Origin of the sequence: Halomonas sp. ND22Bw (assembly GCF_003011945.1) — a bacterium.
GTDB classification, from domain to species: Bacteria; Pseudomonadota; Gammaproteobacteria; order Pseudomonadales; family Halomonadaceae; genus Halomonas; species Halomonas halophila.
Genome location: NZ_PXWD01000005.1, coordinates 56,879 through 232,326 on the forward strand (window position 1 = coordinate 56,879; position 175,448 = coordinate 232,326).

Genomic DNA, 175,448 nt, shown 5'->3' on the forward strand with positions numbered 1-175,448 from the left:
TGTGTCGGCGGGCTCTGAGGCCCTATCGCTCTCTCAACAGGAGTCGTCTCCATGAACAACGCACAACTCAACGAGCTCAAGCAGCGCTACGTCGCCAGCGGCGCCGCCAGCCCGGCCACCCAGTTTGCCGACCGCGCCGAGAACGCCCTGGTCTGGGACGCCGATGGCAACCGCATCATCGACTTCGCCGGCGGCATCGGCGTGCTCAACATCGGCCATCGCCATCCCAAGGTGGTGCAGGCGGTCAAGGACCAGCTGGACAAGGTGATGCACACCTGCCAGACCGTGATGCCCTACGAGGGCTACGTGAAGGTGGCCGAGAAGCTCAGCCAGGTGACCCCGGTGCGCGGTCACGGCAAGGTGATGCTCGCCAACTCCGGCGCCGAGGCGCTGGAGAACGCCGTCAAGGTGGCCCGCGCCGCCACCGGCCGCGACAACGTGATCTGCTTCACCGGCGGCTACCACGGCCGCACCTTCATGACCATGGCCATGAACGGCAAGGTCGCGCCCTACGCCACCGACTTCGGCAGCATGCCGGGCAATGTCTTCCGCGCGCCTTACCCGGTGCCGAGCGAGGGCGTCAGCGACGAGGACGCGCTGCGCGGTTTGAAGATGGCGCTGAAGACCGACGCCAATCCGAAGGACACCGCCGCCATCGTGCTCGAGCCGGTGCTCGGCGAGGGCGGCTTCCATGCGGCGTCGCCGGGCTTCCTGAAGGCCGTACGCGAGCTGTGCGACGAGCACGGCATGCTGATGATCGTCGACGAAGTGCAGTCGGGCTTCGGCCGCACCGGCAAGCTGTTCGCCATCGAGCACAGCGGCGTGGAGCCGGACATCATCACCATGGCCAAGAGCATGGCGGACGGCATGCCGATCTCCGCCCTGGTCGGCACCGACAAGGTGATGGACGCCTCCGGCGGCAACTCGCTGGGCGGCACCTACACCGGCAGCCCGGTGTCCTGCGCCGCGGTGCTGGCGGTGCTGGAGGTGTTCGAGGAAGAGCAGATCCTCGACAAGAGCCTGGCCCTGGGCGACAGGCTCGGCGAGCGCTTCACCCAATGGGAGCAGGCCTTCGACTGCGTGGCCAACGGCCGCCACCTGGGCGCCATGGCCGCCTTCGACCTGGTCACGGCCGACGGCAGCCCGGACGCCGACCTGGCCGGCGCGCTGTGCAAGAAGGCGCGCGAGAAGGGGCTGATCCTGCTGTCCTGCGGCCTGTGGGGCAACACCATCCGCTTCCTGATGCCGGTGACCATCGAGGACGAGGTGCTCGAGGAAGGCCTGGGCATCATCGAGGAGTGCCTGAAGGAAGTGGTCGGCAGCCAGGCCGCCGCCACCGCCTGATCCTGTGCTAGCCCCAGATGCACGCCGCCCGGCCAGTCGGCCGGGCGGCGTGTTTCTGCGTGACCCTGCGGGTTCGATGGGCGCTGCCGGTCAGGCCTTCTTGACCTTGGCGATCACCCACAGCAATACCACCGCGCCGACGATGGCGGTGACCAGCGAGCCGATGAAGCCGCCCGCTTGCAGGCCCAGAAGATTGAAGAGGCCACCGCCGACCACCGCGCCGACGACCCCCACTCCGATATTGCCCAGCAGCCCGAAGCCGCCGCCACGCATGATGTTGCCGGCGATCCAGCCCGCCAGCCCGCCGATGATCAACCAGGCGATGATGCTCATGGGTGTCTCCTTTTCCACTTCCTTGGGATGTGCCTGCCAGACTGCCGACTTGCGGCGTCATAACGCAAGCTCAGAACGATGATCCGGGCCGGGCCAGGAAGGCCCGCTCTTCCTCGGTGGAACGCCGCCCGAGGGCGGCATTGCGATGCGGATAGCGGCCGAAGCGCTCCAGGATAGCGCGGTGCCGGCGCTCGGCGCGCAGGCTGTCCTCCAGGCCGGGCTGCTCGAACAGCCGCGCTGCCTCGTCGTGGACGGCCAGCGACTCGCTGTGCATGTAAGGCATGTAGAGGAAGGCCCGCTCGCGCGCCGCGAGCGCGGCGTCATCCCCGGCGGCGACCGCCTCCCGGGCGAGCGCCAGCGCCTGCTCGTCGGCGGAGAAGGCCTCGGGGCCGTCGCGATGAAGGTGGCGCGAGAACTGATCCAGCACGATGATCTCGGCCAGCCGCCCCGTGGCCGAGCGTCGCCACTCGACGAACTCGCCGCGGCGAGCGGCGGCGTGGATCTCGGCGAAACGGCGCCGCACCTCGGCGTCCAGCTCAGGGTCCTTGCGGAACCACTGCGCGGGCGTCAGCTCGTCGAACCAGAAAGCGAGCACGTCGCTTGCCTTGCTGCCTGCCATGGCGTCGCGCCTCCCTGTGGCTGGGCCATGCCCCATCCCCGGCTGATATGCTCTCAGCATAGCAGCCCGCTCTCGATGCCCGACAACGACCGACGCCCCATGACGCCCGGAGCCACCATGACCGCCTATCAGCTGATGTCGATGCTCGGCTATGCCTTCAACATCGTCGGCCTGCTCGTCTGCCTCGGCGGGCTGAGCCTGGCCCGGCGGCCACGGCATCGCTGGCTGGGTCGGCTGCTGGCCGTTGCAGGATTCGCGATCGCCGCGACCCCGCTGCTGGCGCAGCTTTTCGGCTGGGCGGAGCCGACGCCGACCGGCGTGATGCCGCCTTCCTGAAAAAGGACTACCAACCGTTAGACGAAAGGCGTATGGCGGCGGCAAGGCAGTCCCCTAGACTGCCTCGTCACTGTCGTAATGTTAGCAACAAAATCTCTTCCCTCGGCGGCGAGCACGCCAATGAGCGCCAGACGTTAAGGATTTTTCCGATATGCACGCCCTCACCCTCGCTTCCTTCCTGTTCTTTACAGGATTGGTCGCCTTCGTCACCTGGCGGATCACCCGCCGCGACGACCACGCCAGCACCAACGGCCTGTTCCTGGCCGGGCGCAGCCTGACCTTCCCGCTGATCGCCGGCTCGCTGCTGATGACGAACCTGTCGACCGAACAGATGGTCGGCCTCAACGGCGCCGCCTTCGCCGACGGCCTCAGCGTGATGGCCTGGGAAGTGGTCGCGGTCATCGCCCTGGTGCTGCTGGCGCTGTTCTTCCTGCCGCGCTTCCTGAAAAGCGGTATCGCCACCGTGCCCCAGCTGCTGGAGATCCGCTTCGACAAGGGCACCCAGCGCATCGCCAACGTGATCTTCCTGCTCGCCTATGCGGTGATCCTGCTGCCGATCATCCTCTATTCCGGCGCCATGGGCCTGCAGGGCATGCTCGACCTCCACGGCCTGACCGGCATCGAGTCCGACACCACCCTGCTGTGGCTGACCGTGTGGCTGGTGGGCCTGATCGGCGCCGTCTATGCGTTGTTCGGCGGCCTGCGCACCGTCGCGGTGTCCGACACCCTGAACGGCATCGGCCTGCTGATCGGCGGTTTCGTGATCGTCTACTTCGGCCTGCAGACCGTCAGTGACGGCAACGGCGTGCTGGCCGGCTGGGAGATCCTCAAGGAATCCCAGCCCGAGCGTCTGAACTCCATGGGCCGCGAGGATCAGCAGGTGCCCTTCGCCACCCTGTTCACCGGCGTGTTCCTGATCAACGTCTTCTACTGGACCACCAACCAGCAGATCATCCAGCGTACCTTCGCCGCCAAGAACCTGGCCGAGGGTCAGAAGGGCGTGCTGCTGACCGGCCTGTTCAAGCTGCTCGGCCCGCTGTACCTGGTGCTGCCCGGCATCATCGCCTATCAGCTGTACGCCGATCAGGGCGTCCAGGCCGACGAGGCCTACGGCCACCTGGTGTTCAACGTGCTGCCGCCCTACCTCAGCGGCTTCTTCGCCGCGGTGATGGTCGGCGCCATCCTGTCGTCGTTCAACTCGGCGCTGAACTCCACTACCACCCTGTTCAGCCTCGGCTTCTACAAGGGCGTGCTCAACAAGGACGCCAGCGAGGAACAGGTGGTGCGCGCCAGCAAGACCTTCGGCTGGATCATGGCGCTGATCGCCATGACCATCGCGCCGCTGCTGGCCGGCCAGGACAGCCTGTTCGGCTACCTGCAGAAGATGAACGCCATCTACTTCATCCCGCTGCTGGCGGTGGTGCTGGTCGGCCTGCTGACCAAGCGCGTGCCGGCCATGGCGGCCAAGATCTCCCTGGTCGGCGGCTGCCTGCTGATCTTCGCCGGCTACTTCATCCCGCCCTTCAACCAGCTGCCGCAGGTGATGCACGAGTTCCACTTCGTCGCCTCGGTCTTCGTGCTGCTGGTGGTGGCGATGCTGGTGATCGGCAAGCTGCGCCCGCGGGCCGAGGCCTGGATCCAAGAGGACAGCGGCGCCGTCGACCTGACCCCGTGGAAAGGCGCCGTGCCCGCCGGCATCGCGCTGGTGGTGCTGGTGATCGCCATCTACGCGGCCTTCGCCTGACGCCACGCCGGTTTCCCCGCCCCATGACGACGCCCCGCCCCGTGCGGGGCGTCGTCGTTTCGAGCCACGCCATGTCCTGATCGGTGGGAAACGGGTCGTTGTGGACACCGCCACCGGCCGCCAGACTGCAGACATCGTCCCGTCATGGAGCCCGCCGATGTCCGAAGCTTCCTCGCCGCGCCACGGAACGTTGCTCGGCGCTTCACCGCGCCGCGTGGCGTTGCTCGCCTATCCCGACTGCCAGGCGCTGGACGTCAGCGGCCCCTGGCAGGTCTTCGCCAGCGCCAACGACTGCGCCGGCCGGCGGCTCTACGACCTGGCACTGGCCGCCCGCGCGCCGGGCCCGCTTCGCACCAACGGAGGCCTGGCCATGGTGGCCGACCTCGACTGGGCGGGCCTGGCGGCCCGCGGCGCGCCGGATACCCTGCTGGTGGCCGGCGGCAGCGGCGTCTTCGCCGAGTGCAAGGCCGGGCACCATCTCGAGGGGCTGCGCGAGATGGCCCCGCGCGTCCGGCGCCTGGGTGCCATCTGCACCGGCGCCTTCCTGCTGGCCCGGGCTGGCCTGCTCGACGGCCGCCGGGCCACCACCCACTGGCGCCACGCAGAGGCCCTGGCGCAGGCCTACCCGACGCTGCGCGTCGAGCCGGATGCGCTCTACGTCGCCGACCGCGGCCGCTACACCAGCGCCGGGGTGACCGCCGGCATCGACCTGGCCCTGTCGCTGGTCGAGGCCGACCACGGCGGCGCGCTGGCCGGCCGCGTCGCCCGTGAGCTGGTGATGTTCCTGCATCGCCCGGGCGGCCAGTCCCAGTTCAGCGAAGCGCTCGCGCACCAGCGACGCACCAGCGGCCCGCTGCGCGAACTGCTCGACGCCCTGCACGCCGACCCGGCCGGGGATCATCGCCTGGAGCGCATGGCGGCACGGATGGCGGTCACCCCGCGCCATCTGTCGCGGCTGTTCCGGCGCCACCTCGATACCTCGCCCGGGGCCTACCTGACGCAGCTGCGCCTGGAGGGCGCCCGCCGAGAGCTGATCGACAGCCATCCCGCCCCGCCGCTCGATCGCCTCGCCGCCCGGTGGCGGCTGGGCGGCGCCGAACAGCTGCGCCGCCTGTTCCATCGCCGCTACGGCGTCCCGCCGTCGGTCTATCATGAGCGCTTCGGCGCCCGCACCTTCCCCCTCGAGGAGCCCACCGCATGCCCCTGACCGTCACGCTGCTCTCGCTGTGCCAGGCCCTGCTGGTCAGCGGCAACATCCTGCTGATCGCCGTGTCGCCGCTGATCGGCGCCCAGCTGGCGCCCTCACCGACCTGGTCCACCGCCCCGGTGGCGACCCAGTGGCTGGGCCTGATGTGCGCCACCATTCCCGCCTCGCTGATCATGGCGCGCCTGGGCCGGCGTCGCGGCTTCGTGCTCGGCCACCTGCTGGGGCTTGCCGGCACCGGGCTGGCCGTGGCCGCTCTCCAGGCCCAGGCGTTCGGCCCGTTCCTGCTCGCCACCTGGCTGATCGGCATCGGCATCGGCTTCGGCCAGCTGTATCGCTTCGCCGCGGTGGAGGCGGCCCCCGAGGGCGGCCGCGACCGGGCCATCGGCCTGGTGATGGGCGGCGGCGTGCTGGCGGCCTTCTTCGGCCCCTGGCTGGCCCGCCACAGCCACGCCCTGGCCGAGGTGCCCTACCTGGGCAGCTTCCTCGGCCTCGGCGCCCTCTATCTGCTGGCCCTGGCGCTGCTGGCCGGCGTGCGCCTGCCCGAGCCCGGCCGCGATGACGCCGAGGGCGAGCCGCGCCGGCTGGCCGAGATCGTCCGCCAGCCGGTGTTCCTGCTGGCAGTGGTCAGCGCCATGGTCGGCTACGGGGTGATGAACCTGGCCATGACCGCCACGCCGCTGGCCATGGCCGAGGTCGGCCACGGCTTCGATCACGTGGCCACCACCATTCAATGGCACGTGGTGGCGATGTTCCTGCCCTCCTTCGTCACCGGACGGCTGAGCGCCCGCTTCGGCGCCCCGCGGATGATCGCCGCCGGCTGCCTGCTGCTCGCGGCCAGCGCCCTGATCGCCCAGTTCGACGCGGGCCTCGCCGGCTTCCACGCCGGACTGGTGCTGCTCGGCCTGGGCTGGAACTTCGCCTTCCTGCCCGCCACCGGGCTGCTCACCGAGGCCCACTCCCCGGCCGAGAAGGCCCGCACCCAGGCCGCCAACGAGTTCCTGGTGTTCTCCACCGTGGCGATCACCGCGCTGCTGGCCGGCCCGATGGTGACGTGGCTGGGGTGGTCGAGCCTCAACCTGCTGCTGATCCCGCTGTGCCTGCTGCCGCTGGCACTGCTTGGCGCCCGTCGCCTTGCCTTCCGGCGTCGCCGCCCGCAGATTAGGGGCTGACACGGATGCCGAGCGACACCCCATGCCCCGAAACCTGACACGCGACCTGCTCGAGCGTGGCCGCGACCGCCAGCTGCGCCTGGCGGTCACCGGCCTGTCGCGGGCGGGCAAGACCGCCTTTCTGACCTCGCTGATCGACCAGCTCCGCCACGCCGGGCTCGAGGCCCGCCTGGACCTGCTGCCCGCGGCCCGGGAAGGCCGCCTGCTGGGCGCCCGCCGGGTCGAGCAGCAGGATCTCGGCGTGCCGCGTTTCCCCTTCGACCGGGCACTCGCCGCCCTCGACGCCGACCCGCCGCAGTGGCCGGCGCCGACCCGCGGCATCAGCGAGCTGCGCCTGTCGATCCGCTACCGCCCGAGCCGCCCCGGCTGGATCGGCGGCGACACCCGCCAGCTGACGCTGGACCTGTTCGACTATCCCGGCGAATGGCTGCTCGACCTGCCGCTGCTGGAACACGACTTCGCCAGCTGGTGCCGGGCCCAGCGCTTCGACGGCGAGCGCGCCGCGCTGTTTGCCGGCTGGCAGCGCGAGGTGGCGGACCTGGACCCGGCCCAGGAGGTCGACGAGGCGCGCCTGGCCGAGATCGCCGAACGCTACGCCGAGGGCCTGCGGGCCGCCCGCGAGGCCGGCTTCTCGGACCTGCAGCCGGGCCGATTCCTGCTGCCCGGCGAGCTCGAAGGCGCCCCGGTGCTGCAGTTCTTTCCCCTGCCGGGGCTCGACAAGGCCGATCCGGCCGTGCTGGCGCAGCTGCCGCCCGAGAGCCTCTACGCCACCCTGGCGCGGCGCTTTCGCCACTACCAGCAGCACATCGTCAAGCCGTTCTACCGCGATCACTTCCGGCGCTTCGACCGCCAGATCGTGCTGGTCGACGTGCTGGGCGCGCTGAACGCCGGCCCCGAGCGCTTCGAGGACCTGTCGCGGGCGCTGACGCGGCTGATGCAGAGCTTCGACTACGGCCGACGCAGCCTGCTCTCACGGCTGTTCGCCCCGCGCATCGACCGCCTGGCCATCGCCGCCACCAAGGCCGACCACGTGACCCCCGAGCAGCATCCGCGCCTCACCGGGCTGCTGCAGGCGCTGCTGGCCGAGCCGCTCAAGGACCTGCGCTTCGCCGACGTGCCGGTGCGCGCCCTGAGCCTGGCCGCGATCCGCGCCACCGAGGCCCGCGAGGTCGACCACCGCGGCCAGCGCCAGCCGGTCCTGCGCGGCACCACCCTCGAGGGCGAGGACACGCTGCTGTTCCCCGGCGAGGTGCCGACAACGCTGCCCGACGCCGGCTTCTGGCGCCGTCAGGGCTTCACCTTCACCGCCTTTCGCCCCCAGCCACGCGCCGGCGGCGCCCTGCCGCACATTCGCCTGGATGCCGCCCTGGAATGGCTGATCGGAGACAAGCTGACATGACCGCGCCCCGCGAATCCGACCCGCGCCCCGGCCGACGCTTCACGCTGGAGACCGAACCCGCCCCGGAGGCACCCGAGACGCCGGCCCCGGAGCATCTGTTCGATCCGACGCAGGCCCACCATCCACCGACGCCGGCGGAGCCGGACGCCCCGCCCGGCGAGAGCGAGGCCGCCGTCACCGCCGGCCTGGCGCCGCCGAAGCGCCGCCGCTGGGGCCTGCTCGGGCTGCTGGTCGCAGGGCTCGGCCTGGGCGCCGGCGAACTCGCGCTGTCGATGCCTGCGGCGCTGGCCGAGGGCGACTGGCTGGGCCTCGGCTGGGGGCTGCTGGGCCTCGGCGCCATCGGCCTCGGCGGCGGCGCCCTGGCCCGGGAGCTGTGGCGACTGCGGCGCCTGCGCCGCCACGAGCGGCTGCGCGAGACGCTCGGCGCGCTGCCGGAGGCCTCCAGCCGCCAGGCGCACTCCACCGCCGACCAGCTGCGCCGCCAGCTGGGCCTGGACGAGGACCATCCCCACTGGCAGGCCTTCCTCGCCGCCCACGAGCCCCACCACGACGGGCGCGAGACCCAGGCGCTGCTGGCCCATCACCTGCTGGCCCCGCGGGACCGCGAGGCGCGGCGGCTGATCTCGCGGATGAGCGGCGAGACCGCGGTGATGGTGGCGCTGAGCCCGCTGACCCTGGTCGACATGGCACTGGTGGCCTGGCGGCACCTGTCACTGATCGACCGGCTGTGCCGACTCTACGGCCTGGAGCTCGGCTATGCGGCGCGCCTGCGGCTGTTTCGCCAGGTGCTGCGCGACATGGCCTTCGCCGGCGCCAGCGAGCTGGCCAGCGAGGCCGGCATGGAATGGCTGTCGCTGAACCTGGCCGGACGCCTCTCGGCGCGGGCCGGCCAGGGCATGGCGGTGGGTCTGCTGGGGGCTCGCCTGGGGCTGCGTGCCCAGCGGCTGACCCGCCCGCTGGCCTTCGACGAGGCCGAACGGCCCCGCGTCGCCGACCTGCGCCGCGAGCTGTGGAGCCGGATGCGGCGCCTGGAACGCCACGAGGAGCACAGCAGGACCTGACCGGGATCACCGCATAGCGGCTCGAGGCGGTCTAGGCTGTAGGGTATGCCCCCGGCCATGCCAAGGAGAGAGACCCCATGTTCCACACCATCCTCGTGCCCATCGACGGCTCAGAGCATTCGCGTGTCGCCCTGTGCGTGGCCTGCAAGCTGGCTCGCCAGGAAGACGGCCAGCTGATCCTGCTGCACATTCCCGAGGCGCTGCCCCACGAACCGCTGCTGGTCTGGGGCATCGGCGCGGTGCCGATGGAATCGACCCTGGAGAAGCGCGACGAGGTCGGCCAGGCCCTGCTCGACCACGCCACCGAGGAGGCCAGGACCCTGGGCGTCGAACAGGTCAAGCCGGTGCTGACCCGCGGCGACCCCAGCCAGAAGATCCTGGCCGCCGCCGAAGAGCACGGCGTCGATACCATCGTCATGGGCAGCCGCGGCCTCGGCGACCTCAAGGGCCTGGTGGTGGGCAGCGTGTCGCACAAGGTCAGCCACGGCGCCGACTGCCGGGTGATCACCGTCCACTGACCCAGGCCGGCAACGGGCCATCCGGCGGCCGGACGACTAGGCTGAAGGGGCGGTATTCTCAGTCCCGGAGGTGCTGGCCATGTTTCGAACGATCCTGGTGCCCGTCGACGGCTCGCCCCACGCCCGCAAGGCGCTCTCCCTGGCCTGCCAGCTGCTGGCAGACCGCCAGGACGCCTGCCTGCTGCTGCTCCATGTGCCCGAAGCCGCGCCCCACGACCCGCCGATGATGTGGGGCGTGGGCAGCGAGGCCGCAGCCGACTCCCGGGACGAACGCGAACGCCGCGCCCGGCAGCTGCTCGACACGGCCGCGGAGGAGGCCCGCGACCGGGGCGTCCGCCACGTCGAGCCCGAACTGCGCTTCGGTGACCCCACCCGCACCATTCTCGAGCTGGCCGATGCCCGCGACGTCGACGCCATCCTGATGGGCAGCCGCGGCCTCAGCGACCTGCGCGGCCTGTTCACCGGCAGCGTGTCGCACAAGGTCAGCCATGCCGCGGAGTGCAGCGTGGTCACCGTGCATTAGACAAAAGCAGACCGGGAAGGCGTTCCGGCAAGCCGGCCGGGCACTCACTGCTAACCCACTCGCCGTGCCAGGGCCTCGATCACGGCGTGGCAGGCCCCCATAGCGTGATAGTCGACCTTGCCCGGCGGGCTCTTGAGGTCCGAGTAGCGCCGGTTGTCCGGCGTCAAGACGCGATACCAGCCGCCGTGGCGATGGTCGATCAGGTGGCGCCAGCTGTAGTCCCACAGCCGCTCGTACCAGCGCCAGTAGACCGCCCGTCCGGTGCGCATGCCCAGCAGCGCCGCGGCCGCCAGGCTCTCGGCCTGCACCCAGTCATACTTGTCGCCGTCGCTGAGCCGTCCTACCGGATCGAGGCCGGCGACCAGTCCGCCGTGGGTGCGATCCCAGCCCGCCGCCACGCTGGACAGGAACAGCCGCTCGGCGGTGGGCAGCAGCCAGGGCTCGGGGCGGTGACGCTCCAGCATCACCAGCAGCTTGGCCCACTCGGCCTGGTGACCGACCTGATAGCCCCAGGGACGGAACAGGTGAGCGGGCTCGCCGCGATGATAGTCCCAGTCGGGCCGCCAGCAGGCGTCGTAATGCTCCCAGATCCAGCCGTCCCGATGGTCGCAGCCGGCCAGCGTGACGGCCCGGGCGATGGCCAGCGCCTGGTCGAGATAGCCGCTCGCTCGCGTCGCCTCGAAGGCGGCCAGCAGGGCCTCGCAGCCGTGCAGGTTGGCGCTCTGGCCGCGATAGGGCGACAGCCGCCAGTGACGGCCGGCCTCGTCGGCGAAGCGCTGCCAGCGCGACTCCCAGAAGCGCCGCTGCAGCAGCCGGTGGGCGGCCTCGAGACCGTGCCGGGCCTCGTCGATGCCGGCCCGCAGCGCCTCGGCATAGGCCAGCAGCACGCAGACCAGTCCGTAGCAGTGCTGGGTGTCGTCCTCCACGATCCCGCTGTCCAGCGTCCAGGCATAGCCCTGGGTCGCCGTCTGGAAGTGCGCCTTCTCCAGGTAGGCGAGCCCATGGCGCGCCCAGTGGCGGTATTCGTCGCCGCCGCCGTGACGGGCGTGGCGGGCATAGGTCACCACATAGCGGGCGCTGGAGACCAGGTGGCGGTGGTCGTGATCGAGGATGGCGCCGTCATCGAGCAGGTAGTGGTAGAAGCCGCCGTGTGGATCGATGGCGCGGGGATGGTAGAAGGCCATGGTGCGGCGGACCTGGGCCTCGAGAAAGGCCGGATCGTGGACGTTCATGGCGCCTCCCGACGACGTGTTCCTCAAGGATGGCCGCCCGGCGCGAGGCGGGCGATACCACCATGGTGGCAACGCCCTGTCTCTCTCGTTCGTTCTCCTGCCCCCGCCTAGAGGGCGAAGCGCTCGGCCAGGTGGCGCGCCACGGCCGCCTCGTCGTGATGGCCGATGCGGCGCGCCCCGGGCAGGCGCGCGTCCAGCTCGGGATGGCCGTTGGCCATGATGTGGGCCTCGCCGGCCAGCGCCAGCATCTCGGTGTCGTTGAGGTTGTCGCCGAACGCCAGGCAGCGCTCGACGGGGAGATCGAGCCGGCCGAGCAGCGCCGTCAGCGCGGTGCCCTTGTTGACGCCCTCGGCCATGATCTCCAGCGAGTTGCCCATCGAATAGGTCACGTGCAGCCGCTCGCCGGCGCGGCGACGCACCTCGCCCTCGAGCTCGGCCAGGTGCCCGGGCTCGCCGATGTAGAGCACCTTGCCGACGCCCTCGGCGGCCAGCCGCTCCGGCGCCACCACTCGGTAGCCGAAGCCGGTGTGGGCATGCAGTGCCAGCAGCGTCGGCGCCTCGGCGTCGATCACCCACTCGTCGTCATGATAGAGATTCAGGCGCACGGCGTCGGGGCGAGGCAGGTCAATCAGCTCCCGGGCCAGCTCGGCCGGCACATGGCGCGCCTCGAGCAGGCTGTCGTCGGGCGCGTGGGTGTAGGCGCCGTTGGTGCTGATGATGTGGGCGTCCACCCCCAGGCGGTCGCGAAACGCCAGGATGTCGCGATAGTGGCGCCCCGAGGCCAGGGCGATGTGGTGGCCGCGCGCCGCCAGGGCGCGCAGGGTGGCCACGGTATCGTCCGCCAGGGCGTGGTCCGCGCCGAGCAGGGTGCCGTCGAGGTCGCTGACGATGAGATGGGCCGACATGGGCGGCGCCCTCCGCTGCAAAGAGTGTGCGCCCATTCTATCGGCTCCGCGCCGCGGGCTCATCCGGCCTCGCCACACCCCCGGCGACGATTGCTCGCCGCCCGATTGGCGCCGGCTGGCGGAATCCGTATAGTGGCCCTCCTATCCCGCCAATCGATCGTGACCATGCTGCAGAACAACTCGGCGCTTGCTCAGCTCAAGCAACAGATCCGCGACAACACGCCCCGTGTCGAAGGGGTCATCAAGGCCACCGACCGCGGCTTCGGTTTCCTCGAGACCGACGACGGCGAGTCCTACTTCGTGCCGCCCCCCGCCATGAAGCAGGTGCTCCACGGCGACCGTGTCGAGGCCATCCTCCACGAGGAGGGCGAGAAGAAGTCCGTGGAGCCGGACACCCTGATCGAGAGCGGCATGGAACGCTTCATCGCCCGCGTGAAGAAGCGCGACGGGCGCCTGTCGGTGATCCCCGATCACCCGTCGATGAACACCCCGCTGAAGGCCCGGGTCAAGCGCAGCCTCGACGAGGCGAGCCTCGGCGAAGGCGACTGGGTCGTGGTGCGCCTGGTGCGTCACCCGCTCAAGCCCGAGGACCGCGGCTTCTTTACCCAGATCGATGAGCTGGTGGCCAAGACCGACAACCCGGCGGTGCCCTGGCGGGTGACCCTGGCGCGCCACGCCCTCGAGCAGGAATGCCCGGACGCCGGCGACGACTGGCCGCTGCGCGACGAGGGCCTCGAGCGCGAGGACCTGACCGCCGAGCCGTTCTTCACCATCGACGGCGAGAAGACCCGCGACATGGACGACGCCCTGCGCGTCGAGCGGCGCGAGGGCGGCGGCTGGACCCTGAACGTGGCCATCGCCGACCCGACCGCCTACGTCGAGGAAGGCCACGCCGCCGACCTGGAGGCCCGCACCCGCGCCTTCACCGTCTACCTGCCGGGCCAGAACGTCACCATGCTGCCCGAGGCGCTGGCCGACGACCTGTGCTCGCTGTGGGAAGACCGCGACCGCCCGGTGCTGGCCTGCGCGCTAAACATCGAGGCCGACGGCAGCCTGGGCGAGTACCGTTTCTTCGCCGCCACCGCGCGCTCTCACGCCAAGCTGGTCTACGACAACGTCTCCGACTGGCTCGAGGGCCAGGGCGACTGGGCGCCGTCCGAGGCCATCGGCGAGCAGCTCGAGGCGCTGCGCGAGCTGACCGAGGCCCGCGCCGACTGGCGCGCCAAGCACGCCCTGGTGTTCAAGGACCGTCCGGACTACGTGTTCGACCTCGACGAGGCCGGCAACGTGCTGGGCATCCGCACCGAGGAGCGCCGCATCGCCAACCGCATGATCGAGGAATCGATGATCGCGGCCAACGCCTGCTGCGCCGACCTGCTGAGCCAGCACGTGGGCCACGGCATCTTCAACGTCCATCGCGCCTTCGAGGCCGACAAGGCCGAGGCGGCCCAGGAATTCCTGGCCGGCCAGGAGATCCAGGTCGAGCTCGAGGCGCTCACCGAACTGCCCCGCTACAAGGAGCTCAAGCGCGAGCTCGAGGGTCGCGAGGACGCCTGGCTGGACGCGCGCCTGCGCCGCTTCCAGGGCTTCACCAACATGTCCGCCCAGCCCGGCCCGCACTTCGGCCTGGGCCTCGACGCCTACGCCACCTGGACCTCGCCGATCCGCAAGTACGGCGACATGGTCAACCACCGCCTGATCAAGCGCGTGCTCAAGGGCGAGCAGGCCCCGGCCGAGGCCAGCCAGGCACTCACCGAGCAGCTCACCGAGCGCCGCCGCCTCAACCGTCTGGCCGAGCGCGACGTCAAGGACTGGCTCTACGTGCGCTACCTGACGCCGTCCGCCGAGGCCAACGAGAGCTTCGAGGCCGAGATCATCGCCATCAACCGCGGCGGCATGCGCGTGCGCCTGACCGCCAACGGCGCCACCGCCTTCATCCCGGCCCCGCTGATGCACAGCGACCGCGACAAGGTGGCGATCGACGACAAGGACGGCCGCATCCAGATCGAAGGCGTCGAGCGCTACAAGCTCGGCGACGTGATCCGCGTGGCCCTGACCGAGGCCCGCGAGGAGACCCGCTCGCTGGTCGGCCGCCCGGCCGAGTAAGCGCCCTCCCCGCGCGATCCCTCGCACGCACAACGGCGGCCCTCGGGCCGCCGTTTCACATTCATCTCCATACATACGAAAAGTCGAAGAGCGCAGACACTTTTCCTCGAATCCCATGTCGTCGAACTGTCTCAAAGCCCACGTAACGTGATGGTGGAACCATCGGCCCGCGCGGGAGGGACCCTTTGCATATCGCCGACGTCACCATGTTCCACGCCCCCTCGAGCGGCGGCGTGCGCACCTATCTCCAGGCCAAGCACCGCCGGATCGCCGAGATCCCCGGCCTGCGCTCGAGCCTGCTCGTGCCCGGCGCCGAACGCGACGCCCTCGACGACTGCCATACCCTGCCGGCGATGCGCCTGCCGCTGGGACAAGGCTACCGCTTCCCGCTGCGTCGCGCCCCCTGGCGCGAGCGGCTGCTGGAGCTCGCCCCCGACCTGATCGAGGCCGGCGACCCCTTCGTCACGCCCTGGGCCGCGCTGGAGGCCGGCCAGCGCCTCGGCGTGCCGGTGGTCGGCTTCTACCACTCCGACCTGCCGCGGCTGATGGGCGATCGCTTCGGCGGCGCGGTGCGCCGGCGCCTGGAGCGCTACGTGCGCGATCTCTACGGCCGCTTCGACGGCGTGATGGCGCCCTGCCGGGCCATGGCCGAGCGGCTGACGGACTGGGGCGTGGCGGACGTGCGCGTGCAGCCGCTGGGCGTCGACCTCACCACCTTCCACCCCGAGCGCGCCGATCCGGCCTGGCGGGCCTCGCTGGGGCTGCCCGCCGATACCCGGCTGCTGGTGTTCGCCGGGCGCTACTCGCGGGAGAAGAACGTCGACGTGCTGCTGCGCACCCTGCGGCGCCTCGGGCGGCCCTATCACCTGCTGCTGATGGGCCCGGGGATGCCGACCCGGGTGCCCGACAACGTGACCGTCATCTCGCGCTACTGCGACCGCCGCGAGGTGGCCCGGGCGCTGGCCAGCGCCGACGCCATGCTGCACGCCGGCACCCGCGAGACCTTCGGCCTGGTGGCGCTGGAGGCCATGGCCTGCGGCCTGCCGGTGGTCGCCGCCCGGGCCGGGGCGCTGATCGAGAACGTGCCGCTGGGCGGCGGGCTCCTGTGCAGGCCCCACGATGACGGCGCCATGGCCGAGGCGGTCGAGGCCCTGTTCGACCACGATGTCGCCGCCGGCGGCCGGCACGCCCGCCGTCAGGTGGAGCGTCGCTTCCACTGGAACCGGGTGATCGACGACCTGCTCGGCTACTACGTCACCCTCGCACCCGGCGACCGCATGGCCCAGCGCCTGCAACATGGCTGAGCGTCGCCGACACTACGGCGGGTGGCTGGCCGCGGCACTGGTGCTGGCCCTGGCGGTGCCGCTGATGATCGGCGGCCGCGACGCGCTGACGGCGCTGGGCGACTTTCCGCCGGGCAGGCTGGCGGGGATGCTGGCGCTGGTGGTGCTGTGCTGGAACCTCAACGCCCTGCGCCTGAGGCTGCTGCTGGCGGGCCGTGCCGGCCCGCTCGGCCAGCGCGGCGCCCTGGGGATGGTGATGGCCACCGAGTTCGCCATCTGCGCCACCCCGGGCGGCAGCGGCGGGCTGCCGACCCTGCTCGCGCTGCTGGCCCGACGCGGGCTGCGCCCCTCCCGGGCCTCGGCGGTGTTCATGGTCGACCAGTGCTGCGACCTGCTGTTCTTCCTGTCCGCGCTGACCACCCTGGTGCTGGTGTCGCTGGCCACGGCCGTGCCCTGGCCCCATCAGTGGCTGCCGGTCGCCGCCATCGTCGCCCTGCTGCTGGTGCTGGCGACGGGCGCAATGCTGATCCGGCATCTGCCGGCACTGCTGCGCCGTCGAGGAGCAGCACGCAAGCGGCGCCCTCGCCTGGCCCGGCGGCTGCTTGGCTTTCGCCAGGCGCTGGTCGCCACCCTGGCCCTGCCCCGCCCGGTGCTGATGCTGGCCATGGCCAGCTGCGCCGCCCACTGGCTGACGCGCTACAGCCTGCTCTACCTGGCGCTAGCCGGCCTGGGCGCCGACGTGGCCTGGAGCTGGGCCTTCCTGGTGCAGATGCTGTCGATGGCGGCCGGCCAGCTGAGCCTGCTGCCCGGCGGCACCGGCGCCGCCGAGCTCGGCACCGGCATGCTGCTGATCCCGCTGGTCGGCCAGGCCACCGCCGGGGCCGCCATCGTGATCTGGCGCTTCGTCACCTTCCACTGCTACCTGCTGGCCGGTGCCCCGGTGTTCCTGGCCATGGTCGGCCGGCCTCGAGGCCGCGGCACGACCGATGGCGACCGGGCGGGCTGAACGGGTCATGCTGGACCGGGCCGGCTCAGTCGGCCCGCATGGCCCGCGCCAGCATGTCGGACACCGGCTTGGCCAGGTAGCTGGCGAAGGTGCGACTGGCGGTCTGCAGCCGCACCTCGGCGGGCATGCCCGCCTGCAGCCGCATCGCATCGGGCATCGACTGACGCTCCGCCTCGCTGACCCGGACCCGCACCTCGTAGTAGCGCTGACCGCTGCGCTCGTCGGTGAAGCTGTCGGCAGACACCCGCTGTACCGTGCCGTCAAGGAGTTTCGAACGGCGACGGTTGAAGGCGCTGAAGCGGATCTCCGCCGACTGGCCGGGATAGACGCTGTCGATGTCACGGTCGTCAACCCGGGCCTCGACCACGAAATCCCCGCCGCCGGGGACGATCTCCAGCAGCGTGGTGCCGGGCTCGATCACCGCGCCACGGGTATGCACCGCCAGGCCGACCACGGTGCCCGCGGCCGGGGCCTCGACGACGGTGCGGCGCCGCTGGTCGCGCAGCGCGGTCATGCGCTCCTCGGCATCGGCGATCTGGCGCCGGGTCTCGCGCAGGCGCTCGCCCACCTCCTGACGAAACTCCTCGACGCGCACCCGCTTCTTCAGGTCGTTCTCGCTGATCTGCGACCTCAGCCGCGCGATTTCGGTGCGATGCTGTTCGATCTCGCCCTGGTACTGCAGCACCTCGCGCTCCAGCTCCCTCAGCCGGCGATTGTCGCCCAGCCCGTCCTTGAACAGCGAGCGATAGGCCTCGGCATCTTCGCGCAATGAGGCGAGCTGCTCACGGCTGACCCGGATCATCGCCTCGCGGCCCTCGATGCGCTGGCGCAGCTGCTCGCTCTGCTCCTCCAGCGACGCCAGCGCTCCCTCCAGCGCCTCGCGCCGCGACAGGAAGAGCCCGCGCTGCACCGCCTCGAGCTGCGCGATGCGCGGCGAGTCGGCGTCGGCCAGCTCGTCGGGAAACGTCAGGCGCTCATCGCCGGCCTGCTCGGCCATCAGCCGAGTCTCGGCGGCACGATTGATCAGGAACTGCGAGCGCGCGATCTGCAGCCGCGACTCGACCTGGGTCGGGTCGAGGACCAGCAGCGTCTGTCCCTCCTCGACGCGATCGCCCTCATCGACCGCGATGCGTCGCACGATGCCGCCCTCGAGGTGCTGCACCGTCTTCTTGAACGAGGCCACCTCGACCCGGCCCGGGGCGATCACCGACACGGCCAGCTCGGCCGAGACCGCCCAGCCGCCGAAGCCGAGCACGCAGACCAGCACCAGCGCCAGCCCCACGAGACGATGGCGGCGGTCGTCGACCGGCGGCCGAGGATCATCATGAGTCGGCTGCATGGGCACCTCCCTGACCGGTCGCTTCGCGGCGTCCCTGTCGCCGGGTCGCCATTCGCTCCAGCACTCGATCCCGCGGGCCGAACAGCGACACCCGGCCGTCGTCCAGCACCAGCAGTCGGTCGACCCGCTTCAGCACGCCACTGCGATGGCTGATCACCAGCAGGGTCACGCCGTCCCGCCGCAGGGCCTCCATGGCCTCGGCCAGGGCCTGTTCGCCGCGATGGTCCAGGTTGGCATTCGGCTCGTCGAGCACCACCAGCACCGGATCGCCATACAGCGCCCGCGCCAGGCCGATGCGCTGGCGCTGGCCGGCGGAGAGCAGGCCACCGCCCGGCTCCAGCCAGGTATCGTAGCCCTCGGGCAGCCGCAGGATCATGTCGTGCACCCCGGCGCGGCGCGCCGCCGCGATCACCCGCTCGCCATCGACCTCGGCGAAGCGGGCGATGTTCTCCGCGATGGTGCCGGCAAACAGTTCGACGTCCTGGGGCAGGTAGCCGAGGTGTGGCCCCAGGGCTCCACGATCCCAGCGCGCGATATCGGCGCCGTCCAGCCGCACGCACCCGTCATTGGCCGGCCATACGCCCAGCACCAGTCGCGCCAGGGTCGACTTGCCGGCAGCGCTGGGGCCGATGATGCCGACCTGCTGCCCCGGGGCGATATCGAGATCGATGCCGGCCAGGATGGGCCGTCGACCGCCCGGCGGCCCGGCGGTCACGCCCTCCAGCGTCAGCCGTCCGCGCGGAGCCGGCAGCGACATGGGTGGCGCGGGCGGTGGCGCCTCGCGGAAGATCGCCTCGAGACGACGATAGGCGGCCCGGGCCGCGACGACGCTGCGCCAGCTGCCGACCAGCTGATCGACCGGCGACAGCACGCGGCCCAGCAGGATGGAACCGGCGATCATCATGCCGGCGCTGATGCGCTCCTCGAGCACCAGCCAGGCACCGAGCCCCAGGATCATCGACTGCAGCAGCAGCCGCAGCGCTCGGGTGAGGCTCGACAACATGGCCGCCCGGTCGCTGGCCCTCGACTGCTGCCACAGCCCGCGGCGATGATGCGACAGCCAGCGCCCGGCGATGCTCGACAGCATGCCCATGGCCTCGAGGGCCTCGGCGTTGCGCAGGTTCTCCGCCGCCCGCTGACGGGAGGCCGCCATCTCCTGCTCGGCCCCCTCCAGCCAGCCACGGGTGGCCTTTTCGCTGGTGACCACCAGCGCCAGCAGCGACAGGCCGGCCACGGCGGCGAAGACACCGAACCAGGGATCGAACAGGAACAGCAGGGCCAGATAGACCGGCACCCAGAGCACATCGAAGAAGGCCAGCAGCGCACCTCCCGCCAGCCCCTGACGCAGGCTGGCGAGATCGTCCAGCGGCCCGGCCCCCTGCCCGCCCGCCTGACGCAGACCGCGGCGGAACATCGCCGCGTGCAGGGGTTCGACGACCCGCTCGTCGAGGCGATTGGCGAGGCGCACCAGCACGCCCGCTCGCACCCACTCCAGCCCGCCGATCACCACGAACAGGAAGACCGCCAGCAGCGTCAGCATCAGCAGGGTCGCTTCGCTGCCCGAGGTGATCACACGGTCGTACACCTGCAGCATGTACAGCGCGGGCGTCAGCAACAGCACGTTGAGACACAGGCTGAAACCCGCCACCCACAGCAACGACCCACGGCACGCCTGGCGCGCTCTCTCCAGCGGCGTCTCGGCATCCTTCCGGCCCTTCCCTCGCCCGCTCAACACCTCAGTGGCTCTCCCATGCCATGCTCCGACCTCACTTATCGGCCGCTATATTGACGCTATTTTTTGCTTATACAACACTAAAAATGGCGCCTATGCAGCGCCGGAAACCGAAAAATAACCGTCATCAAACCCTCACTTCAACCCATGGAATTCGTCTCAAAATGACGACAGAGAAATTTAGGAATTTAGATAAAAACCTATCGATAACTCAGGGTATTAATACCCTAAATCTTCGCCACCTCATGACAAGGGAATTCAATAAATGAGTTCGACAATCGAGGTAGACACTTCGACCTCCGCCGAGGAGCTCGAGAGCCTGATACGGGAAGCCGATTCGGGCACGACCTTCCAGCTTTCCGCCGGTGAATTTCGCTTCGATGATTCGATTACCATCGAACGCTCCGATATCTCCCTGATCGGTGCAGGATCCGGCGAGACGCGCCTGACCTTCACCGACGAGGCACTGTCACGGGATGACGACCAGGCAATTCACCTGGACGGCAGCGAGAACACCGACATCGGCACCCTGTCGTCGGATGCCGACAGCGGCGATCGACGGCTGACGCTGAATGACAGTTCCGACCTTTCCATCGGCGATACCATTCGCATCTGGCAGGACAACGACGACGCCTTCTTCGATGACATCGGCGATAGCTCCTGGCGCAAGGTCGAGTACGCCGAGCTGCGAACCAGCATGGCCAGGATCACCGATATCGACGGCGATCAGGTCACGCTTGACCGGGGCGTGCGATTCGATTTTGCGGCGGGAGACACCCAGGTGGAACGCCTGGAGAGCGTCGATGACGTCACCCTGGAAGGCTTCAGCCTGCACTTCGAGCTGGGCGAGGCCGACCCGTCGCACTTCGAGAACGCCCGGGACGATCTGAGCGGCTATCACGCCGTACATCTCGAAGGCACGGTGAACGCCCGGCTCGACGACATTCAGGTCATCGAGGGGCCCTCCACCGCCTTTCGTTTTTCCCGTGCCCTGGACACCAGAGCCGAGGATCTCGAGGCCCATGGCGCCTTCAACAAGGGCAGCGGCGGCAACGGCTATGCCTACGAGCTGCACGAGAGCTACGACGGCGTCTTCACCGGGCTGGAGGACAGCGGCATGCGCCACGGCCTGCTGTTCGCCTCCTGGCGCTCGTCGGCCGGCAACGAGGTCGAGATCGCTTCAACCGACCGCGATGTGAACTTCCACGGCGGCCGGGATCACGACAACAGCGTCCACGTGCGGCAATCGATCCGCGATCCCGAGGCGGACGCGCTGTCACCGGCGCTCTACGTCAACGAGGACGGCGAGAGCTTCGGTGCGCCGACCGATCCCGACGCCAACGAGGTCGTCTTCGACTACCTGATCGGCTCGCGACGCGCGGACGAGGTGCAGGGCTCAGACGACGGCGTCTACCTGAACGGTGGCCTGGGCCATGACCACCTCCGAGGCGGCAGCGGCAACGACCTGCTCCAGGGTGGGCCGGGCGACGACTGGTACGACGGCGACGATCGCCTGGACGGCGGCGAAGGCGTCGACACCGCGCGCTATACCGGCGGCATCGACGATCACGAGATCGCGATGTCCGATGACGGCGTGATCATCACCGGCAAGGGCAGCGAGGATACCCTCACCGACATGGAGTTCGCGGTCTTCGGCGATGGCATCACCCTGCACACGGCATCGGGCAACCTGTTCCGCGGCGAGGCCATCGACGCGCCTGAGCCCGGGGAGATCCTCGACGGCGACGGAATCAGGCCCGCCATCCTGGAGGACGACGCCGAGCTGCTGGTGACCGGCAACGTCACCAGCCAGTGGTCCTCGGGCTACGTGGCCGAGGTCTTCGTCGAGAACGTCTCCGATGACGACATCGTCGATCCACAGGTCGGTTTCGACCTGCCCGCCAATCTCGACACCCTGTGGAACGGCGTCGTCGGTGAAGCCGACGGCGGCTATCGGGTGCAGGACAACAACGCCAACACCCTGTCCCCGGGGGACGCCTGGCGCTTCAGCTTCAAGGCCTACGGCGATGACGAGCTGCCCGCCGAGATGAGCGCCGAGACCGGATCGGGGCAGTCCCTCGAGGTTCAGGTACTCGGCCTGGGCAACACCAGCGTGGAGGAAGTGGCCGGCTAGTACCGCCTCGCATTCCTCTCTCTATTCCGCCCCCCGCACGCAGGGAATCCAACGGATTCCCTGCCTGATGCCGAGTGCGCTTGATCATCTCTTCGCCGTACCAAGTTTCTTGCCCGTCAGGATATGGCATAGTAGTCACAAATCATTACAACGCCGTCCTCCGGACCTCCGGGCGGAATTGCGCAAGGAACACCATCAATGGCCCAACGCTGGGGACTGCGTGGCCAGTCCACCCTCACGCTGCTGCTGGCCTGCCTGCTGGCGCTGATACCGGCGCTGCTGATCGGCTGGCAGGCCGTCGATGAGGCGCGTCGCCACTTCGCCACCCGCTACGCCGAACAGTACACCCTGCTGCACATGCAGGAGATTCTCGCCCCGGTCTCCCGTGAGCTGGCCCTGGCGCGCCGCTTCGCCGACTCGGTGGTCACCCGGGAGTGGCTGGATGCGACGGACGACGTCGAGCGGCGCGATCGCTTCTTCCGCGAGGCCGAGGGCTTTCGCGATCAGTTCAGCGGTGACGCCTACTTCGTGGTCGACCATGACAGCGGCGACTACTACTACAACGACGCCGAGGCGCCCGAGAGCCGCCAGCCTCGCTATCGGCTGTCGCCCGACGATCCGGAAGACGCCTGGTACTTCGATAGCATCGCCAGCAACGCCAGCTACAACATCAACGTCAACGTCGATGGCAAGCTGGGGCTGGCCAAGGTGTGGCTGAACGTGGCGATACGCGACGGCGACCGGGCACTGGGCATGGCCGGCGGCGGGCTCGACCTGAGCCGCTTCCTCGACGACTTCCTGCGCGACAGGGCCCCCGGCCTGACGCCGATGATCGTCGACGACCGTGGCGCCATACAGGCGCACCCGGACCGCGATCGGCTGGCCCTGAACTCCGCCACCCAGCGCCGGCTCGATGGCGACGTGCCGCGCCTTCAGATGCTGGTCGACGACGCGGCCCAGCGCCAGCGGCTGGAGGATGCCATGCTCGAGGCACGGCGCCGCCCCGGCACGGTGCAGCAGCTCGACCTCAACCTCGAGGGTCAGCCCCGCACCCTGACACTGGGCTACCTTCCCGAGCTGCAATGGCTGTTCGTTTCGGCTCTCGATCTGGAAAGCGCGCCGGTGTTCGAAGGCCGCTGGTTCTGGGCGCTGCTGGGTGCCCTGGTACTGGTGCTGACCCTGCTGATGGCCGGTGTGGCCTACGGCATCGAGCGACTGATCCTCGGCCCGTTGCGCCGCCTGCAGCATTCCGCCCAGGCCATCGCCGACGGCGACTACGCCAGCCACCTGCCCACCGAACGCGGCGACGAGATCGGCGAGCTGTCGCGGGCCTTCGCCCACATGGCCGGACAGGTGGAGCGCCACACCCAGGAGCTCGAGGCCACGGTCCGGCACCGCACCCGGGATCTCGAGGCCACCAACGCCGAGATGGCCGCCGCCCAGCGCCAGATCGACGCCTCCCTCGAGTACGCCAGTATCATCCAGCGGGCCATCCTTCCCCGTCATCAGCTGGAGACTCACCTGGCCGGCCATCAGGCCGTGCTGTGGCGCCCGCGGGATCAGGTCGGCGGCGACATCTACGTCTTCCGCGCCACCGAGGCCGGCTACCTGATGGGCGTCATCGACTGCGCCGGCCACGGCGTCCCCGGCTCGCTGATGACCATGCTGGCCCGGGCCATCGTCGACCACGCCATCCTCAAGGTCGGCGCCGACGACCCGGCGGCCATTCTCAACGAGACCGACCGCCAGAACCGCGCCACCCTGCAGCGCGAGAGCCTGCCGGCCTCGATCGCCACCAACATGGACATGGGCCTGGTGTGGGTCGAGCGCGACGCCGGGCGCCTGACCTTCGCCGGCGCCAAGATGTCGCTCTACGCCAGCGACGGCGCGCATCTCGAGGTACATCCCGGCGGCAAGCGCGCCCTGGGCCAGAAGCGCACCATGGTGCACGAGAACCACATCATGCCGCTGCGCCGGGGCTGGACCTACTCGCTGTGTTCCGATGGCTTCCTCGATCAGGCCGGCGGCGAACACGGCTTCGGGTTCGGCAACCGCCGCTTCGAGGCCATGCTCAAGCGCCATGCCGACGCCACGCTGGATGACCAGATCGCCGCCTTCGAGGCGGAGCTGGACGCCTACCGAGGCGATCACGCCCAGCGCGACGACATCACCCTGCTATGCTTCCGCTTCGACACGCCACCCGATGACGGCGCGCTCGCTCACGCCTCGCCCTCGCCCACCTGACCCGGAGACGTCATGGATCTGCTGACCCTGCGCGACACCTACCTTCAGCAGCGCATCATGCTGTGCTTCAACGGCCCGATCTCGCGCAGCCTGATCGAGGAGATCGGCCATGCGCTGCGCAACTACCTGAACAGCCAGTCCGCCGCCCCCTCCTCGGCCATGGACGTCTTCGCCGTCTACATCGAGATGACCCAGAACATCCGCCACTACGCCCGCGAGCGGGGCTACGGCGAAGAGGACGCCACGGCCACGGTCGCCGTGGCCCGTGACGAGGATGGCCACTATCTGGTCTCCGCCGGCAACCTGGTGGAAGACGCCGACGGCCAGCGCCTGGTCGAAGCCGTGGAGAGCCTGGCCGGGCTCGATGCCGTCGAGCTCAAGCGTGCCTACAAGCAGCAGCTGCGCCGCCCCCGCGACGAGGCCGCGCCGAGCGGTGCCGGCCTGGGACTGATCGACATGGCCCGCAAGTCATCGCGCCCCCTCGAGGCCTCGCTGCAGCCGCTGTCCGCCGGCCGCAGCTTTCTCAGCCTGACAGCCACCATTTGAACGGTCTTTCCCCATGAGCCAAGATCTGACTCTCCCCGGCAGCGCCTCCACTCCCGCCATCCAGAGCGACTGGCAGGCCGGCCGGCTCACGATGCAGGGCGATTCCTATCCGGAGAATTCCTTCGATCTCTTCGACCAGGTCATCACCTGGGTCGAGGCGTTCCTGGGGCAGGAAGCACGCCCCCTGAGGCTGGACCTGCAGCTCGTCTACCTCAACACCAGCTCGGTCAAGGCGATGATGGACATCTTCGACCTGCTCGAGGAGGCCCACGAAGGCGGCCGCGAGGTCGGCGTCGAATGGCGCTACGACCCGCGCAACGAGCGCATCGCCGAGCTGGCCGAGGAGTTCAAGGAGGACTGCAGCTATCCCTTCGCCATCTGCCCGCTCGAGGTGAGCACGTGAGCGCCCGGGACGAAGCGCTGCTCGCCGAGGTGGCGGCGCTGCTGCAGGACGAGGCCCATGGCGACCACCCGCTGCACGAGGCGCTACGACGCCTCTATCACCACCATCTGGCGCAACGCGAGCGGCTGGAGCGAATGATCGCCATCGCCGACGGCTTTCAGCAGGGCGCCCAGGAGGACCTGCACGCGACCCGCCAGCAGCTGGAGCGACAACAGCGGCGACAGCGCAAGCTGTCTCGCATCGCCGACCGCTTTCAGGACTTCCTGCTCGAGCGCAACCAGGAGCTCGAGGACGCCTCTGGGCTGGACCCGCTGACCGGACTTTTCAACCGCCGCCGTCTCGACGAGCAGCTGGTGACGCTGGTCTCGCGCGCCATCCGGCATGGCCGTCCCCTGAGCCTGGCGATAATCGACATCGATCATTTCAAGGGCATCAACGACCGCTATGGTCATGCGGCCGGCGACCGGGCGCTGGTCGCCCTGGCCGGCGCACTGACGAACACGCTGCGCGGTGACGATCTCTGCGGCCGCTGGGGCGGCGAGGAGTTCCTCGTGGTAATGCCGGACACCCGCCTCGACCAGGCCGAATCGCTGCTCGTCCGGCTCGGCGACCGGCTCCGCCATCTCGACCTGGCACTGGACGACGCGCACCGCCCCACCACCGTGACCGCCAGCATCGGCGTCGCCGAGCACCGCCCCACCGAAGCCTACCAGGACACCATCCGCCGCGCCGACCAGGCGCTGCTGAGCGCCAAGGGCGAGGGGCGCGACCGCACCCGCCGAGCGAGCTGAGCCCCTCGCCCAGTCATCCGCCGCGACCACGAAAAAGGGCACCCCGAAGGGTGCCCTTTGCGCATCGCGTCGCGAAGACAGCGGCTTACCAGCCGGTGGCTTCCTTCAGCGCGTCGCCGATCTCGGCCAGGGAGCGCACGGTCTTGACGCCCGCCGCCTCGAGGGCGCCGAACTTCTCGTCCGCAGTGCCCTTGCCGCCGGCGATGATGGCGCCGGCGTGGCCCATGCGCTTGCCGGGAGGAGCGGTGACGCCGGCGATGTAGGACACCACCGGCTTGGAGACGTGCTCCTTGATGTAGGCGGCCGCCTCTTCCTCGGCGGTGCCGCCGATCTCACCGATCATCACGATGGCTTCGGTGGCCGGATCCTTCTCGAACTTCTCGAGGATGTCGATGAAGGTGGAGCCCGGGATCGGGTCGCCGCCGATGCCCACGCAGGTGGACTGGCCGAAGCCGTGGTCGGTGGTCTGCTTGACCGCCTCATAGGTCAGGGTGCCGGAACGCGACACGATACCGACCTTGCCCGGCTTGTGGATGTGGCCCGGCATGATGCCGATCTTGCTCTCGCCCGGGGTGATCACACCGGGGCAGTTCGGGCCGATCAGACGCACGCCCAGCTCATCGCACTTGACCTTGACGTCGAGCATGTCGAGGGTCGGGATGCCCTCGGTGATGCACACGATCAGCTTGATGCCGGCGTTGGCGGCCTCGAGGATAGAGTCCTTGCAGAAGGCGGCCGGCACGTAGATCACGCTGGCCTCGGCGCCGGTCTGCTCGACCGCTTCCTTGACGGTGTTGAACACCGGCAGGCCCAGGTGCTCCTGGCCGCCCTTGCCCGGGGTCACGCCGCCGACCATCTGGGTGCCGTAGGCGATCGCCTGCTCGGAGTGGAAGGTCCCCTGGCCGCCGGTGAAGCCCTGGCAGATGACCTTGGTGTTCTTGTCGATCAGGATGCTCATTACTTGCCCTCCGCTGCCTTGACGACCTGCTGAGCCGCGTCGGTGAGGCTCTTGGCAGCGATGATGTTCAGACCGCTGGAGGCCAGCTTCTCGGCACCCAGCTCGGCGTTGTTACCTTCCAGACGCACCACGACCGGCACGTTGACGCCCACCTGCTCGACGGCACCGATGATGCCCTCGGCGATCATGTCGCAGCGCACGATGCCGCCGAAGATGTTGACCAGCACGGCCTTGACGTTGTCGTCGGACAGGATGATCTTGAACGCTTCCGCCACGCGCTCCTTGGTGGCGCCACCGCCCACGTCAAGGAAGTTGGCCGGGCTGCCGCCGTTCAGGTTAACGATGTCCATGGTACCCATGGCCAGGCCGGCGCCGTTGACCATGCAGCCGATGTTGCCGTCCAGGGCCACGTAGTTCAGGTCCCATGCCGCGGCCTCGGCCTCGCGGGAATCCTCCTGGGAGGGATCGCGCATGGCCTGCAGGTCCGGGTGACGGTACAGGGCGTTGCCGTCCAGGTTGATCTTGGCGTCGAGGCAGTGCAGGTTGCCTTCCTCGGTGATCACCAGCGGGTTGATCTCGAGCAGCGCCAGATCCTTGTCGTGGAACAGCTTGGACAGGCCCAAGAAGATCTTGGTGAACTGCTTGACCTGTGCGCCTTCGAGGCCCAGCTGGAAGGCCAGCTCGCGGGCCTGGTACGGCTGGGCACCGACCAGCGGATCGATCTCGGCCTTGAGGATCTTCTCCGGAGTTTCCTCGGCGACCTTCTCGATCTCGACGCCGCCCTCGGTGGAGGCCATGAAGACCACGCGGCGAGTGGCGCGATCGACCACGGCACCGAGATAGAGCTCGCTGGCGATGTCGGTGCAGTTCTCGACCAGGATCTTGGCGACCGGCTGACCGTGCTCGTCGGTCTGGAAGGTCACCAGGTTCTTGCCCAGCCACTGCTCGGCGAAGGCCTTGGCCTCGTCGGCGCTCTTGACCAGCTTGACGCCGCCGGCCTTGCCGCGGCCACCGGCGTGGACCTGGGCCTTGACGACCCACATCTCACCGCCGATCTTCTTGCAGGCTTCCGCCGCTTCCTCGGGGGTGTCGACGGCAAAGCCCTTGGAGACGGGCAGACCATAGTCGGCAAACAGCTGTTTGCTCTGATACTCGTGAAGGTTCATCGATTCATGCCATTGGTTGCATGTGACTCGAACGGTAGTCGCCCGGGCGCCGGCTCGGCGCAGCGCGGCGGCTACCACCGCTCCCCTCCGATGCATGGCCGGAAGGGACGCGCCGCCCGAAGGCGGCGCTCTTGTTGTCTTACTTGCGCTTCTTGCGGTTCGCCATGTGGATGGCGTGACCTTCCACGGCCAGGGCTGCCTCGTGGACGGCCTCGGACATGGTCGGGTGCGCATAGCAGGACAGCGCCAGATCCTCGGCGCTGGAGCCGAATTCCATGGCGATGACGCCCTGGGCGATCATCTCGCCGGCGTGCTGGCCGACGATGTGCATGCCCAGGATACGATCGGTCTCGGCGTCGGCGATCACCTTGGCCTGACCCTCGGTGGCGTTGTTGGCCATGGCACGACCGCTGGCGGCGAACGGGAAGGCGCCGGTCTTGACCTCGATGCCGGCCGCCTTGGCGTCCTGCTCGGTCATGCCGACCCAGGCCACCTCGGGGAAGGTGTAGATCACGCTGGGAATGGCGTCGTAGTTCATCTCGGCCTTGTGACCGGCGATGATGTCCGCGACCATCACGCCCTCTTCGGAGGCCTTGTGGGCCAGCATCGGGCCACGCACGCAGTCGCCGATGGCGTAGACGCCCGGCACGCTGGTGCGGCACTGGTCGTCGACGTGGATGAAGCCGCGCTCGTCGAGCTCGACGCCCACGCCGTCACCGATCACGCCCTTGGTGTACGGCTTGCGGCCGACGCAGACGATCAGCTTGTCGAAGGTGATCTCCTGCTCGCCCTTGGCGTCGGAGTACTTGACCACGACCTCGTCGCCCTTGACCTCGGAGCCGGTGACGCGGGCGCCCAGCTTGATGTCCAGGCCCTGCTTCTTGAGCAGCTTCTGGGTTTCCTTGGCGATGGCGCCGTCGACCATCGGCAGGAAGTCGTCCATGGCCTCGAGGACCGTGACTTCCGAGCCCAGACGGTTCCACACGCTGCCGAGCTCCAGGCCGATGACGCCGGCGCCGATGACGCCCAGACGCTTCGGCGTTTCCTGGAATTCCAGCGCGCCGGTGGAGTCGACGATCAGGCCTTCGGTCAGCGGGGTCGGCGGGATCTCGACCGGCACGGAGCCGGCGGCGACCACGATGTTGTCCGCCTCGTAGGTGGCGGCGTTGCCGTCCTTGTCGGTGACCTCGACCTGCTTGCTGCCGGTCACCTTGCCGGTGCCCTCCAGCGCGGTGACGCCGTTGGCCTTGAACAGGCCGGCGATGCCGCCGGTCAGGTTCTTAACGATCTTGTCCTTGCGGGCCATCATCTTCTTGACGTCCATGGTGACGTCACCCGCCTCGATGCCCATGTCGTCGAAGTCGTGCTGCGCCTCGACGAACTTGTGGGAGGCCTCCAGCAGCGCCTTGGACGGGATGCAACCGACGTTCAGGCAGGTCCCGCCGTGCACGACATTGCCTTCCTTGCCGATCCACTTCTCGACACAGGCGGTCTTCAGGCCCATCTGGGCGGCGCGGATGGCGGCCACGTAGCCGCCGGGGCCCGCGCCGATGACGATGACATCAAACTTGTCGGCCATGTTGGCTCCTTGCGTTATGTTTCGCTGTGCTCGTTAACCGGCGCGGATCAGACATCCAGCAGCAGACGGGCCGGGTCCTCGAGCAGCTCCTTGATGGTCACCAGGAACTGCACCGCGTCCTTGCCGTCGATCATGCGGTGATCGTATGACAGCGCCAGGTACATCATCGGGCGAATCTCGACCTTGCCGTTGACCGCCATCGGACGCTCCTGGATCTTGTGCATGCCCAGGATCGCGGTCTGCGGCGGATTGAGGATCGGCGTGGACATCAGCGAGCCGAAGATGCCGCCGTTGGTGATGGTGAAGGTGCCGCCCTGCATCTCGTCGATGCCGAGCTTGCCGTCACGGGCACGCTTGCCGAAGTCGACGATGCCCTTCTCGACGTCGGCGATCTTCATGCTGTCGGTATCGCGCAGCACCGGCACGACCAGGCCACGGTCGGTGGACACGGCCACGCCGATGTCCTGGTAACCGTGGTAGACGATGTCGTCGCCGTCGATGGAGGCGTTGACGTCCGGGAAGCGCTTGAGCGCCTCGGAGGCCGCCTTGACGAAGAAGCCCATGAAGCCGAGCTTGGTGTCGTGGGCCTTGAGGAAGGTGTCCTTGTACTGCGCGCGCAGGTCCATGACCGCGCCCATGTCCACCTCGTTGTAGGTGGTCAGCATGGCGGCGGTCTGCTGGGCCTCGACCAGACGCTTGGCGATGGTCTTGCGCAGGCGCGTCATCGGCACGCGCTTCTCGGGACGCTCGCCCTCGGCGACCGGCGCCGGCGCCGCGGCGGCCTTGGCGCCGGCCGGCTGGGCGGACTTGGCCGACTTCTTGGCGCTGCCGTCCTTGATCGCCTTCTGCACGTCTTCCTTGAGGACGCGCCCCCCCTTGCCGGTGCCCTGGAGCTTGCCGACGTCGAGGTCATGCTCGGCGACCAGCTTGCGCGCGGCCGGGGCGAGGATCTTGTCGCCGACCTTCTCGTCGCTGGCGCCATCGTCGGCGGAGGCCGCGGCCTTACCTTCACCGGCGGCCGGAGCGGCATCGCCGCCGGCGCCTTCGGTGAAGATCGCCAGCACCTCTTCGGAGGCCACCTGGCTGCCTTCCTCGGCCTTGATCTCGGACAGCGCGCCGTCCGCCGGCGCGACCACCTCGAGCACGACCTTGTCGGTCTCGATCTCGGCCAGCACCTCGTCACGCTTGACGGCTTCGCCGACCTGCTTGTTCCAGCTGGCCACGGTGCCTTCCTGGACGGACTCGGGGAAGGTCGGGGCCTTCACCTCGTGCGCCTGGCCGCCGGCGGCCGGAGCGGCCTCCGCCTTGGCATCGCTCTTCTCTTCGCTGGCGGCCTCGGCCTTGTTGCCGCCGCTGGCCGCGCCTTCGCCGATGCGGCCGAGTACCTGCTCGGACTGCACGGTATCGCCTTCTTCCGCCAGCACCTCGGCCAGGGTACCGGCCTCGGGTGCCACGACCTCGAGCACCACCTTGTCGGTCTCGATCTCGACGATCAGCTCGTCACGCTCGACGCTGTCGCCCGGCTTCTTGTGCCAGGCGGCCACGCTGCCTTCGGCAACGGATTCCGGAAAGGTGGGTGCCTTGATCTCGGTAGCCATGTCGTTTCCCTTGTGTGTTCTCTCTCGTCCCGGTGGGCTGCCTTAGAGGTTGAAGGCGTCTTCCACCAGCTTGCGCTGCTGTTCGGTGTGCACGGACATGTAGCCCGCCGCGGGCGCCGCCGATGCCGGGCGGCCGGCGAACTTGAGCTTGCCGCCCAGGCCCGTCTTGAGCTGCTCCGCCACGCTGCGCATGTGGTGCTGACTGGGGTACCAGGCGCCCTGGTTGAGCGGCTCCTCCTGGCACCACACCATCTCGCTGGCGTTGGTGTAGGCCTGGATCGCCTCGAAGAGCTCGGCTTCGGGGAACGGGTAGAGCTGCTCGAGACGCAGGATGGCCACGTCGTCGCGGGCGTTCTCCTCGCGCCAGTTGGCCAGGTCGTAGTAGACCTTGCCGGCACACAGGATGATGCGCTCGACCTTGTCGGCGTCGCGCTTGCCCTGGTCGGGAATCACCATCTGGAAGCTGCCGTTGGCGAGCTCGTCCAGGCTGGAGGTGGCATCCTTGTGGCGCAACAGGCTCTTCGGCGACATCACCACCAGCGGCTTGCGCAGCTTGCGGATCACCTGGCGACGCAGCAGGTGGAAGATCTGCGCCGGCGTGGTCGGCACGCAGACCTGCATGTTGTGCTCGGCGCACAGCTGCAGGAAACGCTCCAGGCGCGCGGAGGAGTGCTCGGGCCCCTGCCCCTCGTAGCCATGCGGCAGCAGCATGGTCAGGCCGCACAGCCGCTCCCACTTGGTCTCGCCGGAGGAGATGAACTGGTCGACCACCACCTGGGCACCGTTGAAGAAGTCGCCGAACTGCGCTTCCCAGATCACCAGGTCGTTGGGCGCCGTGGTGGAGTAGCCGTACTCGAACGCCAGCACGGCTTCTTCCGACAGGAAGGAGTCGTGGATGGTGAAGCGCGGCTGGCCATCGCTCAGATGCTGCAGCGGCACGAAGGTGCTGCCGTCCTTCTGGTTGTGCACCACCGCGTGGCGGTGGGAGAAGGTGCCACGACCCACGTCCTGGCCGGTCAGGCGAATCGGGTGGCCCTGGTCGAGCAGCGTGGCATAGGCCAGAGTCTCGGCGAAGCCCCAGTTGCAGGCCATGCCGCCGGCCTGCATCTTGCGGCGGTCGTCGTAGATCTTGGCGACCTGGCGCTGCACGCTGACGCCGTCCGGCACCTCGCACATGCGCGCCGCCAGATGCTGCAGGCGCTTCATGTCGAAGCTGGTGTCGGTGTGGCCGCTCCACTCGTGACCGAGATAGGGCTTCCAGTCGACGAACAGCGCGGTGTTCGGCTTCTGCACCAGGGCGTTGGCCACGTGGTTACCGGCGACCAGGTCGTCGCGATAGCCTTCCATGGTGGCCTTGGCCTCATCCTCGGAGTACAGCCCCTCCTTCACCAGGCGCTCGGCGTACAGCGCGCGCGAGGACGGATGGTTCTTGATCTTGCTGTACATCATCGGCTGGGTGCCGGACGGCTCGTCGGCCTCGTTGTGACCGCGGCGACGGTAGCACACCAGGTCGATGACCACGTCCTTCTTGAACTGCTGGCGGTAGTCCAGTGCCACCTGGGTGGCGTGCAGCACGGCGTCCGGATCGTCGCCGTTGACGTGGAAGATCGGCGCCTGAACCATCTTGGCGATGTCGGTGCAGTACTCGGTGGAGCGCGAGTCTTCCGGATGGGACGTGGTGAAGCCCACCTGGTTGTTGATCACGATGTGCACCGTGCCGCCGGTCCGGTAGGCGCGGGTCTGGGACATCTGGAACGTCTCCATGACCACGCCCTGGCCGGCGAAGGCCGCGTCGCCATGGACGTTGATCGGCAGCACCTTGCCGCCGTCGGTGTCGTTGCGACGATCCTGGCGGGCCCGCACCGATCCCTCGACCACCGGCGCGACGATCTCCAGGTGGGAAGGGTTGAACGACATGGCCAGGTGGACTTCTCCGCCCGGGGTCATGACGTTGGAACTGAAGCCCTGGTGATACTTCACGTCACCGGAGCCGCGCTCGACCAGCTTCTTGCCGTCGAACTCGTCGATCAGCTCGGACGGGTTCTTGCCCAGGATGTTGACCAGCACGTTGAGACGGCCGCGGTGGGCCATGCCGATCACGACTTCCTTGGTGCCGTAGCCGCCGGCGCGCTGGATCAGCTCGTCCATCATCGGGATGAAGGACTCGCCGCCCTCCAGGCCGAAGCGCTTGGTGCCCGGGTACTTGGAGGCCAGATAGCTCTCGAGACCCTCGGCGGCGGTGAGCCGCTCGAAGACATGCTTGCGGACGTCTTCGCTGAACGTCGGCGCCGAGCGCACCGACTCGAAACGCTGCTGCAGCCAGCGCTTCTCTTCGGTGTCGACGATGTGCATGAACTCGCAGCCGATGCTGCGGCAGTAGGTCTGCTCCAGCGCCTCGACGATCTGCTTCAGCGGTGCCTTGTCGGCGCCCATGAACAGAGAGCCGGTCTGGAATTCGGTATCCAGGTCGGCCTTGGAGAGCTGGTGGAAGGACAGATCCAGGTCGGGCACCGGGGTCGGGCTACGCAGATCGAGGGGATCGATATCGGCCTTCTGGTGTCCGCGGAAGCGATAGGCGTTGATCAGCTGCAGCACCTTGACCTGCTTGCGGTTCTCGTCGCTCTCGGAAGCGGCGGACGCGGTCTGGGCGGTGCGGCGCTGGCGGCCTAGCTGGTAGAACTGTTCGCGGGTAGGGGCAAGCGGAACGTCTTGAGTGGCGCTGCCATCGGGTCTCGGCAGTTGATCGAAGTACTGACGCCATTCGTCGGGAACGGCAGAGGGGTCATCGAGGTACTGCTCGTAGAGCGCTTCCACGTAGTGGACATTGCTGCCACTGACATGGGAGGAGCGCCACATCAACTCCATTATGCCTTGTTGCATCTCTCGGTCACCCTGCACTGATGGGGTGGTGTCGGCCGTCACGGCTCACCCGTGGCGACATCAGTTAGGTAGCCAGCCGGCGGGGCGGTCACCTGTTTTTCTATGCTCAGAAGCCGGTGCACGAGGCACCGGCTTCGGACGTCTCACCGGGGGCCAGACTGCGACAGCACGTCGCAGCCTGAAACGTATGATAACAAGCCCCGGCCCACGATTTAAGTGGCATCCGCCAGCAGCATCTCGCGAATCTTGCCGATCGCGCGCGTGGGATTGAGCCCCTTCGGGCACACCGCCACACAGTTCATGATGCCGCGGCAGCGGAACACGCTGAACGGGTCCTGAAGGCCTTCCAGACGCTCGCGTGTCGCCTCGTCGCGGGAGTCGGCGAGGAAGCGATAGGCCTGCAGCAGACCGGCCGGACCGACGAACTTGTCCGGGTTCCACCAGAACGACGGGCAGGAGGTCGAGCAGCAGGCGCACAGGATGCACTCGTAGAGGCCGTCGAGCTTGTCGCGGTCCTCCGGCGACTGCAGACGCTCGATGGCCGGCGCCGGGGTGTCGTTCTGCAGGTACGGCTGGATGCGCTCGTACTGCTGGTAGAACAGCCCCATGTCGACCACCAGGTCACGGATGACCGGCAGGCCGGGCAGCGGACGCAGGGTCAGCTTGCCCTTCTTGACCACGTCGGACAGCGGCGTGATGCAGGCCAGGCCGTTCTTGCCGTTCATGTTCATGCCGTCGGAGCCGCACACGCCCTCGCGGCAGCTGCGACGATAGGCCAGGCCGTTGTCCTGCTCCTTCACCAGGTGCAGGACGTCGAGCACCATCAGGTCGCGGCCCTGGGTGTCGACCTGGAACTCCTCCATGTAGGGGGCGGAGTCCGTCTCGGGATTGTAGCGGTACAGGGATACCTGAAGCGTGGACATCGTGACTCCCCTCAGTAGGTACGGACTTTCGGTTCGAACATATCGACGGTCTTGGGCGCGAAGTTCACATCACGCTGCCCCAGGCGCTTCTCGGCCGGGAAATACATGGAGTGCTTCAGCCAGTTGACGTCGTCGCGATCCGGGTAGTCGTAGCGTGAGTGGGCACCACGGCTCTCCTTGCGCTCGAGGGCCGCGATGGCGGTGGCCTCGGCGACCTCCATCAGGTTGTCGAGCTCGAGTGCCTCGACCCGGGCGGTGTTGAAGGTGTTGGACTTGTCCGGCAGGTAAGCGTTGTTGATGCGCTCACGCAGCTCGGCCAGCTGCTGGACACCCTTCTGCATGTTCTCTTCCTGACGGAAGACGCCGAAGGCGTTCTGCATGATGTCCTGCAGTGCGCGCTTGAGCTCGGGGACGGTCTCGCCGCTTTCGGACTCGTTCCAGCGGTTGATGCGCTTCATGGCCGACTCGACGTCGGACTCGCTGGCCGCCAGGTACTCGATGCCCTCGTTGAGCGCGCTCTCGATGAACATGCCGGCCGCGCGACCGAACACCACCAGGTCGAGCAGCGAGTTGCCGCCCAGGCGGTTGGCGCCGTGGACCGACACGCAGGCCGCCTCGCCGACGGCGTAGAGGCCGTTGACGATCTGATCGTTGCCGTCGCCGTCCTGCATGATCGCCTGGCCGTGCACGTTGGTCGGCACGCCGCCCATCATGTAGTGGCAGGTCGGCACCACCGGGATCGGCTCCTTGGCCGGATCCACGTGGGCGAAGGTCTTGGACAGCTCGACGATGCCCGGCAGACGCTTGCCGAGAACTTCCTCGCCCAGGTGGTCGAGCTTGAGGTAGACGTGATCGCCGTTCTCGCCGCAGCCACGACCCTCGAGGATCTCCATGACCATGGAACGCGCGACCACGTCACGGCCGGCCAGGTCCTTGGCGTTGGGCGCGTAACGCTCCATGAAGCGCTCGCCGTCCTTGTTGACCAGGTAGCCACCCTCGCCGCGGCAACCCTCGGTCACCAGGGTACCGGCGCCGTAGATGCCGGTCGGGTGGAACTGCCACATCTCCATGTCCTGCATCGGGAAGCCGGCGCGCAGCGCCATGCCGATGCCGTCGCCGGTGTTGATCAGGGCGTTGGTGGTGGAGGCATAGATGCGGCCGGAACCGCCGGTGGCCAGCACGGTGGCCTTGGACTTGATGTGCACCACTTCACCGGACTCGATGTCCATGGCGATGCAGCCGACGACGTCGCCGTTGGCGTTCTTGACCAAGTCGACGGCGTACCACTCGTTGAGGAAGGTGGTATTGTTCTTCAGGTTGTTCTGGTAAAGGGTATGCAGCAGGGCATGGCCGGTACGGTCCGCCGCGGCGCAGGTACGGGCCGCCTGACCGCCTTCACCGAAGTTCTTGGACTGGCCGCCGAACGGGCGCTGATAGATGCGGCCGTTGTCGAAGCGGGAGAACGGCAGACCCATGTGCTCGAGCTCGAAGACCGCCTTCGGACCTTCGGAGCACATGTACTCGGCGGCGTCCTGGTCGGCGATGTAGTCGCCGCCCTTGACGGTGTCGTACATGTGCCAGCGCCAGTCGTCGTTGGGGTCGGCGGAAGCGATGGCACAGGTGATGCCGCCCTGGGCGGACACGGTGTGCGAGCGAGTCGGGAAGACCTTGGACAGCACGGCGGTCTTCTTGCCGGACTTGGCCAGCTCGAGGGCGGCCCGCAGGCCGGAACCGCCACCGCCGATGATGATGGCGTCGAAGGTCAGGCTACGCATGTTGGACATGGATCAGGCTCCCCACAGAACTTGAATACCCCAGACCAGGAACACGAAGATGGCCAGGATGATGACGGTCTGGACGGCAATGCGGATGCCGGTCGGCTTGAGATAGTCGGTGGTCACGGTCCACAGCCCCACCCAGGCGTGGGCGGACAGGGACACGAAGGCCAGCAGCGAGAAGATTCGCATCCAGGTCTGGCCGAAGAGCCCGCTCCAGGTCGAGTAGTCGAGACCGGGATGGACCAGCAGGTAGCCGACGATGAAGAGTGTGTAGAGGGCCAGAATAACGGCCGAGACGCGCTGAACGAGCCAATCGGACAGCCCGCTGCGTCCGAAGTTCGTGATGTTGGTTACCATACCCAGACTCCAGCCAGAATGATCAGGACCGCGCTTGCCACGACGGTGATCTGCGCCTTCTTGACGCCACCTTCGAGGGTCACACCGATGTCGACGTCCATCAGCAGGTGCTTCACGCCGGCCACGAAGTGGAACGCCAGGGCAGACAGCAGCCCCCAGGCGATCAGCTTGGCCAGGATGTTGTGAGCCAGCGCATCGCTGACGGCAGCGAAGCCTTCGGCGGACGACAAGGAAGCATCCAGTGCCCAGAAGCCGAAGATCAGGCCGATGAAGAGAATGACGCCGGTGATGCGGTGAGCGATCGACGTCAGGGCGGGGAGGGGGAACTGTATCGTGGACAGATCCAGATTTACGGGTCGTTTGCTATTCACGGCTCTCTACACACTCTCTTGGCCCGTCACTGGGCACTCGAGGAGAGCCCGCCACGGGCGGTGGTTTCGGGAAGGAGAACGATCATGCCTTGCGGGTCACGATCTCCCTATTCCTGCCAGTCGCGGGACAGGATTATAGGGCCATGCCTGCATCGATGACAAATCACTAGCTTGCCAACTAGACCATGGTGGCAGGCCACGATTGGCGTAAAAAATTCCACCTCTCGGCGCTTTCCCAGTCTCATGTGCTTGCCAGGCGGCGTATGGCACCACCATGGTGCAAAGCACCATATGTGCGACAAGAATTATACATAAATCCACTCCAATACAGCACACCAACATCGATGGATGAATTGACAATCGAAAAGACGCTTCTATAGTGGGCGAACCTTTTCGCAGGCAAGTTCCGCGAAATCACGACTTATCGCGCCACCATGAACTCGAGAGGAGGCCAGTTATGGCTGACAGGAAAGCAACGCTGACGGTAGAAGGCCTGGAGAAATCGATCGAGCTGCCGGTCTACTCGGGGGCTGCGGGGCCAGATGTCATCGACGTTCGCGGCCTGGGTGCCGAGGGCCTGTTCACCTACGATCCCGGCTTCATGGCGACCTCCTCTTGCCAGTCCGCCATCACCTACATCGATGGCGGCCAGGGCGTGCTGCTGCATCGCGGCTACCCCATCGACCAGCTGGCCAAGCAGTCCGACTTCGTCGAACTGTGCTATCTGCTGCTGTTCGGCGAGCTGCCCAACGACGCTCAGTACACCGATTTCGCGGAGCGCGTGACGCACCACACCATGGTGCACGAGCAGCTGGCCAACTTCTTCAAGGGCTTCCGTCGCGACGCCCACCCGATGTCGATCCTGTGCGGTGTGGTCGGCGGCCTGGCGGCCTTCTATCACGACCATCTGGACATCACCAAGCAGGAAGACCGCGAGATCAGCGCCATCCGCCTGATCGCCAAGATGCCGACCATCGCGGCCATGTCCCACAAGTACAACGTGGGCCAGCCGTTCGTCTATCCGCGCAACGACCTGAACTATGCAGAGAACTTCCTCTACATGATGTTCAGCAACCCGTGCGAGAACTACGAGATCAACCCGGTGTTCGCCAAGGCGATGGATCGCATCTTCATGCTCCACGCCGACCACGAGCAGAACGCCTCCACCTCCACGGTGCGCCTGGCCGGCTCCACCGGCGCCAACCCGTTCGCCTGCATCAGCGCCGGCATCGCCGCCCTGTGGGGCCCGGCCCACGGCGGTGCCAACGAGGCCGTGCTGAACATGCTCGACGAGATCGGCGACGACTCCGAAGAGAACATCCAGCGCTTCATCGACAAGGCCAAGGACAAGAACGACCCGTTCAAGCTGATGGGCTTCGGCCACCGCGTCTACCGCAACTTCGACCCGCGCGCCAAGGTCATGAAGGAAACCTGCGACGAGGTCCTGGCCCAGCTCGGCAAGGCCGACGACCCGCAGCTCAAGATCGCCAAGCGCCTCGAGCAGATCGCCCTGGAGGACGAGTACTTCGTCGAGCGCAAGCTCTACCCGAACGTCGACTTCTACTCCGGCATCATCCTCAAGGCCATGGGCATCCCGACCAACATGTTCACCGTGATCTTCGCGGTGTCCCGCACCATCGGCTGGATCTCCCACTGGCACGAGATGCTCAGCGACAGCTACAAGATCAGCCGTCCACGCCAGCTCTACACCGGCCACACCCAGCGCGACTACCCCGCCAAGTAATCGGCGAACGACTCGCACTGACGACGAAGGCCGCCCCTCGGGGCGGCCTTCCTGCGTTTCTGACCCGAGATCACCCTCCCGGCGGAGAGCCCTCTCCCTGCTCGACGCCGGCCGGCGCCGTTCGAGGATCACAGCCGCTTGTCCGCCCCCGCCACGCTCCAGCTCTTCGCTCTCCACTGCCTCGCACTCCAGCCTCCTCGCCCCAGCCGCCTCAGAAGCACCGCAGAAGACGCCGCCGACCTGACCCCACCCTGAACCGGCGCCTCGCGTCGACGCCCTCTCCGGGCCATTCCGACGCCCCAGCGACATCCGTCAGCGGCGACCTCGCCAGCACCGCCCTGCCCCGCTCACGGCCTAGCGCGGAGACGACCAAGCAGAGCGCGAGCCCCGCCTCTCCACCGCTGTCATGGCACTGACGCCGTTTCGCAGCGTTTTCCACACATTCTGTGGATAAACCTGTTCAAAACCCTTGAGGAATCGCCCAGAATCGCCATGGATAGCGGGTCGCGCTCAGATTGGTCAATTTTTGACCGCACTCAACCCTTTGATTTATAAGAACTAATCTGCCGAGCCCATAACCACGGGCCTGCGAGGCGATCCTGTGAACAATGTTACGACAGGAACCGCTCAAGTGGACAAGTCAAGGCCTTGCAGGGCCTTTATGTAGGAAGAAAGCATGACTCTCGCGCGAACCAGCGCCATAAAGCGCCTCGGACGGAGACAAAAAAAGACGCTCATGGCGTCCGGGGAGATAGAGATTGGAGTGGCGTCCCATAGGGGGTTCGAACCCCTGTTACCGCCGTGAAAGGGCGGTGTCCTGGACCACTAGACGAATGGGACGCATCATCTTCGATGACGTGATTGGTGGAGCCTAGCGGGATCGAACCGCTGACCTCAACACTGCCAGTGTTGCGCTCTCCCAGCTGAGCTAAGGCCCCACATGTCGTGAAGACGAGGCGTATAATACTGATTCCCTTCGCCTTCGTCAACGGGTATTTCCTGCTGCGCTCGCGCTCTATGTGAAAAGCTGGCCGCCGGCGGTGCCGGCCCGGTCGTCTCCCATATAGCAGGCTACACTCCGGGCGCTGTGCTCCGGCGGCGACCAGACTCGGCGTCCCCGCCTATCATCGCTCGCAACGGAAATACTGGGTTTCCCTACTGCGTTAAAGCTCCCGGTATTCCTTCTCGAAGCGCTTGGCCTGCTTCTTGGACACACCGCCCAGCACCGCGATGGCGTGGCGCAGGCGCGCCCGGGTCATGTCGGAGCCGAGAATCGCCATGGCATCCATCACCGAGGTACTGGCGACGGAGCCGGTGATGGCGATGAACACCGGCGCCAGGAAGTCCTTCATCTTGAGCTCGAAGTGCGCGGCCAGCGCCTTGACCTCGGTCAGCAGGGCCTCCTTGTGCCAGGCGGGCACGGTCTCGAGGCGCCAGGTCAGGAACTGCAGCAGCTTGACCAGGTCCTCGCGGCCCAGCTTGACGCCGTCGAAGTCGCCCTCCTCGATCGCCGGCACGCCGGAGAAGAAGTGGCCGGCCAGCGGCATCACGTCGGACAGCGTCTCCACCCGCGGCCGCACCTGCGGCAGGATCTGGCGCACGTACTCCTCGTTGAAGGCCCAGTCGCGCAGCGCCTTGAGGAAGGCATCGTCGTCCAGGTCCTCGCGGATGTAGAGGCCGTTCAGCCAGCTCAGCTTCTGCAGGTCGAACACCGGCCCGCCCAGCGAGACCCGCTGCACGTCGAAGTGACTCATCATCTCGTCGAGGGTGAACTTCTCGCGCTCGTCGGGCATCGACCAGCCCATGCGGCCGAGATAGTTGGTCACCGCCTGGGGCAGGAAGCCCATGCGACGGTAGTAGTTGATCGAGGTCGGGTTCTTGCGCTTGGAGAGCTTCGACTTGTCCGGGTTGCGCAGCAGCGGCATGTGGCACAGCGTCGGCATCGGCCAGCCGAAGTACTCGTACAGCAGCTGGTGCTTGGGCGCGGAGTTGATCCACTCCTCGCCGCGCAGCACGTGGGTGATGCCCATCAGGTGGTCATCGACCACGTTGGCCAGGTGGTAGGTCGGCATGCCGTCGGACTTGAGCAGGATCTGGGCGTCCACCTGGGCCCAGTCGACCTCGATGGTGCCGCGCAGCATGTCATCGACCACGCAGGTGCCACTGGCCGGCACGTGCATGCGCACCACATGAGGCCAGCCCTCGCGCTCGCGGCGGGCGACCTCTTCCTCGGGCAGCGCCAGATCGGCCGGCTTCAGCGCCAGGTGAAGGCCGGCGGCCTTGCGCGTCTCGCGCAGCTCGTCGAGCTCATCGCTGGTACGGTAGCACTTGAAGGCATGACCGGACTCGATCAGCTTGCGCGCATGCTCGGCGTAGATATCGCCGCGCTCGCTCTGCCGATAGGGGCCGTGCGGGCCGCCCACATCGGGACCCTCATCCCACTCCAGACCGAGCCAGCGCAGGGAGTCGAGGATCATCTGCTCCGACTCGGCGGTCGAGCGCACCCGGTCGGTATCCTCGATGCGCAGGATGAACTCGCCGCCGTGCTGGCGGGCGAAGCACAGGTTGAACAGGGCGATATAGGCGGTTCCCACATGGGGATCGCCGGTGGGAGACGGCGCGATACGGGTACGTACGGTCATGTCGTCCTTGGTCCGGTCGGGAGAATGGAATCCTGGTCGCCTTGCCGGCCCGGTCATGAAACGCCACGCCGCCGCAAGGCCCCAGAGGAATGGCGGGCATTATACGCGCCTCGCGTGGCGCCGGCAGCCGCCCCGTGGAATCATTGGCGATGCCGATGGTCCATCACTGAACCCCACGGAACGAGGAGCACCATGCTTCCCCAGCTACCCGACGACTACCAGGCCCTGGTCACCGGCGCCTCCGGCGGCATCGGTGCGGCCCTGGTCGACGCCCTGCTGGACGACCCGCGCCTGGCCCGCCTGCACGTCGTCAGCCGGCAAGCGGTCAGCCGTGACGATCCGAGGCTGACCGCTCACGTCCTGGACCTGACCACTCCGGACGGCCTGGCCGCGCTGACCGACGCCCTCGACGGCCAGCCGCTGCACCTGGTGCTCAACGCGCTGGGCATGCTGCATGACGACGCCGACGGCATCGCGCCGGAGAAGAAACTCGACGACCTCGACGCCGACGCCCTGGGCCGGCTGTTCCACGTCAACGCCACCACCCCGGCCCTGCTGCTCAAGGCCCTGGTCCCCTCGCTCAAGGGGCGTCACACCGTGCTGATCGGCAGCCTCTCGGCCCGGGTCGGCTCCATCGAGGACAACCGGCTGGGCGGCTGGTATGCCTATCGTGCCAGCAAGGCCGCCCATAACATGCTGATGAAGACCGCCGCGGTAGAGCTGCGTCGCCTCAATCCCAATGCCTGCGTCACCTGCCTGCACCCCGGCACCACCGACACCGACCTGTCGGCCCCCTTCCAGAGACGCGTGCCCGAAGGCAAGCTGTTCACACCGGCCTTCGTGGCAGACCATCTGATCACGGTACTGAGCAGGCGCTCACCGGCAGACTCCGGCGGTTTCCGTGATTGGGACGACCAACCCATCGCATGGTGACGCTCGGGCGGGACGGCGGCCATAACGTTGATGCTCGCTATTGCACAGTCTCGAGCAATCGCAGACCATGCCCCATCTCGTAGACGACCTCAGACAGGACGACGTTCATGGAAACACTCGGCCCACGGATCAAACAGCTCCGCCTGGAGGCCAACCTCAACAAGGCCGCCCTGGCCCGCCGAGTCGGCGTCTCTGACGTCACCATCTCCTATTGGGAATCCGGGGCCATCAAGCAGATCGGGCACGAGCGGCTGGTCGCGCTGGCCGGCGCCCTCGGCTGCCCGCTCTCCGCGCTGCTCGACAACGACACCAGCCGGCCGGCACCGCTGTTTCTGCGCGCCGATGGCCCGCCCCCCTGGGAGGGCACCGAGGCCAAGGGCATCGAGCTGCCCATCGAGCTCACCCCCGGCCAGCGCTGGGACGGCGACTGCCATCTGGTGACACCGGCCCCCGGCGAGGCGCTCGACTACCTGAACGCGGGCGACCTGGCCGCCATCGCGCCCAGCGAGATATTCCGCCAGCCGGGCCTCTACCTGATCGAGGAAGCCGGCCGACTGGCGCTGCGCCGGGTCCAGCAGGACGCCAAGGGCGAACTGACCTTCCAGCGCCAGAACGACGCCACCCCGACCCCCTACACGCCCGACTGCCGACTGCTGGGCAAGGTCGTCGCCCTGTGGCGGCTCGAGACACCTTGAGCCGGGGCGCTACTCCACTTCGATGACCTTCACCTGGTCGGTGGTATGCCGCGGCTCGCTGCCGACCAGGAAGCGCTGACTGGCGCTGATCACCTGCCCCAGCCCGTGACGCGAGGCCTGCACCAGCGGACCGCGAAGATGCTGCCCGTCCTCGCCCAGCCGTGCCCGCACCGCAGGCGGCTGCACCGAGGCGGCCGGCATGTTGACGGTGATGCGATAGCCGCCATCCGGCAGCCCGCTGCCCGGCCCGAACGGCCCGGCGGCAAAGCCGCCACCGGCCTCGACCGCGGTCCGCGCCTGCCAGCGCACGCCGCTGAGCTCGCGCTCCACCAGCACCTGTAGCCGCGTGCTCTGGGGCAGGTTGGTGGTGCCCTCGACCAGCAGCCGTCGGTCGCTGCGCAGCCGCGCATCGATGCCGACGCTCACCTCGTCCGTGAACGGCTCGACCTCGGGCGCCGCCTCGTCTGCCGCCGAGTCCTCGGGTTGGGCCACGCCACCCAGCCGCTCATCGGCCGGCGGCTTGTCGTCCTCACCGCCACCACAGCCGGCCAGGCCCAGTGCCAACCCCAGCACCAGGCTCGCCACCCAGGCGCCTCGCTGCCATGCCGTCATGCCCGTCCTCCCTGTGCGGAAATGTCCGACTCACGCATCAGCGGCCCTGACACGTCCGACACAGGGTCGCATGGGGCACCGCCGCCAGGCGACCCGCATCGATCGCCTCGCCGCAGTTTTCGCAGATCTCGCCCCGCCCTTCACGAATCCTGGCCAGGGCGTGACGGACCTGGGACAGCTCGTCATCGGCCTCCGCCTCCAGCGATGCCACCACCTCGTCGTCCCGCGTTTCCAGAGACTGATCCTCCATGTCCTTGTCCAGCGGCCCGGCCCTACGCTCCCGGTGCTGCCGGTAGCGGGCCAGACGCGCCTGCAGCTCGTCTCTCAGCCGCTCCAGCTCAATCTTGCGATCGCTCATCGTCTCCCCCTCCTTCACCCGCCCCCGGCTAGTCGATCCCCAGGACGCGATATCCGCTCGGCGTCAGCTCGAGCCGGCTCGGACGGCCCTCGTCATCCCGCTGGACCACGAGATGCCCTGCCTCCTCCAGGGCCGCGATATCGGCCCGGCCCCGAGACTCATGAGAATCCTCACCGGCGTGACCGAACGGGGCCGCCAGTACGCCACCGTGCTGCAGTACCCGCGCCAACAGCTCACGCCGGGACTCGTCGAGATCATGACTCCCCATTCACGCCTCCCTCAGTAGCCGTTTCACACATCCACCTCATCGAGTATGGACGACATCGTCGCCGAGACCTTTCACGCTGGCCTACAGCACTCGCACCCCGCGCCATGGCTGGTAGAATACGCGCTTCTCGAATGACCCCGTGACGCCGATGACCGATCTTGACCGCACCTTCTCCGTGGCCCCGATGATGGATTGGAACGAAGGCTGACAACCACGGGCGTAATCGTCACCAAGTACCAAAAATGACACATCAAAAAAGAGCCGGCTGCCGATCACAGCCGGCTCTTTGCAGTTGACTATCGCCTTGAGATCAATCACCTGCATGACCATGCAGAAAACCGCGTAGATCCGCATAAGCCGGAGCCCCTCTCATCCCCATCGGAACCCGCTCAACGGCGCGGCCTGGCGCCTTAGTGCATGAGTGCATAAAAACCGGCACGTTTAGCGCGCGGGCGGGGCGGGGTGTCGACGGCGCGCGGCGGTGCGCCGCTGGGGTGGAGGGGCGGCTGGGTGGCCGCCTGCGGTGCGATCGACGATCGAGTTGATGCGCGCATCGCCTGAGAGCCAGCGGCCGGCAGAAGGCCGCACAGCGCGATAGACGCACTACGAGGCACAAATGCGTCTCAACCGGGATTGCTCGCGCGGAGGCACGAAAAGGCCGCCCGGGTGGGCGGCCTGCTGGTGGTGGTCGGTAGCGGCTGGCGAGCCGGCGAGCTATCGCCGGGTCGGATCGAGGCCGGTGCCTTCGTCGCCGCTGAGCGAGTAGGGATCGAACTGCACGATCTCCTCGCCGGCCCACTCGTTGATTTCGCGCATGGTGGCCTGGAGGGGCTCGAGTTCGTTCGCCACGAACACCCGGGCGGCCTTCTCGACGTCGCCGAACCCGCCGGTGTTCTGGGGGATGATGCCCATCATCTGGGGCGGGATGCGATGGCCGGCGAGCTGGTCGTCCCGGGTGATGTTCTTGATGTTCCAGAAGTCGTCCTTCGCCGCGACCTCCGACACGGGGATCACCTGCACCCCGTCCTTCTTGCCGTTGGGCGAGTAGAGGAACAGGTTGCGGAAGTTGCCCGGCCCCTTCGACTCCTTGAGCGCCTGGCGCATGGCGTCGATGTCCTTCTGGTCGTGGGCCGGGTCGTTCACGTACATGATGAAACCCGCATGGCTGCCGTTGAGATAGTAGCGCCGGCGGAACAGGGTCGCCGACTCGTTCAACCAGGCCGACTGCAGGCTGCCGATGTAGTCCGGCACACCGTAGATGCCCTGGTCGATGTCCGGCTCGAGCAGGTGCACCACCCTGCCCCGCGGCAGCTCGGTGCGCTCCAGGTAGTTGGGTGCCCACCAGTAGCGATCATTCAATCCCCGGCGCATGTACTTGGCAGACAGGTGGCGGAAGGGCAGCCGCTTACCCAGCCGCCCACGCACCTCCTCGAGGTAGCCATTGCCGAACACCAGGTAGTCCAGGGCCAGCGCCGAGAACGCCCGGCGGCCCAGCAGCGGGTGCGGCTTGAAGGTGCGCAGCAGGATGTTGCGCTTCACCTGGAGCGCGCTGCCGTGGTGGGCCGTGGCCCGGTAGCTCTTGGCCAGGATCTCCAGCGGCACCGGCGGCTCGTACCACTCATCCCCCGAGAGATAGATCCCCTCGTAGAAGGCGTCGCGCATGCTGGTGACCGGCTCCGGATCGCCGAAGCTGAAGGCCTCGGTCCGCGCGGGCCCGTCGTTGGCCACCGGCGTGGCCGGGGCCTCGGTGCGGGTATAGGCCGGCACCCGGTACCGGGGCTTGGCGTCGGTGGTCTCGGTCATTCGTACATCTCCATGAGGGACTGGCCGGCCCCCTCGGCGGGGCCGTCGATCGGTTCGTGACTGAGGGCGTGCATGGCGGCCCAGGCCAGGTCGGCGTGACCGGTGGCCTGGCTGCGCCCGCTGGTGTAGGTGTACTGGCGGCCGGAGGCGGTGAGCTCGCGCTTGATGGCCATGAACGACTGCGCCATGTCGCTCCAGCCGGCATCGAACTCGAGGCGGCTCTTGCGCATGATCTGCTGGGCCTGCATGACCAGCCGGCCCTTCACCGCCGGGTCATAGCGGAAGCGGGTCAGCGTCGGGAACCACTTCTCGACGTGCTCGGCCACCGCCTCGCCCAGGCCGCTGACGTCGATGCCGATGTGCTCGATGCGGTACTTGTCCTGGAACGAGCGGATGAACGCCGCCTGGGCCGCGTAGTCCTCGCCCTTGAGCCGGTGGCGCTCCAGGATCCGGTGCTTCTCGTCGGCGGTGCGCGCCGGCAGCACCACCACCAGGCCCGCGCCGTCGCCGTCCTCGCCGGTGCCGGTCGGGTCGTAGCCGATCCACACCCCGCGGTCGCCCACCGGTCGCGGCGCGTAGGGCCGGTAGTCGTCCCAGATCTCCCAGGCGTCCACCATGCAGGGGTGCACCAGGCTTAGCGGGAACGCCGACTGGCTGTCGTCGACGAACTGGCACATCAGCAGGTTCGCGTACTCGTCGGGGCTGTACTCGAGGCGCAGCTGGTCCAGGTCGAACAGGTCGCAGCCGCCGGCGATCGCGTCCTCGACGGTGACGATCTGCCGCCAGTGGCCATCGGGGCACAGTGCCCCACCGGCCAGCGCCGCATGGCTGACGTCGAACTCCTGCCGCTCGGCCTTTTTGCGCCGCTTGTTGAACAGCTCACCGGACCAGAACGGATACGCCTCGTGGCCCAGGCTCGACGGCGTCGAAAAGTAGGTCTGGCGCCACTTCTTGTGCATGGCCATCCCGGAGGTGACCTTGCGGAACTCCTGGAAGCGATGAATCCAGAAGTACTCGTCCAGGTAGACGTCGCCGTGATAGCCCTGGGCCGTCTTGGCGTTGGTGCCCAGGAAGTGCAGCTCGGCGCCGTTGTCGAGCACGATCGGATCGCCCTTCAGGTCGACGTCGCAGGTCTCTTTGACGAACTGAACGATGTAGTTGCGGAAGATATGGGCCTGAGCCTTCGAGGCACTCAGGAAGATCTTGTTACGCCCCGTCTCGAAAGCATCGACGATCGCCTCGCGGGCGAAGAAAAAGGTGGCGCCGATCTGCCGGCTCTTGAGGATATTGCGGATGCGGTGCTTCTGGCCGGCCTCGTACCAGTCGATCTGGTACTGGAAGCAGGTATCCAGGAACGCCGCCTTCAGCTGCTCGACCTGTTCCTCGTCCAGGGCGTTGCGCCGGGGCTTCTTCTTCTCGCCGGCGTTGCGCCGCTCGATGTTCGGGTTGAGATCGCCCTCCTTGCCCGTCTCCTGGTAGCGGTGCACCCGGGCCAGCCGCTCGATCTGCCGGCCCAGCAGGTCGATCTCCTTGAAGTCCTTGCCCTCCTTGGCCTCCTTGCCGATCAGCTGCACCAGGCGCGCCTCGAGCGCGCCCTCGACGCGCTGGGTGGGCGTGGCCTCCTCCCAGCCGTCGCGTTCCTTCCAGCTGTGAACGGTCGGCGCCTTGAGGTCGAGGAACTCGGCGATGCGCGCCACTCGCCAGCCCTGCCAGTAGAGATGGCGGGCCGTCAGGCGCGGGGATTCGAGGGTGTCGGGGGCTGATGTCGTCATGCGGCCAGCCTACCCGCGCGCCCGAAGGGGCGAAGGAGCGGCCATTTGTGGGAGCAGCCCGGCACAACCGCCGGTGATTGAGGCAATCACGCGGGGCGCGGAACCTGACGCCATCGTCAGACACCCGAGCCGAGGACCCCCATGGCCAAGTTCCGCGTCGCCACCGAAGGCGCCACCACCGACGGCCGCGAGATCAAGCGCGAATGGATCGAGCAGATGGCCGCCAACTACGATCCCGCCAAGTACGGCGCCCGCGTGTGGATGGAGCACATGCGCGGCGTGTTCCACGACGGCCCCTTCGCCGCCCTGGGCGACGTCACCGCCGTGGAGGCCCAGAAGGTCGAGGACGGCAAGCTGGCCCTGTTCGCCGACATCGACCCGACCGACCGGCTCAAGGAGATGAACCAGCAGCGCCAGAAGGTCTACACCTCCATCGAGGTGAACCCGGCGTTCTCCGACACCGGCGAGGCCTACCTCGAGGGCCTTGCGGTCACCGACTCCCCGGCCAGCCTGGGCACCGAGATGCTCAAGTTCTCGCGCTCCGCCGGCGACAACTCGCCGCTGGCCGCCCGCAAGCAACACCCCGACAACCTCTTCACCGAGGCGGTCGAGATCGAGCTGGATTTCACCGAGACGCCCCCGGCCGACAACGGCCCGAGCCTGATAGAGCGCGTCACGGCGTTGTTCAAGAAGCACGACGCCAAGACCGCCAAGGGCTTCGCCGCCTTCAGCAAGGACCTCGAGCAGACCCTCGAGCTGTTCGTGCAGAAGCACGCCGACCTTGCCGCCGAGCTCGAGAAGCGCCCATCGGCCGAGTCTTTCAACGAGCTGAAGTCCGCCCACGAGGCGACCAAGACCAAGCTCGACGAGCTCTACGCCAAGCTCGACCACACCCCCGACACCCCTGACCGCACGCCCGCCCTGGGTGGTAACGGCGGCGCCGAACTGACCGACTGCTGAGGACACCCGACCCCATGCGCAACGACACCCGCCAAGCCTTCAACAAGTTCGCCGAGCGCGTCGCCCACCTCTCGGGTGTGCCCAGCGCCGGTGAGTCCTTCGCCGTCGATCCCAGCGTCCAGCAGACGCTGGAGACCAAGATGCAGGAGACCAGCGCCTTCCTGGCCAGCATCAACATCATCGGCGTCGACGAGCTCAAGGGCGAGAAGCTCGGCCTCGGCCTGTCCGGCCCGATCGCCGGGCGCACCGACACCACCGCCAACGACCGCACCCCGCGCGACCTGAGCACCCTGGACGCCAACGGGTACGAGTGCCGCTCCACCGAGTTCGACACCTACCTGCCGTGGAGCAAGCTCGACGCCTGGGCCAAGTTCCGCGACTTCCAGGCCCGGGTGCGCAACATGATCATCCGCCAGCAGGCGCTCGACCGGATCATGATCGGGCTCAACGGCACCTCCGCCGCCATCGAGACCGACCGCGTCGCCAACCCGCTGCTCGAAGACGTCAACATCGGCTGGCTGCAGCACTATCGCGACCAGGCGCCCGCCCGGGTGCTGAGCGAAGTCGTCGCCGCCTCTGGCGAGGTGCGCGTCGGCCCCGGTGGCGACTACGAGAACCTGGACGCCCTGGTCTACGACGTCGTCAACGAGATGATCGACCCCTGGCATCGCGAGTCCACCGATCTGCGCGCGATCTGCGGCCGCAAGATCCTCGCCGACAAGTACTTCCCGCTGATCAACCGGGATCAGCCGCCTACCGAGCAGCGCGCCCTGGACATGATCGTCAGCCAGAAGCGCATGGGCGGGCAGCAAGCGGCCCGAGTGCCCTACATGCCCGACGGCACCCTGCTGATCACCCCGCCGGAGAACCTCTCCATCTACTGGCAGCGCGGCAGCCGCCGCCGCTACCTCAAGGACGAGCCCAAGCGTAAGCGCGTGGAGAACTACGAGTCTTCCAACGACGCCTACGTGGTCGAGGACTTCGGTGCCGGCTGCCTGGTGGAAAACATCATCTTCGGCGACTGGAGCGTCTAAGGAGAGCCCAATGCACAGCCCCGCCCGCAAGCACTACCAGCGCGTCACCGCCGCGAAAGCGGCGGGAACCGCAACCCCCGGCCGCCCCCAGACCGGCGAGCAGTACGAACTGCACGCCGCCGCGCTGTACGAGGCCCGACGCACCCTCAAGGGCATCAAGAGCACCGAGCAGAAGATCGCCAAGAAGCGCGAACTGCTGCCGGAGTTCGACGCCTACGTCGCCGGCGTGCTCGAGGCCGGGTCCGGCGCCCAGGACGACGTCGTGATGACCGTCATGATCTGGCGGCTCGACGTCGGCGACCTGGCCGGCGCGCTGGCCATCGCCGAGTACGCCCTGCGCCACGGCCTCGACGCTCCCGACCGCTTCGAGCGCGACACCGCCTCGATCCTGGCCGAGCAGCTCGCCGAGGAAGCCATCAAGCAGCTCGAGGCCCCGGTCCAGGACAGCGAGGAGGCCCGCACCGCCGCCGCCAACCAGGCCGCCGAGCTGGCCATGCACCTCGGCCGCGCCGAGGCGCTGACCCGCGACGCCGACATGCACGACCCGGTGCGCGCGAAGCTGCACAAGGCCCTCGGCTACGCCCAGCGCGCCCGAGGCGGCCACGCCGCCGAAGCGCTCGAGCATCTGCGCCGCGCCCTGGAGCTGAACGACCGCGTCGGGGTGAAGAAGGACATCGAGAAGCTCGAGCGCGAGCTCAAGCAACAGAACGCTGGCCAGGGCGACAACGCCCAGGCCTGACACCGAGTCGCACGCCGACGCCAAGGGGGCACCGGGCAAGAGCGGGCCACGCCCAACTCGACACCCGGTCCACCCCCTTCCTATCCCGACCTGAGCGAGAGCCGCCGCCATGTCCCTGATCGCCGCCGGTACCGGCACCGCCCCCGCCGATCCGCCCAGCCTCGACAACAACGGTTTCTGGCCGGACATCGAGCCGGGCGATTTCCGCGAGGCCACCCGGCTGGACGGCACCGTCACCGTGCCGCGCCTGGTGCAGGCGCTGCAGGTGGCCATGGCTGACGTCAATCGCCAGCTCGCCGACTGGCAGCTCGCCCGCCAGGACGACGGCGCCGCCACCCTGGCCGCCGTGGCGCCGCCGGTCTGGGCGCTGCCCGACCACTACGCCCTGCTCTACCGCCGCGCCGTCTACGCCACCGCCCACGCCAGCCTGCTCGAGCGCTATCGCGACGTTTCTGCCACCCAGGACGGCGACGAGCGCGGCGAGGCCAAGGACGAGGCGGCCAACGACCTCCGCCGCGACGCCCGCTGGGCCGTGGCCGAGATCGAAGGCCGCGACCACACCACCGTGGAGCTGATCTGAGATGCCTGATGTGCGCGCCCACCAGGGCGAGACCCTCGACGCGCTCTGCCAGCGGGTGCTCGGCCGCACTGCCGGCGTCACCGAGCAGGCCCTGGCGCTCAACCCGGGCCTGGCCGACGTCGGCCCGGTGCTGCCCCACGGCACCCTCGTCACCCTGCCCGACGAACAGGCCGCCGAGCCGGCCATCGCCGACACCATCCAGCTCTGGAACTAGAGGACCTCATGGCCCAATCCGACACCGCCTCGAACAGCCGATCGATCTTCGAGCGGCATCTGCAAACCGGCATCCAGCTGCTGCTGGTCGCCCTGCTCGGCTGGGCCGGCCTCAAGCTCGTCACCCTGGGCGAGAACACCGCCGTGCTGCGCGAACGGCTGACCTACCAGAGCGAACAGCTCGCCAGCCTGCGCCGCGAGCTGCGCAACTGGAGCGACCTCTACTACCGCAAGGGTGATGCCGCCCGCGAGCTGGGCGACATCAAGTCCGACATCGCGAGCCTCGAGGCCCGCGTCACCGAACTGGAGAGCGGCTCATGATTCTGCGACACGGCGACACCGGCTACCGCGTCGAGGCCCTGCAACGCGCCCTGGTCAGCGCCGGCCACGCCCTCGAGGTGGACGGCTGGTTCGGCGACGAAACCGAGGCCGCGGTCCGTGCCATCCAGCGCGCGCACGGACTGGTCATCGACGGCCTGGCCGGCCCCAAGACCCGCGAGGCCCTCGGCGGCCGACCCGATCCCCGTCGGCTGCGCCAGATCGACCTGGTGCATGCCGCCGAGCGGCTCGGCGTCGAGCTGGCCGCGGTGATGGCGGTCAACGAGGTCGAGAGCCGCGGCAGCGGGCTGCATTTCGGCGGTCCGCGCGGCGGGCAGCCGGTCATTCTGTTCGAGCGCCACATCATGCGCCGCCGGCTGATCCACTATGGCGTCGCCCCCATGCCCTACCAGCAGCGACGGCCGGATCTCGTCAACGACAAGGCCGGCGGCTACATCGGCGGCCCACGCGAGCATGATCGCCTCGAGGCCGCCGCCGCCCTGGACGACAGTACCGCCACCGACGACTGCGCGATCGAGGCGGCCAGCTGGGGCCTCTTCCAGATCATGGGCATGCACTGGCAGCGGCTGGGCTACGCCTCGGCCGCCGCCTGGCGTGAGGCCATGGCCGCCACCGAGGGCCGCCAGCTCGAGGCCTTCACCCGCTTCATCGAGGCCGACCAGAGTCTGCTCACCGCCCTGCGCCGGCACGACTGGCGTGAGTTCGCCCGCCGCTACAACGGCCCGGCGTTCGAGCGCAACGACTACGACACCAGGCTCGCCGCCGCCTACCGGCGCCATGCCCAGCAACTGGAGATCGCCGCATGAAGCTGATTCAGAGCATCCTCGGTACCGTCGCCGGCCCGGTGATGGAGATCATCGATCAGGCCGTCACCGACAAGGACCAGGCCAACCGACTCAAGGCCGAGCTGCGCCACCGGCTGATCGACCAGCAGGACGCCGGCCTCCAGGCACGCATGAAGGTCATTCTCGCCGAGGCCACCGGCGAGAGCTGGCTCCAGCGCAACTGGCGCCCGCTGCTGATGACCGTGATCGTGGCCATCGTCGCCAACAACTACCTGCTCGCGCCCTACCTCGGCGCCATGTTCGGTGTCGGCCTGCAGCTCGCACTGCCCGAACAGCTCTGGGACCTGATGACGCTCGGCGTCGGCGGCTACATCGCTGGGCGCTCGGGCGAGAAGATCGCCGGCACCCTGCGCGGCCGCCGCGGCCGACTGATGGACGAGATCGACGCCCAATGAACAAGCTCGCCAGTCTCCGCGCCCACCTGCTCGACGCCGTGCCGGAACTCCAGCGCGGCCCCGAGCGGCTGCTGACGTTCGTTCAGGACGGCAGCATTCGCTTCCAGCGCGGCCAGCACCTCAGCCACGAGTACCGCTTCGAGGCCCAGCTGGTGGTTACCGACTACGCCGGCGGCACCGACACCCTGATGATCCCGCTGCTGCAGTGGCTGTCGCGCTACGAGCCGGACCTCGATCCCGACGACGGCGTGCGCTTCGAGGCCGAACTGCTCAGCAACCAGGCCTACGACCTGGCCATCACCGTGCGGCTCAGTGAGCGCGTGGTCGCCCTGGTCGACTGCGAATCCGGCACCATCCAGGCCGAGCATCGCCAGCCCGCCTATGCCATCGAGACCTGCCCGGCCACCCACTGGGAGCTGCTCACCAAGGCCCCGGGCGACGACGACTACCAGCCGACCAGCGAGTGGGATTCCCCCTGATGGACGACCTCCAGGCCCTCGAGGACTGGGTCACGCCCATGCTGGCCCAGCTCGACCGCAAGGCCCGACGCACCCTGACCCGCAAGGTCGCCCAGGACCTGCGCCGCTCCCAGCGCGAGCGTATCAAGGCCCAGCAGAACCCCGACGGCACGCCCTACGCGCCGCGCAAGCCGCAGCATCGCGCCCAGCAGGGCGCCATCCGCCGGCGCGCGATGTTCACCAAGATCCGCACCGCCAAGTACCTCAAGGCCCGCAGCACCACCGACGGCGCCGAGGTCGGCTTCGTCGGCCGCGTCGCCCATATCGCCCGGGTCCACCAGGAAGGCCTGCGCGCCCGTGTCGACCGCGACGGCCCGCGGGTCAGCTACGCCGAGCGCCGCCTGCTCGGCCTCAGCGACGCCGACCGCCAGCTGATCCAGGACTCGGTGCTTCATCACCTCACCGCCGGCTGACGCCGTTTTTGTGCCCCCGCCCTCTCACAATCCCCACCGCTAGAGCCCCGGCCCTCCCCGCGCAACCATCGCGGCATGAAACAGCATCCCCTGCAAAGCGCCGCCGAGCTGCTGCGCCTGATCCATAACCTGATCCGCCTCGGCACCATCGCCGAGGTGGATCACGGCGTCGTGGGCGAGCGTCCGCCGCGCGTTCGGGTGAAATCCGGTGAGCTGCTGACCGCCTGGCGGCCGTGGATCGAGTGCCGCGCCGGCACCACCCGCGACTGGAATCCGCCCACCGTCGGCGAGCAGGCCGTGCTGTTCTCCCCCGGTGGAGACCCCGCCGGCGCCGTGGTGCTGGTCGGGCTGTTCTCCGACGCCCACCCCGCCCCGGCGGATCTGCCCGAGCTATGCCGCCGCCTGTTTCCGGACGGCGGCCTGTTCGAGTACGACCACCAGGCCAGCGTGCTGCGCATCAAGCTGCCCGGGCGCATCGAGATCGAGGCCCCGGGCGGCACGACCTGGCTCGGCAACATCGACCACCAGGGCGACATGGCCCGCGCCGGCAGCTACGCCCAGGACGGCGGCACGCTGACGCACAACGACGTGAACGTTGGCCACGACCACCCGCACACCGGCGTCGTGCCCGGCAGCGGCCAGAGCGGAGGCCCCGTCCAATGACCGGCATGAACGTTTCTACCGGCCGCTCCCTGGAGCGCCTCGAGCACATCCGCCAGAGCGTGCGCGACATCCTCACCACCCCGATCGGCACCCGCGTCATGCGCCGCGAATACGGCAGCCTGCTGCCCGAGCTGATCGACCGGCCGCTGTCCGACGCCCTGATGCTCCAGGTCTACGCCGCCACCGTCATGGCGCTGCTGCGCTGGGAGCCGCGCCTGCGCGTCACCGCCGTGCACCGCAGCGTCAGCACCGCCCAGCCCGGCCGCGCCACGATCGAGATCCAGGGCCAGACCACTGACGGCCAGGCCATCCGCGTGGAGGCCCCCATCGCATGAGCGGCACCATCGACCTTTCGCAGCTTCCTGCCCCCGACGTCGTCGAGTCCCTGGACTTCGAGACCGTGCTCGCCGAGCGCAAGGCAGCCCTGCTCGATCGGGTCGGCGAGAGCCGGCGCGCCGATGTCGAGGCCACCCTCGAACTCGAGAGCGAGCCGCTGACCATGCTGCTCGAGGAGAACGCCTACCGTGAGCTTGTCTGGCGGCAGCGGGTCAACGAGGCCGCCCGCGCGGTGATGATCGCCCACGCCAACGATGAGGACCTCGACAACCTCGTCGCCAACTTCAAGGTCGAACGGCTGGAGATCGACCCGGGCGATCCCGACGCCACGCCGCCGGTACCGCCTACCTACGAGAGCAACACCGACCTGCGCCTGCGCGCCCAGCGGGCGTTCGAGGGGCTCAGCGTCGCCGGCCCGCGCGCCGCCTACGAGTTCCATGCGTTGAGCGCCGACGGCCGGGTCGCCGACGCCACGGCCACCAGCCCGGCGCCGGTCGAGGCACTGGTCACCCTGCTCAGCACCGAGGGCAACGGCGCCGCCAGCCAGGAGCTGATTGATGCCGTCTATCCCGCGCTCTCCGCCGAAACCGTGCGCCCGGTGGGCGACCGCCTCACGGTGCAGTCGGCGGAGATCATCGACTACAGCGTCGACGCCACCCTCTACGTCTACCCCGGCCCCGAGCAGGAGCCGATCCTCGCCGCGGCCCAGTCCGCGCTGACGGCCTACGTCACCGCCCAGCGCCGCATCGGCCGCGACATCCGCATCTCGGCCATCCATGCCGCCCTGCACGTCGAGGGCGTGCAGCGCGTCGAGCTCGCCGCCCCGGCCGCCGACGTCGTGCTGGACAACACCCAGGCCGCCCACTGCACCGGCACCACCGTGACGATCGGAGGCAGCGATGCCTGACGACCGCTCGGTCCGTCGCTACGGGCCGCTGCTGCCGCCCAACGCCTCGCCCCTGGAGCGCGCCGCCGCCGAGGCCCTGGCCGAGATCCAGCGCGTGCCGGTGCCGCTGCGCGATCTGTGGCGCCCGGCGACCTGCCCGGCGCACCTGCTGCCCTATCTCGCCTGGGCGTTCAGCGTCGACCGCTGGGACCCGAGCTGGAGCGAGGCAGCGAAAAGGGACGTCATCGCCTCGGCGTTCTACGTCCACCAGCGCAAGGGCACGATCAGCGCCCTGCGTCGCGTGGTCGAGCCGCTGGGCTACCTGCTGGAGGTGGTCGAGTGGTGGGAGACGATCCCGGAAGGCGAGCGCGGCACCTTCGCCCTGCGCATCGGCGTGCTCGACACCGGCATCACCGAGGCCATGTACAGCGAGCTCGAGCGGCTGATCGACGACGCCAAGCCGCTCACCCGCCACGTCAGCGGCCTGGACCTTGCCGGCGAGAGCCGCGGCACCGCCTACCTCGCCGCCGCCACCTACGACGGCGACGTCACCGCCGTGCTGCCCTTCGTCGCCGAGGAAACCCAGGTCGTTGGGCTGTTCCATGTGGGCGCCGCCACCGACAGCACCGACACCGCCACCGTCTACCCGCTCTGATAGCAAGAGGAGCCCCGCATGCCCCAGTTCTATACGCTGCTCACCGACACCGGTCAGGCCAAGCTGGCCAACGCCGTGGCGCTCGGCGGCACCATCGAGATCACCGAGCTGGCCGTCGGCGACGGCAACGGAAGCCTGCCCACGCCGGACAGCAGCGCCGAGGCCCTGGTCAACGAGGTGCGCCGCGCCCCGATCAACGCCAGCCAGACCGACCCCGACAACCCCAGCTGGATCGTGGTCGAGCAGGTGCTCCCGCCGGACGTCGGCGGCTGGTCCATCCGCGAGATCGGCATCTATGACGTCGACGGCGACCTGATCGGCATCGGCAACTACCCCGAGACCTACAAGCCGGTGCTCGCCGAAGGTTCCAGCCGCACCCAGACCGTGCGCTTCGTCCTTGAAGTCAGCGACACCAGCGCCGTCACGCTGAGGGTCGACCCCTCGGTGGTGCTGGCGACGCGGGAATACTCGGATGCCGGTGACGAGGCGATGAAGACGGTGATCGAGCAGGCCATCGCCGCCGCCGGCTACCAGTTCGCCAACTACGACGCCGAGCGGATTTACACCACCGGCGAGGTAGTACGCGGCAACGACGGTGTCTTCTACGAGTTTTACGACCGTGACCAAGTGGGCACCGTCCAGGGCGTCGCCCCCACCAATGCCGGGAATCGGCCGCATATCTGGATGATGTGGGATGGAACGCGCCCGGGCGCGACTATCGAATGGCGCGCGGAGACCCTGCCCGAGGGCTACGTCGAGAACGACGGCGCCGAGCTCAGCCGCGCCGACTACCGGCGCGTGTTCGCGGCTCACGGCACCACCCACGGGGCTGGAGATGGCTCGACGACCTTCCTGCTGCCTGATGATCGGGGTGAGTTCAAGCGGGGACTGGATCGGGGGCGTGGAGTGGACTCTGGGCGCTCTCTGGCGGATCACCAGGGCCAATCAGTGCAGTACCACAGCCATATGCTGCCGACGGGAACCGCTAACCCAGGCACAACGCAGGTGATTCCAGACAGCATCTTCGTCTCAAAAAAAATGAACTGGACAACAGGAAAGGGAGACAATTTTTCACGCACTAGCGATGGAAATGTTTCCACAGATGTCAGCGTCTTTTCTGCCGAAACCCGCCCCCGTAACAACGCCGTTATCTGGTTGACCAAGATCTGAGGGAGCCGACCATGCGCATCTACGACATCAACCCCACCGACGGCACCGTGATCAATCCCGCCGGCCGCGAGGCCCCCATCGATCCCATGCGCCGCGAGCCGCGCATCCCGGCCGGTGCGACCGTCATCGAACCGCCGGCCACCGGCGCCAACGAGACCGCCCGCTGGGCCGGCGAGGCCTGGGAGATGGTGTCGGACTGGCGCGGCCACGTGTACTGGCTCGCCGACGGCAGCAGCCACGAGATTAGCGAGCTTGGCGTCGAGCCGCCGGACGACGCGCTGGACGAGGCGCCTCCCGAACCCCTCAAGGACCTCGCCGCCCGCCAGCGCGCCGCGATCGCCACCGCCCTGGCCGATGCTCTCGCAGCGGGCCTGCCCTACACCATGCCCGACGGCACCGAGGACACGGTGCAGATGCTGGCCGAGGACCGGCAGAATCTGCTCGGCCTGGCCATCGAAGCCCGCGACCTGAAGGCCGCCGGCGTGACCGATCCCGTCCAGGCGTTCCGCGCCATGTCGAACACCATCTACCCGATGACGCCCGACCAGGTCATCGCCCTGACCGATGCGGCCCTGGGCCACTTCAAGACGCTCAAGGCGCACAGCTGGGACCGCAAGGACGCGATCGACGCCGCGCTGGAGGCGAACGACCGGGTGGGGATCGAAGCGGTGGTGTGGTGATCACTGCCGACCGCTCCAGGAAGCTCAACGCCCGCTTTTCCCTGCCAGTGATAGGATCTCGGGGGTCCTCAACCAGGAGAAAACATGAACGACGAAGAGCTCGAGCAATACATCTCCCAGTTTGCACCGTTCAAAGATCGAGCGGAGTTCACAAGCGAGGCCCCCGAGGACTATGTCAAACGAATGCAGCCATTACTGCCTCACTGGCCAGAAGAGGTACTCGTCGAGTGGCTCTACAGACATGCTGGTGGGTGTCTCGCAGACTATGCCCCACTTCGGTTCGAGCGTTTTCACTTCAGCTTGGAAGAATGGCCGGTAGAGGATATTCCCGGCCCAGAGGCCTTTGCTAACCCTCGAATGTGCGAGAACTTCTCGGACATAGAGCGACGAGCCGCTGGCCCCCATGACTGGCTCGCCAAGTACATGCTTGAGCACGGCACCTGGAACACTCCCATCGTTTTACTTGATAACCATGACGGCGGCGCATGTGAGCAGACATGGGGAATCATTCGCACCCCTTGGCACCTGATGGAAGGGCATCGGCGTCTATCCTTTCTCAATGGCTTGAGAGAAAGGGGGAAGGCAATTGATGGGCATGCCGTATATGTCGTGACTCTCCAAGACGCATAGCCACCGCGCCCGCCAACCGGCGGGCGTTTTTGTGCCATCACCACCCCACAATCCCCGCCTATCGCCCCTCGCACGCTCCCGCGCAAGCATGACCCCGACCGTCATGCTCACCTGCGCAGGAGCCCGATATGGCCCAGGACTACCACCACGGCGTGCGCGTCGTGGAGATCAATGAAGGCACCAGGCCGATCCGCACCGTCTCAACGGCGGTGATCGGCCTGGTGGCCACCGCCCCCGACGCCGCGGCGGCCGTCGCCGCCTCGCTGCTCGTCGATTCTGCCGCCGCCGAAAGCGGCGTCACCTACACCGCGGCCACCGCCGGCACCACCGGCAACGCCATCCGCGTGCGCTACGTCGATCCCGGCAGCGCCTCCGCCGCGCTGGCCGTCACCGTCAGCGGCCAGGACATCACCGTCAGCCTGGCCACCGACACCGAGGGCGAGATCACCAGCACCGCCGCCGAGGTGGCCACGGCCATCAACGGCGAGGCCGACGCCTCCGCCCTGGTTACCGCCGCCGAGGAAGGCACCGGGGCCGGCGTGGTCGCCGCGTCGGGCTTCCAGTATCTCACCGGCGGCGAGGACGAACCGTTTCCGCTGAATACCCCGGTGCTGGTCACCGATCCGCTGGGCGCCCAGGGCGACGCCGGCGACACCGGCACCCTCGCCCGCTCACTGGATGCCATCGCCGACCAGGCCAAGACCATGATCGTGGTGGTGCGCGTAGCCGAAGGAGCCGACGACGCCGAGACCAAGACCAACGTCATCGGCGGCGTGAATGCCAGCGGCAAGCGTACCGGCGTGCAGTCTCTGCTCGCCGCCGAGGGCCGCCTGGGCGTGAAGCCGCGCATCCTCGGCGTGCCGGAGCTCGACGACGCCGACGTCACCAGCGAGCTGATCGGCGTGGGCCAGAAGCTGCGCGCCTTCGTGTACGCCTCCGCCGGCGACAGCACCACCATGGAAGAAGCGGCCATGTACCGCGAGAACTTCGGCGCCCGCGAGGTCATGGTGATCTGGCCCGACTTCACCGGCTGGGACACCGCCACCTCCAGCACTCGCACGCACTCCGCCGTGGCCCGCGCCATGGGCCTGCGCGCCAAGGCCGACCAGGCGATCGGCTGGCACAAGACCCTTTCCAACATGCCGGTCAACGGCGTGACCGGCATCAGCCAGGACGTGTTCTGGGACCTCCAGGACCCCAACACCGACGCCGGCTACCTCAACAGCCACGAGGTCACCACCCTCATCAACCGCGGCGGCTACCGCTTCTGGGGCTCGCGCACCTGCAGCGTCGACCCGCTGTTCGCCTTCGAGAACTACACCCGCACCGCCCAGGTCATCGCCGACACCATCGCCGAGGCCCATCTCTGGGCCGTCGACAAGCCGATGCACCCCTCGCTGGTGAAGGACATCGTCGAGGGCATCAACGCCAAGTTCCGCGAGTGGAAGCGCCTGGGCTACATCATCGACGGCGAGGCCTGGTTCGACGCCGAGATCAACACCCCCGAGGTGCTCAAGGCCGGCAAGCTCTACATCGACTACGACTACACCCCGGTGCCGCCGCTCGAGAACCTGATGCTCCAGCAGCGCATCACCGACCGCTACCTGGTCGAGTTCGCCGACCGCGTCGCCGCCGCCTGATAGGAGAACGACATGGCACTTCCCAAGATCCTCAAGGACTTCAACCTGTTCGGCGACGGCAACAGCTGGCAGGGCCTGATCCAGACCATCACCCTGCCCGAGCTCGCCCGCCGCATGGTCGAGTACGAGGGCGGCGGCATGGACGGCCCCATCGAGGTCGACATGGGCAACCAGCTCATGGAAATGACCTGGACGCCCGGCGGCCTGCTGGTCGACGGCGTCTACGACACCTACGGCTCACCGATCCACGACGCCGCCCAGCTGCGCTTCACCGGCAGCTACGAGAGCGACGAGGACGGCTCCGTCGTGCCCGTCGAGATCGTCGTGCGCGGCCGCCACAAGACCATCGGCATGGGCGAGGCCCAGAAGGGCGACAACTCCACCGGCGAGATCACCACCACCATCAGCTACTACAAGCTGACCATCGACGGCGAGGTCGTCATCGAGCGCGACATCCCCGGCAACGTCTTCATGGTCCGCGGCGAGGATCGCCTCGCCGACCGCCGCGCCGCACTCGGCCTGTAAACGCGAACGCCCCGCCGGTGGGGGCCGGCGGGGCGTTCTGGAATCTCACCCTACAGAGACTAGGGAGAGCCTGTGGAACAGCTTAGCAAGTTCATCGAGGAGCTTCGAGCAATGACTGAAGGCCTGTCTCCCGGGCGCTTTTACGCCCTCTGGTCTATCGCGTTCACCATCGCCCTCGGCTACCTGATCAGCAAGATCCCCTGGGATCTGCTGCTTACTCACTGACTCAATCACATCACCGGAGCCACACCCCATGACCGACAAGACCACCGCCCCTGCCGAGCTGCCCCAGGTCGTCACCGAGACCGTCGAGCTGGACTCGCCCTTCAAGCGCGGCAGCCAGACCGTCACCGAGCTGCAGATCCGCAAGCCCAAGTCCGGCGCCCTGCGCGGCGTGGCGCTCACCGACGTGCTGCAGATGGACGTCACCGCCCTGACCAAGGTGCTGCCGCGCATCACCGAGCCCGCCCTCACCGAGGCCGAGGTGCGCGCCATGGACCCGGCCGACCTGGTCCAATGCGGCGGCGTGGTGAGCGGTTTTTTGCTGCCGAAGAAGGCCAAGGCGGAAGGCGCGAGCGAGTAACGCTGCCCGAGCACGTCGACGACGCCATGGCGGATCTCGCCATGGTGTTCCACTGGACGCCGGCGGACATGGACGACATGCCCCTCGACGAACTGATGGACTGGCGCGAGCGGGCCCGCCGCCGCGCCGAGCCCCCGAAACCCAGCAAGTGAAGGAACGCCGATGGCCCGCGATCTCAAGTTGCAAGTCGTCCTCGACGCCGTGGACCGGGTCACTCGGCCCCTCAAGCAGATCACCCAGGGCAGCGGCCGCACCGCCGAGGCCCTGAAAGCCAGCCGCGACCAGCTCAAAACCCTGGAGCGCGCCCAGCGCGACCTCCGTGGCTTCCGCGATCTCAAGCGCCAGAGCGAGAGCAGCAGCCGCGCCCTCGAGGAGCAGCAGCAGGAGATCCGCGAGCTCTCCCGCCAGATGCAGAACGCCGAGGGCGACACCAAGGCCCTCGGCCGCCAGCGCGCCCAGGCCGTCCGCCAGGCCCAGCGCCTCAAGGAGCAGTATCAGCAGGAGCAGCGGCAGCTTCAGTACCTGCGCCGCAACATGACCCGCGTCGAGGGCGTCACCGGCAGTCACGCCGACCAGCAGCGCGAGCTGACCCGGCGCATCCGCGAGGCCAACGGTCAGCTCGAGGCCCAGCAGCGGCAGCTACGCCAGACCGCCCAGCGGCAGCGACAGGCCGCCGACGCCGCCAAGCGCTACCACCGCGACATCGGCCGCGCCGGACGCATGGCCGGCGCCGGTGCCGCCGGCATGGCCACCGGCGGCGCCGCGCTCTACGGCGGCGCGCGCATGCTCACGCCGGGCGTCGACTACGGCGCCGCCATGTCCCGCGTACAGGCCCTCACCCGCCTGCAGGAAGACGACCCGCGCTTGCAGGCCCTGCGTGACCAGGCCCGCGAGCTAGGCTCGAGCACCTCGTTCAGCGCCACCCAGGCCGCCGACGCCCAGGGCTTCCTCGCCATGGCCGGCTTCGACCCCGACGCCATCCGCGCCGCCATGCCCTCGATGCTCAACCTGGCCAAGGCCAACGACACCGGCCTCGGTCGCACCTCGGACATCGCCTCGAACCTGCTCTCCGGCTTCGGGCTAGACCCCAGCGAGATGGAACGCCTCGGCGACGTCATCACCGCCACCACCACCCGGGCCAACGTCAACCTGGAGATGCTCGGCGAGTCGATGAAGTACGTCGCCCCGGTGGCCCGAGAGATGGGGCTCTCGCTGGAAGAGTCCGCCGCCATGGCCGGCCTGCTGGGTAACGTCGGCATCCAGGGCAGCCAAGCCGGCACCACCCTGCGTGCCATGATGCTGCGCCTCTCCGCCCCCACCGGCGCCGCGGCCGGCGCCATCGAGGAACTCGGCCTCAACATCAAGGACGCCGAGGGCAACATGCGCAACGTGCCGCAGATCCTCGCCGACGTGGCCCAGGCCACCGAGGACCTGGGCAACGCCGAGCGCATGGAGTACCTGAAGGCGATCTTCGGCGAAGAGCCCGCCGCCGGCATGGCCGAGATGATCAACCAGCAGGGCTCGGCCGGCGTCGAGGCGTTCACCGGCATCCTGGAGAACGCCGCGGGCGAGAACGCCCGGGTGGCATCGGTGATGGCCGACAACATCAAGGGCGATCTCCAGGGCCTGAACAGCGCCTGGGAAGAGGTCGGTATCACCATCACCGACACCAACGAGGGCCCGCTGCGCGAGCTGATTCAGAACATCACCACCATCACCCGCGGCGTCGGCAACTGGATGAAGGAAAACCCGCGCCTCACCGGCACCCTGGTCACCGCCGCCGCCGGCCTCGCCACCCTGGTCGCCGTGGGCGGCAGCTTCATCGCCGTGCTCGGCTCGGTGCTCGGCCCCATCGCCCTGGTCCGCTACGCGCTCACCCTGCTGTCGCTCAACCCGGTGGGGCTGACCATCATGGGCATCGTCGCCGCCGTGGCCGCGCTGGCCGCCGGGGCCACCCTGGTCTATCGCAACTGGGATTCGATCTCCGCCTGGTTCGGCCAGCGCTGGCAGGACATCAAGGATGCGTTCAGCGGCGGCATCGGCGAGGTCGCCCGGCTGCTGCTGGACTGGTCGCCCATCGGCCTGATCTGGCGCGGCGTCACCGCCGGGCTCGACGCCCTGGGGGTGGAGATCCCCGAGACATTCGGCTCCCTCGGCTCGGCGATGATCGACGGCATGATCGACGGCCTCACCGGCAAGATAGGCGAACTGCGCGACCGGATCACCGGCATCGCCGGCAACGTGCGCGACTGGTTCGCCGACAAGCTCGACATCAACTCGCCCTCGCGCGTGTTCGCGCAGCTCGGCGGCTACACCGTCGATGGCCTGAATCAAGGGCTGGACGCCCAGCGCGACGAACCTGCCCGCCGCGTGGGCGAGATCGCCCGGCGCGTGCGCCAGGCCGGCGCCGGCATGGCCATCGGCGCCGCCAGCCTGCCCGCCATCGCCGACGTGCCGATCGACCACCGCCCGCCGCTCCAGCCCCCCCGCGGCGGTGGCGATGTGCACATCACCATCGAGGGCGGCATCAACGTCCACGCCGCCCCGGGCATGGACGAGCAGGCCCTCGCCCGCATGGTCGACGCCCGGGTCAGGCAGGCCCTGGCCGACGCCAGCCGCGACGCCGCCGCCCGCCGGCGCTCGTCTTTCTACGACATCGACTGACAGGAGCCCCGCCCATGATGATGGCCTACGGCCTGTTCGTGTTCGGCCTCAGCACCGCCGCCTACCAGGAGCTGCAGCGCCAGACCGACTGGCGCCACCAGAGCCAGGGCCGCGTCGGACGCCGCCCGGCCCGCCAGTTCCTCGGCCCGGGCGAGGAGACCATCACCCTCACCGGCACCCTGCTGCCCCAGTTCACCGGCGGCCAGCAGAGCCTCGACCAGCTACGCGAGATGGCCAACCAGGGCGCGGCCTGGCCGCTGATCGAGGGCGCCGGCGCCTACTACGGCCTCTACGTCATCGGCTCGCTCAACGAGCGCAAGAGCGCCTTCATGCGTGACGGCGCCGCCCAGCAGATCGAATTCGACCTGCGCCTCGAGCGCATCGATGAAGACGACAGCGCCCAGCTCGCCAGCACCGCCGCCATGCGCGCCCTGGTCACCGGCATCAACGGAGCCCTGGCATGAGCCTGTTCACCGAGCCGGGCCGCGCCGCCCGCACGCCGGACTACCACCTCACCCTGATGGGCCAGCGCATCAGCCCACAGGTCGGCGCCCGCCTGCAGCGCCTGCGCCTCACTGATCGTCGTGGCCTCGAGGCCGACCAGCTCGACCTCACCCTGGAGGACCACGACGGCCGCCTCGCCCTGCCGCCCCGCGGCGCCGAGCTGCACCTGGCCATGGGCTGGCGTGGCCAGCCGCTGGTGGACCGCGGCACCTACATCGTCGACGAGGTCGAGCACTCCGGCGCGCCGGACGTGATCACCATCCGCGCCCGCTCGGCGGACATGCGCCAGGGCCTGCCCGGCAAACGCACCCAGAGCTGGGACGACATCACCCTCGGCGAGATCATCAGCACCATCGCCGGCCGCCACGACCTGGAGCCAAGGGCCGGCCATCACCTCCAGGGCATCTACCTCGAGCACATCGACCAGACCGAGGAATCGGACCTGCACTTCCTCACTCGCCTGGCCGAGCGCTTCGACGCCATCACCACCGTGAAGGCCGGCCGGCTGCTGTTCATCCCCGAGGGCGCCGGCCTCACCGCCGGCGGTACCGAGATCCCCGCCATTCGCCTGACCCGCCAGGTCGGTGACCGCCACCGCTACAGCATCACCGACCGCGACGCCTACACCGGCGTCGTCGCCCAATGGCACGACGAAGGCGCCGCCGAGCCCCGCGAGGTCATCGCCGGCAGCGACGACGAGCCCAAGCGCCTGCGCCCCACCTACGCCAGCGAGGACGACGCCCTCGCCGCCGCCCAGAGCGAATGGCGGCGCCTGCAGCGCGGCGGCGCCTCGTTCACCCTCGACCTCGCCGAAGGCCGCCCCGAGCTCTACCCCGAAACGCCGGTGATCGCCAACGGCTGGAAGCGCGAGATCGACGCCACGGCATGGCTGATCACCGAGATCAGCCACGACCTCAGCGACAGCGCGCTGACCAGCTCGGTGGAGATGGAAATCAGGGGGAGCGACTGAAACCGGCAGCTGGCCGAGGCATCATGATAGGTAAGGCTCGGCGCCAATATCCTCGCCGGCATGCAGCGGCACCCCCTGCCTCCGGTCAGGGATGAGGATCTACGCGAAAAAAGGCTCGCCTAGCCCTGGCGCGAGGCAGACCATGGGAATACAATTGGGAGATATCGTCACAGACCTGACCCAGAGGAAGCGCCATGACCCTGTTCCCGGACCTCGACACCCAGGAGACAGCCGACCAGGCTCCCTACACCTCCCACTATGAACTGCTGGATGACCGCCAGCTGCTGGAGCGGGTGCTCGAGATCTATGATCAGGGCACGGTCGCCGCGGCCCTCCGCGAGGTGGATGATAGCTGGTGCCGCGAAACGTTAAATCGGACGATCAAGGGAAAGGCAAAGAAGGGAATCACCCGTGACCAGGGGCGTCGCCTGATGGAGATGCTGCCCAAGCCGCCGCGGCACCAGGGGCGGGCCGACTTCACCTTCATCGACCTGTTCGCCGGTATCGGCGGCATCCGGCAGGGGTTCGAGTCGATCGGCGGCGAGTGCGTGTTCACGTCCGAGTGGGACAAGTACGCTGTGCGTACCTACAAGGCGAACCACTACTGCGACCCGGCCACCCACCGGTTCAACCGCGATATCCGTGACGTCACCCTGTCGGCCCGCACGGACGTGGACGAGGAAACCGCCTACGCCCACATCGACAGGGAGATTCCGGATCACGACGTGCTGCTGGCCGGCTTCCCCTGCCAGCCGTTCTCGCTGGCCGGCGTGTCCAAGAAGAACTCGCTGGGCCGCAAGCACGGCTTCGAGTGCGACGCCCAGGGCACCCTGTTCTTCGATGTCGCCCGGATCATCGCCGCCAAGCGGCCATCGGCCTTCGTGCTCGAGAACGTCAAGAACCTCAAGAGCCACGACAAGGGCAAGACCTTTCGGGTGATCTGCGAGGCGCTGGACGAGCTGGGCTATGACGTGGCCGACGTGAATGCGCCCAAGGGGCAGGATCCCAAGGTGATCGATGCCCGACACTTCATCCCCCAGCACCGCGAGCGCATCGTGCTGGTCGGCTTCCGGCGCGACCTGAACGTGCATCAGGGCTTCACTCTGAAGGATATCGAGAAGGTCATCCCGGAACAGCGCCCCACCTTCGGCGACCTGCTGGACGACGAGGTCGATGACAAGTACATCCTGACGCCCAAGCTCTGGGACTACCTCTACCGCTACGCCCAGAAGCATCGCGAGAAGGGCAACGGCTTCGGATTCGGCCTCACCGGCCCGAATGACGTAGCGCGCACCCTGTCGGCCCGCTACCACAAGGACGGCTCGGAGATTCTGGTCGATCGCGGGTTCGACGACGGGAAGCCCTTCGACTCCCCCGAGAACCACCGCAACCGCCCTCGCCGCCTCACCCCGCAGGAATGTGCCCGCCTGATGGGCTTCGACGCCCCCGGCGAGAGCTCGTTCGTGATTCCCGTCTCGAACACCCAGGCCTACCGCCAGTTCGGCAATTCGGTCGTCGTACCGGTCTTCAAGGCCGTGGCCGAGCTGATGAAGCCTCGCATCATCGAGGCCAGAAAGAAGGAGCAGGAGCGGGTGGAAGCCGAGCAGTTCCAGATGCCACTACAGGCCGTCTGATTAACAAAGACGGTGGCCGCCCACTAGGCGGCCACCGGCACTGGCTTTCAAGATGGCGTCATTCAAATACCCACTCACGATGACGTTCATACAGTGTGTCAAGAGCGGCCCGAATATCACCCACACGCCACTGGCTGCGTCGCTTGTGCTGCCCTCCCTCTCCCATGAGCTTCGGTGCAGGATCCAGATAGATGATGCCTTTGGCGATAGCGAGGAAAAGGTTCTCAGCTGATGTGCCCTCTCCGATCAGAGCCCTGTTGCTGAAGCGTACGGTGAATTCGTATCCGTCCTGACGGCGGGGGTCGTCATCGGCCAGCTTTTCCTTTTCGGCAGGCACGTACACCACATGGTTGTGCTTGGCCCCCCAGCAGTTCATGAGGCGCTCGAAGCTCCAGCCAGCCGCAACGTTGCCATGGGGATCAAACAGCAGGACTTCCAGAGCATCCACCTTGCCAGAGAGAGGTCTTTCCGGATTGTAAGGAAATGGCACCCTGTTCCCGAGCTCATCCATGATCCACTCACCGGTTTCTGGCTCGACCTGATATTCCACCACCTCGAGTCGCAGCTGACTCTTGGGGCACACAACGCCAGCACGATGAGTCCCCGTGAGCCTGTAGTTGCCATTGCCATCCCTGTAGCCGTAACGCCTCATGAAGGTGGCAAAGTCCTGGGCATACAGCCCGAGATCCGGCTCAGGGGTGAACAGGGTCAGGCGGTTACTGGTGAAGGTCTTGAGCTCGATTCCGTACAGGTCACCGTCCTTGGAGGAGTTGGGGGTAATGCCAAGCGCTCGTTCCAGGGTATAACCACAGACCTGAGTCCCCTTGAAGGGCAGCACGTTCCCCATGGTGTCCAGCCGGGATCCCAGCCATTCGTGTGATACCACCGGGGCAAGCTCACTGATGATGCGATCGATCGGGAGTCGCTCAATGTGGGGCTTGCAGTAGGTCATCTTCCATGCCCGCGCACGATCAGTACCTCGCATCTTCTTCAGCGATTTCATCAGCGCATCCGAGAGATCAACGGCCAGCAGGGCAATACAACTGCCATCCTTCCGACATCCGAGTACAAGCAGACGAGGCTCCTCGGGGTTTTCCTTGGTCCATGTCACCGACATGGCAGCCGGCATGTCTCCTTCAATGGTCTGGAAGCCGGAGAGCCTCGCCTCAGGATACTGGGGATACACGATTGCCTTGACGCGCTTGGCCCTGACCAGCTCCCCTCCCGGCTTGAGCCAGTGAAATTCATCGAATGCTGCCTCGGTAATACGCCTTCCTGGCGAGGAAGCGGGCTTGCTCATGCTCGTGCTGCTTCCCCTCTCGGTGAAGGTCATGGCAAAGGAATCGAACAGCAGCCCGAAATCAGAGGCGACGTAGACCTGATTCTTGTCGTTGGCGTTCTTTGGAAGCACCTTGAGCAGGGCTTTCTGGACGCCATGCCGTGAAAGGAGATCTCGAAGTTCCTCGATGTCCTGGAAACGGTGCTCGAAGGAAGAGGAAAAGGTTGCGATGGTCATGACAAGCTCCCTGTCTGTTGGTGCCAGCAGGATAGCCCCCCGCAAGAAAAAATATCAATGAATTTATCGGTTAATTTTTTAATATACTGTTTTTAAAAGATTTTTATTTTTTTCCTTGGTTTTTTCTTGGTCTTTACTTGGTCTAGAGCCGACCTTGAGTCTTCCTGTCAGCTCCTTGGGATGGCAACATGGCTGCCATGGATGAGCTGGGAGAGAGGCCATGACGGATGTCGTGGACAGCGAGACCCGATCGCGGATGATGTCCGCAATCAGGGGAAAGAACACCAGCCCCGAGCTTGCGGTACGACGCTATCTGCACGCCCGGGGCTTTCGTTTTCGCCTTCACCGCAGGGACCTGCCCGGCAACCCCGACCTCGTCCTGCCGAAATACCGGCTGGTCATCTTCGTGCACGGCTGCTTCTGGCACCGGCACGAGGGCTGCTTCTACGCCACCTCTCCGGCCACCCGCAAGGACTTCTGGCGCAGGAAGCTCGACGGGAACGTCGAGCGTGACAGACGTCAGCAGGCCGAGCTCATCGAAACCGGCTGGCGAGTGCTGGTGATATGGGAGTGTGGGCTGAAACACCAGCTACACGAAATTGGTGCTGTTGAAATACTGATCAAGAGTACCAACGCCATCGAGGAATGGCCTGCCAGGCCACCGAGAGTCAGATCAACAACAGGGAGATAAAGCCAAGCGATGGTCTATACAAAACACAAGGAAGAGAAAGGACTTGAGAAGGTAAGGGAGGTAGTCAATGACTGGAGGTGTGACTGGCAGGAATTTGATCAGAGCAATGATGACGGCATAGACGGACTCATCATAATGAGGCGCGGGCACAAGAAGCCCACCACTACCGGATCCATCATTTATGTTCAGGTAAAGTGCGGAAATAGTTACCTTGACGAAAAGAACGATCCCAAAAAGATCGGCGTAAAACTTGGGGCAAAACACATAGAAACTCACCGCCCTCGCTGGAATCGAATGCCAGGCAAGGTCATCCTGATTTACAGAAAATCGGAAAATTCTCAAAAAGCCTGGTGGATCGACCTCAAGGATGAAAACTCTTACTCAAAAACAAACAAGGCAGTCGTACACGCTCCAAAATCACAGGTTTTCAATACAGCACAAAAGGGAGTATTTCTCAGACTTCCGGGAGATCAGTCAAGGTACCAGGGGCTGGATGCCATTCATCTCAACAGACAGGAAGAGTTTATTCCCAAGATCGGGGGCCGGCACGGCACCCTTAAAAAACAGGCATGGCAGTATTACAAACAGTGGAAGACAGAGTGCAGCGGCAAAGAAAAATGCCCGATCAATGAGATAGAAACAGTCCTGATCAACAGAACAGGGTGGAAGCATATCACCAGAAAGGAAAGGCTGCCGGAAAGAGTCTTTCAGTCATGGCTATTACTCGCCACCGCCAGAAAAATGATAACAACCTGCACTCGCTATTTTCGGCTGGGAGGAACTCATGACGTCCATGACAGAGAAGGAAATATCCTTGGTGTCATTGACTACATCGCCCTTCGCGCCACGGCTAGCTACACACACAAGGACAGCAGTGTGGTTCAGGTAGTGCTGAAGCGCTACATTCCCACCAGCGAAAACCAGTCAGGTAGAAGCAAGGTATGGTTCTATTCTGTCCATGAGCTGCGCAGAGGACGGAGGGCTTCACTGGGCGTGTGATGCCTGTACACCGCCAGATCGCTCTGGACACCAAGAGATGATAGCCCTGAGAGACTGAGCGTTTTCAGGCTAGAGTAGCCCTTGTCGCCACCCCAAGGGGCTCTCATAGGGCTCCGGGACAGACACCACTAGATAATTTAATCAATTTCGGCTATCCACTGCAATCCCTTACAGTCCATACCGCCTCGCCTGACTCACCACCACGCCCCTGAGATCCGACTGCCGGGCCCAGATCGACTCATCGGGCCCGGCGGTGGGCATCAGCCGCATCCGCCCGCCGATCCGGTGGCTGCTGAACAGCCGCTGCTCGCCGTCCAGCTCCACCACCACCAGGTCGGCGTGCTGGGCCGGCTTCTGCTCGTCGACCACCAGCAGGTCGCCTTCCATCAGCGGGCCGCCTACGCCAGCGTCTTCGCTCACCTCCACCAGATAGCAGCTCGGGCGGAAGCGCGAGAGGTCGTAGCCGTCCAACGCGGGGTGGTCGATGCCCAGACACGCCGGGCCCAGGTAGTTCACTCGCATGTCGTCCCTGCCAATTCGTGATCCTGCCACCAGCCGCGCCATGCCGGGCCCGACCGCCTGCGCCCCCGGCGCATTATTCATATTAGCGTTTGCCTAAGGGTGTGCTGTTGTCGAATACTGTATAAACGAACAGTCTTTGACAAGAGGCACCGCCATGCGTGATCCCGAGATCCGCCATCCGCACCCGGCACCGCCGTACCGCGCCCTGCCCCATCCGCTGGCCACCATCCGCGCCGGCATCTCCGGCTTCCCCTCGCCGGCGGAGGACTACGTCGGCCGCACGCTCGACCTCAACGAGCGGCTGGTGAAGCGCCCCGCGGCCACGTTCTTCATGACCGTCACCGGCGACAGCATGGTCGAGTTCGGCATCCAGGACGGCGACACCCTGGTGGTGGACCGCTCGATCGACGCCCGCCCCGGGCACATCGTCGTCGCCTTGGTCGACGGCGAGGTGATCGTGAAGCGCTACGAGATGATCGGCAAGCGGCCCTACCTGTGCTCCGGCAACAGCCAGTACGCGCCGATCCCGCTCGCCAACCTCGACTGCCAGGTGTGGGGCGTGGTGCGCTCGGTCATCCACGAGTACGCCGTATGATCGGGCTGGTGGACTGCAACAACTTCTACGTCAGCTGCGAGCGCGTGTTCCAGCCGCGGCTCGAGGGCCTGCCGGTGGGCGTGATGTCCAACAACGACGGCTGCGTGATCGCCCGCTCCAACGAGCTCAAGGCCCTGGGCGTCGAGATGGGCACCCCGGCCTTCGAGCTTCAGCAGTGGGTCAACCAGGGACGCATCCACCTGCTCTCCTCCAACTACGAGCTCTACGGCGACATGAGCGCCCGGGTGCGCGAGGTCCTAGAGGAGTTCTCCGCCGGCGTCGAGCCCTACTCCATCGACGAGATGTTCGTCAGGTTCGACGGCTTCGACGCCGCCACCACCCAGGCCCTGGCGCGCACGCTCTACCGCAACGTGCGCCAGTTCACCGGCATCCCCGTCTGCGTCGGCGTCGCGCCCACCCGCACCTTGGCCAAGCTGGCCAACCGCGCCGCCAAGAAGCTGCCCGAATTCCAGGGCGTGTGCGTGATGCACGACGACGGCGACGACACCCGCCGCCTGCTCGAGCGCACCGCCCTCGGCGACGTCTGGGGCGTCGGCCGCCGGCTGGTCGAGCGGCTGGCCATTCAGGGCATCCAGACCGCCTGGGATCTCTGCCAGGCCGACCCCAAGGCCATCCGCCGGCGCTACTCCGTCACCCTCGAGCGCACCGTGCGCGAGCTACAGGGCACGCCCTGCATCGAGCTCAACGACGCCGCCGAGCCCCGCCAGCGCATCATGACCTCGCGCTCCTTCGGCCGGCTGACCGGCGAGCTGAGCGACCTGCAGGACGCCATCCGCCAGCACGCCCAGCGCGGCGCCGAGAAACTCCGCCAGCAGGACAGCCACGCTCGGGCCGTGCTCGTGTTCCTCAAGACCAACCGACACCGGCCCGACCTGCCCCAGTACTCGCCCAGCGTCGTCGTCGAGCTCCCCGAGCCGACCGACGACAGCCGCCCGATCCTGGCCGCCGCCCAGCAGGGCCTCGAGGCGATCTACCGCCGCGGATACCGGTTCATGAAGGCCGGGGTGATGCTGCTCGACCTGGTGGATGCCAACCGCGAGCAGCTCTCACTGCTCGACACGCCCGAGCGGGAAGCCCAGCGCGAGCGCGACCACAAACTGATGGCCGCCTTGGACGAGCTCAATGGGAAGATGGGCAAGGGCACCGTGCGCCTAGGCGTGCCACGAAAGAACGCCGCCTGGCACCTGCGCTGTGCGCACCGCACGCCGCGGTGGACGACGCAGTGGCAAGAGTTGAGGAAGGTGAAAGCCTGAAGCCGGCCGTCCCTGGCCAGCAGAGAGCCCCGAAGGGCTCATCATCAAGTCAGGCTGCAGACCTGGCCGCTGTCGCGGATCTCTTCCATGCGAGCCTGGCCAATCCCGTCCACCTCGACCAGATCATCCACGGCTTCCCAGCTACGGCCGTCGATGATGTCTTGAGCGCGGGCCGGGCCAACATTCGGCAGCTCATCGAGCTGACTGACGGAGGCGGTGTTGAGATCGATGCAGTCGTTGGCGCTGCCAGCAACGTCGTCACTGGCCGGCGCCACGGAGACGAAACCAGGACTGGCATCTCCGAGGGTGATGTAGATCGGCGCGTGGTCGGATACCACATCACGCGCTGTCTCATGGTCCATGCCCAACAGCTCCGGGAAGCGCACGATGCTGCTGCCCGTCACATCGAGCGCCGTCTCATCGAACCAGAGATTGTCGTAGAGGTTGGCGTAATTGCCGTCGCTCTTGCTGAGCGTGGTCGCGCCCGAGGTAATGGCTGGCTGAGCGCCCTGGTCGCGCAGCGGCTGCCAGGCAGCATGATCCGGCGCGAGGTTGTAGTCGCCAGCGATGATGCGAGGCGTGTCGGGGTAGACCTCCGGCATCCAGTTCCAGATCGCCTCAAGCTCGCGGATCTCTGGCGTGCGGTCATCCTGGTTGTCACCGTAAACGATGTGCACGGTGGCCAACGCCACTTCCTGCCCGCTTTCGATATCGCGAAACTCCGCCAGGAAAGGCTCGCGCGCAAAGATGTCGCCCGGGTCCAGGTACACCACGGCGCCCTGGGTATATTCCACGGCGGCGTCACGCCACAGATAGGTGTAGCTCTCCTGGTAGGAACTGCGACCGACCTCGTGTGAAGTCATCGAGCTCCAAGACTCGCCCGTCTGCTGCTCGAGCTGCTGCTCAAGCTGTGTGACCGCTGCCTCGTCCATCACCTCCTGAAGCGCCCAGAGATCGGCGCCCTGAGCGATGGCGGCAACGTCTGCGAGGCTCTTGTCGTTGTTCCACCCCAGATGTTTGAGGTTCCAGCTACCGATCGTAATATCGGCCTGCGCCCCCTGGATCATCCCCAGAGAAACGGCCACAGCGGTGAGCGTCCTTGTCATCTTCATCGTTCCATCGACTCCATCGTTACATTAGAGAATGCAAGCTCATGGTATCGAGGGGCGTGGAATCTCGCGACTCAGGCGTCGCGTACGGGTTCTATCAGGCCGGCATCGTCATTCGACGGCCGATTGACGTGCGTGCTCACGGGCCAGTGCGTGATCCGCTCGGCAGGCAGGTGATGGACAACGTGGCGGATCGTCTCGCGGTCGGTCAGGTGGGGATCGAGCCAGGGCTCGAGGCTTTCGGCGTCCAGGGCCAGCGGCATGCGCGAGTGAATCTCCGCCGCCGCGCCGCGGGCCGGCTCGGTGAGGATGGCGCAGCCGGGCTTGCCGTCCGGCCGCTCGCTCCAGATACCCGCCAGCCAGATCGGCTCGCGATCCTCGCGGCACAGGAAGTGCGGCTGCTTCTTTCCGTCCACCGGCAGCCACTCGTACCAGCCGTCCGCCGGCACCAGGCAGCGGTGATGGGCGAACGCTCCTTTGAAGTAGTTGGAGGTGGCCACCTTCTCGACGGTGGCGTTGATGGGCTCGGGCGCCTTCTCCTTCGCCCAGTGCGGCCGGTAGCCCCACCACACCTCGTCCATCACCAGCGGTGCGTCATCGCTGGGATGGCGCACCGCGGTGATCCAGGTGCCCGGCGCCACGTTGTAGCGCCGCGTCAACTCTCCCATTTCAAGCGGCAGGCGCAGGGACTGGGAGAGTTTGGGATATGGGCTATAAAGAGCGAAGCGGCCGCACACTCCTATCACCTAAAGGGTCTAGTTATCACTTAACTTTTGGATAGCTCGAGATAGCACCTCACACAGTTGCTTCAGCTTACCTTTTCTACGTGATGCTGGCAGAAAATCTCTCGTCTTTGACGCAGATTCCTCAATTCTTTTCAACCCTTCACGCTCATCACAAAGAAACTCACCAATGTTTGACGCCTCATAGCGAGAACTGACAACCATGATAAGATATGCAAGCTCACCCAACTCCATACTTTTTAGATGAAGAGCAATTGCATCTGCTAGTTCAATATCTATGATAGGGGAATGCTTGTAATCTGAAACCAAAAGCTCCACCAAGTCACCAAGCCCTATCTTGCCGGAACGATATTCGGCAGCTCTATGATGTGCATGCTTTTCAGCCATGGCTTTAACAGAGCGATCAACAGCCTCATGATACTTAGCAGATGGAAACAGTCTGGAGTTGTGCGAGACTGTAAACCCATCTGTAAATGATGCATTGAAACAACAAGTATCTAAGATTTCTTCAATACGCGCCAACGCATCATCAGCAGGACAATCGATAACCTGATTATCAACAAAGCAAAGATAGATATCAGCCAGATAGCTCCACTCCTTCAAAGCAGAGGATTCCGGATCAACAAAAACCCTATGTTCAAGTTGACAAACAAGCTCCTCAAACTGCTCTTCGCTCCACTTATCGACAGAGAAGGAAAGCTTTTCTCGTAAAGTTCCTTCTCCGGGGGCATCAGAGTCTACAAAACTTACCACATCATCGGTGGAGACACGGTAGTCAAAACAATAGTCAACGATCAAATCAGGAAATTCATGAGGCATAAGAAACTTGCAATCAAAAAACTTCTCTGCAACGAAACCAGCCGCATCATTTTTAGGTTTTTCTTCCGATTTATCAAAGGACCACAAAGCTTCCACCGACAGAGCTGACTTAAGATCCTCAACCTCTTCAAACTCTTTCTGACACTCATGCAGAAAAAGAATCTGGGGGACATATCTCTCAAAAAAATGCAGCTCAGAAAAACCTTTGTTTTTCATCAGCCGTATATAAATTGAAAATACTTTGGCTAGCGCCCTCTTATAAATCCTTAAGTTTTTCACGCCGATTGAAACAGCGAGACGTGAGACATCATTAGCCCACTCGGCAGGGAGCCCAGCATCCTTAGCAAGGATTGTATAGATGCTTTCATCCTGATCTGGAAACTTTAGTACAGCCGAAACCGTTTTCTCAAGATCGTCTTTAACTTTGAGTTTTCCAGCATCACAGAGAATCAAAAACCGATTCCCTTTTTCTGAAAGGTGTGCAAGGCTACTTAAAACACCTTTCTGAACACTTTCATCAAGTCTATCAAAATCATCAACAATAAAAGTTTTACCTTTGAGCTTTGCCAAGTACTTTTCTTTTGCAAACTTCGTGACAAGCTCAGCAGAAGAAACAACAGCCCCTAATTGACGATCATAAGAATTTAAAGCTTTGCTAAATCCTCCCCATCCCTTTCTAATGCTGTTATACACAGCTCCACTGTCATAATCTGAGCTCTTTATAACCAAAAGATCATCAAACTCATCCTTACTACCGAGGCCATAGCAAGAAATATAAAAAAACCCATTAAAATCGCCATCTAACTTAAGCGAATTATTGACAAAATATGTCTTCCCGACGCCCCAGCCGCCACTAAGAACAACAACAGAGGTCAAGGTTGCATCATTGAATAGCTGCTTGATTTGAGATATTAAAGTCTGCATTTACAAAACCCGCCCAATCCGAATCTCACACCGCCCCAGTATCTCCACGTCTTTCATATCCTGTGGCTTGATCAATTCCTTCTCATACCGCGGGTTGTCGCTGATCAGCAGCCAGGCGCCGCCGGCCACGCGCTGCACGCGCTTGATGCGCCGCTCGCCGTGCACGAGCAGCAGGAACACCCCTTCCGGGTGTGGGTCGCGGCTGCTGCGGTCCACCAGCACCCAGTCGCCATCGGCCAGAGTACCGTCCATCGAGTCGCCGCGGACCTTGATGCCAACCACCTGGGCGGGATCGAGGCCCTGAGCCGCGAGCTGCTCGGTGGGGAAGTACATGGTCGACTCGACTTCCTCCCGCTCGAGCGAACGACCATCACCGGCCGCGGCCTCGATGTCGTACATGGCCACCGGAGAAAGAGACTCCTTACTGGTCAACGATAGAGAGCCATGCTCGCCGACGCCTTGGCTCCCATCTGTTCGCCTTCCAGTCAGCACGTACTGGATGTCGACGCCGAACTCATCAAGCGCCGTCAGGTAGGCTGCATTGGGGCTTCGGGCGTCCTTCTCGTAGTTGATCTGAGACATTTTGCCCACGCCACCAAGAGCAGCGAGCTGGGTCTGACTCATGCCCAGTCGCTCACGCTCCTCTCGCAGCCGGCTACCAGTGGTCATGTATTTTTTACCTTCCTCTTGACTGGCAAACATTCGTTGACCATCATCAACACAGTCTTACAAAGCACTTCACTCACACGGGAGTCACTGCCATGACCGCCCCTGCTACTACCGGCAACGTCCAAGCGCTGCCCCACCGCGTGTCGTTCCGCGGCCTCGAGATCGAGCTCGCCCGCTGCACGCCGGCCAACCGCCAGGCGGTGCAGGCCACCGAGGCCGACGCCGCGGCCAACCCGCTGGCCGATCTCGAGGCGCTCGAGGAGCGCGTCGCCGCCGAGGCGGCGGCCCGGCTGGCCGGGGATCTGCTGCGCGACCAGCGGCCCAACCACGACATCGAGGACGCCCTCTGCGATCTGCGCGTCTACCTCGACGAGCACTTCACTCAGCGCAAGCTGATCCGGCTCTACGGGCGCTGATCCGGCCGGCTGCCACCGCCCGGAACTGTCTTTCACTCCATTAAGGAAGCCTAACCGATGAGTACCGCCGAAACCATCGCTCACCCCACCACCCAGCGTGCGCCGAAGGGCTGCAATCGCCCGGTGATGACCCACGTCACCCAGGATGAGCGCGACCGCCTCGACGCCCTGGCCACCGAGCAGCAGCGCTCGCTTTCCGCCACCACCCGGCTGCTGGTCCTCAAGGGGCTCGCCCAGCTCGATGCCGAGGCCGGCGCTGCCTGAGTGCGCGGCCATCAGCAGAAGTCCAACGCGCTTTTGTGCGGATTGTCCTTCATCACTTCGGAGCCACACTCATGGCATTTCAGGTAAGCAGCCGAGCTGCGCTTCTCGATTGGCTGGAGTATCGAACGCTGACGCTTAGAGAAGCAGCGCTCACACAGGTACATGCCGTCCTGCATCGTGTCCGCTTGTCCAACCGCATCCGCTTTCACGACGACAACCCAAGCGCCGCTCGGAAGTTGGTGATGTACGTAGCTCTCACGGTCGACATCAAACTGCTTGTAATCCGCAACCGTCTGCTTAAGCGCAGCATTTTCCTCAATCAGCGCCGCGTTCTCTTCCTCCAGCGAAAATACGGTCCGCTGAAGCTCAAACAGCTTCTTCGCGGCCTCTCCCCCGGAGTCCACCACTTCCATCACACCCTGGAACTGCCTGAGCAGCACCGAGAACCTGCTTTCACTCATAAAACCTCCGTGTCGAACGGGCATTGCCAGTCATGTGCGCGCGGCTCCGCTTCCGCGGAAGACGTGAGCTAGCACCGGCAGAGATTAGCTTTTTCGCATAAGGAAATCCGCCATGTACCAGGACCCCAAACGCGTTCGCACTCGCTACGGCTCCATCAACCTCGATGAATACGAAGCCCGGTTGATCGACGCCCTGGCCGATTACACCGGCATCGAGCGTGCCGCCCTGCTGCGCCAACTGGTGCTGAAGGAAGCGCTGGAAACGCTTGGGCTCGATGAATTCGACACCCCCAGTGTTGCCCCGAGCGCGGGGTAAACCCAGGCCTTTTTGAGGTCCCCAAGGAGTCCCCATGCCCGAGGAAACCTTGCCCATCGATGACCAGATGGAGGAGCTGCTCGATCAGGTACGTCATCAGGAAGGACTCGAGAACAATGCCCAGGCCGCGGAGTTTCTGCTGCGCCGCCGGCTTCGCAAGGGCGTGCAGGGCCTCACCGGCCGTGGTCGCGCTCTCTACCCCATCAATCCCCGAGGAGGACGTCGGTGAGGATCACCTGCCCCCATTGCCGTGACAGCGTCGTCACCCGTTCCAGCGTCAGGCCGCACGACGCCCTCTACTGGGCCTATGCCCAGTGCATCAATCCGGAATGCGGGTGGGGCGGCAAGATCCTGATCGAGTTCGCCACCACCCGGGCGCCCAGCCAGCAGCCACGCCCGGGCGTGCAGATACCGGCCGACCCGGAGCTGAGGCGCCTGATGCGCGACCAGCTGCTGACCGGCACCAACTGAACTGCTGATAAGGAGATCGCCATGAGCAATGTCGTCCCGATCCGCCCCGCCGCCGCGCCGCAGCTGGACCCGCACAACGTGGCCGTCGGCCGGCTGTGGCAGCACCGCGAGCGGCCGCGCGCCGAGGCGCTGAGCGACTGCATCGGCCACCTGTGCCAGACCCACGATATGCCGGAGCACGCGGCCGAGAACGCCGCCATCCAGGCACTCGCCGAGCTCGACACGCTGAACATGCGCGACACCATCGACATCGCCACCACCACCAGCCACGCCGTGGTGCTCACCAATGCCGCCGGCCAGCGCATCGCGCTGACCGCCCGCGACCTGCGCGAGCTGCTCAAGGGCCACGACCTGCAGGCCGGCAATGCCGGCTCGGGCCGCCTGCTGCTGCTGGAACGCCCCGCGCACTAACCCCGTTCATCACCCGTTCGCCAACGTCGCCATGCCAGTGGGAGGGAGAGTCATGCCTGCACAAGTCCACACGCTGCCTACGCCGCACCGCCAGACGCCCACCGTCGAGCCCGACCGTGGCGACTGGGGCGCCCTGCGCGCGGAGCTGCACAGCCGCTGCGCCGACCAGGACCTGGCCACGCTGTGGGCCGAGCTGGCCGCCGGCGAGCGCCGCGCGCTGATGGCCAGCGCCCGGCTGGTGGAGCGCGACCCGCGCCTCGCCATCCACGATCTTTCCAAGGCCAGCCGCGACGCCCTGCGTGCCGCCATCCACCGCATGAGCCAGTACGCCGGCCAACTGCGCGACGGCCTGAACGGCCACCGCCCGCACAAGAGCCGCGAGCTGGCGGCCCATGCCCGGCAGGCGCTGGCCGAGGGCAACACCGAGGCCGCCCTGCACTGGCTGGCCATCATCGAGCGGGGTGTGGCGTGATGCGGCGCAACGACCTGCACCCCGAGAGCCTGCCGCGCCGGATGCGGCACGAAAGCCTGCTGCTGGATATCGAGAAGGCCAGCGAGATGCCGGCGCTGATCCGCAAGCTGCGCCAGGAGGCCCTGCACCTCGAGGACATGGCCGAGATCTGGGAGGCGCCGCGCCCCTTCGCCGGGGCGATCGGCAATAGCCTTCACCTCGCCAGCCACTACCGGCGCGCCGCTCGCCGCATCCGTGATGCCGCGGCAGCCATCGAGCGCGAGCACGCCGCCGGCCCGTGGATCGACCTGGACCAGCCGTTCGTGCATCTCACCGAGGCCCTGCCGATCCGTCCGGAGGCGCATTGATGTCCACCGCGCTCGAGCAGTCCCGCACCTTCGGCACGCCGGAGTGCCACCGGTGGCGCCAGGGCTTCTTCGATGCCCTGCCCACCCTGGCGGAGGAGCTGGCCGCCGGCTTCGTGCACGTGGCCAAGCGCCACGGCAACGCCGCCGGCAACCGCTGGCTGCGGCGCAACACCGAGGGGCTAGTCGATCCGGGCCGCGTCTACCGCCGCTTCGCCCCGATCGCCAACGACCTGGAGCGCGGCGCGGCCTCGCTGCGCCGCCTGGAGCGCACCACCATCGAGGGCATCCAGGCGGCCAGCGCCTGGCTGGCCGACGTCGAGAAGCGCCTCACCATCGGCGGCCTGAATGCCAGCCACGACGACGAGGCCCTGGTGCGCTACGCCGAGGCCCAGGCCCGCGCCGTAGACGACGAGCGCCAGAAGCTGATCGGCGGCATCGCCGACTACAACCGCCGGCGCCGGTACGGCCTGCTGCCGCCGCCGGCCCCGGCCATCTCGCCCAAGGGCAAGACGCTCTCGGCGCGCATGGCGGACTACCAGAAGCAGCTCGCCGACAGCCGCAACGCGCTGACCCCGCCGCCGGTGGGCATTCCGCTGATGGCGGTGTTCCGCTTCGCCTATCACCCGCCGATGAGCCTCAAGGTGGTCGACGCGATCGCGCTGAAGAAGGCTCGCCAGCGTGCGGCCCTGCACGACATCGAGCCGCCGGCCCGCCGCTCGCGCACGTCCGTGCAGCTCGCCCGGCTGAGCTGCTCGCTGTGGTGGCGCCGCAAGCTGCGCCGCACCGCCGGCCGCCGCCTCGAGCAGGTGCAGCGCGAGGCATACCGCGTGCATGCCCGCGCCGGCATCTACTGCAGCGACATGACGGTCGAGCGCCGGCGCAGCCAGAAGGTGCGCAACCGCGCCCTGCTGGAGACGCTGGAGGCGATCAACCAGGACGGCCAGGTCTACACCCTCGCCGAGCTGGCGGAGCTGGGCCTGGCCAACGCCGATCACCGCCGCGCGGAGCTGATGCTGCGCATCCGTGACACCGAGGCCGAGGCGCGCCGCCTGGGCCACGCCGGCATGTTCTACACCATCACCGCGCCGAGCCGCTTCCACCCGGTGCTGTCGCGCAACGCGCGGCGCAACCGCAAGTACGACGGCAGCACCCCGCGCGAGGCGCAGCAGCACATCCAGAAGCTGTGGTCCCAGGCCCGCGCCAAGCTGGCCCGCGAGGGCCTGGGCGTGTACGGCATCCGCGTGGTGGAGCCCCACCACGACGGTACCCCCCACTGGCACCTGCTGCTGTGGATGGAGCCGGAGGCCGAGCCGCGCGTGACCGAGATCCTGCGCGAGTACGCCGAGGCCGAGGCGCCGGAGGAGCTGTTCGAGCGCGGCGGCCACAAGACCACTGCCCGCTTCAAGCCGGTGCGCATCGACTACTCCCGCGGCACGGCGGCCGGCTACGTGGCCAAGTACGTCAGCAAAAACATCAACGGCGAGCAGTTCGCCCGCGACGGCGTGGAGAACGACCACCAGGACCGCTACGGCCATGAGCTTTCCGATGCCGCGCCGCGCATCGAGGCCTGGGCCGCCACCTGGGGCATCCGCCAGTTCCAGTTCCTGGGCCTGCCCAGCGTCACCGTGTGGCGCGAGGTGCGCCGCCTGACCGAGAAGCAGGAAGAGACGCTGCGCCAGTGGGAGGAAGCCACCCGCCCGGCGCCGACCGTTTCCGAGCGCATGGGGCTGATCCGCGAGGCGGCCAACGCCGGCCAGTGGGATCTGTTCATGCGCCTGATGGGCGGCCCCAACACGCCCCGCGCCGAGCAGCCGATCAAGCCGTGGCGGCTCAACCGCCCCGACACCGAGCAGGCCGAGTTCAGCCACGCCACCGGCGAGGCGCACCAGGGCGTGGAAGCCCGCGGCCGCTACGGCGAGCCGGTGAAGGCCACCTGGGGGCTGGTCGTCCGCGACGGCCGCGGCCGCCAGGCCGAATACCTCACGCGCCTGTACCGGTGGGAGATTCGCTCCCGCCAGCGGGCGGCGGGCCGTTCCGAAGCCGGCGAAGCCGGCGACGCTTGGACTCGTGTCACTAACTGTACGGGGGTGGACATCACCCCCAGCACTCCCCCACCGGAGGTCCTCGCCGAGCAGGTCGCGCGCTTCGAGGAATGGCGGCAAAGCGACGACGTCCGCGCCGCCCAGGAAGACGCCGACCTCGAGGCCCGCATGGTCCGCGCCGCGGCCCGGCGGCTGTTCCATCCAACCGCACCACCTGAGTCAGAAAGGACACTTTCTGACCAAAATGTGCCGATTTGATCAACAAGGAGAACGTCATGCCTAACGCCCAACCTCACCGCCCCGAGCCGCGCGGCATCCTACAGGACGCCGGCGAGCTCGCCGTGCTCAGCGAGGACAGCGGGCAGGTCCACCACCGCTTCGCCATGGTGGTGGCCTTCAACAGCGAGGAGGAGCTGCGCCAGGCCCTCGCCGACCACCACTGCGCCTACCGCGACGGGCAGGCCATCCAGGAGCGCATCGCCAATGGCTGACAACGCAGACCGCGCCACCGACCTGCTCGAGCAGCGCATGGAAACCGCCCTGGCCCACCGCCGCCTGCCGGACGCCCCGGCCGCCAACGACGAGTGCGAGGAATGCGGCGGCGAGATCCCGGCCGCCCGCCGTAAGGCCGCGCCCTGGGCGACCACCTGCATCGAGTGCCAGTCCATCCGCGAGCGTAAAGCTCAGGCATTCCGATAGAAGGCCTCCCATGAACCCGACATCACAACGAGCTGATGCCATGCATCATGAATCGAGCACCCATACCGAGCACCTCGCTGACAGTCTTCTTGGCTGCATCCGTCGCACCATCTCGCGTGGCGGTAGCGAGCTGCTCGCCCAGGGTCGGTTCATCACTCAGGTTCTGAGGCCTGACCTTGAGCAGCTCCAGACCTTTGGCAGTCAGAACGGCCTCCCTGACGATGAGGTTGTATGGATCTCGCTCGTCAGCATCGATATAGCCCGCTCTGCGCAGCCATTCACAGGTCGCGATGAAGAACTCCGCCTGATCGGACGCCACCTCGGACATCACATGCTCACTGTAGGCCAGCGGTTCATCGACAAAGTCCTTGGCGAGGAGAGGGGTCGGAACCGGGAAGGCGCCGTACAAGCAAGCCAGGACCTTGCCGGTCAGCTCATCAAAGAAGGCGATATTGTCTTGTTCAGACATGGAGGACTCGTCCTATGAGGGTGTCCACACAGGATAAAGAGGTCAGGGACATCTGCCACATCATGGATCTGCAAGTAGCCAGGCAGATGAACCTTGAGCAAGCGGAGCAGTACTGGAGAAGAGTGATTCAGAACGTGCCGCCCGAAACGGTCGCGTTGGCCTTGGCAGTGAAGCTATCGGAGTACGACTTTCCACCTCAGCCAGGCAGGAGGGCCCAGACATGAACACCTACTTCGGACTGCTGGCCGAGTTCGACGGCCGCGGCGAGCTACCGCTCGATGAGGTGGCACCGCGCTACTTCGGCATCAGTGCCCGCACCGCCAGCGCCCGAGCCGGCGCCCAGGCCCTGCCGGTGCCCACCTACCGCGCCGGCGACTCCCAGAAAGCGCCCTGGCTGGTCAGCGCCGTGGATCTCGCCCAGTACCTGGACAAGCGGCGGGCCGAAGCTCATGAGATGTGGCAGCGGGTCAACGTATGACCCGCCTCAGGCGCCCGGTGCCTGTCGCAGCGAAAGGTTCTCCGGGCGCAGATGCGTGTACCGTTTCAGCACATCCCAGCTCTCATGCAGCGTGAACTGCTGTACCTCCACGATTTCATAGCCTGCCTCGAAAAGCCGCGACGTCGCTTCATGCCTCAGGTCGTGAAAGCGTAGATCCTCGATACCGCACGCCGCCGTCGCCGCCCGCCAGCGGGTACCGATCGACTTGCCGTGGTAGGGGAAGATCCTCTCCTCGCCCTGGGCGCGCGGCTGCCGCTGGATGATGGCCATGGCCTCGTGGCTCAGCTTGAACCGCTTGTGGTTCCCCCACTTCTGCCGCGGGTGCTTGGCATCGCGCACCCAGCAGGTCATCGCCTGCTCGTCGAGATCCGCCCAGGTGAGCCGTGTGATCTCCTCCTGGCGCCTCGAGGAGGCGATGGCGAAGTCCATGATGTCTTCCATGGGGATGATCGCACTGGGCCGGATCCGCTGCGAGCGGCGGAAGTAGGCCCGGATCTGCTCGACCTCCTTCTCCGTCGGCCGGCGATCACGGGCGCCGGGCCGCGACACAAGCCCCTTGCTTCGCATCAGCAGCTTGGCCGACTCGAACTCGTTGAGCTCCACCGGCATCTTCCAGGCCGCCACTGCCGTCTTGAGGATGATGCCCAGCCAGGTGATGTCCTGGTTGATGGTCGAGGGCTTGATGCCGCTGTCACGGCGCATGACGGCGTGGCCAATGATCTGCTCGCTGGTCAGCTCGGTGACCTGCACCCTGGCGATCGGGAAGCGCTGAAGCTGCTGGATGGTCGCCCGCTTCGAGCGCCCGGCATCCTGGGCGAACTCGTGGAGGTAGCGCTCGATGGCATCGTCCAGGGTCACGCCCTTCCACTTCGCCGAGAGCACGCCGCCGGGGCTGTGCAGCTCGAGCTCGCGGCGCTTGGCCCACTCCTCCGCCATCGCCTTGCGCGGGAACGTCCTGGACTCGGAGTGGTCTGGTTGCCCACGGCGGGCGATGCGGATCTGAGCCAGGTATGAGAAACTGCCGTCCTTTCGCTGACGCTTCCTGATCGTCGCCACGCGAACCTCCCTGATGTACCAAATTGCCAACGCCCCGTGTGCCAAATCTGTACCAACACATGGCGCAAAACAGGGCAAAACCACTGTAAATATGAACAGTCATGAGTGATATGGCAAACGCCGAAACTGGCATGAATACTGGCACCGCGCGGCCTGCGCTGGATAGGACGTTCTCAGTAGCGCCTATGATGGACTGGACGACCCGCGACTACCGCGCGTTCGCCCGGACCCTGACGCGCCGCACCCTGCTCTACACCGAGATGGTGACCACCGGCGCCATCCTGCACGGCAGCCCGCGCGAGCGCTTCCTCGGCTACGACGACGTGGAACATCCGCTCGCCCTGCAGCTCGGCGGCAGCGACGCCGGCGCACTGGCCGAGTGCGCGGCGATCGCAGAGGCATGGGGCTATGACGAGGTCAATCTCAACGTCGGCTGTCCCAGCGACCGGGTACAGAACAACCTGATCGGCGCCTGCCTGATGGCCCATCCCGAGAAAGTGGCAGCGGCAGTGGCGGCGATGCGCGAGGCGGTGTCGATCCCGGTCACCGTGAAGTGTCGCATCGGCATCGACGACCAGGACGAGGACGCCGACCTGGCCCACTTCATCGAGCGCGTCGCCGACGCCGGCTGCGAAGTGTTCACCGTGCATGCCCGCAAGGCCTGGCTGGAGGGGCTGTCACCCAAGGAGAACCGCGACGTGCCGCCGCTCAACTACGGCCGCGTGCATCGCCTGAAGCAGCAGCGACCCGATCTGCACATCGGCATCAACGGCGGCATCAAGACGCTCGACGAGTGCCAGGCCCAGCTCGAACACGTGGACAGCGTGATGGTGGGCCGCGAGGCCTACCAGAATCCCTGGCTGCTGGCCGACGTCGACCGGCGCCTCTATGGCGAAGACGCCCCCGCGGCCGATCGTCATGCCGCCGCCGAAGCCTTCCGGCCCTATATCGCCCGCCGGCTCGAGCAAGGGGCGAAGCTCAACCACATGACCCGCCACCTGCTCGGCCTCTTCCAGGGCTGCCCGGGCGGCCGCAAGTTCCGCCGCCATCTCTCGGAGCATGCCCACCGCGAAGGCGCCGGCATGGCGGTGTTCGACGATGCCCTGGGCCTGGTGCCCCGGCCGCAGGACACCAGTCTGGCCGGCTGAGCCGTCGGTCGACAAAGCGCGTCAGTACAGGGCATCGGGGGGCGGGTCGAGGCTCGACTGGAAACTCTCGACGGCGCTCTCCGCCTCCTCGATCGCATCGAAGCGCGCGATATGGAACAGCGCCTCCCCCTCGTTGGCCAGCGGCAGGCGGCTCATGCCAATCACGATGCCGTCGGCCACGGCCCGCACCTCGCCCTCGGCGTTGCCGAAGGGGTCGGCCACCCGTCCCAGCAGCTCTCCCGCGGCCACCCTTGCACCGAGACGCACCTGCGGCCGCAGGATGCCGTCGATCGGCGCCCTCGCCCAGCTCGAGCCGCCGGCCACCTCGGCGGCGGGCGGTGGCCGGCGTCGCCGTTCGCCGGTCAGCATCCCGAGGCGACGCATCACCCGCAGCACACCGCGAACGCCCGGCGCGATGGCCCACTCGTCGAAGCGCAGCGCCTCGCCGGCCTCGTAGGTCAGCACCGGGATGTCGCGACTCTCGGCGTAGTGGCGCAGGCTGCCGTCACGCAGCTCGGCGTTGAGGATGACCGGCGCGCCGAAGGCATCCGCCATGCGTTCGGTCTCGCTGCCGGGCGTCAGCCGGGCACGGATCTGGGGCAGGTTGGTGCGATGCAGGGCGCCGGTGTGCAGATCGATGATATGGGTCGCCTGGTCGACGATCTGCTCGCGGAACAGGGCCGCGATCCGGCTCCCCAGCGAGCCCGACTCACTGCCCGGAAAACAGCGGTTCAGGTCGCGCCGATCGGGCAGGTAGCGGCTGTGCTGGACGAAACCGAAGACGTTGACGATCGGCACGCCGATCAGGGTCCCGCGCAGTCCCTTCAGCTGCCGCGAGCGCAGCAGCCGGCGCACGATTTCCACGCCGTTGATCTCGTCGCCGTGGATGCCGCCGCAGACCAGCATCACCGGCCCCGGCTGGCGGCCATGGACCACCTCCACCGGGATGGTCAGCGGCGCATGGGTGTAGAGCCGGGCCGCCGGCACGTCGATCTGCTGACGACTGCCCGGCGCCACCCGGACGTCGGCGAGTTCGAAGGGAGCACGGGCCATGGGGCGATCTCCTGAGATAAGCGCTGACTCATATTCACTCATCCCCGCGGGCGGCTCAAGCGACGAAGACCAAGGTGGCATTCAAGGATGAATGTAAAGCGTCACTCGGCTTGGGTAGAATGGCCGCCTACTCACCCGGAGTCGATCATCCCATGGCCAGACGTACCAAGGCCGAAGCCGAAGCCACTCGCGTGGCCCTGCTCGATGCCGCCGAGGAAGTGTTTTTCGAGAAAGGGGTGGCCCGCACCTCGCTGGAACAGATCGCCCGCCACGCCGGCATGACCCGCGGCGCCGTCTACTGGCACTTCAAGAACAAGGCCGACCTGTTCCGGGCCATGGTCGACCGGGTGCGCATGCCCTTCGAGGAACTGGTCAAGGAAAGCGAGGCCGACGATACCAGGCCTCTCGAGGCCATCCGCCTGGGCTGCCAGCAAGGAGTGCAGCGCCTGGAACAGCCGCGCCATCGACGCGTGCACGCCATCCTGCTGCATCGCTGCGAGTTCTTCAGCGACATCGATCCCCAGGCCATGCAGAGCGAGATGGCCAGCGAATGCCTCGACGCCTTGCGAGGCTACTTCACCACCGCCCGCCAGCTCGGCCAACTGCGTGACGATGTCTCCCCCGAGCTGGCCACCTGCTTGCTGCAGTCGATAATGAGCGGGCTCTATCACGACTGGCTACGCGCCCCCGAGGCCTTCTCGCTGGCCGAGCGCAGCCGTGAGCTGATCGACGCCCAGCTGCGACTGCTCAGCCACCCTCCCGCCTAGGCCGACGGCCGCGAACCATGGCGGCCTTCCTGACGCGGCATCGACCCCTCATGGCGTTCCACCAGATGCAGCCGCACCAGTCGCGTGCGGGCATCCAGGTAGTCCTGCTCGGGCACCGAGCGATAGGCCTCGTCGTTGACCAGATACTTGACCAGCACGCGCACGTCGCCGACACGCGGCCGATTGCCGGCCTTGCCCCGCAGGCGTACCTGGCGACCGGGATCATCGACCATTTCCGCCGTGGCGCCTCCTGCATCGGCGTCGATGACCCGAACGCGCTCGCCCAGCAGGCAGCGCTTCGACAGGCTCGGATGCCGGTGCAGGCGGCGATGCAGCCGACGACACAACGCCGCGGACAGCGGCGAGGCCAGCGCGAAGGCGCCCCAGATCACCGCCAGACCGAGCGGCACACGAAAGAAGCCCAGCGGCAGCGGCCCCAGCACCGCCATCTCGACGACCCAGGCCAGCAGCGAGGCGAGCACGATCAAGGCACTCAGCGCCAGCGAGGCCGGCACGCCGGCGAAACCCAGCGACACCAGGGCGCTGGCCAGGGTGTCGTTGCGCAGGCTGTCGTGTTCGAACAGCTCCACGGGGGCCAGGCGCACCAGCACCAGCAGCCAGTAGACGGCCACCAGCGCCAGCAGCGCCGTGAAAAAGATCAGCGGAAAGCTGAGGGCAAGCGAGGCGATGGCGTTCATGGCGGCTCCTCCGTCCGGCCCATTAGCCGGCAAAGTGTTGTCCTGCCTTCAGCGTAGCGCTCGTCGGAGGCGCGTCACACCCACTTTGGTCGCACAGCGACGTTTTCCTGACCCAACGCAAACGGGCACCGCCTCCCTCGGGGAGACGGTGCCCGTCGACTCGGACGCGACCTTGATCAGCTCGCGTCCTGCTCCAGCGCCGGACGCTCGGCGCGATCGCCGCCCGTCTTGCGCTTCAGCCAATCGGTGACGCTGGCGATCATGGCGTAGAAGGTCGGCACGAACAGGCTGCCGAGCACCGCCACGGACGCCATGCCCATCGCCACCGTGGTGCCGATGTGCTGGCTGCTGGTGTCACTGGCGCCGGTGGCCATGGCCAGCGGCAGGGTGCCGAAGATGAACGCCAGCGAGGTCATCACGATCGGCCGGAAGCGCAGCTCCGCCGCCGTGATGGCCGCCTCGCGGATGGTCTTGCCCATCTCGCGACGCTGCAGCTCGGCGAACTCGACGATCAGGATGGCGTTCTTGGCCGCCAGCCCGACCACCACCAGCATGCCGATCTGCACGTAGACGCTGGTATCCAGCGAGCGCAGGGCGATGCCGCCGATGCCGCCCAGGAAGGCGAAGGGCGTGGCCGTGAGCACCGCCAGCGGCAGCGACCAGCTCTCGTACTGCGCCGCCAGGATCAGGAACACCATCAGCAGGCCGAAGACGATGGCCATGGTCGCGGCGTTACCGGCTTCGCTTTCCTGATAGGCGGTACCGGTCCAGCCCATGCCCCAGCCGTCGCCGAGCTGATCGTCGACGATCTCTTCCATGGCGGCGATCGCCTGGCCGGAGCTGTAGCCCGGTGCGGGACCACCCTGGAACTGGGCCCCCGGATAGACGCCGAAGCGGGTCACCACCGCCGGCGCCACCTGGCGCTCGAGGGTCACGAACTCGGACAGCGGGATCCGCTCGCCGTCGCCGCCGCGCACGTAGACGCTGTTGATGTCATCCGGCGCATCCCGGTACTCGTCCTCGTTCTGCAGATAGACCTGGAAGTTCCGGCCCTTGTAGCTGAAGTAGTTGACGAAACCGTTGCCGAAGGTATTGCCCAGGGTCGAGTTGAGCGCCTCCAGCGACACGCCGTAGCTCAGCGCCTTCTGCCGGTCGATCTCGGCATGGAAGGACGGCACATTGACGTTGAAGGTGGTGAACACCTGATTCAGCACCGGATGCTGACCGGCGGCCTGCATGACCTTGACCGACGCCTGGTAGAGCTCTTCCGGCGAGGCACCCTCATAGGACTGCAGGTAGCCGGTGAAGCCACCGGTGGTCGACAGGCCGATGATCGGCGGCATGTTGAAGGCCATCGCCGAGCCGCCGGGAATCTGTGCGCCCAGGCCCATGATCCGGCCGATCATGTCGGTGGCCGTGACCTCGCGCTCTTCCCAGGGCTCCAGGGTGACGAAGATCACCCCGCGGGCGGTGTTCACCGAGCTGGTCAGCATGTCGTAGCCCGCCACCGACGTGGAGTACTTCACGCCGGGGCTGTCCTCGATGGCGGCGCTGAGCTTGGCCATGTAGGTCTGGGTACGTTCCAGCGAGGCCGAATCCGGCAGCTGCACGGAGGCGATCACGATGCCCTGGTCGGTCTCGGGCACCAGCGTCGAGGGCGTACTCTGGTAGAGCCACCAGGAGCCGGCACCCACCAGGGCGGTCAGCACCAGCGCCAGCCCCCAGAAACGCACCAGTTTCTTGACCACCCACATGTAGACGGCGGTGGTGCCGGCGAAGAAGCGATCGAACAGGCGCAGCGGGGTACGCACCGCGCGTTGGAAGCCCGTTTCCCTGGTGTGCAGATCATGCTTGATGAAGATCGCCGACAGCGCCGGGGTGAACGTCAGCGCCATCAGCGCAGAGAAGGCCACCGACACCGCCACGGTCAGGGCGAACTGCTGGTAGATCTGGCCGCTGAAGCCCCCGAGGAAGGCCACCGGCACGAACACCGCCGCCATGATCAGCGAGGTGGCGATGACCGGCCCGCCGACCTCGCGCATGGCCTGCACCGTGGCCTGCATGACGGTGGTTTCCTCGTCCTCGCTGAGCACCCGCTCGACGTTCTCCACCACCAGGATGGCGTCGTCGACCACGATGCCGATCGACAGCACCAGGGCGAACAGCGTCAGCAGGTTGATCGAGAAGCCGAAGGCGTAGAAGCCGGCGAAGGTGGCCAGCACCGAGACCGGCACCACCGACATGGCGATCACCGTGAAGCGCCAGTTCTGCAGGAAGATGAACAGGATGACGCCGACGATCAGGAACGCCTCGATGAAAGTGTGAAGCACGGTCTCCACGGAGGCATCGATGAACAGCGTGGTGTCGTAGGGCGTGGCGTACTCGAGTCCCGGCGGGAAGCGGCCGGCCAGCTCCTCCATCTTCGCCTTGACCGCGTTGGCGGTCTCCAGGGCATTGGCACCGGGCTGCTGGTTGATCAGGATCGGCGCCATGGTGCCACCGTTCAGCGTGGCATCGACGCCGTAGGACGAGGCGCCCAGCTCGATGCGCGCCACGTCATCCAGGCGCAGGGCCGAACCGTCGGGATTGGTGCGCAGGAAGATGTCGCGGAAGTCATCGACGTCGCTCAGACGGCCGCCGGCGGTGATGGTGTAGGTGAAGGCGCGGGCATCGGACTGGGGCGCCGACGCCAGGCTGCCCGCCGGCACCTCGGTGTTCTGGGCGCGGATCGCGCTGGCCACCTCGGACGGCGTCAGGTCGTACTGCGCCAGCTTGTCCGGATCCATCCAGATGCGCATGGCGAAGTCGCCGCCGCCCAGCACCTCGGCCTCGCCGACGCCGGGCACTTGGCGCAGCTCGTCGAGAATGTTGAGGGCGGCATAGTTCTGCATGTAGACCTTGCCGTAATCGCCCTCCGGGGAGAGCAGCGAGACCAGCATGAGGATCGAGCTGGAGCGCAGCTCCACCGTCACGCCCTGCTGCTGCACCGCCTCCGGCAGCTGGGAGAGCGCCCCCTGCACCCGGTTGTTGACGTTGATGGTATTGATGTCGCCGTCGGAGCCGATGTTGAAGGCCACGCTCAGGCTCATCATCCCGTTGTCGGAGCTGGTCGAGTTCATGTAGAGCATGTCCTCGACGCCGTTGATGGCCTCGGCCAGGGGCGCCGCCACGGTCTGCGCCACGGTCTCGGCGTCCGCCCCCGGGAAGGTGGCGTTGACCGAGACCGTGGGCGGCACCACGCTGGGGTACTGCTCGATCGGCAGTACCCGCATGCTCATCAGGCCGACCACCGTGAGGATGATCGCCAGCACCGACGCGAAGATCGGTCGCTTGATGAAGAAGTTGGAGAAATTCATTCCGCCGCGTCCTCTTCGGCCGGCGAAGCCCGTTCGGCGCCGGCCGCGCCATCACGGCCCTGTGCCGGCCCCTGCCCGGATGGCTGGTCCTGGCTCTGGCCGGTGGCCTGGGCGATCAGCGCCCGGGCGTCGCCATCGAACGGCTGGGGCGCGATCGGCGTGCCGGGCTGGACGCCCGCCGGGTCGCCGACCATCACGCGATCACCGGGCTCCACGCCGCTGGTCAGGATCTGCCACGGGCCGGCCAGCTCGCCGAGGTCCACCGTGCGGGCGCGTGCCACGTCGTCCTCGTCGAGCACGAACACCTGGGGCCCCATCAGGCCCTGACCCACGGCGATCGACGGCACCGCCAGCACGTCGAAGCGCTTCAGGCCTTCCAGGCGCACCCGCACGAACTGGCCGGGCAGCACCTCGCCCTCGGGATTGTCGAAGGTCGCCTTCGCCTGCACGGTGCTGGTCCGCTCGTCCACCCGTGAGCCGAGGAATTCCAGGCGCCCCTCGAGGGCCTCGTCGACGCCCGGCAGCGCCAGGCTGGCGGCGATCTCGCCGGGCGCCTGCTCGCCGAGCTGGCGGCGCAGGGTGAAGGCATCCTGCTGGGGAAGCTGGAAGCGCACCTCCAGCGGGTCCACCGGGGTGATGGTGGCCAGCTCGGTGCCGGCGCTGACCAGGTTGCCCACGTTGACCTCGCTCAGACCGATGGCGCCACTGACCGGGGCCGTGACGTCGGCGTAGTCCAGGTCGATGCGGGCGCTGGCCAGCGCGGCCTCGGCCTGGGCCACGGAGGCCCGGGCCACGTTGAGGTCGGCCTGGGCCTGGTCGGCCTGCTGGCGGCTCACCGAGTTCTGACGCAGCAGCTCCTGGAAGCGGTTGGCGTCGCGACGCGCCCGCTCCAGCTCGGCCTGGGCGCTGGCCAGGTCGGCCTCGCGCTGCGACACCGTGGCTTGGTAGAGGTCCGGCTCGATGGCATACAGGCTGTCGCCCTTTTCCACGATGTCGCCGGGTTCGAAGAGGCGTTGTTCGAGGACGCCGGTGACGCGAGCCACCAGGGTCACCTCGGTATCGCTGCGCAGCTGGGCCGGGTAGGACTTGTCCAGCGGAATGTCCTGAGGCGCCAGCGTGGTCACCGGCTTGGGCTGTGGCGGTGTCTCGCCGCCCTGCTGCGGAGCGGCCTCCTCCTGACCGCAGGCCGACAGCAGCAGTCCAGCCGCCAGCGCCAACAGCCCTGCACGACTGCGTCGAAGTGTTGTGTTCATGCCTGATTCTCGTTAGGGGATCGAACGTCGAAGGGGTATCGCACGACAGGCGTGAATCTAAACATACATTCACGCCTGCACGTAAGTGACTATCAGGATTCGGGCCGAGGCGGCGCGCCGATGTTCATCGCCTCGTCGTAGCGGCTGGCCTCGCCGGCCTCCGGCAGCGCCAGCGACACGCCCTGCTCCGCCGACAGCCAGTCGTTGATCGCCTCGATGGCCTGCACGTTCAGGGTGCCCGACTGCTGACGCAGGGTGAGCAGGTCGATCACGTAGCTGAAACGCGCATCGGCATGATCGGCGATGGCATCGTATAGGCTCTGCTCGGCGTTGAGCACGTCGACGATGTTGCGGGTACCGACCTCGTAGCCGGCGCGCGTGGCATCCAGCGCGCTCTGGTTGGAGACGATGGCCTGGGCCCGCGCCTCGACGGTGGCCACGTCGTTGGTGACCTGGGTGTACAGCGAACGCACCTGCTGAACGGTCTGGCGGCGCTGATCCTCGAAGTCGTACTGGCTGGACTCGAGGTCGTAGGTGGACTGGCGAATGCCGGCGCTGGTGCGGCCGCCGGTGTAGATGGGCAGGCTCACCCGGGCGCCGACCTGGCTCTGGGAGTTATGCCCGTCCATCTGGTCCTGATCGGTGTCGGAGTAGCTGTAGTTGGCGAAGGCCTCGACCACCGGCAGGCGCTGGGCCCGGGCGATGTCCACGGCATCCTCGGAGACCTCGACGCCGGCCTGGCTGGCCAGCACCAGCGGGCTGTTGTCCATCGCCAGCTCGACCCAGGCATCGCGGCCGCTCGGCTGCGGCGGAGTCACCGGCATGGCCTCCTGAAGCGCGTCGATGCTGTCGTAGCGCTGCCCGGTCAGCCGCTCCAGGGTCTCGAAGCTGACCTGCAGATCGTTCTCGGCGGCGATGCGGTCGGCACGGGACTGGTCGAAGCTGGCGCGGGCCTCTTCCACCTCGGTGATGGCGATCAGGCCCACGTCGAACTGCTCCTGGGCCTGCTCGAGCTGGCGGCCGATGGCCCGCTCCTGGGCACGACGCGCCTCGAGGATCTCGTGGGCACGCAGGATATCGAAGTAGGCCGACGCCACGTCGATCAGCACCTGTTGCTCGGTGGCGGCCAGCTGGTAGGTCTGCTGGTCGATCCGACTCGCGGCCTGATCCACCTCGGCGCTGTTGGCGGCGTCGAACAGCGCCTGGGTCGCCTCCAGGGTCAGGCTGGCGCTGTTGTAGCTGTCATCGCCGTTGCCCGCACCGGCCCCGCGGCTCGAGGAGACGCTCTCGTAGAGACGGTTGTGGTCGACCTGGCCCGAGGCCGAGACCTGGGGCAACAGGTCGCCACGGGCGACGTCGCGGCCCGCCTCCACGCTGCCGTACTGGGCGCGGGCCGAAGCCAGGCTGGCATTGTTGTCGATGGCATCCCGGGTGATGGTCAGCAGGTCGGCGGCCTGGGCCTGACCGGCCAGCGAGACGGCCAGCAGGCAGGGCAACAGGGCACGCCGCCCCGACGATACCGGACGATACGGCTTCATCGGCAAGTTCCTTCTAAGAGTGACTATGAGGATATACATTCATTGTCGCATGTTTAGCACGTCAATCCATCAACGTTCGTGTAATTAGCAAGAAAATTACTTTCCTAGCAAGCTGCCCTCCCGGCATCGTCTATGCTGCAAAGCCACATCCGCCGACCGAGCCCTCATCATGGACGACCTGACCTTCGTGCGCGTCAGGGAGCTGGACGTCGCCGTCCGCATCTGGCATCCCGATGCACCCCGCACCCTGATCGCCTGGCACGGCCTGGCCCGCCACGGTGGCGACTTCGCCGATTTCGCCCGCCTGCTCGGCCCGGGCTGGCGAGTCCTGGCGCCGGACACGCCCGGGCGAGGCCTGTCGAGCTGGTCGCTGTATCCCGCCCATGACTATCTGTACTCGCACTATATGACCATAGCAGTCGCGCTGCTCGATCACTTCCGCCTCGAGCGGGTGCCCTGGGTCGGCACCTCCATGGGCGGCCTGCTGGGCATGCTGCTGGCCGCTGAAGCGGACACCGCCGCGCGCATCGAGCGCCTGGTGCTCAACGACGTGGGCCCGGAGCTGGACCCCGACGGCCTGGCCGCGCTGGGTACCTACTTCGGCGTGCCCCACCGCTTCGGCCGGTTCCGCGACCTGGCCGCGGAGCTGCGCCGGCACTATGCCGGCTTCGGCCCGCGCAGCGACGACGCCTGGCGTCGCCTGGCCCTCGGCAGCGCTCGTCGATTGCCGGACGGCGGCTGGACCTACCACTACGATCCCCGCATCGGCGAGCAATTCATCCACGATACGCCGCGCGATACCTGGGCCGACTGGCGCGCGATCCGCTGCCCGCTGATGGTGGTACGCGGCGCCGACTCGCCGCTGCTCAAGGCCGAGAGCGTCGAGCGCATGCGCCAGGCCCAGCCCGGGCTGATCCATCTCGAGGCCAGCGACTGCGGCCATGCCCCGATGCTCGACCGTACCGAGCAGGTCGACCCGATCGCCGACTTCCTGACCCGGGACTTCCCCGCCGCCGGACAACGGACGCCCTGGTGGCGACGCGCCCTGGCCCGGCTTCGCCAGGGCTGAGAACACCGGCCGCGGCACCGGAGCACCTCAGCCGCCCGCTTCCACTCGCTGCAACGCTCGTGCCACGCCGCTGCGATAGGCGCCGCCGAACAGCAGCAGGTGGTTGAGCAGCGGATAGAGCTGGAACAGCGCCTCGCGACGCGACCAGTCCGCCGGTGCCGCACCGTTCCAGTAGGCGTCGAAGAAGGCCTCTGACGGAGCGCCGAACAGCGTCAGCATGGCCAGATCGACCTCCGGGTAGTGACGATAGACCGCCGGGTCGATCAGCGCCGGCCCGCGCGTGGTGTAGAGCACGTTGCCCGACCACAGATCGCCATGCACCAGTCGCGCCGGCGTATCCGGCAGCCAGCCCTCGAGCCCGTAAGCCACCGCCTCCAGCCTCGCGCACAGGCGATCGTCCAGCAGCCCCCGAGCCTGACAGGCGCGCATCAGCGGCAGCAGCCGACGCTCGCGCTGAAAGGCGCGACCGTCGTCGAGCGGGGCATTGGGCTGGGGCGTGGCGCCGCAGGCATTGTCCCGCGCCCAGCCGTGCGGCGAGTGTCCCACCCCGTGCAATTCGCGCAGGCCCTCGGCCAGCGCCCGCTCGCCCGTGTCCGTGCGCCGGGCCGGGGTCAGCGCCTCCATCACCAGCCAGCCATCGCCCTCGCCCCAGACCTCGGGCACCACGAGTCGCCCCGTCGCCGCTCCCAGGGCGCGCAGTCCCTCGGCCTCGCCGGCCAGCCGCGCCGGATCGTCGCGCTTGACCACCGCCTCGCCGCGATCGGTGTCCAGGCGGTAGACGGCGGCGATATCACCGCCGGAGAGCGGCTCGAGGGGCCCTCGGAAGCCGAGGTCGAGGCGCTCGAGCAGCGCCGTCAAGGCATCGTCGACCATGCGTTGTGCTCCATCCGTCATCATGTGACTCGAGGCTCGCCCCGCGCGCCCCTGCTGTCAAAACCGCGGCCCCGTCATAAAAAAGCCGCCCGGAGTGGGCGGCAAGGGACCGATTGCAGGATGCAATCGCGGGGGAAGCGGCAGACGTCACTCGGGCATCAGGACCCCATCGATGACATGGATGACGCCGTTGCTGGCTTCGACGTCGGGCTGGATCACGGTGGCCTCGTTCACCATCACCTGGCCGTCCATGGTGGTGATGCTGATGTCCTGCCCCTGGACGGTGGTGGCGCTGTCGGCGGACATGGCGTCCTCGGCCGTGACCTTGCCGGGCACCACGTGGTAGGTCAGCACGGACGTCAAGGTGTCGCGGTTCTCCGGCTTGAGCAGGTCGTCGACGGTGCCCTCCGGCAGTGCCGCGAAGGCCTCGTCGGTCGGGGCGAAGACCGTGAACGGGCCTTCGCCCTTGAGCGTCTCGACCAGGCCGGCGGCCTCGACCGCGGCCACCAGGGTCTCGAACTGGCCGGCCTCGACGGCGGTATCGACGACGTCCGCCTTCATGCCGTGATGATCGGCCTGGGCGCCGCCGCTAAGGGCCAAGCCGACCAGGCCGGCGCCGATGAACTGGGGAATGCGTGATGTCATGACCTTCATGAGATGACTCCTCCGGGGATACCGGCTGACACTCGATGCGGGAAATGTCCTGGCAGATATTCCTTTACTCAACCTATACAGAAATTAATCCACGTACAGAAAAGAGGCAAGTTTTTTCTCGCGCATGGCTGACGGGCGCGCGCCGCTATGGCACAACGAGGAAGAACCCTCGACATCGGAGACCGTCATGTACAAGCTCGCCTTCTTCGTGCCCGTGGAGGACGCCGAGCGCGTCAAGGAAGCCGTGTTCGCCACCGGCGCCGGGCGCATCGGCGACTACGAGGCCTGCTGTTTCCAGACGCCGGGCACCGGGCAGTTTCGTCCGCTGACCGGCGCCGACCCGCATATCGGCCGCGTCGACGACCTGGAACACGTGGAGGAACTCAAGGTGGAGCTGGTCTGCGAGGACGGACTGATCCGCGAGGCCCTGGCCGCGCTCAGACGGGCTCACCCCTACGAGGAGCCGGCCTACGACGTCTGGCGGCTGGCCGACCTCTAGGCAATGTCTGAAAACTGTCTGCGCTCGGCTATACGGCGTTAAAAATCAGCTCGGGCGCGAGTCCGATCAAAATGCTCATTTACAGCTCGCAAACTCCGTTTTTTCACTGATTTTTGCCTTGTCTATCCTTCGCTCGTCGACTTTTCGGACTAAGCCTAGCGTCCGGCCGATATCCGGCGCCCCACGACGAAAACGCCACGGGCATGGCCCGTGGCGTCGTCTGGTCAGGCAGCGAGCCCGCCGTCAGGCCGAGCCAAAGTAGCGCTCGCGATCCTCGGGCGTGATGTCACTGACGTGCAGGGCGAAGTCGCCCTGGCGCCGATCGGCGAAGAAGTGATGCAGGGTACGCTCGATGGTGGGAAAGGCCAGCGCGTCCCAGGGAATCTCATGCTCCTCGAACAGCGCCACCTCGAGGCTCTCCGGCCCGGGGCCGAAGTCGCCGGCGAGCTCGGCGCGGAAGATCATGAACACCTGGTCGATGTGCGGCAGGTTGATCATGGTGTAGAGGGGCTGGAGCGCCACCTCGGCCATGGCCTCCTCGCGGGTCTCCCGGGCGGCCGCCTCGACGGTGGTCTCGCCGTTCTCCATGAAGCCCGCCGGCAACGTCCAGTAGCCCTTGCGCGGAGAAATGGCCCGGCGGCACAGCAGCACCCGCGAGCCCGATACCGGGAGGGTCCCGGCGACGATGCGAGGGTTCTGGTAGTGGATGGTGCCGCAGGCGTCGCACAGGAATCGTGGCCGATCATCGCCTTCGGGAATCGCGAAACGGACCGGCTGCCCACAATGACTGCAAAAGTTCATGGCGCTCCCTGACTGGCTGGCACCGGGAGTGCCCCGGGCTTGACGCCGCGCGCGGCGACTGGGTAAAAGAGGTGAAACTCGATGGAATCATCATGTTAGAGAAACTTCGCGAGCGCCTGCAAGCGCATGCGCCGCGCCGCCTGGCCCTCGACCTGCCCCAGGCGGCGGTGCTGCTTCCCCTGGTGGCCCACCCCGAGCCGACGCTGCTGTTCACCCGCCGCGCCGCCCACCTCTCCACCCATAGCGGCCAGGTCGCCTTCCCCGGCGGCAAACGCGAGGACGGCGACGCCGACCTGCTGGCCACCGCCCTGCGCGAAGCCGAGGAAGAGATCGCCCTGCCGCCGGACCGGGTCGAGGTGCTCGGCCGACTGTCCGAGGTCATCTCGCTGCACGGCATCCGCGTCACGCCCTTCGTCGGCGTGATTCCCCCGGGCCTGCCACTGGCTCCCGATCCGGGTGAGCTCGACGCCATCTTCGAGGTGCCGGTGGCGAGCTTCCTCGCCGACCGCCGCACCCACACCGACGTGATCCGCCTCGACGGCCGCGACTACTACGTGCCGAGCTATCGCCACGACGACCACGTGATCTGGGGCCTGTCGTCGATGATGCTGGTGGAGCTGCTGGCCGAGGGCTTCGCCATGCCGATCGACCTCTTCCAGCGCCCCGCAGGCACCCTGCATTTCCACCCCGAACGCCGACTGACGCCATCATGAGCCACCCGCATCTGCCCCCCGCCCGCCTGACCGAGCTGGTCGATGCCCTGGTCGAACAGGGCTGGTACCTGGGCGAAGCCTTCCTGCCCGAGGCCCTGCACGCCCCGTTGTTCGCCGAAGTCGAGGCGATGGCCGCCCGCGAGGCGCTGGAAGCCGCCGGCGTCGGCCGCGGCAGCGAGCATCACCTGCGCCGTGACATCCGCGGCGACGCCATCCGCTGGCTGGACCGCGAGAGTCTGGCTCAGCGCCGCTACCTGGAAGCCATGGGCGAGCTGCAGCAGGCCTTGAACCAGGCGCTGTTCCTGGGCCTGTTCGAGTACGAGGCGCACTTCGCCCAGTACCCGCCCGGCGCCTTCTACAAGCGCCACCTGGACAGCTTCCGCGGCCGCGCCAACCGCGTGATCTCCACCGTGGGCTATCTCAACCCGGACTGGCCCGCCGACGGCGAAGGCGAGATGGTGATCTTCGACGAGCATGACCCCGCGCGCGAGCTGACCCGGGTCCGGCCGGAGGCCGGCACCTTCGTCTGCTTCCTCTCCGATCGGGTGCCCCACGAGGTACTGCCGACTCGCTATCCGCGCGCCAGCATCGCCGGCTGGTTCCGCCGCAACGCCTCGCTGGGCGGCCTGGTGGACCCGTCGCGCTGACGGCGACACCCGCCGCATGCAATGCCCCATGGCCGCTTCGGTCGGCCCGCCGATCTCAGGGCCGACCTCGCCCCCACAGGCCTTTCATGAGGTCGCATATTGTTCCAGGGGATTGTTCCCGGCCAGCCGGGCGAATCCCAGGCGACGAAGGCAATGCGCATGCCCACCGGCCCGGTGCGGGGCCGACACGATGGAGCGGGTGATCTCCTGACGAAATCCTTCCCTCGGATGATGTCGATGGATCGCTCGCAAGGCCTCCTCGGATAACAGATGCCGGTAGGCACCGACCACATCCATGTGGGCCCCGTACTTGAGCAGAAGAGCCTCCGGCGTGTGGCGCCGGGCATCGAGCCATGGGTTCAGGTGGTAGCTGATCGACTCATAGAGGCGAATTGCATCCTCGTCGTGCCACTGCTCGGCCAGTGCCAGTCGACGCGCCTCCCGGGCACCGGTGACCTGGAATGCGGTCTCTGCGATGCAGCTCGCATGAGCGTCCGTCAGGCCGACGTCATGCATCAGGCAGGCCACATAGAGCATCTCGTCATCCGCCTCGATACCCAGCGCCTCACCGACCAGCGCGCCCATCCACCAGCTGCGATAGCAATGGGCCAGCAACGCGGGGCTGTAGTGCGCCGCCACCCGGGCCTCGACCCGCCGGCAGAGTGCGCTATCAGGCGCCTGCACCCGGGAAGGTTCCACCGCACGCCTGCGGACAGACGAATGGCCGAGCCGCCAGGCCAGCCGACTCAGGCCCTCGTCCATCTGACTGCGCACCAGCTACTAGAAGCATGACTTGCATATTGCAAGCATTGCGCCTGATCCGGTACCTTGCCGATATGACTTCCTCTTCCCCTTCCCCGACAGCATGCCCGCTGGCGCGCACCCTGGAGCTCATCGGCGACCGCTGGAGCCTGGTGATCCTGCGCGAGATCATAAAGGGCCAGCACCGCTACAGCGACTTCAGCCACTGCGCCGAACGGATCCCGACCAACATCCTGGCGAATCGCCTGCGCCGGCTCGCCGGATACGGCATCGTCGCTCGCGTACCCTCAGGGTCGAGCCCGAAACGTCATGAGTATCATCTGACGAGCCAAGGCGCGGCCCTGTTGCCGGCCATGCAGGCCCTCGCCCGCTGGGGTGGCGATCAGCTGCCGGAATGCTATGCCCCGCCCGAGCAATTCCTTGCACTGACGGTCGAAGAACTGCCGACTCGCGACCCGGACTAGCGGTCCACGCGATAGGTGAGGTCGCGGACCTCGTCGCCGGTCATGCCGCGAAAGCCCCAGCAGTGCGGCGGCTGCTCCTTGAGGATGATCTCCACGTCCGCCGGGGCGATCCCGAGTTCTGCCTCGATGTTGGCGAACAGCTGCTTGATCAGCGCCTTCTGGGTCTCTGCCGTGCGCCCTGCCATCATGTTGATCTCGATGACGGTATAGGCGTCGCTGCGCCCGCCGGGGGCGTAGAAGTCCTCGGCGTCCATGGGCATGAAGCGCTGTGCCCGCTTGTCCTCGGGCAGCCCGAAGACGTCCATCATGCAGCCATGGATCACCGCCGACAGGCGGGCCTTGATGGGATCCAGACGATGGCGAATGCCATAGATCACGATCATGTCATGTCCTTATGAAAAGGGGCCTTCCGGCCCGGAAGGCGTTCATCCCGCCGCCAGCCGACATTCCATGCCGATCAACGGCAGCGCGTGCAATAGCGTGACGAAGCCATGGCGGCGATAGAGCCGCAAGGCCGGGCTGTCGGCGAACACCTTGAGCCGCAGCGCCTCGAGCCGACGCTCGCGGACCCGCGCCTTAACGGCCTCGAGCGCCCAGGCGCCAAGCCCGGCGCCGCGCCGACCGGCCACGATCTGCAGGTCCTGGAGATAGCCGATGTCCTCGCCGTCGTGGAGGCGCAGATAGCCCACGCGAGCGCCTTCGCACCACAGCAGATGGTTCTCGCCGGCGGCCCAGTCGGCCTGGAACGCCTCCGGCTGCCAGGAAAGGCCATGGCGTTCATAGGCCTCGCGCATGTTGGCCCGCACCAGGGCGGCGGCCCAGTCACGGTCGGACTGCCGGGCCGGGCACAGCGACAGTTCCACGCCTCAGGCCCTGATCGTTGCCGTCGCGTCATCGCCGACGCGCAGCGTCAGGCCGATGCCGTCGAGGGGGACGGCGTTCTGGCCGAAGAAGGCGCCCTTCCAGCCCGGCTGGGTGTCCATCTCCACCAGCGTCTTCAGCGGCTCCTTGGGCACCGGCGCCTCGCCGGTGCGCTGATCCTGGGTGATGATCTTGCAGCGCTTGCACGGCTTGCGCAGCCCCAGTCGGACGTCGGAGCCGAGCGCCAGCTCGTCCCAGTCGATCTCGGCGAAGGGCCCTTCCCCCTCGACCACGACGTTGGGCCGGAAGCGGCTCATCGGCACGGCGTCCAGGCCCTTCTCGGCGAGGCGCTCGTTGAGCCGCTCGAGGGAGGCCTGATGGGCCACCAGCAGCGGATAGCCGTCGGGAAAGGCGGTATGGGCGGATTCGCCGCGCAGATAGTCGGCCTCGACCTCGCGACGACGCTCCTCGGGGAAGCGCACCAGGCGCAGTCCGCCCTCTTCATCCCCCTGCCGGCCGTCGCCCCGTCGGCCATCGCCCAGCACGGCGGTCAGCCACTGGGCCGCCTCGGCGCCCTCGTCCAGCGCCTCGCAGGTGTCCTTCCAGATGCTGACCTCGAGGCGCTCGAGTCCGTGACGCGCCAGCGGCACCGCCAGGGGCGCGGCCTCGGGATGTTCCAGCACCAGGCGGCTTGGCTCGAGGCGCACCGTCACCGTCGCCATGGCGGGGCATTCGCGCTGGGTGACGAAGCGGCCGCGGGCGTCCACGACCATCCAGTGACGATCGAGAGTCAGACCGCGCTCGGTGAGCGTGGCCTGGTCGAGGGCGATGCCGCGAAGCGACTTGACCGGATAGATGTTGAGCTGGGTGATGCGCATCCCTGCCTCCCTGGCGTTGGTGGAGCCATCACTCTATCAAGCCCGCTCGCCCTTTTCCTCGGCCAGCGCGGCCGTCACCGCGGCCTCGGCGTGCAGCGCCGTGGTGTCGTAGAGCGGCACCGGCGTATCGCCCTGGCCGACCAGCAGCGCGATCTCGGTGCAGCCGAGGATCACCGCCTCGGCGCCGCGGGCGTGCAGGTCCGCGATGATCTCGAGATACGCCGCCTTCGAGGCCGGCTCGATGCGCCCCTGGCACAGCTCTTCGAAGATCACCCGGTGCACCCGCTCGCGCTGTTCGGCCTGCGGCACCAGCACCTCGATGCCGAAGCGCTCGCCGAGCCGGTCCTTGTAGAAGGCCTGCTCCATGGTGAAGCGCGTGCCCAGCAGCCCCACCCGACGCACGCCGTCCTCGCGCAGCCGCTCGGCGGTGGCATCGGCGATATGCAGAAGCGGGATATCGGTGGCGGCCTCGATCGCCGGCGCCACCTTGTGCATGGTGTTGGTGGCCAGCAGCAGGAAGTCGGCTCCCGCCGCCTGCACCCGCCGCGCCGCCTCGGCCAGCCGCTCGCCCGCCTCGTCCCAGCGATCGGCCTGCTGCAGCGTCTCGATCTCGGCGAAGTCGACGCTGTAGAGCGCCACCTTCGCCGAGTGGAAGCCGCCCAGCTCGCGCTTCACGCCCTCGTTGAGGGCCCGGTAGTAGCTCTGGGTGGACTCCCAGCTCATGCCGCCTAGCACGCCGATGGTCTTCATGGTCACCTCCGTGTGGAATCATCGTGCCCACAGCGATATCACGACCGCCGGCCCGCACGCCAGCGTCGACCCTAGCCGGCGCTCAGGGCGACCTTGAGCACCCCGTCACGCTGATGGGAGAAGAGCTCGTAGGCGTCGACGATGTCGTCGAGGCCATAGCGGTGGGTGACCAGCGGTCCCAGGTCCAGGCGGCCGCTCTCGATGATGCCCATCAGCCGGCGCATGCGCTCCTTGCCGCCGGGGCACAGCGAGGTGACGATGCGGTGGTCGCCGAGGCCGGCGCTGAAGGCGTCCAGCGGCAGGGTCAGGTCCTCGGAATAGACGCCGAGGCTCGACAGGGTGCCGCCGGGCTTGAGCACTCTGAGCGCATTCTCGAAGGTGGTCTGCAGCCCCAGCGCCTCGATGGCCGCGTCCACGCCGCGCCCGCCAGTGAGACGACGGATCTCGTCGACCACGTCGACCTTGCGATAGTCCAGCACCACGTCGGCGCCGAGTTGGCGCGACATGGCCAGCCGCTCGTCGACGCCGTCCACGGCGATGATCAGCCCCGCGCCGCGCAGCCGCGCCCCGGCGGTGGCGCACAGCCCGATCGGCCCCTGGGCGAACACCGCCACGCTGTCGCCGATGCGGATGTTGGCCGACTCCGCCCCGGCGAAGCCGGTGGACATGATGTCCGGGCACATCAGCACCTGCTCGTCGCTCAGCCCGTCCGGCACCGGGCTGAGGTTGGCCTGGGCATCGGGCACGCGCAGGTACTCGGCCTGGGCACCGTCGATGGTGTTGCCGAAGCGCCAGCCGCCCATGGGCTTGTAGCCGTGGCCGTGGTGGCCGCCGTCCTGGGCGCTGCAGCCGTCCTGGCAGGCGTAGGAGGTGAAGCTCGGGCAGATGGCGCCGGCGATCACCCGCTGACCCTCCGCATAGCCCTTGACGTTGGCGCCGAGCTTCTCGATCACCCCCACCGGCTCGTGGCCCACGGTCAGCCCGCGCTCCACGGGATATTCGCCCTTGAGGATGTGCACGTCGGTGCCGCAGATGGTGGTGGTGGTCACGCGGATCAGGGCGTCGTCGGGGCCGATGTCGGGAATCGGCTTGTCGTCGAGCTCGATGCGGCCGGGCTCGACGAAGACGGCGGCTTTCATCATGGCAGGCATGGCAGTTCTCCCGAGGCAAGGAACCTCCTCTCATCACAGCACAGCCTCGCCGAACCGGGATTGCGCTGGATCAAGCCGCCGGCACGCGCCCTCCTTCCATCGCCCACGGCGGAGGTGAGACGCGAACGTCCACGCCCTTCCCCGCCGACCGACGGGCGATTACCCTGCCATGACACCTTCCTTCCCGCTCGCCACCTGGACACCGCCATGAGCCCGGCCGACACCCTCCGCCTGATCCTGCTTTCCTCGCTGTGGGGGATGTCGTTCATCTTCATGCGCGTGGCGGTGCCCGAGTTCGGCCCGGTGCCGCTGATCCTGGTGCGCATGGGCGTGGGCGCGCTGCTGATGCTGCCGCTGCTGCTCGGCGTGCGCTACCTGCGCCTGGTGCGGGACAACGCCGGCCGGCTGATGCTGCTGGGGCTGGTCAACCACGTGCTGCCGTTCTCGCTGCTGGCGCTGGCCACCACCCGGCTGGAGGCCGGCTTCACCTCGCTGATCAACGCCACCACGCCGCTGTTCACCGCCCTGCTCGGCGCGCTGTTCTTCGCCACGCCGGTGTCGCGGCGCCAGTATCTGGGCCTGGCGCTGGCCTTCCTCGGGGTCTATGTGCTGTCTGCGGATCGGCTGGACTTCACCCTGGGCGGCGACGGCTGGTTCATCCTCGCGGTGCTCGGCGCCACCTTCTGCTACGGCATCGCCACCAACTACTCCAAGACCTACCTGTCCCACCTGCCGGTGCGCGTGCTGGCCGCCGGCAGCTGCGCCATGTCCGGGCTGATCCTGCTGCTGCCAGGCCTGTGGCTGTGGCCCGAGGCCCCGATCAGCGGCCTCGGCTGGGCCAACGGCCTGGCGCTGGCGGCCTTCAGCACCACCCTGGCCTTCCTGCTCTACTTCGGGCTGATCGCCAGCGCCGGGGCCACCGCGACCTCCACCGTGACCTTCCTGGTGCCGGTCAGCGCCCTGCTGTGGGGCTATGTGCTGCTCGACGAGACACTGAGCCTGCAGATCCTGGCCGGCATGGCCATCACCCTCGCGGGCACCGCCATCGCCACCGGCATGCTGCGCCTCGGCTGGCCGGCGCGCCCGGCAAGGCGCCGCGACCGACGCCTGGACTGACACCACAGACACAAGACGGCCGTGGCGTCACCGCCACGGCCGTCGATGCTTCGCAGGAAGGGGGCGGCGCTCAGAAGTTCGGCTTGCGCTTCTCGACGAAGGCGCTCATGCCCTCGCGCTGCTCGTCGCCGGCGAAGCACAGCGCGAACAGGCTGGTCTCCAGCGCCAGGGCACTGTCCAGGTCCTGGTCCAGGCCGTCGTGGACCGCCTGCTTGGCGCCGCGCACCGCCTGGGGGCCGTTGCCGCCGAGCTGCTTGGTCAGCTCGGCGGCGTAGTCCTCGAGCTCGGCTTGGGACATCACCCGGTTGACCAGGCCGATGCGCAGGGCCTCGCTGGCGTCGATCTTGCGCCCGGTGGTGACCAGGTCCAGCGCCATGGCCGGGCCGACGCGGCGCGGCAGGCGCTGGGTGCCGCCGAAGCCCGGAATCACCCCCAGCAGCACCTCCGGCTGGCCGAACACGGCGTTGTCGCTGGCCACCGCCCAGTCGCAGGCCAGCGCCAGCTCGCAGCCGCCGCCCAGGCAGAAGCCGTTGACCAGCGCCACCACCGGCACCGGCAGCGCCTCGAGCCGCTTCAGGGTGGCCTGGGCCTGGCCGGCGAAGTCGCGAGCCTCGACGGCGCTCTTGTCGCGCATCTCGGTGATGTCGGCGCCGGCCACGAAGGCCTTCTCGCCGGCACCGGTGATCAGCACCGCGCGCAGATCGCCGCGGGCCTCGAGATCGTCGAGCGCCGCTGCCAGGGCGGCGATCACCTCGCTGTTCAGGGCGTTGAGCGCCTTGGGACGGTTAACGGTCAGACGGACCACGCCGCCCTCGTCCTGCACCTCGATCGCCTGCTCGCTCATGATGGCTCCTCGTCTCGTGATATCGGGAAAGACGCAACGCCCTCACCCTAGCGAACGCTTGGTAGAGCGACAATCGCGGCTTTGGTCGGGGGTCAGGCACCGTCGTAGACGTGGAAGCCGCGCCCGCTCTTGCGGCCCAGGTATCCGGCATCGACCATGCGCCGCAGCAGCGGACAGGGCCGGTACTTGGGATCGCCGAAGCCCTCCTGCAGCACCTCCATGATCGCCAGGCACACGTCCAGGCCGATCAGGTCGGCCAGCGCCAGCGGGCCCATGGGATGGGCGGCGCCGAGCTGCATGGCCTGGTCCACCGCCTCCGGCGTGGCCGCACCCTCCTGCACCAGGAAGGCCGCCTCGTTGATCATCGGCACCAGCAGGCGATTGACGACGAAGCCCGGCGAATCGCCCACCCGCACCGCGGTCTTGCCCAGCGCCTCGGCCAGTGCCTCGACGCGTGCCACGGTGGCGTCGCCGGTCTGCTCGGCGCGGATCACCTCGACCAGCTTGAGCACCGGCACCGGATTGAAGAAGTGCATGCCCACCACTCGCTCGGGGCGCTCGCAGACCCCGGCCAGCCGGGTCAGCGACAGCGAGGAGGTGTTGGAGGCCAGAATGATGTCGTCGCCGAGCGCGCTCAGGTCGCGGAACAGGCGCTCCTTGAGCTCGGGATTCTCCGGCGCGGCCTCGATGATCACCTCGCAGTCGGCCAGGGTCGCAAGCTCGGTGGTGCCGTGGAGCCGCGCCAGGGCGTCGGCGCGCGCGTCCTCGCTCAGCCGCTCCTTGGCCACCAGCTTGCCGAGCCCCTTGTCGATGCCGGCCCGGGCGCGCTCGAGCGCCTCCTCGGCCACGTCGAACAGGCGGACCGTGAAGCCGGCGGTCGCCAGCACCTGGGCGATGCCCTGGCCCATGGTGCCGGCGCCCACGACGCCGATCGGTGATTGACTCATCGCTGCCTCTCCTTCGCTTGGGTGGACTCGCCCGCCGATCACGCCCGGCGGGCACTCGGATCAGCATGCACCGCTACTGTGTCGCGGTCGAGTCACGCCCGCCTGCGCTGACATCACGCTGGCAGGCTCGCGCCCTGAGCCGGGCTCAGAGATGCTCGGGCTTCAGCGCCGCCAGGCCGCCCATGCCGGCCTCGATCGCCGCCAGCCGGGCGCGGCCCTCCGGCAGCCACTGGCGCAGGCCGAACTCCGCCGCGGCGAGCTTGGCGCGATAGAAGTCGGCGTCACCGCTGCCGTCGGCCAGCGCGGCCTCGGCGCGCAGGGCCGAGCGGCCCAGCTGCCAGGCGCACAGCACATGACCGGCCAGGGAAAGAAACGGCGTGGCACAGGCCTGAACGGCGTCCGCGCCGCGCTCGGGATCGGCGCCCCGGGCCAGCACCAGGCCCATGGCGGTGCGCAGATCGGCCACGCCGCCGGCCAGACTCTCGCCCAGCGGGCGCAGCTCGGGGCTGGCGGCGAGCGCCTCGGCGGTGGCCTCGACCTCGTCGGCCAGCCGGCTCAGCGCCGCGCCGCCGTCGCGGGCCAGCTTGCGGCCGGCCAGGTCCAGCGCCTGGATGCCGTTGGTGCCCTCGTAGATAGGCGCGATGCGCGCGTCGCGCAACAGCTGGGCGGCGCCGGTCTCCTCGATGTAGCCCATGCCGCCGTGGACCTGCACGCCCAGCGAGGCGATCTCCACCGCCTGATCGGTGGAGAACGCCTTGACCACCGGGATCAGCACCTCGACCCGCGCCTGGGCGGCCTGGCGCTCGGCCTCATCCAGGGCGTGGCGGGCCCGGTCCATCTGCGCCGCGCAGGTCAGCGCCAGGGCGCGCAGCGCATCGGTGCGGGCGCGCATCGACAGCAGCATGCGCCTGACGTCCAGGTGCTCGGCGATGGCGCAGGGCGCACCGTCGCGGCGGCCCTGCACCCGCTCCAGCGCATAGCCCCGCGCCTGCTGGCAGGCGCGTTCGGCGACGCCGATGCCCTGGATGCCGACCTTGTGGCGGGCCTCGTTCATCATGGTGAACATGTGATTGAGACCGCGACCGAGCTCGCCGACCAGATAGCCAATAGCCCCCTCAGCCTCGCCTCTTTCCTCGACCCGACCCTCGCCGAAGCTCAGCGAGCAGGTCGGCGAGCCGTGGATGCCGAGCTTGTGCTCGAGCCCGATGCAGGTCACGTCGTTGCGGGCGCCGAGCGAGCCGTCGTCCTCCACCAGATACTTGGGCACCAGGAACAGCGAGATGCCCCGGTTGCCCTCGGGGGCGTCCGGGGTGCGCGCCAGCACCAGATGCAGGATGTTCTCGGCGGCCTCGTGCTCGCCCCAGGTGATGTAGATCTTCTGGCCCTTGAGGCGGTACTCGCCGGGCGCATCGTCATCGGGCACGGCCAGGGTCCGCACCTGGGAGAGATCGGAGCCGGCCTGGGGCTCGGTGAGGTTCATGGTGCCGGTCCAGCGGCCCTCCACCAGCGGCGGCAGGTAGCGCGCCTGCTGCGCCTCGCTGCCGTGACGGGCCAGCGCCTCGATGGCGCCGGCGGTGAGCATCGGGCACAGCCCCAGCGCCATGTTGGCGCCGTGCAGCATCTCCTGCACGGCGCTGGCCACGGTCTCCGGCAGGCCCTGGCCGCCGTGGGCGGCGGCGACGCCGATGCCGTTCCAGCCGCCCTCGGCGTAGGCCCGGTAGGCCTCGGCGAAGCCCTCGGGCAGCGTGACGCCGCCGTCCTCGCGGCGCCGGCATCCCTGGCGGTCGCCGACGGCGTTGAGCGGCGCCCACACCTCGCCGGCCAGCCGGCCGGCCTCCTCCAGCACGGCATCGGCCAGCTCGGGGCCGATCTCCTCGAAGCCGGGCAGAGAGAGCGAGCCGTGCTCGAGCAGTTCCTCGAGCACGAAGCGGACATCGCGAAGCGGCGGCGTATAGGGCGTCATCAGGGCACCTCGAAAACAGGACGTTCCGGCGAGCCTAGATTCACGACGGCTGATGAACCATTAGCCGTAGGTCGCCCCTCGCTCCTGGCCGGCGTCCTTGGCGGCCCTCTCGTCGACATTGCCGGCGTCGGCTTCGGGGGCAGCCGGCGCCGCGTCATCGTAGTAGACGATATGCGGTTCGTCCGGCGGCGGCGGGCCGACCAGCGGCTCGGCCACCTCGACGTCCGGCACCGCCTCGGACAGATCCTCGACGTGCTCGTGCTCCAGCGCGCCCTGCACCCACTCCTCGGTGACCGCCAGCTCGGCGGCGCTGAGCGGCGTGGCGGGCGAGAACGGCGCCACCGGCACCGGCGCCGGGCGCACGCTGCGCCGCCAGGCGAAGAAGGCCACCAGCCCGACGCCCAGCGCGCCCAGCGACCAGAACAGCCCGCCGTCGCCCACCAGCGTCATCACCGGGCCGATCGCCGAGGGGCTCAGGGTCGCGCCGATGGCGTTGATCAGCAGCAGGCCCTGGCTCATGCGCACCAGCGCGCCCGCCGGGGCGCGGTCGGCGGCGTGCCCCACCGCCACCGGATACAGCGAGAAGACCCCGCCGCCGAGCAGGAACAGCAGCGCGGCGAGCCCCCAGGGCGGCAGCGGCAACAGCAGGATGCCGGCGCAGATCAGCGCGCAGAAGCCGCCGAGCCCGATCAGCACCAGCTGGCGGTCGTGGCGATCCGACCAGCGCCCCACCGGGTACTGCAGACACATGGCGCCGAGCACCACCAGCGCCATCAGCTGGCCGACGCGATCGCCGCCGACGCCGCTGCGCTGCAGGTACAGCGGCAGCAGGGTATAGACCGCCGCCACCGCGATGCCGGAGCCGAAGCTGCCCATCACGCCGGTCGGCGTCAGGGTGATCAGGCGCAGCGGCGACAGCGGCTCGGCCTTCTCGAGCAGCGGCGTGACCCGCGGGATGATCGCCATGGGCAGCACCGACAGCGAGGCCAGCAGGCCGATCAGCATGAAGGGCTCGGCGGGCGCCATGTCGCGGGTCAGGCCGAACAGCAGCTGGCCGATCGCCCCGGCGGCGAACACCACGATCATGTACATCGCCAGCAGGCGCCCGCGCACCCGGTCGTCGCCGGCGGTCAACAGCCAGCTCTCGATCACCAGGAACACGCCCACCGTGGCCCAGCCGGCGATCAGACGCAGGGCGAACCAGGCCACGGGATCGGCGAACATGCCCTGCAGCAGCACCGACACCGCCAGCAGCGAGGCGAAGCTGCCGTAGGCGCGGATATGGCCGATCGCCAGCAGCAGGCGGTCGTTGACCATCGCCCCCACGCCCAGGCCGATGAAGTAGGCCGAAGACACCCAGCCGATCACCAGCGACGAGGCCCCGGCGGCATCCAGCCGCAGGGTGGTGAGCGTGGTCAGAAAGCCGTTGCCGATGCCCAGGATGAAGAGTCCGAGCAGCGGCCCCAGGGCCATGAGCAACAGCTGGCGTGACATGCGCGAAGGCCTCCGACGAGCCGCGAGAAAAGGCCACCGCCGGGGGCGGCGGTGGCGGGAATTCGCGCACGAATATACGCCCGGTCACGGGCGCCGCCAATCCTCCCTGGAAGGCTTTTTCGCGACACTTCGATGACGATAACCGCACGTTATCGAAAGGACCGACCTCACGTCTTCTGCAGCAATACCACGTCGCCGGCCGGGAAGCTCACCGTCAGCTGCCAGCGCTCGGCGAGCCAGCGAAAGCTCGCCTCGTCGAAGAAGCAGACGTGGGTCGGATCGAGGATGTAGTGCCAGCCGGCGAACGCCTCCACGCTTGGCGGCACCCGCTTGGTCATCAGCCCCAGCCAGCCGCCGGGCGCCAGCAGGCCGAGCAGGCGCTCGAGCTCGGCGCCGGGCGCGAACAGATGCTCGACCACCTCGGTGGAGGTGATGAAATCGTAGCTGCGCTCGAGCGCCGCCGTGTCCGGCGCGTAGAAGGCGTCATAGATCGCCATCGGGTGGCCGACCTCCTCGAACATCACCGACAGCGTCGGCCCCGGGCCGGCGCCGAAGTCGAGCCCGCGGGCGCCGGGCGAGAGCTTCGCCGCCAGCGGCTCGAACAGCCGCGACAGGAAGCGACGATAGCCGGGATCGTCAGGGGAGTTCTCGTGCTGGTCGTAGACCGCCTTCTCCTCCGCCGGCCCGAGGCGCTGATGGGCCGGCACGAACACCAGCGCACAGCGCCGGCAGCGGCGATAGTCGCGCCGCGCATCGCGATGGTAGAGCGCGTGGTCGGTGGATGCGCATAGCGGACAGGTCGGCATCATCGTATTCTCTGTGGCAGGACTCACTTTCAGGAGGCATGCATGCTGTCAGGTCTGGACCACCTGGTCATCACCGTGACCGATATTTCCCGCGCCGTGGACTTCTACACCCGGGTACTGGGGCTGGACGTCCGCTATCGCGATCAGGAGCGCGTGGACCTGATGCTCGGCGACATGGCCCTGCGCCTGCACTGGACCGCCACCGATATCCAGCCCCGGGCCGCCACGCCCACCCCGGGCAGCCTCGACCTGTGCCTGCGCAGCCAGCTGCCCCTCGACGAGGTCCAGCGCCACCTCGAGGCGCTCTCCATCGAGGTCGAACTGGGGCCGGTCAGCCGCCAGGGCGCCATCGGCGAGATCGAGTCGCTCTACCTGCGCGACCCCGACGGCAACCTGCTCGAGATCAGCCGTCCCAGGCGCTGAGGGATCAGGCAACATCGCCGAAGGCTCTCGGCCTGGCTGAAGGCGCCATGCTGGCATCGCCATCCCAGGCCAGTATCATGGGCGGCACGCTATCCACCCTTTCAAGGACGACCGATGAACGAGCATGATCCCGCGCGCCACGACGCCGTGGTCGCCGACGAAACCCGCCCTCCCGATACCACCATGGCCATGGTCGTCTACGCCCTCTACCTGGCCAGTTTCGTGGTGGGCTTCACCGGCATCATCGGCGTGGTGATCGCCTACGTATACCGCGGCAAGGGCCCGACCTGGCTCGACGAGCACTACCGCTACCAGATCCGCACCTTCTGGATCGGCCTCGTCTATGCCGCCCTGGCCTCGCTGCTGACCCTGGTCGTGATCGGCTTCCCGCTGCTGATCGCGCTGGCGGTGTGGATGATCATCCGCTGCGTCAAGGGCTTCAAGGGCCTGCAGGAGAAGCGTGCCCCCGACAACGTCGACACCTGGCTGATCTGATCCATGGCCGACACGCAACACACCCAGGGGCGCTTTCAGGCGCGGCTGATCGCCGGCCTGTGGCGCGCCCTCGCCAACTGGCGGCCGGCCTCGCTGTGGCGCCTGGCGCGCATGACCGGCCCGCTGGTGCAGCTCGGCAGCCGGCGCGAGCGCCGGGTGACCCGCATCAACCTGGCCCAGGCCTATCCCGACCGCCCCGAGAGCGAGCGCCGCCGCATGGCGCGGCGCAGCCTGGTCCACTCCAGCGCCACCATGCTCGAGCTGGGCCTGGCCTGGATGGGCGAGCCGGACCGGATCGAGGCCAGCATTCTCGAGGTCCACGGCCGCGAGCTGCTCGACGAGGCCCGCGCCGAGGGGCGCGGCGTGATCGTGCTGGCGCCCCACTTCGGCAACTGGGAGGTGCTCAACTTCTGGCTGTCCGGGCACTTCCCCTTCACCGCCATGTACGAGCCGCCCAAGCTCGCCCCGCTGGACCCGATCATCCGCGGCGGCCGCGAGCGGCGAGGGGCCGAGCTGGTGCCGACCAATCCGCGCGGCGTGGCGGCGCTGCTCAAGGCGCTCAAGCGCGGCGAGACGGTGGGCATCCTGCCGGACCAGACGCCGAGCTGGGGCAGCGGCGTGTTCGCCCCCTTCTTCGGCCGCCAGGCCTACACCGCCACCCTGCTGCCCAAGCTGGTGGCCCGCACCGAGGCGCGGGTGGTCACCGGCGTGGCCAAGCGCGTGCGCGGCCGCGGCTTCGCGCTGCACTTCCTGGCCGCCGACGAACGCGTCTACTCGAGCGACGAGACCACCTCGGCCGCCGGCGTGAACGCCTGCGTGGAGGCCGCCATCGCCCTGGACCCGGTCCAGTACCAGTGGGAATACAAGCGCTATCGCAAGACCCCCGAGGAGCTCGAGGGCCGCGCCGACTGGAAGCGCTTCCGCGTCTACAAGTAACCCCTTCGGCGCCGCGGGACGGAACCATCCCGGCGGCGCACTGACCAACCCCGGTACGCTTTCACGATAACGATACCCATAACACGACAAGACCCCCTGGACCGGCTCGCGCAGGGAATGCCGGCGGGATTCCAAGGAGAGTCACCACATGACATCGCTGTTCCGTTTCCTGGCCCTCTCGCTGGGGACGACGCTGGCCATGGAGGCCAGCGCCGAACCCGCCGCCGAGCAGGGGCTGTTCGACCGCGTCACCGACCGCGCCGAGCGCCTGGCCGACGCGCCCTATGAGGCACCGGACGCCGACCTGCCGCCGGCGCTGACCGAGCTCGACTACGACGCCTATCGCCAGATCCGCTTCCGCCCCGACCGCGCCGTCTGGCACGACGACGGCCTGTTCGAGGTCCAGCTGTTCCATCCCGGCTTCCTCTACGACCAGCCGGTCGTGCTCAACCTGGTCGACGAGGACGGCGAGGTCAGCCCGCTGCCCTTCGACCCATCGCGCTTCCGCTACGACGACGAGGCCGCCGGGCTGGCCGATCTCGACGCCGAGGCCCTCGGCGATCTCGGCTACGCCGGCTTCCGCCTGCACTACCCGCTGAACAGCGGCGACTATCGCGACGAGTTCATGGTGTTTCTCGGCGCCTCCTATTTCCGCATGATCGGCCGCGATCAGGGCTATGGCCTCTCGAGCCGCGGGCTGGCCATCGACACCGGCGCGCCCCGCGGCGAGGAGTTCCCCGCCTTTCGCGAGTTCTGGCTGGTCGAGCCCGGCCCCGAGGACACGCATCTGACGGTCTACGCCCTGCTCGACAGCCCGTCGCTCTCCGGCGCCTACCGCTTCGAGATCGCTCCCGGCGAGCCGACCACGGTCGAGACCGAGGCGCGGCTGTTCGCCCGCGAGGTCGTGGCCAAGCTCGGCATCGCGCCGCTGACCAGCATGTACATGCACGGCGGGCTCGGCGACTACCCGGCGGACGACTATCGCCCGCGGGTACACGACTCCAGCGGCCTGGCCATGCAGACCGGCGACGGCGAGCGCATCTGGCGCCCACTGAGCAATCCCGAGACGCTGCATCTGTCGAGCCTGCAGGACACCTCGCCCCGGGGCTTCGGGCTGATCCAGCGGCCGCGCCGGTTCGAGGCCTACCTGGACGCCGAGGCCCGCTACGAGACGCGCCCCAGCGAATGGGTCACGCCGCTGGGCGACTGGGGCCAGGGCCGCGTCGAGCTGGTCGAGATCCCCTCCGACAGCGAGGCCAACGACAACATCACCGCCTACTGGATCCCCGAGCAACCGCTCGAGGCCGGGCAGTCGCGGACCTTCCGCTACCGGCTGAGCACCCTCGGCGCCACGCCGCCGGATCAGCGACTCGCCCATGTGCTGCGCTCGCGCCAGGGCTGGGGCGCCACGCCGGGGCAGGACGATCCGCCGCCCGCCAGCCAGCGCGTCTTCATCGTCGACTTCCAGGGGCCCACCCTCGACGGCCTCGAGGCCGACCAGACGGTGGAGCCGCGCCTGACCACCTCCAGCGGCGAGCTGATCGAACCCCGCGTCCAGCGCCTGCCCGACGACACCTGGCGCGCCAGCTTCCGGCTCGCGCCGGAAGACGGCACACCGGCCGACATGCGCCTGGCCCTGACCCTGCACGGCGAGCCGCTGACAGAAACCTGGAACTATGTCTGGTATCCCGATGAGCGCCGCTGATTCCCGCAACGCCGCGGCGCCCATTCCCTGGCGCCGCACCCGCCGCTGGGCCGTCGCCCTGCTGATCGCCGCCACCACCGCCCTGGGCGTGTGGACCATGTTCCGCATCCTCCACGTCGGCGGCCTGACCCCGCTGGAGCTGGCGGTCCTGGCGCTGTTCGCGGTGACCTTCGGCTGGATCGCCGTGGCCTTCTGGAGCGGCCTGATCGGCTTCGTCCTGAGCCTCGCCGGCCGCGACCCGCTGAGCCTGGCCCTGGCCGGCTCGCCCCGGCCGCCCGACGACGCCCGCTCGCGCACCGCCCTGGTGATGCCGATCCACAACGAGGACGTCGAGCGGGTCGCCGCGGGTCTGGAGGCGACCTGCCGGGACCTGCCGCCGATCACCGAGCGCCGGCACATCGAGGCCTTCGTGCTCAGCGACAGCACCGACGAGGCCGTGGTGGCCGAGGAGAAGGCCGTCATGGCGGCGCTGCAGCGGCGGCTGTCCGGCCATTGCCGGCTGCACTACCGCCATCGCGACAGCAACGCCGGCCGCAAGGCCGGCAACCTCGGCGACTTCTGCCAACGCTGGGGGCAGCGCTACGACTTCATGCTGGTGCTCGACGCCGACAGCGTGATGAGCGGCGATACCGTGCATGAGCTGATCGCCCAGATGGAGGCCAATCCGCGCCTCGGGCTGCTGCAGACGGTGCCGATTCCCGTGCGCCAGGACAGCCTCTTCGGGCGCGCCAACCAGTTCGCGGCGGCGGTCTACTCGCCGATGCTGGCCGCCGGGCTGAGCTTCTGGCAGTCCGACGCCGCCAACTACTTCGGCCACAACGCCATCCTGCGCGTGGCGCCCTTCATCCGGCATGCCGGCCTGCCCGAGCTGCCCGGACGCCCACCGCTGGGCGGCGACATCCTCAGCCACGACTTCGTCGAGGCCGCGCTGCTGCGGCGCGCCGGCTGGGAGGTGCGCATGCGCACCGACCTCGGCGGCAGCTTCGAGGAGATGCCGAGCCATATCCTCGACTACGCCAAGCGCGACCGCCGCTGGGTCCAGGGCAACCTGCAGCACCTGCGCCTGCTGGGCGCCGGCGGCCTGCACATGGTCAGCCGGGTGCACTTCCTGTGCGGCGCTCTGGCCTACCTGTCGTCGCTGATCTGGCTGGCGATCCTCGCGGTCAGCACCGCCGATGCCCTGCTGCGCGCCCTGATCGCGCCCAACTTCTTCACCTCCGACGCCCAGCTGTTCCCGGACTGGCCGATCGCCCCACCCAACCTGATCATGCCGCTGCTCGGCGGCACCCTGGCGATGCTGCTGACGCCCAAGCTGCTGGGCGTAGTGCTGGCCCTGTGCCGAGCGCCGTCCCGCTACGGCGGGCGCGGCAGGCTGGTCGCCAGCGCCCTGCTGGAGGCGCTGTTCGCGATGCTGATCGCGCCGCTGATGATGGTCTTCCACAGCCGCTTCGTGATCGAGGTCTTCAGCGGCCTCACCGTGGCCTGGAACCCGCAGTCGCGCGAGGGGCGCGCCCTGCCCTGGCGCGAGGCGCTGCGTCACACCTGGCCGGGCAGCCTGGTCGGCCTCTGCTGGGCGGGCGTGACCTGGTGGGCCACGCCGACCTTCTTCTGGTGGCTGACGCCGGTATGGCTAGGGCTGATGCTAGCCGCGCCGCTGGTGCGCTGGAGCAGCAGCCTGACGATCGGGCATGGCCTGCGCCGGCGCGGCCTGCTGCTGGTGCCCGGCGAGACCGCCCCGCCGGCGGTGCTCGAGGCCGAGCCGGCGCCGCTGGATCTCGAGGCGGCCGGCGATCCCGCCGCACCGCCGGCCGAGCGGCCCTGCGAGATGCCGATCCAGTCCTTCGGCGGCGACTGGGCGCGGACGTCGAGCGCCGAGGCGAGCGCCGTCCAGGGCAAGTGATCGTCGCGGCGTCCGGGATGACGACAGGAGTGATGACAAGGGGGATGAGAGGGGTGTTCGTCGCCCGCCAAGCTGCTAGACTCGGCCCATTCGCTTGACGGGGTGCCGGTGGAACCGGCTGAGATGGCGCAGGTTCACGCTCGACGACGTTCGAGACAGAACCCAGCGCTGGTCCCGTGGAACCTGATCCGGGTGGGTGTGGCACGCGCCGCACGTGAACCGGCGTAGGGAATCAGGCGGCGGGCCGGCGCGCCCTCCTTGTGCCCCGGCTCTCCCTTCCCGCTTCCGCTACGCCCGTGCGCCCCCCCGGCATCCGCTCTCATCGGAATCGGAGGCAAGATGGGCCGTCGCTTCAGTGATCTCACCGCCGCCTGCCAGGCCGACTGGCGCGCCTACACCGAGCACGACTTCGTCCGCGCCCTGGGCGCCGGCACGCTCGAGGCGGACTCCTTCCGCCACTACCTGCAGCAGGACTACCTGTTCCTGATCCACTTCGCCCGCGCCTACGCCCTGGCCGCCTACAAGAGCCGCGACCTGGACGAGCTACGCCAGGCCTTCGACGGCCTGAAGACCATCCTCGACGTCGAGCTGGACCTGCACCGCGGCTTCTGCCGCGACTGGGGCATCGGCGAGGACGACCTGGCGGCGCTGCCCGAGGCCCGCGCCACCCTGGCCTACACCCGCTTCGTGCTCGACGCCGGCAGCCGCGGCGACCTGCTCGACCTGCGCGTGGCGCTGGCCCCCTGCCTGGTGGGCTACGGCGAGATCGCCAACTGGCTTCAGGCCCAGCCGTTCACCGTGCGCGGCGACGCCAACCCCTATGACGCCTGGATCGCCATGTATCAGGGCGACGAGTTCCAGCAGGCGATGCACGCCGAGATCGCCTGGCTGGACGCGCGGCTCAGTGAGGTGACGCCGGCGCGCTTCGACCAGCTGGCGCGACTGTTCCGCGACGCCACCCGGCTGGAGATCGACTTCTGGCAGATGGGCCTGGATCGCGCGGACTGATTTAGCGGCAAGCTGGCCGTTGAGACAGGAATCGCCGGGGAAGGCCTCCGAGGAGGCGCTGTGAATACTTCCCTGTACGCTACCGACGCCATCCCTGGCGTAGGACCTCCTCTTCGGCCTTCCCCGGCTCTGCGGCGAGCCCGGACCAAACAGACAACATGATGCAATAAGGCCCGCCACCACAGCGGGCACACCACGCTTGACGGGGTGCCGTTGAAGACGGCTGAGATCATGCGGCGCGAGGCGCCCAAGCATGGATCCCGTTGAACCTGAACTGGCTAGGACCAGCGTAGGGATCAAGCGACACGCGGCGGCGCCTCGGCGCCGGCCGCCCCTGTCCTCCCCGACGGTCCTCCCTGACGAACCATTCAAGCCAAGGGAGCACGACCATGAGCAAGACCGCCCATTTCCTCAACGAGAGCGCCCGCGTCGACGACGCCGCCGTGGCCCCGCTGCCGGGCTCGCGCAAGGTCTTCGTCGAGGGCTCACGACCCGATATCCGCGTGCCCTTCCGCGAGATCGGCCTGTCGCCGACCAAGACCTCCGGCGCAGATGAAGAAAACCCGCCACTGCTGGTCTACGACACTTCCGGCCCCTACACCGACCCCGAGGCCAACATCGACCTGCGCCGCGGCCTGCCCGAGCTGCGCCGCGCCTGGATCGAGGCCCGCGACGACACCGAGTTCCTCGACGGCCCGACCTCGGAGTACGGCCGGCGCCGCGCCAACGACCCGATGCTCGCCCCGCTGCGCTTCGAGCTGACCCGCACGCCCCGCCGGGCCAAGGCAGGGAAGAACGTCACCCAGCTGCACTATGCGCGCCAGGGCATCATCACCCCCGAGATGGAATTCATCGCCATTCGGGAAAACCAGAAGCGTCAGACGATGGGCAGCGAGGAGGTCGAGCGCCTCCTCGGCCACCAGCATCCGGGCGAGGCCTTCGGCGCCCGCCTGCCCGAGGAGATCACGCCTGAGTTCGTGCGCGACGAGGTGGCCGCGGGTCGCGCCATCATCCCCAACAACATCAACCACCCGGAATCCGAGCCGATGATCATCGGCCGCAACTTCCTGGTGAAGATCAACGGCAACCTCGGCAACTCGGCGGTCACCTCGTCCATCGAGGACGAGGTCGACAAGATGACCTGGGGCATCCGCTGGGGCGCCGACACCATCATGGACCTGTCCACCGGGGAGAACATCCACGAGACCCGCGAGTGGATCATCCGCAACGCCCCGGTGCCGATCGGCACCGTGCCGATCTACCAGGCGCTGGAGAAGGTCAACGGCGTGGCCGAGGACCTGACCTGGGAGGTGTTCCGCGACACCCTGATCGAGCAGGCCGAGCAAGGCGTCGACTACTTCACCATCCACGCCGGCGTGCTGCTGCGCTACGTGCCGCTCACCGCCAGACGCACCACCGGCATCGTCTCCCGCGGCGGCTCGATCATGGCCAAGTGGTGCCTCTACCACCACCGCGAAAGCTTTCTCTACGAGCACTTCGAGGAGATCTGCGAGATCTGCAAGCGCTACGACGTCGCCTTCTCGCTGGGCGACGGCCTGCGCCCGGGTTCGGTGGCCGACGCCAACGACGAGGCCCAGTTCGCCGAGCTCGAGACACTCGGCGAGCTGACCCGCATCGCCTGGGAGCACGACGTCCAGGTGATGATCGAGGGCCCCGGCCACGTGCCCATGCACCTGATCAAGGAGAACATGGACAAGCAGCTCCGCGAGTGCGACGAGGCGCCCTTCTACACCCTCGGGCCGCTGACCACCGATATCGCGCCGGGCTACGACCACATCACCTCCGGCATCGGGGCGGCGATGATCGGCTGGTACGGCTGCGCCATGCTCTGCTACGTGACGCCCAAGGAGCACCTGGGCCTGCCCAACAAGGACGACGTCAAGACCGGCATCATCACCTACAAGATCGCCGCGCATGCTGCTGATCTCGCGAAGGGTCACCCGGCCGCCCAGCGCCGTGACAATGCCCTGTCGAAGGCGCGCTTCGAGTTCCGCTGGGAGGACCAGTTCAACCTGGGCCTCGACCCGGACACCGCCCGGGAATACCACGACGAGACCCTGCCCAAGGACTCGGCCAAGGTGGCGCACTTCTGCTCCATGTGCGGGCCCAAGTTCTGCTCGATGAAGATCAGCCAGGAGGTCCGCGACTACGCCAAGGACAAGGGCCTCGACGGCGACCAGGACGCTGTGATGAAGGGCATGGAGGAGCAGGCCGAGAAGTTCCGCCAAGAGGGCGCCGAGCTGTACAAGGAGGTCTGACCTCGCGCCTGGATGCAGAACGCCGCGCCGGCAATCAGCCGGCGCGGCGTTCTTGTAGGCCGCCAGTCTGGTTCAGCTTGCCGCGGGCGAGGCGGCAACCGCCACGTCGTCTTGCGTCGAGTCACGATCGCCCGGCGCGAAGCGCAGCAGCCGCAGGGCGTTGAGCGTGACCAGCACGGTGGCGCCGGTGTCGGCCAGGATCGCCAGCCACAGCCCGGTGATGCCGAGCACGGTGGTGACCAGGAACAGCCCCTTCAGCCCCAGGGCGATGGCGATGTTCTGGCGGATGTTGGCCATGGTCGCCCGCGCCAGCCGGATCAGTGCCGCCGCGTCGCCCACCCGGTTGCGCAGCAGCGCGCCGTCGGCGGTCTCCAGCGCCACGTCGGTGCCCGAGCCCATGGCCACGCCCACCTGGGCGCTGGCCAGCGCCGGAGCGTCGTTGATGCCGTCACCGATCATCATCGTCCGCTCATGGCCGGCGAGCTCACGGATCGCCTCGACCTTGCCCTCCGGCATAAGCCCGGCGCGACGCTCGATCCCGAGGCGCCCGGCGATGGCCGCGGCGGTGCGATCGTTGTCGCCGGTCAGCATCACCGAGCGCACGCCCAGCGCCGACAGCGCCTGCACGCCGGCCTCGGCATCGGGCCGCGGCTCGTCGCGCAGAGCGATGGCCCCCAGCGCCACGCCGTCCTCGACCGCCACGATCACCGTCTTGCCCTCGGCCTCGAGGGCCTCGAGTCGCTCAGCCATGCCCTCGGCCAGCGTGCCGCGTTCGGCCGCGTGGCGCGGCGCGCCGACGAAGGCCCGACGGCCCTCGATCAGCGCCTCGACGCCCTGGCCGGGCACCGCCCGCGCCTCGGTGACGATCGAGGGCCCGACGCCGAGCGAGGCCGCGTGCTCGAGCACCGCCCGCGCCAGCGGATGGCTGGCGTCTCGCTCGAGGCTCGCCGCCAGGGCGAGCACGTCTTGCGCGGCGACGTCGACGCCTGCCGGCACCACGTCGGTCACTCGCGGCCGTCCCTCGGTCAGGGTGCCGGTCTTGTCGAAGGCCACCGCCTCGGTGCGGGCCGCGGCTTCCATCACCGCGCCGCCCTTGAGCAACAGCCCGTGCCGGGCGCCGCTGGACAGCGACGAGGCGATCGACGCCGGCACCGAGATCACCAGCGCGCAGGGGCATCCGATCAGCAGCAGCGCCAGGGCGCGATAGGTCCACTCGCCCCAGTCGCCGCCCAACGCCAGCGGCGGCACCACGGCCACCAGCACCGCCAGGCCGACCACCGCCGGCATATAGACACGGCTGAAGCGGTCGATGAAGCGCTCGGTGGGCGCCCGCGCCTCCTGAGCCTCTTCCACCAGCCGGATGATGCGCGCGATGGTGTTGTCCTGCTGCGGCCGGGACACCCGCAGCCGCAGCACCGCATCGTGATTGATCGAGCCGGCGAAGACCTCGTCACCCTCGCCTCGAGCCCGCGGCACCGACTCGCCGGTCACCGGCGACTCGTCGATCGACGAGCGGCCTTCGAGAATGGTGGCATCGGCGGGGATCCGGTCACCCGGCCGCACCACCACCACCTGTCCGACCGCCAGCCGAGACGCCTCCACGGTGTGGATCTCGCCGTCGGCGGCCTCGCGCCTCGCTTCCCTGGGCACCAGGTCGGACAGCGCACGGATGCCCGAGCGGGCCCGGTCGGTGGCCACGCTCTCGAGGATCTCGCCGATCGCGAACAGCAGCACCACCATGGCCGCCTCCTCGGCGGCGCCGATGATCAGCGCGCCACCGGCGGCGAGGGTCATCAGCATCTCGATGGTGAACGGCATGCCGAGCCGCGCCGCACTCACCGCACGGCGAGCGACCGGCGCCAGTCCGATCAGGCAGGCCGCCAGGAAAGCCCAGTGGGCCACCTCCGTTCCGACGGTGAAGCGCAGCAGCGTGGCCACGCCGAGCGCCGCCCCGGTGGCCAGCACCTGGCGCCCCTTGGCGGTGGCATGCCAGCGCCGGGGCGAGGCGTCATCACCCCGACGGAAATGATCGGCATGATCGCGACCGGCACAGCAGCCGGCGCCCGAAGGCGCCTCGGCATCGTCCTGCGCCGACTGTCGCCGAACGCCATAGCCCAGCCGTTCGACCAGCGACTCCACGTCCTCGGGCGCCGTGCGGCCGGTATCCAGATCGAGGGCCAGCGAGCCCTGCATGACCGAGACCTGCACGTCACCCACGCCATCCAGACGCTCCAGCGCGCCGCGGATCTTGCCGGCACAGCTCGGACAGTCCATGCCGTCCACGCGCCACTGGTGTCGCTGGTGTGCATCCTTTGCGGCGTCTTGCGCCATCCTGACCTCCTCGGGAGCCCGACATCGGAACATGGCATCAGCCTATAGCCTCTAGCCGCTATAGACTCAAGCGGTGATGATGCCGGGCACGACACCGTCAGCATGGACAGCTGGCACGCGGCCTGCATGCTTAAGGAAACCCCCAACGAGAGGCGATCGCCATGCCGGCACCTTCCCTTTCGACGCCACTTGGCGCCGAGGCCTTCCATGAGCGCGCCCATCGCCACCTGACGATGCTCTACGGCCCCCGCGCCGACGAGGTGCTGCGCCGGCTGTTCACCCTGCTGGCGCATCAGGCCCCCATGACGCCCCCGGATGGTGAGGCACCGCCCGCCCGGCCGCTGTGGAGTGAACGCGACCAGTGGCTGATCGCCTATGGCGACAGCCTGGTCGACGGCGAGCAGCCACCGCTCGACGTCCTCGACGACTTCGTCGCCGGCCGCCTCGGAGAGACCTTCAGCGGCGTGCACCTGCTACCCTTCTTCCCCTGGAGCAGCGACGATGGCTTCTCGGTCATCCACTACCGCGAGGTCGATCCCAAACTCGGCGACTGGCCCCAGGTCCGCCGCCTTTCCCGTCGCTTCGATCTGGGGGTCGACCTGGTGCTCAACCACGTCTCACGGGAATCGCTGTGGTTCGCCGACTATCTCGGCGGCAACCAGCCCGGCCGCGACTACTTCATCGAGATGGATCCCGAGACCGACCTCTCGGCGGTGGTACGACCGCGCAGCTCGCCGCTGCTGGTCAAGGTGCCGACCCGCCGCGGGCCCCGTCACCTGTGGGCGACCTTCTCCGAGGATCAGATCGACCTGAACTTCGCCAACCCCGACGTGCTGCTGGAGTTCGTCGGTATCCTGCTGTTCTACCTCTGCCAGGGCGCGCGAGTGATCCGACTGGATGCCATCGCCTACCTGTGGAAGGAGGTCGGCACCTCCTGCATCCACCTGCCGGAGACCCACGAGGTCGTGCGGCTGCTGCGCGCCATCGCCGATCACGTGGCGCCGGGCACGCTGATCCTCACCGAGACCAACGTGCCGCACCGCGAGAACATCAGCTACTTCGGTCTTGAGAGGCTCGAAAAGGACGGCACGCCGCCGGACGAGGCGCATCTGGTCTATCAGTTTCCGCTGCCGCCGCTGCTGCTGCACACCTTCACCAGTGGCGAGGCCGGCACCCTGGCGGCCTGGCTGCGCAGCCTGCCCGCACTGCCCCCGGGCTGCAGCTTCCTCAACTTCACCGCCAGCCACGACGGCATCGGCGTGCGCCCGCTGGAGGGCTGGCTGCCCCACCACGAGGTCGAGGCGCTGCTCGAGCTGATGCACCGCTTCGGCGGCTTCGTCAGCATGCGCACCAAGGACGATGGCGAGGACTCGCCCTACGAGATCAACATCACCTGGTTCGACGCCATGAAGGGCACGAGACGCGGCGCGGACCCCTGGCAGATGCCCCGCTTCCTGTGCAGCCAGCAGCTGATGCTCGGCCTCAAGGGCATCCCGGCACTGTATCTGCACGCGCTGACCGGCACCCTCAACGACATCGAAGGCATGGAACGCAGCGGCCGGCTGCGCTCGATCAATCGCCACCGCTGGGACCGTGGTGCCCTGGAGCGGCTGCTCGACAGCCCGCACACCTCGACCCACCAGGCCTTCACGGCGCTGACGCGGCTGCTCGAGGTCCGCTGTGACGAGCCCTGCTTCCACCCGGATGTGCCACAACGGGTGATCGAGACGCCGTCGGCGCTGCTGGTCGTCGAGCGCGGCCCGCTCGACGATGGGCGCCGCCTGCTGGCGATCCACAACGTCACCGACCGCCCCCAGCCACTGGCGCTGGAGCCCCTGAACGAAGGCGACTGGCACGACCGGATCGGCGGCGGGACCTGGCAGGACGACGACACCCTCCCGCCCTACGGCGCCCTGTGGCTGGTGAGCCAGCCGTAAGCTGGAAGCCAGCATTGGCCCCGCCATCACGGGATCAAGGCTTTTCTTCAAGCGTCCAGCTTCCCCGGGCTCAGCCCGGGGCGTTATCGGCTTCCACCACCTCGGCCATGCGCGGCAGCAGGTCGGGAATGGCCGCCCGCACCCGGTTCCAGCTGGGGATGAAGGGGCGCTCGCCGGGATTGTCGAGGAACACGCCGCCGGCCTCGAGCAGGTTGGTGGCGAACAGCTCCACCGCCCGCTCCTCGCTGTGGCGGTCCAGGCTCAGGCCGTTCATCCGCGCGTCGTGATCGTAGGCCTCGATCAGGTCCAGCGCCATGCGATAGTAGGTGGCCTTGAGGGTGCGGAAGCCCTCGGCGCTGAAGGTCACCCCCTGGGTCGCCAGCTTGCGATAGAGCGCCTTGGCGATGTCCAGACTCATGCGGTTGAGCCCGCCGGAGGCGTCCTCCTCGGAGACCGGCTGATGCTTGTGATCGTAGCTGTCGGCGAGATCCACCTGACACAGCCGCCGGGTGGTGTAGTGTCGATGGACCTCGGAAAGCACGCCGATCTCCAGGCCCCAGTCGGCGGGAATGCGGATGCCATCGAGCACCTCGGTGCGCATGGCGAACTCGCCGGACAGCGGATAGCGGAAACAGTCCAGGTACTCGAGGTACGGCAGCGGCCCGAACATCTGCTTGAGTGCGCGCAGCAGCGGCGTGACCATCAGCCGCGAGACCCGACCGTTGAGCCGCCCGTCGGCGATGCGAGGGTAGTAGCCCTTGCAGAACTCGTAGTTGAAGTAGGGATGCGCGACCGGATAGAACAGCCGCGCCAGCATGCCGCGGTCGTAGGTGAGGATGTCGCAGTCGTGCAGCGCCACCGCCTCGCTGCGCCCGGAAGCCTGTACGTAGCCGGCGCAGTACCAGACGTTGCGCCCCTTTCCCGGCTGCTGGGGCGCGAGGCCCTGCACTTCCAGCTCGGCGTCCAGTGCGCGCAGGCCCGGGCCGTCGTTCCACAGGATGCGATGACGCTGGGGCAGCCGCGAGAAGAACGCGCGGGCCCGGTCGAACTGGTCGCGATCGGCCCGGTCGAGGCCGATCACGATCTCGGCCAGATAGGGCACCCTGGCCAGCTCGTCGACGATATTCGCCAGCGCCGGCCCCTCCAGCTCGGAATACAGCGACGGCAGGATCAGGCTCATCGGGCGCTGTGCCGCGAAGCGCACCAGATCGTCCTCGAGGGCTTCGACCGGTCGCCGGGTGAGGTTGTGAAAGTCGGTGATGATGCCGTTCTGATGGAAATCGCTCATGGGCTGACGTTCTCCGCATCGTTGTCATCGTTGCCGGAGGCCATCGGCATCGGTGCGATCCGACGTTCGCCTTGCCCCCACCAGTGCTCCACCCCCTCGACCCAGCCGCTCGGGCCGCTTTCCCGGCTGCGGTAGAGCGCGGGCTGATGCGGCGATACCTGCAACCCGTGGCGGCCGCGAATCACCACCGCCTGGTCCACCGCCTCGAGCATGGCGATGTCGTTGGGCCCGTCGCCCAGCGCCAGGGTCAAGGGGCGCACGCCGCGCAGAGCTTCGTAGCGCTCGGTGAGCCAGTTCACCGCCTGCCCCTTGTCCGATTCCCCGGTGGCGTGCCAGAAGCGCCCACCCCGAACCAGGCGCAGGCCGTCGCCGGCGAGTCCTGCGCGGAAGGCCTCGAGGCGATCATCGTCGTCGTGCCAGATCAGCGGCTCGCTGCCCTCGCGCATCCGTGCCAGGCGCGCCTGCGCCTCATCGAGGCCGGTGAAGGCGACCAGATCGTCCAGCGGGATCTCGCTCATCGGCGTGAAGCGAACGTCCAGGCGCTCCCGCCACACGGCGAGACGCTGGCGAATGAAGCCGATATCGACGCCCAGCGTCCTGATCACCAGCCCGTCGGGGCCCGGCGATCGCTCCAGGCGGGCATGGCACCAGGCGGCAGGCAGCCCCACCACCGCGCCGTTCTCGGCCACGAAGGGCGTGTTCGTGAGGGTCAGGGTCTGACGCAGGGTCAGCAGCTCGCTACGAGTCTTGCTGGTTACCGGGATCACCGGCACGCCGTCCTCGCGCAGCCGGTCCAGCCACCCGGCGGCCGGCGACCAGTCATAGGTCTCGTGATCGAGCAGCGAGCCGTCCAGATCGGTGAAGAGCAGCCGCGCCCCGGGGAGCCCGTGGCGGGAGGAAGAAGCGGTCATGGCAGCACCTTTGGTGACCTCGTTCGCCAAGGCCTTGCAGGTAACGTGCCAGACTGGCCGCGGGCAGCGCGGTGGCGGGGCCGGCCCGTGGCGCGACGCCCGGAGCGAACGACGGGCTTGCACCACGAGATGGCGGCCGCCTCAGGATAGGGCAGTGGCTCGCGCCATCAGGTGTCATCGTGCCGTGTGTGGCCTCCGCCACGCAGGCCATGACGCAACACGCCCTCGCCATGGGCGAGGGCGTGCGCGGGAAGCGTCGGGACAGGGAGCACCGCTCCAGGTCGTCAGAAGTGGTAGGTGGCGCCCAGGCTCACGGCATCGAAGTCGTAGTGCGATTCGTCCAGATAGCGCATGTAGTCGGCACCCAGCGAGAGGTTCGGCATCAGCGCATAGCTGGCACCGCCGCCGTAGGACACGCCGCTCTCGGACTCCGCGCCGTCGAACTCCACCTCGGTGGCGCCCAGCAGGCCGTAGAGCTTGAAGCGTGGGGTGATCGGCAGCATGCCCTTGGCATAGCCACCCGCGAGGTAATCCAGCTCCAGGCCACCGTCCGAGCCGCCGGTACCCAGATGCCCTTCCAGGGCGAAGTAGTCGTTGAAGGCGACACCGGCGCGCAGGCGCAGGCCAGTGCTATCGCGATCGCCGGCAGGGCCGTCAGGATCGAGTTCCCAGAACAGGGCATCACCGCCCACGTAGGGGCTCGGCTGATAGGTCATCGGGCTCTGGGCCTGAGCGTTGGCGGCGGCCACGAGGCAGGCCGCGGCGACGGGCATCAGCAAGGTCTTCATGAGGCTTTCTCCAGTTAGGAAACATTGTTTCCCTGCGCAGCGACCATTCTGGTACAAAGCGCTCCGCGATGCCATCACCTGCGGCGAGCGACCCCGAAATCGCGCCCGGCGCCCCTCCCCTGGCCTGAAGCCGGGATAGGGAATATCCTCTTAACGTGCAAGACGCCCTCCCTGCCTGGAGGTAGCGTGCCATAACATGGAGACAGCAATGGCCGGTTTACTGCCCGATGTCGACCCCGATGGACTGCTCGAGTACTCGGTGGTCTACACGGATCGTTCCCTCAACCACATGTCGCAGTGCTTCCAGCAGGTGATGCGCGATATCTCCACGTCACTGAAGCGGGTCTATCGTGCGCATTCGACGGTCATCGTCCCCGGCAGCGGCACCTACGGCATGGAAGCGGTCGCCCGCCAGTTCGCGACTGATCGACGCTGCCTGGTCATCCGCAACGGCTGGTTCAGCTATCGCTGGCACCAGATCCTGGAGCGCGGCAACATTCCCTCGGACCTCTATGTCCGCAAGGCCCGCCGCCTCGATGACGACGACCCGACGTCGCCGTTCACCCCGCCGCCCATCGAGGAGGTGCTCGAGGCGATCCAGGACCAGCAGCCCGACCTGGTGTTCGCGCCCCACGTGGAGACCTCGTCCGGCATCAAGCTGCCCGACGAGTACATCCGTCGGCTCTCCGAGGCCATCCACGACCAGAACGGCCTGCTGGTGCTCGACTGCATCGCCTCCGGCACCGACTGGATCGACATGCAGGACACCGGCGTCGACATCCTGATCAGCGCGCCCCAGAAGGGCTGGAGCGGCTCGCCCTGCTGCGCCATGGTGATGATGTCGCGCCTGGCCCGGGACATCATCGAGGAGACCGAGAGCTCGAGCTTCGCCTGCGATCTCAAGAAGTGGCTGTCGATCATGGAGACCTACGAGAACGGCGGCCACGCCTATCATGCCACCCTGCCCACCGACGCCCTGCGCACCCTGCGCGACGCCGTGGCCGAGGCGGAGGACTATGGCCTGGAGAAACTCCAGGACGAGCAGCTCGAACTCGGTCGACGGGCCCGGGAACTGCTCGCCCAGCATGGTTTCCAGAGCGTCGCCGCGCCCGGTTTCGAGGCCCCCGGCGTGATCGTGAGCTACACCAGCGACCCGGACCTGGCCGTCAAGTTCGCCGCCGGCGGCCTGCAGGTGGCCACCGGCGTGCCGCTGATGTGCAACGAGGGCGACGACTTCCGCACCTTCCGCATCGGTCTGTTCGGCTTCGACAAGCTGCACGCCCTCGACCGCACCCTGGCAACCCTCGACCAGGCCATGACTCGCATCGAGGCCACCGACGAGTAGTCCGTCCGGGGCCTGTCCCCGGTATCGAGGCGACAACGCCGGAACCGGCAACGAACAGGGCGGCCCACGGGCCGCCCTGTTCGTTCCTTCTTCTGGCTGGAGTCACGACATGTCCGAGGCTGGCAGGATCAGCCACCGATCAGCGACAGGATGATGCGCTCGCCATAGCCCCACAGCAGCACGGTGATGCCGAGCAGCGCCTCCAGCACCAGCACCCCGATGGCCAGGGTCACGCTGGAGACGATGAAGCCTTCCTCGCTGTCGATGCCGAGGAAGGACGGGATGCCGATATAGAGCAGATAGGCGGTATAGCAGAGCCCGATGACGCCGGCGAGCATGCACAGCCAGATCAACGGATAGACCGCCACGATGCCGCTGACGAACATCGGCGTCGCCACGTAGCCGGCGAACACGATGCACTGGCTCTGGCTCGGCGGCCGAGTGAAGCGCTTGGCCATGTAGCGGATCACCTTGCCGACCGCATAGACCGCCGCCAGGATCACCAGGTAGAAAACGATCCCGGCGCCCAGCGCGTCCAGATAGCCAAGTTGGATGGTCGTGCCCCCACCGAGACTCCACCCGACCTGGGTGGTGCCGATGTAGGAACAGACGACGGGGATGGCTGCCAGCAGCAGCACGTGGTGCTCGTAGAGGTGGGTGAGCGTCTCGCGCTCTTCCTTGATCTGCTGCCACTCGCGCTTCGGGTGGGCGAGGATGCCCCAGGCATGTGTCAACATGGCACTCCCTCCTGCCGGGGACGGGCCGGGGTGGCCCGCCACACGATGTGTCTTCACCGGCAAGTATAGGCAGAGACCCGGGGGGGCTCGCCAACGGAAGCGTATCAGCCCAGGGCCGCCATCAACGGTGTGGCCGGCAGCAGGCTGGATTCCACCGACATCATCACGCTCAGCGCGGTGATGGTGAGGATGGAGAAGCCGAACACGCGCTTCGCCCACCGCTCGGCGTTGGTGGTCCAGTAGCCCTGCATGGCCAGGTACAGCCAGTAGACGCCCATCACCAGTGCCACGGCGAAATAGCCGGGCCCGGCATAGCCCGCCACGCTCAACGCCAGGGAGGCGAAGAGGAAGGCCACGATGTAGCCGAGGATGTAGTGCTTGGCGGTGCTGATGCCACGCACCACGGGCAGCACGGGAATCTTCGCGGCCTCGTAGTCCTTGAAGCGGAAGATGGCGATGGCGTAGGAGTGCGGCATCTGCCAGATGCAGAAGATCACCAGCAGCGTCAGCGCGCCGGCGTCGAACTCGCCTGACACCGCACAGTAGCCCACCACCGGCGGCATGGCGCCGGAGAAGCTGCCCACCAGGGTGCCGTACTCGGAGCGGCGCTTCAGCCACAGGCTGTAGGCACCGACGTAGATGGCGAAGCCGAAGGCCGCCAGACCCACGGTCACGGCATTGGTGAACGCCGCCAGCAGACCGAAGCCCGCGAACCCGAGCAGGGTCGCGAAGCGCAGCGTTTCGGCGACCGACAGCCGCCCCTGTACCAGGGGCCGGCTGCGGGTGCGCTCCATCACCGCATCGATATCACGATCGATGACGTTGTTGTAGGCGCACCCGGACGCGATCACCAGGGACAACCCTGCCAGCGTGGCCAGCAGCAGCCAGGGATCGATCTGGCCCTGGGCGGCCAGGAAGAAGCCGCCCAGTACCGAGATGGCGTTACCGCCGATGATCCCTGGCTTGGTCAGCGCCAGATAGTCCCGACGCCGCGAGGAGGTCGCCATTACCCGATCATCATGTTCAGGTGAAGGTTGTACATGATCCATAGGGAACCTCCAATGACCAGGACCAGGATCGCCACGGTGAAGACGAAGGAGGTGAAGTTCCACCCCTCATCGGTCTTCGTGCTCATGTGCATGAACAGGATCAGCTGCACGAGCACCTGGGCCACGGCGGTGGCCACGATGATCAGCAGTGTAGCCGAGGTCGAGAGCGAGCCGGTCATCACCACCCCGAACGGGATGATGGTCAGCACGATGGACAGGATCAGCCCGATCACATAGGACTTGACACTGCCGTGGCTATGCTCGGCATGGGAAGCTTGACCGCTCATATCACAGGACTCCCATCAGGTAGACGAAGGAGAAGACGCAGATCCAGACGATGTCCAGGAAGTGCCAGAACAGGCTCAGGCACATGATCCGCGGACGCGTCATCTCGGTCAGCCCCTTCTGCTGCAGCTGGACCAGCATCACCAGGATCCAGATCAGGCCGAAGGTCACGTGCAGGCCGTGGGTGCCGACCAGGGTGAAGAAGGCCGACAGGAAGCCGCTGCGATCCGGGCCGTAGCCGAGGTGGATCAGGTGCTGGAACTCATAGATTTCCAGGCCGATGAAGCCCGCGCCCAGCAGGAAGGTCACGGCGAGCCATGCCTTCACCTTGTTCACCTGATCGGCGTTCATCGCCAGCACCGCCATGCCATAGGTGAAACTACTCACCAGCAGCAGGAAGGTGCTGATCAGGATCAGCGGCAGGTCGACGATCTCTGCGGGGGTCGGCCCACCGGCCGTGCCCCGGAGGAGCACGGCGTAGGTGGCGAACAACGACCCGAAGATGATCAGGTCGCTCATCAGGTAGACCCAGAAACCGAAGACCTTGGTGCCTGCGGCGTCGTGGTGATCATGCTCGTGAGCATGATCGCCGTGGTTGCTCAGGGTATCAGTAGACATTTAGGCCTGCCCCCCTACCTGGGATGCATAGGATGAAGACTGCCGAACGTCACGCTCGACGCGCTGACGATGCTCGCGCTCGATGCGCTCGACTTCCGCAGCGGGCACGTAGTAGTCCACGTCCTCGCGGAAGACCCGCGCCAGGAAGACCACGAACATGCCGATGCCGCTGGCGATGGCCAGCCACCAGATGTGCCAGACCAGGGCGAAACCGAAGGCGGTCGACAGCAGACCCAGTACCGGACCTTCCCAGGTGTTCTTGGGCATGTGGATGTCCTGGTACGGCGCCTCGGACAGCGGCTGCTTGCCACCGTTGCGCTCTTTCTTCGTCCAGTAGTCGTCGACGCCCTCGATCTCCGGCAGGTGTGCGAAGTTGTAGAACGGCGCCGGCGAGGAGGTCGCCCATTCGAGGGTGCGCGCATCCCAGGGATCGCCGGTGACGTCCTGGTTCTGCTTGCGATCGCGGATGCTGACGTAGAACTGGATCAGCGTGCAGGCGATACCGGCGGCGATGATCAACGCACCGACCCAGGCCACGATCATCAGCGGCTGCCAGTCACCGTTCTCGTAGGACTGCATGCGACGCACGGCACCGAAGAAGCTCAGCACGTACAGCGGCACGAAGGCCATGTAGAAGCCGACCAGCCAGCACCAGAAGGAACGCTTGCCCCACTTCTCGTTGAGGGTGAAGCCGAAGGCCTTCGGGAACCAGTAGGTCAGGCCCGCCAGCATGCCGAACACCACGCCGCCGATGATGACGTTGTGGAAGTGGGCGATGACGAACAGGCTGTTGTGCAGCACGAAGTTGGCCGCCGGAATGGACAGCATCACACCGGTCATGCCACCCAGGGAGAAGGTGATGATGAAGCCCAGGGTCCACAGCACCGGCGAGGTGAACTCGATCCGGCCGCGGTACATGGTGAACAGCCAGTTGAAGATCTTCACGCCGGTGGGGATGGCGATGATCATCGTCATGATGCCGAAGAAGGCATTGACGTTGGCGCCCGCGCCCATGGTGAAGAAGTGGTGCAGCCAGACGATGAACGACAGCACGGTGATGGCGACGGTCGCCCACACCATGGTGCCGTAGCCGAACAGACGCTTGCGTGCGAAGGTCGCGATGACCTCGGAGAACACGCCGAAGGCCGGCAGGATCAGGATGTACACCTCAGGATGGCCCCAGGCCCAGATGAGGTTGACGTACATCATCATGTTGCCACCGAGATCGGTGGTGAAGAAGTTCATCCCCAGGTAACGATCCAGCGTCAGCAGCGCGATGGTGGCGGTCAGGATCGGGAACGAGGCGATGATCAGGACGTTCGCGCACAGCGAGGTCCAGGTGAAGATGGGCATGCGGAACAGGGTCATGCCCTTGGTGCGCATCTTCAGGATGGTGACGAAGAAGTTGATGCCGGTCAGGGTCGTGCCGATACCGGATATCTGCAACGCCCAGATCCAGTAATCCACGCCGACGCCGGGACTGTAGTCGAGCCCCGATAGTGGCGCATACGCCAGCCAGCCGGTCTTGGCGAACTCACCGGCGAACAGCGAGACGTTGACCAGGATCACGCCCGCCGCGAACAGCCAGAAGCTCAGGTTGTTCAGGAACGGGAAGGCCACGTCGCGCGCGCCGATCTGCAGCGGCACCACCAGGTTCATCAGGCCGATGACCATGGGCATGGCGACGAAGAAGATCATGATCACGCCGTGGGCAGTGAAGATCTGGTCATAGTGCGAGGGCGGCAGGAAGCCCTCGGCCCCGGCCGACGCCATCGCCAGCTGGGAGCGCATCATGATCGCATCGGCGAAGCCGCGCAGCAGCATCACCAGCGCCACGATGAAGTACATGATGCCGAGCTTCTTGTGGTCGACGGAGGTGACCCACTCGTTCCACAGATAGCCCCACTTCTTGAAGTAGGTGATGGCGGCCACCAGCGCGAGCCCACCCAGGACGATACCGGTAATGGTCGTCATGATGATGGGATCGTGCGTCGGGATCGCCTCTAGGCTGAGTTTTCCGAACATGATTTACTCCGCTGCCTCCGCGCTCATGGGCGTGCCGTGAGACTCGGCCGAATCGCCGTGATCGTCGCCATGACCAGCGCCGTGACCGCCGTGACCGAAGCCATCGGCGTAGCTGTCGGCGTACTGGGCCATGCGCTGCTCGTGATCGCCGCCGGCATGGAAGCTCTTGATGATGCTCTCGTAGAGAGAGGGGGATACCTCGGAGAAATACTGGATCTCGTTGTCCTCGGAAGGCGCAGCGAGTTCGTTGTATTCCGCCGGGTAGGTCAGGGACTCGGACGACTCGCGGACCTTGGCCACCCAGGCCTCGAAGTCTTCCTGGGAGCCCACATGGGCGTCGAAGGTCATGCCGGAGAAGCCCGCACCGCTGTAGTTGGTGGAGCGACCGGGATAGACGCCCGGCTCATCGGCGACCAGGTGCACGTCGTTGTCCATGCCGGCCATGGCATAGATCTGACTGCCCAGACGCGGGATGAAGAAGGCGTTCATGACCGAGCCGGAAGACACGCGGAAGCGGACCGGCGTATCCGCGGGGAAGGCCAGCTCGTTGACGGTGGCGATGCCCTGCTCGGGATAGATGAACAGCCATTTCCAGTCCAGCGATACCGCCTGGATCTCGATCGGCTCTTGCTGCTCTGCGGTCGGCTCGATGGGCTTGTGCGGGTCAAGGCTGTGCGAGGTGTACCAGGTCAGCACGGCCAGGAACACGATGATCACACAGGGGATGAACCACACGACCGCCTCGATCAGATTGGAATGGTGCCAATCCGGGCGGTAGGAGGCTTCGCGGTTACTGCGGCGATAGCGCCAGGCGAAGAGCAGCGTCATCACGATCACGGGAATGACCACGATCTGCATCAGACCGAAGGACGTGAGGATCAGGGTTCGCTGTTCTTCCCCGATCTGGCCCTTGGGGTCCAGCAGCGCCGAGCTGCACCCTGCCAGCACCAGGGGCAACACCGCCAGCAGCAAGACTCCGAGCTTGCGCAGGGGGGGAGTTCGATTCATGTTTCGACCTCGTCAGGCTTGGCGACAGGATAAATCCTGCTGACTTGTAGCAAGCACGCTACACAAAACCGAGACCTGTCCTGCGCCGGTTGACCCATGACCGCAGCAAAGGCTAACCATCGTGGAAAGGGCTCGGCTCACTCATGGCCAAACCCCCGCGAACGCCGCTATGGGGCGCGCGAGAAAGGGTCCGGCCGCGGGGAACGTATTGTGTAGTAAACGAGGAAAGGAGGAAAGGGACGATTTGCCGCAGCGTGTCGCACCGGCGATGACGCCGGCGCGGAAGGGAACGTTCGGGTCGCCGTCAGAGCAACCGCTGTAGAATCAATGGCCTCAGTAGCCGCCCATGCCCCGGGGCATGAAGCCGATGTGGTTCTCCACCGAGCGGGCGCCGGGCGCGTTCTCCGCCGCCACCTGCACGGCGAGACGCTGCTCCTGGCTGTCGACCAGCCCCCACAGCTGAATCTCACCCTCGCTGACGATGATGTTGAGGCGCTCGACCATCACCCCGGTATGACGCTCCACCTCCTGGAGAATCGCATCGCGGATCTCGCGATCTTCGACGCTCGCCGCGGCACGGGGTTCCGCCACCGAGAAACCGCGCAGCAGATTGGCCCGGCTGACGATGCCCACCAGCCTGCCATCGCGCACCACCGGCACCCGCTTGATGCGATGCTTCTCGAGCAGCCGCGCGATCTCGTGAACCGGCTTGTCCTCATCGATGGTGACCGGTTCGCGGGTCATGATCTCGTGGGCCAGGCGGCCATGGGTCTTGACGTACTCGCCGGGGTCGTTGACCTCGAACATGCGCAGCCACCAGGCCTTGTCGCGCCGCTCGTCTTCCGCGCGGCGAATCAGGTCGCCCTCGCTGACGATGCCCAGCACCCGCTCGTCCTCGTCGACCACCGGCACGGCGCTGATGCCGTGCTCCAGCAGCAGGCTGGCAATCTCGCGCACCTCGCTGTTCGGCGACACGGTGATCACGTGTGGGGTCATGACATCTGCGGCGCGCATGGCAACTCCTCCGAGGCGATGAGAGTGAATGCGAGGACGCTCCCCGCCCCCTCAACATAGCAACTTCCCGCCACTCGTCCTTGACCACGAGCAAGTCTCGAGACGCTCTCAGTCGCCGTCGCCCGCTTCCTCGGCGATCACCTGATCCACCTCCTCGAGTCCGGCGAAGCGCGCCGGGCGCACCATGCCCTGCTTGCTGGCATCCACCACCAGCACCCTGCGCTGGGCGGTGGCGATCGCCGCCTGCTTGGGCGCCACCTCGTGGAAGTGGAAGCAGCTCAGCCCCTGGCGCTCGTCCACGCCGGCCGCGGTCAGGAACGCCTTGTTGATCCCGAAGCCCCGGATCGTCTCGCTCATGTCGTCGCTGGAGAACGAGCGCGACGAGGCATGATAGACCCCACCCAGCAGCCACAACCGCACCCCGGGGCGCTTGCTGACCGCCTCGGCGATGTTCAGCGCATAGGTCACCACCGTCAGCGACATGTCGTCGGGCAGGCTGGCCGCCAGCGGCGCAAGGGTCGTGCCGCAGTCGATGAACAGGGTGTCTCCCTCTTCCAGCGTGGCCAGCGCCCGCTCGCACAGCCGCCGCTTGGCCTCGGCGTTGCGGTCGCGCTGCACGGCCAGGTCGTAGACCGGGGCATGACGCGGGTCGCCGGCCAGCATCAGATGGCCGCCGATCAGCGCCAGGCTGCCGTCGGACCCCGCCAGGTCGCGTCGAATCGTCATCTCCGACACCCCGCACAGGGCCGCCGCCTCGGCCAGACGCAGGCTGCCACCCTGCCCCAGCGCATGCTGCAGGCGCATCAGCCGCCCTTCACTTCGTTCGTTCAACGTGTCCCTCTCCTGGTGCTGTCCACATCCCTCGAGGCGGCCGGCGCCGCACTCGTGCTCCGCGTTGACGCCACCCTCCTTCGCAGGGTTGCGGCGCCAAATGTGATTAAAATAACATTGTCATGTTACTCAAATAACAAGCTCGCCGCTCGCCATCCCGTTCGCCCCTCACGACCGGGCTCATGATCTCCCCGTCGACGTGAGCGACGGCTGGCCGCGTGCCAGGCACCTCACCCGACAACAACCATCATCGACAACGTTCAGAGAAGCCATCCCCATGCCGATTTCCCTCGCCCCCTGCCACCGCGTCTCACTGGCCGGCCTGCTGCTGGGCGCCACCGCCCTGCCCGCCGCCGCCTCCGACAACGCCTCGGCCTTCACCCCCCAGTGGTCGTTCGCCAACGCCTCGATCAACTACCTCGACTGGTCCGACGGCACCGAGGCACGCACCGCGAGCAACGCCGCCAAGGGCGACTTCTTCTACCTCGAGCTCGAAGGCGGCGTCGGCTTCGACTGGGGCGAGTTCTACGGCTTCTACGATTTCGAGAACCCGCAGAACGACATGTCCGAGGAAGACGGCCGCGACAACCGCCGCAGCGCCGCCAAGGTCACCTCGCACATCTACCTCGGCGATACCCCCTTCTCGCTGTACTTCCACGTCTACGATTTCCGCGACTACGGCTTCGACAGCGAGGAGCAGGACCGCATCGCCGGCCTCGGCTATCGCCACACCTTCGCCAACGGCCTGTGGTTCAAGCCGTTCATCGGCAAGGCCTGGGTCGAGAGCGACGGCAACAGCTACAGCGGCGAGAACGGCTACATGGCCGGCTGGGTGCTAGGCTACGACTTCGAGGCCTTCGGCGAGGCCTTCAGCCTGACCAACTGGCACGAGCAGACCTTCGAGCGCGACGACGAGTACCTGCGCAGGAACTACGTCAACGGCCCGGCCAGCGAAGTGGGCACCAACGGCGCCGTGGCGCTGTGGTGGCACCCCATCGAGGAGATCACCACCGGCGTGCAGTACCGCTACGCGAACAACAAGCTGGGCACCGCCGGCGACTATCAGAACGCGATGATCTATACCGTCAAGGTCAACTTCCTGTAACCTCCCGCGCCTCGTGACCCATCGCCGGCCCCGAGGCGCGACCCGTGCGCCTCGGCCATCAACCACAAGGACATCCCCATGACCTTGCTCATGAGCCTGATCGGCATGCTGACGCTGATCGCCATCGCCGTGCTCTTCTCCAGCAATCGCCGCGCGATCCGCCTGCGCACCGTGGGCGGCGCTTTCGCCATCCAGGCCGGCATCGGCGCCTTCGTGCTCTACGTCCCGGCCGGTCAGGCGGTGCTCGCCACCGTCTCGGATGCCGTCAGCCAGGTGGTACTCTACGCCAACGACGGCATCGACTTCGTGTTCGGCGGCCTGGCCAACGCCGAGGCCTCCGGCTTCATCTTCGCGGTCAAGGTGCTGCCGGTCATCATCTTCTTCTCCTCGCTGACCGCGGTGCTTTACTACCTCGGCATCATGCAGTGGATCATCCGCCTGCTCGGCGGCGCCCTGCAGAAGGCGCTCGGCACCTCGCGCACCGAATCGCTCTCGGCCACCGCCAATATCTTCGTCGGCCAGACCGAAGCGCCGCTGGTGGTGCGCCCCTTCATCGCCAGGATGACCCAGTCGCAGCTGTTCGCGGTGATGTGCGGCGGCCTGGCCTCGGTGGCCGGCTCGGTGCTGGCCGGCTATGCCGCCCTGGGCATTCCCATGGAATACCTGGTCGCCGCCTCCTTCATGGCCGCCCCCGGCGGGCTGCTGTTCGCCAAGCTGCTGCTGCCCGAGACCGAGACCCCGGAAGACAGCGTCTCCGCCGCCGAGGAACGCCTCGACGAGGAAGAGAACCATCCCACCAACGTGCTGGATGCCGCCGCCTCGGGCGCCAGCTCCGGCCTGATGCTGGCGGCCAACGTCGGCGCCATGCTGCTCGCCTTCATCGGCCTGATCGCACTGGTCAACGGCATCCTGGGCGGCATCGGCGGCTGGTTCGGCATGGAGTCGCTGAGTCTCGAGCTGCTGCTCGGCTGGCTGTTCTCGCCGCTGGCCTTCCTGCTCGGCGTGCCCTGGTCCGAAGCCACCCTGGCCGGCTCCTTCATCGGCCAGAAGCTGGTGGTCAACGAGTTCGTCGCCTACATCAACCTCGCCCCCTACCTGGACGGCGAGCAGATGGTCGCCGCCACCGGCGAGGCGCTCTCCGACCATTCCGCGGCGATCCTGTCCTTCGCCCTGTGTGGCTTCGCCAACCTGTCGTCGATCGCCATCCTGCTCGGCGGCCTCGGCAGCATCGCCCCCAGCCGGCGCCACGACATCGCGCGCCTGGGCATCAAGGCCGTCCTGGCGGGTACCCTTTCCAACCTGATGTCCGCTACCCTTGCCGGCTTCTTCATCGCCCTCGGGGCATGAACCGGCGACACCGCGGCCTGTCGGGCGCGGTGTCATTCTTCTCAACAGGCCCCTTTGCTACAGGACCACGACATGACCGATCTGCAACGCGTTGCCCGCCAGGCCCTGCCGCTGCTCGACCTCACCAGCCTCAACGACGACGACACCGATGCCAGCGTCGAAGGCCTGTGCCAGCGCGCCAAGACGCCGATGGGCAACCCGGCGGCGATCTGCATCTACCCGCAGCTCATCGTCCCGGCCCGCCGCGCGCTGACCGCCCACCGCCTGAACGACAGCGTCAAGATCGCCACCGTCACCAACTTCCCCGACGGCGGCGACGACGTCATGCGCGCCGCCCGCGCCACCCGCGAGGCCGTGGCCTCCGGCGCCGACGAGGTCGATGTGGTCTTCCCCTACCGCGCGCTGATGGCCGGCGACGAAGGCGTCTGCCAGGACCTGGTCGAGATGAGCAAGGCCGCCTGCGGCGACGCCACCCTCAAGGTGATCCTCGAGACCGGCGAACTGAAGGACCCGGCACTGATCCGCCGCGCCGCCGAGCTGGCCATCGAGGGCGGCGCCGACTTCCTCAAGACGTCCACCGGCAAGGTCGACGTCAACGCCACCCTGGAAGCCGCCGAGATCCTGCTCGAGGCGATCCGCGACAGCGGCCGCGACATCGGCTTCAAGGCCGCCGGCGGCGTGCGCACCACCGAGGATGCCGCGGCCTACCTGCAGCTCGCCGAGCGTATCATGGGCGCCGGCTGGATCTCTCCGGCCCACTTCCGCTTCGGCGCCTCCGGCCTGCTCGACGACCTGCTGATGAACCTCGGCGCCTTCGACGCCCCGGCCGCCGACGGCGACGAGGACGACTACTGATGCTTCCCCAGGAAGCCATTCGCACCAAGCGCGACGGGCGGCCGCTGCCGCCCGACGCCATCCGCGAGCTGGTTTCCGGCATCGCCGACGGCCGCCTGTCGGACGCCCAGGTCGGCGCCCTGGCCATGGCCATCACTCTGCAGGGCATGGACGACGCCGAGACGGTGGCGCTCACCGAGGCCACCCGCGACTCCGGCGAGGTGCTCGACTGGGCCGGGCTCGACCTGCCCGGCCCGGTGCTCGACAAGCACTCCACCGGCGGGGTGGGCGATCTGGTCTCGCTGGTGCTCGGCCCCTGGGTCGCCGCCTGCGGCGGCCACGTGCCGATGATCTCCGGTCGCGGCCTCGGCCACACCGGCGGCACCCTCGACAAGCTCGAGGCGATCCCCGGCTACTCGGTCACCCCGGACACCGCCACCTTCCGCCGCCTGGTGAAGGACGCGGGCGTGGCGATCATCGGCCAGACCGGCAGCCTGGCACCGGCCGACAAGCGCCTCTACGCGGTGCGCGACGTCACCGCCACCGTGGAATCGCTGCCGCTGATCGTGGCCTCGATCCTGGGCAAGAAGCTCGCCTGCGGCCTCGACGCCCTGGTGATGGACGTCAAGGTCGGCAGCGGCGCCTTCATGCCCACGCCGGAAGCCTCCCGCGAGCTGGCCGAGGCCATCGCCACGGTGGCCAGTCGCGCCGGCACGCCGACCACCGCGCTGCTGACCGACATGAGCCAGCCGCTGGCGCCCTGCGCCGGCAACGCCGTGGAGGTGCGCGAGGCGCTGGCGGTGCTGACCGGCCAGCGCCGGGACGGCCGCCTGCTCGAGGTCACCCGCACCCTGGCCGCGGAGATGCTGCTGGCCGGGGGCCTGGCCGCCGACCGCGACGCGGCGTTCACCCGGCTCGACGACCGGCTGGCCTGCGGCGCCGCCGCCGAGCGCTTCGCGCGCATGGTGGCCGGCCTCGGCGGCCCCAGCGACCTGCTCGAGCGCGCCGACGCCCACCTGCCCGCCGCGCCGGTGGTGCGCGAGGTCCGCGCCGCGCGCGCGGGCCATCTCGGCGCCATCGACACCCGCGCCGTGGGCATGGCGGTGGTCGAGCTCGGCGGCGGACGCCGTCATCCGGCGGACGCCATCGACCCGGCAGTCGGCCTGACCGACATCGCCGAACTGGGCACGGCCGTCGCCGCCGGCCAGCCGCTGGCACGTATCCACGCCCGCCGCGAGGCCGACGCCGAACGCGCCGAGGCCCGGCTGCGCGACGCCCTCACGCTGAGCGACGCGCCCTGCCCCGCGCCACCACTGATTCAGGACACCATCCGCCGGGAGGCCCCATGACCCGTGCCATCGTGCTCGTTCTCGATTCCTTCGGCCTCGGCGCCACTCCGGACGCCGAGGCCTTCGGCGACGCCGGCGCCGACACCCTGGGCCATATCGCCCGGGAATGCGCCGACGCGACCTCCCGCGGCCCGCTCGCGCTGCCGAACCTCGGCCGGCTGGGGCTGTTCCACGCCCACCACGAGAGCACCGGCGCCTGGGCCGCCGGCGTCACCCCGCCGCAGCGCGTCGACGGCGCCTACGGCGTGGCCAGGGAAATCTCCTCCGGCAAGGACACGCCCTCCGGCCACTGGGAGATCGCCGGCGTGCCGGTGCGCTTCGAGTGGGGCTACTTCAGCGAGCGCGAGCACAGCTTCCCGCCCGAGCTGCTCGAGGCGCTGGTGCGCGAGGCCGGCCTGCCCGGCGTGATCGGCGACTGCCACGCCTCCGGCACCGAGATCATCGCCCGGCTCGGCGAGGAGCACGTCGCCAGCGGCAAGCCGATCGTCTACACCTCGGCGGACTCGGTATTCCAGATCGCCGCCCACGAGGACGTCTTCGGCCTCGAGCGCCTCTATGCGCTGTGCGAGATCGCCCGCCGGCTGCTCGAGCCCTACAACATCGGCCGGGTCATCGCCCGCCCCTTCACGGGCGAGAGCGCCGACGACTTCGCCCGCACCGCCAACCGCCGCGACTACAGCGTCGAGCCGCCCGCGCCCACGGTGCTGCAGAAGCTGCACGACGACGGCGGCAGCGTGGTGGCGATCGGCAAGATCGCCGACATCTACGCCCACTGCGGCATCTCGCGCACCATCAAGGCCAGCGGCCACGACGCCCTGTTCGACGCCACCCTGGAGGCGATGGCCGAGGCCGGCGACCGCTCGCTGATCATGACCAACTTCGTCGACTTCGACATGGTCTACGGCCACCGCCGCGACGTGGCCGGCTACGCCGCCGCCCTGGAGGCCTTCGACGCCCGCCTGCCCGAACTGCTGGCGCGCCTCGGGGACGACGACCTGCTGATCCTCACCGCCGACCACGGCTGCGATCCGACCTGGCCCGGCAGCGACCACACCCGCGAGCACATACCGGTGCTGGCCAGCGGCGCCGGCCTGGCGCCCGGCTCGCTGGGCATCCGCGAGAGCTTCGCCGACATCGGCCAGAGCCTGGCCACGCACCTCGGTTTGGCGCCCATGGACGACGGCACGAGCTTTCTTCCGGCCCCCAAAGCCCAGGCACGTTAAGCCCCGGTCCGACAGGCCCCGGCTCAAAGACCCGGTTTAAAGACGCGGTTCAAAGACCAAGGAGACCGAACATGGCCACCCCGCATATCAAGGCCGAACGCGGCGACTTCGCCGATACCGTGCTGATGCCCGGCGACCCGCTGCGCGCCAGGTACATCGCCGAGACCTTCCTCGAGAACGCCCGTCAGGTGAACGACGTGCGCAACATGTATGGCTACACCGGCACCTACAAGGGCCGCGAGATCTCGGTGATGGGCCACGGCATGGGCATCCCCTCGGTGTCGATCTACGCCAAGGAGCTGATCACCGAGTTCGGCGTGAAGAGCCTGATCCGCGTCGGCTCCTGCGGCGCGGTGCGCGACGACGTGAAGGTGCGCGACGTGGTCATCGGCCAGGGCGCCTGCACCGACTCCGGCGTCAACCGCACCCGTTTCCTCGGCAACGACTTCGCCGCCATCGCCGACTTCGAGCTGACCCGCCACGCGGTGGACGCCGCCGCGGCCCAGGGCGTGCCGGTCAAGGTCGGCAACATCTTCTCGGCGGACCTGTTCTACGATCCGCGCTCCGAGATGATCGACCTGATGCGCCGCTACGGCATCGTCGGCGTGGAGATGGAGGCCGCCGGCCTCTACGGCGTGGCCGCCGAGTTCGGCGCCCGGGCCGCCACCATCTGCACGGTCTCCGACCACATCGTGCGCGGCGACTCGCTCTCCAGCGACGAGCGCGCCACCACCTTCGACGAGATGATGACCGTCGCCCTGGAGAGCGTGCTGCGCGACGACGCCGCCCGGGAGGCCCAGGCATGAGCGAGGTCCAGCCCGATATCGTCGAGGCGCTGATCGGCGTGCGCGACCGCGCCTACGCGCCCTACTCGAACCATCCGGTGGGCGCGCTGATCGTCAGCGAAAGCGGCACCCGCTACGTCGGCGCCAACGTCGAGGTCGCCCACTACAAGGGCCTCTGCGCCGAGGCCTCGGCCATCGCCACCATGGCCAGCGCCGGCGAGCGCGAGCTGCGCGAGGTCTACGTGATCGGCCCCGGCGAGCACCTGTGCACGCCCTGCGGCGACTGCCGCCAGCGCATCCGCGAGTTCGCCACGCCCGAGACCCTGATCCGCGTGGTCGACGCCCAGGGCACGCTGCTGCGCCGCTACACCATGGACCAGCTGCTGCCCGACTCCTTCGGCCCCGAGAACCTGGGCCGCGACTCGGCGATGGACTGAGCCACGCTCTCCCGTTGCCGCTCGTCCTCGACGCCCCGCCATCGTGCGGGGCGTTTTGGTAGACTGGAGAGCCGCTAGACCGCGGAAAGGACCGCCCCTATGCACAGCCCCGCCATCGCCATCGCGCGCACGCCGCTGGTCGCCGTCTACGGCACCCTCAAACGCGGCCTGCGTAATCACCACTGGCTGAACGGCGCCGACTTCGTGGGCACGGACGTGCTCACCGGCGTTACCCTCTTCGACCTCGGCCCCTACCCCGGCGCCCGGCTCGAACGCTCGATGGGCGTGGAGATCGAGGTGTTCCGCGTCGATGCCGCGGGGCTCAAGGACCTCGACGTGCTCGAGGACTACCGGGTGCGACGGCCGGCGAGCGGCACCTACGACCGGGTCGTGCATGCGACCGCCTTCGGTCCGGCCTGGCTGTACCTTTACAATCGCGACGTCGCGGGCTGTCCCGTGATCCGCGAGGGCGGCTGGCAGCCCCGCCAGTCCGTCATCTGACCCCCACTTCACACGAGGAACCCGCCATGGGCCGTCTCTTTTCTCTGATCGTGATCGCCGGGCTGGCGTACGGCGGGCTCTACCTCGCCGACGGCATGGCCCTGAAGCAGGACGTGGCGCAGGCACTGGACGACATGGGGCTCAACGCCGTGGACGTCGACGGCGTCGGTTTCGACCTGCTGGCCCCGCTCGGCACCGAGGCGAACGTCACCGCCGACGTGCACTACCGCGGCGCGGCCGCCAGCATCGACCTGACGGCGCACGGTCATCCGCTGTTCTCCGAAGAGGTCCAGCTCGAGCTCGGCGGCCTCCAGGCCCTGCGGCTGACCATCGGCGGCGGGCAGTAACGACCCTTTCGTCGCCAACCCAATGTATCTATCGCTAGCTGCCGTTCTCCGAACGGCGGTCAATGAGATCGATCTCGGGTGCTAGAGGAATAGGCGACAATCGCTCCTGAATCGACTGTGCCATGAGTTCGGCCGCCTCACTATCAGGGGAGTCGGAGAGTCTTCGGGACGACTCCCAGGCTTGCCGACTCGGCCACTTCGCATAGGCCATCCACCAACCACTCTCGGAATAATGCAAGCGGGAGCCCAGCCCTCCTCGTTGTTCGCGGATGGCCTCGGTCATGCGACACCATCCTTCCTTGAAGGCCTGCTCCTTTCCCGGCGTCACCTTGAAGCGATACAGCACGTAAAACGCTTCTTGCTCTGTCATCACAGTCCCTCGTAAAAGATCATAAGCGACCCCATGACATCAGCCGGATCCGCGCCCGTCTCTCGCTCCGACTGAACTCATATGGCGACAAAAGTGCTTTAGCGGCGTCAGCCCGTTGTGGTAGAGATTGTCTCCGTTATCAGGACATATCATCTGTTCCAACCACCATACGGAGCCTTCATGTCCCGCGCCATCGATATCCCCGCCGCCGACGGCACCATCGACGCCCATGTCTTCACGCCCGAGAACGCCGACGGCCCGCTGCCGGCCGTGGTGCTGCTTACCGATATCGGCGCCCTGCGCCCCTGCTATCACGAGAAGGCCCAGCGCATCGCCGACGCCGGCTACGCCGTACTGATGCCCAACATCTACTACCGTGATGCGGCCGGCGAGATCGTGCCGGCGGGCCAGTCGTTCCGCGACCCGGACGTGCGGCCCACCCTGGTCGAATACGCCGGCCACCTGACGCCCGAGGCCCAGTCCCGCGACTTCGTCGCCTGGCTCGAGGGCATCGACGCCGCGCCGGAATTCGCCGAGGGCAAGGTCGCCGTGGTGGGCTACTGCCTCACCGGCGCCTTCGCACTTCGCATGGCGGCGGAACACTCCGAGCGCATCGCCGCCGCAGCCGGCTTCCACTCCGCCAACCTGGCGCAGGCCGACGACGCGCACAGTCCGGTGAAGGTGGTGAACCACATCGCAGGCCGCGTCTACTTCGGCCACGCCGACCGTGACGAGCTGCTGCCACCGGAGCAGATCGCCCGCATGGACGAGGCCCTGGCCGCCGCGGGCGTGCACTTCACCACCGAACTCTACCGGGGCGCTCCCCACGGCTACACCGCCAAGGACGCCACCGGCTCCTACCATGCCGAGGCCGACGAGCTGCACTACAAGCGGCTGCTGACGCTGCTGGAAGAGACGCTGTAAGACGCGTTACGTCCAACGAATAGGGCCCCGGTAACAAAACCGGGGCCGCATGTGTCACCGCTCAACCGTCACGGGCAAGAAGCACGTCGGCGTTCGATCACAAATGCTTGAGCATGTCCGACGTACTCGCGATCTCAGCATATTCGCCATGCAGATTGGCCAGCGACATGGCATGCACCTCTTCCGCCGACCGTAGAACCCCCGCGTAGTCTTCCTTGGCAAACGTGAAGGTGGCGTCACTGATCACAGTCACAGCGAACCCCAGATTCCCTGCCGTACGCACGGTGGATTCGACCGAGTTGCTGGTGCTCACCCCGACCACCACCAGCCGGCGAAGATCGCGGACATGCAGCCACCGCTCGAGGCCACTGTGAATGAAGGCATCGGGCACGTGCTTCTCGACCACATGCTCGGAGGCCAACGGCGCCAGTTCGGGCTGGAATTCGGCCCCGGACTGGCCCGGCCAGAACGGTGACCCCGGCGTTCGCGAGATATGACGAACGTGCACGACCGGCCATCCCTTCTGGCGCCAGGCGGAAAGAAGCGCCTGGATATTCCGCTCGGCCTCTGGATTGTTGCGCTCGCCAGCGGTGGGCTCCCCCATTCCACGCTGCATGTCGATAACGATCAGCGCTTCTCGTTGCTCCATCTCGCCCTCCTGCTTTGTCCCCATCACATTGCCCGCCGGGGCGAGGCCAAAGGCAACGAGACAGAATCTTCCGCCCGCTCTCGGCACCACGAAACCCATGAGATGCGCCAGCGTTCATCTTCCTCCCAAGCACGGCAACGTGGAGCGGTCAGCTGGCACGATTCCTCAGCTTTTCTCGGCGAGATATTTTTGGGCGCACCGCCCGACGAAACTACGCCCGGGATTTGATCCGCCAATCCATTCATCCAACGAGAACAGGTCGAAAAGCCCCACTTTGACCAGAGTCGGCACGGCAGCTTCCAGCTCTTTCTCCACTTCGCCGCGCTCGCCTCCATTGTACAGGGCGACGTTACGCAGCATCGTTGCCACCGTGCCTGTCTGTACTCTGCTGCCATCCTTGAGCGTCACCGCCGGGGGTTCCTCTCCTGAGGCCACGATCTTTTTATTGACCGCACCGAGATGCTCGGTATTTTCTGGTGAACACTCAGACATATCTAACTCCTCAAGAAATCCTAAAGTTAACGCTCGGACTCAGGGGCGGCAAAATGTGGAGCGAGGAACGAGCGCAGCATTTTGACGTACCTTGGAGCCCATTGTTATGCATCTATTTTTCACTCTTAGCTCCACCTAGTGACATTTTTCCGCCTTTGAATTGGATGTTCGATCCGGATATACCTTTTAGAATAACTTCGTATGGATGATCCGCTTTTTGCTCTCTTTCCGCACGATTGACAAGGAACATTCTGATTACCTCTACATCATGCTCGTTTAATTCTGTTCCATTCTTCATTTTTGCCAAATAATCGAGAGCGTTGTAATAATTTGAGGACTGCTCCCTTATGGCCAATAAAACCGAGGTTCTAAAATGGGATGTTCTGATTATGTACAGCATAAATGCACCTAAACTTAAATAAAGAGCGACAGTCGCAATGTATGCATTAGTTGTAAGTTCTGGTCGAATTACTATATTGAATATCAAAAAGGCAACAGTGGCGATAACAAATAGATTAATCATGACCATTTTAAGCATGGACGCACTATTCGCCTCACGCTCAAGATTCAACGTCATATTTTCATGACTTTCCTTGCGTCTTTCGGCGTCAATGCTTTCAGAAACCAACTTTTGCAATGAGTCTTCTTTTATATTTTCAAGAAATCTTTTTGTCTCTTCGGTAACTTCACTCTTCAAATCTCCGACCACGGTTCTTTCTACGAATCCAGGCTCATTGATTTTTTCGTTTAATATGTTTTCCAGGTTATTCGAAACGTACTTGTTAATTTCTAGGTCAATAACTTCTTTGTTATCCGCAAGGGAAACTTTATTTAGCTCTTCCTTAAGATTGATTATTTCGTTTTGCAAGTGCTCTATTTTTCGAGAATCACTTGATGACGACTCGCGTCTATACAAGAAAAACTCAAATATCTTTAGAGTTGTCTGGAACGCCTCTTGTATTATTTCTCGAAATCCTTTCGACAGAATGGCGCCGATAATGGTTATGGCTACCGCTATTAAGGCAATTAAATCTTGCATTCTGATTGTTTCCATAACTACTTGTCCTCTAAGTTTGCCTCAATACGTGGTCAGATTTTTCATGCATAACGCCCTGTTAAGGTGTGAGCAACGCAATACCAATGCCGCCGCATATCACCTTAATCACTTAAACCAACGCATGATGAAAATGCCACGCGTTGCGAATCACTCTTAAACAGCTTGTTAGAATTTTATATTGCAGTTTTCGACAAACCAGAGCTAGAGAACTTAAAAATCAAAGCTGTTTGAGCTGATTCTGTGAGTAAATTTTTGCTAGCTATTGGCGACAAATGCTTGTTCTTTTTAGTTGATGATACGAAGAATTTCACTTTTGAGCATTGGTCAAAATGCTTATGCATATCTACAGATGGATAACCTCCAATGTTAATATTTCCCGAACTCCTACCATGATGTGATGGTTTAAACAAAAATTCTTTATCTAACTTATTCGGATCAAAGTCAATATTACTTCCTGCAATATTTTCTGCGTCACCAAAGAAGTTAACAGAGTATTTTTGATTGCCACTGGAAATATATAAACAATGGCTTGAATCATTGCTACTTATATTATTTGTCACACATTGAGTTCGGAAGTCATTATAAGGCCACATCCAAGTAATGTGTAATGACGGTATTAAACAAGACATATGACTTAAATTTCTCTTTTCTGGAATTAGAACATATTTCGATATTTTCCCATCGTATGCTAGATTATCGATTCTAGCTAGACTATTAACCCAAGAAGGTTTAGAAAATGAAGATAGATAGTTGTAGTACAAGAAACAGTCTTGAGTTGTGTCTATCTTATCAATAGCCTCAATAACACCTCTAAAATGATCTCCATCACAATGAGATATGAAAAAACCGCTAATTTCTTTGGAGACATTTATATTCTGTTTTTCAAAATAATTTATAGCCTTCTTTATCTTTGAACAAACATCCTGATTTAAACACCCTCCGTCAAAAAGATATAGCTTTCCATCAGGAGAAACTAATAGATTACTTTCACCATTTCCAACGTTGAATATACACACATACCAATCTTTCCCTAAACCAGTATTAGCGTCGCTTTCTTCAGATAGCTCAAGTAAGTTTGCCTTATTTTTTTGATTTAGGTACTGAAGAGAGCTCCTCAATGACCGAGCACGAGGATCATTGCCACCTTTAACAGCATTTTGGAAACCATTTTGACTAATGTCGAACTCTTCTTCGAAGAGCATAAACCTATCTACATACACTTTCGGACTTGCGTACATTCGGCTCAATGGTATTCGAGCTTCTAGCTCTTCAATATCCTCAACCCCGTCAACCTTGAGAATATTATCTACTACTTCCCTAGTGACGTCTTCATAGCGAACCACAAAAGAATCACCATCCTCGTAGCAATCATTTATATATATTAATTTACTGTCTCCCATACTATCCCTTTAAAATTCTAACAGGTATTAGGTGGCCGGCTCGTTTATCGACTTGAACGCGCAGGCACGTTCATCCATGTTATGCGGCCCGCCTGATGCGCCCAAATCACTGATTTACATGAATATTAATGAAAATTAGGCGTCATAGCACCGATCATCGTGCCTTCCACCTTTCACGTCCTTTCCTTCAGCCTGCCACTAAATTAGCTGAGGATCCAGCGTGGTACGAGCGCCATTGACGGGGGACAGGCGCGGTGGGGAGGACCGCTGAGCATATCGATAAAGGATGCCGCCCTACTCCCCGAAGTGTCGTTTCAGATAGTCGATGATGCGCTGGGCGCCATAGAGCCAGCGCTCCTCGCCGGAGGCCTCACGAATATAGAGGCACGGCACCTGAAGCTTGCCGCCCTGCTCCTTCAGCGTCTGGCCGTGTTCGGGGTCGAGGCGGGCGTCGCGGGTCTCGATCGAGAGCCCCAGGCGGGTGATCTCACGGCGCACGCGGATGCACTCGGGCTCGCTCCAGAACTGGTAGAGCGCCAGCGCCTCGCAGGCTTCGTCCACTTCGGCCTGGTGCGCGTCGTTCCGGGCGACCTCGCGGCGGGTGCCGAGCTTGTCGGCCACCCACACCACCGGCGCCAGCAGCGTATGAATCAGCGATCGCATGGTGCCCTCCTTCTGCCTTCAAGATATGGCGCGGGCTGCCGATGACGTAAGGCTGCCCCTCGCATTCGGCCAGGCTCGCCGCGCCCGGCGTCCTCGGGATTACGCTAGCACATCGCCGCGCCGGGCTTGCCATGGCCTGGCCCCGGCACGAACATGATCGCTGCCTGATCTGCCCATCGACGGGGCCCCTTCAACAAGATATCCAACCAGAGTCAGGGAATGACCGCTGCGCGCTTCTCCACCTTCGAACTGCTGCTGCTCCAGAGTCGCGACCAGGCCGACAGCGCCGCGCTGCTGCTGCTGGCCTGGGTGCTGGCCCAGCAGGGGCCGGTCGGGGAAGCCGAGCGCGCCCAGCTGGTCTCGCTGACCGGCGCCTTCCGCCACGGCCACGAGCTGGCCCCGCTGCTGGAGATCGCCGCCAGCCAGGACCTGGGCGCCATCCAGCTCGCCGCCGAGGTGCTGCAGAAGGAGCTGCATGGCGACACCGCCCGCGCCTTCCTGCGCCTGGCGGTCACCCTGGCCGCCGAGCACGGCGAGCCGACCCTGGCCAACCACCATATCCTGCGCTTCCTGGCCGACCTGCTGGGCGTGTCGCCGCTGGAGTTCGCCGAGCTCTATGCCTCCCAGGCCGGCCGGGCGCTGCGCGAGCCGGGCGACCCGAGCCGGCGCGACTACTGGCAGCAGCGCGAACGGGGCACGCGAGACCGTCGTCGTGAAACGGCCGGTGAGGAGAACGACGAGCGCCCCGGACAGGAACAGGCCGCCGAGAGCGAGCGAACCGAGCAGGAAAGCGCTCGCGAGGCGCGGGCCGAGGCGCGCCGCCAGGCCCGCGAGGACAAGGCGGAAGCGCGGCGCCAGCGTCAGGAAGAGAAGGCACAGGCCAAGGCCCGGCAGAAAGCCGAACGCGACGCCGAGAAACGCCGCCAGCAGGCCCGGCGCGAGGCCGAGAAGCAGCGCCAGCGGGCCGAGCGCGAACAGGCGCGACGACACCGAGAGGAAGAGCGGGAACGCCGCCGCGGCGGCCATCGTGAACGGCAACAGCACTCACGTTCTGGTGACCGGGGCTATGACCATGGCCACCAGCGTGCCCACGATGACGGCGCGCATCGTGCCCACGAGCGGCCCGCGGCGCCCGACCCGCGCATCCGCAGCGCCCTGACCGTGCTGGGCCTGGAGCCCGGCGCCAGCCGCGGCGAGATCCGCAAGGCCTACCGGCGCCTGGCCCAGGCCCATCATCCGGACCGCTTCCACCAGGAGGGCGAGGCCATCGTCGCCAGCGCCTCGCGGCGCTTCCAGCGGATTCGCCGGGCCTATGACTTCCTGATGAAGGTGAGCTGAGATGCGCGACCTCTACCAGCGACTGCACCTTTCCGCCGACGCCGACGAGTCGGCCGTGGCCGAGGCCATCGCGCGCTGCGAACACAGCGCCCTCAAGGCCGACGCCGCCACCGTGCTGCAGGCCGACTCGCGCCGCGCCGAATACGACGCCCTGCACGACACCCTGTCCGACATCGGCCGGCTGCGCGCGCGGCTGGGCCTGACCCACGCGCCCTACTGGCGCGCCGGCCCGGCGGACGACTTCTCGCTGCCGCCGGGCCCGCCGGGCTCGCGTTTCGAGGAATGGATGCAGCGCCTGAACGTGGCCGCCCGGGCGCATAACCGCCGGCCCAGGCGCCGCGGCACACTGCTCGTGCTGTGGCTGGCGACGCTGGCCGGCGGCGTGGCCCTGGGCCGCTATCTGCTCTGACGCTTTCCGCTGCGATCCCTGCGCCAGCCTGGGCCCTAGCCCGGGTCGGGCGAGCCGCCGCTGGCGCTGGTCTGGCGATGAGGGTCCGCCACGCCGGCCTCGCCGGGCTCGCGCCCGGCGGCATCGTGGTCCTGCCCCCACTCGGCGCTGCCGTCCAGCCGGCCGCCGCCATGGCCTTCCATGCTGACGCTCAGGCGCGGCACGCCCAGATCGACGCCCTGCTCCTCCATGCGACGCTTGAGCAGCAGATTGAAGGCACGCGCCACGTCCCACTGCATCTCCGGGGCGGTGCGGAAACGCATGCGCAGGATCGGGCAGCCGTCCTCGAAGGCATGGATGCCCTGCATCTCCAACGGCGACCAGATGTAGTGGCGCATCATCGGGTCCTGGCGCAGCGCCTGGGCGGTCTCCTGCATCAGCGTGATGGCGTCGTCGATCTTCATGCTGTAGGGAATGCGGATCTTCATCAGCGCGATGCCGAACTGACGCGACATGTTGTGGATCGAGTCGATGCGGCTGAAGGTGATGATGTGCACGATGCCGTCCAGGTCGCGCAGCTTCACGGTGCGCAGCGTCAGCCCCTCGACGGTGCCCATGTGGCCGTTGATCTGCACGAAGTCCTCCACCGCCAGCGAATCCTCGATCAGGATGAAGATGCCGGTGATCAGGTCCTGCACCAGGGTCTGGGCGCCGAAGCCGATCGCCAGGCCGATCACACCGGCACCGGCCAGCAGCGGCGTGACGTTCACCCCCAGGTTGGCCAGCCCGACGATGGAGGCGATGATCACGATGGTGGCGAAGATGATGTTGCGGATCATCGGCGTGATGGTCTGGGCCCGGGCCTGGTTGACGCGCCGGCCGCGGGCCCGCGCCGAGGAAGCCAGCGCCCGCTGGATGGCGGTGTCGGCGAAGATCCAGGCCAGCCAGGCCAGCAGCACGGTGAAGCCGATACCGAGCAGCGCCTGGCCGATGCGCACGCTGGCCACGCCCTCGCGGCCGATGCCGATCAGCGAGCCGCCCCACACCTGCAGGAACAGCTCGGCGAAGGCGATCCAGGCCACCACGTGGGCCAGGGTGTAGCCGAAGCGTTCCAGCCGGCGGCGATACTCGCGGCGAAAGCGGCGCTTGGTGCGGCGCTCGGAATGACGGCGGATCAGCCCGGCCACCACCAGGGTCAGCACCAGCAGCGAGGCCGAGACGATGGAGCGCGCCAGGGCGGTGGCCACGTCGCCGCCGGTGACGAAGATCGCCACCAGCGAGCCCCCCACCAGCAGCAGCGCCGGGATGTGCCAAAGCCCGCCCACCGCACGCGCCATGTCGGCGGCGTTGCTGCTGTCGCGACGATGCTTGTACGAGCGATTGCGGATCAGGTGCGTGATCGGCCGCTTGAAACGGATCACGAAGCGCCCGCTGAGCAGCGCGGCCAGCACGTTGGCGATCACCGACAGCAGGTTGGCCAGGTCGTCGCCGATCGAGTCGGTGATCCGCGTGGAGTTCAGGGCATCGCCCAGGGCGATCAGCGCGCCGATCACGAACAGCGGCCGCAGCGCCCGCTGCTGGAGGATCTGCACGGCGACGAAGCGATGACCGCGGGTGAACACCGAGATCACCGTCTCCACCACCACCGACAGGGTGCGCCCGCACAGCGAGATATAGGCCACCACCAGCGCCCCGGTGCGCCCCGGGCTCTCGGGCACCAGCTGGGCCACGCCCAGCGCCAGCACGAAGGCCAGCGCCCAGGGCAGCAGGCGGCGCAGGAAGTGAATCGCCAGCAGCAGGCCCTTGGGCTCGCGGGGCAGGTCCAGCGGCCAGCCGCGCCGCTGCGCCAGCCGCCGTCCCAGCGCGATCAGGATCACCAGCAGCCCGGCCCAGATGCCGACCAGCACCGTCATCTCGACCACGAAGTTGAGCAGCGTGCCGTCGCCGGTGCGAAGCGTCAGCTCGGTGAAGTCCGTCCAGCCCTCGCGGAACTGCCGCTGCCAGTCGTTGAACGGCGAGCTACCGGACTCGGCCTGCTCGCCAAGCTCGTTGAGGGTATCGGCCAGCGCCCCCAGCAGCCCCTGCTGCCCGGCGATGCCCTCCCCCTGCGTGACCTCGCTGTTGGCGGTGCGCAGCGATTCCAGGCTCTGCAAGAGCTGGTCGCGCCGGTTCTCGTCTTCCAGCGTGGTGATGATGCGGTCGAGCGCCTGCTGCAGGGCCTCGGGATCGGGCGGCTGCTCGCCGCTCTGTTCCTGACCGCCGCCCAGGGAGGAGATGGGCAGCGACTGGGCGGCCGCCATCGGCGACAGAAGCAGCAGCGAGAGCAGTAGCAGGCCCCGCAGGGCGAACGAGAAGTGGCGATGCGCGCGTGGCAACGTGAGTCTCCGTACGTTGGTGACCGCAATATCAGAATCCATGGCAGCGATGTTAGGCTGCCGATACCGTCACACAGGATGCCGTCATGACGCCGCAACCGCCACCCGTACCCGACAATGCCGAAGGAAGGCCCCGCCGGGTCGGAGTCGAGATCGAGTTCGCCGGCCTGCCGCCGCGAGACACCGCCAATCTGGTACAGGAGCTGTTCGGCGGCGAGGTCGAGGTACTGAGCCCCCATCGCCTGAAGGTCACCGACACCCGCTGGGGCGAGTTCGGCATCGAGCTGGACACCCAGTACGCCCATCCGGACGCCGAGCGGGTCGACCCCGACGCCTGCCAGGACAGCGAATGGGAGCGCATGCGCCAGGAGTTCCACCAGCGCACCCGGGAGCTGATCGGCGACGTGGTCACCGGCCTGGTGCCCACCGAGATCGTCTGCCCGCCGGTGCCCTGGGACGAGCTCGGGGAGCTCGATGCCCTGTTCGAGGCGCTGCGTCAGCGCGGCGCCAAGGGCACCGACGCCAGCCTGCTCTACGGCTTCGGCCTGCACCTCAACCCCGAAGCGCCGAGCCTGGACGTCGAGAGCCTGCTGGCCCACCTGCGCGCCTATCTGCTCAGCGCTCGCTGGCTGCGCGAACAGATCCAGGTCGACATCACCCGGGAAGTGCTGCCCCACGCCAACCCCTTCCCACGGGCCTACGCGCTCAAGGTGCTCGATCCCGACTACGCGCCGGACCTCGAGACGCTGATCGACGACTATCTCGAGGACAACCCGACCCGCAACCGCGAGCTCGACATGCTGCCACTGTTCGCCCACCTGCATCCCGAGCATCCCCACGAACTGCTCGACGATCACCTGGTCAAGCCGCGGCCGACCTACCACTACCGGCTGCCCAACGCCCAGCTCTCCGAATCCGGCTGGGGTGCCGTCCAGGAGTGGAATCGCTGGCTCGAAGTGGAAGTGCTGGCCGCCTCGCCGGAAACGCTGGCCGAGCGCGGCGCCCAATATCTGGCCCGCCATCGTCCGGTCTGGCCGGTGCGGCTGTGGCAATCGCTGCGCCGGAGGTTAGGGCAGTCATGAGGCAGCACCCGCGCCCGCTGATCGGTATCACGACCTCCGACCGCAAGAGCCGCATCGCCTGGTGGTTCGACTGGTTCGCCGTCTGGCGCCACGGCGGCCGCCCACTGCGGCTGTCGCCCGCGCGCCCGCGGCCCACCGGACTCGACGGTCTGATCATCGGTGGCGGCGATGACATCGAGGCCCACCACTACGGCGGCGAGATCCAGCTCGACGTGCGCGTCGATCCCGCACGCGACCAGCTCGAGCTGGCACTGCTCGAGCGCTTCATTCCCGCCGGCACGCCGGTGCTCGGCATCTGCCGCGGCGCCCAGCTGATCAACGTGCACCAGGGCGGCACCCTGGACCCGGACATCTACACCACCAACGAGGGGCTCAAGCGGCGGCGCACCGTGCTGCCGCGCAAGACGGTGGACATCGTCGGCGACAGCCGGCTCTACCGCATCCTTCGCGTGACCTGGTGTCGCATCAACAGCCTGCACCACCAGGCGGTGCAGGAGACCGGCCAGGGCATCGAGATCGTCGCCCGCGACCGCGACGGCCTGGTGCAGGCCATCGAGTCCCGCGAGCACGACTTCCTGATCGGCGTGCAGTGGCACCCGGAGTGGCTGATCTTCAATCGTCCCCAGCAGCGGCTGATCCGCGCCCTGGTGAAGGCCGCCGACCGGGCACGCGACACCTCCCCCTGAACGCCACGAGGCCACCCGAAGGTGGCCTCGCTGACTGACGTGTGTGGTCGGTGGATCGCGCCTGGCGCCTCAGTCCAGCTTGGCGTCCAGGGTGATCTCGGCATTGAACAGCTTCGACACCGGGCAGCCGGCCTTGGCCTTCTCCGCCGCATCCTGGAAGGCCGCCTCGTCGGCCCCCGGCACGCTGGCGCGGGTCTCCAGGTGGATGGCGCTGATGCTGAAGCCGCTGTCGTCCGGCGCCAGGGTGACGCTGGCCCGACTGGCAATGCGCTCCGGCGTGTAGCCCGCCTCGCCGAGGATCATCGACAGCGCCATGGAATAACAGCTCGCATGGGCGGCGCCGATCAGCTCCTCGGGGTTGGCGCCGGCCTCGTCCTCGAAGCGCTTGGCGAAGCTGTAAGGCGCCTCGCTCAGCGTGCCGCTCTGGGTGGATACCGTGCCTTTTCCGTCCTTGAGGCCGCCTTGCCAGACGGCGCTGCCGTTCTTCTGGATGCTCATGTCGACTCCTTGCGCTTGAGTGGTCGAATTCTCGCCTCTTCACGATAGACCATGGGGATGATCTCACCGTGGAACAAGGGCGGATTGCGCCACCGGGCCGCCATCTCCAGACTGGAGTCGAGACCTCGACAACAACAGATAGGAAGCGCCATGACACAACCCGCTCGCGTCACCCTGCCGGCCACGGCCCACGAGCCGGCCGTGGCAGTGCCCGCCATCGGCCAGGGTACCTGGTACATGGGCGAAGGCCCCGCTTCCCGCGCCGACGAGATCCGCGCCCTGCAGCTGGGCATGGACCTGGGCATGACGCTGATCGACACCGCCGAGATGTACGCCGACGGCGGCGCCGAGAAGGTCGTCGGCCAGGCGCTCGCCGGGCGCCGCGACGAGGCTTTCCTGGTGTCCAAGGTCTACCCCTGGAACGCCGGCCGCGACTCGGCCATCGCCGCCTGCGAGGCGACCCTCGAGCGCCTGGGCACCGACCACCTGGACCTCTACCTGCTGCACTGGCCGGGCGGCATCCCCCTGGACGAGACCCTGGAAGCCTTCGAACGGCTGCGCGAGGACGGCAAGATCCGCCGCTTCGGCGTCTCCAACTTCGACGTCGACGACATGGAAGGCCTGTATGGGCGACCCGGCGGCGACAGCTGCGCGATCAATCAGGTGCTCTACCATCTGGGCTCGCGGGGCATCGAGCACGCCCTGCGCCCCTGGCATCGCCAGCACGGCATGCCGCTGATGGGCTACTGCCCGCTGGCGCGCGCCGGCCGACTGCAGCAGGACCCGCTCACCAACGAGGTGGTCAACACTCTGGCCGCCGAGCAGGGCCTGACGCCGGCCCAGCTGATGCTGGCCTGGGCGATCCGCCCGGTCGACGGGCTGCGCGACCTGATCGCCCTGCCCAAGGCCGTGCACCTCGAGCACGTCCGCGACAACGCCGCCGTGCTCCAGGCCACCCTGGACGATCAGGCCGTGGATCGTCTGGAAGCGGAATTCCCGGCCCCCTTCGCCAAGGAACCGCTGGACGTGGTGTGAGACGCGACTGGAGCGACGGGCGTCGGGGCTAGCCCTGCCCCGATGCCCCGCGCAGCGCCGCCAGCGAGGCGGCCAGCGCGTCGTGCCCCTTGGCCTCCATCAGCGCCGCGTTGCGCTCGGGGATGGCCTCGGGGTCCGGGTAGTGAGCCAGCGCTCGCTCCAGCCCGGCCTCGCGGATCAGGTGCCACATCGGCCAGGGCGAGCGGTTGGTGAAGTTGCGCGGCGAATCCCCGGCCTCGCCCTCGAACTCGTAGTCCGGGTGGAAGCTCGCGATCTGATAAATGCCCTCGTAGCCCTGCTCCTCCAGCAGCGCCTCGGCCATGCCCAGCGCGTCCAGGTAGTCGTCGAAGTCCGCCAGGCCCTCGCTCAGCACCATCAGCGTGGTCTCGGTCTCGGCGTGCTCGTCGAGATGCCAGCACTCCTCCATCAGCTTCATCAGCGCCGCCGCGGGATCGGTGGCGTCCACCTCCACGTAGCGGATGCTGTCGCGGGTGACCTCGCGGCCGGCGAAGGGACACACCTCGAGGCCGACCACGAAGGTCTCGACCCAGGCGCGGGTGGCCTCGAGCGGGGAAGGAACTGAAGCGGTCATGGCGGGCATCCCGATGGTGATGGTGAAAGAAGGGGCGCCATGGTCGGCCGCCCGGCCCTGAATGGCAAGCAAGGTGGAAAAAGATCGGCTCAGCGCCGCTTCTGATCCCGTCTCGACGCCAGCCGATCGGCCAGCCGCGTGGGCTCCGGCAGCTTGGTCCGCCCCAGGCAGACCAGCGTCCACTCCAGCGCCGTGGCCAGCGACAGCCGATGCCCCGGCGACACGAACACCGGCTTCACGCCCTGCCGCGAGCGCAGCACCGCGCCGATCGTCTCCTCACCGTCGGAGCCTGTGTCGACCAGCGGCGCCCAGTCGCCCCGTTCCGCCCCCGGCTCGCCGTGGCGGCCGCACAGCCGCGTCTTGGCCACGCCGATGGTCGGCAGGTCGAGCCACAGCCCCAGGTGGCTGGCCACCCCCAGCCGGCGCGGATGGGCGATGCCCTGGCCGTCGACCATGACCAGCTGCGGGCGGGTCGCGAGCCTGTCGAAGGCCGCCAGTGCCGCCGGTACCTCGCGAAACGACAGCAGCCCCGGCACATAGGGCATGCGCGTCGGCTCGCGGTGCACCGCCTGCTCCACCACCTCGAAGACGCCCTCGCCCGCCGACGGCCAGGCCAGCACCACCACCGCGGCCCGGGTGATCTCGCCTCCCTGCTCGAAGCCGATATCCACCCCGGCGATGCGGCGCACCGTGTCCAGCCGATCCTCGTGCTCGACCCGCCCCGCCAGGCGCTTCTGCAGCGCGATGGCCTCGGAGGGGGAAAGGTTCCAGTCGTGCAGTTCGATCATCGAAAAACTCGAAATATCAAAGTGGACATCACGCGGGGCGCTGGGGACAGGTCGCAGAGGGGGTTTTGGCCAGGGATGGCCAAAGTAGCGCCCAAGGACGGGTTCATAGCGTCCCTCGCAGACCTGTCGCCGGATCAGCCCCGCCCCGGGTGGATATCGGGAAGCCACTGATCGCTCAAGGCGCTCCCTGATGTGTCGGCGGCGCTCGGGTTAGACTAGGCCTTTTCAACCGTGTGACGGAACACCGGGGAGCCGATGCTGAGACTGATCCACACCGCCGACTGGCACCTGGGCCAGAGCTTCCACGGCCAGGAGCGCCATGAGGAGCACCGCGCCTTCCTCGCCTGGCTGCTCGAGACCCTAGTCGAACGCGACGCCGACGCCCTGCTGGTGGCCGGCGACATCTTCGACGTGGTCAACCCCTCGCTGCGCGCCCAGGAACTGCTCTTCGACTTCATCGTCGGCGCCCACGAGCGGCTGCCAACCCTCGACATCGTGCTGATCGCCGGCAACCACGACAGCGGCAACCGCATCGAGCTGCCCGCCCCGCTGATGCAGCGCCTGCGCACCCACGCCCGGGGCCGGGTACGCTGGCTCGACGACGGCCGCCTCGACGCCGAGCGCCTGCTGGTACCGCTCACCGACACGGCCGGCGAGACCCGCGCCTGGTGCCTGGCGCTGCCCTTCCTGCGCCCCGCCGAGGTCACCGGCCAGCGGGGCCGGACCGACGAGACCGGGAACGATGAAGAAGCGCCCAACGACTACGTCGCCGGCATCAACCGCGTCCATCGCGAGCTGATCGACGCCGCCCGCGAGCGCCGCGGCGACGGCCAGGCGCTGGTCGCCATGAGCCACGCCCACCTGCACGGCGCCGCCGTCTCCGAGGCCAGCGAGCGGCCGATCGTGATCGGCGGCGAGGAGTCGATCTCCGCCGCCCTGTTCCCCGACGACATCGCCTACGTGGCCCTCGGCCACCTGCACCGCGCACAAAAGGTCGGCGAGGCGCGTATCCGCTACAGCGGCAGCCCCTTGCCGCTGGACTTCAGCGAGCTCAACTACGCCCACCAGGTGGTCGAGGCGACCCTCGACGGCGAGCGGCTGGCCGGGGTCGAATCCCTGCCCGTGCCGCGCCCGGTGGCCATGCACCGTCTCGGCCCCGCGCCGCTCGACGCCGTGCTGGCCGAGCTGGAGGCGCTGGAACTCGATGCCGATCTGCCGAGAGAACGCTGGCCCTGGCTGGAGCTGCGCGTCGAGCTCGAGGCGCCGATGCCCGACCTGCGCGCCCGGGTCGACGCCGCCCTCGAGGGCAAGCCACTGCGCCTGCTGCGCCTCGAGCGGCGCCTGCCGCATGTCGCGGCCGAGCACGCCCCCGAGCGCGTCGATCTCGAGACGCTCGGCCCCCGCCGGCTGTTCGAGCGCACCTGGCAGGGCCGCTGGGGCGAGCCGCCGGACGACGACATCCTGGCCGACTTCGACCGGCTGCGTCAGGACGTGCTGGACGCCGGCGAGGAGGACTCCGCATGAAGATCCTCGCCCTGCGCCTGGCCAACCTGGCCTCGATTCCCGGGCCGCTCGAGCTCGATTTCACCGAGCCGCCACTCAGCGATGCCGGGCTGTTCGCTATCACCGGCCCCACCGGCGCCGGCAAGAGCACCCTGCTCGACGCCCTGTGTCTGGCGCTATACGGCGGCACGCCCCGGCTGCGCCAGGCCCCCGGCCGCGAGGCGCCGCTGCCCGACGTCGGCGACGCCACCCTCAACACCGCCGACCCGCGCACCCTGCTGCGTCGGGGCACGGCCAGCGGCTACGCCGAGGTCGACTTCCTCGGGCGCGACGGCCGCCGCTACCGTGCCCGCTGGGCCGTGCGCCGCGCCCGCGAGAAGGCTAGCGGCCGCCTGCAGGCCGCCGACCAGTCGCTGCGCGACCTCGACGACGACCGCCTGCTGACCCACCAGAAGCGCGAGTTCGACCGCCTGCTGCCGGAGTGCCTGGGCCTGACCTTCGAGCAATTCACCCGCGCCGTGCTGCTGGCCCAGAGCGAGTTCGCCGCCTTCCTCAAGGCCGACGACAACGAGCGCAGCGACCTGCTGGAACGGCTGACCGGCACCACCGAATACTCCGCCATCTCCATCGCCGCCTACCGCCGCGCCAGCGAGGCCAGGAAGGCCGTGGAGAAGATCGAGGCCCGACTCGCCGACGACCTGCCTGCCGAGCCCGAGGCTCGCGCCGAGCTCGAACGCGCCGCCGAGGCCGCCCAGCGAGCGCTTACCGACCTGCAGGCGCACTCGGCATCGCTTCAAGCCAGGCAGCACTGGCATGAAAAAGATGATCAACTGAAAGCCACCTTCCAGCGCGGCCAGCGCGACCTGGATACGGCCGAGGACGCCTGGAATTCACTCGCCCCCGCCCGGCGGGATCAGGCCTGGCGGCGGGTGATCCTGCCCCGGCGCCACAAACTGACGCGCCAGGCCGCGCTGCCCGGCGAGCTCGAGGCCCTGGACGCCAGCCACCAGAAGACGCAGCGAGCGCTCACCGACGCCGGGAAGGCACGAGAACAGGCCAGGAGCGCCAGCGAGGCCGCCGAACAGACGCTGGCGGACGCCACCGGGGCCCGCCAGCAGGCAGAGCCCGCGCTGCGCGAGGCACGCGAACGGGCCCAGCGCCTCGCGACCCAGGACCAGCAGCTGGCAGAGCTCGAGCGCACTCACCAGGAACGCCGCCGACGCAGCGACGCCCTCGCCGAGCAGCGACGCCAGGCCGACGCGGCCCATGGCCGGCGGCGCGAACAGCGCGACCGCTGGCACGCCGCCCTCGAACGCCTGATCGGCGACCATGACGATCTGGACGCTGCCCGTCAGGCCGCCCAGCAGGCCCACGACGCAGCCGCCCAGCGCCGGCTCGAACTGGGTGAGCTGCACGGCCGCTGGCAGGAAGCCTGCCGCGCCGAGCAGGCCCATCAGGCGCTGAAGACACGCCTGGCGGATCACGAACAGCGACTCGAAGCGCTGCTCGGCCGGGGCCAGGCCGCCCGCCAGCGCCTCGACGACGCCGAACGCCATCTCACGAGCGTTCAGGCGTTCGTCGAGCGCAGCCGCGCCGTACGCAGCGAGAGCGTCATCCACCTGCGCGAGGGCCTCGCGGACGGCGAGCCCTGCCCGGTCTGCGGTGGCCTCGAGCATCCCTGGCGTCACCGGCCACCCGCCTCGCCGGAGGCGGCCCAGCTCGCCGCCCAGCAGGCAGAAGAGGATCGCCAGCTGGCACAGGCGCAGGACCAGCGCGACCGGGCCTACCAGCAGCGCCATGACATCGAAGGCGAATACCGCGCCCTGAAGGCCTCGGTGACCCAGCAGCGCGAGGATCTTGGCACCGCCGACCGGCAGCGCGCCGAGGCGCAGCGGATGCTGGACGCGCATCCGCTGCAGCCGGAGCTGGCCACCATCGCCGCCGAGGAGCGCGAGGCCTGGCTGGACCATCAGCGGCAGGCCAGCGAGGCACGGAAATCCGAGCATCGGCGCATCCTCGACGAGCTGTCCCGGGCCGAGACCGAGCTCGCGCCGCTGAACCAGGCGCTGCATCAGGACGAGATCGAGCTCGCCCGGCTCGGCTCCCAGCAGAACGAGCTCGAACAGGAACTCGACGGGCTGGCCGAACGGCTGCCGCCGCTTCGCCAGGCCCGCGAGGCCCTGGCCGCCGACCTGCGCGAACGCCTCGGCGAGCACGCCTCGCCGGACGCCTGGCAGCAGCACCTCGACGCCCGTCAGCAGGCCGCCGCCAGCGCGCGCGACGCGGCCCTGGCCCGCCATCATGAGGCGCAGACCGAGCATCAGCGCCTCGCCCAGCAGGCGGCCCACGAGGCCGAGCGGCTCGAGACACTGCGCCGGGAGCGCGACGCCCTCGACGCCGAGCTGGCCGAATGGCGGCAGGCGCACCCCGCGCTGGACGACGCCACCCTCGCCCGGCTGCTGGCCCAGTCCGACGACGAGGCCGAGCGCCAGCGGCGACAGCTGGAAGACGCGGACCAGGCCCGCCAGCAGGCCGCCGCCGCTCTCCAGGAACGCCGCCAGGCGCTGATCGATCATCGTCGCGAGCAAGGCCTGGTCGACGCCGACGATGAGGCGGCACTGCTGGAAGCGAGTGCCGAGGCCGAGATCGCCCGTCGCCGCGAGGCACTCGCCGAAGAGCGCGAGAGCCTCACCCCGCGGCTGGAAAGCGCCCAGCAGCAGCGCGACGAGGCCACTCACGCCCTGCACGACGACGACCGGCGGCGCCAGCGCCAGCGGGACGCCCAGGCCGAGCTGGAGGCGGCGCGGACCGAGCACCGCCGCTGGGGCCGCATCAGCGAGCTGATCGGCTCCGCCGACGGCAAGGCGTTCCGGCGCATCGCCCAAGCCTACAACCTGGAGCAGCTGCTGGAGCATGCCAACGCGCACCTCGGCGGGCTGTCGCGGCGCTACCGGCTGGTGCGCGGCGGCAGCGAGCTCGGCCTGCTGGTGGTCGACCACGACATGGGCGACGAGCGCCGCTCGGTGCACTCGCTGTCCGGTGGCGAAACCTTCCTGGTCTCGCTGGCCCTGGCGCTGGGGCTGGCCTCCATGGCCTCGGGCGAGCTGGTCATCGAGTCGCTGTTCATCGACGAGGGCTTCGGCAGCCTCGACCCGCAGTCACTGGCGCTGGCCATGGAGGCCCTCGACGGCCTGCAGGCGCTGGGCCGCCGCGTCGGGGTGATCTCCCACGTCCAGGAGATGCACGAGCGCATCCCGGTGCAGATCCGCGTCGAACCGCTGGGCAACGGCACCAGCCAGGCGCGACTGGTCAGCGGGTGAGACCGAGCGCCATTGTCGCGACATTACCTGCACGCTATCCTGTACAGGACAACATCCTGTACGGGAGAGTACTCATGGAAGCCATCAGCTATACGGCGGCGCGCAGTCACCTGGCGAAGACCATGCAGCAGGTCTGCGACGATCACATGCCCATCACCATCACCCGCAGCAAGGCGCCGTCGGTGGTGATGATATCGCTGGAAGACTACGAGGCTCTGCAGGAGACCGCCTACCTGCTGCGCTCGCCGAAGAACGCCCGCCGGCTGCTCGAATCCATCGCCCAGTTGGAGGAGGGCGATGGGCAGGAGCGGGAGCTCATCGAGGAATGAAGCTCACCTTATCCGAGCATGCCTGGGAGGAATACCTCTACTGGCAGAAGACCGACAAGAAGGTGTTACGCCGGATCAACCAGCTGATCAAGGAGATCCAGCGCACGCCCTTCGAGGGCATCGGCAAGCCGGAGCCCCTGAAGCATGGCCTCGCGGGTTACTGGTCGCGACGCATCAACGATGAACATCGCCTCGTCTACAAGGTGACGGAAAATGCCTTGCTGATTGCTCAGCTGCGTTATCACTACTAGTCCATATCGGACACACGGAAAGGAAGATGAAATGCCAGAACGCCGAGACTCGACGCGCAGCCTGCTGATCACCGGCTGTTCCAGCGGGATCGGCCATGCCGCGGCTCATGCCATGGCCCAACGCGGCTGGCGGGTCTTCGCTACCGCACGAGCCGAGGCGGACGTTGCCCGGCTCGAGGCGGAAGGCCTGGAGGCGCTGCGGCTGGACCTGGCCGACAGCGCCTCGATCGAGGCCGCGGCGGAAACCGTGCGCGAGCGCACCGGCGGGCGGCTGACGGCGCTGTTCAACAACGGTGCCTACGGACAGCCCGGCGCGGTGGAGGACCTGAGCCGGGACGTGCTGCGCGAACAGCTCGAGACCAACCTGCTCGGCACCCACGAGCTCACCATCAAGGTGCTGCCGATGATGCGCGCCCAGGGCCACGGGCGCATCGTGCACAACAGCTCGGTGCTGGGCTTCGCCGCCCTGCCCTATCGCGGCGCCTATGTCTGCTCCAAGTTCGCCCTCGAGGGCCTGAGCGATACGTTACGCCAGGAGCTCACCGGCAGCGGCATCCACGTCAGCCTGATCCAGCCCGGCCCCATCGCCAGCCGCTTCCGCGAAAACGCCTATCGCGCCTATCGGGCCAACATCGACGCCGCCCACAGCGCCCACGCCGACACCTACGTGAAGGTCGAGGCCCGCCTTGCCAGCGAGGACGGCAAGGGCGCCTTCACCCTCGGCCCCGAGGCGGTCGTCGACAAGCTGATCCACGCCCTCGAGCACCGGCGCCCCAAGCCCCGCTACGCCGTGACCCTCCCCACCCACCTGTTCGCCGCGCTCAAGCGGATGCTGAGCACGCGTGGCATGGACCGGGTGCTGCTGCGTGCGACCCGGGACGAGCGGGAGTGAACGGCACCAGCATGGTGCAAATTCTCTAGCCGCCCCCTTTCATCGCCCCAAAATAGACCATCATGCTGGCAACGAGCTCAAAACCCACATGATCTGTCCATTTCATCCGGAATGGCATATGATTCTCCCGGCAGCGGATGTACCCGATCCGCCGTTTCTTCGGCGGCCCTTACCCGGGCCAACGAGTTCATCAGGAGAACCACCATGTCCTCTGATCCCGTCACTCTGATGGTGGCGCGCCGCGTGGCCAGTGGCCGCTATCGCGACTTCATGCGCTGGCTCGAGGAGGGCCGCGAGCTGGCTTCCGACTTCGGCGGCTACCTCGGTTCCGGCGTGCTGGCACCGCCGCCCGGCGACGACGAGTACCAGATCATCTTCCGCTTCCGCGACGCCGAGACCCTGGCAATCTGGGAGCATTCCGCCTCGCGCCGGGCCTGGCTGACCCGTGGCCAGGGGCTCTTCGACGCGCCCCACGAGCACCGCGCCACCGGCCTGGACCGCTGGTTCCAGCAAGCCGGCAGCCCCGCGCCGCCGCGCTGGAAACAGGCCATCGCCATCTGGCTGGCGTTCTTTCCGGTCTCGCTGGCCTTCCAGATCCTGTTCGGCGACGCCCTGGCCACGCTGCCGCTGGTGCCGAAGGTGCTGGCCAGCACCCTGATGCTGACCCCGGTGATGGTGTTCCTGTTCATCCCGCTCTCCACGCGGCTGCTGGGCCCCTGGCTGCGCGGCGAGCCGCTGCGTGTGCCCCGGCTGCGCCGCCGCTCGACCTGAACGCCGTAGCGCCTCTTTCCTGCCTTCACTCATGCCGCCGGGCCCATCCCTCCGGGCCGGGCGGCATGATAGGCTAGGCGGCGACGTCACCCTGCTTCGGAGCCGACCATGACCGCCGCCCAGTTCCTCGAGAGACTGGTGGGCTTTCCCACCGTGTCCCGCGACTCCAACCTGGACCTGATCGCCTTCATCGAGGCCTGGCTCGACGACCACGGCGTCGAGCACTGGCGCGTCGACAGCGACGACGGCGCCAAGGCCAACCTGCTGGCCCGCATCGGCCCCGAGGTCGAGGGCGGCGTGGTGCTCTCCGGCCATACCGACGTGGTGCCGGTGGACGGCCAGCCCTGGTCGACCGATCCCTTCACCCTGACCGACAAGGGCGACGGCCGCCTCTACGGCCGCGGCACCTGCGACATGAAGGCCTTCATCGCCTGCGCCCTGGCCGAGGTGCCGCGCTGGGTCGAGCTCGAGCTGGATGCCCCCATCTATCTGGCCTTCTCCTACGACGAGGAGATCGGCTGCGTCGGCGCCCCGAGGATGATCGAGCGGCTGATGGCCGATCATCCGCGCCCGGCGGCGGTGTTCGTCGGCGAACCGACGCTGATGGAGCCGGTGGTCGCCCACAAGGGCGCCACCAACCTGCGCACCACCGTGACCGGACGCGCCTCGCACTCCAGCCAGGTCAACCAGGGCGTCTCGGCGATCCACGTCGCCGCCCGGCTGGTGACCTTCATCGAGGACGTGATGAGCGACCTGCGCGCCGAAGGCCGCGTCGACGAGGCCTTCAACGTCGTCCACTCCAGCCTGCACGTGGGCAGGATCCAGGGCGGCACCGCCATCAACATCATGGCCCGGGAGTGCAGCTTCGAGTGGGAGATTCGCCACCTGCCGTCGGACCGCTTCGAGGACCTGTTCGGCCGCGTCGAGGCCTGTGCCGAGCGACTCCAGGCCGAGATGCGCGAGCGCGCCCCGGACGCCGGCATTCACACCGAGCGGCTCAACGTCACGGTGCCGGCGCTGGCCGACGACAACAACGCCGAGGTGCTCTCCCTGTGCCGGGACCTGGTCGGCGAAGCGCCCGCCGGGGCCGTGGCCTACGCCACCGAGGCCGGCCAGTTCCAGCGCGCCGGCCTGCCCACGGTGATCTGCGGCCCGGGCAGCATCAGCCAGGCCCACCAGCCCGACGAGTACCTGGAGATCGCGCAGCTGGAGGCCGGCTCGGCCTTCATGCGCGCCCTGGGCGAACGACTCGAGAAGAAGGAAGCCTGAGCATGCCGCGACTGCTGATCGTCAAGACCGGCGACGCCTTCGACGACGTGGTCCGCGACCATGGCGACTTCGAGGCGCTGTTCCGGGACCGGCTGGCCCCGGCCTGCGGCGAGTTCACCCTCGAGGTGTACGACGCTCGCCATGACGGCACGCCGCCGACGCTGACCGCGAACGACGCCCTGGTGATCACCGGCTCCCACGCCATGGTCAGCGACGCCGAGCCCTGGAGCGAGGCGCTCAAGCCCTGGCTGCGCGAGTCCCGCGAGCGCGGCGTCGCCATGTTCGGCGTCTGCTACGGCCACCAGCTGATGGCCGCGGCCTTCGGCGGCGACAGCGGCTACCATCCCGCGGGCCGCGAGACCGGCACCCATCAGGTGCGGCTGACCGAGGCCGGCCGGCGCGACGGCCTGCTGGGCGCCCTGCCCGAGGCCTTTCCCGCGCAGCTGACCCACGCCCAGTCGGTGCTCCAGGCACCGCCGGGCGCCGAGGTGCTGGCCGTGAACGACCACGATCCCTTCCAGGCGCTGCGCTACGGGCCGCGCCAGTGGAGCGTGCAGTTCCATCCCGAGTTCACCCCGGCGGTGATGCGTGCCTATCTCCGCCACCAGTACGCCGGGCTGGCCGAACAGGGGCGCGATCCCGCGTCGCTGCTGGCGGCGGTGTCGCCGACCCCCGAGGCCACCTCGCTGCTGGCCCGCTTCTGCACGCGGCTGTCGAATCCCGACGGGCCGGCCTGACACCAAGGTCATATTGACGAAATGTGCAACATAAAACACGATATGTTGAAACTTCAGCGGACGCGGGACTCGTGAAAGACAAGCAGCGCAAGACAGCCTCCCGGCCCAGCGTGGCCGACTTCCTGGCCGAGGCCATCTTCTCCGGTCGCTACCAGCCGGGGGACTTCGTGCCCAAGGAGGTCGATCTCTGCGAGCAGTTCGCCATCAACCGCTCGGCGGTGCGCAGCGACCTGCGCCAGCTGGTGGACGTGGGCATCATCGAACGCATCTCGGGCCACGGCTCCAAGGTGCGCGAATACGCCGAGTGGAACATCCTCGACCCCCAGGTCACCGACTGGATGACCCGCTACGCCGCCCCCAATCCACGCGTCCAGCAGGAGATCCTGTCGTTCCGCCTCGACGTCGAGCCGTACGTGGCGATGACCGCCGCCAAGCGCGCCACCGCCCGCGACCTGGTCGCCATCGAGGAGGCCCTCGATGGCATGGGCCAGAACCTGCACGGTCCCGACGGCCAGGACGGCCGCCTGCACAGCGACTATGACGTCGCCTTCCACGTCGCCATCTTCAAGGCCACCCACAACATCGTCTGGGCCCAGCTCTCGCACATCCTGCGACCCTCGATCTACATGCTGATCGAGACGTCCAACGTCAGCGCCAGCGACCCCGAAGAGAGCCTGGAGCGCCATCGCCGGCTGATGGAATGCATCCGCGCCCGCCGCCCCGAGGACGCCTTCCTTGCCGCCCAGGCGGTACTCGCCGGCACCGCCGAGGCGCTGGGCATCGAGCCCGGCGACAGCGCCCTGGGCCGCCAGCTGACCCTCGGCCGGGACACCCCATGACGACGACGGCCGGCGCCCTCCCGGGCGCCGGCCGTCGTACCTTCCTTCTTTCTGCTTCCCTCTTCCTGCTTCTGTTTTCAGTGATTGTCCCGCGGCGGGCTGAGCCGGGCCACGTCGCGATACTTCGTCGCCGGCGCCAGGGTCATGCCACGGTCCAGCGGCTCGACCATCGAGCGCTGGATCTCCTGCCAGGGCGTCTGGTGGCCCGGGTAGCGATAGCCGCCGTCGGCCTCCAGGCGCTCGCGGCGCGCGGCCAGCTCGGCGTCGTCGACCATCAGCGTGACTTCGCAGCGGCCGAGGTCCACCCGCAGCCGGTCGCCGCTCTCGAGCAGCGCCAGCGGCCCGCCGGTGGCGGCCTCCGGCGAGGCATTGAGGATCGACGGCGAACCCGAGGTGCCCGACTGGCGCCCGTCGCCCAGGCACGGCAGCGAGTCGATGCCGGCACGGATCAGCGCCTCGGGCGGCTGCATGTTGACCACCTCGGCGCCGCCGGGATGGCCCACCGGGCCGGCGCCACGCATCACCAGGATGGTGCGCGCATCGATCTCGAGCGCCGGGTCGTCGATGCGCGCGTGATAGTCCTCGGAGCCGTCGAACACCACCACCCTGCCCTCGAAGGCGTTGGGGTCCTCGGGGTCGCTGAGGAAGCGCTCACGGAAGTCCGCGGCGATCACGCTGGTCTTCATCAGCGCCGAGTCGAACAGGTTGCCCTTGAGGTTGAGGAAGCCGGCGTGCTCGACCAGCGGATTGGCGTAGCGGCGGATCACCTCGTCGTCGGCGGTCTCGCGGCCGGCCAGGTTCTCGGCCAGGGTGTGGCCGTTGACGGTCACCACCTCGCCGTGGAGTCGCCCGGCCTCGAGCAGCTCAAACATCACCGCCGGCACGCCGCCGGCGCGGTGGAACTCCTCGCCGAGATAGGCCCCGGCCGGCATCACGTTGGCCAGCAGCGGTACCTCGTGGCCGAGGCGCTGCCAGTCGTCGTTGTCGAACGCGACGCCGGCATGGCGGGCGATGGCGTTGATGTGGATCGGCGCATTGGACGAGCCGCCCAGCGCCGAGCAGGTGACCACGGCGTTCTCGAACGCCTCGCGGGTCAGGATGTCGCTCGGCCGCAGGTCGTCCCAGACCATGTCGACGATGCGCTCGCCGGTCTGGTAGGCCACCGCGCCGCGCTCCTTGTAGGGCCCGGGGATCATCGCCGAGCCGGGCAGGCTCATGCCCAGCGCCTCGGCCAGGGAGTTCATGGTCGAGGCGGTGCCCATGGTGTTGCAGTGGCCCACCGAGGGCGCCGAATCGGCGATCCGCGACAGGAACTCGGGATAGTCGATGTCGCCGGCGGCCAGGCGCTTGCGCATCTCCCACACCACGGTGCCGGAGCCGACGCGCTCGGCCCCGCGCCAGCCGTTGAGCATCGGCCCGCCGGACAGCACGATGGCCGGGATGTTGACCGTGGCCGCGGCCATCAGGCTTGCCGGCGTGGTCTTGTCGCAGCCGGTGGTCAGCACCACGCCGTCCAGCGGATAGCCGTGCAGCACCTCGACCAGGCCCAGATAGGCCAGGTTGCGATCCAGCGCCGCGGTGGGGCGGCGCACGTTCTCGTGGATCGGATGCAGCGGGAACTCGAAGGGCACCCCGCCGGCGGCGCGAATGCCGTCCTTGACCCGCTTCACCAGCTCGATGTGGTGGCGGTTGCAGGGCGTGAGGTCCGAGCCCGACTGGCAGATGCCGATGATCGGGCGGCCGCTGGTCAGCTCCTCCAGGGTGATGCCCTGGTTCATGTAGCGCTCCAGGCACAGCGCGGTGGTGCCGGGATGGTCCGGGTTGTCGAACCAGTCGCGAGAGCGCAGTCGGTCGGGCGTCATGCGGGGTCGCTGGGTCGTCATGGCCGCGTCACCCTTCAGTGCGAGTGGCGCGGCACATCGGCGCCCCGCGAACCGACCAGGAAGTCGAAGTCGCAGCCCTCGTCGGCCTGCAGCACGTGCTCGATGTAGAGCTGGCGGTAGCCGCCGCTGCGGGCGATCTCCCTGGATGCCGCGGTGGGATCACTCTCGGCCAGGCGCGCCTCGAGTTCGGCCTCGTCGACCTCCAGATGCAGCCGGCCGCTATCGCAGTCGAGCTCGATCCAGTCGCCGTTGCGCACCGCGGCCAGCGGGCCGCCGGCGGCCGCTTCCGGGGCCACGTGCAGCACCACGGTGCCGTAGGCGGTGCCGCTCATGCGGGCATCGGAGATGCGCACCATGTCGGTGATGCCCTGCTCCAGCAGCTTGGACGGCAGGCCCATGTTGCCGACCTCGGCCATGCCGTGATAGCCGCGCGGCCCGCAGTTCTTCATCACCAGGATGCTGTCGGCATCGACGTCCAGGTCCGGGTCGTTGATGCGCGCCTTGTAGTCGTCGAAGTTCTCGAACACCACCGCGCGGCCGCGATGCTGCATCAGCTCGGGGCTCGCCGCCGAGGGCTTGAGCACCGCGCCGCCCGGCGCCAGGTTGCCGCGCAGCACGCACATGCCGCCGTCCTCGCGCAACGGGTTGTCCAGCGGGCGGATCACCTCGTCGTTGTACTGCGGCGCGTCCTGCACGTTCTCCCACAGGGTCTTGCCGTTGACGGTCAGGGCGTCCTTGTGGGGCAGCCGGTCGGCCTCGCCGAGACGCCTGAGCACCGCGGGCAGGCCGCCGGCGTAGTAGAACTCTTCCATCAGGAAGCGCCCGGAGGGCTGCAGGTCGACGATGGTCGGCGTGCCGCGGCCGATGCGCGTCCAGTCGTCCATTTCCAGATCGACGCCCATGCGCCCGGCGATGGCCTTGAGGTGAATCACGGCGTTGGTCGAGCCGCCGATGGCCGCGTTGGTGCGGATGGCGTTCTCGAAGGCGTCCTTGGTCAGTACCTTCGACAGCTTCAGGTCCTCGTCGACCATCTCGACGATGCGGTTGCCGGACAGGTGCGCCAGCACGTAGCGGCGCGAGTCCACTGCCGGGATCGCCGCGTTGTGCGGCAGCGAGGTGCCGAGCGACTCCGCCATGCAGGCCATGGTCGAGGCGGTGCCCATGGTGTTGCAGGTGCCGGCCGAGCGCGACATGCCGGCCTCGGCGGCCATGAAGTCGTGGATCGAGATCTTGCCCGCCTTGACCTCCTCGGACAGCTTCCACACCACGGTGCCGGAGCCGATGTCCTGACCCTCGTGCTTGCCGTTCAGCATCGGCCCGCCGGTCACCACGATGGTCGGCAGGTCGCAGCTGGCCGCGCCCATCAGCAGCGCCGGGGTGGTCTTGTCGCAGCCCACCAGCAGCACCACCGCGTCCATCGGATTGCCGCGAATCGCCTCCTCGACGTCCATGCTCGCCAGGTTGCGGGTGAACATCGCCGTGGGGCGCAGGTTGGACTCGCCGTTGGAGAACACCGGGAATTCCACCGGGTAGCCGCCGGCCTCGAGGATGCCCTTCTTGACGTGCTCGGCAATCTTGCGGAAGTGGGCGTTGCAGGGCGTCAGCTCCGACCAGGTGTTGCAGATGCCGATGATCGGCTTGCCCTGGAACTCGTGGTCGGGAATGCCCTGATTCTTCATCCAGCTGCGGTACATGAAGCCGTTCTTGTCGGCGCTGCCGAACCACTCGGCGCTGCGCAGCCGGCGCTTGTTATCGGTCATGGAAGCCTCTCCTCGTCGCGTCTCGCGGCCTGTTCTCGTGTCGAGCGCTCCTCCGAGGCATGTCCCTCGGATGGCGCGGCCATGGCATGACGGTAGCCGCCTGGCGGCTCATAGTCGACACATACGAAAGTATATGTTGAACAAATTAAGACTATGTACAACATTTGTCAGCGCGACGGCACGCCACACATAGCGCCGCGACACAACAACAGCTTCGATGGAGAGTTCCGATGCCTAACCTCAAGACGTCCGGCCTGCTGCTCACGGGCACCGCGCTGATGCTCGGCCTGTCCTCCGCCCAGGCGGCGGAATACGAGTGGAAGTTCCAGGCCTCCGAGACCGCCGGCGAGCCCAGCTTCCAGATCAAGCAGGAATGGGCCGAGCGGATCGAGACCATGACCGATGGCCGCGTTAGCATCGAGGTGCTGCCGATCAACTCCGTGGTCGGCCCCACCGAGACCCTGCAGGCGGTCTCCTCGGGCATCCTCCAGGGCCACATGACCGATCCCAGCTACTTCTCCGGCCAAGATCCGGCCTTCGGCATGATCGGCAACCTGGTCGGCGCCTGGAGCAATCCCTACGACTTCCTGGAGTTCATGAAACAGGGCGGCGGTGAGGCGCTCTACAACGAGCTGGCCGAGCCCTATGGCACCCACCTGATCGGTGCGGCCACCTTCCCGCTGGAGTCGATTCCCTCCACCGTCGAGGTCGATTCCATCGATGACTTCCAGGGCCTCAAGATCCGCGCTCCCCAGGGCATGGTCTACAACATCTTCGAGCGCATCGGTGCCACCCCGGTCAACCTGCCGGGCTCCGAGGTCTACACCGGCCTGGAGAAGGGCGTGATCGACGCCGCCGACTCCACGGTGCTGTCCAACAACGACGCCATGGGCATCCACGCCTTCGCGCCCTATCCGCTGTATCCGGGCTTCCACTCCATGCCGATGATCGCCGTGTCGATCAACAAGGACATCTGGGACGGCCTGCCCGAGGACATCCAGACCACCCTCGAGACCGCCTTCGACGGCATGGCCTATGACCTGATCGCGCGGCTCAAGGCGCAGGACATCGAGACCCTGCAGGCGCTCAACGAGAATCCGGACGTGCATCCGATCGACCTGTCCGCCGAGGAGCGCAAGGCGTTCCGCCAGGCCGCCAAGGAAGAATGGAGCGAGTGGGCCGGCCGCAACGAGATGACCCAGAAGATCTACGACCAGGCCACCGCCTTCCTCGAGGCCCGCGGCCAGCTGTAATCCCCGCTCACGAGTCACACCGGACGGCGGCGCTTCGGCGCCGCCGTCTTCCACGACGTTCATGACGGCGCCCCGTGCGCCCCCGGAGGAGTCATGTCTTCCCCCCTTCCCGACGACCCCGCCGCGACCGAAGGCGACACCGCGCCCCCGGTTCGCGGCGCCTTCGACCGCGGCGTGGTCATGGCCGCCCGCGCCGCCGCCTGGCTGGTGTTCATCGCCATGGCGATCAGCGTCTACGAGGTCATCATGCGCTACGGCTTCGGCTCCCCCACCTCCTGGGTCCACGAGAGCGTGGTGATGCTGGTCGCCGTCGGCTTCGCGCTCGGCGGCCCCGCGGCACTGGCCAGCGATCGTCATATCCGCGTCAAGGTGCTCTACGATGCCGCCGGACCGCGCCTCAAGCTGTGGCTCGATCGCTTCAACGACCTGGTGACCTTCGGCTTCTGCCTGGCCATGAGCTACGCCGCCTTCACCATGTTCTGGTCCGCCTCGCACAACCCGCTGGGCGAGTGGCAGCTGGAGCGTTCCGGCACCTCCTGGAACCCGCCGTTCCCGGCGCTGGTGAAGGGCGTGATCCTGCTGGCGCT

180 protein-coding genes, 2 tRNA genes and 2 riboswitches (1 of these 184 cut by a window edge) are annotated in these 175,448 nt (G+C 67.4%); of the genes, 106 read left to right on the top strand and 76 right to left on the bottom strand.

Translation table 11 applies throughout. The features are described 5' to 3' along the window. Together CVH10_RS08365 and CVH10_RS08370 are read left to right on the top strand one after the other, a co-directional pair. On the top strand, window positions 1-18 hold the 3' end of the coding sequence (locus CVH10_RS08365) for an NAD-dependent succinate-semialdehyde dehydrogenase (protein ID WP_035595223.1). Its footprint begins 1,428 nt before the window's first position; only the last 18 of its 1,446 coding nucleotides appear in the window; the start codon falls outside the window, past its left edge; it ends in the stop codon at window positions 16-18. Window positions 19-51: 33 nt separating this feature from the next. Next, a complete protein-coding gene (locus CVH10_RS08370) occupies window positions 52-1,344 on the top strand; it encodes an aspartate aminotransferase family protein (protein ID WP_106488350.1) in 1,293 nt (430 codons plus the stop codon). A 90-nt stretch (window positions 1,345-1,434) separates the two neighbouring features. On the opposite strand, the gene CVH10_RS08375 is transcribed toward CVH10_RS08370, so the two are convergent. Then, entirely contained in the window at window positions 1,435-1,677 is a 243-nt protein-coding gene (locus CVH10_RS08375; RefSeq protein ID WP_035595219.1) for a GlsB/YeaQ/YmgE family stress response membrane protein, read from the bottom strand. Window positions 1,678-1,747: 70 nt separating this feature from the next. Next, the gene (locus CVH10_RS08380; RefSeq protein WP_106488351.1) at window positions 1,748-2,296 is read right to left on the bottom strand and encodes a DUF924 family protein; all 549 of its coding nucleotides are present in this window, start codon (window positions 2,294-2,296) and stop codon (window positions 1,748-1,750) included. Between the two features lie 117 nt (window positions 2,297-2,413). Between CVH10_RS08380 and CVH10_RS08385 the strand changes: the two genes are divergently transcribed. The 8 genes from CVH10_RS08385 to CVH10_RS08420 all read left to right on the top strand — a co-directional run bounded on the left by CVH10_RS08385 (window position 2,414) and on the right by CVH10_RS08420 (window position 10,253). Then, the gene (locus tag CVH10_RS08385) at window positions 2,414-2,632 is read left to right on the top strand and encodes a hypothetical protein (RefSeq protein WP_106488352.1); all 219 of its coding nucleotides are present in this window, start codon (window positions 2,414-2,416) and stop codon (window positions 2,630-2,632) included. 151 nt (window positions 2,633-2,783) lie between these two features. Beyond that, on the top strand, window positions 2,784-4,376 hold the full coding sequence (locus CVH10_RS08390; RefSeq protein ID WP_106488353.1) for a solute:sodium symporter family transporter: 1,593 nt from the start codon (window positions 2,784-2,786) through the stop codon (window positions 4,374-4,376). 157 nt (window positions 4,377-4,533) lie between these two features. Next, entirely contained in the window at window positions 4,534-5,583 is a 1,050-nt protein-coding gene (locus CVH10_RS08395) for a GlxA family transcriptional regulator (protein ID WP_106488354.1), read from the top strand. After that, window positions 5,574-6,752 carry an MFS transporter gene (locus CVH10_RS08400; protein WP_106488355.1) on the top strand — a complete coding sequence of 393 codons (1,179 nt, stop codon included), beginning with the start codon at window positions 5,574-5,576 and terminating at the stop codon, window positions 6,750-6,752. The genes CVH10_RS08395 and CVH10_RS08400 overlap by 10 nt, the downstream gene beginning before the upstream one ends. Window positions 6,753-6,774: 22 nt before the next feature. Beyond that, window positions 6,775-8,151 carry a YcjX family protein gene (locus tag CVH10_RS08405; RefSeq protein ID WP_035595208.1) on the top strand — a complete coding sequence of 459 codons (1,377 nt, stop codon included), beginning with the start codon at window positions 6,775-6,777 and terminating at the stop codon, window positions 8,149-8,151. Beyond that, the gene (locus CVH10_RS08410) at window positions 8,148-9,212 is read left to right on the top strand and encodes a TIGR01620 family protein (RefSeq protein WP_106488356.1); all 1,065 of its coding nucleotides are present in this window, start codon (window positions 8,148-8,150) and stop codon (window positions 9,210-9,212) included. The genes CVH10_RS08405 and CVH10_RS08410 overlap by 4 nt, the downstream gene beginning before the upstream one ends. Window positions 9,213-9,289: 77 nt before the next feature. Continuing rightward, window positions 9,290-9,730, top strand: a complete 441-nt coding sequence (locus CVH10_RS08415) for a universal stress protein (RefSeq protein WP_035597241.1) — start codon at window positions 9,290-9,292, stop codon at window positions 9,728-9,730. Window positions 9,731-9,809: 79 nt separating this feature from the next. Continuing rightward, window positions 9,810-10,253, top strand: coding sequence for a universal stress protein (locus tag CVH10_RS08420; RefSeq protein WP_035597244.1), 444 nt, complete (start codon window positions 9,810-9,812; stop codon window positions 10,251-10,253). A 50-nt stretch (window positions 10,254-10,303) separates the two neighbouring features. Here the strand turns inward: CVH10_RS08420 and CVH10_RS08425 are convergent, their stop codons facing one another. Both CVH10_RS08425 and CVH10_RS08430 read right to left on the bottom strand, forming a co-directional pair. Further along, window positions 10,304-11,485 carry an AGE family epimerase/isomerase gene (locus tag CVH10_RS08425; RefSeq protein WP_106488357.1) on the bottom strand — a complete coding sequence of 394 codons (1,182 nt, stop codon included), beginning with the start codon at window positions 11,483-11,485 and terminating at the stop codon, window positions 10,304-10,306. Between the two features lie 107 nt (window positions 11,486-11,592). After that, window positions 11,593-12,390 (bottom strand): Cof-type HAD-IIB family hydrolase, encoded by a 798-nt coding sequence (locus CVH10_RS08430; protein ID WP_035597250.1) that lies wholly within the window; start codon window positions 12,388-12,390, stop codon window positions 11,593-11,595. A gap of 165 nt (window positions 12,391-12,555) precedes the next feature. Here CVH10_RS08430 and CVH10_RS08435 point away from each other — a divergent pair, with 165 nt between their 5' ends. The 3 genes from CVH10_RS08435 (at window position 12,556) to CVH10_RS08445 (ending at window position 16,785) form a co-directional block, all read left to right on the top strand. Further along, on the top strand, window positions 12,556-14,496 hold the full coding sequence (locus CVH10_RS08435) for an exoribonuclease II (protein WP_035597254.1): 1,941 nt from the start codon (window positions 12,556-12,558) through the stop codon (window positions 14,494-14,496). 185 nt (window positions 14,497-14,681) lie between these two features. Then, entirely contained in the window at window positions 14,682-15,800 is a 1,119-nt protein-coding gene (locus CVH10_RS08440) for a glycosyltransferase family 1 protein (protein WP_106488358.1), read from the top strand. Next, window positions 15,793-16,785 (top strand): lysylphosphatidylglycerol synthase transmembrane domain-containing protein, encoded by a 993-nt coding sequence (locus tag CVH10_RS08445; protein ID WP_106488359.1) that lies wholly within the window; start codon window positions 15,793-15,795, stop codon window positions 16,783-16,785. The genes CVH10_RS08440 and CVH10_RS08445 overlap by 8 nt, the downstream gene beginning before the upstream one ends. Window positions 16,786-16,810: 25 nt before the next feature. On the opposite strand, the gene CVH10_RS08450 is transcribed toward CVH10_RS08445, so the two are convergent. Then, the gene (locus CVH10_RS08450; RefSeq protein ID WP_106488360.1) at window positions 16,811-18,124 is read right to left on the bottom strand and encodes an HlyD family type I secretion periplasmic adaptor subunit; all 1,314 of its coding nucleotides are present in this window, start codon (window positions 18,122-18,124) and stop codon (window positions 16,811-16,813) included. Further along, a complete protein-coding gene (locus tag CVH10_RS08455; RefSeq protein WP_369335755.1) occupies window positions 18,108-19,859 on the bottom strand; it encodes a type I secretion system permease/ATPase in 1,752 nt (583 codons plus the stop codon). Before CVH10_RS08455 ends, CVH10_RS08450 begins: the two co-directional genes overlap by 17 nt. A 262-nt stretch (window positions 19,860-20,121) precedes the next feature. On the opposite strand from CVH10_RS08455, the gene CVH10_RS08460 reads away from it, so the two are divergent. The 5 genes from CVH10_RS08460 to siaD all read left to right on the top strand — a co-directional run bounded on the left by CVH10_RS08460 (window position 20,122) and on the right by siaD (window position 25,974). Then, on the top strand, window positions 20,122-21,990 hold the full coding sequence (locus tag CVH10_RS08460) for a cellulose binding domain-containing protein (RefSeq protein ID WP_106488362.1): 1,869 nt from the start codon (window positions 20,122-20,124) through the stop codon (window positions 21,988-21,990). Window positions 21,991-22,188: 198 nt separating this feature from the next. Then, window positions 22,189-24,234 (top strand): biofilm regulation protein phosphatase SiaA, encoded by a 2,046-nt coding sequence (siaA, locus tag CVH10_RS08465; RefSeq protein WP_106488363.1) that lies wholly within the window; start codon window positions 22,189-22,191, stop codon window positions 24,232-24,234. A 12-nt stretch (window positions 24,235-24,246) separates the two neighbouring features. Beyond that, the gene (siaB, locus tag CVH10_RS08470; protein ID WP_035597267.1) at window positions 24,247-24,780 is read left to right on the top strand and encodes a biofilm regulation protein kinase SiaB; all 534 of its coding nucleotides are present in this window, start codon (window positions 24,247-24,249) and stop codon (window positions 24,778-24,780) included. A gap of 13 nt (window positions 24,781-24,793) precedes the next feature. Next, a complete protein-coding gene (gene siaC, locus CVH10_RS08475) occupies window positions 24,794-25,183 on the top strand; it encodes a biofilm regulation phosphoprotein SiaC (protein WP_106488364.1) in 390 nt (129 codons plus the stop codon). Continuing rightward, window positions 25,180-25,974, top strand: coding sequence for a biofilm regulation diguanylate cyclase SiaD (gene siaD / locus CVH10_RS08480; RefSeq protein ID WP_035597273.1), 795 nt, complete (start codon window positions 25,180-25,182; stop codon window positions 25,972-25,974). The genes siaC and siaD overlap by 4 nt, the downstream gene beginning before the upstream one ends. A gap of 85 nt (window positions 25,975-26,059) precedes the next feature. On the opposite strand, the gene sucD is transcribed toward siaD, so the two are convergent. The 9 genes from sucD to sdhC all read right to left on the bottom strand — a co-directional run bounded on the left by sucD (window position 26,060) and on the right by sdhC (window position 37,584). Then, on the bottom strand, window positions 26,060-26,932 hold the full coding sequence (gene sucD, locus CVH10_RS08485; protein WP_035597275.1) for a succinate--CoA ligase subunit alpha: 873 nt from the start codon (window positions 26,930-26,932) through the stop codon (window positions 26,060-26,062). Further along, a complete protein-coding gene (gene sucC / locus CVH10_RS08490) occupies window positions 26,932-28,098 on the bottom strand; it encodes an ADP-forming succinate--CoA ligase subunit beta (protein ID WP_016856036.1) in 1,167 nt (388 codons plus the stop codon). Before sucC ends, sucD begins: the two co-directional genes overlap by 1 nt. A 139-nt stretch (window positions 28,099-28,237) precedes the next feature. Next, on the bottom strand, window positions 28,238-29,677 hold the full coding sequence (gene lpdA / locus CVH10_RS08495) for a dihydrolipoyl dehydrogenase (RefSeq protein ID WP_035597278.1): 1,440 nt from the start codon (window positions 29,675-29,677) through the stop codon (window positions 28,238-28,240). Window positions 29,678-29,724: 47 nt separating this feature from the next. After that, on the bottom strand, window positions 29,725-31,275 hold the full coding sequence (gene odhB, locus CVH10_RS08500; protein ID WP_106488365.1) for a 2-oxoglutarate dehydrogenase complex dihydrolipoyllysine-residue succinyltransferase: 1,551 nt from the start codon (window positions 31,273-31,275) through the stop codon (window positions 29,725-29,727). 42 nt (window positions 31,276-31,317) lie between these two features. Next, the gene (locus CVH10_RS08505; protein ID WP_035597286.1) at window positions 31,318-34,155 is read right to left on the bottom strand and encodes a 2-oxoglutarate dehydrogenase E1 component; all 2,838 of its coding nucleotides are present in this window, start codon (window positions 34,153-34,155) and stop codon (window positions 31,318-31,320) included. Between the two features lie 212 nt (window positions 34,156-34,367). After that, window positions 34,368-35,078, bottom strand: a complete 711-nt coding sequence (locus tag CVH10_RS08510; RefSeq protein ID WP_035597289.1) for a succinate dehydrogenase iron-sulfur subunit — start codon at window positions 35,076-35,078, stop codon at window positions 34,368-34,370. Between the two features lie 11 nt (window positions 35,079-35,089). Beyond that, complete coding sequence (gene sdhA, locus CVH10_RS08515; RefSeq protein WP_035597292.1) at window positions 35,090-36,862, bottom strand: succinate dehydrogenase flavoprotein subunit; 1,773 nt, start codon at window positions 36,860-36,862, stop codon at window positions 35,090-35,092. Window positions 36,863-36,865: 3 nt separating this feature from the next. Further along, window positions 36,866-37,213, bottom strand: coding sequence for a succinate dehydrogenase, hydrophobic membrane anchor protein (gene sdhD, locus CVH10_RS08520; RefSeq protein WP_035597295.1), 348 nt, complete (start codon window positions 37,211-37,213; stop codon window positions 36,866-36,868). Beyond that, window positions 37,207-37,584 (bottom strand): succinate dehydrogenase, cytochrome b556 subunit, encoded by a 378-nt coding sequence (sdhC, locus tag CVH10_RS08525; RefSeq protein ID WP_035597299.1) that lies wholly within the window; start codon window positions 37,582-37,584, stop codon window positions 37,207-37,209. Before sdhC ends, sdhD begins: the two co-directional genes overlap by 7 nt. A gap of 457 nt (window positions 37,585-38,041) precedes the next feature. On the opposite strand from sdhC, the gene gltA reads away from it, so the two are divergent. Next, on the top strand, window positions 38,042-39,328 hold the full coding sequence (gene gltA, locus CVH10_RS08530; protein WP_106488366.1) for a citrate synthase: 1,287 nt from the start codon (window positions 38,042-38,044) through the stop codon (window positions 39,326-39,328). 764 nt (window positions 39,329-40,092) lie between these two features. Here gltA and CVH10_RS08535 read toward each other — a convergent pair. From CVH10_RS08535 to gltX, 3 genes are all read right to left on the bottom strand, one after another. Beyond that, window positions 40,093-40,168, bottom strand: a tRNA-Glu gene (locus tag CVH10_RS08535). A gap of 22 nt (window positions 40,169-40,190) precedes the next feature. Next, a tRNA-Ala gene (locus CVH10_RS08540) sits at window positions 40,191-40,266 on the bottom strand. Between the two features lie 225 nt (window positions 40,267-40,491). Continuing rightward, window positions 40,492-41,970 carry a glutamate--tRNA ligase gene (gene gltX / locus CVH10_RS08545; protein ID WP_106488367.1) on the bottom strand — a complete coding sequence of 493 codons (1,479 nt, stop codon included), beginning with the start codon at window positions 41,968-41,970 and terminating at the stop codon, window positions 40,492-40,494. Between the two features lie 192 nt (window positions 41,971-42,162). Here gltX and CVH10_RS08550 point away from each other — a divergent pair, with 192 nt between their 5' ends. Continuing rightward, window positions 42,163-42,903 (top strand): SDR family NAD(P)-dependent oxidoreductase, encoded by a 741-nt coding sequence (locus CVH10_RS08550; RefSeq protein WP_106488368.1) that lies wholly within the window; start codon window positions 42,163-42,165, stop codon window positions 42,901-42,903. Between the two features lie 107 nt (window positions 42,904-43,010). Then, window positions 43,011-43,598, top strand: a complete 588-nt coding sequence (locus CVH10_RS08555) for a helix-turn-helix domain-containing protein (protein WP_106488369.1) — start codon at window positions 43,011-43,013, stop codon at window positions 43,596-43,598. A gap of 9 nt (window positions 43,599-43,607) precedes the next feature. Here the strand turns inward: CVH10_RS08555 and CVH10_RS08560 are convergent, their stop codons facing one another. From CVH10_RS08560 to CVH10_RS08585, 6 genes are all read right to left on the bottom strand, one after another. Next, window positions 43,608-44,210: a hypothetical protein gene (locus CVH10_RS08560; protein WP_181244375.1), complete on the bottom strand. Its 603-nt coding sequence runs from the start codon at window positions 44,208-44,210 to the stop codon at window positions 43,608-43,610. A 37-nt stretch (window positions 44,211-44,247) separates the two neighbouring features. Next, window positions 44,248-44,568 carry a TraR/DksA C4-type zinc finger protein gene (locus tag CVH10_RS08565; protein ID WP_035597313.1) on the bottom strand — a complete coding sequence of 107 codons (321 nt, stop codon included), beginning with the start codon at window positions 44,566-44,568 and terminating at the stop codon, window positions 44,248-44,250. A 28-nt stretch (window positions 44,569-44,596) separates the two neighbouring features. Then, a complete protein-coding gene (locus tag CVH10_RS08570; protein WP_035597316.1) occupies window positions 44,597-44,836 on the bottom strand; it encodes a hypothetical protein in 240 nt (79 codons plus the stop codon). Between the two features lie 81 nt (window positions 44,837-44,917). Further along, window positions 44,918-45,190, bottom strand: a complete 273-nt coding sequence (locus CVH10_RS08575; RefSeq protein ID WP_106488370.1) for a hypothetical protein — start codon at window positions 45,188-45,190, stop codon at window positions 44,918-44,920. A gap of 360 nt (window positions 45,191-45,550) precedes the next feature. Then, window positions 45,551-46,639: a phage portal protein gene (locus CVH10_RS08580; protein WP_106488371.1), complete on the bottom strand. Its 1,089-nt coding sequence runs from the start codon at window positions 46,637-46,639 to the stop codon at window positions 45,551-45,553. Then, a complete protein-coding gene (locus CVH10_RS08585) occupies window positions 46,636-48,411 on the bottom strand; it encodes a terminase family protein (RefSeq protein ID WP_106488372.1) in 1,776 nt (591 codons plus the stop codon). The genes CVH10_RS08580 and CVH10_RS08585 overlap by 4 nt, the downstream gene beginning before the upstream one ends. 141 nt (window positions 48,412-48,552) lie before the next feature. Between CVH10_RS08585 and CVH10_RS08590 the strand changes: the two genes are divergently transcribed. The 26 genes from CVH10_RS08590 (at window position 48,553) to dcm (ending at window position 67,987) form a co-directional block, all read left to right on the top strand. Beyond that, window positions 48,553-49,371, top strand: a complete 819-nt coding sequence (locus tag CVH10_RS08590; RefSeq protein ID WP_106488373.1) for a GPO family capsid scaffolding protein — start codon at window positions 48,553-48,555, stop codon at window positions 49,369-49,371. 14 nt (window positions 49,372-49,385) lie between these two features. Further along, entirely contained in the window at window positions 49,386-50,405 is a 1,020-nt protein-coding gene (locus tag CVH10_RS08595) for a phage major capsid protein, P2 family (RefSeq protein ID WP_106488374.1), read from the top strand. Between the two features lie 10 nt (window positions 50,406-50,415). After that, complete coding sequence (gpM, locus tag CVH10_RS08600) at window positions 50,416-51,144, top strand: phage terminase small subunit (RefSeq protein ID WP_106488375.1); 729 nt, start codon at window positions 50,416-50,418, stop codon at window positions 51,142-51,144. 109 nt (window positions 51,145-51,253) lie between these two features. Further along, on the top strand, window positions 51,254-51,724 hold the full coding sequence (locus tag CVH10_RS08605; RefSeq protein ID WP_106488376.1) for a head completion/stabilization protein: 471 nt from the start codon (window positions 51,254-51,256) through the stop codon (window positions 51,722-51,724). 1 nt (window position 51,725) lies between these two features. Beyond that, window positions 51,726-51,938: a tail protein X gene (locus CVH10_RS08610; protein ID WP_106488377.1), complete on the top strand. Its 213-nt coding sequence runs from the start codon at window positions 51,726-51,728 to the stop codon at window positions 51,936-51,938. A gap of 8 nt (window positions 51,939-51,946) precedes the next feature. Further along, the gene (locus CVH10_RS08615) at window positions 51,947-52,258 is read left to right on the top strand and encodes a hypothetical protein (protein WP_106488378.1); all 312 of its coding nucleotides are present in this window, start codon (window positions 51,947-51,949) and stop codon (window positions 52,256-52,258) included. Next, window positions 52,255-53,082 carry an N-acetylmuramidase family protein gene (locus tag CVH10_RS08620; RefSeq protein ID WP_106488379.1) on the top strand — a complete coding sequence of 276 codons (828 nt, stop codon included), beginning with the start codon at window positions 52,255-52,257 and terminating at the stop codon, window positions 53,080-53,082. Before CVH10_RS08615 ends, CVH10_RS08620 begins: the two co-directional genes overlap by 4 nt. After that, entirely contained in the window at window positions 53,079-53,516 is a 438-nt protein-coding gene (locus CVH10_RS08625) for a 3TM-type holin (RefSeq protein ID WP_106488380.1), read from the top strand. Before CVH10_RS08620 ends, CVH10_RS08625 begins: the two co-directional genes overlap by 4 nt. Further along, window positions 53,513-53,995, top strand: coding sequence for a phage tail protein (locus CVH10_RS08630; RefSeq protein ID WP_106488381.1), 483 nt, complete (start codon window positions 53,513-53,515; stop codon window positions 53,993-53,995). Before CVH10_RS08625 ends, CVH10_RS08630 begins: the two co-directional genes overlap by 4 nt. After that, entirely contained in the window at window positions 53,995-54,447 is a 453-nt protein-coding gene (locus CVH10_RS08635; RefSeq protein ID WP_181244376.1) for a phage virion morphogenesis protein, read from the top strand. Before CVH10_RS08630 ends, CVH10_RS08635 begins: the two co-directional genes overlap by 1 nt. 75 nt (window positions 54,448-54,522) lie before the next feature. Continuing rightward, entirely contained in the window at window positions 54,523-55,110 is a 588-nt protein-coding gene (locus CVH10_RS08640; protein ID WP_106488382.1) for a phage baseplate assembly protein V, read from the top strand. Next, window positions 55,107-55,445 (top strand): GPW/gp25 family protein, encoded by a 339-nt coding sequence (locus CVH10_RS08645; RefSeq protein ID WP_106488383.1) that lies wholly within the window; start codon window positions 55,107-55,109, stop codon window positions 55,443-55,445. Before CVH10_RS08640 ends, CVH10_RS08645 begins: the two co-directional genes overlap by 4 nt. Beyond that, a complete protein-coding gene (locus CVH10_RS08650) occupies window positions 55,442-56,353 on the top strand; it encodes a baseplate J/gp47 family protein (RefSeq protein WP_106488384.1) in 912 nt (303 codons plus the stop codon). The genes CVH10_RS08645 and CVH10_RS08650 overlap by 4 nt, the downstream gene beginning before the upstream one ends. Continuing rightward, window positions 56,346-56,987 carry a phage tail protein I gene (locus CVH10_RS08655; RefSeq protein WP_106488385.1) on the top strand — a complete coding sequence of 214 codons (642 nt, stop codon included), beginning with the start codon at window positions 56,346-56,348 and terminating at the stop codon, window positions 56,985-56,987. The genes CVH10_RS08650 and CVH10_RS08655 overlap by 8 nt, the downstream gene beginning before the upstream one ends. 18 nt (window positions 56,988-57,005) lie before the next feature. Beyond that, window positions 57,006-58,157 (top strand): phage tail protein, encoded by a 1,152-nt coding sequence (locus CVH10_RS08660; protein ID WP_106488386.1) that lies wholly within the window; start codon window positions 57,006-57,008, stop codon window positions 58,155-58,157. Window positions 58,158-58,168: 11 nt separating this feature from the next. Continuing rightward, complete coding sequence (locus tag CVH10_RS08665; RefSeq protein ID WP_106488387.1) at window positions 58,169-58,837, top strand: DUF4376 domain-containing protein; 669 nt, start codon at window positions 58,169-58,171, stop codon at window positions 58,835-58,837. Between the two features lie 84 nt (window positions 58,838-58,921). Beyond that, complete coding sequence (locus CVH10_RS25280) at window positions 58,922-59,467, top strand: hypothetical protein (RefSeq protein WP_146142915.1); 546 nt, start codon at window positions 58,922-58,924, stop codon at window positions 59,465-59,467. 128 nt (window positions 59,468-59,595) lie between these two features. Next, a complete protein-coding gene (locus CVH10_RS08670; RefSeq protein WP_369335756.1) occupies window positions 59,596-61,107 on the top strand; it encodes a phage tail sheath protein in 1,512 nt (503 codons plus the stop codon). Window positions 61,108-61,119: 12 nt separating this feature from the next. Continuing rightward, entirely contained in the window at window positions 61,120-61,632 is a 513-nt protein-coding gene (locus CVH10_RS08675; RefSeq protein WP_106488388.1) for a phage major tail tube protein, read from the top strand. A 72-nt stretch (window positions 61,633-61,704) separates the two neighbouring features. Further along, window positions 61,705-61,857 carry a hypothetical protein gene (locus tag CVH10_RS25615; RefSeq protein ID WP_181244377.1) on the top strand — a complete coding sequence of 51 codons (153 nt, stop codon included), beginning with the start codon at window positions 61,705-61,707 and terminating at the stop codon, window positions 61,855-61,857. Between the two features lie 28 nt (window positions 61,858-61,885). Then, window positions 61,886-62,215 (top strand): phage tail assembly protein, encoded by a 330-nt coding sequence (locus CVH10_RS08680; RefSeq protein WP_106488389.1) that lies wholly within the window; start codon window positions 61,886-61,888, stop codon window positions 62,213-62,215. A 26-nt stretch (window positions 62,216-62,241) separates the two neighbouring features. Then, window positions 62,242-62,367 carry a GpE family phage tail protein gene (locus CVH10_RS08685; RefSeq protein WP_106488390.1) on the top strand — a complete coding sequence of 42 codons (126 nt, stop codon included), beginning with the start codon at window positions 62,242-62,244 and terminating at the stop codon, window positions 62,365-62,367. Window positions 62,368-62,377: 10 nt separating this feature from the next. Continuing rightward, window positions 62,378-64,879 (top strand): phage tail tape measure protein, encoded by a 2,502-nt coding sequence (locus CVH10_RS08690; RefSeq protein ID WP_106488391.1) that lies wholly within the window; start codon window positions 62,378-62,380, stop codon window positions 64,877-64,879. Between the two features lie 14 nt (window positions 64,880-64,893). After that, on the top strand, window positions 64,894-65,343 hold the full coding sequence (locus CVH10_RS08695) for a phage tail protein (RefSeq protein WP_106488392.1): 450 nt from the start codon (window positions 64,894-64,896) through the stop codon (window positions 65,341-65,343). Then, the gene (locus tag CVH10_RS08700; RefSeq protein ID WP_106488393.1) at window positions 65,340-66,353 is read left to right on the top strand and encodes a phage late control D family protein; all 1,014 of its coding nucleotides are present in this window, start codon (window positions 65,340-65,342) and stop codon (window positions 66,351-66,353) included. The genes CVH10_RS08695 and CVH10_RS08700 overlap by 4 nt, the downstream gene beginning before the upstream one ends. 194 nt (window positions 66,354-66,547) lie before the next feature. Beyond that, complete coding sequence (gene dcm, locus CVH10_RS08705; RefSeq protein WP_106488394.1) at window positions 66,548-67,987, top strand: DNA (cytosine-5-)-methyltransferase; 1,440 nt, start codon at window positions 66,548-66,550, stop codon at window positions 67,985-67,987. A 58-nt stretch (window positions 67,988-68,045) separates the two neighbouring features. On the opposite strand, the gene CVH10_RS08710 is transcribed toward dcm, so the two are convergent. Further along, complete coding sequence (locus CVH10_RS08710) at window positions 68,046-69,503, bottom strand: MvaI/BcnI family restriction endonuclease (protein WP_106488395.1); 1,458 nt, start codon at window positions 69,501-69,503, stop codon at window positions 68,046-68,048. Between the two features lie 220 nt (window positions 69,504-69,723). Between CVH10_RS08710 and CVH10_RS08715 the strand changes: the two genes are divergently transcribed. Both CVH10_RS08715 and CVH10_RS08720 read left to right on the top strand, forming a co-directional pair. After that, window positions 69,724-70,194 carry a very short patch repair endonuclease gene (locus tag CVH10_RS08715; protein ID WP_106488396.1) on the top strand — a complete coding sequence of 157 codons (471 nt, stop codon included), beginning with the start codon at window positions 69,724-69,726 and terminating at the stop codon, window positions 70,192-70,194. A 9-nt stretch (window positions 70,195-70,203) separates the two neighbouring features. After that, a complete protein-coding gene (locus CVH10_RS08720) occupies window positions 70,204-71,193 on the top strand; it encodes a DUF4365 domain-containing protein (RefSeq protein WP_106488397.1) in 990 nt (329 codons plus the stop codon). 168 nt (window positions 71,194-71,361) lie between these two features. Here the strand turns inward: CVH10_RS08720 and CVH10_RS08725 are convergent, their stop codons facing one another. Next, entirely contained in the window at window positions 71,362-71,715 is a 354-nt protein-coding gene (locus tag CVH10_RS08725; RefSeq protein WP_106488398.1) for a LexA family transcriptional regulator, read from the bottom strand. Between the two features lie 154 nt (window positions 71,716-71,869). Here CVH10_RS08725 and CVH10_RS08730 point away from each other — a divergent pair, with 154 nt between their 5' ends. Then, complete coding sequence (locus tag CVH10_RS08730) at window positions 71,870-72,310, top strand: LexA family transcriptional regulator (protein WP_072821689.1); 441 nt, start codon at window positions 71,870-71,872, stop codon at window positions 72,308-72,310. Then, window positions 72,307-73,584 (top strand): Y-family DNA polymerase, encoded by a 1,278-nt coding sequence (locus CVH10_RS08735; RefSeq protein ID WP_106488399.1) that lies wholly within the window; start codon window positions 72,307-72,309, stop codon window positions 73,582-73,584. The genes CVH10_RS08730 and CVH10_RS08735 overlap by 4 nt, the downstream gene beginning before the upstream one ends. Window positions 73,585-73,628: 44 nt before the next feature. Here the strand turns inward: CVH10_RS08735 and CVH10_RS08740 are convergent, their stop codons facing one another. The 4 genes from CVH10_RS08740 to CVH10_RS08750 all read right to left on the bottom strand — a co-directional run bounded on the left by CVH10_RS08740 (window position 73,629) and on the right by CVH10_RS08750 (window position 77,881). Further along, entirely contained in the window at window positions 73,629-74,696 is a 1,068-nt protein-coding gene (locus CVH10_RS08740; RefSeq protein ID WP_369335757.1) for a helix-hairpin-helix domain-containing protein, read from the bottom strand. Window positions 74,697-74,767: 71 nt separating this feature from the next. Further along, entirely contained in the window at window positions 74,768-75,439 is a 672-nt protein-coding gene (locus CVH10_RS08745; RefSeq protein ID WP_369335758.1) for an SOS response-associated peptidase, read from the bottom strand. A 9-nt stretch (window positions 75,440-75,448) separates the two neighbouring features. After that, window positions 75,449-77,179 (bottom strand): P-loop NTPase fold protein, encoded by a 1,731-nt coding sequence (locus tag CVH10_RS25285; protein ID WP_146142916.1) that lies wholly within the window; start codon window positions 77,177-77,179, stop codon window positions 75,449-75,451. Continuing rightward, the gene (locus tag CVH10_RS08750) at window positions 77,180-77,881 is read right to left on the bottom strand and encodes a LexA family transcriptional regulator (protein WP_106488401.1); all 702 of its coding nucleotides are present in this window, start codon (window positions 77,879-77,881) and stop codon (window positions 77,180-77,182) included. Between the two features lie 59 nt (window positions 77,882-77,940). Between CVH10_RS08750 and CVH10_RS08755 the strand changes: the two genes are divergently transcribed. Together CVH10_RS08755 and CVH10_RS08760 are read left to right on the top strand one after the other, a co-directional pair. Continuing rightward, window positions 77,941-78,264: a hypothetical protein gene (locus tag CVH10_RS08755; RefSeq protein WP_106488402.1), complete on the top strand. Its 324-nt coding sequence runs from the start codon at window positions 77,941-77,943 to the stop codon at window positions 78,262-78,264. A 57-nt stretch (window positions 78,265-78,321) separates the two neighbouring features. Then, window positions 78,322-78,528, top strand: a complete 207-nt coding sequence (locus tag CVH10_RS08760; protein WP_106488403.1) for a hypothetical protein — start codon at window positions 78,322-78,324, stop codon at window positions 78,526-78,528. A gap of 11 nt (window positions 78,529-78,539) precedes the next feature. Here CVH10_RS08760 and CVH10_RS08765 read toward each other — a convergent pair whose 3' ends face one another. Beyond that, window positions 78,540-78,989, bottom strand: coding sequence for a hypothetical protein (locus CVH10_RS08765; protein WP_106488404.1), 450 nt, complete (start codon window positions 78,987-78,989; stop codon window positions 78,540-78,542). A 112-nt stretch (window positions 78,990-79,101) separates the two neighbouring features. Between CVH10_RS08765 and CVH10_RS08770 the strand changes: the two genes are divergently transcribed. The 9 genes from CVH10_RS08770 to CVH10_RS08810 are packed head-to-tail and all read left to right on the top strand — an operon-like array spanning window position 79,102 to window position 83,747. Further along, window positions 79,102-79,305: a hypothetical protein gene (locus CVH10_RS08770; protein WP_106488405.1), complete on the top strand. Its 204-nt coding sequence runs from the start codon at window positions 79,102-79,104 to the stop codon at window positions 79,303-79,305. Window positions 79,306-79,339: 34 nt separating this feature from the next. After that, window positions 79,340-79,534, top strand: a complete 195-nt coding sequence (locus CVH10_RS08775) for a hypothetical protein (protein ID WP_106488406.1) — start codon at window positions 79,340-79,342, stop codon at window positions 79,532-79,534. After that, a complete protein-coding gene (locus CVH10_RS08780) occupies window positions 79,531-79,776 on the top strand; it encodes an ogr/Delta-like zinc finger family protein (RefSeq protein WP_106488407.1) in 246 nt (81 codons plus the stop codon). Before CVH10_RS08775 ends, CVH10_RS08780 begins: the two co-directional genes overlap by 4 nt. Before the next feature lie 21 nt (window positions 79,777-79,797). Next, entirely contained in the window at window positions 79,798-80,187 is a 390-nt protein-coding gene (locus tag CVH10_RS08785; protein ID WP_106488408.1) for a hypothetical protein, read from the top strand. Window positions 80,188-80,239: 52 nt separating this feature from the next. Then, a complete protein-coding gene (locus CVH10_RS08790; RefSeq protein ID WP_106488409.1) occupies window positions 80,240-80,659 on the top strand; it encodes a hypothetical protein in 420 nt (139 codons plus the stop codon). After that, window positions 80,659-81,006, top strand: coding sequence for a hypothetical protein (locus CVH10_RS08795; protein WP_106488410.1), 348 nt, complete (start codon window positions 80,659-80,661; stop codon window positions 81,004-81,006). Before CVH10_RS08790 ends, CVH10_RS08795 begins: the two co-directional genes overlap by 1 nt. Then, window positions 81,006-83,306: a replication endonuclease gene (locus CVH10_RS08800; protein WP_106488411.1), complete on the top strand. Its 2,301-nt coding sequence runs from the start codon at window positions 81,006-81,008 to the stop codon at window positions 83,304-83,306. Before CVH10_RS08795 ends, CVH10_RS08800 begins: the two co-directional genes overlap by 1 nt. 17 nt (window positions 83,307-83,323) lie before the next feature. Further along, complete coding sequence (locus CVH10_RS08805) at window positions 83,324-83,539, top strand: hypothetical protein (protein ID WP_106488412.1); 216 nt, start codon at window positions 83,324-83,326, stop codon at window positions 83,537-83,539. Next, complete coding sequence (locus CVH10_RS08810; protein WP_106488413.1) at window positions 83,532-83,747, top strand: TraR/DksA family transcriptional regulator; 216 nt, start codon at window positions 83,532-83,534, stop codon at window positions 83,745-83,747. The genes CVH10_RS08805 and CVH10_RS08810 overlap by 8 nt, the downstream gene beginning before the upstream one ends. Window positions 83,748-83,769: 22 nt before the next feature. On the opposite strand, the gene CVH10_RS08815 is transcribed toward CVH10_RS08810, so the two are convergent. Then, on the bottom strand, window positions 83,770-84,216 hold the full coding sequence (locus CVH10_RS08815) for a hypothetical protein (protein ID WP_106488414.1): 447 nt from the start codon (window positions 84,214-84,216) through the stop codon (window positions 83,770-83,772). A 220-nt stretch (window positions 84,217-84,436) separates the two neighbouring features. Between CVH10_RS08815 and CVH10_RS08825 the strand changes: the two genes are divergently transcribed. Beyond that, the gene (locus CVH10_RS08825; protein ID WP_106488416.1) at window positions 84,437-84,694 is read left to right on the top strand and encodes a pyocin activator PrtN family protein; all 258 of its coding nucleotides are present in this window, start codon (window positions 84,437-84,439) and stop codon (window positions 84,692-84,694) included. Between the two features lie 6 nt (window positions 84,695-84,700). Here the strand turns inward: CVH10_RS08825 and CVH10_RS08830 are convergent, their stop codons facing one another. Beyond that, window positions 84,701-85,651, bottom strand: a complete 951-nt coding sequence (locus tag CVH10_RS08830) for a site-specific integrase (RefSeq protein WP_106488417.1) — start codon at window positions 85,649-85,651, stop codon at window positions 84,701-84,703. A 251-nt stretch (window positions 85,652-85,902) separates the two neighbouring features. Between CVH10_RS08830 and dusA the strand changes: the two genes are divergently transcribed. Next, on the top strand, window positions 85,903-86,919 hold the full coding sequence (gene dusA / locus CVH10_RS08835) for a tRNA dihydrouridine(20/20a) synthase DusA (protein ID WP_219924693.1): 1,017 nt from the start codon (window positions 85,903-85,905) through the stop codon (window positions 86,917-86,919). Between the two features lie 21 nt (window positions 86,920-86,940). Here dusA and CVH10_RS08840 read toward each other — a convergent pair whose 3' ends face one another. After that, window positions 86,941-87,972, bottom strand: a complete 1,032-nt coding sequence (locus CVH10_RS08840) for a succinylglutamate desuccinylase/aspartoacylase family protein (protein WP_035597321.1) — start codon at window positions 87,970-87,972, stop codon at window positions 86,941-86,943. A 152-nt stretch (window positions 87,973-88,124) separates the two neighbouring features. On the opposite strand from CVH10_RS08840, the gene CVH10_RS08845 reads away from it, so the two are divergent. Beyond that, window positions 88,125-88,739, top strand: a complete 615-nt coding sequence (locus tag CVH10_RS08845; RefSeq protein ID WP_106488473.1) for a TetR family transcriptional regulator — start codon at window positions 88,125-88,127, stop codon at window positions 88,737-88,739. Here CVH10_RS08845 and CVH10_RS08850 read toward each other — a convergent pair. The 4 genes from CVH10_RS08850 to CVH10_RS08865 form a co-directional block, all read right to left on the bottom strand. Next, complete coding sequence (locus CVH10_RS08850; protein WP_106488419.1) at window positions 88,736-89,437, bottom strand: hypothetical protein; 702 nt, start codon at window positions 89,435-89,437, stop codon at window positions 88,736-88,738. The two genes, CVH10_RS08845 and CVH10_RS08850, sit on opposite strands and share 4 nt — an antisense overlap. Before the next feature lie 176 nt (window positions 89,438-89,613). Next, on the bottom strand, window positions 89,614-92,793 hold the full coding sequence (locus CVH10_RS08855) for an efflux RND transporter permease subunit (protein ID WP_106488420.1): 3,180 nt from the start codon (window positions 92,791-92,793) through the stop codon (window positions 89,614-89,616). Continuing rightward, entirely contained in the window at window positions 92,790-94,046 is a 1,257-nt protein-coding gene (locus CVH10_RS08860) for an efflux RND transporter periplasmic adaptor subunit (protein WP_106488421.1), read from the bottom strand. The genes CVH10_RS08855 and CVH10_RS08860 overlap by 4 nt, the downstream gene beginning before the upstream one ends. 92 nt (window positions 94,047-94,138) lie before the next feature. Continuing rightward, window positions 94,139-95,584, bottom strand: a complete 1,446-nt coding sequence (locus tag CVH10_RS08865) for a TolC family outer membrane protein (RefSeq protein WP_035597334.1) — start codon at window positions 95,582-95,584, stop codon at window positions 94,139-94,141. A gap of 169 nt (window positions 95,585-95,753) precedes the next feature. Between CVH10_RS08865 and CVH10_RS08870 the strand changes: the two genes are divergently transcribed. Then, complete coding sequence (locus CVH10_RS08870; RefSeq protein ID WP_035597336.1) at window positions 95,754-96,653, top strand: alpha/beta fold hydrolase; 900 nt, start codon at window positions 95,754-95,756, stop codon at window positions 96,651-96,653. Between the two features lie 27 nt (window positions 96,654-96,680). On the opposite strand, the gene CVH10_RS08875 is transcribed toward CVH10_RS08870, so the two are convergent. Both CVH10_RS08875 and CVH10_RS08880 read right to left on the bottom strand, forming a co-directional pair. After that, a complete protein-coding gene (locus CVH10_RS08875; protein ID WP_106488422.1) occupies window positions 96,681-97,526 on the bottom strand; it encodes a fructosamine kinase family protein in 846 nt (281 codons plus the stop codon). Window positions 97,527-97,673: 147 nt separating this feature from the next. Beyond that, window positions 97,674-98,180, bottom strand: coding sequence for a fasciclin domain-containing protein (locus CVH10_RS08880; protein ID WP_106488423.1), 507 nt, complete (start codon window positions 98,178-98,180; stop codon window positions 97,674-97,676). A 187-nt stretch (window positions 98,181-98,367) separates the two neighbouring features. On the opposite strand from CVH10_RS08880, the gene CVH10_RS08885 reads away from it, so the two are divergent. Next, window positions 98,368-98,679 (top strand): YqfO family protein, encoded by a 312-nt coding sequence (locus CVH10_RS08885; RefSeq protein WP_106488424.1) that lies wholly within the window; start codon window positions 98,368-98,370, stop codon window positions 98,677-98,679. A gap of 243 nt (window positions 98,680-98,922) precedes the next feature. On the opposite strand, the gene CVH10_RS08890 is transcribed toward CVH10_RS08885, so the two are convergent. Then, entirely contained in the window at window positions 98,923-99,480 is a 558-nt protein-coding gene (locus CVH10_RS08890; RefSeq protein ID WP_106488425.1) for an NUDIX hydrolase, read from the bottom strand. 92 nt (window positions 99,481-99,572) lie between these two features. On the opposite strand from CVH10_RS08890, the gene CVH10_RS08895 reads away from it, so the two are divergent. Together CVH10_RS08895 and CVH10_RS08900 are read left to right on the top strand one after the other, a co-directional pair. Then, the gene (locus CVH10_RS08895) at window positions 99,573-100,193 is read left to right on the top strand and encodes a CoA pyrophosphatase (RefSeq protein ID WP_181244378.1); all 621 of its coding nucleotides are present in this window, start codon (window positions 99,573-99,575) and stop codon (window positions 100,191-100,193) included. After that, the gene (locus tag CVH10_RS08900; protein ID WP_035597346.1) at window positions 100,190-100,840 is read left to right on the top strand and encodes a 2OG-Fe(II) oxygenase; all 651 of its coding nucleotides are present in this window, start codon (window positions 100,190-100,192) and stop codon (window positions 100,838-100,840) included. The genes CVH10_RS08895 and CVH10_RS08900 overlap by 4 nt, the downstream gene beginning before the upstream one ends. A gap of 84 nt (window positions 100,841-100,924) precedes the next feature. On the opposite strand, the gene CVH10_RS08905 is transcribed toward CVH10_RS08900, so the two are convergent. Beyond that, a complete protein-coding gene (locus tag CVH10_RS08905; RefSeq protein ID WP_106488426.1) occupies window positions 100,925-101,602 on the bottom strand; it encodes an HD domain-containing protein in 678 nt (225 codons plus the stop codon). 38 nt (window positions 101,603-101,640) lie between these two features. On the opposite strand from CVH10_RS08905, the gene CVH10_RS08910 reads away from it, so the two are divergent. Further along, window positions 101,641-102,066, top strand: coding sequence for a helix-turn-helix domain-containing protein (locus tag CVH10_RS08910; protein ID WP_219924694.1), 426 nt, complete (start codon window positions 101,641-101,643; stop codon window positions 102,064-102,066). Here the strand turns inward: CVH10_RS08910 and CVH10_RS08915 are convergent. The 5 genes from CVH10_RS08915 to CVH10_RS08935 all read right to left on the bottom strand — a co-directional run bounded on the left by CVH10_RS08915 (window position 102,063) and on the right by CVH10_RS08935 (window position 105,706). Beyond that, window positions 102,063-102,449 carry a tautomerase family protein gene (locus CVH10_RS08915; protein ID WP_035597352.1) on the bottom strand — a complete coding sequence of 129 codons (387 nt, stop codon included), beginning with the start codon at window positions 102,447-102,449 and terminating at the stop codon, window positions 102,063-102,065. The two genes, CVH10_RS08910 and CVH10_RS08915, sit on opposite strands and share 4 nt — an antisense overlap. A gap of 42 nt (window positions 102,450-102,491) precedes the next feature. Next, window positions 102,492-102,929 carry an N-acetyltransferase gene (locus tag CVH10_RS08920; protein ID WP_106488427.1) on the bottom strand — a complete coding sequence of 146 codons (438 nt, stop codon included), beginning with the start codon at window positions 102,927-102,929 and terminating at the stop codon, window positions 102,492-102,494. Window positions 102,930-102,932: 3 nt separating this feature from the next. Then, complete coding sequence (locus CVH10_RS08925) at window positions 102,933-103,805, bottom strand: MOSC domain-containing protein (protein WP_106488428.1); 873 nt, start codon at window positions 103,803-103,805, stop codon at window positions 102,933-102,935. Window positions 103,806-103,841: 36 nt separating this feature from the next. Beyond that, entirely contained in the window at window positions 103,842-104,555 is a 714-nt protein-coding gene (locus CVH10_RS08930; RefSeq protein WP_035597358.1) for an aspartate/glutamate racemase family protein, read from the bottom strand. Window positions 104,556-104,626: 71 nt separating this feature from the next. Further along, window positions 104,627-105,706 carry an NAD(P)-dependent alcohol dehydrogenase gene (locus CVH10_RS08935; protein ID WP_106488429.1) on the bottom strand — a complete coding sequence of 360 codons (1,080 nt, stop codon included), beginning with the start codon at window positions 105,704-105,706 and terminating at the stop codon, window positions 104,627-104,629. 207 nt (window positions 105,707-105,913) lie between these two features. On the opposite strand from CVH10_RS08935, the gene CVH10_RS08940 reads away from it, so the two are divergent. Further along, a complete protein-coding gene (locus CVH10_RS08940; protein WP_106488430.1) occupies window positions 105,914-106,822 on the top strand; it encodes a DMT family transporter in 909 nt (302 codons plus the stop codon). A gap of 70 nt (window positions 106,823-106,892) precedes the next feature. Here the strand turns inward: CVH10_RS08940 and CVH10_RS08945 are convergent, their stop codons facing one another. The 5 genes from CVH10_RS08945 to CVH10_RS08965 form a co-directional block, all read right to left on the bottom strand. Next, complete coding sequence (locus tag CVH10_RS08945; RefSeq protein WP_106488431.1) at window positions 106,893-107,666, bottom strand: enoyl-CoA hydratase-related protein; 774 nt, start codon at window positions 107,664-107,666, stop codon at window positions 106,893-106,895. 92 nt (window positions 107,667-107,758) lie between these two features. After that, entirely contained in the window at window positions 107,759-108,613 is an 855-nt protein-coding gene (locus CVH10_RS08950) for a 3-hydroxybutyryl-CoA dehydrogenase (protein WP_106488432.1), read from the bottom strand. 145 nt (window positions 108,614-108,758) lie between these two features. After that, on the bottom strand, window positions 108,759-110,576 hold the full coding sequence (locus CVH10_RS08955; RefSeq protein ID WP_035597371.1) for an acyl-CoA dehydrogenase: 1,818 nt from the start codon (window positions 110,574-110,576) through the stop codon (window positions 108,759-108,761). A gap of 60 nt (window positions 110,577-110,636) precedes the next feature. Then, window positions 110,637-112,070: an MFS transporter gene (locus CVH10_RS08960; protein WP_106488433.1), complete on the bottom strand. Its 1,434-nt coding sequence runs from the start codon at window positions 112,068-112,070 to the stop codon at window positions 110,637-110,639. A 167-nt stretch (window positions 112,071-112,237) separates the two neighbouring features. Beyond that, window positions 112,238-112,879 (bottom strand): class I SAM-dependent methyltransferase, encoded by a 642-nt coding sequence (locus tag CVH10_RS08965; protein WP_106488434.1) that lies wholly within the window; start codon window positions 112,877-112,879, stop codon window positions 112,238-112,240. Window positions 112,880-112,918: 39 nt separating this feature from the next. On the opposite strand from CVH10_RS08965, the gene CVH10_RS08970 reads away from it, so the two are divergent. The 7 genes from CVH10_RS08970 (at window position 112,919) to thiC (ending at window position 121,622) form a co-directional block, all read left to right on the top strand. After that, a complete protein-coding gene (locus CVH10_RS08970; RefSeq protein WP_035597380.1) occupies window positions 112,919-113,299 on the top strand; it encodes a VOC family protein in 381 nt (126 codons plus the stop codon). Window positions 113,300-113,413: 114 nt separating this feature from the next. Continuing rightward, entirely contained in the window at window positions 113,414-113,794 is a 381-nt protein-coding gene (locus tag CVH10_RS08975; protein WP_106488435.1) for a DUF4870 domain-containing protein, read from the top strand. A gap of 3 nt (window positions 113,795-113,797) precedes the next feature. Further along, window positions 113,798-114,730: a lysophospholipid acyltransferase family protein gene (locus CVH10_RS08980; protein ID WP_106488436.1), complete on the top strand. Its 933-nt coding sequence runs from the start codon at window positions 113,798-113,800 to the stop codon at window positions 114,728-114,730. A 148-nt stretch (window positions 114,731-114,878) separates the two neighbouring features. Next, a complete protein-coding gene (locus CVH10_RS08985; protein WP_106488437.1) occupies window positions 114,879-116,435 on the top strand; it encodes a glucan biosynthesis protein in 1,557 nt (518 codons plus the stop codon). Further along, complete coding sequence (gene mdoH / locus CVH10_RS08990; protein ID WP_082090939.1) at window positions 116,422-118,335, top strand: glucans biosynthesis glucosyltransferase MdoH; 1,914 nt, start codon at window positions 116,422-116,424, stop codon at window positions 118,333-118,335. The genes CVH10_RS08985 and mdoH overlap by 14 nt, the downstream gene beginning before the upstream one ends. A gap of 88 nt (window positions 118,336-118,423) precedes the next feature. After that, window positions 118,424-118,584, top strand: a riboswitch (TPP riboswitch). A 90-nt stretch (window positions 118,585-118,674) separates the two neighbouring features. Beyond that, window positions 118,675-119,343: a thiaminase II gene (gene tenA / locus CVH10_RS08995; RefSeq protein ID WP_106488438.1), complete on the top strand. Its 669-nt coding sequence runs from the start codon at window positions 118,675-118,677 to the stop codon at window positions 119,341-119,343. Between the two features lie 193 nt (window positions 119,344-119,536). After that, window positions 119,537-119,656: riboswitch (TPP riboswitch) on the top strand. Between the two features lie 76 nt (window positions 119,657-119,732). Continuing rightward, window positions 119,733-121,622, top strand: a complete 1,890-nt coding sequence (gene thiC, locus CVH10_RS09000; RefSeq protein ID WP_106488439.1) for a phosphomethylpyrimidine synthase ThiC — start codon at window positions 119,733-119,735, stop codon at window positions 121,620-121,622. A gap of 72 nt (window positions 121,623-121,694) precedes the next feature. Here thiC and CVH10_RS09005 read toward each other — a convergent pair whose 3' ends face one another. Further along, window positions 121,695-123,953: a heavy metal translocating P-type ATPase gene (locus tag CVH10_RS09005; RefSeq protein ID WP_106488440.1), complete on the bottom strand. Its 2,259-nt coding sequence runs from the start codon at window positions 123,951-123,953 to the stop codon at window positions 121,695-121,697. Window positions 123,954-124,114: 161 nt separating this feature from the next. Between CVH10_RS09005 and CVH10_RS09010 the strand changes: the two genes are divergently transcribed. Continuing rightward, window positions 124,115-125,890 (top strand): sugar phosphorylase, encoded by a 1,776-nt coding sequence (locus tag CVH10_RS09010; protein ID WP_106488441.1) that lies wholly within the window; start codon window positions 124,115-124,117, stop codon window positions 125,888-125,890. A gap of 70 nt (window positions 125,891-125,960) precedes the next feature. On the opposite strand, the gene CVH10_RS09015 is transcribed toward CVH10_RS09010, so the two are convergent. From CVH10_RS09015 to CVH10_RS09025, 3 genes are all read right to left on the bottom strand, one after another. Next, window positions 125,961-127,178 (bottom strand): glycosyl transferase, encoded by a 1,218-nt coding sequence (locus CVH10_RS09015; protein WP_035599475.1) that lies wholly within the window; start codon window positions 127,176-127,178, stop codon window positions 125,961-125,963. Further along, window positions 127,175-128,089, bottom strand: coding sequence for a mannosyl-3-phosphoglycerate phosphatase (locus CVH10_RS09020; RefSeq protein ID WP_106488442.1), 915 nt, complete (start codon window positions 128,087-128,089; stop codon window positions 127,175-127,177). The genes CVH10_RS09015 and CVH10_RS09020 overlap by 4 nt, the downstream gene beginning before the upstream one ends. Before the next feature lie 284 nt (window positions 128,090-128,373). Further along, the gene (locus CVH10_RS09025; RefSeq protein WP_035599470.1) at window positions 128,374-128,877 is read right to left on the bottom strand and encodes a porin family protein; all 504 of its coding nucleotides are present in this window, start codon (window positions 128,875-128,877) and stop codon (window positions 128,374-128,376) included. A gap of 208 nt (window positions 128,878-129,085) precedes the next feature. Here CVH10_RS09025 and CVH10_RS09030 point away from each other — a divergent pair, with 208 nt between their 5' ends. Continuing rightward, window positions 129,086-130,222 carry an aminotransferase class V-fold PLP-dependent enzyme gene (locus CVH10_RS09030; RefSeq protein ID WP_035599468.1) on the top strand — a complete coding sequence of 379 codons (1,137 nt, stop codon included), beginning with the start codon at window positions 129,086-129,088 and terminating at the stop codon, window positions 130,220-130,222. A gap of 128 nt (window positions 130,223-130,350) precedes the next feature. Here the strand turns inward: CVH10_RS09030 and CVH10_RS09035 are convergent, their stop codons facing one another. The 8 genes from CVH10_RS09035 to CVH10_RS09070 all read right to left on the bottom strand — a co-directional run bounded on the left by CVH10_RS09035 (window position 130,351) and on the right by CVH10_RS09070 (window position 137,789). Further along, the gene (locus CVH10_RS09035) at window positions 130,351-130,959 is read right to left on the bottom strand and encodes a Yip1 family protein (RefSeq protein WP_081945899.1); all 609 of its coding nucleotides are present in this window, start codon (window positions 130,957-130,959) and stop codon (window positions 130,351-130,353) included. Between the two features lie 104 nt (window positions 130,960-131,063). After that, a complete protein-coding gene (gene cyoE, locus CVH10_RS09040; RefSeq protein ID WP_369335759.1) occupies window positions 131,064-131,966 on the bottom strand; it encodes a heme o synthase in 903 nt (300 codons plus the stop codon). Next, a complete protein-coding gene (gene cyoD / locus CVH10_RS09045; RefSeq protein ID WP_035599463.1) occupies window positions 131,966-132,295 on the bottom strand; it encodes a cytochrome o ubiquinol oxidase subunit IV in 330 nt (109 codons plus the stop codon). Before cyoD ends, cyoE begins: the two co-directional genes overlap by 1 nt. 1 nt (window position 132,296) lies before the next feature. Then, on the bottom strand, window positions 132,297-132,911 hold the full coding sequence (locus CVH10_RS09050) for a cytochrome o ubiquinol oxidase subunit III (RefSeq protein ID WP_035599461.1): 615 nt from the start codon (window positions 132,909-132,911) through the stop codon (window positions 132,297-132,299). Next, a complete protein-coding gene (cyoB, locus tag CVH10_RS09055; RefSeq protein WP_035599459.1) occupies window positions 132,912-134,936 on the bottom strand; it encodes a cytochrome o ubiquinol oxidase subunit I in 2,025 nt (674 codons plus the stop codon). Between the two features lie 3 nt (window positions 134,937-134,939). Further along, on the bottom strand, window positions 134,940-135,944 hold the full coding sequence (gene cyoA / locus CVH10_RS09060) for a ubiquinol oxidase subunit II (RefSeq protein WP_035599457.1): 1,005 nt from the start codon (window positions 135,942-135,944) through the stop codon (window positions 134,940-134,942). A 333-nt stretch (window positions 135,945-136,277) separates the two neighbouring features. After that, complete coding sequence (locus tag CVH10_RS09065; protein WP_035599455.1) at window positions 136,278-136,958, bottom strand: CBS domain-containing protein; 681 nt, start codon at window positions 136,956-136,958, stop codon at window positions 136,278-136,280. Window positions 136,959-137,066: 108 nt separating this feature from the next. Next, window positions 137,067-137,789, bottom strand: a complete 723-nt coding sequence (locus CVH10_RS09070; protein WP_046079929.1) for a DeoR family transcriptional regulator — start codon at window positions 137,787-137,789, stop codon at window positions 137,067-137,069. 277 nt (window positions 137,790-138,066) lie between these two features. Here CVH10_RS09070 and CVH10_RS09075 point away from each other — a divergent pair, with 277 nt between their 5' ends. The 9 genes from CVH10_RS09075 to CVH10_RS09115 all read left to right on the top strand — a co-directional run bounded on the left by CVH10_RS09075 (window position 138,067) and on the right by CVH10_RS09115 (window position 145,717). Further along, entirely contained in the window at window positions 138,067-138,894 is an 828-nt protein-coding gene (locus CVH10_RS09075; RefSeq protein ID WP_106488444.1) for an outer membrane protein OmpK, read from the top strand. A gap of 78 nt (window positions 138,895-138,972) precedes the next feature. Beyond that, window positions 138,973-140,241, top strand: a complete 1,269-nt coding sequence (locus CVH10_RS09080; protein ID WP_035599452.1) for a NupC/NupG family nucleoside CNT transporter — start codon at window positions 138,973-138,975, stop codon at window positions 140,239-140,241. Between the two features lie 72 nt (window positions 140,242-140,313). Further along, window positions 140,314-141,096, top strand: coding sequence for a deoxyribose-phosphate aldolase (gene deoC, locus CVH10_RS09085; RefSeq protein WP_106488445.1), 783 nt, complete (start codon window positions 140,314-140,316; stop codon window positions 141,094-141,096). After that, window positions 141,096-142,424 carry a thymidine phosphorylase gene (gene deoA, locus CVH10_RS09090; RefSeq protein ID WP_106488446.1) on the top strand — a complete coding sequence of 443 codons (1,329 nt, stop codon included), beginning with the start codon at window positions 141,096-141,098 and terminating at the stop codon, window positions 142,422-142,424. Before deoC ends, deoA begins: the two co-directional genes overlap by 1 nt. Then, a complete protein-coding gene (locus CVH10_RS09095) occupies window positions 142,421-143,647 on the top strand; it encodes a phosphopentomutase (protein WP_106488447.1) in 1,227 nt (408 codons plus the stop codon). Before deoA ends, CVH10_RS09095 begins: the two co-directional genes overlap by 4 nt. A 71-nt stretch (window positions 143,648-143,718) precedes the next feature. Then, the gene (gene deoD / locus CVH10_RS09100; protein ID WP_106488448.1) at window positions 143,719-144,453 is read left to right on the top strand and encodes a purine-nucleoside phosphorylase; all 735 of its coding nucleotides are present in this window, start codon (window positions 143,719-143,721) and stop codon (window positions 144,451-144,453) included. Next, window positions 144,450-144,869, top strand: a complete 420-nt coding sequence (gene cdd, locus CVH10_RS09105; RefSeq protein WP_106488449.1) for a cytidine deaminase — start codon at window positions 144,450-144,452, stop codon at window positions 144,867-144,869. The genes deoD and cdd overlap by 4 nt, the downstream gene beginning before the upstream one ends. A gap of 99 nt (window positions 144,870-144,968) precedes the next feature. After that, the gene (locus CVH10_RS09110) at window positions 144,969-145,370 is read left to right on the top strand and encodes a gamma-glutamylcyclotransferase (protein ID WP_052052392.1); all 402 of its coding nucleotides are present in this window, start codon (window positions 144,969-144,971) and stop codon (window positions 145,368-145,370) included. A gap of 26 nt (window positions 145,371-145,396) precedes the next feature. Continuing rightward, window positions 145,397-145,717: a hypothetical protein gene (locus tag CVH10_RS09115; RefSeq protein ID WP_106488450.1), complete on the top strand. Its 321-nt coding sequence runs from the start codon at window positions 145,397-145,399 to the stop codon at window positions 145,715-145,717. A gap of 34 nt (window positions 145,718-145,751) precedes the next feature. Here the strand turns inward: CVH10_RS09115 and CVH10_RS09120 are convergent, their stop codons facing one another. Continuing rightward, a complete protein-coding gene (locus tag CVH10_RS09120; protein ID WP_106488451.1) occupies window positions 145,752-146,087 on the bottom strand; it encodes an antibiotic biosynthesis monooxygenase in 336 nt (111 codons plus the stop codon). A gap of 180 nt (window positions 146,088-146,267) precedes the next feature. Between CVH10_RS09120 and CVH10_RS09125 the strand changes: the two genes are divergently transcribed. Then, window positions 146,268-147,011, top strand: coding sequence for a dienelactone hydrolase family protein (locus CVH10_RS09125; protein ID WP_106488452.1), 744 nt, complete (start codon window positions 146,268-146,270; stop codon window positions 147,009-147,011). A 97-nt stretch (window positions 147,012-147,108) separates the two neighbouring features. Here CVH10_RS09125 and CVH10_RS09130 read toward each other — a convergent pair whose 3' ends face one another. The 5 genes from CVH10_RS09130 to CVH10_RS09145 form a co-directional block, all read right to left on the bottom strand. Further along, a complete protein-coding gene (locus CVH10_RS09130) occupies window positions 147,109-147,660 on the bottom strand; it encodes a cysteine hydrolase family protein (RefSeq protein ID WP_106488476.1) in 552 nt (183 codons plus the stop codon). A 165-nt stretch (window positions 147,661-147,825) separates the two neighbouring features. Then, entirely contained in the window at window positions 147,826-148,152 is a 327-nt protein-coding gene (locus CVH10_RS09135; RefSeq protein WP_106488453.1) for a hypothetical protein, read from the bottom strand. A 112-nt stretch (window positions 148,153-148,264) separates the two neighbouring features. Then, window positions 148,265-149,206, bottom strand: coding sequence for a hypothetical protein (locus CVH10_RS25290; protein WP_146142918.1), 942 nt, complete (start codon window positions 149,204-149,206; stop codon window positions 148,265-148,267). A gap of 176 nt (window positions 149,207-149,382) precedes the next feature. Beyond that, entirely contained in the window at window positions 149,383-150,609 is a 1,227-nt protein-coding gene (locus tag CVH10_RS25295; protein WP_146142919.1) for a hypothetical protein, read from the bottom strand. A gap of 294 nt (window positions 150,610-150,903) precedes the next feature. Next, window positions 150,904-151,272, bottom strand: a complete 369-nt coding sequence (locus CVH10_RS09145) for a glutaredoxin domain-containing protein (protein ID WP_106488454.1) — start codon at window positions 151,270-151,272, stop codon at window positions 150,904-150,906. Window positions 151,273-151,491: 219 nt separating this feature from the next. Between CVH10_RS09145 and CVH10_RS09150 the strand changes: the two genes are divergently transcribed. Both CVH10_RS09150 and CVH10_RS09155 read left to right on the top strand, forming a co-directional pair. Next, window positions 151,492-152,610 (top strand): DnaJ domain-containing protein, encoded by a 1,119-nt coding sequence (locus tag CVH10_RS09150; protein ID WP_106488455.1) that lies wholly within the window; start codon window positions 151,492-151,494, stop codon window positions 152,608-152,610. A 1-nt stretch (window position 152,611) separates the two neighbouring features. Beyond that, window positions 152,612-153,019: a hypothetical protein gene (locus CVH10_RS09155; RefSeq protein ID WP_046079915.1), complete on the top strand. Its 408-nt coding sequence runs from the start codon at window positions 152,612-152,614 to the stop codon at window positions 153,017-153,019. Window positions 153,020-153,054: 35 nt separating this feature from the next. On the opposite strand, the gene CVH10_RS09160 is transcribed toward CVH10_RS09155, so the two are convergent. After that, window positions 153,055-155,298 carry a mechanosensitive ion channel family protein gene (locus tag CVH10_RS09160; protein ID WP_237022396.1) on the bottom strand — a complete coding sequence of 748 codons (2,244 nt, stop codon included), beginning with the start codon at window positions 155,296-155,298 and terminating at the stop codon, window positions 153,055-153,057. Window positions 155,299-155,459: 161 nt separating this feature from the next. On the opposite strand from CVH10_RS09160, the gene CVH10_RS09165 reads away from it, so the two are divergent. Both CVH10_RS09165 and CVH10_RS09170 read left to right on the top strand, forming a co-directional pair. Beyond that, window positions 155,460-156,455, top strand: a complete 996-nt coding sequence (locus tag CVH10_RS09165; protein WP_106488456.1) for an amidoligase family protein — start codon at window positions 155,460-155,462, stop codon at window positions 156,453-156,455. After that, a complete protein-coding gene (locus CVH10_RS09170) occupies window positions 156,452-157,141 on the top strand; it encodes a gamma-glutamyl-gamma-aminobutyrate hydrolase family protein (RefSeq protein WP_106488457.1) in 690 nt (229 codons plus the stop codon). Before CVH10_RS09165 ends, CVH10_RS09170 begins: the two co-directional genes overlap by 4 nt. A 69-nt stretch (window positions 157,142-157,210) precedes the next feature. On the opposite strand, the gene CVH10_RS09175 is transcribed toward CVH10_RS09170, so the two are convergent. After that, window positions 157,211-157,639, bottom strand: coding sequence for an OsmC family protein (locus CVH10_RS09175; protein WP_035594122.1), 429 nt, complete (start codon window positions 157,637-157,639; stop codon window positions 157,211-157,213). A 150-nt stretch (window positions 157,640-157,789) separates the two neighbouring features. On the opposite strand from CVH10_RS09175, the gene CVH10_RS09180 reads away from it, so the two are divergent. Then, window positions 157,790-158,674, top strand: coding sequence for an aldo/keto reductase (locus CVH10_RS09180; RefSeq protein ID WP_052052391.1), 885 nt, complete (start codon window positions 157,790-157,792; stop codon window positions 158,672-158,674). Window positions 158,675-158,702: 28 nt separating this feature from the next. Here CVH10_RS09180 and CVH10_RS09185 read toward each other — a convergent pair whose 3' ends face one another. Both CVH10_RS09185 and nfi read right to left on the bottom strand, forming a co-directional pair. Continuing rightward, entirely contained in the window at window positions 158,703-159,266 is a 564-nt protein-coding gene (locus tag CVH10_RS09185) for a DUF1415 domain-containing protein (RefSeq protein ID WP_035594116.1), read from the bottom strand. 89 nt (window positions 159,267-159,355) lie between these two features. Then, complete coding sequence (gene nfi / locus CVH10_RS09190; protein WP_106488458.1) at window positions 159,356-160,054, bottom strand: deoxyribonuclease V; 699 nt, start codon at window positions 160,052-160,054, stop codon at window positions 159,356-159,358. Between the two features lie 255 nt (window positions 160,055-160,309). On the opposite strand from nfi, the gene CVH10_RS09195 reads away from it, so the two are divergent. From CVH10_RS09195 to CVH10_RS09235, 9 genes are all read left to right on the top strand, one after another. Beyond that, window positions 160,310-161,578 carry an exonuclease SbcCD subunit D C-terminal domain-containing protein gene (locus CVH10_RS09195; RefSeq protein WP_106488459.1) on the top strand — a complete coding sequence of 423 codons (1,269 nt, stop codon included), beginning with the start codon at window positions 160,310-160,312 and terminating at the stop codon, window positions 161,576-161,578. Next, window positions 161,575-164,877 (top strand): AAA family ATPase, encoded by a 3,303-nt coding sequence (locus tag CVH10_RS09200; RefSeq protein WP_106488460.1) that lies wholly within the window; start codon window positions 161,575-161,577, stop codon window positions 164,875-164,877. The genes CVH10_RS09195 and CVH10_RS09200 overlap by 4 nt, the downstream gene beginning before the upstream one ends. Window positions 164,878-164,951: 74 nt before the next feature. Continuing rightward, entirely contained in the window at window positions 164,952-165,206 is a 255-nt protein-coding gene (locus CVH10_RS09205) for a type II toxin-antitoxin system Phd/YefM family antitoxin (RefSeq protein WP_035594107.1), read from the top strand. Further along, a complete protein-coding gene (locus CVH10_RS09210) occupies window positions 165,203-165,457 on the top strand; it encodes a Txe/YoeB family addiction module toxin (RefSeq protein ID WP_106488461.1) in 255 nt (84 codons plus the stop codon). Before CVH10_RS09205 ends, CVH10_RS09210 begins: the two co-directional genes overlap by 4 nt. 31 nt (window positions 165,458-165,488) lie before the next feature. Beyond that, window positions 165,489-166,349, top strand: coding sequence for an SDR family oxidoreductase (locus CVH10_RS09215; RefSeq protein WP_106488462.1), 861 nt, complete (start codon window positions 165,489-165,491; stop codon window positions 166,347-166,349). A 204-nt stretch (window positions 166,350-166,553) separates the two neighbouring features. Beyond that, on the top strand, window positions 166,554-167,120 hold the full coding sequence (locus CVH10_RS09220) for an antibiotic biosynthesis monooxygenase (protein ID WP_181244379.1): 567 nt from the start codon (window positions 166,554-166,556) through the stop codon (window positions 167,118-167,120). A 108-nt stretch (window positions 167,121-167,228) separates the two neighbouring features. Further along, entirely contained in the window at window positions 167,229-168,389 is a 1,161-nt protein-coding gene (argE, locus tag CVH10_RS09225) for an acetylornithine deacetylase (protein WP_106488464.1), read from the top strand. A gap of 2 nt (window positions 168,390-168,391) precedes the next feature. After that, window positions 168,392-169,126: a glutamine amidotransferase gene (locus CVH10_RS09230; RefSeq protein WP_106488465.1), complete on the top strand. Its 735-nt coding sequence runs from the start codon at window positions 168,392-168,394 to the stop codon at window positions 169,124-169,126. A gap of 71 nt (window positions 169,127-169,197) precedes the next feature. Continuing rightward, complete coding sequence (locus CVH10_RS09235) at window positions 169,198-169,965, top strand: FadR/GntR family transcriptional regulator (protein WP_035594095.1); 768 nt, start codon at window positions 169,198-169,200, stop codon at window positions 169,963-169,965. Window positions 169,966-170,042: 77 nt separating this feature from the next. On the opposite strand, the gene CVH10_RS09240 is transcribed toward CVH10_RS09235, so the two are convergent. Then, window positions 170,043-171,848, bottom strand: a complete 1,806-nt coding sequence (locus tag CVH10_RS09240; protein WP_106488466.1) for an IlvD/Edd family dehydratase — start codon at window positions 171,846-171,848, stop codon at window positions 170,043-170,045. A gap of 14 nt (window positions 171,849-171,862) precedes the next feature. Then, on the bottom strand, window positions 171,863-173,608 hold the full coding sequence (locus CVH10_RS09245) for an IlvD/Edd family dehydratase (protein WP_046079900.1): 1,746 nt from the start codon (window positions 173,606-173,608) through the stop codon (window positions 171,863-171,865). A gap of 230 nt (window positions 173,609-173,838) precedes the next feature. Here CVH10_RS09245 and CVH10_RS09250 point away from each other — a divergent pair, with 230 nt between their 5' ends. Then, entirely contained in the window at window positions 173,839-174,861 is a 1,023-nt protein-coding gene (locus CVH10_RS09250; protein ID WP_035599987.1) for a TRAP transporter substrate-binding protein, read from the top strand. A 93-nt stretch (window positions 174,862-174,954) separates the two neighbouring features. Continuing rightward, window positions 174,955-175,448 (top strand): TRAP transporter small permease subunit (locus tag CVH10_RS09255; protein ID WP_106488467.1); only part of this gene is annotated, 494 nt, incomplete at its 3' end.

What these genes read in the sequence shown, in the direction of transcription:
- CVH10_RS08620 (WP_106488379.1), top strand. Translation starts at nt 52,255, where the DNA reads ATGATTCTGCGACACGGCGACACCGGCTACCGCGTCGAGGCCCTGCAA.
- CVH10_RS08370 (WP_106488350.1), top strand. Translation starts at nt 52, where the DNA reads ATGAACAACGCACAACTCAACGAGCTCAAGCAGCGCTACGTCGCCAGC.
- CVH10_RS09075 (WP_106488444.1), top strand. Translation starts at nt 138,067, where the DNA reads ATGCCGATTTCCCTCGCCCCCTGCCACCGCGTCTCACTGGCCGGCCTG.
- CVH10_RS08390 (WP_106488353.1), top strand. Translation starts at nt 2,784, where the DNA reads ATGCACGCCCTCACCCTCGCTTCCTTCCTGTTCTTTACAGGATTGGTC.
- CVH10_RS08845 (WP_106488473.1), top strand. Translation starts at nt 88,125, where the DNA reads ATGGCCAGACGTACCAAGGCCGAAGCCGAAGCCACTCGCGTGGCCCTG.
- CVH10_RS25280 (WP_146142915.1), top strand. Translation starts at nt 58,922, where the DNA reads ATGAACGACGAAGAGCTCGAGCAATACATCTCCCAGTTTGCACCGTTC.
- CVH10_RS08395 (WP_106488354.1), top strand. Translation starts at nt 4,534, where the DNA reads ATGTCCGAAGCTTCCTCGCCGCGCCACGGAACGTTGCTCGGCGCTTCA.
- CVH10_RS08650 (WP_106488384.1), top strand. Translation starts at nt 55,442, where the DNA reads ATGAGCGGCACCATCGACCTTTCGCAGCTTCCTGCCCCCGACGTCGTC.
- deoD (WP_106488448.1), top strand. Translation starts at nt 143,719, where the DNA reads ATGGCCACCCCGCATATCAAGGCCGAACGCGGCGACTTCGCCGATACC.
- CVH10_RS08890 (WP_106488425.1), bottom strand. Translation starts at nt 99,480, where the DNA reads ATGAACTTTTGCAGTCATTGTGGGCAGCCGGTCCGTTTCGCGATTCCC.
- cyoD (WP_035599463.1), bottom strand. Translation starts at nt 132,295, where the DNA reads ATGAGCGGTCAAGCTTCCCATGCCGAGCATAGCCACGGCAGTGTCAAG.
- sucC (WP_016856036.1), bottom strand. Translation starts at nt 28,098, where the DNA reads ATGAACCTTCACGAGTATCAGAGCAAACAGCTGTTTGCCGACTATGGT.
- sucD (WP_035597275.1), bottom strand. Translation starts at nt 26,932, where the DNA reads ATGAGCATCCTGATCGACAAGAACACCAAGGTCATCTGCCAGGGCTTC.
- CVH10_RS08410 (WP_106488356.1), top strand. Translation starts at nt 8,148, where the DNA reads ATGACCGCGCCCCGCGAATCCGACCCGCGCCCCGGCCGACGCTTCACG.
- siaC (WP_106488364.1), top strand. Translation starts at nt 24,794, where the DNA reads ATGAGCCAAGATCTGACTCTCCCCGGCAGCGCCTCCACTCCCGCCATC.
- CVH10_RS08460 (WP_106488362.1), top strand. Translation starts at nt 20,122, where the DNA reads ATGAGTTCGACAATCGAGGTAGACACTTCGACCTCCGCCGAGGAGCTC.
- cdd (WP_106488449.1), top strand. Translation starts at nt 144,450, where the DNA reads ATGAGCGAGGTCCAGCCCGATATCGTCGAGGCGCTGATCGGCGTGCGC.
- CVH10_RS08875 (WP_106488422.1), bottom strand. Translation starts at nt 97,526, where the DNA reads ATGGTCGACGATGCCTTGACGGCGCTGCTCGAGCGCCTCGACCTCGGC.
- CVH10_RS08720 (WP_106488397.1), top strand. Translation starts at nt 70,204, where the DNA reads ATGGTCTATACAAAACACAAGGAAGAGAAAGGACTTGAGAAGGTAAGG.
- CVH10_RS09220 (WP_181244379.1), top strand. Translation starts at nt 166,554, where the DNA reads ATGTCCTCTGATCCCGTCACTCTGATGGTGGCGCGCCGCGTGGCCAGT.
- CVH10_RS09025 (WP_035599470.1), bottom strand. Translation starts at nt 128,877, where the DNA reads ATGAAGACCTTGCTGATGCCCGTCGCCGCGGCCTGCCTCGTGGCCGCC.
- CVH10_RS08755 (WP_106488402.1), top strand. Translation starts at nt 77,941, where the DNA reads ATGACCGCCCCTGCTACTACCGGCAACGTCCAAGCGCTGCCCCACCGC.
- CVH10_RS09210 (WP_106488461.1), top strand. Translation starts at nt 165,203, where the DNA reads ATGAAGCTCACCTTATCCGAGCATGCCTGGGAGGAATACCTCTACTGG.
- CVH10_RS09205 (WP_035594107.1), top strand. Translation starts at nt 164,952, where the DNA reads ATGGAAGCCATCAGCTATACGGCGGCGCGCAGTCACCTGGCGAAGACC.
- CVH10_RS08575 (WP_106488370.1), bottom strand. Translation starts at nt 45,190, where the DNA reads ATGCGGATCTACGCGGTTTTCTGCATGGTCATGCAGGTGATTGATCTC.
- CVH10_RS09165 (WP_106488456.1), top strand. Translation starts at nt 155,460, where the DNA reads ATGACGCCGCAACCGCCACCCGTACCCGACAATGCCGAAGGAAGGCCC.
- CVH10_RS08870 (WP_035597336.1), top strand. Translation starts at nt 95,754, where the DNA reads ATGGACGACCTGACCTTCGTGCGCGTCAGGGAGCTGGACGTCGCCGTC.
- CVH10_RS08855 (WP_106488420.1), bottom strand. Translation starts at nt 92,793, where the DNA reads ATGAATTTCTCCAACTTCTTCATCAAGCGACCGATCTTCGCGTCGGTG.
- CVH10_RS08550 (WP_106488368.1), top strand. Translation starts at nt 42,163, where the DNA reads ATGCTTCCCCAGCTACCCGACGACTACCAGGCCCTGGTCACCGGCGCC.
- CVH10_RS08565 (WP_035597313.1), bottom strand. Translation starts at nt 44,568, where the DNA reads ATGAGCGATCGCAAGATTGAGCTGGAGCGGCTGAGAGACGAGCTGCAG.
- CVH10_RS08450 (WP_106488360.1), bottom strand. Translation starts at nt 18,124, where the DNA reads ATGCAGCCGACTCATGATGATCCTCGGCCGCCGGTCGACGACCGCCGC.
- CVH10_RS08800 (WP_106488411.1), top strand. Translation starts at nt 81,006, where the DNA reads ATGTCCACCGCGCTCGAGCAGTCCCGCACCTTCGGCACGCCGGAGTGC.
- CVH10_RS09195 (WP_106488459.1), top strand. Translation starts at nt 160,310, where the DNA reads ATGCTGAGACTGATCCACACCGCCGACTGGCACCTGGGCCAGAGCTTC.
- CVH10_RS08955 (WP_035597371.1), bottom strand. Translation starts at nt 110,576, where the DNA reads ATGACGCCCTATACGCCGCCGCTTCGCGATGTCCGCTTCGTGCTCGAG.
- CVH10_RS09005 (WP_106488440.1), bottom strand. Translation starts at nt 123,953, where the DNA reads ATGGCGCAAGACGCCGCAAAGGATGCACACCAGCGACACCAGTGGCGC.
- odhB (WP_106488365.1), bottom strand. Translation starts at nt 31,275, where the DNA reads ATGGCTACCGAGATCAAGGCACCCACCTTTCCGGAATCCGTTGCCGAA.
- CVH10_RS08830 (WP_106488417.1), bottom strand. Translation starts at nt 85,651, where the DNA reads ATGGCGGAGGAGTGGGCCAAGCGCCGCGAGCTCGAGCTGCACAGCCCC.
- CVH10_RS08730 (WP_072821689.1), top strand. Translation starts at nt 71,870, where the DNA reads ATGCGTGATCCCGAGATCCGCCATCCGCACCCGGCACCGCCGTACCGC.
- CVH10_RS08715 (WP_106488396.1), top strand. Translation starts at nt 69,724, where the DNA reads ATGACGGATGTCGTGGACAGCGAGACCCGATCGCGGATGATGTCCGCA.
- CVH10_RS08505 (WP_035597286.1), bottom strand. Translation starts at nt 34,155, where the DNA reads ATGCAACAAGGCATAATGGAGTTGATGTGGCGCTCCTCCCATGTCAGT.
- CVH10_RS08690 (WP_106488391.1), top strand. Translation starts at nt 62,378, where the DNA reads ATGGCCCGCGATCTCAAGTTGCAAGTCGTCCTCGACGCCGTGGACCGG.
- CVH10_RS08615 (WP_106488378.1), top strand. Translation starts at nt 51,947, where the DNA reads ATGGCCCAATCCGACACCGCCTCGAACAGCCGATCGATCTTCGAGCGG.
- CVH10_RS08680 (WP_106488389.1), top strand. Translation starts at nt 61,886, where the DNA reads ATGACCGACAAGACCACCGCCCCTGCCGAGCTGCCCCAGGTCGTCACC.
- CVH10_RS09015 (WP_035599475.1), bottom strand. Translation starts at nt 127,178, where the DNA reads ATGAGCGATTTCCATCAGAACGGCATCATCACCGACTTTCACAACCTC.
- CVH10_RS08445 (WP_106488359.1), top strand. Translation starts at nt 15,793, where the DNA reads ATGGCTGAGCGTCGCCGACACTACGGCGGGTGGCTGGCCGCGGCACTG.
- CVH10_RS08900 (WP_035597346.1), top strand. Translation starts at nt 100,190, where the DNA reads ATGAGCCACCCGCATCTGCCCCCCGCCCGCCTGACCGAGCTGGTCGAT.
- CVH10_RS08510 (WP_035597289.1), bottom strand. Translation starts at nt 35,078, where the DNA reads ATGTCCACGCTTCAGGTATCCCTGTACCGCTACAATCCCGAGACGGAC.
- CVH10_RS08415 (WP_035597241.1), top strand. Translation starts at nt 9,290, where the DNA reads ATGTTCCACACCATCCTCGTGCCCATCGACGGCTCAGAGCATTCGCGT.
- CVH10_RS08960 (WP_106488433.1), bottom strand. Translation starts at nt 112,070, where the DNA reads ATGTCACGCCAGCTGTTGCTCATGGCCCTGGGGCCGCTGCTCGGACTC.
- CVH10_RS08420 (WP_035597244.1), top strand. Translation starts at nt 9,810, where the DNA reads ATGTTTCGAACGATCCTGGTGCCCGTCGACGGCTCGCCCCACGCCCGC.
- CVH10_RS09250 (WP_035599987.1), top strand. Translation starts at nt 173,839, where the DNA reads ATGCCTAACCTCAAGACGTCCGGCCTGCTGCTCACGGGCACCGCGCTG.
- CVH10_RS08760 (WP_106488403.1), top strand. Translation starts at nt 78,322, where the DNA reads ATGAGTACCGCCGAAACCATCGCTCACCCCACCACCCAGCGTGCGCCG.
- CVH10_RS09245 (WP_046079900.1), bottom strand. Translation starts at nt 173,608, where the DNA reads ATGACCGATAACAAGCGCCGGCTGCGCAGCGCCGAGTGGTTCGGCAGC.
- CVH10_RS09200 (WP_106488460.1), top strand. Translation starts at nt 161,575, where the DNA reads ATGAAGATCCTCGCCCTGCGCCTGGCCAACCTGGCCTCGATTCCCGGG.
- CVH10_RS08555 (WP_106488369.1), top strand. Translation starts at nt 43,011, where the DNA reads ATGGAAACACTCGGCCCACGGATCAAACAGCTCCGCCTGGAGGCCAAC.
- CVH10_RS08405 (WP_035595208.1), top strand. Translation starts at nt 6,775, where the DNA reads ATGCCCCGAAACCTGACACGCGACCTGCTCGAGCGTGGCCGCGACCGC.
- CVH10_RS08860 (WP_106488421.1), bottom strand. Translation starts at nt 94,046, where the DNA reads ATGAACACAACACTTCGACGCAGTCGTGCAGGGCTGTTGGCGCTGGCG.
- CVH10_RS09010 (WP_106488441.1), top strand. Translation starts at nt 124,115, where the DNA reads ATGCCGGCACCTTCCCTTTCGACGCCACTTGGCGCCGAGGCCTTCCAT.
- CVH10_RS08985 (WP_106488437.1), top strand. Translation starts at nt 114,879, where the DNA reads ATGACATCGCTGTTCCGTTTCCTGGCCCTCTCGCTGGGGACGACGCTG.
- CVH10_RS08880 (WP_106488423.1), bottom strand. Translation starts at nt 98,180, where the DNA reads ATGAAGGTCATGACATCACGCATTCCCCAGTTCATCGGCGCCGGCCTG.
- CVH10_RS08585 (WP_106488372.1), bottom strand. Translation starts at nt 48,411, where the DNA reads ATGACGACATCAGCCCCCGACACCCTCGAATCCCCGCGCCTGACGGCC.
- CVH10_RS09035 (WP_081945899.1), bottom strand. Translation starts at nt 130,959, where the DNA reads ATGTTGACACATGCCTGGGGCATCCTCGCCCACCCGAAGCGCGAGTGG.
- CVH10_RS08435 (WP_035597254.1), top strand. Translation starts at nt 12,556, where the DNA reads ATGCTGCAGAACAACTCGGCGCTTGCTCAGCTCAAGCAACAGATCCGC.
- CVH10_RS08815 (WP_106488414.1), bottom strand. Translation starts at nt 84,216, where the DNA reads ATGTCTGAACAAGACAATATCGCCTTCTTTGATGAGCTGACCGGCAAG.
- CVH10_RS08570 (WP_035597316.1), bottom strand. Translation starts at nt 44,836, where the DNA reads ATGGGGAGTCATGATCTCGACGAGTCCCGGCGTGAGCTGTTGGCGCGG.
- CVH10_RS08790 (WP_106488409.1), top strand. Translation starts at nt 80,240, where the DNA reads ATGCCTGCACAAGTCCACACGCTGCCTACGCCGCACCGCCAGACGCCC.
- cyoE (WP_369335759.1), bottom strand. Translation starts at nt 131,966, where the DNA reads ATGGCGACCTCCTCGCGGCGTCGGGACTATCTGGCGCTGACCAAGCCA.
- cyoA (WP_035599457.1), bottom strand. Translation starts at nt 135,944, where the DNA reads ATGAATCGAACTCCCCCCCTGCGCAAGCTCGGAGTCTTGCTGCTGGCG.
- CVH10_RS08710 (WP_106488395.1), bottom strand. Translation starts at nt 69,503, where the DNA reads ATGACCATCGCAACCTTTTCCTCTTCCTTCGAGCACCGTTTCCAGGAC.
- CVH10_RS08670 (WP_369335756.1), top strand. Translation starts at nt 59,596, where the DNA reads ATGGCCCAGGACTACCACCACGGCGTGCGCGTCGTGGAGATCAATGAA.
- CVH10_RS08805 (WP_106488412.1), top strand. Translation starts at nt 83,324, where the DNA reads ATGCCTAACGCCCAACCTCACCGCCCCGAGCCGCGCGGCATCCTACAG.
- dcm (WP_106488394.1), top strand. Translation starts at nt 66,548, where the DNA reads ATGACCCTGTTCCCGGACCTCGACACCCAGGAGACAGCCGACCAGGCT.
- thiC (WP_106488439.1), top strand. Translation starts at nt 119,733, where the DNA reads ATGAGCAAGACCGCCCATTTCCTCAACGAGAGCGCCCGCGTCGACGAC.
- CVH10_RS08695 (WP_106488392.1), top strand. Translation starts at nt 64,894, where the DNA reads ATGATGATGGCCTACGGCCTGTTCGTGTTCGGCCTCAGCACCGCCGCC.
- CVH10_RS08580 (WP_106488371.1), bottom strand. Translation starts at nt 46,639, where the DNA reads ATGACCGAGACCACCGACGCCAAGCCCCGGTACCGGGTGCCGGCCTAT.
- siaB (WP_035597267.1), top strand. Translation starts at nt 24,247, where the DNA reads ATGGATCTGCTGACCCTGCGCGACACCTACCTTCAGCAGCGCATCATG.
- CVH10_RS08795 (WP_106488410.1), top strand. Translation starts at nt 80,659, where the DNA reads ATGCGGCGCAACGACCTGCACCCCGAGAGCCTGCCGCGCCGGATGCGG.
- CVH10_RS08740 (WP_369335757.1), bottom strand. Translation starts at nt 74,696, where the DNA reads ATGAAGATGACAAGGACGCTCACCGCTGTGGCCGTTTCTCTGGGGATG.
- CVH10_RS09180 (WP_052052391.1), top strand. Translation starts at nt 157,790, where the DNA reads ATGACACAACCCGCTCGCGTCACCCTGCCGGCCACGGCCCACGAGCCG.
- CVH10_RS25290 (WP_146142918.1), bottom strand. Translation starts at nt 149,206, where the DNA reads ATGGAAACAATCAGAATGCAAGATTTAATTGCCTTAATAGCGGTAGCC.
- CVH10_RS08825 (WP_106488416.1), top strand. Translation starts at nt 84,437, where the DNA reads ATGAACACCTACTTCGGACTGCTGGCCGAGTTCGACGGCCGCGGCGAG.
- CVH10_RS09230 (WP_106488465.1), top strand. Translation starts at nt 168,392, where the DNA reads ATGCCGCGACTGCTGATCGTCAAGACCGGCGACGCCTTCGACGACGTG.
- CVH10_RS08785 (WP_106488408.1), top strand. Translation starts at nt 79,798, where the DNA reads ATGAGCAATGTCGTCCCGATCCGCCCCGCCGCCGCGCCGCAGCTGGAC.
- CVH10_RS08630 (WP_106488381.1), top strand. Translation starts at nt 53,513, where the DNA reads ATGAACAAGCTCGCCAGTCTCCGCGCCCACCTGCTCGACGCCGTGCCG.
- CVH10_RS25285 (WP_146142916.1), bottom strand. Translation starts at nt 77,179, where the DNA reads ATGCAGACTTTAATATCTCAAATCAAGCAGCTATTCAATGATGCAACC.
- CVH10_RS09030 (WP_035599468.1), top strand. Translation starts at nt 129,086, where the DNA reads ATGGCCGGTTTACTGCCCGATGTCGACCCCGATGGACTGCTCGAGTAC.
- CVH10_RS09215 (WP_106488462.1), top strand. Translation starts at nt 165,489, where the DNA reads ATGCCAGAACGCCGAGACTCGACGCGCAGCCTGCTGATCACCGGCTGT.
- CVH10_RS09135 (WP_106488453.1), bottom strand. Translation starts at nt 148,152, where the DNA reads ATGTCTGAGTGTTCACCAGAAAATACCGAGCATCTCGGTGCGGTCAAT.
- CVH10_RS08750 (WP_106488401.1), bottom strand. Translation starts at nt 77,881, where the DNA reads ATGTTTGCCAGTCAAGAGGAAGGTAAAAAATACATGACCACTGGTAGC.
- CVH10_RS09150 (WP_106488455.1), top strand. Translation starts at nt 151,492, where the DNA reads ATGACCGCTGCGCGCTTCTCCACCTTCGAACTGCTGCTGCTCCAGAGT.
- CVH10_RS08980 (WP_106488436.1), top strand. Translation starts at nt 113,798, where the DNA reads ATGGCCGACACGCAACACACCCAGGGGCGCTTTCAGGCGCGGCTGATC.
- deoC (WP_106488445.1), top strand. Translation starts at nt 140,314, where the DNA reads ATGACCGATCTGCAACGCGTTGCCCGCCAGGCCCTGCCGCTGCTCGAC.
- CVH10_RS08905 (WP_106488426.1), bottom strand. Translation starts at nt 101,602, where the DNA reads ATGGACGAGGGCCTGAGTCGGCTGGCCTGGCGGCTCGGCCATTCGTCT.
- cyoB (WP_035599459.1), bottom strand. Translation starts at nt 134,936, where the DNA reads ATGTTCGGAAAACTCAGCCTAGAGGCGATCCCGACGCACGATCCCATC.
- tenA (WP_106488438.1), top strand. Translation starts at nt 118,675, where the DNA reads ATGGGCCGTCGCTTCAGTGATCTCACCGCCGCCTGCCAGGCCGACTGG.
- CVH10_RS08735 (WP_106488399.1), top strand. Translation starts at nt 72,307, where the DNA reads ATGATCGGGCTGGTGGACTGCAACAACTTCTACGTCAGCTGCGAGCGC.
- lpdA (WP_035597278.1), bottom strand. Translation starts at nt 29,677, where the DNA reads ATGGCCGACAAGTTTGATGTCATCGTCATCGGCGCGGGCCCCGGCGGC.
- sdhA (WP_035597292.1), bottom strand. Translation starts at nt 36,862, where the DNA reads ATGTCCAACATGCGTAGCCTGACCTTCGACGCCATCATCATCGGCGGT.
- CVH10_RS08865 (WP_035597334.1), bottom strand. Translation starts at nt 95,584, where the DNA reads ATGAAGCCGTATCGTCCGGTATCGTCGGGGCGGCGTGCCCTGTTGCCC.
- CVH10_RS09185 (WP_035594116.1), bottom strand. Translation starts at nt 159,266, where the DNA reads ATGACCGCTTCAGTTCCTTCCCCGCTCGAGGCCACCCGCGCCTGGGTC.
- CVH10_RS09050 (WP_035599461.1), bottom strand. Translation starts at nt 132,911, where the DNA reads ATGTCTACTGATACCCTGAGCAACCACGGCGATCATGCTCACGAGCAT.
- CVH10_RS08675 (WP_106488388.1), top strand. Translation starts at nt 61,120, where the DNA reads ATGGCACTTCCCAAGATCCTCAAGGACTTCAACCTGTTCGGCGACGGC.
- CVH10_RS09065 (WP_035599455.1), bottom strand. Translation starts at nt 136,958, where the DNA reads ATGCGCGCCGCAGATGTCATGACCCCACACGTGATCACCGTGTCGCCG.
- CVH10_RS09160 (WP_237022396.1), bottom strand. Translation starts at nt 155,298, where the DNA reads ATGGCGGCCGCCCAGTCGCTGCCCATCTCCTCCCTGGGCGGCGGTCAG.
- CVH10_RS08380 (WP_106488351.1), bottom strand. Translation starts at nt 2,296, where the DNA reads ATGGCAGGCAGCAAGGCAAGCGACGTGCTCGCTTTCTGGTTCGACGAG.
- CVH10_RS09170 (WP_106488457.1), top strand. Translation starts at nt 156,452, where the DNA reads ATGAGGCAGCACCCGCGCCCGCTGATCGGTATCACGACCTCCGACCGC.
- CVH10_RS08915 (WP_035597352.1), bottom strand. Translation starts at nt 102,449, where the DNA reads ATGATCGTGATCTATGGCATTCGCCATCGTCTGGATCCCATCAAGGCC.
- CVH10_RS08375 (WP_035595219.1), bottom strand. Translation starts at nt 1,677, where the DNA reads ATGAGCATCATCGCCTGGTTGATCATCGGCGGGCTGGCGGGCTGGATC.
- CVH10_RS08635 (WP_181244376.1), top strand. Translation starts at nt 53,995, where the DNA reads ATGGACGACCTCCAGGCCCTCGAGGACTGGGTCACGCCCATGCTGGCC.
- CVH10_RS09130 (WP_106488476.1), bottom strand. Translation starts at nt 147,660, where the DNA reads ATGGAGCAACGAGAAGCGCTGATCGTTATCGACATGCAGCGTGGAATG.
- mdoH (WP_082090939.1), top strand. Translation starts at nt 116,422, where the DNA reads ATGAGCGCCGCTGATTCCCGCAACGCCGCGGCGCCCATTCCCTGGCGC.
- CVH10_RS25295 (WP_146142919.1), bottom strand. Translation starts at nt 150,609, where the DNA reads ATGGGAGACAGTAAATTAATATATATAAATGATTGCTACGAGGATGGT.
- CVH10_RS08625 (WP_106488380.1), top strand. Translation starts at nt 53,079, where the DNA reads ATGAAGCTGATTCAGAGCATCCTCGGTACCGTCGCCGGCCCGGTGATG.
- CVH10_RS08765 (WP_106488404.1), bottom strand. Translation starts at nt 78,989, where the DNA reads ATGAGTGAAAGCAGGTTCTCGGTGCTGCTCAGGCAGTTCCAGGGTGTG.
- CVH10_RS08975 (WP_106488435.1), top strand. Translation starts at nt 113,414, where the DNA reads ATGAACGAGCATGATCCCGCGCGCCACGACGCCGTGGTCGCCGACGAA.
- CVH10_RS08945 (WP_106488431.1), bottom strand. Translation starts at nt 107,666, where the DNA reads ATGAGCGAGCAGGCGATCGAGGTGCAGGACGAGGGCGGCGTGGTCCGT.
- CVH10_RS08385 (WP_106488352.1), top strand. Translation starts at nt 2,414, where the DNA reads ATGACCGCCTATCAGCTGATGTCGATGCTCGGCTATGCCTTCAACATC.
- CVH10_RS08775 (WP_106488406.1), top strand. Translation starts at nt 79,340, where the DNA reads ATGCCCGAGGAAACCTTGCCCATCGATGACCAGATGGAGGAGCTGCTC.
- CVH10_RS08430 (WP_035597250.1), bottom strand. Translation starts at nt 12,390, where the DNA reads ATGTCGGCCCATCTCATCGTCAGCGACCTCGACGGCACCCTGCTCGGC.
- CVH10_RS08895 (WP_181244378.1), top strand. Translation starts at nt 99,573, where the DNA reads ATGTTAGAGAAACTTCGCGAGCGCCTGCAAGCGCATGCGCCGCGCCGC.
- CVH10_RS08970 (WP_035597380.1), top strand. Translation starts at nt 112,919, where the DNA reads ATGCTGTCAGGTCTGGACCACCTGGTCATCACCGTGACCGATATTTCC.
- siaA (WP_106488363.1), top strand. Translation starts at nt 22,189, where the DNA reads ATGGCCCAACGCTGGGGACTGCGTGGCCAGTCCACCCTCACGCTGCTG.
- CVH10_RS08700 (WP_106488393.1), top strand. Translation starts at nt 65,340, where the DNA reads ATGAGCCTGTTCACCGAGCCGGGCCGCGCCGCCCGCACGCCGGACTAC.
- CVH10_RS08925 (WP_106488428.1), bottom strand. Translation starts at nt 103,805, where the DNA reads ATGCGCATCACCCAGCTCAACATCTATCCGGTCAAGTCGCTTCGCGGC.
- CVH10_RS08940 (WP_106488430.1), top strand. Translation starts at nt 105,914, where the DNA reads ATGAGCCCGGCCGACACCCTCCGCCTGATCCTGCTTTCCTCGCTGTGG.
- argE (WP_106488464.1), top strand. Translation starts at nt 167,229, where the DNA reads ATGACCGCCGCCCAGTTCCTCGAGAGACTGGTGGGCTTTCCCACCGTG.
- CVH10_RS08610 (WP_106488377.1), top strand. Translation starts at nt 51,726, where the DNA reads ATGCCTGATGTGCGCGCCCACCAGGGCGAGACCCTCGACGCGCTCTGC.
- gltX (WP_106488367.1), bottom strand. Translation starts at nt 41,970, where the DNA reads ATGACCGTACGTACCCGTATCGCGCCGTCTCCCACCGGCGATCCCCAT.
- CVH10_RS09125 (WP_106488452.1), top strand. Translation starts at nt 146,268, where the DNA reads ATGTCCCGCGCCATCGATATCCCCGCCGCCGACGGCACCATCGACGCC.
- gpM (WP_106488375.1), top strand. Translation starts at nt 50,416, where the DNA reads ATGCACAGCCCCGCCCGCAAGCACTACCAGCGCGTCACCGCCGCGAAA.
- CVH10_RS08645 (WP_106488383.1), top strand. Translation starts at nt 55,107, where the DNA reads ATGACCGGCATGAACGTTTCTACCGGCCGCTCCCTGGAGCGCCTCGAG.
- CVH10_RS08400 (WP_106488355.1), top strand. Translation starts at nt 5,574, where the DNA reads ATGCCCCTGACCGTCACGCTGCTCTCGCTGTGCCAGGCCCTGCTGGTC.
- CVH10_RS08425 (WP_106488357.1), bottom strand. Translation starts at nt 11,485, where the DNA reads ATGAACGTCCACGATCCGGCCTTTCTCGAGGCCCAGGTCCGCCGCACC.
- CVH10_RS09145 (WP_106488454.1), bottom strand. Translation starts at nt 151,272, where the DNA reads ATGCGATCGCTGATTCATACGCTGCTGGCGCCGGTGGTGTGGGTGGCC.
- CVH10_RS08885 (WP_106488424.1), top strand. Translation starts at nt 98,368, where the DNA reads ATGTACAAGCTCGCCTTCTTCGTGCCCGTGGAGGACGCCGAGCGCGTC.
- CVH10_RS08660 (WP_106488386.1), top strand. Translation starts at nt 57,006, where the DNA reads ATGCCCCAGTTCTATACGCTGCTCACCGACACCGGTCAGGCCAAGCTG.
- CVH10_RS08965 (WP_106488434.1), bottom strand. Translation starts at nt 112,879, where the DNA reads ATGATGCCGACCTGTCCGCTATGCGCATCCACCGACCACGCGCTCTAC.
- CVH10_RS09115 (WP_106488450.1), top strand. Translation starts at nt 145,397, where the DNA reads ATGGGCCGTCTCTTTTCTCTGATCGTGATCGCCGGGCTGGCGTACGGC.
- CVH10_RS09080 (WP_035599452.1), top strand. Translation starts at nt 138,973, where the DNA reads ATGACCTTGCTCATGAGCCTGATCGGCATGCTGACGCTGATCGCCATC.
- gltA (WP_106488366.1), top strand. Translation starts at nt 38,042, where the DNA reads ATGGCTGACAGGAAAGCAACGCTGACGGTAGAAGGCCTGGAGAAATCG.
- nfi (WP_106488458.1), bottom strand. Translation starts at nt 160,054, where the DNA reads ATGATCGAACTGCACGACTGGAACCTTTCCCCCTCCGAGGCCATCGCG.
- CVH10_RS08640 (WP_106488382.1), top strand. Translation starts at nt 54,523, where the DNA reads ATGAAACAGCATCCCCTGCAAAGCGCCGCCGAGCTGCTGCGCCTGATC.
- CVH10_RS09240 (WP_106488466.1), bottom strand. Translation starts at nt 171,848, where the DNA reads ATGACGACCCAGCGACCCCGCATGACGCCCGACCGACTGCGCTCTCGC.
- CVH10_RS09120 (WP_106488451.1), bottom strand. Translation starts at nt 146,087, where the DNA reads ATGACAGAGCAAGAAGCGTTTTACGTGCTGTATCGCTTCAAGGTGACG.
- CVH10_RS08850 (WP_106488419.1), bottom strand. Translation starts at nt 89,437, where the DNA reads ATGAACGCCATCGCCTCGCTTGCCCTCAGCTTTCCGCTGATCTTTTTC.
- CVH10_RS08685 (WP_106488390.1), top strand. Translation starts at nt 62,242, where the DNA reads ATGGCGGATCTCGCCATGGTGTTCCACTGGACGCCGGCGGACATGGAC.
- CVH10_RS08810 (WP_106488413.1), top strand. Translation starts at nt 83,532, where the DNA reads ATGGCTGACAACGCAGACCGCGCCACCGACCTGCTCGAGCAGCGCATG.
- sdhD (WP_035597295.1), bottom strand. Translation starts at nt 37,213, where the DNA reads ATGGTAACCAACATCACGAACTTCGGACGCAGCGGGCTGTCCGATTGG.
- CVH10_RS09020 (WP_106488442.1), bottom strand. Translation starts at nt 128,089, where the DNA reads ATGACCGCTTCTTCCTCCCGCCACGGGCTCCCCGGGGCGCGGCTGCTC.
- CVH10_RS08770 (WP_106488405.1), top strand. Translation starts at nt 79,102, where the DNA reads ATGTACCAGGACCCCAAACGCGTTCGCACTCGCTACGGCTCCATCAAC.
- CVH10_RS08840 (WP_035597321.1), bottom strand. Translation starts at nt 87,972, where the DNA reads ATGGCCCGTGCTCCCTTCGAACTCGCCGACGTCCGGGTGGCGCCGGGC.
- CVH10_RS08725 (WP_106488398.1), bottom strand. Translation starts at nt 71,715, where the DNA reads ATGCGAGTGAACTACCTGGGCCCGGCGTGTCTGGGCATCGACCACCCC.
- CVH10_RS09175 (WP_035594122.1), bottom strand. Translation starts at nt 157,639, where the DNA reads ATGAGCATCCAGAAGAACGGCAGCGCCGTCTGGCAAGGCGGCCTCAAG.
- dusA (WP_219924693.1), top strand. Translation starts at nt 85,903, where the DNA reads ATGAATACTGGCACCGCGCGGCCTGCGCTGGATAGGACGTTCTCAGTA.
- CVH10_RS09110 (WP_052052392.1), top strand. Translation starts at nt 144,969, where the DNA reads ATGCACAGCCCCGCCATCGCCATCGCGCGCACGCCGCTGGTCGCCGTC.
- CVH10_RS08930 (WP_035597358.1), bottom strand. Translation starts at nt 104,555, where the DNA reads ATGAAGACCATCGGCGTGCTAGGCGGCATGAGCTGGGAGTCCACCCAG.
- CVH10_RS08590 (WP_106488373.1), top strand. Translation starts at nt 48,553, where the DNA reads ATGGCCAAGTTCCGCGTCGCCACCGAAGGCGCCACCACCGACGGCCGC.
- CVH10_RS09155 (WP_046079915.1), top strand. Translation starts at nt 152,612, where the DNA reads ATGCGCGACCTCTACCAGCGACTGCACCTTTCCGCCGACGCCGACGAG.
- CVH10_RS08605 (WP_106488376.1), top strand. Translation starts at nt 51,254, where the DNA reads ATGTCCCTGATCGCCGCCGGTACCGGCACCGCCCCCGCCGATCCGCCC.
- CVH10_RS08560 (WP_181244375.1), bottom strand. Translation starts at nt 44,210, where the DNA reads ATGACGGCATGGCAGCGAGGCGCCTGGGTGGCGAGCCTGGTGCTGGGG.
- deoA (WP_106488446.1), top strand. Translation starts at nt 141,096, where the DNA reads ATGCTTCCCCAGGAAGCCATTCGCACCAAGCGCGACGGGCGGCCGCTG.
- CVH10_RS08935 (WP_106488429.1), bottom strand. Translation starts at nt 105,706, where the DNA reads ATGCCTGCCATGATGAAAGCCGCCGTCTTCGTCGAGCCCGGCCGCATC.
- CVH10_RS08655 (WP_106488385.1), top strand. Translation starts at nt 56,346, where the DNA reads ATGCCTGACGACCGCTCGGTCCGTCGCTACGGGCCGCTGCTGCCGCCC.
- CVH10_RS09095 (WP_106488447.1), top strand. Translation starts at nt 142,421, where the DNA reads ATGACCCGTGCCATCGTGCTCGTTCTCGATTCCTTCGGCCTCGGCGCC.
- CVH10_RS08665 (WP_106488387.1), top strand. Translation starts at nt 58,169, where the DNA reads ATGCGCATCTACGACATCAACCCCACCGACGGCACCGTGATCAATCCC.
- CVH10_RS08595 (WP_106488374.1), top strand. Translation starts at nt 49,386, where the DNA reads ATGCGCAACGACACCCGCCAAGCCTTCAACAAGTTCGCCGAGCGCGTC.
- CVH10_RS08950 (WP_106488432.1), bottom strand. Translation starts at nt 108,613, where the DNA reads ATGAGTCAATCACCGATCGGCGTCGTGGGCGCCGGCACCATGGGCCAG.